General features: G+C 59.0%; 208 protein-coding genes, 1 tRNA gene, 1 other RNA gene, 3 pseudogenes and 1 other annotated feature (2 of these 214 only partly in view). Of the genes and pseudogenes, 119 read left to right on the top strand and 94 right to left on the bottom strand.

Translation table 11 applies throughout. The features are described 5' to 3' along the window. From DTA24_RS22050 to amtB, 5 genes are all read left to right on the top strand, one after another. A protein-coding gene (locus DTA24_RS22050) for an Lrp/AsnC family transcriptional regulator (protein ID WP_008805409.1) crosses the window boundary here: on the top strand, positions 1 to 200 show its final stretch. The gene continues 259 nt to the left of window position 1, outside the view; only the last 200 of its 459 coding nucleotides appear in the window; its start codon lies beyond the left edge, outside the window; its stop codon occupies positions 198 to 200. A 42-nt stretch (positions 201 to 242) separates the two neighbouring features. Then, positions 243 to 2,015, top strand: coding sequence for a SmdA family multidrug ABC transporter permease/ATP-binding protein (locus tag DTA24_RS22045; RefSeq protein WP_008805411.1), 1,773 nt, complete (start codon positions 243 to 245; stop codon positions 2,013 to 2,015). Further along, on the top strand, positions 2,008 to 3,786 hold the full coding sequence (locus DTA24_RS22040) for a SmdB family multidrug efflux ABC transporter permease/ATP-binding protein (RefSeq protein ID WP_008805412.1): 1,779 nt from the start codon (positions 2,008 to 2,010) through the stop codon (positions 3,784 to 3,786). The genes DTA24_RS22045 and DTA24_RS22040 overlap by 8 nt, the downstream gene beginning before the upstream one ends. 243 nt (positions 3,787 to 4,029) lie before the next feature. Beyond that, positions 4,030 to 4,368, top strand: coding sequence for a P-II family nitrogen regulator (gene glnK, locus DTA24_RS22035; RefSeq protein WP_002891893.1), 339 nt, complete (start codon positions 4,030 to 4,032; stop codon positions 4,366 to 4,368). A gap of 33 nt (positions 4,369 to 4,401) precedes the next feature. Beyond that, on the top strand, positions 4,402 to 5,688 hold the full coding sequence (gene amtB / locus DTA24_RS22030; RefSeq protein ID WP_012542680.1) for an ammonium transporter AmtB: 1,287 nt from the start codon (positions 4,402 to 4,404) through the stop codon (positions 5,686 to 5,688). 51 nt (positions 5,689 to 5,739) lie between these two features. Here amtB and tesB read toward each other — a convergent pair whose 3' ends face one another. Next, positions 5,740 to 6,603 (bottom strand): acyl-CoA thioesterase II, encoded by an 864-nt coding sequence (tesB, locus tag DTA24_RS22025; protein ID WP_008805414.1) that lies wholly within the window; start codon positions 6,601 to 6,603, stop codon positions 5,740 to 5,742. A 221-nt stretch (positions 6,604 to 6,824) separates the two neighbouring features. Between tesB and DTA24_RS22020 the strand changes: the two genes are divergently transcribed. Further along, positions 6,825 to 7,316 (top strand): YbaY family lipoprotein, encoded by a 492-nt coding sequence (locus DTA24_RS22020; RefSeq protein WP_008805415.1) that lies wholly within the window; start codon positions 6,825 to 6,827, stop codon positions 7,314 to 7,316. A gap of 37 nt (positions 7,317 to 7,353) precedes the next feature. On the opposite strand, the gene DTA24_RS22015 is transcribed toward DTA24_RS22020, so the two are convergent. Together DTA24_RS22015 and DTA24_RS22010 are read right to left on the bottom strand one after the other, a co-directional pair. After that, positions 7,354 to 7,665, bottom strand: a complete 312-nt coding sequence (locus DTA24_RS22015) for an MGMT family protein (RefSeq protein ID WP_008805416.1) — start codon at positions 7,663 to 7,665, stop codon at positions 7,354 to 7,356. Positions 7,666 to 7,733: 68 nt separating this feature from the next. Next, positions 7,734 to 8,141: a hypothetical protein gene (locus DTA24_RS22010; RefSeq protein WP_008805417.1), complete on the bottom strand. Its 408-nt coding sequence runs from the start codon at positions 8,139 to 8,141 to the stop codon at positions 7,734 to 7,736. A 241-nt stretch (positions 8,142 to 8,382) separates the two neighbouring features. On the opposite strand from DTA24_RS22010, the gene ffs reads away from it, so the two are divergent. The 3 genes from ffs (at position 8,383) to DTA24_RS21995 (ending at position 9,258) form a co-directional block, all read left to right on the top strand. Further along, an RNA gene (gene ffs / locus DTA24_RS22005) (signal recognition particle sRNA small type) lies at positions 8,383 to 8,479 on the top strand. Positions 8,480 to 8,788: 309 nt separating this feature from the next. After that, positions 8,789 to 9,046 (top strand): hypothetical protein, encoded by a 258-nt coding sequence (locus DTA24_RS22000; protein ID WP_002891977.1) that lies wholly within the window; start codon positions 8,789 to 8,791, stop codon positions 9,044 to 9,046. Next, positions 9,043 to 9,258, top strand: a complete 216-nt coding sequence (locus tag DTA24_RS21995; RefSeq protein WP_004142688.1) for a hypothetical protein — start codon at positions 9,043 to 9,045, stop codon at positions 9,256 to 9,258. Before DTA24_RS22000 ends, DTA24_RS21995 begins: the two co-directional genes overlap by 4 nt. Positions 9,259 to 9,392: 134 nt before the next feature. On the opposite strand, the gene DTA24_RS21990 is transcribed toward DTA24_RS21995, so the two are convergent. Then, a complete protein-coding gene (locus DTA24_RS21990) occupies positions 9,393 to 10,820 on the bottom strand; it encodes a PLP-dependent aminotransferase family protein (protein WP_012968821.1) in 1,428 nt (475 codons plus the stop codon). An 88-nt stretch (positions 10,821 to 10,908) separates the two neighbouring features. On the opposite strand from DTA24_RS21990, the gene DTA24_RS21985 reads away from it, so the two are divergent. Then, the gene (locus DTA24_RS21985) at positions 10,909 to 11,523 is read left to right on the top strand and encodes a YczE/YyaS/YitT family protein (protein ID WP_008805419.1); all 615 of its coding nucleotides are present in this window, start codon (positions 10,909 to 10,911) and stop codon (positions 11,521 to 11,523) included. A gap of 44 nt (positions 11,524 to 11,567) precedes the next feature. On the opposite strand, the gene DTA24_RS21980 is transcribed toward DTA24_RS21985, so the two are convergent. Beyond that, positions 11,568 to 12,431: a nickel/cobalt efflux protein RcnA gene (locus DTA24_RS21980; protein ID WP_012968820.1), complete on the bottom strand. Its 864-nt coding sequence runs from the start codon at positions 12,429 to 12,431 to the stop codon at positions 11,568 to 11,570. Positions 12,432 to 12,595: 164 nt separating this feature from the next. On the opposite strand from DTA24_RS21980, the gene DTA24_RS21975 reads away from it, so the two are divergent. Next, complete coding sequence (locus DTA24_RS21975) at positions 12,596 to 12,868, top strand: metal/formaldehyde-sensitive transcriptional repressor (protein WP_012542675.1); 273 nt, start codon at positions 12,596 to 12,598, stop codon at positions 12,866 to 12,868. Between the two features lie 62 nt (positions 12,869 to 12,930). Here DTA24_RS21975 and DTA24_RS21970 read toward each other — a convergent pair whose 3' ends face one another. Together DTA24_RS21970 and DTA24_RS21965 are read right to left on the bottom strand one after the other, a co-directional pair. Continuing rightward, entirely contained in the window at positions 12,931 to 14,490 is a 1,560-nt protein-coding gene (locus DTA24_RS21970; protein WP_008805422.1) for an EAL domain-containing protein, read from the bottom strand. A 233-nt stretch (positions 14,491 to 14,723) separates the two neighbouring features. Further along, positions 14,724 to 15,833, bottom strand: a complete 1,110-nt coding sequence (locus tag DTA24_RS21965) for an ABC transporter ATP-binding protein (protein WP_008805423.1) — start codon at positions 15,831 to 15,833, stop codon at positions 14,724 to 14,726. 356 nt (positions 15,834 to 16,189) lie between these two features. Between DTA24_RS21965 and DTA24_RS21960 the strand changes: the two genes are divergently transcribed. The 6 genes from DTA24_RS21960 (at position 16,190) to DTA24_RS21935 (ending at position 23,328) form a co-directional block, all read left to right on the top strand. After that, positions 16,190 to 17,422, top strand: coding sequence for a maltodextrin ABC transporter substrate-binding protein (locus DTA24_RS21960; protein WP_123837064.1), 1,233 nt, complete (start codon positions 16,190 to 16,192; stop codon positions 17,420 to 17,422). 62 nt (positions 17,423 to 17,484) lie between these two features. Beyond that, the gene (locus DTA24_RS21955; RefSeq protein ID WP_008805425.1) at positions 17,485 to 18,792 is read left to right on the top strand and encodes a carbohydrate ABC transporter permease; all 1,308 of its coding nucleotides are present in this window, start codon (positions 17,485 to 17,487) and stop codon (positions 18,790 to 18,792) included. Between the two features lie 10 nt (positions 18,793 to 18,802). Beyond that, positions 18,803 to 19,654, top strand: coding sequence for a sugar ABC transporter permease (locus tag DTA24_RS21950; RefSeq protein ID WP_123837063.1), 852 nt, complete (start codon positions 18,803 to 18,805; stop codon positions 19,652 to 19,654). A 4-nt stretch (positions 19,655 to 19,658) separates the two neighbouring features. Next, a complete protein-coding gene (locus DTA24_RS21945; protein WP_022066289.1) occupies positions 19,659 to 20,861 on the top strand; it encodes an arabinogalactan endo-beta-1,4-galactanase in 1,203 nt (400 codons plus the stop codon). 30 nt (positions 20,862 to 20,891) lie between these two features. After that, positions 20,892 to 22,949 carry a beta-galactosidase gene (locus DTA24_RS21940; RefSeq protein WP_012968817.1) on the top strand — a complete coding sequence of 686 codons (2,058 nt, stop codon included), beginning with the start codon at positions 20,892 to 20,894 and terminating at the stop codon, positions 22,947 to 22,949. A gap of 64 nt (positions 22,950 to 23,013) precedes the next feature. Beyond that, positions 23,014 to 23,328, top strand: a complete 315-nt coding sequence (locus DTA24_RS21935) for a glucose PTS transporter subunit EIIB (RefSeq protein WP_012542670.1) — start codon at positions 23,014 to 23,016, stop codon at positions 23,326 to 23,328. Positions 23,329 to 23,464: 136 nt separating this feature from the next. On the opposite strand, the gene DTA24_RS21930 is transcribed toward DTA24_RS21935, so the two are convergent. Further along, positions 23,465 to 24,736: a maltoporin gene (locus DTA24_RS21930; protein ID WP_012542669.1), complete on the bottom strand. Its 1,272-nt coding sequence runs from the start codon at positions 24,734 to 24,736 to the stop codon at positions 23,465 to 23,467. A 270-nt stretch (positions 24,737 to 25,006) separates the two neighbouring features. Here DTA24_RS21930 and DTA24_RS21925 point away from each other — a divergent pair, with 270 nt between their 5' ends. From DTA24_RS21925 to ykgO, 3 genes are all read left to right on the top strand, one after another. Then, positions 25,007 to 26,077: a LacI family DNA-binding transcriptional regulator gene (locus DTA24_RS21925; RefSeq protein WP_123837062.1), complete on the top strand. Its 1,071-nt coding sequence runs from the start codon at positions 25,007 to 25,009 to the stop codon at positions 26,075 to 26,077. A 116-nt stretch (positions 26,078 to 26,193) separates the two neighbouring features. Beyond that, on the top strand, positions 26,194 to 26,457 hold the full coding sequence (locus DTA24_RS21920) for a type B 50S ribosomal protein L31 (RefSeq protein WP_008805431.1): 264 nt from the start codon (positions 26,194 to 26,196) through the stop codon (positions 26,455 to 26,457). Further along, complete coding sequence (gene ykgO, locus DTA24_RS21915; RefSeq protein WP_002892018.1) at positions 26,457 to 26,597, top strand: type B 50S ribosomal protein L36; 141 nt, start codon at positions 26,457 to 26,459, stop codon at positions 26,595 to 26,597. Before DTA24_RS21920 ends, ykgO begins: the two co-directional genes overlap by 1 nt. Here ykgO and DTA24_RS21910 read toward each other — a convergent pair. Next, a complete protein-coding gene (locus DTA24_RS21910) occupies positions 26,594 to 27,292 on the bottom strand; it encodes a GNAT family N-acetyltransferase (RefSeq protein ID WP_016160391.1) in 699 nt (232 codons plus the stop codon). The two genes, ykgO and DTA24_RS21910, sit on opposite strands and share 4 nt — an antisense overlap. Before the next feature lie 100 nt (positions 27,293 to 27,392). On the opposite strand from DTA24_RS21910, the gene DTA24_RS21905 reads away from it, so the two are divergent. After that, positions 27,393 to 28,850, top strand: a complete 1,458-nt coding sequence (locus tag DTA24_RS21905; protein WP_022066287.1) for a PLP-dependent aminotransferase family protein — start codon at positions 27,393 to 27,395, stop codon at positions 28,848 to 28,850. Here DTA24_RS21905 and DTA24_RS21900 read toward each other — a convergent pair. Further along, positions 28,819 to 29,289: a YlaC family protein gene (locus tag DTA24_RS21900; protein ID WP_008805434.1), complete on the bottom strand. Its 471-nt coding sequence runs from the start codon at positions 29,287 to 29,289 to the stop codon at positions 28,819 to 28,821. The genes DTA24_RS21905 and DTA24_RS21900 overlap by 32 nt on opposite strands. Positions 29,290 to 29,346: 57 nt before the next feature. Between DTA24_RS21900 and DTA24_RS28935 the strand changes: the two are divergent. Continuing rightward, a pseudogene (locus DTA24_RS28935) lies at positions 29,347 to 29,445 on the top strand (hypothetical protein); the annotation flags it as partial. On the opposite strand, the gene maa reads toward DTA24_RS28935, so the two are convergent. The 5 genes from maa to acrA all read right to left on the bottom strand — a co-directional run bounded on the left by maa (position 29,417) and on the right by acrA (position 35,606). Next, on the bottom strand, positions 29,417 to 29,983 hold the full coding sequence (maa, locus tag DTA24_RS21895) for a maltose O-acetyltransferase (protein WP_008805435.1): 567 nt from the start codon (positions 29,981 to 29,983) through the stop codon (positions 29,417 to 29,419). The pseudogene DTA24_RS28935 and the gene maa sit on opposite strands and share 29 nt — an antisense overlap. A 158-nt stretch (positions 29,984 to 30,141) precedes the next feature. Beyond that, positions 30,142 to 30,360, bottom strand: a complete 219-nt coding sequence (locus DTA24_RS21890) for an HHA domain-containing protein (protein WP_002892050.1) — start codon at positions 30,358 to 30,360, stop codon at positions 30,142 to 30,144. A 26-nt stretch (positions 30,361 to 30,386) separates the two neighbouring features. After that, complete coding sequence (gene tomB, locus DTA24_RS21885) at positions 30,387 to 30,761, bottom strand: Hha toxicity modulator TomB (RefSeq protein WP_008805436.1); 375 nt, start codon at positions 30,759 to 30,761, stop codon at positions 30,387 to 30,389. A 482-nt stretch (positions 30,762 to 31,243) separates the two neighbouring features. Next, positions 31,244 to 34,390, bottom strand: coding sequence for a multidrug efflux RND transporter permease subunit AcrB (gene acrB, locus DTA24_RS21875; protein ID WP_008805437.1), 3,147 nt, complete (start codon positions 34,388 to 34,390; stop codon positions 31,244 to 31,246). Between the two features lie 22 nt (positions 34,391 to 34,412). Then, the gene (gene acrA, locus DTA24_RS21870) at positions 34,413 to 35,606 is read right to left on the bottom strand and encodes a multidrug efflux RND transporter periplasmic adaptor subunit AcrA (RefSeq protein ID WP_008805438.1); all 1,194 of its coding nucleotides are present in this window, start codon (positions 35,604 to 35,606) and stop codon (positions 34,413 to 34,415) included. 142 nt (positions 35,607 to 35,748) lie between these two features. Here acrA and acrR point away from each other — a divergent pair, with 142 nt between their 5' ends. Further along, positions 35,749 to 36,399, top strand: coding sequence for a multidrug efflux transporter transcriptional repressor AcrR (gene acrR, locus DTA24_RS21865; RefSeq protein WP_008805439.1), 651 nt, complete (start codon positions 35,749 to 35,751; stop codon positions 36,397 to 36,399). A gap of 129 nt (positions 36,400 to 36,528) precedes the next feature. After that, positions 36,529 to 39,876: a mechanosensitive channel MscK gene (mscK, locus tag DTA24_RS21860; protein WP_012968812.1), complete on the top strand. Its 3,348-nt coding sequence runs from the start codon at positions 36,529 to 36,531 to the stop codon at positions 39,874 to 39,876. Positions 39,877 to 39,911: 35 nt separating this feature from the next. Here the strand turns inward: mscK and DTA24_RS21855 are convergent, their stop codons facing one another. The 3 genes from DTA24_RS21855 to priC all read right to left on the bottom strand — a co-directional run bounded on the left by DTA24_RS21855 (position 39,912) and on the right by priC (position 41,592). Beyond that, positions 39,912 to 40,811 carry an Rpn family recombination-promoting nuclease/putative transposase gene (locus DTA24_RS21855; RefSeq protein ID WP_004183208.1) on the bottom strand — a complete coding sequence of 300 codons (900 nt, stop codon included), beginning with the start codon at positions 40,809 to 40,811 and terminating at the stop codon, positions 39,912 to 39,914. Between the two features lie 67 nt (positions 40,812 to 40,878). Continuing rightward, positions 40,879 to 41,052, bottom strand: coding sequence for a pleiotropic regulatory protein RsmS (gene rsmS / locus DTA24_RS21850; RefSeq protein WP_008805442.1), 174 nt, complete (start codon positions 41,050 to 41,052; stop codon positions 40,879 to 40,881). 12 nt (positions 41,053 to 41,064) lie between these two features. After that, on the bottom strand, positions 41,065 to 41,592 hold the full coding sequence (gene priC, locus DTA24_RS21845) for a primosomal replication protein N'' (protein ID WP_117120412.1): 528 nt from the start codon (positions 41,590 to 41,592) through the stop codon (positions 41,065 to 41,067). Between the two features lie 69 nt (positions 41,593 to 41,661). Between priC and DTA24_RS21840 the strand changes: the two genes are divergently transcribed. The 9 genes from DTA24_RS21840 to DTA24_RS21800 all read left to right on the top strand — a co-directional run bounded on the left by DTA24_RS21840 (position 41,662) and on the right by DTA24_RS21800 (position 51,045). Continuing rightward, entirely contained in the window at positions 41,662 to 42,039 is a 378-nt protein-coding gene (locus DTA24_RS21840; protein ID WP_008805444.1) for a DUF454 family protein, read from the top strand. Positions 42,040 to 42,189: 150 nt separating this feature from the next. Next, on the top strand, positions 42,190 to 42,741 hold the full coding sequence (gene apt, locus DTA24_RS21835; RefSeq protein ID WP_012542663.1) for an adenine phosphoribosyltransferase: 552 nt from the start codon (positions 42,190 to 42,192) through the stop codon (positions 42,739 to 42,741). A 92-nt stretch (positions 42,742 to 42,833) separates the two neighbouring features. Further along, complete coding sequence (gene dnaX / locus DTA24_RS21830; protein ID WP_012968809.1) at positions 42,834 to 44,741, top strand: DNA polymerase III subunit gamma/tau; 1,908 nt, start codon at positions 42,834 to 42,836, stop codon at positions 44,739 to 44,741. Further along, positions 44,074 to 44,138 (top strand) — a sequence feature (DnaX frameshifting element). It overlaps the preceding gene by 65 nt. Positions 44,742 to 44,794: 53 nt before the next feature. Next, complete coding sequence (locus DTA24_RS21825) at positions 44,795 to 45,127, top strand: YbaB/EbfC family nucleoid-associated protein (RefSeq protein ID WP_008805448.1); 333 nt, start codon at positions 44,795 to 44,797, stop codon at positions 45,125 to 45,127. Further along, entirely contained in the window at positions 45,127 to 45,732 is a 606-nt protein-coding gene (gene recR, locus DTA24_RS21820; RefSeq protein ID WP_008805449.1) for a recombination mediator RecR, read from the top strand. Before DTA24_RS21825 ends, recR begins: the two co-directional genes overlap by 1 nt. A gap of 112 nt (positions 45,733 to 45,844) precedes the next feature. Next, positions 45,845 to 47,719: a molecular chaperone HtpG gene (gene htpG / locus DTA24_RS21815; protein WP_012542661.1), complete on the top strand. Its 1,875-nt coding sequence runs from the start codon at positions 45,845 to 45,847 to the stop codon at positions 47,717 to 47,719. Positions 47,720 to 47,941: 222 nt separating this feature from the next. Then, on the top strand, positions 47,942 to 48,586 hold the full coding sequence (gene adk / locus DTA24_RS21810) for an adenylate kinase (protein WP_002892184.1): 645 nt from the start codon (positions 47,942 to 47,944) through the stop codon (positions 48,584 to 48,586). A 128-nt stretch (positions 48,587 to 48,714) separates the two neighbouring features. Beyond that, positions 48,715 to 49,677: a ferrochelatase gene (hemH, locus tag DTA24_RS21805; protein ID WP_008805451.1), complete on the top strand. Its 963-nt coding sequence runs from the start codon at positions 48,715 to 48,717 to the stop codon at positions 49,675 to 49,677. A 63-nt stretch (positions 49,678 to 49,740) separates the two neighbouring features. After that, positions 49,741 to 51,045 carry an inosine/guanosine kinase gene (locus DTA24_RS21800; RefSeq protein WP_008805452.1) on the top strand — a complete coding sequence of 435 codons (1,305 nt, stop codon included), beginning with the start codon at positions 49,741 to 49,743 and terminating at the stop codon, positions 51,043 to 51,045. Positions 51,046 to 51,080: 35 nt separating this feature from the next. Here DTA24_RS21800 and ybaL read toward each other — a convergent pair whose 3' ends face one another. Both ybaL and DTA24_RS21790 read right to left on the bottom strand, forming a co-directional pair. Then, entirely contained in the window at positions 51,081 to 52,757 is a 1,677-nt protein-coding gene (gene ybaL, locus DTA24_RS21795) for a YbaL family putative K(+) efflux transporter (RefSeq protein ID WP_008805453.1), read from the bottom strand. Between the two features lie 225 nt (positions 52,758 to 52,982). Then, positions 52,983 to 54,203 (bottom strand): MFS transporter, encoded by a 1,221-nt coding sequence (locus DTA24_RS21790; RefSeq protein ID WP_008805454.1) that lies wholly within the window; start codon positions 54,201 to 54,203, stop codon positions 52,983 to 52,985. Positions 54,204 to 54,472: 269 nt separating this feature from the next. Here DTA24_RS21790 and ushA point away from each other — a divergent pair, with 269 nt between their 5' ends. Beyond that, the gene (gene ushA / locus DTA24_RS21785; RefSeq protein ID WP_012542660.1) at positions 54,473 to 56,125 is read left to right on the top strand and encodes a bifunctional UDP-sugar hydrolase/5'-nucleotidase UshA; all 1,653 of its coding nucleotides are present in this window, start codon (positions 54,473 to 54,475) and stop codon (positions 56,123 to 56,125) included. 105 nt (positions 56,126 to 56,230) lie between these two features. Here ushA and ybaK read toward each other — a convergent pair whose 3' ends face one another. From ybaK to copA, 3 genes are all read right to left on the bottom strand, one after another. Beyond that, positions 56,231 to 56,710, bottom strand: coding sequence for a Cys-tRNA(Pro)/Cys-tRNA(Cys) deacylase YbaK (gene ybaK, locus DTA24_RS21780; RefSeq protein ID WP_004204728.1), 480 nt, complete (start codon positions 56,708 to 56,710; stop codon positions 56,231 to 56,233). Positions 56,711 to 56,911: 201 nt separating this feature from the next. Then, a complete protein-coding gene (locus DTA24_RS21775; protein ID WP_123837061.1) occupies positions 56,912 to 57,706 on the bottom strand; it encodes a TraB/GumN family protein in 795 nt (264 codons plus the stop codon). A gap of 130 nt (positions 57,707 to 57,836) precedes the next feature. Then, the gene (gene copA / locus DTA24_RS21770; RefSeq protein WP_094284906.1) at positions 57,837 to 60,338 is read right to left on the bottom strand and encodes a copper-exporting P-type ATPase CopA; all 2,502 of its coding nucleotides are present in this window, start codon (positions 60,336 to 60,338) and stop codon (positions 57,837 to 57,839) included. Between the two features lie 106 nt (positions 60,339 to 60,444). Here copA and cueR point away from each other — a divergent pair, with 106 nt between their 5' ends. Next, positions 60,445 to 60,855 carry a Cu(I)-responsive transcriptional regulator gene (gene cueR / locus DTA24_RS21765; RefSeq protein ID WP_002892208.1) on the top strand — a complete coding sequence of 137 codons (411 nt, stop codon included), beginning with the start codon at positions 60,445 to 60,447 and terminating at the stop codon, positions 60,853 to 60,855. On the opposite strand, the gene DTA24_RS21760 is transcribed toward cueR, so the two are convergent. Continuing rightward, positions 60,852 to 61,310: an NfeD family protein gene (locus DTA24_RS21760; RefSeq protein WP_008805458.1), complete on the bottom strand. Its 459-nt coding sequence runs from the start codon at positions 61,308 to 61,310 to the stop codon at positions 60,852 to 60,854. The two genes, cueR and DTA24_RS21760, sit on opposite strands and share 4 nt — an antisense overlap. Further along, positions 61,307 to 62,224, bottom strand: a complete 918-nt coding sequence (locus tag DTA24_RS21755; RefSeq protein ID WP_002892258.1) for an SPFH domain-containing protein — start codon at positions 62,222 to 62,224, stop codon at positions 61,307 to 61,309. Before DTA24_RS21755 ends, DTA24_RS21760 begins: the two co-directional genes overlap by 4 nt. A gap of 140 nt (positions 62,225 to 62,364) precedes the next feature. On the opposite strand from DTA24_RS21755, the gene fetA reads away from it, so the two are divergent. Both fetA and fetB read left to right on the top strand, forming a co-directional pair. Continuing rightward, on the top strand, positions 62,365 to 63,042 hold the full coding sequence (fetA, locus tag DTA24_RS21750; protein ID WP_023322156.1) for an iron efflux ABC transporter ATP-binding subunit FetA: 678 nt from the start codon (positions 62,365 to 62,367) through the stop codon (positions 63,040 to 63,042). Further along, complete coding sequence (gene fetB, locus DTA24_RS21745) at positions 63,029 to 63,811, top strand: iron efflux ABC transporter permease subunit FetB (RefSeq protein ID WP_008805460.1); 783 nt, start codon at positions 63,029 to 63,031, stop codon at positions 63,809 to 63,811. Before fetA ends, fetB begins: the two co-directional genes overlap by 14 nt. Before the next feature lie 96 nt (positions 63,812 to 63,907). Here fetB and DTA24_RS21740 read toward each other — a convergent pair whose 3' ends face one another. Genes DTA24_RS21740 through tesA form a run of 3 tightly spaced genes read right to left on the bottom strand, consistent with a single transcriptional unit; the run spans position 63,908 to position 66,243 of the window. Further along, positions 63,908 to 64,762 (bottom strand): co-chaperone YbbN, encoded by an 855-nt coding sequence (locus tag DTA24_RS21740; protein ID WP_008805461.1) that lies wholly within the window; start codon positions 64,760 to 64,762, stop codon positions 63,908 to 63,910. Positions 64,763 to 64,820: 58 nt separating this feature from the next. Next, the gene (locus DTA24_RS21735) at positions 64,821 to 65,630 is read right to left on the bottom strand and encodes an SDR family oxidoreductase (RefSeq protein ID WP_009484702.1); all 810 of its coding nucleotides are present in this window, start codon (positions 65,628 to 65,630) and stop codon (positions 64,821 to 64,823) included. Continuing rightward, the gene (gene tesA / locus DTA24_RS21730; RefSeq protein WP_012542655.1) at positions 65,620 to 66,243 is read right to left on the bottom strand and encodes a multifunctional acyl-CoA thioesterase I/protease I/lysophospholipase L1; all 624 of its coding nucleotides are present in this window, start codon (positions 66,241 to 66,243) and stop codon (positions 65,620 to 65,622) included. The genes DTA24_RS21735 and tesA overlap by 11 nt, the downstream gene beginning before the upstream one ends. Between tesA and ybbA the strand changes: the two genes are divergently transcribed. Together ybbA and ybbP are read left to right on the top strand one after the other, a co-directional pair. Further along, entirely contained in the window at positions 66,214 to 66,900 is a 687-nt protein-coding gene (ybbA, locus tag DTA24_RS21725; RefSeq protein ID WP_008805463.1) for a putative ABC transporter ATP-binding protein YbbA, read from the top strand. The two genes, tesA and ybbA, sit on opposite strands and share 30 nt — an antisense overlap. Continuing rightward, complete coding sequence (ybbP, locus tag DTA24_RS21720) at positions 66,897 to 69,311, top strand: putative ABC transporter permease subunit YbbP (protein ID WP_123837060.1); 2,415 nt, start codon at positions 66,897 to 66,899, stop codon at positions 69,309 to 69,311. Before ybbA ends, ybbP begins: the two co-directional genes overlap by 4 nt. Here the strand turns inward: ybbP and DTA24_RS28420 are convergent. Further along, on the bottom strand, positions 69,273 to 69,401 hold the full coding sequence (locus tag DTA24_RS28420; protein WP_046882284.1) for a hypothetical protein: 129 nt from the start codon (positions 69,399 to 69,401) through the stop codon (positions 69,273 to 69,275). The two genes, ybbP and DTA24_RS28420, sit on opposite strands and share 39 nt — an antisense overlap. A 91-nt stretch (positions 69,402 to 69,492) precedes the next feature. On the opposite strand from DTA24_RS28420, the gene DTA24_RS21715 reads away from it, so the two are divergent. Beyond that, positions 69,493 to 70,638, top strand: coding sequence for a porin (locus DTA24_RS21715; protein ID WP_008805466.1), 1,146 nt, complete (start codon positions 69,493 to 69,495; stop codon positions 70,636 to 70,638). A 107-nt stretch (positions 70,639 to 70,745) separates the two neighbouring features. Here DTA24_RS21715 and mnmH read toward each other — a convergent pair whose 3' ends face one another. The 6 genes from mnmH to ppiB form a co-directional block, all read right to left on the bottom strand. Further along, positions 70,746 to 71,822 carry a tRNA 2-selenouridine(34) synthase MnmH gene (gene mnmH / locus DTA24_RS21710; RefSeq protein WP_008805467.1) on the bottom strand — a complete coding sequence of 359 codons (1,077 nt, stop codon included), beginning with the start codon at positions 71,820 to 71,822 and terminating at the stop codon, positions 70,746 to 70,748. Between the two features lie 111 nt (positions 71,823 to 71,933). Further along, positions 71,934 to 73,001, bottom strand: coding sequence for a 5-(carboxyamino)imidazole ribonucleotide synthase (gene purK / locus DTA24_RS21705; protein ID WP_008805468.1), 1,068 nt, complete (start codon positions 72,999 to 73,001; stop codon positions 71,934 to 71,936). Continuing rightward, on the bottom strand, positions 72,998 to 73,507 hold the full coding sequence (purE, locus tag DTA24_RS21700; RefSeq protein WP_004204711.1) for a 5-(carboxyamino)imidazole ribonucleotide mutase: 510 nt from the start codon (positions 73,505 to 73,507) through the stop codon (positions 72,998 to 73,000). Before purE ends, purK begins: the two co-directional genes overlap by 4 nt. A gap of 96 nt (positions 73,508 to 73,603) precedes the next feature. Further along, positions 73,604 to 73,942, bottom strand: a complete 339-nt coding sequence (locus tag DTA24_RS21695) for a hypothetical protein (protein WP_012968796.1) — start codon at positions 73,940 to 73,942, stop codon at positions 73,604 to 73,606. A gap of 107 nt (positions 73,943 to 74,049) precedes the next feature. Next, on the bottom strand, positions 74,050 to 74,772 hold the full coding sequence (gene lpxH / locus DTA24_RS21690) for a UDP-2,3-diacylglucosamine diphosphatase (protein ID WP_032732630.1): 723 nt from the start codon (positions 74,770 to 74,772) through the stop codon (positions 74,050 to 74,052). A gap of 3 nt (positions 74,773 to 74,775) precedes the next feature. Beyond that, entirely contained in the window at positions 74,776 to 75,270 is a 495-nt protein-coding gene (gene ppiB, locus DTA24_RS21685; RefSeq protein ID WP_008805471.1) for a peptidylprolyl isomerase B, read from the bottom strand. Between the two features lie 175 nt (positions 75,271 to 75,445). On the opposite strand from ppiB, the gene cysS reads away from it, so the two are divergent. Then, the gene (cysS, locus tag DTA24_RS21680) at positions 75,446 to 76,831 is read left to right on the top strand and encodes a cysteine--tRNA ligase (protein WP_004143010.1); all 1,386 of its coding nucleotides are present in this window, start codon (positions 75,446 to 75,448) and stop codon (positions 76,829 to 76,831) included. A 45-nt stretch (positions 76,832 to 76,876) separates the two neighbouring features. On the opposite strand, the gene ybcJ is transcribed toward cysS, so the two are convergent. Together ybcJ and folD are read right to left on the bottom strand one after the other, a co-directional pair. Further along, complete coding sequence (gene ybcJ, locus DTA24_RS21675) at positions 76,877 to 77,089, bottom strand: ribosome-associated protein YbcJ (protein WP_004143016.1); 213 nt, start codon at positions 77,087 to 77,089, stop codon at positions 76,877 to 76,879. A 1-nt stretch (position 77,090) separates the two neighbouring features. Further along, entirely contained in the window at positions 77,091 to 77,957 is an 867-nt protein-coding gene (folD, locus tag DTA24_RS21670) for a bifunctional methylenetetrahydrofolate dehydrogenase/methenyltetrahydrofolate cyclohydrolase FolD (protein WP_004143017.1), read from the bottom strand. Between the two features lie 339 nt (positions 77,958 to 78,296). Here folD and DTA24_RS21660 point away from each other — a divergent pair. From DTA24_RS21660 to DTA24_RS21645, 4 genes are all read left to right on the top strand, one after another. Beyond that, positions 78,297 to 78,373, top strand: a tRNA-Arg gene (locus DTA24_RS21660). A gap of 287 nt (positions 78,374 to 78,660) precedes the next feature. Further along, a complete protein-coding gene (locus DTA24_RS21655) occupies positions 78,661 to 79,773 on the top strand; it encodes a ShlB/FhaC/HecB family hemolysin secretion/activation protein (protein WP_032753785.1) in 1,113 nt (370 codons plus the stop codon). Further along, positions 79,763 to 80,008: a hypothetical protein gene (locus DTA24_RS21650; RefSeq protein ID WP_100040860.1), complete on the top strand. Its 246-nt coding sequence runs from the start codon at positions 79,763 to 79,765 to the stop codon at positions 80,006 to 80,008. Before DTA24_RS21655 ends, DTA24_RS21650 begins: the two co-directional genes overlap by 11 nt. A 26-nt stretch (positions 80,009 to 80,034) precedes the next feature. Then, positions 80,035 to 80,601 carry a hemagglutinin repeat family protein gene (locus DTA24_RS21645; RefSeq protein ID WP_022065134.1) on the top strand — a complete coding sequence of 189 codons (567 nt, stop codon included), beginning with the start codon at positions 80,035 to 80,037 and terminating at the stop codon, positions 80,599 to 80,601. 284 nt (positions 80,602 to 80,885) lie between these two features. Here DTA24_RS21645 and DTA24_RS21635 read toward each other — a convergent pair whose 3' ends face one another. Beyond that, entirely contained in the window at positions 80,886 to 81,425 is a 540-nt protein-coding gene (locus DTA24_RS21635) for a hypothetical protein (RefSeq protein WP_012968793.1), read from the bottom strand. Between the two features lie 371 nt (positions 81,426 to 81,796). Here DTA24_RS21635 and uraH point away from each other — a divergent pair, with 371 nt between their 5' ends. Beyond that, complete coding sequence (uraH, locus tag DTA24_RS21630; RefSeq protein ID WP_008805473.1) at positions 81,797 to 82,198, top strand: hydroxyisourate hydrolase; 402 nt, start codon at positions 81,797 to 81,799, stop codon at positions 82,196 to 82,198. A 78-nt stretch (positions 82,199 to 82,276) separates the two neighbouring features. On the opposite strand, the gene DTA24_RS21625 is transcribed toward uraH, so the two are convergent. Then, positions 82,277 to 82,447, bottom strand: coding sequence for a hypothetical protein (locus DTA24_RS21625; RefSeq protein WP_002892370.1), 171 nt, complete (start codon positions 82,445 to 82,447; stop codon positions 82,277 to 82,279). A 324-nt stretch (positions 82,448 to 82,771) separates the two neighbouring features. On the opposite strand from DTA24_RS21625, the gene DTA24_RS28415 reads away from it, so the two are divergent. Both DTA24_RS28415 and DTA24_RS21620 read left to right on the top strand, forming a co-directional pair. Continuing rightward, positions 82,772 to 82,912 (top strand): hypothetical protein, encoded by a 141-nt coding sequence (locus DTA24_RS28415; protein ID WP_020804400.1) that lies wholly within the window; start codon positions 82,772 to 82,774, stop codon positions 82,910 to 82,912. A gap of 45 nt (positions 82,913 to 82,957) precedes the next feature. Next, a complete protein-coding gene (locus DTA24_RS21620) occupies positions 82,958 to 84,262 on the top strand; it encodes a citrate synthase (RefSeq protein WP_023339736.1) in 1,305 nt (434 codons plus the stop codon). 51 nt (positions 84,263 to 84,313) lie between these two features. Here DTA24_RS21620 and DTA24_RS21615 read toward each other — a convergent pair whose 3' ends face one another. Continuing rightward, complete coding sequence (locus DTA24_RS21615; RefSeq protein WP_022064705.1) at positions 84,314 to 84,619, bottom strand: hypothetical protein; 306 nt, start codon at positions 84,617 to 84,619, stop codon at positions 84,314 to 84,316. Beyond that, positions 84,597 to 85,259, bottom strand: coding sequence for a LuxR C-terminal-related transcriptional regulator (locus DTA24_RS21610; RefSeq protein WP_102781329.1), 663 nt, complete (start codon positions 85,257 to 85,259; stop codon positions 84,597 to 84,599). Before DTA24_RS21610 ends, DTA24_RS21615 begins: the two co-directional genes overlap by 23 nt. 472 nt (positions 85,260 to 85,731) lie before the next feature. Here DTA24_RS21610 and DTA24_RS21605 point away from each other — a divergent pair, with 472 nt between their 5' ends. The 4 genes from DTA24_RS21605 to DTA24_RS21590 are packed head-to-tail and all read left to right on the top strand — an operon-like array spanning position 85,732 to position 90,519. Continuing rightward, positions 85,732 to 86,292 carry a fimbrial protein gene (locus DTA24_RS21605; RefSeq protein ID WP_012542568.1) on the top strand — a complete coding sequence of 187 codons (561 nt, stop codon included), beginning with the start codon at positions 85,732 to 85,734 and terminating at the stop codon, positions 86,290 to 86,292. Positions 86,293 to 86,350: 58 nt separating this feature from the next. Then, positions 86,351 to 87,046 carry a molecular chaperone gene (locus tag DTA24_RS21600; RefSeq protein WP_008805478.1) on the top strand — a complete coding sequence of 232 codons (696 nt, stop codon included), beginning with the start codon at positions 86,351 to 86,353 and terminating at the stop codon, positions 87,044 to 87,046. Between the two features lie 10 nt (positions 87,047 to 87,056). Beyond that, the gene (locus DTA24_RS21595; protein ID WP_046882280.1) at positions 87,057 to 89,492 is read left to right on the top strand and encodes a fimbria/pilus outer membrane usher protein; all 2,436 of its coding nucleotides are present in this window, start codon (positions 87,057 to 87,059) and stop codon (positions 89,490 to 89,492) included. Position 89,493: 1 nt separating this feature from the next. Then, complete coding sequence (locus DTA24_RS21590) at positions 89,494 to 90,519, top strand: fimbrial protein (protein ID WP_086512394.1); 1,026 nt, start codon at positions 89,494 to 89,496, stop codon at positions 90,517 to 90,519. Positions 90,520 to 90,541: 22 nt separating this feature from the next. Here the strand turns inward: DTA24_RS21590 and DTA24_RS21585 are convergent, their stop codons facing one another. After that, the gene (locus tag DTA24_RS21585) at positions 90,542 to 91,408 is read right to left on the bottom strand and encodes a GNAT family N-acetyltransferase (RefSeq protein ID WP_012542565.1); all 867 of its coding nucleotides are present in this window, start codon (positions 91,406 to 91,408) and stop codon (positions 90,542 to 90,544) included. A gap of 510 nt (positions 91,409 to 91,918) precedes the next feature. Between DTA24_RS21585 and DTA24_RS21580 the strand changes: the two genes are divergently transcribed. The 8 genes from DTA24_RS21580 (at position 91,919) to DTA24_RS21545 (ending at position 102,990) form a co-directional block, all read left to right on the top strand. Further along, a complete protein-coding gene (locus tag DTA24_RS21580) occupies positions 91,919 to 92,839 on the top strand; it encodes a Kdo(2)-lipid IV(A) acyltransferase (protein WP_008805482.1) in 921 nt (306 codons plus the stop codon). Positions 92,840 to 92,939: 100 nt separating this feature from the next. Continuing rightward, a complete protein-coding gene (locus tag DTA24_RS21575; RefSeq protein WP_002892402.1) occupies positions 92,940 to 93,212 on the top strand; it encodes a DUF1471 domain-containing protein in 273 nt (90 codons plus the stop codon). Between the two features lie 293 nt (positions 93,213 to 93,505). After that, on the top strand, positions 93,506 to 95,086 hold the full coding sequence (cadC, locus tag DTA24_RS21570) for a lysine decarboxylation/transport transcriptional activator CadC (RefSeq protein WP_022064709.1): 1,581 nt from the start codon (positions 93,506 to 93,508) through the stop codon (positions 95,084 to 95,086). Positions 95,087 to 95,451: 365 nt separating this feature from the next. After that, entirely contained in the window at positions 95,452 to 96,786 is a 1,335-nt protein-coding gene (gene cadB / locus DTA24_RS21565; RefSeq protein WP_008805484.1) for a cadaverine/lysine antiporter, read from the top strand. An 82-nt stretch (positions 96,787 to 96,868) separates the two neighbouring features. Continuing rightward, positions 96,869 to 99,016 carry a lysine decarboxylase CadA gene (cadA, locus tag DTA24_RS21560; RefSeq protein WP_022064710.1) on the top strand — a complete coding sequence of 716 codons (2,148 nt, stop codon included), beginning with the start codon at positions 96,869 to 96,871 and terminating at the stop codon, positions 99,014 to 99,016. Between the two features lie 60 nt (positions 99,017 to 99,076). Beyond that, positions 99,077 to 100,552, top strand: coding sequence for a dipeptide permease DtpD (gene dtpD / locus DTA24_RS21555; protein WP_012542563.1), 1,476 nt, complete (start codon positions 99,077 to 99,079; stop codon positions 100,550 to 100,552). 331 nt (positions 100,553 to 100,883) lie between these two features. Then, positions 100,884 to 102,401 (top strand): lysine--tRNA ligase, encoded by a 1,518-nt coding sequence (gene lysS, locus DTA24_RS21550; protein WP_004202393.1) that lies wholly within the window; start codon positions 100,884 to 100,886, stop codon positions 102,399 to 102,401. A gap of 157 nt (positions 102,402 to 102,558) precedes the next feature. Next, positions 102,559 to 102,990 carry a cell envelope integrity TolA C-terminal domain-containing protein gene (locus tag DTA24_RS21545; protein WP_012968783.1) on the top strand — a complete coding sequence of 144 codons (432 nt, stop codon included), beginning with the start codon at positions 102,559 to 102,561 and terminating at the stop codon, positions 102,988 to 102,990. 44 nt (positions 102,991 to 103,034) lie between these two features. On the opposite strand, the gene DTA24_RS21540 is transcribed toward DTA24_RS21545, so the two are convergent. Beyond that, positions 103,035 to 103,460 carry a hypothetical protein gene (locus DTA24_RS21540; protein WP_032736131.1) on the bottom strand — a complete coding sequence of 142 codons (426 nt, stop codon included), beginning with the start codon at positions 103,458 to 103,460 and terminating at the stop codon, positions 103,035 to 103,037. 572 nt (positions 103,461 to 104,032) lie between these two features. On the opposite strand from DTA24_RS21540, the gene iolE reads away from it, so the two are divergent. The 3 genes from iolE to DTA24_RS21525 are packed head-to-tail and all read left to right on the top strand — an operon-like array spanning position 104,033 to position 107,163. Then, positions 104,033 to 104,953 (top strand): myo-inosose-2 dehydratase, encoded by a 921-nt coding sequence (gene iolE, locus DTA24_RS21535; RefSeq protein WP_032729506.1) that lies wholly within the window; start codon positions 104,033 to 104,035, stop codon positions 104,951 to 104,953. Further along, positions 104,950 to 106,122 carry a Gfo/Idh/MocA family protein gene (locus DTA24_RS21530; protein ID WP_023322173.1) on the top strand — a complete coding sequence of 391 codons (1,173 nt, stop codon included), beginning with the start codon at positions 104,950 to 104,952 and terminating at the stop codon, positions 106,120 to 106,122. Before iolE ends, DTA24_RS21530 begins: the two co-directional genes overlap by 4 nt. A 9-nt stretch (positions 106,123 to 106,131) precedes the next feature. Then, entirely contained in the window at positions 106,132 to 107,163 is a 1,032-nt protein-coding gene (locus DTA24_RS21525; protein WP_040973739.1) for a Gfo/Idh/MocA family protein, read from the top strand. Positions 107,164 to 107,406: 243 nt separating this feature from the next. Here DTA24_RS21525 and DTA24_RS21520 read toward each other — a convergent pair whose 3' ends face one another. Then, positions 107,407 to 108,414, bottom strand: a complete 1,008-nt coding sequence (locus DTA24_RS21520) for a Gfo/Idh/MocA family oxidoreductase (RefSeq protein ID WP_110195023.1) — start codon at positions 108,412 to 108,414, stop codon at positions 107,407 to 107,409. A 101-nt stretch (positions 108,415 to 108,515) separates the two neighbouring features. Here DTA24_RS21520 and DTA24_RS21515 point away from each other — a divergent pair, with 101 nt between their 5' ends. The 5 genes and pseudogenes from DTA24_RS21515 to DTA24_RS21495 all read left to right on the top strand — a co-directional run bounded on the left by DTA24_RS21515 (position 108,516) and on the right by DTA24_RS21495 (position 114,243). Beyond that, positions 108,516 to 109,535 carry a LacI family DNA-binding transcriptional regulator gene (locus tag DTA24_RS21515; RefSeq protein ID WP_032701031.1) on the top strand — a complete coding sequence of 340 codons (1,020 nt, stop codon included), beginning with the start codon at positions 108,516 to 108,518 and terminating at the stop codon, positions 109,533 to 109,535. Positions 109,536 to 109,965: 430 nt separating this feature from the next. After that, positions 109,966 to 110,889 carry a sugar ABC transporter substrate-binding protein gene (locus DTA24_RS21510; RefSeq protein ID WP_002892597.1) on the top strand — a complete coding sequence of 308 codons (924 nt, stop codon included), beginning with the start codon at positions 109,966 to 109,968 and terminating at the stop codon, positions 110,887 to 110,889. A 32-nt stretch (positions 110,890 to 110,921) separates the two neighbouring features. Beyond that, positions 110,922 to 112,406, top strand: a complete 1,485-nt coding sequence (locus DTA24_RS21505; protein ID WP_004202401.1) for a sugar ABC transporter ATP-binding protein — start codon at positions 110,922 to 110,924, stop codon at positions 112,404 to 112,406. 19 nt (positions 112,407 to 112,425) lie between these two features. Continuing rightward, complete coding sequence (locus DTA24_RS21500) at positions 112,426 to 113,448, top strand: ABC transporter permease (RefSeq protein WP_004152946.1); 1,023 nt, start codon at positions 112,426 to 112,428, stop codon at positions 113,446 to 113,448. 185 nt (positions 113,449 to 113,633) lie between these two features. Beyond that, a pseudogene (locus DTA24_RS21495) lies at positions 113,634 to 114,243 on the top strand (hypothetical protein). A gap of 47 nt (positions 114,244 to 114,290) precedes the next feature. Here the strand turns inward: DTA24_RS21495 and DTA24_RS21490 are convergent. The 5 genes from DTA24_RS21490 to DTA24_RS21470 all read right to left on the bottom strand — a co-directional run bounded on the left by DTA24_RS21490 (position 114,291) and on the right by DTA24_RS21470 (position 120,807). Next, a complete protein-coding gene (locus DTA24_RS21490) occupies positions 114,291 to 115,301 on the bottom strand; it encodes a LacI family DNA-binding transcriptional regulator (RefSeq protein ID WP_162494424.1) in 1,011 nt (336 codons plus the stop codon). A 23-nt stretch (positions 115,302 to 115,324) separates the two neighbouring features. Next, positions 115,325 to 116,725 (bottom strand): sucrose-6-phosphate hydrolase, encoded by a 1,401-nt coding sequence (locus tag DTA24_RS21485; RefSeq protein ID WP_117108510.1) that lies wholly within the window; start codon positions 116,723 to 116,725, stop codon positions 115,325 to 115,327. Further along, a complete protein-coding gene (locus tag DTA24_RS21480; protein ID WP_008805497.1) occupies positions 116,725 to 118,095 on the bottom strand; it encodes a sucrose-specific PTS transporter subunit IIBC in 1,371 nt (456 codons plus the stop codon). Before DTA24_RS21480 ends, DTA24_RS21485 begins: the two co-directional genes overlap by 1 nt. Positions 118,096 to 118,199: 104 nt before the next feature. After that, complete coding sequence (locus DTA24_RS21475; RefSeq protein WP_008805498.1) at positions 118,200 to 119,717, bottom strand: carbohydrate porin; 1,518 nt, start codon at positions 119,715 to 119,717, stop codon at positions 118,200 to 118,202. Positions 119,718 to 119,883: 166 nt separating this feature from the next. Next, the gene (locus DTA24_RS21470; RefSeq protein ID WP_123837059.1) at positions 119,884 to 120,807 is read right to left on the bottom strand and encodes an aminoimidazole riboside kinase; all 924 of its coding nucleotides are present in this window, start codon (positions 120,805 to 120,807) and stop codon (positions 119,884 to 119,886) included. A 238-nt stretch (positions 120,808 to 121,045) separates the two neighbouring features. Between DTA24_RS21470 and DTA24_RS21465 the strand changes: the two genes are divergently transcribed. From DTA24_RS21465 to DTA24_RS21455, 3 genes are all read left to right on the top strand, one after another. Next, a complete protein-coding gene (locus tag DTA24_RS21465) occupies positions 121,046 to 121,687 on the top strand; it encodes a helix-turn-helix domain-containing protein (protein ID WP_072121882.1) in 642 nt (213 codons plus the stop codon). A gap of 134 nt (positions 121,688 to 121,821) precedes the next feature. Continuing rightward, positions 121,822 to 122,166, top strand: coding sequence for a DUF3302 domain-containing protein (locus DTA24_RS21460; RefSeq protein ID WP_008805501.1), 345 nt, complete (start codon positions 121,822 to 121,824; stop codon positions 122,164 to 122,166). Then, positions 122,166 to 123,308, top strand: coding sequence for an HlyD family secretion protein (locus DTA24_RS21455; RefSeq protein WP_012542548.1), 1,143 nt, complete (start codon positions 122,166 to 122,168; stop codon positions 123,306 to 123,308). The genes DTA24_RS21460 and DTA24_RS21455 overlap by 1 nt, the downstream gene beginning before the upstream one ends. A 39-nt stretch (positions 123,309 to 123,347) precedes the next feature. Here DTA24_RS21455 and DTA24_RS21450 read toward each other — a convergent pair whose 3' ends face one another. From DTA24_RS21450 to DTA24_RS21440, 3 genes are read right to left on the bottom strand one after another with little or no spacing between them, the layout of a single operon-like run. After that, the gene (locus tag DTA24_RS21450; protein WP_008805503.1) at positions 123,348 to 124,145 is read right to left on the bottom strand and encodes an ABC transporter ATP-binding protein; all 798 of its coding nucleotides are present in this window, start codon (positions 124,143 to 124,145) and stop codon (positions 123,348 to 123,350) included. After that, positions 124,142 to 125,170, bottom strand: coding sequence for a FecCD family ABC transporter permease (locus DTA24_RS21445; protein ID WP_162494475.1), 1,029 nt, complete (start codon positions 125,168 to 125,170; stop codon positions 124,142 to 124,144). The genes DTA24_RS21450 and DTA24_RS21445 overlap by 4 nt, the downstream gene beginning before the upstream one ends. Before the next feature lie 60 nt (positions 125,171 to 125,230). Beyond that, positions 125,231 to 126,349, bottom strand: a complete 1,119-nt coding sequence (locus DTA24_RS21440; RefSeq protein ID WP_012968773.1) for an ABC transporter substrate-binding protein — start codon at positions 126,347 to 126,349, stop codon at positions 125,231 to 125,233. A gap of 271 nt (positions 126,350 to 126,620) precedes the next feature. Between DTA24_RS21440 and DTA24_RS21430 the strand changes: the two genes are divergently transcribed. Together DTA24_RS21430 and DTA24_RS21425 are read left to right on the top strand one after the other, a co-directional pair. After that, complete coding sequence (locus DTA24_RS21430) at positions 126,621 to 127,010, top strand: hypothetical protein (RefSeq protein WP_002892699.1); 390 nt, start codon at positions 126,621 to 126,623, stop codon at positions 127,008 to 127,010. 168 nt (positions 127,011 to 127,178) lie between these two features. Beyond that, on the top strand, positions 127,179 to 127,634 hold the full coding sequence (locus DTA24_RS21425; protein WP_008805507.1) for an RcnB family protein: 456 nt from the start codon (positions 127,179 to 127,181) through the stop codon (positions 127,632 to 127,634). A 64-nt stretch (positions 127,635 to 127,698) separates the two neighbouring features. Here DTA24_RS21425 and DTA24_RS28930 read toward each other — a convergent pair whose 3' ends face one another. After that, on the bottom strand, positions 127,699 to 127,980 hold the full coding sequence (locus DTA24_RS28930; protein ID WP_228961033.1) for a hypothetical protein: 282 nt from the start codon (positions 127,978 to 127,980) through the stop codon (positions 127,699 to 127,701). Positions 127,981 to 128,520: 540 nt separating this feature from the next. On the opposite strand from DTA24_RS28930, the gene DTA24_RS21415 reads away from it, so the two are divergent. The 3 genes from DTA24_RS21415 (at position 128,521) to DTA24_RS21405 (ending at position 131,576) form a co-directional block, all read left to right on the top strand. Continuing rightward, positions 128,521 to 129,699 carry a M20 aminoacylase family protein gene (locus tag DTA24_RS21415; protein ID WP_012542544.1) on the top strand — a complete coding sequence of 393 codons (1,179 nt, stop codon included), beginning with the start codon at positions 128,521 to 128,523 and terminating at the stop codon, positions 129,697 to 129,699. A 19-nt stretch (positions 129,700 to 129,718) separates the two neighbouring features. Then, a complete protein-coding gene (locus DTA24_RS21410; RefSeq protein ID WP_002892707.1) occupies positions 129,719 to 130,495 on the top strand; it encodes an ABC transporter substrate-binding protein in 777 nt (258 codons plus the stop codon). A 127-nt stretch (positions 130,496 to 130,622) separates the two neighbouring features. After that, positions 130,623 to 131,576 (top strand): aldo/keto reductase, encoded by a 954-nt coding sequence (locus DTA24_RS21405; protein ID WP_012968772.1) that lies wholly within the window; start codon positions 130,623 to 130,625, stop codon positions 131,574 to 131,576. A 551-nt stretch (positions 131,577 to 132,127) separates the two neighbouring features. Here the strand turns inward: DTA24_RS21405 and DTA24_RS21395 are convergent. Both DTA24_RS21395 and DTA24_RS21390 read right to left on the bottom strand, forming a co-directional pair. Next, positions 132,128 to 132,919: a MoaF C-terminal domain-containing protein gene (locus tag DTA24_RS21395; protein WP_023322181.1), complete on the bottom strand. Its 792-nt coding sequence runs from the start codon at positions 132,917 to 132,919 to the stop codon at positions 132,128 to 132,130. Positions 132,920 to 132,944: 25 nt separating this feature from the next. Beyond that, positions 132,945 to 133,720 (bottom strand): annotated as a pseudogene (locus DTA24_RS21390) (SDR family NAD(P)-dependent oxidoreductase). Between the two features lie 509 nt (positions 133,721 to 134,229). On the opposite strand from DTA24_RS21390, the gene DTA24_RS21385 reads away from it, so the two are divergent. The 3 genes from DTA24_RS21385 to DTA24_RS21375 all read left to right on the top strand — a co-directional run bounded on the left by DTA24_RS21385 (position 134,230) and on the right by DTA24_RS21375 (position 137,334). Then, positions 134,230 to 134,913 carry a response regulator transcription factor gene (locus DTA24_RS21385; protein ID WP_012968769.1) on the top strand — a complete coding sequence of 228 codons (684 nt, stop codon included), beginning with the start codon at positions 134,230 to 134,232 and terminating at the stop codon, positions 134,911 to 134,913. A 116-nt stretch (positions 134,914 to 135,029) separates the two neighbouring features. Further along, positions 135,030 to 136,202: an MFS transporter gene (locus DTA24_RS21380; protein WP_012542539.1), complete on the top strand. Its 1,173-nt coding sequence runs from the start codon at positions 135,030 to 135,032 to the stop codon at positions 136,200 to 136,202. 16 nt (positions 136,203 to 136,218) lie between these two features. Continuing rightward, positions 136,219 to 137,334, top strand: coding sequence for a class II histone deacetylase (locus DTA24_RS21375; protein WP_048267618.1), 1,116 nt, complete (start codon positions 136,219 to 136,221; stop codon positions 137,332 to 137,334). Positions 137,335 to 137,340: 6 nt separating this feature from the next. Here the strand turns inward: DTA24_RS21375 and DTA24_RS21370 are convergent, their stop codons facing one another. The 4 genes from DTA24_RS21370 to DTA24_RS21355 form a co-directional block, all read right to left on the bottom strand. After that, entirely contained in the window at positions 137,341 to 137,934 is a 594-nt protein-coding gene (locus DTA24_RS21370; protein WP_110224183.1) for a DUF3156 family protein, read from the bottom strand. Then, complete coding sequence (locus DTA24_RS21365; protein WP_004183276.1) at positions 137,912 to 139,411, bottom strand: APC family permease; 1,500 nt, start codon at positions 139,409 to 139,411, stop codon at positions 137,912 to 137,914. The genes DTA24_RS21370 and DTA24_RS21365 overlap by 23 nt, the downstream gene beginning before the upstream one ends. Before the next feature lie 439 nt (positions 139,412 to 139,850). Further along, complete coding sequence (locus DTA24_RS21360) at positions 139,851 to 140,216, bottom strand: cupin domain-containing protein (protein WP_002892824.1); 366 nt, start codon at positions 140,214 to 140,216, stop codon at positions 139,851 to 139,853. 13 nt (positions 140,217 to 140,229) lie between these two features. Beyond that, entirely contained in the window at positions 140,230 to 141,531 is a 1,302-nt protein-coding gene (locus DTA24_RS21355) for an NAD(P)/FAD-dependent oxidoreductase (RefSeq protein WP_012542535.1), read from the bottom strand. 159 nt (positions 141,532 to 141,690) lie between these two features. Here DTA24_RS21355 and DTA24_RS21350 point away from each other — a divergent pair, with 159 nt between their 5' ends. The 7 genes from DTA24_RS21350 (at position 141,691) to DTA24_RS21320 (ending at position 151,981) form a co-directional block, all read left to right on the top strand. Then, the gene (locus tag DTA24_RS21350) at positions 141,691 to 143,175 is read left to right on the top strand and encodes an aldehyde dehydrogenase family protein (protein ID WP_012968765.1); all 1,485 of its coding nucleotides are present in this window, start codon (positions 141,691 to 141,693) and stop codon (positions 143,173 to 143,175) included. A gap of 397 nt (positions 143,176 to 143,572) precedes the next feature. Continuing rightward, a complete protein-coding gene (locus tag DTA24_RS21345; RefSeq protein ID WP_022065420.1) occupies positions 143,573 to 144,655 on the top strand; it encodes a YncE family protein in 1,083 nt (360 codons plus the stop codon). A gap of 59 nt (positions 144,656 to 144,714) precedes the next feature. Continuing rightward, positions 144,715 to 146,913, top strand: coding sequence for a TonB-dependent receptor (locus tag DTA24_RS21340; RefSeq protein ID WP_022065421.1), 2,199 nt, complete (start codon positions 144,715 to 144,717; stop codon positions 146,911 to 146,913). A gap of 106 nt (positions 146,914 to 147,019) precedes the next feature. Beyond that, on the top strand, positions 147,020 to 148,396 hold the full coding sequence (pheP, locus tag DTA24_RS21335; RefSeq protein WP_012968762.1) for a phenylalanine transporter: 1,377 nt from the start codon (positions 147,020 to 147,022) through the stop codon (positions 148,394 to 148,396). A gap of 187 nt (positions 148,397 to 148,583) precedes the next feature. Further along, a complete protein-coding gene (locus DTA24_RS21330) occupies positions 148,584 to 149,789 on the top strand; it encodes an MFS transporter (protein ID WP_162499996.1) in 1,206 nt (401 codons plus the stop codon). Positions 149,790 to 149,805: 16 nt separating this feature from the next. Further along, positions 149,806 to 150,828, top strand: coding sequence for a sugar phosphate isomerase/epimerase family protein (locus tag DTA24_RS21325; protein ID WP_123837058.1), 1,023 nt, complete (start codon positions 149,806 to 149,808; stop codon positions 150,826 to 150,828). Position 150,829: 1 nt separating this feature from the next. Then, entirely contained in the window at positions 150,830 to 151,981 is a 1,152-nt protein-coding gene (locus DTA24_RS21320; protein WP_012542529.1) for a Gfo/Idh/MocA family protein, read from the top strand. A gap of 19 nt (positions 151,982 to 152,000) precedes the next feature. On the opposite strand, the gene DTA24_RS21315 is transcribed toward DTA24_RS21320, so the two are convergent. After that, positions 152,001 to 152,417: an Exc2 family lipoprotein gene (locus tag DTA24_RS21315; protein WP_004183289.1), complete on the bottom strand. Its 417-nt coding sequence runs from the start codon at positions 152,415 to 152,417 to the stop codon at positions 152,001 to 152,003. A gap of 232 nt (positions 152,418 to 152,649) precedes the next feature. On the opposite strand from DTA24_RS21315, the gene DTA24_RS21310 reads away from it, so the two are divergent. Beyond that, a complete protein-coding gene (locus tag DTA24_RS21310) occupies positions 152,650 to 153,630 on the top strand; it encodes a LacI family DNA-binding transcriptional regulator (protein ID WP_039102937.1) in 981 nt (326 codons plus the stop codon). A gap of 2 nt (positions 153,631 to 153,632) precedes the next feature. Here DTA24_RS21310 and DTA24_RS21305 read toward each other — a convergent pair whose 3' ends face one another. Together DTA24_RS21305 and DTA24_RS21300 are read right to left on the bottom strand one after the other, a co-directional pair. Continuing rightward, positions 153,633 to 154,877: a mechanosensitive ion channel family protein gene (locus tag DTA24_RS21305; protein WP_004202471.1), complete on the bottom strand. Its 1,245-nt coding sequence runs from the start codon at positions 154,875 to 154,877 to the stop codon at positions 153,633 to 153,635. 70 nt (positions 154,878 to 154,947) lie between these two features. Continuing rightward, entirely contained in the window at positions 154,948 to 156,375 is a 1,428-nt protein-coding gene (locus tag DTA24_RS21300) for an MFS transporter (RefSeq protein ID WP_123837057.1), read from the bottom strand. Between the two features lie 108 nt (positions 156,376 to 156,483). Between DTA24_RS21300 and DTA24_RS21295 the strand changes: the two genes are divergently transcribed. The 4 genes from DTA24_RS21295 to DTA24_RS21275 all read left to right on the top strand — a co-directional run bounded on the left by DTA24_RS21295 (position 156,484) and on the right by DTA24_RS21275 (position 159,705). Next, on the top strand, positions 156,484 to 157,350 hold the full coding sequence (locus tag DTA24_RS21295; protein WP_008805530.1) for a helix-turn-helix transcriptional regulator: 867 nt from the start codon (positions 156,484 to 156,486) through the stop codon (positions 157,348 to 157,350). A gap of 529 nt (positions 157,351 to 157,879) precedes the next feature. Then, positions 157,880 to 158,923, top strand: a complete 1,044-nt coding sequence (locus DTA24_RS21285; RefSeq protein ID WP_016160437.1) for a DUF2157 domain-containing protein — start codon at positions 157,880 to 157,882, stop codon at positions 158,921 to 158,923. Positions 158,924 to 159,107: 184 nt separating this feature from the next. Continuing rightward, positions 159,108 to 159,425 carry a type II toxin-antitoxin system RelE/ParE family toxin gene (locus tag DTA24_RS21280; protein WP_012968756.1) on the top strand — a complete coding sequence of 106 codons (318 nt, stop codon included), beginning with the start codon at positions 159,108 to 159,110 and terminating at the stop codon, positions 159,423 to 159,425. Next, complete coding sequence (locus tag DTA24_RS21275) at positions 159,418 to 159,705, top strand: helix-turn-helix domain-containing protein (RefSeq protein ID WP_012542525.1); 288 nt, start codon at positions 159,418 to 159,420, stop codon at positions 159,703 to 159,705. The genes DTA24_RS21280 and DTA24_RS21275 overlap by 8 nt, the downstream gene beginning before the upstream one ends. Positions 159,706 to 160,140: 435 nt before the next feature. Here DTA24_RS21275 and nfsB read toward each other — a convergent pair whose 3' ends face one another. The 3 genes from nfsB to DTA24_RS21260 form a co-directional block, all read right to left on the bottom strand. Beyond that, a complete protein-coding gene (nfsB, locus tag DTA24_RS21270) occupies positions 160,141 to 160,794 on the bottom strand; it encodes an oxygen-insensitive NAD(P)H nitroreductase (protein WP_012968755.1) in 654 nt (217 codons plus the stop codon). A 119-nt stretch (positions 160,795 to 160,913) separates the two neighbouring features. Continuing rightward, complete coding sequence (locus DTA24_RS21265; protein WP_008805536.1) at positions 160,914 to 161,282, bottom strand: MmcQ/YjbR family DNA-binding protein; 369 nt, start codon at positions 161,280 to 161,282, stop codon at positions 160,914 to 160,916. Beyond that, positions 161,282 to 161,863, bottom strand: coding sequence for a TetR/AcrR family transcriptional regulator (locus DTA24_RS21260; protein WP_012968754.1), 582 nt, complete (start codon positions 161,861 to 161,863; stop codon positions 161,282 to 161,284). The genes DTA24_RS21265 and DTA24_RS21260 overlap by 1 nt, the downstream gene beginning before the upstream one ends. A 179-nt stretch (positions 161,864 to 162,042) precedes the next feature. On the opposite strand from DTA24_RS21260, the gene DTA24_RS21255 reads away from it, so the two are divergent. Next, on the top strand, positions 162,043 to 163,158 hold the full coding sequence (locus DTA24_RS21255; protein WP_162493283.1) for an MBL fold metallo-hydrolase: 1,116 nt from the start codon (positions 162,043 to 162,045) through the stop codon (positions 163,156 to 163,158). Positions 163,159 to 163,188: 30 nt separating this feature from the next. Next, complete coding sequence (locus DTA24_RS21250; protein ID WP_002893035.1) at positions 163,189 to 163,530, top strand: RamA family antibiotic efflux transcriptional regulator; 342 nt, start codon at positions 163,189 to 163,191, stop codon at positions 163,528 to 163,530. A 16-nt stretch (positions 163,531 to 163,546) separates the two neighbouring features. Here DTA24_RS21250 and DTA24_RS21245 read toward each other — a convergent pair whose 3' ends face one another. Next, on the bottom strand, positions 163,547 to 163,795 hold the full coding sequence (locus tag DTA24_RS21245; protein ID WP_008805539.1) for a DUF1158 domain-containing protein: 249 nt from the start codon (positions 163,793 to 163,795) through the stop codon (positions 163,547 to 163,549). A gap of 501 nt (positions 163,796 to 164,296) precedes the next feature. On the opposite strand from DTA24_RS21245, the gene DTA24_RS21235 reads away from it, so the two are divergent. From DTA24_RS21235 to DTA24_RS21225, 3 genes are read left to right on the top strand one after another with little or no spacing between them, the layout of a single operon-like run. Then, positions 164,297 to 167,020 carry a cation-transporting P-type ATPase gene (locus DTA24_RS21235; RefSeq protein ID WP_164481349.1) on the top strand — a complete coding sequence of 908 codons (2,724 nt, stop codon included), beginning with the start codon at positions 164,297 to 164,299 and terminating at the stop codon, positions 167,018 to 167,020. 53 nt (positions 167,021 to 167,073) lie between these two features. Further along, positions 167,074 to 168,153: an efflux RND transporter periplasmic adaptor subunit gene (locus DTA24_RS21230; protein WP_012968752.1), complete on the top strand. Its 1,080-nt coding sequence runs from the start codon at positions 167,074 to 167,076 to the stop codon at positions 168,151 to 168,153. A gap of 13 nt (positions 168,154 to 168,166) precedes the next feature. After that, on the top strand, positions 168,167 to 171,259 hold the full coding sequence (locus DTA24_RS21225) for an efflux RND transporter permease subunit (protein ID WP_032734927.1): 3,093 nt from the start codon (positions 168,167 to 168,169) through the stop codon (positions 171,257 to 171,259). Between the two features lie 779 nt (positions 171,260 to 172,038). Here the strand turns inward: DTA24_RS21225 and DTA24_RS21220 are convergent. Together DTA24_RS21220 and DTA24_RS21215 are read right to left on the bottom strand one after the other, a co-directional pair. Further along, positions 172,039 to 172,758, bottom strand: coding sequence for a phosphodiester glycosidase family protein (locus DTA24_RS21220; RefSeq protein ID WP_048330783.1), 720 nt, complete (start codon positions 172,756 to 172,758; stop codon positions 172,039 to 172,041). Positions 172,759 to 172,805: 47 nt separating this feature from the next. Then, positions 172,806 to 173,921: a YbdK family carboxylate-amine ligase gene (locus tag DTA24_RS21215; RefSeq protein WP_008805544.1), complete on the bottom strand. Its 1,116-nt coding sequence runs from the start codon at positions 173,919 to 173,921 to the stop codon at positions 172,806 to 172,808. A gap of 325 nt (positions 173,922 to 174,246) precedes the next feature. Here DTA24_RS21215 and DTA24_RS21210 point away from each other — a divergent pair, with 325 nt between their 5' ends. The 6 genes from DTA24_RS21210 to DTA24_RS21185 all read left to right on the top strand — a co-directional run bounded on the left by DTA24_RS21210 (position 174,247) and on the right by DTA24_RS21185 (position 181,189). Further along, positions 174,247 to 175,914 carry an ABC transporter substrate-binding protein gene (locus DTA24_RS21210; RefSeq protein WP_023297185.1) on the top strand — a complete coding sequence of 556 codons (1,668 nt, stop codon included), beginning with the start codon at positions 174,247 to 174,249 and terminating at the stop codon, positions 175,912 to 175,914. A gap of 18 nt (positions 175,915 to 175,932) precedes the next feature. After that, positions 175,933 to 176,886 (top strand): ABC transporter permease, encoded by a 954-nt coding sequence (locus DTA24_RS21205; RefSeq protein ID WP_012968749.1) that lies wholly within the window; start codon positions 175,933 to 175,935, stop codon positions 176,884 to 176,886. 2 nt (positions 176,887 to 176,888) lie between these two features. After that, a complete protein-coding gene (locus DTA24_RS21200) occupies positions 176,889 to 177,782 on the top strand; it encodes an ABC transporter permease (RefSeq protein WP_008805546.1) in 894 nt (297 codons plus the stop codon). Between the two features lie 3 nt (positions 177,783 to 177,785). Further along, entirely contained in the window at positions 177,786 to 178,823 is a 1,038-nt protein-coding gene (locus DTA24_RS21195; RefSeq protein ID WP_023339756.1) for an ABC transporter ATP-binding protein, read from the top strand. Continuing rightward, complete coding sequence (locus DTA24_RS21190; RefSeq protein WP_012968747.1) at positions 178,813 to 179,823, top strand: ABC transporter ATP-binding protein; 1,011 nt, start codon at positions 178,813 to 178,815, stop codon at positions 179,821 to 179,823. The genes DTA24_RS21195 and DTA24_RS21190 overlap by 11 nt, the downstream gene beginning before the upstream one ends. A gap of 97 nt (positions 179,824 to 179,920) precedes the next feature. Next, a complete protein-coding gene (locus DTA24_RS21185) occupies positions 179,921 to 181,189 on the top strand; it encodes a Zn-dependent hydrolase (protein ID WP_023339757.1) in 1,269 nt (422 codons plus the stop codon). A gap of 103 nt (positions 181,190 to 181,292) precedes the next feature. Here the strand turns inward: DTA24_RS21185 and DTA24_RS21180 are convergent, their stop codons facing one another. Then, entirely contained in the window at positions 181,293 to 182,201 is a 909-nt protein-coding gene (locus tag DTA24_RS21180) for a DMT family transporter (RefSeq protein WP_032691344.1), read from the bottom strand. 123 nt (positions 182,202 to 182,324) lie between these two features. Here DTA24_RS21180 and DTA24_RS21175 point away from each other — a divergent pair, with 123 nt between their 5' ends. Further along, the gene (locus DTA24_RS21175) at positions 182,325 to 183,659 is read left to right on the top strand and encodes a PLP-dependent aminotransferase family protein (protein ID WP_023339759.1); all 1,335 of its coding nucleotides are present in this window, start codon (positions 182,325 to 182,327) and stop codon (positions 183,657 to 183,659) included. Here the strand turns inward: DTA24_RS21175 and DTA24_RS21170 are convergent. Continuing rightward, positions 183,656 to 185,119 (bottom strand): PLP-dependent aminotransferase family protein, encoded by a 1,464-nt coding sequence (locus DTA24_RS21170; protein WP_032739283.1) that lies wholly within the window; start codon positions 185,117 to 185,119, stop codon positions 183,656 to 183,658. The genes DTA24_RS21175 and DTA24_RS21170 overlap by 4 nt on opposite strands. Positions 185,120 to 185,360: 241 nt before the next feature. On the opposite strand from DTA24_RS21170, the gene DTA24_RS21165 reads away from it, so the two are divergent. The 4 genes from DTA24_RS21165 to DTA24_RS21150 are packed head-to-tail and all read left to right on the top strand — an operon-like array spanning position 185,361 to position 188,335. After that, positions 185,361 to 186,212, top strand: coding sequence for a transporter substrate-binding domain-containing protein (locus DTA24_RS21165; RefSeq protein ID WP_002893184.1), 852 nt, complete (start codon positions 185,361 to 185,363; stop codon positions 186,210 to 186,212). Between the two features lie 47 nt (positions 186,213 to 186,259). Then, entirely contained in the window at positions 186,260 to 186,901 is a 642-nt protein-coding gene (locus DTA24_RS21160; protein ID WP_004142522.1) for an amino acid ABC transporter permease, read from the top strand. Positions 186,902 to 186,915: 14 nt separating this feature from the next. Beyond that, positions 186,916 to 187,581, top strand: a complete 666-nt coding sequence (locus tag DTA24_RS21155) for an amino acid ABC transporter permease (RefSeq protein ID WP_012968744.1) — start codon at positions 186,916 to 186,918, stop codon at positions 187,579 to 187,581. Further along, positions 187,574 to 188,335, top strand: a complete 762-nt coding sequence (locus DTA24_RS21150; protein ID WP_008805553.1) for an amino acid ABC transporter ATP-binding protein — start codon at positions 187,574 to 187,576, stop codon at positions 188,333 to 188,335. The genes DTA24_RS21155 and DTA24_RS21150 overlap by 8 nt, the downstream gene beginning before the upstream one ends. 54 nt (positions 188,336 to 188,389) lie before the next feature. Here the strand turns inward: DTA24_RS21150 and DTA24_RS21145 are convergent, their stop codons facing one another. Then, positions 188,390 to 189,154 carry an SDR family NAD(P)-dependent oxidoreductase gene (locus DTA24_RS21145; RefSeq protein WP_008805554.1) on the bottom strand — a complete coding sequence of 255 codons (765 nt, stop codon included), beginning with the start codon at positions 189,152 to 189,154 and terminating at the stop codon, positions 188,390 to 188,392. A 180-nt stretch (positions 189,155 to 189,334) separates the two neighbouring features. Here DTA24_RS21145 and DTA24_RS21140 point away from each other — a divergent pair, with 180 nt between their 5' ends. Further along, positions 189,335 to 190,672 carry an aspartate aminotransferase family protein gene (locus tag DTA24_RS21140; RefSeq protein WP_008805555.1) on the top strand — a complete coding sequence of 446 codons (1,338 nt, stop codon included), beginning with the start codon at positions 189,335 to 189,337 and terminating at the stop codon, positions 190,670 to 190,672. A gap of 1,221 nt (positions 190,673 to 191,893) precedes the next feature. Here the strand turns inward: DTA24_RS21140 and DTA24_RS21130 are convergent. The 5 genes from DTA24_RS21130 to DTA24_RS21110 form a co-directional block, all read right to left on the bottom strand. Then, a complete protein-coding gene (locus tag DTA24_RS21130; RefSeq protein ID WP_123837056.1) occupies positions 191,894 to 192,598 on the bottom strand; it encodes an ABC transporter ATP-binding protein in 705 nt (234 codons plus the stop codon). Further along, a complete protein-coding gene (locus DTA24_RS21125) occupies positions 192,585 to 193,421 on the bottom strand; it encodes an ABC transporter ATP-binding protein (RefSeq protein WP_023297191.1) in 837 nt (278 codons plus the stop codon). The genes DTA24_RS21130 and DTA24_RS21125 overlap by 14 nt, the downstream gene beginning before the upstream one ends. Further along, the gene (locus DTA24_RS21120; RefSeq protein ID WP_008805558.1) at positions 193,414 to 194,247 is read right to left on the bottom strand and encodes an ABC transporter permease; all 834 of its coding nucleotides are present in this window, start codon (positions 194,245 to 194,247) and stop codon (positions 193,414 to 193,416) included. The genes DTA24_RS21125 and DTA24_RS21120 overlap by 8 nt, the downstream gene beginning before the upstream one ends. Next, the gene (locus tag DTA24_RS21115; protein ID WP_008805559.1) at positions 194,247 to 195,269 is read right to left on the bottom strand and encodes an ABC transporter permease; all 1,023 of its coding nucleotides are present in this window, start codon (positions 195,267 to 195,269) and stop codon (positions 194,247 to 194,249) included. Before DTA24_RS21115 ends, DTA24_RS21120 begins: the two co-directional genes overlap by 1 nt. Positions 195,270 to 195,389: 120 nt before the next feature. Beyond that, entirely contained in the window at positions 195,390 to 196,958 is a 1,569-nt protein-coding gene (locus DTA24_RS21110; protein WP_008805560.1) for an ABC transporter substrate-binding protein, read from the bottom strand. A 205-nt stretch (positions 196,959 to 197,163) separates the two neighbouring features. Here DTA24_RS21110 and DTA24_RS21105 point away from each other — a divergent pair, with 205 nt between their 5' ends. After that, on the top strand, positions 197,164 to 197,859 hold the full coding sequence (locus tag DTA24_RS21105; protein WP_023339762.1) for a GNAT family N-acetyltransferase: 696 nt from the start codon (positions 197,164 to 197,166) through the stop codon (positions 197,857 to 197,859). A gap of 53 nt (positions 197,860 to 197,912) precedes the next feature. Here DTA24_RS21105 and DTA24_RS21100 read toward each other — a convergent pair whose 3' ends face one another. Then, positions 197,913 to 198,131 carry a YgdI/YgdR family lipoprotein gene (locus tag DTA24_RS21100; RefSeq protein ID WP_022064792.1) on the bottom strand — a complete coding sequence of 73 codons (219 nt, stop codon included), beginning with the start codon at positions 198,129 to 198,131 and terminating at the stop codon, positions 197,913 to 197,915. A gap of 100 nt (positions 198,132 to 198,231) precedes the next feature. On the opposite strand from DTA24_RS21100, the gene DTA24_RS21095 reads away from it, so the two are divergent. After that, positions 198,232 to 198,600: a hypothetical protein gene (locus DTA24_RS21095; protein ID WP_123837055.1), complete on the top strand. Its 369-nt coding sequence runs from the start codon at positions 198,232 to 198,234 to the stop codon at positions 198,598 to 198,600. A 144-nt stretch (positions 198,601 to 198,744) separates the two neighbouring features. On the opposite strand, the gene DTA24_RS21090 is transcribed toward DTA24_RS21095, so the two are convergent. Next, the gene (locus DTA24_RS21090) at positions 198,745 to 199,545 is read right to left on the bottom strand and encodes a PhzF family phenazine biosynthesis protein (RefSeq protein ID WP_012542505.1); all 801 of its coding nucleotides are present in this window, start codon (positions 199,543 to 199,545) and stop codon (positions 198,745 to 198,747) included. Next, a complete protein-coding gene (locus DTA24_RS21085; protein WP_012542504.1) occupies positions 199,535 to 200,203 on the bottom strand; it encodes a transcriptional regulator in 669 nt (222 codons plus the stop codon). The genes DTA24_RS21090 and DTA24_RS21085 overlap by 11 nt, the downstream gene beginning before the upstream one ends. Before the next feature lie 201 nt (positions 200,204 to 200,404). Between DTA24_RS21085 and DTA24_RS21080 the strand changes: the two genes are divergently transcribed. Continuing rightward, positions 200,405 to 200,761: a hypothetical protein gene (locus DTA24_RS21080; protein WP_012542503.1), complete on the top strand. Its 357-nt coding sequence runs from the start codon at positions 200,405 to 200,407 to the stop codon at positions 200,759 to 200,761. A 63-nt stretch (positions 200,762 to 200,824) separates the two neighbouring features. Here the strand turns inward: DTA24_RS21080 and betA are convergent, their stop codons facing one another. The 3 genes from betA to betI are packed head-to-tail and all read right to left on the bottom strand — an operon-like array spanning position 200,825 to position 204,576. After that, entirely contained in the window at positions 200,825 to 202,489 is a 1,665-nt protein-coding gene (gene betA / locus DTA24_RS21075) for a choline dehydrogenase (RefSeq protein ID WP_043875638.1), read from the bottom strand. Positions 202,490 to 202,502: 13 nt separating this feature from the next. Next, the gene (gene betB / locus DTA24_RS21070; RefSeq protein ID WP_123837054.1) at positions 202,503 to 203,975 is read right to left on the bottom strand and encodes a betaine-aldehyde dehydrogenase; all 1,473 of its coding nucleotides are present in this window, start codon (positions 203,973 to 203,975) and stop codon (positions 202,503 to 202,505) included. Positions 203,976 to 203,988: 13 nt separating this feature from the next. Continuing rightward, the gene (betI, locus tag DTA24_RS21065; protein WP_004151671.1) at positions 203,989 to 204,576 is read right to left on the bottom strand and encodes a transcriptional regulator BetI; all 588 of its coding nucleotides are present in this window, start codon (positions 204,574 to 204,576) and stop codon (positions 203,989 to 203,991) included. A 128-nt stretch (positions 204,577 to 204,704) separates the two neighbouring features. Between betI and betT the strand changes: the two genes are divergently transcribed. Further along, complete coding sequence (gene betT, locus DTA24_RS21060) at positions 204,705 to 206,738, top strand: choline BCCT transporter BetT (protein WP_022064797.1); 2,034 nt, start codon at positions 204,705 to 204,707, stop codon at positions 206,736 to 206,738. A 46-nt stretch (positions 206,739 to 206,784) separates the two neighbouring features. On the opposite strand, the gene ivy is transcribed toward betT, so the two are convergent. Next, positions 206,785 to 207,231, bottom strand: coding sequence for an Ivy family C-type lysozyme inhibitor (gene ivy / locus DTA24_RS21055; protein ID WP_023322205.1), 447 nt, complete (start codon positions 207,229 to 207,231; stop codon positions 206,785 to 206,787). Between the two features lie 224 nt (positions 207,232 to 207,455). On the opposite strand from ivy, the gene DTA24_RS21050 reads away from it, so the two are divergent. Further along, a complete protein-coding gene (locus DTA24_RS21050; protein WP_008805566.1) occupies positions 207,456 to 208,712 on the top strand; it encodes a mechanosensitive ion channel family protein in 1,257 nt (418 codons plus the stop codon). Here the strand turns inward: DTA24_RS21050 and DTA24_RS21045 are convergent. Then, positions 208,709 to 209,602 carry a LysR substrate-binding domain-containing protein gene (locus DTA24_RS21045; protein WP_123837053.1) on the bottom strand — a complete coding sequence of 298 codons (894 nt, stop codon included), beginning with the start codon at positions 209,600 to 209,602 and terminating at the stop codon, positions 208,709 to 208,711. The genes DTA24_RS21050 and DTA24_RS21045 overlap by 4 nt on opposite strands. A gap of 253 nt (positions 209,603 to 209,855) precedes the next feature. On the opposite strand from DTA24_RS21045, the gene DTA24_RS21040 reads away from it, so the two are divergent. After that, positions 209,856 to 210,461 carry a glutathione S-transferase gene (locus tag DTA24_RS21040; RefSeq protein WP_023287352.1) on the top strand — a complete coding sequence of 202 codons (606 nt, stop codon included), beginning with the start codon at positions 209,856 to 209,858 and terminating at the stop codon, positions 210,459 to 210,461. 52 nt (positions 210,462 to 210,513) lie between these two features. Here DTA24_RS21040 and DTA24_RS21035 read toward each other — a convergent pair whose 3' ends face one another. From DTA24_RS21035 to DTA24_RS21000, 8 genes are all read right to left on the bottom strand, one after another. After that, positions 210,514 to 211,299 carry an SDR family oxidoreductase gene (locus tag DTA24_RS21035; protein ID WP_012968735.1) on the bottom strand — a complete coding sequence of 262 codons (786 nt, stop codon included), beginning with the start codon at positions 211,297 to 211,299 and terminating at the stop codon, positions 210,514 to 210,516. A gap of 201 nt (positions 211,300 to 211,500) precedes the next feature. After that, the gene (locus DTA24_RS21030) at positions 211,501 to 212,298 is read right to left on the bottom strand and encodes an SDR family oxidoreductase (RefSeq protein WP_004191416.1); all 798 of its coding nucleotides are present in this window, start codon (positions 212,296 to 212,298) and stop codon (positions 211,501 to 211,503) included. Between the two features lie 60 nt (positions 212,299 to 212,358). After that, on the bottom strand, positions 212,359 to 213,426 hold the full coding sequence (locus DTA24_RS21025) for an ABC transporter permease (protein WP_044649621.1): 1,068 nt from the start codon (positions 213,424 to 213,426) through the stop codon (positions 212,359 to 212,361). A 17-nt stretch (positions 213,427 to 213,443) separates the two neighbouring features. Next, positions 213,444 to 214,988 carry a sugar ABC transporter ATP-binding protein gene (locus DTA24_RS21020; RefSeq protein WP_002893593.1) on the bottom strand — a complete coding sequence of 515 codons (1,545 nt, stop codon included), beginning with the start codon at positions 214,986 to 214,988 and terminating at the stop codon, positions 213,444 to 213,446. 1 nt (position 214,989) lies between these two features. Continuing rightward, the gene (locus DTA24_RS21015) at positions 214,990 to 215,610 is read right to left on the bottom strand and encodes a DUF2291 family protein (protein WP_004176927.1); all 621 of its coding nucleotides are present in this window, start codon (positions 215,608 to 215,610) and stop codon (positions 214,990 to 214,992) included. Positions 215,611 to 215,653: 43 nt separating this feature from the next. Next, positions 215,654 to 216,589: a D-ribose ABC transporter substrate-binding protein gene (locus DTA24_RS21010; RefSeq protein WP_004176926.1), complete on the bottom strand. Its 936-nt coding sequence runs from the start codon at positions 216,587 to 216,589 to the stop codon at positions 215,654 to 215,656. Between the two features lie 159 nt (positions 216,590 to 216,748). Beyond that, complete coding sequence (locus DTA24_RS21005) at positions 216,749 to 218,269, bottom strand: FGGY family carbohydrate kinase (RefSeq protein ID WP_100751313.1); 1,521 nt, start codon at positions 218,267 to 218,269, stop codon at positions 216,749 to 216,751. A 349-nt stretch (positions 218,270 to 218,618) separates the two neighbouring features. Next, positions 218,619 to 219,569: a sugar-binding transcriptional regulator gene (locus DTA24_RS21000; RefSeq protein ID WP_060619272.1), complete on the bottom strand. Its 951-nt coding sequence runs from the start codon at positions 219,567 to 219,569 to the stop codon at positions 218,619 to 218,621. 374 nt (positions 219,570 to 219,943) lie between these two features. On the opposite strand from DTA24_RS21000, the gene DTA24_RS20990 reads away from it, so the two are divergent. Continuing rightward, positions 219,944 to 220,774, top strand: coding sequence for a transketolase (locus tag DTA24_RS20990; protein WP_008805574.1), 831 nt, complete (start codon positions 219,944 to 219,946; stop codon positions 220,772 to 220,774). Further along, positions 220,767 to 221,702, top strand: coding sequence for a transketolase family protein (locus DTA24_RS20985; protein WP_032739297.1), 936 nt, complete (start codon positions 220,767 to 220,769; stop codon positions 221,700 to 221,702). Before DTA24_RS20990 ends, DTA24_RS20985 begins: the two co-directional genes overlap by 8 nt. 34 nt (positions 221,703 to 221,736) lie before the next feature. On the opposite strand, the gene entD is transcribed toward DTA24_RS20985, so the two are convergent. Next, the gene (entD, locus tag DTA24_RS20980) at positions 221,737 to 222,366 is read right to left on the bottom strand and encodes an enterobactin synthase subunit EntD (protein ID WP_032739299.1); all 630 of its coding nucleotides are present in this window, start codon (positions 222,364 to 222,366) and stop codon (positions 221,737 to 221,739) included. 66 nt (positions 222,367 to 222,432) lie between these two features. After that, complete coding sequence (fepA, locus tag DTA24_RS20975) at positions 222,433 to 224,661, bottom strand: siderophore enterobactin receptor FepA (RefSeq protein ID WP_032739301.1); 2,229 nt, start codon at positions 224,659 to 224,661, stop codon at positions 222,433 to 222,435. A gap of 259 nt (positions 224,662 to 224,920) precedes the next feature. Here fepA and fes point away from each other — a divergent pair, with 259 nt between their 5' ends. The 3 genes in view from fes to entF are tightly spaced (at most 27 nt apart) and all read left to right on the top strand, a layout consistent with a single transcriptional unit that may run on beyond the window. After that, positions 224,921 to 226,129, top strand: coding sequence for an enterochelin esterase (gene fes / locus DTA24_RS20965; RefSeq protein WP_123837052.1), 1,209 nt, complete (start codon positions 224,921 to 224,923; stop codon positions 226,127 to 226,129). Between the two features lie 27 nt (positions 226,130 to 226,156). After that, on the top strand, positions 226,157 to 226,360 hold the full coding sequence (locus tag DTA24_RS20960; protein WP_004178967.1) for an MbtH family protein: 204 nt from the start codon (positions 226,157 to 226,159) through the stop codon (positions 226,358 to 226,360). Positions 226,361 to 226,370: 10 nt separating this feature from the next. Continuing rightward, positions 226,371 to 228,811, top strand: partial view of an enterobactin non-ribosomal peptide synthetase EntF gene (gene entF, locus DTA24_RS20955; protein ID WP_123837051.1) — the 5' portion only. 1,441 nt of this gene lie beyond the right edge of the window; 2,441 of the gene's 3,882 nt are visible here — the first part of the coding sequence; the start codon lies at positions 226,371 to 226,373; the stop codon falls past the right edge of the window.

Genomic DNA, 228,811 nt, shown 5'->3' with positions numbered 1-228,811 from the left:
TGACGCAGATGGCGGAGGTGCTCGGCTTCTGGCGGATGGCAGGAGAGTATGATTACCTGCTGCGGGTGCAGGTGGCCGATATGAAACGCTATGACGATTTTTATAAACGTTTAGTGAACAGCGTGCCGGGGCTGTCGGATGTCACTTCGAGTTTTGCCATGGAACAGATAAAATATACCACCGCCTTGCCTGTCGAATAACGGTATTGCGCCGTAACCCATTACAAATCAGGATTTTACTGCTTGCGATTATTTGCTCAACTCAGCTGGTACTTCCGCCGGGAGTGGCGCCGCTATCTTGGCGCGATTGCCCTGCTGGCCATTATTGCCGTCCTGCAGCTTATTCCGCCGAAGGTGGTGGGCATTGTGGTGGACGGCGTGACGCAACAACATTACACCGCAGAGAAGGTGTGGATGTGGATCGGCGCGCTGGTGCTGGTCGCGGTAATGGTTTACCTGCTGCGCTATGTCTGGCGCGTGCTGCTGTTCGGCGCCTCTTACCAGCTGGCGGTCGAACTGCGGGAAGATTTTTACCGGCAACTGAGCCGCCAGCATCCGGCATTCTATTTGCGCCATCGCACTGGCGATCTGATCGCCCGCGCCACCAACGATGTTGACCGGGTGGTATTTGCCGCCGGTGAAGGGGTGTTAACCCTGGTGGATTCGATGGTGATGGGCTGTGCGGTATTGATTGTGATGTCGACGCAGATTAGCTGGCAGCTCACCCTGCTGGCGCTGTTGCCGATGCCGCTGATGGCGCTGGCGATCAAACGCAACGGCGATGCGCTTCACGAACGTTTTCGCGTGGCCCAGGCGGCCTTTTCCAGCCTTAACGATCGCACACAGGAGAGCCTGACCAGCATCCGCATGATTAAGGCTTTTGGGCTGGAGGATCGCCAGTCGGCGCAGTTTGCCGCCGATGCCGCCGATACCGGCGCGAAAAATATGCGCGTGGCACGCATTGACGCGCGTTTCGACCCCACCATCTATATCGCCATTGGGGCCGCTAACCTGCTGGCTATCGGCGGCGGCAGCTGGATGGTGATCCACGGCAGCCTGACGCTGGGCCAGCTGACCAGCTTTGTGATGTATCTTGGCCTGATGATCTGGCCGATGCTGGCGCTGGCGTGGATGTTTAACATTGTTGAGCGCGGTAGCGCGGCCTATGGCCGTATCCGCACGATGCTCGAAGAGGCGCCAGCGGTGGACGACGGTACTGAAGCAGTGCCGGCAGGCCGCGGTGTCCTGCAGGTTGCCATCCGCAACTTCATCTATCCGCAGGCGAGTAAACCTTCGCTGGAGCAGGTTAATTTTACCCTCCAGCCGGGGCAAATGCTGGGTATCTGCGGGCCGACGGGCGCCGGTAAAAGTACCATTCTGGCGCTGCTGCAACGTCATTTTGACGTCACCAGCGGCGAGATCCGCTTTCACGATCTGCCGCTGCCGCGTCTGCAGCTCGACAGCTGGCGCGCCCGGCTGGCGGTGGTCAATCAGACGCCATTTTTATTCTCTGACACCGTCGCCAATAATATCGCGCTGGGCAAACCGGATGCGACACCGGCGCAGATTGAACGCGTGGCACGGCTGGCCAGCGTGCATGACGACATTCTGCGCCTGCCCCAGGGGTACGATACCGAGGTGGGCGAGCGCGGCGTGATGCTCTCCGGCGGCCAGAAACAACGCATCTCGATTGCCCGCGCTCTGCTGCTGGAGGCTGAAATTTTGATCCTTGATGATGCTTTGTCGGCGGTAGATGGCCGTACGGAGCACCAGATCCTGCACAACCTGCGCCAGTGGGGGGAGGGGCGGACGGTGATTATCAGCGCCCACCGGCTGTCGGCGCTGACCGAGGCCAGTGAAATTCTGGTGTTACAGCATGGGCATATTGCCCAGCGTGGCCGCCATGAGGCGCTGGCCGTGCAGCCAGGCTGGTACCGCGACATGTATCGTTACCAGCAGCTGGAAGCCGCGCTTGACGAGGTTCCGCAGGCGCAAGAGGAGGCCCTGGATGCGTAGCTTTACCGAACTCTGGCCGACGCTTAAACGCCTGCTGGCCTATGGTTCTCCCTGGCGTAAGCCGCTGGCCATTGCGGTGGGGATGATGTGGATCGCGGCGGCGGCGGAAGTGAGCGGCCCGCTGCTCATCAGCTATTTCATCGATAATATGGTGGCGAAGCATACGCTCCCGCTGAAGCTGGTGGCAGGCCTGGCGGTAGCCTATATCGGCCTGCAGCTGCTGGCGGCATTACTGCACTATAACCAGTCGCTGCTGTTTAACCGCGCCGCGGTCGGCGTCGTCCAGCAGTTGCGCAGCGATGTAATGGATGCCGCCCTGCATCAGCCGCTCAGCGAGTTTGATACCCAGCCGGTTGGGCAGCTTATCTCGCGGGTGACCAACGATACGGAAGTCATTCGCGATCTGTACGTGACGGTGGTGGCGACGGTGCTGCGCAGCGCGGCGCTGATCGGCGCGATGCTGGTGGCGATGTTTAGCCTCGACTGGCGGATGGCGCTGGTGGCGATCGCGATCTTCCCGGCGGTGCTGATCGTGATGATCATCTATCAGCGCTATAGCACGCCGATCGTGCGCCGGGTGCGCGCCTGGCTTGCTGATATCAACGATGGTTTCAACGAAGTGATCAACGGCATGGGGGTGATCCAGCAGTTCCGCCAGCAGGCGCGCTTTGGCGAACGGATGCGCGAGGCCAGCTATGCCCACTATCTGGCGCGGATGCAGACGTTGCGCCTCGACGGTTTTCTGCTGCGCCCGCTGCTGAGCCTTTTTTCCTCGCTGGTGCTGTGCGGGCTGCTGATGCTGTTTGGCTTTAGCGCGGTGGGCACGATCGAGGTCGGGGTCCTGTACGCGTTTATCAGCTATCTCGGACGCCTTAACGAGCCGCTTATTGAGCTGACCACCCAGCAGTCGATGCTGCAGCAGGCGGTGGTCGCCGGCGAACGCGTTTTTGAGCTGATGGATCGCCCGCGCCAGGCGTGGGGCTCGGATGACGCGCCGCTGAGCAGCGGCCGGGTGGAAATTGACCATCTCTCCTTTGCCTACCGGGGGGATCGACTGGTCCTGCAGGATATCAGTCTGGATATTCCCTCCCGCAGCTTCGTGGCGCTGGTCGGGCATACCGGCAGCGGGAAGAGTACTCTCGCGAGTCTGATGATGGGCTATTACCCGTTAACCCACGGGGAGATCCGCATCGATGGCCGGCCGCTTGCTTCCCTCAGCCACAGCGCGTTGCGTCGGGGCATCGCGATGGTGCAACAGGATCCGGTGGTGCTGGCGGATACCTTCTACGCCAACGTCGCGCTGGGTCGGGATATCAGTGAGACGCAGGTCTGGGAAGCGCTGGAGGCGGTGCAACTGGCGGAGGTGGCGCGCAGCATGAGCGATGGCCTGTACACTCAGCTGGGCGAGCAGGGCAATAACCTCTCCGTTGGGCAGAAACAGCTGTTGGCGCTGGCGCGCGTGCTGGTGGAGACCCCGCAGGTATTGATTCTGGATGAGGCGACGGCAAACATCGACTCCGGCACCGAGCAGGCGATCCAGCAGGCGCTGGCGAAAGTCCGCCAGCATACCACCCTCGTGGTTATCGCCCATCGACTGTCAACCATCGTTGAGGCCGATACCATCCTGGTGCTGCATCGCGGTCAGGCTGTCGAGCGGGGCACCCATCAGCAGCTGCTGGCGGCGAAGGGTCGTTACTGGCAGATGTATCAGCTGCAGCTGGCTGGCGAAGAGCTGGCGGCCAGCGCCCGGGAAGAGTCGCTCAGCGCCTGATGCACCACCAGCAGGCAGCGAACAAAGCGTGGCCTGCCGTGGTGCAAAAACGTTACATTAAATGCACTGTTGTGGTGCATTTTTGCGCTGCAAACGCGTTTCAGCAGGCAATTGTCTGACCTGTCCCCTGTTTTTTACCATCAAAGGGCCGCTCTGCGGCCTTTTTTCATTTCTGGCATAGCCCTTGCTTTATATCCATCGTGTTAGCTGCGGCCATTACCGAATACTGCCTGGAGGGGACTTATGAAGCTGGTTACCGTGGTAATCAAACCATTCAAACTGGAAGACGTGCGTGAAGCCTTGTCTTCCATCGGCATTCAGGGCCTGACGGTCACTGAAGTCAAGGGCTTTGGCCGTCAGAAAGGTCATGCGGAGCTCTACCGCGGCGCCGAGTATAGCGTCAACTTTCTGCCAAAAGTGAAGATTGATGTGGCGATTGCCGACGATCAGCTGGATGAAGTCATCGATGTGATCAGCAAAGCGGCTTACACCGGAAAAATTGGCGACGGCAAAATTTTTGTCGCTGAATTGCAGCGCGTCATTCGCATCCGTACCGGCGAAGCTGACGAAGCGGCACTGTAATTTCCAGACCACACAGTGATGGGGAACGAAACAATGAAAATGGCAACAATGAAATCGGGTCTGGGGGCATTAGCCCTTCTTCCGGGACTGGCAATGGCCGCGCCCGCAGTGGCGGACAAAGCCGATAACGCGTTTATGATGATTTGCACCGCGCTGGTTCTGTTTATGACCATCCCGGGGATCGCGCTGTTTTACGGCGGCCTGATCCGCGGCAAAAACGTCCTTTCCATGCTGACTCAGGTGATTGTGACCTTTGGCCTGGTCTGCGTACTGTGGGTGATTTATGGCTATACCCTGGCATTCGGCACCGGCGGCAGCTTCTTCGGTAGCTTTGACTGGGTGATGCTGAAAAATATTGAACTGAAAGCGCTGATGGGCACCTTCTATCAGTACATCCACGTGGCCTTCCAGGGCTCGTTCGCCTGTATCACCGTCGGGCTGATCGTGGGGGCGCTGGCTGAGCGTATTCGTTTCTCCGCCGTGCTGATTTTCGTGGTGGTGTGGATGACGCTCTCTTATGTTCCGATTGCGCACATGGTCTGGGGCGGCGGTCTGCTGGCGACCCACGGCGCGCTGGACTTCGCGGGCGGCACCGTTGTACACATCAACGCCGCGGTTGCCGGGCTGGTGGGGGCGTACATGATGGGCAAACGTGTGGGCTTCGGCAAAGAAGCGTTCAAACCACACAATCTGCCGATGGTGTTCACCGGAACCGCCATCCTCTACGTGGGCTGGTTCGGCTTCAACGCCGGCTCCGCCAGCGCAGCGAACGAAATTGCCGCACTGGCTTTCGTCAACACCGTCGTCGCCACAGCGGCAGCCATCCTGGCCTGGACCTTTGGCGAATGGGCTCTGCGCGGCAAACCTTCACTGCTGGGCGCCTGCTCCGGGGCGATTGCCGGTCTGGTTGGCGTCACACCAGCCTGTGGGTATATCGGTGTCGGTGGGGCGTTGATTGTGGGTATCGCATCTGGTCTGGCGGGCATCTGGGGCGTAACGGCGCTGAAACGCTGGCTGCGGGTTGATGACCCTTGCGACGTCTTCGGCGTCCACGGCGTCTGCGGCATCGTCGGCTGTATCCTGACCGGTATCTTCGCGGCCACCTCTCTGGGCGGCGTGGGTTATGCAGAAGGCGTCACCATGGGCCATCAGCTGCTGGTGCAACTCGAGAGTATCGCGATTACCATCGTCTGGTCGGGCGTTGTCGCTTTCATTGGCTACAAAGTGGCGGACATGACCGTGGGGCTGCGCGTACCAGAAGAGCAGGAGCGCGAAGGACTGGACGTCAACAGCCATGGCGAAAACGCCTACAACGCCTGATAGAAAACCCTTCTCCCTGTAGCAAAAAGCCTCCCGTTCGGGAGGCTTTTTTTATGCGTTGCGGTTACGCATCACCCCTTCCTGGACCGTTGAAGCCACCAGCGTTCCATCCTGAGTGTAGAACTCGCCGCGGACGAAGCCACGGGCGCTGGAGGCCGAGGTGCTTTCAACGCTGTATAACAGCCATTCATTGATATTAAACGGCCGGTGGAACCACATTGAGTGGTCGATAGTGGCGACCTGCATGCCAGGCTCAAGGAAGCCGACGCCGTGCGGCTGCAGCGCCACCGGCAGGAAATTAAAGTCCGAGGCATAGCCCAGCAGATATTGATGAATGCGCAGATCGTCGGGAACAGCGCCATTGGCGCGCAGCCACACCTGGCGCACCGGTTCAGCAATATGGCCTTTCATCGGGTTATGAAATTCGACCGGGCGGATCTCCAGCGGTTTATCACAGAGGAATTTATCTTTTACCTGCGGCGGCAGAAGGTGTGCCAGCTTGCGGGCGATATCGGTTTCCGAGTGCAGGCCGTCAGGAGAGGGGGCCGGCGGCATCGCTTTCTGATGCTCATAGCCGTGCTCTGGCGCCTGGAATGAGGCGGTCATATAGAAGATCGGCTTCCCGTTCTGAATGGCGGCCACTCGCCGGGCGCTAAAGCTGTTGCCGTCGCGCAGTACTTCCACATCGTAGACGATCGGTTTCTGGCTGTCGCCGGGGCGCAGAAAGTAGCTGTGAAACGAATGTACCAGACGTTCAACGGGCACGGTCTCTTTTGCCGCATACAGCGCCTGGCCCACCACCTGGCCGCCAAAAACCTGGCGCAATCCCAGGTCTTCGCTCTGTCCGCGGAATAACCCTTCCTCAATTTTTTCCAGATCTAATAATGCCAGCAGGTTAGAGAGTGCCTGACTCATACTTATCCTCAATTAATGATAGCGGCGCAGCGCGGTGCGCGTGATGTGGCAAAGTATAACCTGGAATCGCAAGTGGTCCGATGGGTGTAATAATCTGAATAACGAGGGGGCAACAGGAACAAATCTGAGATCTGTGCCACACTTATTGACGACACGAAAGTTCCTGCCGGCGAAGCGGCGGAACATCCTCCTGGGTATTAAGGGATGATAAGGAGAACATCATGAAATTTGCCTATATGTTTAGTGCCTTAGCCGTCGCCGCGACGCTAACCGCCTGTGCTAATCACCACTCTACCAGTTCTTCGACTCAGGCAGCCGCGCCCGACCCTTATGGCATCGCGACGCTGAGCGTGGCACAGCAGCAGCCGAGCGTTACGGGGACGATTAATATCCGCCAGAGAATCGCTTTACCGCCGGATGCGGTACTGACGGTGACCCTGTCGGATGCTTCTCTGGCAGATGCGCCAGCCCGCGTGTTGTCGCAAAAAGCGGTGCGTACCGAAGGCAAACAGGCGCCATTTAACTTTGCCCTGCCTTACAATCCGGCAGACATTCAGCCGAACGCCCGTATTCTGCTGAGTGCCGCGATCGCGGTGAACGGCCAGCTAATGTTCATTACCGATACCGTGCAGACGGTGATAAACCAGGGGGGGACGCATGCCGACCTGACGCTGGTTCCGGTCACGCAGACCGCCGTCCCCGTTGCGCAATAAGCTCGCCGAGCCCCCTGACGGGGGCTTTTTTTTGTCTTCAGTAAACCCAGCGATAATGCTGGAGATCGATATGGCCGCTGCCGGAGACCTGAACCCCTTCGGCCAGCAACGCCTGGCGCTGTCGCTGAAGATCGGGCCCGGTGAGGGAGATATCGCCATGGCGATTGACCACCCGATGCCAGGGCAGGGTTGACCCTTCCGGCAGGCGCTTCAGTACGCCACCTACCTGGCGCGCGGCGCGCGGTGAACCGGCCAGGCGGGCGACATCGCCGTAGGTGGCGACATAGCCTTCCGGTATCGACGCCACGATATGCCAGACGCGTTGGGGGAATGTGTCGTGCGGATCCATGTTCAGCCCTGTTAACCGGAAAACGCCAGCATAAGCGCTGAGGCGCAGGCTGTACAGCCTGCCTCGGTTCAGGCGGGTTGTTCGACAGTGAAGGTTAGGGCCAGGCCGAGGATCTGCATGCCATGGACATTGTCAGACGGTGAACTGGCGATGAGGCTCTCGAGAAATTTCAACCGCTGCGAAGTGGCGTTAATGATCAGTTTCGCGCGCAGGCCTGGCATGGTCAGCGACGAAATGGGGTACACCACCCGGCCGCTGATGTAGACGGGCAGTTTGCGCAGTTCCACCTGGCGCAGCACGCCGACGGTGGAATAGAGCAGCGCCAGCGGCGTGACCGCCCGCACGGGGGTCTGGCTGATGGTCGCGAAGTCGAGCATTTTTTCCGGGCGCAGATAGTTCACGCCATGAAAGGCGATGGTCATCCCTTCAATAGCGGGTAAAGGCAGAGTGATGGTCTGTGGTGATGAGTCAGTCATTCGATTACCGTCGAGACAAGGTGCTGATGATTAAAGGTGACGCAAGAGGGCTAAGTATGGTGGATAACCCGGCAATGTGCTGAGCGCGTGCTCCCAATCTCACAGCCTGGCCGTGAGTTGTTGGTTTTATTGGCGTATTGTGCAATAAACCAGCAGGCGATCGGGGTGAGCTTGCAATTCACCAGGTCAGCAGGGATAATGCGCCAGCGCGTTGGGTAACTAACGCTCTCAATGGGGGCTCTGTTGGTTCTCCCGCAACGCTACTCTGTTTACCAGGTCAGGTCCGGAAGGAAGCAGCCAGAGCAGACGACGTGTGTGCCGGGATGTAGCTGGCAGGGCCCCCACCCATTTCGCCCTCCTGATATCTCCCTTGTATTTGTCCGGTCTTTATCCCTGCTATAATTAATATCTGATACGGATCACATATTATTTTTTGTTGCTAAAACAACCCGTTTTTATTCCATAATATTTACTTGTCATAAATCTGAAATGCTACTGAAATATTAATGTCATTTGCATGTCATAAATAAAAGGCATCTTATTGATGGGAATTTGTTGCCAGAGCCATGCTATAAAATATATCTCTGGATCAGCATGTTAACTTCGTGTATTAATTATGATGATTTTATTGCACGGGAAGCGTAGCTATGACCACAGTGGTTTTGAATGTAAAAATTGACGCCGAGTTAAAAGAGAAGCTGCGTCATTATGCGGAAGTGAATAACGAGAACCTGGGTACGGCAACGGAAAAGCTGCTGCAGCTGGCTTTTCAGCTGGAGGAGTCAGCAGGTGAGGCGGGGGTGACGGAAGAGGACATTGACAGCCAGCATACCGAAGAGGAAGCGACCCCATTAACCCCTAAAGAAATCAAAGCATTAAGAAAACTTCTGAAGAAGAAAAAATGAAACAACAATTCTCTACAGCCAGCAACTATAGCGAAGCCTGCGATATGTTGCGCTCAGGATACGTAAAACACGTGCGCCTGAACTGGAATATCGGTAGTGATGAGTTCTTTCGCATTGCCTCCGACTGGTGTGACACCGGCGCTAAAATTAAAAAAGATGAAGATGGCTTTATTATTTCCCTGAAAGGGTTTCCTATTCCGCGCCAGCATTAATGAAATTGCCTTATTTCTGTCACCGGGATGCCATAACCAGAGGGCAGGATACTCAGGCAATTTTATAAAAACATCTCATATACCTCATGGATGATGGTCATTTGACGGGCTGATGCCAGCCCGTCGATATTTTCTTATATTATTTTCCGCAAACGTGTATTTTCCTTCTGTTCTGCAAGGCTTTGCCATAGCGGTTGTAGCGTGGAGAAGGCTTGGCGCAATGCTTCGTCTGGCAGTGTAAATGGCAGACGCAAATAGCGATCAAAGGCTCCCTCAAGACCAAAGCGCGTGCCGGTGCCGATATGGATCCCCTGACTTTCCGCGCGCGCAGAGAACAGCGTGGCCAGCATGTCAGGGAGTTCCACCCAAAAAGAGAGCCCACCTTCCGGCGGTGAAAATCGCCAGCGGGGAAAATACTCCGCCATTAACGTTTCGCACATGTCCCGGCGCGCCTTCAGCATTTCCCGCCGCGGCGGTAGCAGCGTGGCGGCATTGGCCAGCAGCCAGCTGCAGGCCAGTTGCTCCAGCAGCGGCGTACCCAAATCCAGGGAATCGCGGGCCTGAATAAGGGAGGCGATGGTTCGCGCACTGGCGCGGATCCAGCCGATACGCAGTCCCCCCCAGAAACTTTTCCCGGCTGAGCCAATGGTGATCACCGCAGCATCGGGATTAAAGCAGGCCAGCGGTAGAGGAGGTGGCGCGTTATACCACAGATCAACCATGGTCTCGTCGATCACCAGCGTCGTCCGCGTTCTGGCGGCGATATCCGCGACCCGCTGGCGGGTGGGAGCATCCATACAGCGCCCGGTGGGATTGTGAAAATCCGGCATCAGCCACGCCAGACGCGGCGCGGTCTGCGCAATAGTCGCCGCGAGTCCATCACAGTCCCATCCCTGCTGTGGAAGCGCGACGCCGACCGGGCGGCAGGAGGCGCCCTGAATGGCGCTAATCGCCATCGGATAGGTGGGGGCGTCGATGACCACCCGGTCACCCGGGCCGGTAAACAGGCGGAGGATCAATGCGAAGGCGCTGAGGGCGCCGTTGACCACCATCACTTCATCGGGCCGCGTCGGCAGACCGCGTTCGCTGTAGCGACGGGCAATCGCCTCCCGCAGTACCGGCAGCCCTTGTTGATCGTAGCCGGTCTGGCCCAGGTAGGGCGGCAGCAGCGTCATGGCATGCTGGAAGGCCTGATGGACTTCCGGCCCGGCGCTGAGGGCGGCGGTAGAGAGATTCAGCGTGGAGGGGATGTCTGAAGGGGGCGGCAGGTCGGCGGGGCGTTCTGGTAAAACAATGCGCGAACCGCTTCCCTGGCGGCTGTAGAGAAAGCCCTCCTCCCGCAACTGGCCGAGCGCGCTGGCGATGGTGGTCCGGCTGACGTTCAGCGCCGCCGCCAGCTCGCGCTCGCCTGGCAGGCGCGTTTGCAGCGTCAGGCGACCGTCGAGGATCAGCAGGCGGAGCGCTTCCGCTAGCTGACGCCATAGCGGCGTGCGTGAAGTGGACTCCTGCCAGTTGCCGAGCAGGCGTACCAGCGATTGTGTTCCAAAGCGTCGGGTTGACATAGCGATCCACTTTTCCAAAACTGGCCATTAATTATCAGTCCATTTTTGCTGATGATGAGGGCATTCGCAATGATGTAGAGGAAAAAATATGCTTCGTCGCCTGCTGCAGTTATATATTGGTCTGGTGCTTTATGGCGTGTCCACGGCGCTCTTCGTGCATGCCAATCTTGGCGCCGATCCGTGGGATGTTTTCCATCTCGGGGTGGCTAAACAACTGGGTATCAGTTTCGGTACGGTGATTATCCTGACCGGCGCGGCGGTGCTGCTGCTGTGGATCCCGATCCGGCAAATGCCGGGACTCGGCACGGTGAGCAACGTCATCGTGCTGGGGCTGGCGGCGGATGCCACGCTGGCCGTCCTGCCGCCGCTGGAGTCGCTGGTGGCTCGCAGTGTGCTGCTGGTGGGGGCGATTGTGCTGAATGCTATCGCCACCGGGATGTACATCGGCGCGGGCTTTGGCCCCGGGCCGCGCGATGGCCTGATGACTGGCCTGCACGCTCGTACCGGCTGGTCTTTGCGTGGCATCCGGACGGCTATCGAGTTGACTGTGCTGGTGATTGGCTGGCTGCTGGGCGGTAAGTTTGGCGTCGGCACCGTGATTTACGCGCTGTCGATTGGGCCGCTGATCCAGCTGTGTCTGCCGTGGTTTCGCCAGCCCGTCAGCCGCAAAGCGGTCAGCACTCCGCAGGAGATAGTCTCCTGAATTAACGACTCGCCCTCTCTATCCGCAAGAGGGCGAGCCGACGCTTACAGGCCGCTCAGACCGTGAACCATCATGTAGATCCCCACCACGATAATCAGTAAACCTGAGAACCAGGGCGCCTTGCGCGAGACATCGTTAAGCCAGGGCCAGCGGCGGGTGGCCTGTTTAAGACTCAGCGCGGCGATAGCCCCGGAAGCCACCAGCGTCAGCGCCAGACCAACGCTAAAGCCCAGTACCAGCGTGGCGCCAAGCGAAAATTTCTTCAGCTGTAAACAGATAAGCAGCACAGTAATGGACGCCGGACAGGGGATCAGCCCGCCGGTCAGGCCAAACAGTACGATCTGCCCGGTCGTCACCTGGCGGCCATCAAAGCGCCGGTTGATCTCCTGAGCATGAGCCCGCTGATGCGCGTCCTGCCACTCCTCCGCCACCAGCGGCACGGCGGATGAGGACGCATGGTGATGGTCATGGTGGTGATCATGTTCATGGTGGTGATCATGTTCGTGGTGATGATCATGTTCGTGATGGTGCTCATGTTCATGGTGGTGATCATGGTGCGTGTGGGGCTGCGATTCGCGCCAGGTGCGCCAGAGCATCCAGCAGGCAATCAGTACAATCGCTATCCCCGAGATCAGCTGAAACCAGGGTTCAGAGGTCTGCGCGTTCCAGCCGCGGCCAAACCACAGGCCGGCCATGGCGATCAGCCAGACCACTGCCGTATGGGAAACCGTCGCCGCCAGCCCCAGCAGCACCGCCTGTTTTAACGTTCCCCGTACCGCTACGATAAAGGCGGCCATCATGGTTTTTGAATGGCCCGGTTCAAGGCCGTGCAGGGCACCGAGCAGTATCGCGCTGGGAATAAACAGCCAGGCATTACCTTGCTGCAGAAGGGAAGTGAAATCGTTCATATCGGGATCCTTGCCAAAAGTGCGTTTATCCTACTCCCCCCCAGTAGTAAAATACTACCCCCCAGTAGAAAAAGCGGCTGACAAAAGGGATCATGCTATGCTGGCAGGCGTTACTGATGATGAAGGTCGGTAATCACGGACAGAATGAAACGGTGGATCGTGCAATGTCACATACAGTTCGACACAAAAAAATGTTACTGACCCGACTGAAAAAAATTCAGGGGCAGAGTTCCGCGTTAGAGAAAATGCTCAATCGCGAGCATGAGTGCGCTGAGGTGCTACAGCAGCTGGCGGCGATTCGCGGCGCGGTCAACGGTATGATGCTGCAGGTTATTCAGGGGCATCTGACCGACCATGTGGTGAAAGAGCCTGAAGAGACACAGCGTGAAGCGGATCTGGAGACGGTGATGCAGGTGATCAAATCTTATCTGAAGTAGCGCCCAGGCGCGGGCGGCGAAGTGGCCACACCCGCTGGCATTCTGCTTATTGCTCCTGTTGCTTAATGCACATGGAGGTTATTTTCCGCCCACAGAATAAACTGCTCTTTTGGCAGCGCTTTGCTGTACAGCCATCCCTGGGCGTACTGGACGCCATGCTGTCGTAGCCAGTCGCGCTGGCTTTCGGTTTCCACCCCTTCGGCGACGGTGGCCAGATTGAGCGCCTTGGCCATTTCAATAATGTGCGGCGTCAGCGGCCGGTACTCGAGGGTATCGACAAAAGATTTATCGATTTTCAGCGTATCGACGTCCAGTTTCTGCAGATAGCTCAGGCTGGAGTAGCCGGTGCCAAAGTCATCAATCGAGATACGATGCCCGGCCTGACGGTAGTGAGCGATCACCGGCATGGTGGTCTCCGGGTCGACAAACCCGCGCTCGGTGATTTCAAGGATGATCTGTTCGGCGGCGATCCCCCAGTGCTGCAGCTGATCGTGTAACAACGTCGGTAGGGTGGGCGAGCGTAAATCATCTACCGACAGGTTGATGGAGATGTGCACTTCCGGCCGCTGCCGCAGCCAGGGACCGAGATCGGTAAAAATTTTCCTGACGATATCTTCCGTCAACTGCGTAATCAGCCCGGTCTGCTCGGCCAGAGGAATAAAAATATCCGGCGATAAAAAGGTGCCGTCGGGTTGCTGCCAGCGGGCCAGGGCCTCGGCCCCGGCGATTTTCCCATCCTGCAACGAGATTATCGGCTGATAGTAAACCTGAATCGCTTCGGAGTTGAGGGCGTCCAGCATACTGTTGCGTGGTGATCGCAGGTGTCTCAGCAGGCGCAGCAGCAGCCAGGTAGCAAGCAGGCTGGTGAAGATGCCGACAGGGAGCCAGAAGATTAGCTGCTGGCGAATACGCTGCTGCAGCGGCAGCGTCGACGACCAGGTCACGATGCCGGAGCCCAGCTCGGGAATGCGCTGGATCCGATAGACCGTGTTATCCAGCGTCAGCATATTAACATGTGGATCTTTAATACGCTGCCAGACCGTATCCGGCAGCGGTTGGCTGCTGATCACCATTTTCAGGTGATCCAAACCAAACAGCATGGTATGGATCTTCTCCTCGCTGGCAGGAACCACATCGATAAAAGAGATGGGATCGATCATCACCATATGCTGTTGACTGCCCATGGCCGTCATCTGGTGATTAAGGCCGAGATCGTTTATTGAGGTCAGCCAGGTGCGATAGCCGTCAGGGGCAATGTGATCCGGCGGGGGAAAGGTGACCGCGACGCTATGGTCTTCCAGGGAGGAACATTGCGGCACGGAATCACGCAGCCAGAGCACTTCCTGAATGTAGCGATGGGTGTAGGCGATGCGGCGGAGCGTGAGCAGGTGCTCAGGGCTACAGGAGGCGGCGGTGTGTGAGTCGGCCTCACGTAGCGCTTCCCTGGCCTGATCGGCAACCTGCAGCGTGCGGACGACGATACGGTTGGAATAGTCATCCAGTTCACGATAGAACTGCAGCTTGGCCTGCCGCGCTGCCTGCCAGATGCTGAGTGAGATGGGCAGGATGATGGCCAGTATCAGCACCCCTGTAAACAGCGCCACCAGATGCCGGGTCCTCATACCTGTGTCCTTATCGTTCGCCGGGTGTCATCAGTATATGCGAAAGATAAATCAGGCGCAGCGAGAGAAGTGAGCTGAGGTCGCGAAAAAACCGGCATCGCGAGAGGCTGCGATGCCGGGAGAGAAGGATGATTCCGATGCAGCAGAATAAAAATGAGGGTGTGAATGCCGGGCAGGGTGTGTTCCGGCATTCAGTCGCAGCATACGCGGCGCAGATGACAGCAATATGTTAGCTAGTGCGCATCCGGCGCCGGGATATCAGCGCTGATACGCAGGTCATTCTCATCAAATACCATGCAGAAGCGCTCATCGAAGGCCAGATTTATTTTCTGCCACGGGCGGAAATGGACGTCGCCGGGCAGCAGGACCTTGACGTTATCGTGGCCGTAGCACTGGCCGAACAGATAGGTATTGTTACCCAGACGCTCCACCACTTCACATTGAAACTCCACCACGGTACCGGTAGTGACGTCGGGCGTGAGATGCTCTGGCCGGATCCCCAGCGTCACCGCGGCGCCGGGCTTCAGCGGCTGGGTAGCGATATTGAGGACCAACTGATGGTCCTGCGCGAGGGTGACCGTTAAGCGTTCCGGCTGCCAGTCGCTGACGATGGCCGGCAAAAAGTTCATCTTCGGCGAGCCGATAAAGCCGGCGACGAATTTGTTGACCGGATTGTAATACAGCGCCATCGGCGAACCCATTTGTTCGACCTTCCCGTAGTTCATGACCACGATTTTATCGGCCAGCGTCATCGCCTCTACCTGATCGTGGGTGACATACACCATGGTGGTCTTCAGCTCCTGGTGCAGACGGGCAATATGCAGGCGCATATCGACGCGCAGCTCCGCATCGAGGTTAGAGAGCGGCTCATCGAACATAAACACCCGGGGATTACGCACGATCGCCCGGCCAATGGCCACGCGCTGCCGCTGGCCGCCAGAGAGCTGCTTCGGTTTACGATCCAGCAGGTGCGAGAGCTGCAGCGTTTTAGCCACCATTTCCACCTGGCGACGGATCTCCGTTTTCGGCACTTTATTCACCTTCAACCCGTAGCCCATGTTCTCTGCCACCGTCATGTGCGGGTAGAGCGCATAGGACTGGAAGACCATCGCCACGCCGCGGCGGGCGGGCACGACATCATTCATCACCTCATCGCCGATCAGCACTTCACCCTCGCTGACCTCTTCCAGACCGGCAATCATGCGCAGCAGCGTCGATTTTCCACAGCCGGAAGGACCGACGAAAACGGCAAACTCGCCATCTTCAATATCGAGATTGACCTGGTGCAGCGTCACCGTGCTGCCGAACCTTTTGGTGACATTCCTCAGTCGTATATTGGACATCCACATTCCCCGAAGTGAGTAGCTGTTGTTTGCCGTTGCTTTGTCGCTGTGTGTAGCATGAATTGTATTACGTGTAACAAATCAGCGTGGCGATGTTCAACAGCAGTAAAATCATGCCCTGACTATAACTTCCGCAGTTTTAGCGCCATACAGCGGCGTTTCATTTCTGTAATGATGATCACACAACTGGCAGCTTATGGTAGTTTTGTCAGCGATCTACGGGTAGCGTATAACAAAAGAGAGCTGGAGCCTTTTTCTCATATAACTCGCCAGGTTGAAGTGATTTATTTTTCTGACTGGCAGAGATAAGCCCAATAAAAACCATTAAATTGTTATACCTTCACATGAGGTTGATAATGAAAAAGAACACGCTTGCTGCACTGATCCTTACCACCCTGGCGGCGGGGCAACTCACCAGCCTGCAGGCGTACGCCGCCGGGCAGCTCAACGTCTGGGAAGACATTAAAAAATCCGCCGGCATTAAAACCGCGGTCAGTGATTTTGAGAAGCAGTACAACGTGAAGGTCAATCTCCAGGAGATGCCTTATGCCCAGCAGCTGGAAAAGCTGCGCCTCGACGGCCCGGCGGGCATTGGGCCGGACGTGCTGGTGATCCCTAATGACCAGCTCGGCGGCGCCGTGGTTCAGGGACTACTCTCGCCGCTCAGCGTCGATCAGGCGAAACAGGATGCCTTTACGCCAGCCTCCATCAATGCCTTCCACATGGACAACGCGCTGTACGGGATCCCGAAAGCAGTGGAAACCCTGGTGCTTATCTATAACAAGGACCTGATCGACAAGCCGCTGGACAGCCTGCAGGCCTGGCTGGACTACTCGAAAACCCAGCGCGAGCAGAACAAATACGGCCTGCTCGCCAAGTTTGACCAGATCTATTACAGCTGGGGGGCGATTGGCCCGATGGGCGGCTATATCTTTGCTAAAAACGACAGCGGTGGCTTTAACCCGCAGCAAGTGGGCCTCAATACCCCCGGCGCCGTCGAAGCCGTCACCTTCCTGAAAAAATTCTATGCCGAGAAGGTCTTTCCAGCGGGGATCCTCGGCGATAACGGGCTGAATGCCATCGATTCCCTGTTTACCGAGAAAAAAGCGGCGGCGGTGATCAACGGCCCCTGGGCCTTCCAGCCGTATGAAGCCGCTGGCATTAACTATGGCGTGGCGCCCCTGCCGACCCTGCCGGACGGCAAGCCGATGAGCTCCTTCCTGGGCGTCAAAGGCTATGTGGTATCGACCTGGAGTAAAGACAAAGCGCTGGCGCAACAGTTTATCGAGTTCATCAACCAGCCGCAGTATGTGAAAGCCCGCTATGTCGCCACCGGCGAAATTCCGCCGCTGAAGGCGATGATTGACGATCCGGTGATTAAAAACGACCAAAAGGCCAGTGCCGTCGCCATCCAGTCGGCGCGAGCGGTGGCGATGCCGGGCATTCCGGAGATGGGGGAAGTGTGGGGGCCGGCCAACGCCGCGCTTGAACTGAGCCTCACCGGTAAGCAGGCGCCGCAGGCCGCGCTCGATAACGCGGTGAAACAGATCACGATGCAGATCGAAGCAATGCAGGCCAGCAATCAGTAATTCACCGTCACGTGAAGTCACCGAGCGGGAGGGGGACCTCCCGTTTGTAGAAGGAGTCGAGTGTGAGCATCCATTCCAGCGAAAATTTTAGCGACGCACGCGGGCCCGGGCGCCATGCATGGTGCGGCCTGCTGCTGGCAATCGTGCCGGGTTTCGGTCAGTTTTATCATCGCCAGTGGCTGAAAGGGCTGGTCTTCCTGGTGCTGCTGAGCAGCTTTCTGGGGATTTTTTATGATTTCCTGCGTGAGGGGTTGTGGGGGTTATATACCCTGGGTGAAGAGGTACCGCGGGATAACTCTATCTTCCTGTTAGCGGAGGGGATTATCAGTGTGCTGATCGTCGCCTTTGGCGTGCTGATCTATTTTCTCTCGCTGCGGGATGCGTGGCTGAACGGCAAAAAACGCGATGAGGGGATCGCCCTGAACAGCGTGCGTAAGCAGTACCAGATGCTGCTGAGCGACGGCTTCCCGTACCTGATGATCACCCCGGGCTTTATTCTGCTGGTGTTTGTGGTGATCTTTCCCATTCTGTTCGGTTTCGCCATCGCCTTCACCAACTACAACCTGTACCACACGCCGCCGGCGAAGCTGGTGGACTGGGTGGGGCTGAAAAACTTCGTCAATATTTTCACCCTCTCTATCTGGCGCTCCACCTTCCTGGATGTGCTGCAGTGGACCGTGGTGTGGACGCTGCTGGCGACCACCCTGCAGTGTACGGTGGGCGTGCTGCTGGCGATTCTGGTGAACCAAAAAGATCTGCGCTTTAAGCCGCTGATCCGCACCATCTTTATTTTGCCGTGGGCGGTGCCGGGGTTTGTCACCATCCTCGTCTTTGCCGGTATGTTCAACGATTCATTCGGGGTCATCAACAACGCGATCCTGTCGTTCTTCGGCATCAGCCCGAAGGCATGGCTGACCGACCCGTTCTGGACTAAAACGGCGCTGATCATGATGCAGACCTGGCTTGGCTTCCCGTTTGTCTTTGCCATGACCACCGGCGTGCTGCAGGCGATCCCGGACGATCTGTATGAAGCGGCGACGATGGACGGCGCCAGCGCCTTTACCCGTCTGCGCACCATCACTCTGCCGCTGGTGCTGTACGCGATCGCGCCGATCATCATCACTCAGTACACCTTCAACTTTAATAACTTCAACATCATTTATCTGTTTAACAACGGCGGTCCTGCGGTGGCAGGCTCCAACGCCGGTGGGACGGATATTCTGGTGTCGTGGATCTATAAGCTGACGATGTCCTCGTCGCAGTACGCCATCGCGGCGACCATCACGATCCTGCTGTCGATCTTTGTCGTCGGCCTGGCGCTGTGGCAGTTCCGCGCCACCAAATCCTTCAAAAATGACGACATGGCGTAAGGGAAGCAACATGGCTCAATCACCCAGTATTAAACGCGAAAAGCGGATCCGACTCTCTCTCACCTGGCTGGTGGTTATTCTGGTCTCGGTGGTGATCATCTATCCGCTGGTCTGGACGGTCGGGGCGTCGCTGAACGCCGGCAATAGCCTGCTCAGTACCTCGATCATTCCGGAAAACCTGTCGTTCCAGCACTATGCCGATCTGTTCAATGGCAATGTGAATTACCTCACCTGGTACTGGAACTCGATGAAAATCAGCTTTCTGACCATGGTGCTGACCCTGATTAGCGTCAGCTTTACCGCTTACGCCTTCTCCCGCTTCCGCTTTAAAGGGCGGCAGAACGGGCTGATGCTGTTCCTGCTGCTGCAGATGATCCCGCAGTTTTCCGCGCTGATTGCGATCTTTGTGCTATCGCAACTGCTTGGCCTGATTAACAGCCATCTGGCGCTGGTGCTGATCTACGTCGGGGGGATGATCCCGATGAATACCTGGCTGATGAAGGGGTATCTCGACGCGATCCCCAAAGATCTGGATGAGTCCGCTCGCATGGACGGCGCCAGCAGCTTTCGCATCTTTATCGAGATCATCATGCCGTTGTCGAGGCCGATCCTCGCGGTGGTGGCGCTGTTCTCCTTCACCGGTCCGCTGGGCGATTTCATCCTCTCCAGCACCATCCTGCGTACCCCGGATAAATACACGCTGCCTATCGGTCTGTATAACCTGGTGGCGCAAAAAATGGGTGCCAGTTACACCACCTACGCGGCGGGGGCGGTGCTGATTGCCGTACCGGTGGCGATCCTCTACCTGGCGTTACAAAAATACTTTGTCTCCGGCCTGACCTCGGGCAGTACTAAAGGATAAGCACATGAAAAGATTCACCCCCGCATGGCTTGCGGTTTGTCTGGCATGCAGTTTCTCCACCCCTACTCTGGCCGCGGACGCGCTTGAAACCCGCGCGTTTCAGGGCATGCCGGCGGACTTTATCAAAGGCGCGGATATCTCCACGCTGCTGGATGCCGAAAAGCACGGGGCGACGTTCTACGACCAGAATAATCAGCGCAAGGATCCGATCGCGATTCTGAAAGAGAACGGCGTCAACTATGTTCGCCTCCGTCTGTGGGTGGATCCGCAATCGGCGAGCGGTGAGGGCTATGGCGGCGGAAATAACGACCTGGCCACCACCCTGACCCTCGCGAAACGGGCGAAAGCCCAGGGGATGAAGCTGCTGCTCGATTTTCATTACAGCGATTTCTGGACCGATCCCGGCAAGCAGTTCAAGCCGAAAGCCTGGGAAAAGATGGATTATCCGCAGCTGAAAACGGCGATTCATGACTATACCCGCGATACCATCGCCCGCTTTAAGCAGGCAGGCGTCCTGCCGGACATGGTGCAGATCGGCAATGAGATCAACGGCGGCATCCTGTGGCCGGAAGGGAAAAGCTGGGGGCAGGGGGGCGGCGAGTTCGACCGGCTGGCCGGGCTGCTGAACGCGGCTATCGCTGGCCTGAAGGAGAACCTGCATCACGGCGAGCAAGTGAAAATCATGCTGCATCTGGCCGAAGGGACCAGGAACGATACCTTCCGCTGGTGGTTTGATGAGATTGACAAGCGCCATGTACCGTATGACGTGATCGGTCTGTCGATGTACACCTACTGGAATGGCCCGATCAGCGCCCTGAAGGCCAATATGGATGACATCAGCAAACGCTATAACAAAGACGTTATCGTCGTCGAGGCGGCCTATGCCTATACCCTGGCCAACTGCGACAACGCGGAAAATAGTTTCCAGGCGAAAGAGGAAAAGGACGGGGGTTATCCCGCCACCGTGCAGGGGCAATATCACTATATTCACGATCTGATGCAGGCCGTCATAGATGTTCCCGACCAGCGCGGCAAAGGTATTTTTTACTGGGAGCCCACGTGGATTGCCGTGCCGGGAAATACCTGGGCTACCCCGGCGGGGATGAAATATATCCACGACGAGTGGAAAGAAGGCAATGCACGTGAAAATCAGGCGCTATTTGATTGCCAGGGAAAAGTATTGCCGTCGGTAAAAGTTTTTAATTAATTTTTTGTCGTTTTTTTCAGGAAGTTTATTATGAATAAATTTGCACCTTTACATCCGAAGGTTAGTACGCTGCTGCATGGCGCGGATTATAATCCGGAGCAATGGGAGAATGACCCCGATATTATTGATAAAGACATTGCCATGATGCAGCAGGCAAAATGCAATGTGATGTCGGTGGGAATATTTAGCTGGGCGAAACTGGAGCCACGCGAAGGGGTATTTAATTTCGCCTGGCTGGATACTATCCTCGATAAACTGTATGCCGCCGGCATTCATGTTTTTCTGGCCACGCCGAGCGGCGCGCGTCCGGCGTGGATGTCGCAACGCTATCCGCAGGTTCTGCGGGTGGGACGCGATCGGGTGCCGGCCCTGCACGGCGGCCGTCACAACCACTGTATGTCGTCACCGGTCTATCGCGAGAAAACCCTGAAAATCAATACCCTGCTTGCAGAGCGTTATTCTTCACACCCGGCGGTACTGGGCTGGCATATTTCCAATGAATATGGCGGTGAATGCCATTGCGATCTCTGCCAGAACCGTTTTCGTGACTGGCTGAAGGCGCGTTACCAGACCCTGGAGAACCTCAACCAGGCCTGGTGGAGCACCTTCTGGAGTCATACCTATACCGACTGGTCGCAAATTGAATCACCTGCGCCACAGGGCGAGGTGTCAATCCACGGTCTCAATCTTGACTGGCATCGCTTTAACACCGCTCAGGTGACCGATTTCTGCCGCCATGAAATTGCCCCGCTGAAGGCGGCTAACGCCTCCCTGCCGGTGACCACTAACTTTATGGAGTATTTCTACGATTACGACTACTGGCAACTGGCAAAGGCACTGGACTTTATCTCGTGGGACAGCTATCCGATGTGGCACCGCGATAAAGACGAAACCGCACTGGCCTGCTACACCGCGATGTATCACGACATGATGCGCAGCCTGAAGGGCGGCAAACCGTTTGTGCTGATGGAGTCCACACCAGGCGCCACCAACTGGCAGCCGACCAGCAAACTGAAGAAGCCGGGAATGCATATTCTCTCCTCGCTGCAGGCGGTGGCGCATGGCGCCGACTCGGTGCAGTATTTCCAGTGGCGGAAAAGCCGCGGTTCGGTTGAGAAATTTCACGGCGCGGTGGTTGACCACGTCGGGCACATTGATACCCGTATTGGTCGTGAAGTCAGCCAGCTCGGCGAGATACTGAGCAAGCTACCGGAGGTCCGGGGTTGTCGCACCGAGGCGAAAGTAGCGATTATCTTCGACCAACAAAACCGCTGGGCGCTTGATGACGCCCAGGGGCCGCGCAATCTGGGTATGGAGTATGAGAAGACGGTCAACGAACACTACCGTCCGTTCTGGGAACAGGGCATTGCCGTCGATGTGATTGACGCTGATGTCGATTTAACGCCATACCGGTTAGTGATTGCCCCGATGTTATATATGGTGCGCGACGGCTTTGCCGCGCGGGCAGAGGCGTTTGTCGCCAGCGGCGGCCACCTGGTGACCACCTACTGGACCGGCATCGTCAATGAGTCCGATCTCTGCTATCTCGGCGGCTTCCCGGGCCCGCTGCGCAATCTGCTGGGGATCTGGGCGGAAGAGATCGACTGTCTGAATGACGGCGAGTTTAATCTTGTGCAGGGGCTTGCCGGGAATCAGTGCGGTCTGCAGGGTCCCTATCAGGTGCGCCATCTCTGTGAACTAATCCATACCGAGAGCGCTCAGACGCTGGCCACCTACCGGGATGATTTCTATGCCGGACGGCCGGCGGTGACGGTGAACGGTTTCGGGAAAGGTAAAGCCTGGCATGTCGCCTCCCGCAACGATTTAGCCTTCCAGCGCGATTTCTTTGCTGCCCTGAGCAGGGAGCTGGATCTGCCACGAGCGATAGCGGCGGATTTACCGCCCGGCGTAGTGGCTACCGCGCGCACCGACGGTGAGAGCACGTTTGTCTTCCTGCAGAACTACAGCGCGCAAAGTCATACTCTGACTCTGCCGCCGGGGTATCGGGATTGCCTGACCGACGCGGCGGCGCCGGACCCGCTGATCCTCTCAGCATGGGATTGCCGTATTCTTCGTCGTCACGCCTAATCCTTTTTTCTCCACGCCTGCTCTGCTGAGCAGGCTTTTTTTTATCTTAAACCTGGAGTTTATGATGGTGAGTTTAAAATCCTTTCTGCACTATTTCTCTCCTGCACGTCCGGCACAGCCGTTAAGCGAGGCGGAAAAACAGCAAATCGAGGCGCTGATTCAGGCCTTTGGTGGCGAAGCGAATATTACGCAAGTGGATGCCTGTATTACTCGTCTGCGGGTGACGGTTCGTCACCTTGCGGCCGTGGATACTGACGCATTACAGCAGCAGGGCGCGCTGGGCGTCATTATTCTCGGCCAGCAGGTGCATGCTATTTTCGGTAAGCAGTCCGATGCGCTGCGTCAATTGCTGGATGAGCATTTTGCTACCAGGAAATAAATAAAACGGGATAACCTGAAAACAGGTTATCCCGAAAATAAGACAAAGACAGCAGTGGCAATAATGATTACCGGAGGGTAATTAATGACCTTACAGTTGGAGATATAAATAACGTATTTGTCTTACCAGCGCGATATTACCACCAGGCCTCAACCTGCACGCCGAAATTCCAGGTATTATTCGCCGTCTGGTCTTCAAACGGTTTACCATCTTCGGAATCATTCAGGTATGAAGCAAAAATGCGTAATTCCGGGCGTGACATAAAGTCCGGCCCGTCCGCCAGGCCCAGCGCAATGGTATATTTCTCACCGGCCTGTTTGTAGCTGGTGCCATTGTTATAGCTGTCTTTCTGATAGAAACCGCCGACTTCGCCAATCAGGCGGACGTAGTCGGTGAACTGATACTGCCCGCGGGCAACCAGCGACAGCATCCGCGTTTTGTCGGTGTAGTCGGTAATATCATCCGCCGAGCCCCAGGTCAGGACGTGGTTGATGGAGAACTTTTCGGTAATCGGGATCAGGCCGGTGTTAATCACGCGATAGCCGGTGGCATCGTTCACGTAGTTCCACATATCGTACCAGCCGCCGCCCTGGGAGACCATGTTCTGCGCCAGCCCTTTGTTGGCATACTGCAGCACGGTTTTGTTATAGCCGCCCAGCATATCCTGACTGATTTCACCGGTCAGCATCACGCCATTCTCGGCATCGTACAGCCCGCCGTAGCTGTCCTGTTTTTTGGTGGTGTTCGGCATGGCGTAGTCGATGCCGAATTCGGTCCACGAACCCGACCACGGCTTCCAGCCTGCATAGCGTAAATCGATATAGTTAATATTGACGTTGCTGTCGCCATCGACACGATAGTCAACGTCGTTGGCATCGCCGCGGATCCAGGCCAGCGAGACGGCGCCAGGGCCGAGGGTGTAGTTTTCCACCCCGGCCCCGGAGCCGGATATGTTCCAGTATTTGGTATCGATGATGTGCAGATCGTGGCGCTGGTAGTAACGTTTACCCCCCCAAATCACTGCATTCGGATCGCCGGGGATCAGCCCTTTGATCTGCAGGTTCAGCTGACGTAAACCGAACTGTGCATCATCATTCAGCGTGGTTTCATTATCGTTAGAGCCGTCGGAGACCATGCTGACCATGCTGTCGAGATAGAAGCTGACGTCATCTTTCTTGTAGACCTCGGAGCCCAGCTCCAGCTCACCATAGGTATCCGATTCATTACCCAAACGGCCCAGCTTGTTCTTTTGCCATTCCGCTTCACTACCATCGCCGGAGACCCCAACCCCGGCGCGCATATAGCCATGGAAATCGATACTCGGGATTGCGGCGGTCGCCGCAAACGCGGAAGGGGCGATTAGCGCAGCGGCTAACGCGGCGGAAAGGGCGCGCAGTGTCGTATTCATCTCTATCCTCTTATTGTTTTGTATTACGTTCACATAACTGATGTCATAAAATGCCTAAATGTAACTTCAGGCAAACGAGATATGATTATTGTGTGACTAAGTGCAAATAATCATGCTAGTTTTTGTTGTGATGGGTGAGGTGATTCACAATTAACTGTGTTGTGAACGTAATACTTTTTGTGGTGTAATTTTGCGATGAAAGGTGGCGGTGAGCGTTTTTTCAAATGGCCCCTGTTACAATCATGGGATAACAACATAAGGAACCGGACCATGAAGTCTAAAAGCGCTACTCTGGAAGACGTCGCACGCCATGCGGGCGTCTCTTACCAGACCGTGTCCAGGGTACTCAATAAATCTGCCAATGTATCCGAAGCGACGCGCCGCAAGGTGGAGAAATCGATAGAGGCCTTACGCTATGTGCCAAACCGGCTGGCGCAGCAGCTGGTGGGGAAGGAGAGCCAGACGGTCGGGCTGGTGACGATTTCGCTGGCCTGGCATGCGCCTTCCCAGGTGGCGGCGGCGGTAAAACGCTATGCCAATCTGGAAGGTTACCAGGTGCTGATTTCGATGATCGATGAGAGCGTCAACCAAAGTATCCAGGATTCCATCAATGAGCTGAAATCTCAGCGGGTGGATAAAGTCATTATCAACGTGCCGCTGGAGACCGAGCAGGCACAGAAAATCGCCGCTGACAACGATGATATCGTCTGCCTTTTTCTCGATGTCGACCCCTACAGTTCCGTGTTTAACGTTTCGTTTAATCCGGCAGATGGCACCCGGGCCAGCGTCAAATATCTTTATGAGATGGGGCATCGGGAGATCGCGCTGCTGGCGGGGCCGGACAGCTCCGTCTCGGCCAAACTCCGGCTGAAAAGCTGGCTGGAGACTCTCGAGGGCTACGGCCTGAAGCCGGTGACCGTTCTGCACGGCAACTGGGATGCGCAAAGCGGCTATGCCGGCGCGCTGCAGATGCTGCGCGAAACGCCCAATTTCAGCGCCGTGCTGGTGGGTAATGACCAGATGGCGCTGGGGGTGCTCAGCGCTTTCCATCAGCACCAGGTGGCGGTGCCGGGGGAGAAGTCCGTCATTGGCTATGACGATACCTACGAAAGCTCCTTTTTCTATCCGGCGCTGAGTACGGTGTCGCTGGATCTCGATCTGCAGGGGAAAGAAGCGGTGCGGCGGATCCTCGCCAGCATCAGCGGTGCGCCACATACTTCATCCATCCTGCCGGCGCGCCTGGTGATACGTCATTCCAGCGGCGCCAGAACTGAGCAAGGCAAAGATCTGCAGGCCATCGCGGAACAGCTACGCGCCATCGCCCACCGTCTGGCGCCCTGAAACCTAAGGCGGGGAAACTCGCCTTAGGCCCATTACCCTTAATTTGAACATGGTTGATCTTTGTCGTGGAACGGCGTAACTTAAATGTTATGTTATAACATAATGACGAGGTCATCATGAAAGCCCATATCCATCCCCCCTATCGCACGGTGGTGTTTCACGACACCAGCGTTAATGAGTATTTTAAAGTCGGTTCCACCATCCGCACCGATCGCGTGATTGAACTCGACGGCGAAACTTTTCCGTATGTGACGATCGACGTCTCCTCGAAATCGCATCCGTACTACACCGGCAAACAAAAAACCTTCGCCAGCGAGGGCAGCGCGGCCCGGTTCCGTCAGCGCTTCGGCGGCTTTATTGATGCGAAAAGGAAGGCATGATGCAGGTCGTTAACTCATTACGCAGCGCCAAACAGCGCCACCCTGATTGTCAGCTGGTCAAGCGCAAAGGGCGGCTGTACGTTATCTGTAAGAGCAACCCCCGCTTTAAAGCGGTGCAGGGGCGCAAAAAACGTCGTTAACGGAAACTCTCCAGAGTGCGGCGCTGCTGGCCGTCGGCGGTAAAATTGTCGGCGGCCAGCCATTGCCGCATGGCGTTATCCAGCTGCGGCCATTCGCCGTCTATCACCGAAAACCAGTCCGTATCCCGGTTATGTCCTTTGCTCACCAGTGCCTGACGAAAACGTCCTTCGTACTGAAAACCCAGCCGTCTTGCCGCCCGGCCCGACGGCATATTGAGACTATTACATTTCCATTCATAGCGACGATAACCGAGCGTATCAAACACATACTGCATCAACAGCCAGTGCGCTTCGGTGGCCATAGCCGTTCGGCTCAGCAACGGTGAAAAATGCACATGTCCCACCTCTACCACGCCGTGGGTGGCGTCAATGCGCATTAACGCCAGCGAGCCAACCGCTTTCCCTTGCCGCTGGTCAACGACGGCAAAATGGATCGGGTCTGCCAGCGTGGCGACCTGCTCCACCCAGGCACTGAATTCTGCAAGGTTGCTCTCAGGTTCACGCAGCAGCCACGTCCAGCTGCGGGCGTCTGGCGCCAGCTGGTGAGCAGCAAACAGGTCGCTGGCATGCGCGAGAGTCAGTGGTTCGAGCCGACAGCGGCTGCCCTGTAATACCTGCCGTGCTGGCCATGGACGCGGTTGCCAGTCAGGCAGCGCGGCGCCGAGTTCCTGTCCAAACTGATTGTATTCACGCATTGCGGTTTCCTTAGCGGGGTTTTTCAGGCAGCGTACGCGCTCACTGGTTCCATAAAAAGTGCCACAGGCGTATGTTTTTATAGGGCCACGAGGAGATGAGATGAACATACCGGACGATGGTTTTTTTACGCTGGTGACGCAGGGGATACAGCACCGATCGGATGAAACCCTGCAGCGGGCCCTTTACCACACATTGCGCCATGCCATCCTGCAGGGAACTCTGGCGGCCAACTGCCGTTTGCCCGGATCGCGGGTGATGGCCGGACGGCTGCAGCTGTCGCGAAATACGGTCAATGCTGCCCTGGAGCAGCTGGCGCTGGAGGGATACCTGATGCGGAGCCGTCAGGGAACGCAGGTGGTACCGCTCGCCGCCTGCCGCGAAGAGCCCGTGAAGGTGCCGCCCGTCGTACTGCCTGAACGGCTGCAAGGGCTGCCAGCCGCGATGCGCCGCGACTCTCCGGCGCTGCTGTTTACCCCTGGCATGCCGGCGGTGAACTATTTCCCGTTGCCGCTGTGGCGGCGGCTGATGGATAACGTCTTACGCGACGAGGGCAGCGCACTGCTGGGCTATGGCGAGGCGGCAGGCGACCCCTTGCTGCGGGAAGCTATCGCTCGTCATCTGGCGCTCTCCCGGGGGATCCGTTGCGATATTCGGCAGATTGTCATTACCGAAGGGGCGCTGGAAGGGGTGAACTTATGCGCTTCGCTGTTGACGGATCCAGGCGACAGCGTGTGGGTGGAAGAGCCGGGGTACCTGGGGGCCAGGAGCAGCTTCCAGCGCGCAGGGCTGCGGGTCAGCGGAATGGCGGTCGATGACGAAGGGATGGGGATTGCCAACGGCGTCGCGGAGCCGCCCCGGCTGATCTTCACCTCTCCCTCTCATCAGTATCCCCTCGGGAGCGTCATGAGCGCCGCGCGACGTCTGGCGCTGGTGGAGTACGCCCGCCTGCACGGGGCGTGGATTGTGGAGGATGACTACGACAGCGAGTTTCGCCATAGCGGAGAGCCGATCCCGGCGATGCTGGGGATGGTGCCGGATGCCCCGGTGGTGTATCTCGGTACCTTCAGCAAAACGCTCTTTCCGGCGCTGCGTATTGGCTTCATGGTGATGCCGCCTGCGCTGGCGGATGCCGTTCAGGATGTGATTGGCACGTTGCTGCGTGGAGGACACCGCACGGAACAGCGGGCGCTGGCCAGGTTTATTGAGAAGGGGCACTATGCTCGCCATCTGGCGGCCATGCGTCGCCTGTACCGCAAGCGCCAACAACAGCTGCGTGAGGCACTGGCGCAAGAGATAACCGTGCCATGCGAGGTCCTTGGCGGGGAAGGGGGGCTCCATTTGACAGTCGCAATGGAAGGGTTCGATGACCAGACGATTGCGCAGCAGGCGCGTCAGTTTCAACTGGCGCCTGCCGCGTTAAGTCATTTCTATCTCGACCCGCAGCGGGGGCGGAGCGGGCTGGTGCTGGGATATGGTAATACTTCTGCTTCCCGCTATCCGCTGGCGCTGCGGACGCTAAATCGTCTTATTGTGCAGCACCGGCGCGGGTCAGCGTAAAAACGTCGTAGAAGGAGAGCTCGCCTTTGGTGGCGACCATCTTTTTGAGCTGCGCCTTCTGCTCGCTATCGACATCCGGCGACTGAAGAATACGCTCGATCAGCTGCCGGGGAACAAAGCGGGTGTTATACCATTCCCCGTTGTAGCACACGCGAAAGTCGAGGACATCGATATCTTCATAACGATAGCGCGGATAGACATCAAAGAAGAAAAAGGCGTTGAACAGGATGAACAGCACCACCAGCAACCAGACCGAGTCTACCAGCGTTTCAGAGCGCAGCATGACCACCAGCGTCGCCAGAAACGCGGCATACATGGCAACAAACAGCCCCGGATGGTTGCGGATAAAACTGATGCTAAAACGCGGGCGATTATCGCGTTTTTCCTGAACGTTGAGTTCGTCAATGGTATGAGTTAGCAGGCGTTGTATTTCTGTCATCTTGGTCCCCGAATTCTGCAATGAGCCAGCCGTGCGCGCCCGGCGGACCAGGCTTAGCCTGAAGGCTATTTTATGTTGCAATATTCCACGGCGAAAGTAACAGATCAGTTACAGAAAACCATAACAGTTACGGATTTGGTAGCGGAAGGCGCTTAATGATCTGCGCCGGGTTGCCGCCGACAACGGCCCCGGCCGGTACATCTTTGGTGACGACTGCACCGGACGCAATGACCGCATTATCACCAATGGTCACCCCGGGATTGATTACCGCCCGCCCACCAATCCACACATTGTGGCCGATGGTCACTGGTTTGCCATATTCCTGGCCGCTGTTACGCGCTTCGGCATCCAGCGGATGGGTGGCGGTATAAATATGGACGCCCGGCGCCAGCATGCAGTTATCGCCAATATGAATAGGGCAGACGTCCAGCATCACGCAGTCAAAATTGGCGTAAAACGCATTGCCGAGAAAGATATTGTAGCCGTAGTCGCAGCGAAAGCTTGGCTCGATATACGCATCGCCGGCGCGACCGAACAGCTCGGCCAGAATATGCTGACGTTCTTCCTGCGCATCCGGGGAGGAATGATTATAACGGTGTAACAACTGTCTGGCGCGCAGGCGATCGGCGCGAAGCGTTGGGTCGCCAGATAAATAGAGCTCACCGGCGATCATTTTACGTTTTTCTTCACTCATGGGTCTTCCTTATACCTGACTTTAGATGGCCGTAGCAGTATAAAAAAGAAACCGGTTACAGGGTTGCTGTTAGCTGAATGATGTGATGACTATCACAAAGATACCCTGCGGCGGCTGACGCGTATCGTCCGGTCAGCAGACCACGTTGTGCGCGTCGATTAGCGGATAAACTTCCAGACTGAGGTCGGGATCTTATCGTACAGCTTATTCATGGTCAGTTCAGCCAGACGATGATCGGCGGCTGAGTAAAATACCGCCAGTTCATTATCAGACAGTTCATATTTATTTTTTTCAATGACGCGCTCCAGCGTGTCAATTGTCTGGCAACGACGTAAGCGCATCAAATAGTCTGTTTTAGTTAATGGCTTATCAGACATAATTCCACCTTTTGATTGTAATAATTCTAACACGAGAGACTGGCCGGGTTTTCCCGGCTGGCGTTGACAAAGCAACGAAATAGTCGATTACCGGATTTTTTCCACTTTTGCAAATCCGTTGAGTTAATGCCGTAGTTACTGAACAAGGTAAAAGTATCGTCCAGATATTCGTCAACCTGAGCGACCAGTTTATTATCCTCAGTGTACTTAATTTTATAATTAAGCGCGAATGTGGCAATGTGCTCGATCAATTCATTTAACTGAAGATTGACAGCCGAAGTCGGGTCGTTGACCCAGCCATGGTTGCTCTCTTCCAAGTTTGCAAGGCAGTCATGATACAGCGTTTCGCAGAGAAAGCGTAGCTGTGCAATATCATGTCTTTTTGGCGAGTATTCGTCCATAACGCATCCCCTTTTGAGTGGTTTAAACGACGACTAACAAACACCGTTGTGGGATGAACACGACTAACCGACCTGACACTAACTGAGTAATCCTGCTGATTTAACTATAATCCACTCTCCAACAGATTTCATCGTGCTATTACGAAAAATTACAATTATCAGAGAGAAATTATCTTAAAAATAGACGAATTAATTTCGCAGGCCCTGGCGCACAGCCCGAGAAATAGAGAAGTCTTATCAATCATCGGCTTAAGGCAGGCAGCTGTCGCGTTCAGAAACCGCCGGCCGCGGGCGTTGGTATTAGGATTATTCCTGGTAAATGAGTGTGTAAAGATCATAAGTGCCAGGCAATGTGAAAAAATAGCCAGGACCATATCAATATATATTAAATGCAGTGTGAAAAATAAACAATGGCAATATGTGCCCTGTTGCGACGGACAAAAAAAGGGCCGCGAAGGCGGCCCTTTGTTCAAGTGTGACGATTAATGATGCTCAACCTGATGGCTGTGCTCAATATCTTCCGATTTCTTGCTAAAGCGGCGACGAACCACCACGAAGAACACTGGCACGAAGAAGATGGCCAGAATCGTCGCGGTCACCATCCCGCCCATTACGCCAGTACCGACGGCGTTCTGCGCGCCGGAGCCGGCACCCGAGCTGATCACCAGCGGCATAACGCCGAGGATAAACGCCAGGGAGGTCATCAGGATCGGACGCAGACGCATACGCACTGCTTCAAGCGTTGCCTCAATCAGCCCTTTACCCTCTTTCTCCATCAGGTCTTTGGCGAATTCAACGATCAATATCGCGTTCTTCGCCGACAGGCCGATGGTGGTCAACAGGCCCACCTGGAAGTAAACGTCGTTGGTTAAACCGCGGAAGGTAGCGGCTAACAGCGCACCGACCACACCCAGCGGGACGACCAGCATGACCGAGAACGGAATTGACCAGCTCTCATACAGCGCTGCCAGACACAGGAAGACGACAATCAGCGAAATGGCATACAGGGCAGGGGCCTGGTTGCCGGACAGTCGTTCCTGATAAGACATCCCGGTCCAGTCGTAGCCGATACCGGAAGGCAGTTTACCCGCCAGCTCTTCCATCAGGCTCATCGCCTCACCGGTACTCTTGCCTGGCGCTGCCTGGCCGAGAATTTCCAGCGACGGCAGGCCGTTGTAGCGTTCCAGACGCGGTGAACCGTATTCCCAACGCGAAGTAGAGAAGGCGGAGAACGGCACCATCTGACCATCGCTGCCGCGAACATACCACTTGCCGATGTCTTCCGGCAGCATACGGTATTTCGCTTCAGACATGATGTACACTTTCTTCACGCGGCCGCGGTCGATAAAGTCGTTGACATAGCTCCCGCCCCAGGCCGCGCCCAGCGTGGTGTTAATGTCGCTGATGGAGACGCCCAGCGCCTGGGCTTTTTCCTGATCGATATCGATTTTAAACTGCGGTGTATCTTCCAGGCCGTTAGGGCGCACGCCGGTCAGCACGTCAGGGTGCTGCGCCACCATGCCAAACAGCTGGTTACGCGCCTGGGTCAGTTTTTCGTGGCCCAGACCGCCCTGGTCAATGAGCTGGAAGTCAAAGCCGGTCGCGGTACCCAGTTCAACGATAGCTGGCAGGTTAAAGGCGAACACCATCGCATCTTTAATCTGCGAGAAGTAGCCCATCGCCCGGCCGGTGATCGCTTCAACTTTGTTTTCCTCACCTGGACGCTGGCTCCAGTCTTTCAGCGAGACGAACGCGATGCCGGTGTTCTGGCCGCGGCCGGCGAAGCCGAAGCCGTTAACCGCAAACACGGATTCCACGTTGTCCTTCTCTTTGGTGAGATAGTAATTCGTCATCTCATCCAGCACTTTCTGCGTACGCTCCTGGGTGGCGCCGGCAGGCAGCTGCGCCATGCTCAGGAATACCCCCTGGTCCTCGTCCGGCAGGAACGAGCTCGGCAGACGGACGAACAGCCACGCCATGCCCACCACGATGATCAGATACAGGACCAGATAACGACCGGTGCTGCGCAGAATGTTGCCTACGCTGTCGGTGTAGTGGTGCGTGCTCTTATCGAACATGCGGTTAAACCAACCGAAGAAACCGGTGGTCGCGCCATGGCTGCCTTTCTGAATAGGCTTCAGCATGGTGGCGCACAGCGCTGGCGTCAGGATCAACGCCACCAGTACCGACAGCGCCATCGCAGAAACGATGGTGATGGAGAACTGGCGATAGATGGCCCCGGTTGAACCGCCGAAGAACGCCATCGGGATAAATACCGCCGACAGCACCATGGCGATACCGACCAGCGCGCCCTGGATCTGTCCCATCGATTTACGCGTCGCTTCTTTCGGCGGCAGACCCTCTTCCGCCATTACGCGCTCGACGTTCTCGACCACCACGATGGCGTCATCCACCAACAGGCCGATGGCGAGCACCATCCCGAACATCGTCAGGGTGTTTATCGAGAAGCCAAACGCCGCCAACACCGCGAAGGTGCCTAACAGGACTACCGGTACGGCGATGGTCGGGATCAGCGTGGCGCGGAAGTTCTGCAGGAACAGATACATGACCAGGAACACCAGGATGATCGCTTCCACCAGCGTTTTAACCACTTCGTGAATAGAGATTTTCACGAACGGGGTGGTGTCATACGGGTAAACGATCTTCATCCCCGACGGGAAAAACGGCTCCATCTTCGCCAGTTCTGCACGGATAGCGTTGGCGGTATCCAGCGCGTTCGCGCCGGTAGCCAGTTTAATACCCAGACCCGATGCTGGCTGGCCGTTAAACTTCGCCACTACGTCATAGCTTTCGCCGCCCAGCTCAATTTTGGCGACATCGCGCAGACGAACCTGGGAACCGTCCTGGTTCACCTTCAGCAGAATGTTGCCAAACTCTTCGGTATTGGTCAGACGGGTTTGCGCGATGATCGAGGCGTTAAGCTGCTGGCCTTTCACCGGCGGCGTACCGCCTAACTGACCCGCGGCCACCTGGGCGTTCTGCGCTTTCAGGGCGCTGATCACGTCCACCGGCGTCAGCTGGAAGTTGTTCAGTTTGTTCGGATCCATCCAGATACGCATCGCGTACTGGGAACCGAACAGCTGAACGTCGCCGACACCGCTGGTACGGCTGATCGGGTCCTTCATGTTGGCCGCCACGTAGTCCGAAATATCGTCCTGGTTCATGGTGCCGTTGGTGTTAATAACGCCGACAACCATCAGGAAGCTGCTGGACGCTTTCTCAACGCTAATCCCTTGCTGCTGTACTTCTTGCGGCAGCAGAGGTGTCGCCAGCGCCAGCTTGTTCTGAACCTGAACCTGGGCAATATCCGGATCGGTACCGGATTCGAAGGTCAGGGTGATGGTCGCCGTACCGGTGGAGTCGCCATTGGAGGACATGTACATCAGGTGGTCGATACCGTTCATATTCTGTTCGATAACCTGAGTCACGGTGTTCTGCACAGTTTCGGCGTCAGCACCGGGGTACATGGCGGTAATGGAAATTGCTGGCGGCGCAATCGTCGGATATTGCGCTACCGGCAATTTGAGGATCGATAATCCCCCAGCCAGCATGATGATGATGGCGATCACCCATGCAAATATGGGGCGATCGATAAAGAAATTAGGCATGTCTTAACGGCTCCTGTTTAAGTTAAGACTTGGTTTGTTCTGATGGCGCGTTGCCTGCGGCTTGCTGTTTATCATCAGAAGCTACTTCCTGCGCTTTTACCTGCACGCCTGGTTTGATTTTTTGCAGGCCGGTGACGATAACGCGATCGCCAGTTTTCAGACCGTCAGTGACCAGCCATTTATCGCCAATCGCCTGAGAAGCAGTGACCTGGCGGACTTCGACTTTATCGCCTTCCCCGACCACCATGACGCTGGCGTCGCCGCGCGGCGTACGGGTAACACCCTGTTGCGGTACCAGCAGGGCGTCAGGGTTAACCCCTTCTTCCAGACGGGCACGCACAAACATCCCCGGTAGCAGGGTGTGGTCCGGGTTCGGGAAAATCGCGCGCAGCGTGATAGAGCCGGTGGTCTGATCGACGGTGACATCCGAAAATTCCAGCGTGCCGGCCTGCGGATACTTAAGACCGTCATTCGTCACCAGCTCCACTTTCGCTTTGCCGTTTTCCTGTTTCAGGCGGCCATCGGCCAGCTCCTGTTTCAGGCGCAGGAAATCATTGCTCGACTGGGTGACGTCAACATAGATCGGATCCAGCTGCTGAACAGTTGCCAGGGCAGTCGTTTGACCATTCTGCACCAGCGCCCCTTCGGTCACCGCGGATTTACCAATCCGGCCGCTGATCGGCGAGGTGACTTTGGTGTAGGCCAGATTGATGCGCGCGGTTTCCACGGCCGCTTTCGCTGCGACCACGGCCGCATTGCTCTGCTGTGCCGTCGCGACGGCGGTATCGTAGTCTTGTTGACTAATATATTTAGTGCCTAACAGTTTCTGATAACGCTTGACCGTCAGTTGATCCATGTTCGCTGCCGCCTGGGCTTTTGCCAGGTCGCCTTTGGCGCTGTCATAGCTGGCCTGATAGGTGGCGGGATCGATCTGATACAGGGAAACGCCGGCCTGGATGTCGCTACCTTCCACGAAGTTACGTTTTAAAATAATGCCACTGACCTGAGGACGGACTTCCGCAATGCGATAGGCGCTGGTGCGGCCTGGCAGTTCGGTGGTTATTTGTAGAGGTGCGGATTTGAGCGTCACAATACCGACTTCCGGCATGTGCTGGGCTCCTTGTTGAGCCGGTTTATCGTCACATCCTGTTAGCGCTAAGCTGCCTGAGAGCATCAGAACGACCGCCAGAGGCGTTAACCCTCTGTTTTTGTTCATATGTAAACCTCGAGTGTCCAATTTCAAAATGTTCAGTGGCTCAAACAACCACAAACCCACTACAGTCTTTCTATTATGGTCATGCTATGGTACATACATTCACAAATGTATGTAAACGTAACCTCTGTAAAGTCATTAACCTATGGCACGAAAAACCAAACAACAGGCACGTGAAACCCGGCAACTGATTCTGGATGTTGCTCTGCGTCTGTTTTCGCAGCAAGGCGTATCATCTACCTCGTTGGCAACAATTGCAAAAGCTGCGGGTGTAACGAGGGGGGCTATCTACTGGCATTTCAAGAATAAATCAGATTTATTCAACGAAATTTGGGAGCTGTCAGACGCCAGTATTAGCGATCTCGAAATTGAGTATCGGGCAAAATTCCCCAACGATCCACTCTCAGTTATCAGGGAGATATTAGTCTATGTTCTTGAAGCGACAGTGACAGAGGAACGTCGACGATTAATGATGGAGATTATCTATCATAAGTGTGAGTTTGTCGGTGAGATGACCGTGGTGCAGCAGGCCCAGCGGCAGCTCTCCCTGGCGAGCTACGAGCGTATCGAGCAGACCTTAAAAGAGTGCATCGCCGCGAAGCTGTTGCCCGCCAATTTACTCACCCGGCGGGCGGCCGTGTTAATGCGCAGCTACCTTTCCGGCCTGATGGAAAACTGGCTGTTTGCCCCTGACTCGTTCGACCTGCATGCGGAAGCGCGCGACTACGTCGCCATCCTGCTGGAGATGTATCAGTTCTGTCCCACGCTACGCGGCCCGGAGAGCCTGACAGCTTAACGTTAGCGCGCGGATGAACGTGAATTTTTAGCGCCGTCCGCCGCTATTCGCCAGCGAAGAGAAGTGCTATTCTGCGCGCTTGCGACGACCCCCGGTATTCTCCGGCATTTGCATTCATTCATATTAACTATGCTGCACACGATCTCCAGGCAACGCGCCACGTTTATCTTTTTCATTACGCTGCTCTGCTTTATTGGCCTTTTCAGCCCAGTCCAGGGCCGCGCCGCGGACCTCCCTGACCGGGCAGAGGTGCAGAGCCAGCTCAATACGTTAAACAAGCAAAAAGAACTGACTCCCCAGGACAAACTGGTCCAGCAGGATTTGACCCAGACGCTGGAAACGCTGGATAAAATCGAGCGCATCAAAAGCGAGACGGCACAGCTGCGTCAGCAGGTCGAGCAAGCCCCGGCGAAGCTGCGCCAGGCGGTGGATAGTCTCAACAACCTGAGCGAGGTCCCTGACGACGCCGCCACGCGCAAAACGCTCAGTACGCTCTCTCTGCGTCAACTGGAGTCACGCGTCACCCAGACGCTGGACGATCTGCAGAATGCGCAAAACGATCTGGCGACCTATAACAGCCAGCTGGTTTCCCTGCAAACGCAGCCGGAACGTGTGCAGAACGCGATGTATAACGCCTCCCAACAGTTGCAGCAGATCCGCAATCGGCTGAATGGCACCTCGGTGGGCGACGAGACGCTGCGCCCGACCCAGCAGGTGCTGTTGCAGGCTCAACAGGCGCTGCTCAACGCGCAGATTGAGCAGCAGCGCAAGAGCCTCGAAGGCAACACCGTCCTGCAGGATACCCTGCAGAAGCAGCGTGACTACGTCACCGCCTGGAGCAACCGGCTGGAGCATCAGCTGCAGCTGCTGCAGGAGGCGGTGAACAGCAAGCGGCTTACGCTGACGGAGAAAACCGCCCAGGAGGCGGTCACCCCGGATGAAACCACGCGAATTCAGGCCAATCCGCTGGTCAAGCAGGAGCTGGATATTAACCATCAGCTCAGCGAGAAGCTGATCCAGGCGACGGAGAACGGTAACCAGCTGGTGCAGCGCAATATCCAGGTGAAGAACTGGCTCGACCGCGCGCTGCAGTCTGAACGGGATATTAAAGAGCAAATTTCAGTTCTGCGGGGGAGCCTGCTGCTGTCGCGCATTCTTTATCAGCAACAGCAGACGCTGCCGTCGGCGGACGAACTGCAGGATATGACCAACCGCATCGCCGACCTGCGGCTCGAGCAGTTTGAGGTGAACCAGCAGCGCGACGCGCTGTTCCAGAGCGACGCCTTTGTCGCCAAACTGGAGGAGGGGCACAGCAGCGAAGTGAACGATGAAGTCCACGCCGCGCTACTGGAAGTGATCGACATGCGCCGCGAACTGCTTGACCAGTTCAACAAACAGCTGGGGAACCAGCTGATGATGGCCATCAACCTGCAGATCAACCAGCAGCAGTTGATGAGCGTCTCGAGCAGTCTGAAGGAAATTCTGACCCAACAAATTTTCTGGGTGAACAGCAATAAACCGATGGACTGGGAGTGGATTAAGGCCTTCCCGGAAGCGCTGAAAGGTCAGTTTAAGGCGATGAAAATCACCGTGAACTGGGAAAAAGCGTGGCCCGCGGTGTTTATCGCTTTCCTGGCCGGTTTACCATTGCTGCTGATTGCCGGCCTGATCCGCTGGCGTCTGCAGTGGCTGAAGGATTATCAGGCTAAGCTTGCTTCCCAGGTGGGGCAGCTGCGCAACGATACCCAGCTGCATACGCCAAAGGCGATCCTGATCGACCTGATTCGGGCCTTGCCGGTGGTGCTGGTAATTTTGGCGATTGGCCTGATCTTACTCACCATGCAGCTTAATATCAGCGGACTGCTGTGGGCGTACAGTAAAAAGCTGGCCATGTTCTGGCTGGTCTTTGGTCTGTGCTGGAAAGTGCTGGAAAAGAACGGCGTGGCGGTCAGCCACTTCAATATGCCTGCGCAGTTGACCAGCCACTGGCGGCGACAAATTGTTCGCGTCAGCCTCGCGTTGCTGCCGCTGAATTTCTGGTCGGTGATTTCCGAGCTGTCGCCACTGAACCTGATGGACGACGTGCTGGGGCAGTTTGTGATTTTCTTCAATCTGCTGCTGATTGCCGTGCTGGTCTGGCCGATGTGTCGGGAAAGCTGGCGTGATAAAGAATCACACAGCCTGCGCCTGCTGACGATCACCGTGCTGTCTATTGTCCCGGTAGCCCTGATGGTGCTGACGGCGACCGGTTACTTCTACACCACGCTGCGCCTGGCGGGACGCTGGATCGAGACCGTGTATCTGGTGATGATCTGGAACCTGCTGTACCAGACCGTGCTGCGCGGTCTGAGCGTGGCGGCGCGACGTATCGCCTGGCGCCGGGCGCTGGCGCGCCGTCAGCATCTGGTGAAGGAGGGCGCGGAAGGCGCCGAGCCGCAGGAGGAGCCGACTATCGCTCTCGAGCAGGTCAACCAGCAGACGCTGCGCATCACCATGCTGGTGATGATCGCGCTGTTCGCGGTCATGTTCTGGGCGATTTGGTCTGATCTGATCACCGTTTTCGCCTATCTCGACAGCATTACCCTCTGGCACTACAACGGTACCGAAGCGGGGGCCAGCGTGGTGCGCAGCGTCACGATGGGCAGTCTGCTGTTTGCCATTGTGGCGTCGATGGTCGCCTGGGCGCTAATACGCAACCTGCCGGGTCTGCTGGAGGTGCTGGTTCTCTCGCGTCTCAATATGCGTCAGGGCACCTCCTACGCCATCACCACCATTCTTAACTATGCGATTATCGCCATCGGGGCGATGACGGTGTTCGGGTCGCTGGGCGTCTCCTGGGATAAACTACAATGGCTGGCGGCCGCGCTGTCGGTTGGTTTAGGTTTTGGCCTGCAGGAGATCTTCGGTAACTTCGTCTCCGGTCTGATTATTCTGTTCGAGCGTCCAGTGCGCATTGGGGATACGGTAACCATCGGCACCTTCTCCGGTACGGTAAGCAAAATCCGTATCCGCGCGACCACCATCACCGACTTCGATCGCAAAGAGGTAATTATCCCGAACAAGGCGTTCGTTACCGAGCGCTTGATCAACTGGTCGCTCTCCGACACCGTGACCCGGGTGGTGATCCGCCTCGGCGTCGCCTATGGCTCCGATCTGGATAAAGTGAAAGAGGTGCTGCTGAAGGCCGCGCACGATCATCCGAAAGTGATGCAGGAGCCGGCGCCAGCGGTTTTCTTCACCACCTTCGGGGCCAGTACGCTGGATCATGAACTGCGTCTGTATGTTCGTGAACTGCGCGATCGCAGCTACACGGTGGATGAGCTCAACCGCGCCATCGACCGCCTGTGCCGGGAGAATGACATTAACATTGCCTTTAACCAGCTGGAAGTTCATCTGCGCAATGAAAAAGGCGATGAAGTCACCGAAGTGAAGCGGGACGGGAAGGGGGACGATCTGGCGCCCACCACCGCGTCCTGATCGAAGAGGGGCGGCGCAAAGCCGCCCCTGCTGCTTCAGGGTGCCAGCGCGGCGAGTTCTTCATCGCTGAGCCCGGTGAGCTCCTGCACGGTTTGACGTTCGAGGCCGCGCGCCAACATTCTGGCGGCGATGCTGCGGGTGGCTTCCTGCTCACCCTCTTGCTGTCCCTGTTTACGGCCTTTTTCTTCCAGCCATTCGGCAATGGTCATCATCAGCTCCTTATGCCTGGGCGACTGCGCCGCCAGCGTGCGGATCAGCGCCCCCGGATGTTCCGTAGTTCCCGCCTGCAACATATAGCGCAGCAGCGTATTCAGCTGCGCTTCTGTCAGATAGCCTTGCGTCATCAGCGCAATCAGCGGCACCTGCAGCTCGGCCAGATCGCGATGGCGGATATGCTTTTGCAGCAGCTCCAGCATGGCCATCCGCCGATGACGGGCGATCTGATTATCTGGCATTACGGTGAGGTCCACCAGCGGAAAATCATTGCTATAGAGCGCCTTCGCCAGCGCCGGATCGGCGAATAGCTGTTGCCAGTTGCGAGCCCAGGGCCAGGGGCTCACTTTGCCGTGATAAAACAGAATGGGCACCACCAGCGGCAGCGTGTCGTGGCCGGCGTCCAGATGACGCTGCATGGCGGCCAGCGCATAGCGCAGCAGGCGAAATGCCATCAGCTTGTCCGGGGTACTCTGGTGCTCAATCAGCGCGTACACATAGCCCGGTCCATGACGCGTGCGCAGTGAGTAAAGGATATCGGAATAGCTGGCGCGCAGGTCCTCTTCAACAAAGCTGCCGGAGACCAGCTGCAGCGAATCCAGTTCGCAGATCGCCAGAAACGGCGCGGGGAGATACAACTGCAAAAAATCCTTCGCGACCGCCTGATGCATGAGCATCTGGCGAAACACCGCGTCGTGTGGGGTTTGACTGACTTTTTCCATCAATATTGTCTCCAGTGGCGTCATGCGCAGAGGACCAGACTGCCAGCACACTGCCGGAGACAACATCCTACTTCTCTGGGTTTTGCGACCCGCTTTCCGCGTTTTTTAACTTGTTTGCATAATCCCGCCTGACAATTTCCAGCGCGCCCAGCACGGTTTGCGCCGGGATCTGATGCGATTCCAGCAACATGATTAAATCGACGGCCAGTTTGACCTCATCGGATGCATTTTCCAGCGACATCGGGCTCTCCTGTTAGCGCGTCAGCCGCGCCAGTACGTTTTCAATCTTGTCCAGTGCCTGTCGGCAGCGCGCCAACCGGCCGCTGTAGGCTTCAACTTCTTTCCCCAGCCGCTGCTGCTCGTCAAGGCTGGTCGCCTGCGCCAGCTGACGCTGACGTTGGTCGCGCATCGCCAGCAGGCGGCGCTCATACTCCTGATGCTGCAGGCGACGGCGCTGCCAGCGGCTCAGCGTTGGCGACGCGTGGTCCCAACTGCGCAAGGACCAGGTGGCGGTTTCACGACGCAGCGCGGCGATTTGCGCCGCCAGACGCTCGGCAATCCAGACCACCTGCGGCAGTTGCCGGCGCTCGACGGCCTGGCTCAGTTGGGAAAAGTTTTGCCGGGCTTCCGCCAGATAGTCCTGCATCAGCGTGCTGCGGGTATGAAAGAGCTGACGGTCAAAGCGTGGGCTCAGGGTCGCGTGCTCCGCCAGCGGCGCCACCAGCGCGGCCAGCTCGCTGAGCTGATCGTTGAGCGTTTGTAAAAGTTGAGCTGTTTTCACCACACCTCTCCATTCCCTTCCAGCCAACTGTGCTACAGTAGCCTCATCTGTTTGATAACGATTCGCATTATGCCACCTGTTATTCTAACCATTATCGGCTGGCTGGCGGTAGCGCTGGGTACGCTGGGCATCTTCTTACCGTTGCTGCCGACGACGCCGTTTATTCTGCTCGCCGCCTGGTGCTTTGCCCGCTCATCGCCGCGCTTTCACCAGTGGCTGCTGTATCGCTCCTGGTTTGGCGGCTATCTTCGCCATTGGCAGCAGTACCGCGCGATGCCTCGCGGCGCCAAACCGCGCGCCATTGCGATGATCGTGGTGACTTTTGCTATTTCGCTGTGGCTGGTTAAGCTTACGTGGGTGCGCATCATGCTGTTGGTCATTCTGGCCTGCCTGCTGATCTTTATGTGGCGCATTCCGGTGGTTGACGCAAAGCAACAAAAGCACTGATGCGCAATAATGCCTGTTGCAATTGTTGCTGACAGCCAGTAAATTCTGGCGTTTTCGAGCGCGGGCAAGCCTGGTCAAAGGTTAAACAAATGTTTCTTTGGCCCCTTTTGCACGCCCGTGGGTAACACCGTTTCAATCAGGCATACACTTATGACCGCAACTGCACAGCAGCTTGAATATCTGAAGAACAGCATCCAGAGTATCGAGGATTATCCAAAACCTGGCATTCTTTTCCGCGATGTCACCAGCTTACTGGAAGACCCGAAGGCCTACGCGCTTAGCATTGAACTGCTGACCGAGCGCTACAAAGACGCGGGTATTACCAAAGTGGTAGGGACTGAGGCGCGTGGCTTCCTGTTCGGCGCCCCGGTTGCGCTGGCGCTGGGCGTGGGCTTTGTTCCGGTTCGCAAGCCGCGTAAGTTGCCGCGTGAAACCATTGCCGAGAGCTATGAGCTGGAGTATGGCACCGATCAGCTGGAGATCCACGTTGATGCGATCAAACCGGGCGACAAGGTGCTGGTGGTGGACGATCTGCTGGCGACCGGCGGCACCATCGACGCGACGGTCAAACTGATCCGCCGTCTCGGCGGCGAAGTGCACGATGCCGCTTTCATTATCAACCTGTTCGATCTGGGCGGCGAACAGCGCCTGGAGAAGCTGGGGATCCACTGCTACAGCCTGGTGCCGTTCCCGGGCCACTAAGCAAATCCCTCCACATAGCCTCGCCGATCGGGCGGGGCTGTGATAGCATGACCCCTTCGTGATTTCACCTTCCAGCGTTTCAGAGCCAGCCCATGAGTTATCAGGTCTTAGCCCGTAAATGGCGCCCACAAACCTTTGCTGACGTCGTCGGCCAGGAACATGTGCTGACCGCACTGGCGAACGGCTTGTCGTTAGGGCGCATTCATCACGCTTATCTCTTTTCCGGTACCCGCGGGGTCGGTAAGACCTCGATCGCCCGTCTGCTGGCGAAAGGGTTAAACTGTGAAACCGGCATCACCGCCACCCCCTGCGGCGTGTGCGATAACTGCCGGGAAATTGAACAGGGGCGTTTTGTCGATCTGATTGAGATTGACGCCGCCTCGCGCACCAAAGTCGAAGATACCCGCGACCTGCTGGATAACGTCCAGTACGCGCCGGCCCGCGGCCGCTTTAAGGTCTATCTCATCGACGAAGTCCATATGTTGTCGCGCCACAGCTTCAACGCGTTATTAAAAACGCTGGAGGAGCCGCCGGCGCACGTCAAATTCCTGCTGGCGACGACGGATCCGCAGAAGCTGCCGGTGACGATCTTATCCCGCTGCCTGCAGTTCCATCTCAAAGCCCTGGATGTTGAACAGATCCGCCATCAGCTGGAGCATATTCTTGGCGAAGAGCAGATTGCCTTTGAGCCCCGCGCGCTGCAGCTGCTGTCGCGGGCAGCCGACGGCAGCCTGCGTGATGCTTTAAGCCTGACCGATCAGGCGATTGCCAGTGGGGAAGGACAGCTGACGGCCGCATCGGTGAGCACTATGCTCGGCACCCTTGATGACGATCAGGCGCTGTCGCTGATTGAAGCGCTGGTCGCTGCCGACGGCGAGCGGGTGATGGCGGGCGTCAATGACGCCGCCGCACGCGGCGTCGAGTGGGAGGCGCTGCTGGTGGAGATGCAGAGCCTGCTGCACCGCATCGCCATGGTACAGCTGTCGCCTTCGGCGCTGGGCGCCGATATGGCCACGGTCGAAGTGCGGATGCGCGAACTGGCGCGAACCGTACCGCCGGGCGACGTTCAGCTTTACTACCAAACGCTGCTGATGGGCCGCAAAGAGCTGCCTTATGCGCCGGACCGGCGAATGGGCGTCGAAATGACGCTGCTCCGCGCGCTGGCGTTTCATCCGCGTAAGCCGCTGCCAGAGCCGGAAGTGCAGCCAGCACAGACCGCCGCGCCCGCGCCGCGTCAGCCGGTTGCCCCCGCTGCGCCGCCGCAGCAGCCGTCGCAGAGTTTGCCGCCGACCACCAGCCAGGTGCTGGCGGCCCGCAGCCACCTGCAGCGCAGCCAGGGAGCAACCACTCCAAAAAAGAGTGAACCGGCAGCCGCTTCCCGCGCGCGGCCGGTGAATAACGCTGCGCTGGAGCGACTGAGTTCGATTACCGAGCGCGTCCAGGCTCGTCCGGCGGCGGCTGCCCTTGAGCAGGCCCCGGCGAAGAAAGAGGCCTATCGCTGGAAGGCGACGACAGTGGTTGAAGAGGCCAAAGTCGAAGTCGCCACGCCAAAAGCGCTGAAAAAAGCGCTGGAGCATGAGAAGACGCCGGAGCTGGCGGCCAAGCTCGCCGAAGAAGCGGTCGAGCGCGACAGCTGGGCGGCGGAAGTGAGCCGGCTGGCGGTACCTAAGCTGGTCGAGCAGGTGGCGCTCAACGCGTGGAAAGAGCAGGAGGGCAGCCGCGTCTGTCTGCATCTGCGCCCCAGCCAGCGTCACCTCAATTCCACCGGAGCGCAGCAAAAGCTGGCTGAAGCGCTGGGGGTGTTGTACGGTACGCCGGTTGAATTGACCATCGTGGAAGATGATAATCCCGCGATGCGTACGCCGCTGGAGTGGCGGCAGGCTATTTATGAAGAAAAGCTCGCGCAGGCGCGCGAAGCCATTATCGCGGATAATAACATTCAGACCCTGCGTCGTTTCTTCGACGCCGATCTGGATGAAGAGAGTATCCGCCCCATTTGAACGCCAGTCTGACTGGCATTCAGTACCTTTAACGATGACTGAGAGAGAAGCCTATGTTTGGTGGAAAAGGCGGCCTGGGTAACCTGATGAAGCAGGCCCAGCAGATGCAAGACAAAATGCAGAAGATGCAGGAAGAGATCGCTCAGCTGGAAGTGACTGGCGAATCCGGCGCGGGTCTGGTGAAAGTGACCATTAACGGCGCGCACAACTGCCGCCGTGTGGAAATCGACCCAAGCCTGCTGGAAGACGACAAAGAAATGCTGGAAGATCTGGTGGCTGCCGCGTTTAACGACGCCGCGCGCCGCATTGAAGAGACCCAGAAAGAGAAGATGGCTTCCGTTTCTGCCGGTATGCAGCTGCCGCCAGGCTTCAAGATGCCGTTCTGATGCAAACCAGCCCGCTGTTAACTCAGCTTATGGAAGCGCTGCGCTGTCTGCCGGGCGTTGGCCCGAAGTCGGCGCAGCGCATGGCGTTTACCCTGCTGCAGCGCGATCGCAGCGGCGGTATGCGCCTGGCGCAGGCGCTGACGCGCGCGATGTCGGAGATCGGCCACTGCGCCGATTGCCGCACCTTCACCGAGCAGGAGGTGTGCAATATCTGCAGCAACCCGCGTCGCCAGGAAAACGGCCAGATCTGCGTGGTGGAGAGTCCGGCGGACATCCACGCCATCGAGCAGACCGGGCAGTATTCCGGCCGCTACTTCGTGCTGATGGGGCACCTGTCGCCGCTCGACGGCATCGGGCCAGATGACATCGGGCTCGATCGCCTTGAACAACGGCTGGAAGCGGAGTCGATCACCGAGGTGATCCTTGCCACTAACCCGACCGTTGAGGGTGAGGCGACGGCCAACTACATCGCGGAGCTGTGCGCGCAGTATGGCGTTGATGCCAGCCGCATCGCCCACGGCGTGCCGGTGGGCGGCGAGCTGGAAATGGTCGACGGCACCACGCTGTCCCACTCGCTGGCCGGTCGTCACAAGATTACTTTCTGAACAAATGGAGGCGGCCAGCGCCGCCTCCGCTTGAAAAATTTCCCCGCAGTCCCCATCTCCCACTCAACGGTTTTTTACCCCATTTAAAATGGCATTGTTGAGGTTGAATCAGATGAAAGGACAAGAAACTCGTGGTTTTCAGTCAGAGGTAAAGCAACTTCTGCACCTGATGATCCATTCCCTCTATTCCAACAAAGAAATCTTTCTGCGTGAGCTGATTTCCAACGCCTCTGATGCGGCCGATAAGCTGCGTTTCCGCGCGCTGTCGCAGCCGGATTTGTATGAGGGCGATGGCGAGCTGCGCGTACGGGTTTCGTTTGATAAAGACAACCGCACCCTGACCATCGCCGATAACGGTATCGGCATGAACCGGGAAGAGGTTATCGATCATCTCGGCACTATCGCCAAGTCCGGCACCAAAGCGTTTCTGGAATCGATGGGTTCCGACCAGGCGAAAGACAGCCAGCTGATCGGCCAGTTCGGCGTCGGCTTCTACTCTGCCTTCATCGTGGCGGATAAAGTGACCGTGCGTACCCGTGCGGCGGGCGATAAACCTGAGAATGGCGTGTTCTGGGAATCCGCCGGCGAAGGGGAATATACCGTTGCCGACATCACCAAAGCCGATCGCGGCACCGAAATCACCCTGCATCTGCGTGAGGGCGAAGACGATTTCCTCAACGACTGGCGCGTGCGCTCCATCATCAGCAAGTATTCCGACCATATCGCGCTGCCGGTTGAGATTGAAAAGCAGGAAGAGAAAGACGGCGAAACCGTGATTTCGTGGGAAAAAATCAACAAGGCGCAGGCCCTGTGGACCCGCAGCAAGTCCGAAGTGAACGACGACGAATACAAAGAGTTCTACAAGCATATCGCTCACGACTACAGCGACCCGCTGACCTGGAGCCACAACCGCGTGGAAGGTAAGCAGGAGTATACCAGCCTGCTGTATATCCCGTCGCAGGCGCCGTGGGATATGTGGAACCGCGATCATAAACACGGCCTGAAGCTGTACGTGCAGCGTGTGTTCATTATGGACGACGCCGAGCAGTTTATGCCGAACTACCTGCGCTTCGTGCGTGGCCTGATCGACTCCAACGATCTGCCGCTGAACGTCTCCCGTGAAATCCTGCAGGACAGCAGCGTGACCCGCAACCTGCGTACCGCGCTGACCAAACGCGCGCTGCAGATGCTGGATAAGCTGGCGAAAGACGACGCTGAAAAATATCAAACTTTCTGGAAACAGTTCGGCCTGGTGCTGAAAGAGGGCCCGGCGGAAGATCCGAGCAACCAGGAAGCGATCGCCAAACTGCTGCGTTTCGCGACGACGCATACCGACTCCTCCGCGCAGACCGTGTCGCTGGAAGAGTATGTCTCGCGGATGAAAGAAGGCCAGGAGAAGATCTACTACATCACTGCCGACAGCTATGCGGCGGCGAAGAGCAGCCCGCACCTCGAACTGCTGCGTAAGAAAGGGATTGAAGTTCTGCTGCTCTCCGATCGTATCGACGAGTGGATGATGAGCTACCTGACCGAGTTCGACGGCAAAGCGTTCCAGTCGGTGGCGAAAGCCGACGAGTCGCTGGACAAGCTGGCGGATGAAGTGGACGAGTCCACCAAAGAAGCTGAAAAAGCGCTGGAGCCGTTCGTTGAGCGTGTGAAAAACCTGCTTGGCGACCGGGTGAAAGAGGTGCGTCTGACCCATCGTCTGACCGACACCCCGGCGATTGTCACTACCGATGCCGATGAGATGAGCACGCAGATGGCGAAGCTGTTCGCTGCAGCGGGCCAGGCGGCACCGGAAGTGAAATACATCTTCGAACTGAACCCGGCGCATCAGCTGGTGAAACGCGCCGCCGATACTCAGGATGACGCGCAGTTCGGTGAATGGGTAGAGCTGCTGCTGGATCAGGCGCTGCTGGCTGAGCGCGGCACGCTGGAAGATCCGAACCAGTTTATCCGCCGTATGAACCAGCTGCTGGCTTCCTGACGCGAACCTGAACGAGTAGCCCGGCCGAGCGACGCGACGCCGGGAACGGGATAAATGCCCCGCCTGAGCAATTTGCTCCGGCGGGGCATTTCACATTGGATTGCATAAAATATCTCACCATTAACCGTTTCAGCCGCACCGCCTTCCTTGAGCCATCGCCGTTCTGGTGGTATGGTTTAGCGTTTTTGAAAAATTGAATCGACTTTTGAGGGGATTTTCGTAATGCGTATTATTCTGCTTGGCGCTCCGGGCGCGGGTAAAGGAACTCAGGCTCAGTTCATCATGGAGAAATACGGTATTCCGCAAATCTCCACCGGCGATATGCTGCGCGCGGCGGTAAAATCCGGCTCTGAGCTCGGTAAGCAAGCGAAAGACATTATGGACGCCGGCAAGCTGGTAACCGATGAGCTGGTCATCGCGCTGGTGAAAGAGCGTATCGCCCAGGAAGATTGCCGTAACGGCTTCCTGCTGGACGGCTTCCCGCGCACCATTCCGCAGGCTGACGCCATGAAAGAAGCGGGTATTACCGTTGATTACGTGCTGGAATTCGACGTGCCGGACGAACTGATCGTCGACCGCATCGTTGGCCGTCGCGTTCATGCGGCATCCGGTCGCGTATACCACATCAAATTCAATCCGCCGAAGGTGGAAGGCAAAGACGACGTGACCGGCGAAGAGCTGACCACCCGTAAAGACGACCAGGAAGAGACCGTGCGTAAGCGCCTGGTGGAATACCATCAGATGACAGCACCGCTGATCGGCTACTACACCAAAGAAGCGCAGGCGGGCAACACCAAATATGCCAAAGTCGACGGCACCAAAGCGGTAGCTGACGTGCGCGCTGAACTGGAAAAAATCCTCGGCTGATAAAGCCTTTTCTCATCCTGCTGCCGCAGGATGAGAACTCCTCTCATTTCTACCTTTTGCTATGATTGGTTCCGTTTAGCGCCATTTCAGCTACAATTGGCTGCGATTCAAATGGTTAAGAGGCGGTAATGCATCAGACGAAAACAGGTATCTTGCTGGCCAATTTAGGCACTCCCGATGCGCCCACCCCCGGTGCGGTGAAGCGCTATCTGCGACAATTCCTCAGCGACAAACGGGTGGTGGATACATCTCGTCTGCTATGGTGGCCGCTGCTGCGTGGCGTCATACTGCCGATTCGCTCCCCGCGCGTGGCGAAGCTCTATCAGTCCGTGTGGATGGAGGAGGGATCGCCGCTGATGGTATACAGCCGTCGCCAGCAGCAGGCGCTGGCCGCCAGGCTGCCGGATACGCCGGTGGCGCTGGGCATGAGCTATGGTTCGCCGTCGCTGGCCAGCGCGGTGGATGATTTACTGGCGCAGGGGGTGGGACACATCGTGGTGCTGCCGCTGTACCCACAATATTCCTGTTCGACGGTGGCCGCCGTCTGGGATGAGCTGGCGCGGATCCTTGCGAAAAAGCGCGCTATTCCGGGTATCTCGTTTATTCGCGACTATGCCGATCACCCGGACTATATCCATGCGCTGGCGGCCAGCGTGCGCGCCTCCTTCGCGGTGCACGGGGAACCCGATCTGCTGCTGCTCTCCTACCATGGGATCCCGCAGCGCTATGCCAACCAGGGCGATGATTATCCCCAGCGCTGTCGCGATACCACGCGGGAACTGGTTTCCGCGCTGGGGCTGCCGCCGGAGCGGGTGATGATGACCTTCCAGTCGCGCTTTGGCCGGGAACCCTGGCTGACGCCGTACACCGATGAGACGCTGAAGATGCTTGGCGAGCAGGGGACGAAGCATATTCAGGTGCTGTGCCCGGGGTTTGCCGCCGACTGTCTCGAAACGCTTGAAGAGATTGCCGTTCAGAACCGGGAAGTTTTCCTCGAAGCGGGTGGCGAGCAGTATGAATATATTCCGGCGCTAAATGCGGATGTGGCGCATATTGAGATGATGGTCAACCTGACGGCGCCTTATCGCTGATCGCGCGCAGGGCGGGGAATATGCTACTATTTCCCGCTTGTTCCCTGTTATTTAAGCGCCACTATGAAATTTCCCGGTAAACGCAAATCCAAACACTATTTTCCCGTCAACGCCCGCGACCCGCTGCTGCAGCAAATTCAGCCGGAGAATGAATCCAGCGTCTCCTGGGTGGTCGGTATCGACCAGACGCTGGTGGATATCGAAGCGAAAGTGGATGAAGCGTTTATCGTACGCTATGGTCTGAGCGCGGGCCACTCGCTGGTGATTGAAGATGACGTCGCCGAGGCGCTGTACCAGGAGCTGGTACGCAATAATCTCATTACCCATCAGTTTGCCGGCGGCACCATCGGCAATACCATGCATAACTACTCGGTGCTGGCGGACGATCGCTCGGTGCTGCTTGGCGTGATGTGCAGCAATATCGACATCGGCGGCTATGCCTATCGCTACCTGTGCAATACCTCCAGCCGCACCGATCTGAACTATCTGCAGGGCGTCGACGGCGCCATTGGCCGCTGTTTTACCCTGATCAGCGACAGCGGCGAGCGCACCTTCGCCATCAGCCCGGGTCACATGAACAAGCTGCGCCCGGAAAGCATTCCGGAAGCGGTGATCGCCGGCGCCTCGGCGCTGGTGCTCACCTCCTACCTGGTACGCTGCAAGCCGGGCGAGCCGATGCCAGACGCCACGATGAAAGCCATCGAGTACGCCAAAAAGCATGATGTGCCGGTGGTGTTAACTCTCGGAACTAAATACGTGATTGCCGATAACCCGGCGTGGTGGCAGCAGTTCCTGCAGGAGCATGTCTCGATTCTGGCGATGAATGAAGAAGAAGGGGAAGCCCTGACCGGTTTTGCCGATCCGCTGTCGGCGGCGGATAAAGCGCTGGACTGGGTCGACTTGGTGCTGTGCACTGCCGGTCCGGCGGGCCTGTATATGGCGGGCTTTACCGAAGAAGAGGCGAAGCGGAAAACCCAGCATCCGCTGCTGCCGGGGGCGATCCCGGAGTTTAACCAGTTTGAATTCAGCCGTGCGATGCGCCACCAGGATTGCGTTAATCCGCTGCGTATCTATTCACATATCGCCCCGTATATGGGCGGGCCTGAAAAAATCATGAATACCAACGGCGCTGGCGACGGCGCCCTGGCGGCGCTGCTGCATGACATCACCGCCAATAACTACCACCGCAATAACGTGCCCAACTCCAGCAAGCACAAATGCAAATGGCTGACCTACTCCTCACTGGCGCAGGTGTGTAAATATGCCAACCGCGTGAGCTATCAGGTACTGAACCAGCACTCGCCGCGTTTAACCCGCGGCCTGCCGGAGCGTGAGGACAGCCTGGAAGAGGCGTACTGGGATCGGTAAGCGCGTCCCTCTCCCGACGGGGAGAGGGCAGTACATCAGCCGGTGACCACTTCACCGGCCGGTGGCGTTTCCAGAAGCTGCAGCATGGCGCGGGCAATTTCCCGCTCGCCCATCACCACCTGATTAGCCCCGCGATCGATAATGTAGTCCACTTCATCATCGTAATGGGCGCGGGCGATGATCTCGATATTCGGGCATTTTTCCCGTGCGGAAGCGACAATCTCTCCGGCCTCGTAGCCGTTGGGGATAGTCAGCAGCAGCCAGCGGGCGCAGTCGAGATGCGCCAGTTCCATGATCTCTTCATTGGCGGCATTACCCAGCACCGCGCTGATCCCGCGCTCGCGTAACTCATCCACGCGGGTACGCGAGGTTTCAACCACCACCAGCGGGATCCCCTGGGCCATCAGCTTCTCGCCCAGCAGACTGCCGACGCGGCCGAAGCCAACCAGCAGCGCGTGGTTACAGATATCGACTGGCACCTGTTTCTCATCTTCCAGCACCTCTTCCAGCGTCTGCTCGTCGAGGGTTTCGGTTTTATCGAGATATTTTTCCAGCAGGGTAAACAGCACCGGGTTGAGCATAATCGAGATGATCGCCCCGGCCAGCACCAGGTTTTGTCCAGCCTGCGGCAGCAGGTTAAGCGCCATCCCCAGGCCGGCGAGAATAAAGGCAAACTCACCAATCTGCGCCAGGCTGGCGGCAATGGTCAATGCGGTACGCGGCGAATGACCAAACATACGCACGAGGAAAAAGGCGGCGGCGGATTTACCAAAGATAATAATCGCCAGTGTCGCCAGCACCGCCAGCGGCTGCTGCACCAGCACCATCGGGTCAAACAGCATGCCGACGGAGACAAAGAACAGCACCGCGAAGGCGTCGCGCAGCGGCAGGGTGTCATGGGCGGCGCGGTGGCTCAGCTCAGATTCGTTAAGCACCATGCCGGCGAAGAAGGCGCCAAGGGCGAAGGAGACATCAAACAGCTCCACTGCGCCGAAGGCGATGCCCAGCGCCAGGGCCAGCACCGACAGGGTGAACAGCTCGCGTGATCCGGTGGCGGCGCTGCGCGACATGATCCACGGCACCAACCGGCGACCGACCAGCATCATGATGGCGATAAAGGCCACCACTTTACCAATGGTGATCCCGAGGTCGAGGGCCAGAGAGGCGAAGCCAACGTCACCTTTCTCCGTCATCCCGGCAATCGCTGGCAGCAGGACCAGCGTCAGGACCATCACCAGGTCTTCTACAATCAGCCAGCCAATGGCAATCTGCCCGCGCTGACTGTCAATAAGCTGTCGCTCCTCGAGGGCACGCAGTAGCACCACGGTACTGGCGGTGGAGAGACACAGGCCAAAGACGATGCCGGTCATCAGCGACCAGCCAAGGGCGGCGGAAAGTGCCATACCCAGCAGCGTCGCCACGGCTATCTGGGCGATGGCCCCGGGAATGGCGATCGACTTTACCGCCATCAGATCTTTCAGGGAAAAATGCAGCCCGACGCCGAACATCAGCAGGATCACGCCGAGTTCTGCCAGTTCAGGAGCCAGTTTGGTATCAGCAACAAAGCCTGGGGTGAAAGGTCCGGCCAGCACGCCCGCTAAGAGATATCCCACCAGAGGAGAAATACGTAGCTTATTGGCAATCATGCCGAGAATAAAGGCGAGCACGAGGCCGCCGACAATGGTGGTGATAAGCGGTGTTGCGTGGTGCATTCCGTCTCCTTTCCAGTGGTGTATCGGTCCATTTTGCTACCCTATCCGGGTAATAGTTTATGACAAAAACGTTCACTTTGTTTATGAATAATTCTTGAATTGTGCAAAAAAATGGAATTAACCGGCCAAAAGGCACAGAAGGGAAAATCGTGGAGGGAATGCGCGCATCAGGCTGATGGCGCAAGGGATAACGGCGGCCAGCGTTGCACTTTGGCCGCCGGATAATCAGGCTTTTTGCCGGTTATCAGGAAGAAATATCGTCAGGAAACCCAGCAGCGGCAGGAAGGCACAGATTTTATACACCAGATCGATACTGGTATGGTCCGCCAGCAGGCCCAGCACCGCGGCGCCAAGGCCACCCATGCCAAAGGCGAAGCCGAAGAACAGGCCAGAAACCATGCCGATTCGACCCGGCAGCAGCTCCTGCGCATAGACCAGGATAGCGGAAAAGGCCGAGGCGAGGATAAAACCAATAATCACCGTTAAAATCCCCGTCCATTCAAGGCTGGCGTAGGGTAAAACGAGGGTAAACGGCGCCACACCGAGGATAGAGCCCCAAATCACATATTTACGTCCAATTTTATCGCCAACTGGCCCGCCGATTACCGTCCCGGCGGCAACCGCGAACAGAAAGGCAAACAGATGAAGCTGGGCATTTTGCACCGATAATCCGAACTTATGCATCAGATAAAAGGTGTAATAGCTGCTAATGCTCGCCATATAGAAATATTTCGAGAAAATCAGCATCAGCAGAATACCTACCGCCAGAATCACCTTATTGCGCGGCAGCGGATTAACGATCAGCGGCTTCGGTTTGCCTTTATTCATACGGTGCTGCGCGGCATACCAGCGGCTGATTTGCGACAGCACCACAATAGCCAGCAGGGCGGCCAGCACGAACCAGGCGACGTTGCCTTTGCCATAGGGGGCGATAATCACCGCCGCCAGCAATGGACCAAGCGAGCTGCCGAAGTTGCCGCCGACCTGGAACAGCGACTGGGCCAGGCCGTGACGGCCGCCAGAGGCCATCCGCGCCACGCGGGATGATTCCGGATGGAAAACCGAGGAGCCGGTACCCACCAGCGCGGCAGCCAGCAGCACCATGCCGAAACTCCCGGCCAGCGCCAGGAGAATCAAACCGCAGAGGGTGAAGCACATGCCCACCGGCAGCGACCACGGCATCGAGCGTTTATCGGTGATGTAGCCAATCACCGGCTGGAATAGCGATGAGGTGAGCTGGAAGGTGAGGGTGATCATCCCGATCTGCACGAAGGTAAGGGAGAACTCCGCCTGCAGCAGCGGGTAGATAGCAAGAATGAGCGACTGGATCATATCGTTAAGCAAATGGGACAGGCTGATCGCGCCTAAGATGCCAAACGAGGTGCGTGCTTTTTGCGGCGGCGCAGCGGGGCCGGACAGGGGTTGAGCGGTCTGATTGATTGCCATAGGTTCACGTCACTTTTTTATATAGCTTTCGTCATTTGTACGCCATGGCGACGACCCTGATTTTCCCGGCTAATGCATGGGAAATATGACCAACGGGCTGACGCAATGCCATACAACGCGAAGGCGTATAGAGGATGCAGGTGGAATTATTATCCGACTAACATACCTGTCCTTAGGGGTTGAAGGAAGTCGCAATTCTGAAAACATATTTGTCAACGCGACTAACTCGCTATACTTTCGGCACTTGGGATTAAGTCAGGGAGTGAAGCATGCAGTATTTTAAACATCGCGTAGCGCTGGCGTTATTTGCCGCCTTATCGCTGGGCAGCCTGTCCGCACAGGCCTATGAGCAGGATAAAACCTATAAAATTACCATCCTGCACACCAACGATCATCACGGCCATTTCTGGCGCAATGACTACGGCGAATATGGTCTGGCGGCGCAGAAAACGTTGGTCGATGGCATCCGGAAAGAAGTGGCGGCGGAAGGGGGGAGCGTCCTGCTGTTATCCGGCGGCGATATTAATACCGGCGTGCCGGAGTCTGATTTACAGGATGCAGAGCCCGATTTTCGCGGCATGAACCTGATCGGCTACGACGCAATGGCGGTGGGGAACCATGAATTTGATAATCCGCTGAGCGTGCTGCGCCAGCAGGAAAAGTGGGCGAAGTTCCCGTTCCTGTCGGCCAATATTTATCAGAAAAGCACCGGCGAACGGCTGTTCAAACCCTGGGCGCTGTTTAAGCGCGGCGGGCTGAAAATCGCGGTGATTGGCTTAACCACCGACGATACGGCCAAGATTGGCAATCCGGAATATTTCACCGATATCGAATTCCGCAAACCGGCGGAAGAGGCGAAGCTGGTGATCCAGGAGCTGCAGCAGAATGAAAAGCCGGACGTGATCCTGGCCACCACCCATATGGGCCATTACGACAATGGCAACCACGGCTCTAACGCGCCGGGCGACGTTGAAATGGCGCGGAGTTTACCTGCGGGATCGCTGGCGATGATCGTCGGCGGTCACTCGCAGGATCCGGTATGCATGGCGTCGGAAAATAAAAAGCAGGTCGATTATGTGCCAGGCACCCCGTGCGCGCCGGATCGTCAGAACGGCATCTGGATCGTCCAGGCGCATGAGTGGGGCAAATACGTCGGCCGTGCCGATTTTGAGTTCCGCAACGGCGAGATGAAGCTGGTGCATTATCAGTTGATCCCGGTGAACCTGAAGAAAAAAGTGACTTACGATAACGGCCAAAGCGAGCGGGTGCTGTATACGCCGCAGATCGCAGAGAACCCGCAGATGATGTCGCTGCTGACGCCATTCCAGAACAAAGGCAAAGCGCAGCTGCAGGTCAAAATCGGTAGCGTGAATGGTCATCTGGAGGGCGACCGCAGTAAAGTGCGCTTTGTGCAGACCAATATGGGGCACCTGCTGCTGGCGGCGCAGATGGCGCGCAGCAATGCGGATTTCGCGGTGATGAGCGGAGGTGGGATCCGCGACTCGATCGAGGCGGGGGATATCACCTATAAGGATGTGATGAAGGTCCAGCCGTTCGGCAATGTGCTGACCTATGTCGATATGAGCGGCAAGGAGGTGGTGGATTACCTGACCGCCGTCGCGCAGATGAAGCCGGATTCCGGCGCCTATCCGCAGTTTGCCAACGTCAGCTTTGTAGCCAAAGATGGCAAACTGAACGATCTGAAAATCAAAGGCGAACCGGTGGATCCGGCGAAGACCTACCGGATGGCGACGCTGAGCTTTAACGCTACCGGCGGCGATGGCTATCCGAACATTGCCGATAAACCCGGGTATGTGAATACTGGCTTTATCGATGCCGAAGTGCTGAAAGAGTATATCGAGAAGAACTCGCCGCTGGATGCGGCAGCCTACGAGCCGAAAGGCGAGGTGAGCTGGCAGTAGGTCTGAGCTTCAGGTTGGCTATTTCCCCGGTGGCGCTGCGCTTACCGGGGCTACGAGTTGGGTAGCCCGGATAAGGCGCGTGCGCCGCTATCCGGGATGGTGTGCTCAATCGCGGCGGGCGATATCGGCGAACTTCGCGTCCAGAAGCTGCGCCAGATCGCTGGCCGCCAGCTCAATATCCAGACCGCGTTTGCCGCCGGAAATATAGATGGTGGCAAATTCCTGCGCCGGGGCGTCAATCACCGTCGGCAGGCGCTTCTTCTGCCCCAGCGGACTGATGCCGCCCACCAGATAGCCGGTGATACGCTGCGCCACCATCGGGTCGGCCATGTCGACTTTCTTGGCGCCCAGCGCTTTCGCCACTTTCTTCAAATCCAGCTGCCCGGCGACCGGGGTGACGGCGACCGCCAGATGCTTCATATCGCCGTTAACGGCGACCAGCAGGGTCTTGTAAACCTGGTCGGCATTGAGGCCGAGCTTGCGCACCACTTCATCTCCGAAGTTGGTCTCATTGGGATCGTGATCGTAACTGTGGATCTGAAAGGGGATTTTGTTTTTTTCGAGTAATTTAACGGCGGGAGTCATAGCTATCCTTCTTACCAACCGGTTTTGCGTGACGTCAGAATACGCCCGCAGGTTGTCTAAAAAATAGTACCATCTTGCGCAATAGTGTTGGCAGTGATGGTCACTTTGAGCGACAATCAGACGATCCGGGATGCAAATCCCGGGATAATAATAATGATGAAATTCCTCTTTGACGGGCCAATAGCAATATTGGCCATTTTTTTAGGTCAGCATATCCGGCAGATTCCCTTCGCCATACAGGTGCAGCGCGCCGACGGCAACCACGTAGCGCCCCGGCGGCAAGGCCAGCAGCGTCTCGCGCCAGGCGAGATTGCGCTGGTGCATCAGCACATCATACAAAGACTGGCTAAAGGTCGTCGGCAGCGATACCGCGCCGCGCGATGGCGGTTGCTCCAGCCACCAGCCGATCATCACCTGCAGTAAACGGGCGTTGGTGCGCCAGTGGGTCAGCGTATCCTCCAGCAGCGCCATCCCCCCGTCGGGCAGATCGCGCAGCAGCGCGATTTGGCTGTCGGCGCCTTCCAGCTCCATCACCGTTATGTTGCTCTCGCGGGCGGCCATCAGCAACTGATAATCGATGCCGTAATCCGGCCGCAGTCCCAGCTTCTGCGCCTGGGTGGCTTGTAGCACCATCGCCACCTGCCACAGCGGCTGGCTGTCGAACAGCCCGACCGACAGGCCCAGCTCGCCGGCTCGCGCCTCTAGCTCGCTCAACTGCGCATCGCTCAGACGTTCTGCCAGCGGCGGGTAAGAGGGAAGGTTGCTAAACGGGGTTTCATTGCCGCTGAAATCGGCCTCGACGATTAACGCATCGGCCTGGCGTATTTTTTTCAGAAGCTTCGCTGGCGGCGGCGCCATGTCGCGGGTGCCCATATGGATGCTGCCGACGAGGTGCAAATAGCGTTCGCCGGGCAGGACGATATCCATCGCAGGCCAGGAATAAGACGAGCCGACGGCGGCTCGCCACAGCATTTTTATCCGGTTTAACAGGCCCATACGCGCTCCGAAGTGTGAGGACTTCATGCTAGCGCATATGGTGATACACGTCACCCTTCCGGCGGGCTTTTCTTGTGTCAGCAAAAAACGGGCGCCGAACAACGTCAGCGCCCGTTTCATCTGACGGCGTTTACTCTTTTGGTTTAAAGCGCAGCAGGCGGTTGGCGTTACTCACCACGGTGATCGACGACAGCGCCATCGCCGCGCCGGCGACCACCGGATTGAGCAGGGTGCCGGTCAGCGGCCAGAGGATCCCGGCTGCAATCGGGATACCCAGCGAGTTGTAGACAAACGCGCCCAGCAGGTTCTGCTTCATATTGCGTAAGGTCGCCTTCGAAATCGCCAGCGCATCGGCCACGCCGTGAAGACTATGGCGCATCAGGGTGATCGCCGCGGTTTCAATAGCGACATCGCTGCCGCCGCCCATGGCGATCCCGACATCGGCCTGGGCCAGCGCCGGAGCGTCGTTAATGCCGTCGCCAACCATCGCCACTTTGTGCCCCTGGCTCTGCAGTCGTTTAATGGCATCGGCTTTACCGTCCGGCAGCACGCCAGCGATCACTTCATCAATGCCGGCTTCTTTGGCGATGGCCTTCGCGGTGGTGGGGTTATCCCCGGTAAGCATCACCAGCCGGTAGCCCTGCCGATGCAGGCGGGCCAGGGCGTCGACGCTGTCTTCGCGCAGCGGGTCACGGATGGCGAACAGCGCGGCCGCCTGACCATCCACCGCCAGCAGCACCGGCGTGGCGCCGCGCGAGGCCTGCGCCGTCATCTCGCTTTCTATATCGCCGGTGGCGATATGCTGCTCGTTGAGCAGCGCCTGGTTGCCGAGCAGCAGGCGATGACCTTCCGCTTCGCCGCTGACGCCAAGGCCGCGCAGGGTGCGGAAGCCGCTCACTTCCGGCAACGAACTGTCGGCGGCTTTATCGAGGATCGCTCGCGCCAGCGGATGACTTGAGCCCTGCTCCAGCGCGGCGGCAAGACGCAGCGCGGTATGCTCATCAACGCCAGCGAAAGTTTTCACCGCCACCACCTGCGGCTTGCCTTCGGTCAGGGTGCCGGTTTTATCGAACACCAGGGTGTCGAGTTCACTGGCGCGCTGCAGAGCATCGGCATCGCGCACCAGCACACCGTACTCCGCCGCCCGGCCAACGCCGGAGATAATCGACATCGGCGTCGCCAGGCCTAACGCGCACGGACAGGCGATAATCAGTACCGTGGTGGCAATGACCAGGGTATAGACGATCTGCGGCGCCGGGCCGAAGACGTACCAGATCGCGGCGCTGATCAGCGCAATGGCGACTACCGCCGGAACAAATACGGCGGAGATTTTATCCGCCAGCTGGCCGATCTCCGGCTTGCTGCTCTGCGCCTGGCGCACCATACGGATAATTCTTGCCAGCGTGGTCTGGCTGCCGACGGCGCTGGCGGTGAACAGCACGCTGCCGTCCTGCACCACGGTGCCGGCGTGAATGGCATCGCCATCGCCTTTTTGCTGTGGCACCGGTTCGCCGGTGAGCATCGCTTCATCAAACCAGGCTTCGCCCTGGCTTATCACGCCGTCGACCGGGACGCGGTCGCCGGTGGTCAGGCGCAGCGTCATACCCGCCTGAACTTCCGCGAGCGGCAGATCCTTTTCCCCCTCAGGGGTCACCACGCGGGCTGAAGGTGGCGTCAGATCGAGCAGTTTCTCCAGCGCTTTCGAGGAGCGCTGGCGGGCGCGGGCCTCCAGCATATGGCCGAGGTTAATCAGGCCGATAATCATCGCGCTGGCTTCGTAATACAGATGCCGGGCTTCCATCGGGAACCACTGTGGCCACAGGTTGACGCTCATCGAGTACAGCCAGGCGACGCCGGTGCCGAGCGCTACCAGCGTATCCATGGTGGCGGTGCCGTTTTTCAGGCTTTTCCACGCGCTGCGGTAGAAGTGGCCGCCGGCAAAGACCATGACGGCGAGGGTGATAAGGCCGATGACCAGCCACAGCGAACGGTTGTCGTCGCTGACCATCATGTTATCGCCGATCATCCCCCAGACCATCACCGGCACGCCGACCAGCAGGGCGACAATCGCCTGCCAGCGAAAACGCTTCATCGTAGTAATAGCGGTTTCCTGCTGGCGTTCGCGGCGTTGCAGATCGTCTTCGATCGCCTCCGCGCCATAGCCGGCTTTCTCCACCGCCTGCACTAATTCTGCGGCGGACGCACTGCCCATCACCAGCGCCGTGCGTTCCGCCAGGTTAACCCGCGCCTGTGAGACGCCCGGCACCGCGGCAAGCGCGTTTTGTACCCGGGAGACGCAGCTGGCGCAGCTCATGCCGTTGATCAGCAGCTGTTGACTGTCATCTTCGTCATGGGCTGCCGGAAGCTCAGGAGTGGCCGCTGTCAGTGCTTCCGACGGGATTGATGATTCTGCCAGCGGTTTAGCCTTTGGGTGGCTGAGCTCCGCGCCGTATCCGGCTTGTTTCACGGTATCAATCAGCGCTTGCGCGCTGGCGCTGCCCGTGACATGGGCTTCAGTGAGGGTCACCTCGGCTTGCTCAACGTCAGGACGCTGCTCCAGACTCTCTTTCACGCGTTTGACGCAGTGGCCGCAGGAGAGGCCATCCAGCGTCAGGTCGATAGTGTTAGACATAAATAACTCCTGAATAATTTTCCGGTCAACGATTGACCAGACCCACTCTTTCATCGAGTATTAAGAAGGTTAAACCTTCCAGCAAGGGGAAGGTCAAGGAGAAAAAATGAATATCAGCGATGTGGCGAAAAAAACCGGTTTAACCAGCAAAGCGATTCGTTTTTACGAAGAGAAGGGGCTGGTGACGCCGCCGTTGCGGAGCGAAAACGGCTACCGCACCTACAGTCAGCAGCATCTCGATGAGCTGACGCTGCTGCGCCAGGCGCGGCAGGTGGGGTTTAACCTGGAAGAGTGCCGCGAGCTGGTGGCCTTGTTCAACGACCCGTCGCGGCACAGCGCCGATGTGAAAAAACGCACGCTGGAGAAAGTGGCGGATATCGAGAACCATATCCGCGAGCTGCAAAATATGCGCGCGCACCTGCTGGCGCTGGCCGAATCCTGCCCCGGCGACGACAGCGCGGAGTGCCCGATTATCGATAATCTTTCCGGCTGCTGCCATCGCAAGGCGCAGGCTTAACGGACGGCGGGTCTGATTCGTAGCGTAATCCCTTCTACGGCAATCACTTCAACCTTGCTGCCCGCCGCGAGGTCTTCATCGGCAATCACCGGCCAGGAGCTGTCGCCCACGCGTACATGGCCACGGCCGTTTACCAGCGGGGCATCCAGCGTCAGGCGGCGGCCCACCAGTTGCTGCCCGCGTTGGTTGAGCTGAGCATCGGCCGGACGCTGCGTTTTGACCCGCTTGCGCAGCCATTTCGACCACAGCCACGCCGCCAGCAGGGTGAGAACGGCAAACAGCGTCCCTTGCCATTCCCAGCTCAGCGGCAGGAGCCAGGTCAGGGCGCCGGTCACCACGCCAGCGACGCCGCTCCACAGCAGATAGCCGCTGCCGCCAAGCATCTCGGCCGCCAGCAGCAGCCCGCCCAGGCTTAACCAGAACAGATGCGGATGGGCGAAGATCATGTCGATCATGATTTTTTCCGATCGCCAGCGCCTTCTTTGATCAGCTCGCTGATCCCGGCGATCGATCCCATCAGGCTGCTGGCATCCAGCGGCATCAGCACCACTTTGCTGTTGTTAGCGGCGCCAATCTGCTGCAGCGCATCGGTGTACTTCTGCGCCACGAAGTAGTTGATCGCCTGAATATCGCCCGAGGCGATTGCCGAGGAGACCATCTGAGTGGCGCGGGCTTCCGCTTCGGCGGAACGTTCGCGAGCTTCGGCCTGCAGGAAAGCGGACTGCCGTTCCCCCTCGGCTTTGAGGATCTGCGACTGCTTTTCCCCTTCCGCTTTCAGAATTTCCGCCTGTCGCACCCCTTCGGCCTCAAGGATATAGGCGCGTTTGGTACGTTCGGCTTTCATCTGGGCGTTCATTGAGGCAATAAGCTCCGCCGGCGGGCGAACGTCGCGAATTTCGACGCGGGTGATTTTTACTCCCCACGGATTAGTGGCGTCGTCAACGATATGCAGCAGACGGGTGTTAATGCTGTCGCGTTGGGAGAGCATTTCGTCCAGCTCCATCGAGCCGAGCACGGTACGGATATTGGTCATCGTCAGGTTGACGATCGCCTGCTCAAGATTGCTGACCTCGTAGGCGGCCTTTGGCGCGTCAATCACCTGAATAAAGCAGACCGCGTCGATGGTGACGTTGGCGTTATCCCGGGAGATAACCTCCTGCGAGGGGATGTCGAGCACCTGCTCCATCATGTTCACTTTGCGGCCGATTCGGTCCATAAACGGCACGACTAAGCTTAATCCCGGCTGCAGCGTCTGGGTAAAGCGCCCAAAACGTTCTACCGTCCACTGATAGCCTTGCGGGACAATTTTCACCGCCGCGGCCACAATGACCAGCGCGACGAAAATAAGGATAGGAATAAAAATCAGCATCAAAAACCTCCTGTCTTGTTGCCTGGTGGGGCGCTACAAGGAAATAGCGCATGTTTAAACTGAGTATATCTTTCTCCTCATCCTGGAGAAAGGAAAGTGGGGTAAACTAGCGGTGTTTCAGAAAATAATCAGGAAGACTCATGAAGGAAAATAACGCGCTTTTGCGTCTCGAGGGTGTGGGGTTTAAGACCGACGACGCAGTTATTTTACACAATATCACTCTTCAGCTCAGACCCGGAGAATTTAAGCTGATTACCGGGCCTTCCGGCTGCGGGAAAAGCACCTTGCTGAAGATTATCGCCTCGCTGCTCAGCCCAACCTCCGGACGCCTGTTTTTTGACGATGTGGATATCGCGACGCTGTCGCCGGAAACCTATCGTCAGCAGGTGTCTTACTGCGCGCAGACGCCGGCGCTGTTCGGTGATTCAGTCTACGATAACCTGATTTTTCCGTGGCAGATCCGCAACAAACAACCCGATCCGCAGGCGCTGGTGGCTGACCTGCAGCGCTTTGGCCTTGGCGAAAATATGCTGGAAAAGTCTATTAACGAACTGTCCGGCGGGGAAAAGCAGCGCGTATCGCTGATCCGCAATTTACAATTTCTACCGCGCGTGCTGCTGCTGGACGAAATTACCAGCGCGCTGGATGAAAGTAATAAACAGAATGTGAATGACATTATTCATGGCTACGCGACGGAAAAACAGGTCGCTGTTCTGTGGGTCACCCACGATCGCAACGAAATTTCGCATGCCGATGAAGTGATTACGCTGCAACCTGCCGGCGGAAACATGCAGGAGGTACAGCATGAACGGGCATAACATTACGAACGAATCGCTGGCGCTGTCGATGGTGCTGGTGCTGATCGCTATTCTGGTCAGCTATCGGGAAAAACTGGCACTGGAAAAAGATATTATCTGGAGTATTTGCCGGGCGATCGTGCAGCTGATTATCGTCGGCTATGTGCTGAAATATATCTTTAACGTCAATCATGCGGTTCTGACGCTGTTGATGGTGCTGTTTATCTGCTTTAACGCGGCGTGGAATGCGAAGAAGCGCAGTAAATATATCGATAAAGCTTTTGTCTCGTCGTTTATCGCTATTACCACTGGCGCCGGACTAACGTTGGCGGTACTGGTCTTTTCGGGGTCGATCGCCTTCGTGCCGATGCAAGTTATTCCAATTGCCGGGATGGTGGCCGGTAACGCCATGGTGGCGGTGGGGCTGTGCTACAACAATATGGGCCAGCGCTTCAGCAGCGAGCAGCAGCAGATTCAGGAGAAGCTGAGCCTCGGCGCGACGCCGAAGATGGCTGCGGCGCGGCTGATTCGCGAGAGCATTCGCGCGTCATTGATTCCCACCGTCGATTCAGCGAAAACGGTCGGGCTGGTGAGCTTGCCTGGGATGATGTCGGGGCTAATTTTTGCCGGTATTGACCCGGTGAAGGCGATTAAGTACCAGATCATGGTGACCTTTATGCTGCTGTCGACCGCCAGCCTGTCGACGATTATCGCCGGCTATCTGACCTACCGGAAGTTCTTCAATGCCCGTCATCAGCTGGTGGTAACGCAGCTGAAAAAGCACCCATGAACGATCCCGGGTTGCGGCGTTCACGCCTTACCCGGGCTACCACGGCGTAATCTGTAGCCCGGATAAGCGTAGCGCTATCCGGGTCAGCGCCTCTGATTAGTACAGCAGCGAATACAGCTGGCGGCGGTATTTGGCGGCCAGCGCATCGCCGGTACCGAGGGCGGCGAGGATCTCCTGCAGCATCTTGCGCGCCTGGCCATCGCCGGCGCCTAAATCCTTCTGCAGATGGCTGAACAGCAGCGCCAGCGCTTCTTCATTACGCCCGACCTGATGCAGCTGCAGCGCCAGCTGGGAGGCCAGCTGCGCATCGTCCGGATTCTGTTCCACCTGCTGCTGCAACTGCTGAATTTCCGGGGTGTCGGCGGCCTGTTTGAGCAGCTCAATCTGCGCCACCAGACCCTGATAGTGGGTGTCCTGATCCTGCAGCGGGATGGTTTTCAGCACGCTTTCCGCTTCATCGGAACGGTGCAGGGCAATCAGCGTTTCCGCCAGCAGCAGACCAATCTGGCTGTCCTGATTCGACAGCTGCCAGGCTTCCTTCAGCAGCGGTAATGCCTCGGCGTATTTTTCTTCCTGCATCAGGGCCAGCGCCTGCTGGGCTTTCAGCTCCTCTTCACGCGGCAGGACTTTATCCAGCAGGGCGCGAATCGCTTCCTCCGGCTGCGGGCCTTCAAAACCGTCCACCGGCTGGCCGTTCTGGAACAGATAAACTGTAGGGATGGCGCGCAGACCAAACTGTGAAGCGAGCATTTGCTCGGCGTCGCAATCGACCTTCGCCAGCGTGAACTGGCCGTTATACTGGGCGGCCAGGCGCTCGAGGACTGGGGTCAGTTGTTCGCAGTGCTGGCTGCGGGCAGACCAGAAATAAAACAGCACCGGGACGTTCATGGACTGCTGTAGCGTCTGCTGCAGGTTCGCTTCGCTAATATTGACAATATTCTGTTCGGACATGGGCATTTCTCGTTAGTCGATTTCTGTTTTACATGGGGGCGGCATGCCGCGCTTCAACTCAGCCGTGGATAATTTTGTCCATCGCGCGGGCAGGCAGCAGGCGTTTGAGCAGCGCCACCGCGTGAGTCACCAGAGTGACCGGGTAGCGCAGCTTTGGCTTATCGCTGGTAAAAGCGTGGCGCACTTTTTCCACCACCGCCTCCGGCCCGAGGGTAAAGCGAGCGGCGATGCCCGGATTTTCTACGGGTTTATCGCTTTGCGTCTGGTTGACGTTATCGGTAAAGCGGGTGCGGATCGGGCCCGGTTCAATCAGGCTGACCTGAATACCACTGTGGCGCAATTCCATGCGTAGCGCATCGGACCACGCCTCGAGGGCGTATTTACTGGCGGCATAGGCCCCGCGACCGGGACTGGCGATGAGCCCCATCACCGAGGAGGTCATCACGATGCGCCCTTCGCCGTGCGGCGTCATCGCCGGCAGCAGCAGCATGGTCAGCTGATGCGCGCCGAAAAAGTTGGCGGAAAACTGCTGTTCCATCTGCTGGCGGCTGATGGTGTTCAGCGGGCCATAGACGCCATAACCGGCGTTATTGAACAGGCCATAGAGACGATTATCGGTCAGCGCAATCACCTCCGCCGCCGCGCGCTCCACGCTCTGTGGGTCATCCAGATCGAGCAAAATACCGGTTAGCCCCAGCTCCTGCATCCGCGCGACGTCCTCCGCTTTGCGGCAGGCCGCCAGCACGCGAAAGCCCTGGCGGGTTAAATCCAGCGCGCTTTCCAGACCAATTCCGCTGGAACAGCCTGTCACTAAAACCGTTTTTTGCATAACTTTACCTGTCAGCGACCCCTGGCGTTCAGGAGTCATGATTAACTAAGGGAGCCAGCCGGTTCGCCATCCAGTCGGCGATAAACGGCTGCGCGTCGCGATTTGGGTGAATGCCGTCGTCCTGCATCCATTGCGGTTTGAGATAGACCTCCTCCATAAAAAAAGGCAGGAGAGGAATATCGAACTCTTTGGCCAGGGCCGGGTAAATCGCGCCGAAGGCTTCATTATAGCGGCGGCCATAGTTCGCCGGCAGGTGAATTTGCATCAGCAGCGGCTCGGCGTTGGCCGCTTTGATATCTTTAATAATGGTGCGCAGTGTTTGCTCGGTCTGCTGTGGCGGAAAACCGCGCAGCCCGTCATTGCCGCCGAGCTCAACCAGCACCCAGCGCGGCTGATGCTGCTTAAGCAGCGCTGGCAGGCGGGCCAGCCCCTGCTGCGAGGTATCGCCGCTGATGCTGGCGTTCACCACCGGTGTTTTCGCCTGCCACTTCTCATTGAGCAGCGCAGGCCAGGCGGCGTTGGCCGCCATTCGATAGCCAGCGCTCAGGCTGTCGCCGAGGATCAGCAGCGTGTCCGCCGCCATTGCGCGGCAGGTAAACAGGAACAAAAACAGGAAAGGCACATGCCAGCGGAAAACATACTTGAAGTTCATCATCTTAAGAAGTCCGTCGGTCAGGGAGAGCATCAGCTCTCCATCCTTACCGGAGTTGAGCTGGTTGTCAAACCGCGGCAGACCATCGCCCTGATCGGCGAGTCAGGTTCCGGTAAATCGACCCTGCTGGCGATCCTCGCTGGCCTGGACGATGGCAGCAGCGGAGAAGTCTCGATGCTGGGCAAGCCGCTGCATCGGATGGATGAGGAGGCGCGGGCGGCGCTACGGGCGCAGCACGTTGGCTTTGTTTTTCAGTCGTTTATGCTGATCCCGACGCTCAACGCCCTGGAGAACGTCGAGCTGCCGGCGCTGCTGCGCGGCGCCAGCGACAGTGAGAGCCAGGGCGATGCCCGCGCGCTGCTTGAGCAGTTGGGGCTTGGCAAACGCCTGCACCACCTGCCGGCGCAGCTCTCCGGCGGCGAACAGCAGCGGGTGGCGCTGGCCCGGGCCTTCAACGGGCGCCCGGCCCTCCTGTTCGCCGATGAGCCCACCGGCAACCTCGATCGCCAGACCGGGGACAAAATTGCCGATCTGCTGTTCTCGCTTAATCGCGAACACGGCACCACCCTGATCCTCGTCACTCACGATCCGCTGCTGGCGGCGCGCTGCGACCGCCGTCTGCGCCTGGTGGATGGCCAACTGCGGGAGGAAGCATGATCGCCCGCTGGTTCTGGCGCGAATGGCGCTCGCCGTCGCTGCTGATCGTTTGGCTGGCGTTAAGCCTCGCCGTGGCCTGCGTGCTGGCCCTGGGGTCGATAAGCGATCGGATGGAGAAAGGCCTTAGCCAGCAAAGCCGTGAGTTTATGGCCGGCGACCGTACGCTGCGCAGTTCGCGCGAGGTACCCGCCGAGTGGATCGCGCAAGCGCGGAAGTCAGGGCTGACCGTCGGCGAGCAGCTGAGCTTCGCCACCATGACGTTCGCCGGTGATACGCCGCAGCTGGCGGACGTTAAGGCGGTGGATGACCGCTATCCGCTGTATGGCACCCTCGAGACGCAGCCGCCGGGGCTGAAGCCGCAGGCGGGGAGCGTGCTGCTGGCGCCAAGACTGATGGCGCTCCTGAACCTGAAAACCGGCGATACGATTGACGTTGGCGATGCCACGCTGCGCATTGCCGGGGAAGTGATTCAGGAGCCGGATGCAGGGTTTAACCCCTTCCAGATGGCGCCGCGACTGATGATGAATATGGCTGACGTGGCAAAAACCGGGGCCGTGCAGCCCGGCAGTCGCGTCGCATGGCGCTATAAGTTCGCCGGTAACGCGCAACAGCTGGCGGATTATGAACAATGGCTGCTGCCGAAGCTCGGCGCGGAACATCGCTGGACTGGCCTTGAACAGGACGACAGCGCGCTGGGCAAATCCCTTGAGCGCTCGCAGCAATTCCTGCTGTTATCCGCGCTGTTGACGCTGCTGCTGGCCGTTGCCGCGATCGCCGTGGCGATGAGCCACTACTGCCGCAGTCGCTACGATCTGGTCGCAATTTTGAAGACGCTGGGCGCCGGGCGGGCGCAGCTGCGCAAGCTCATCGTCGGCCAGTGGCTGCTGCTGCTGACGCTGTCGGTGATAAGCGGCGGGGTTGTGGGCCTGGCGCTGGAGCGCCTGCTGTTGTTGATGCTCAAACCGGTGCTGCCCGCCGCACTACCCGCTGCCAGCGGTTGGCCGTGGCTGTGGGCTATCGGGGCGACAGGCGTCATTTCCCTGCTGGTGGGCCTGCGGCCGTATCGACTGCTGCTGGCGACCCTGCCGCTGCGAGTGCTGCGTCAGGATGTGGTGGCTAACGTCTGGCCGCTGAAACACTATATTCCTGTGGTCTGCGCGGTGGTGGTCGGCGGGCTGGCCTGGCTGATGGGCGGCAGCCCGCTGCTGTGGTCGGTGCTGGCCGGGGCGGTGGTGCTGGCGCTGCTGTGCGGCCTGGTGGGCTGGGGATTGCTGTGGCTGCTCAAACGCCTGACGCTCAAAGCCTTGCCGCTGCGTCTGGCGGTGAACCGCCTGCTGCGCCAGCCGTGGTCGACCCTCAGCCAGCTGGCGGCGTTTTCCCTGTCGTTTATGCTGTTGGCGTTGCTGCTGGTGCTGCGCGGCGATCTGCTTGACCGCTGGCAGCAGCAGTTGCCCCCGCAGAGCCCGAACTACTTTCTGATCAATATTGCCCCTGAGCAGATAATGCCGGTGAAGACTTTCCTCGCCGAACACCAGACCCGGGCGGCGGAATTTTATCCGATCGTCCGGGCTCGTCTGACGCAGATCAACGGTCACTCCACGGACGGGAACAAAGACGAAGCGCTGAATCGCGAGCTTAATCTCACCTGGAGCGAACAGCGTCCGGATCATAATCCGCTGGTGGCCGGTAGCTGGCCGCCGAAGCCGGGCGAGGTATCGATTGAAGAGGGACTGGCGCAGCGGCTGGGGGTGAAGATCGGCGATACGGTGACCTTTACCGGCGATACTCAGGACTTCAGCGCGAAGGTCAGCAGCGTGCGCAAAGTTGACTGGGAGAGCCTGCGGCCCAACTTCTTCTCTATTTTCCCCTCCGGGGCGCTGGACGGGCAGCCGCAGAGCTGGCTCACCAGCTTCCGCTGGGATAACGGTCCCGCGATGTTGACCCAGTTGAACCGCGAGTTTCCCACCGTTAGCTTGTTGGATATCGGCGCCATCCTGCGTCAGGTCGGCCAGGTGCTCTCCCAGGTCAGCCGGGCGCTGGAGGTGATGGTGGGCCTGGTCACGGCCTGCGGCGTGCTGCTGTTGCTGGCGCAGGTCCAGGTCGGTATGCGCCAGCGGCATCAGGAGCTGGTGGTCTGGCGCACGCTGGGGGCCGGGAAATCGCTGCTGCGCGCCACGCTGTGGGCGGAGTTTGCCCTGCTGGGGCTGGTTTCCGGACTGGTGGCGGCGATAGGCGCGGAAGTGGCGCTGGCGATGCTGCAGACGAAAGTATTTGATTTCCCCTGGACGCCGGACTGGCGCTTGTGGGTGATGCTGCCGCTGACGGGAGCGGTGTTGTTATCTCTGTGCGGCGGCGGGCTGGGGCTGCGTTTGTTAAAAGGGAAAGCGTTGTTCCGCCAGTTTAGCCAGTAAGATTATTGCATTTCGATGATGCGCCGCCGTTTTTGGCGGCGCTTTTATTTTAAGCGCACAAATTGATAACTCGTTGATTTTTAAGCGCACAAAACATTAAAAAACCGACAACACGCTGTACTGATTCGCGGTTAATATTCAGCTGGTAAATATAAGGTTGCTTATTAATCAAGGAAAAACTATGGCACATAAAATAAAAGCGCTGGCGGTCTCGATCGGCGCAACACTGGTGTTCGCTTCATTTGCTTCCCACGCGGAGATCACGCTGCTGAAACAAGATCCGCAGGCGGGCGATCCGTTAAGCCGGCTTAACTTTACCGTCGGCGGGAGTATTCGTCCGCAGTTCAACATGATGAGCGGTGATGGTGATAAAGGATCCTATAAGCGTAACGGTTTCGACGGTGGCACCCGTTTCCGCTTCGCGGCGGATTACTACCTGTTCGATGATATTAGCTGGATCAGCTACTACGAACTGGGGGTGAACATTCCGGCACTGTTTGACTGGGATAACCACTACGCGGAAGGCGCAAACAATACCACCCGCCGCATGCTGTATACCGGCCTGAAAAGCGATACCTGGGGCACGTTAACCTACGGGCAGCAGAACAGCATTTACTATGATGTGGTGGGGGTGAAAACCGATATCTGGGACTACGACATGATCGGCCAGGCCCCGGGAAACGGTATTAACGGCGATTACGATGGCTCCTATCGTTCACGTAATATGCTGAAATATAAGAAAACCGTGGGTGATGTCGATCTATACGGCTCTTATCTGTTCGAAGATAGTGAGTATCTGCCTGGCAACGGCCTGCGCTACAAGCGTAAAGGCGGCGGTTCTATTGGTGCGGACTACCACATCATGAAGGACCTGACCTGGGGTACTGCGTGGAACTACACTCGCGCCGAAATGCGCGACCCGTCAAGCGCCGACAACAAAACCTATGACCAGAACATCGTCGGTACCGCGCTGAGCTGGACCCCGGATAACTGGACCTTCTCCTTCGGCGGCGGCTGGTATCAGAACTTCCTCACCACCAAAAAAACCGATGTGCATAACTACTTCGCCGGCGACGCCTGGGGGATTGAATATTTTGCGGGCTATAAATTCCCGATCAATCAATACGCTGTTAAATCTATTCAGCCGTACTTTATGGGCGACCGCCTGCAGTACGTGAATGGCCGCAACTACCAGCGTATCGATAACGGTCTGGGGATCAGCTTCCAGCTGGATTACGGTTTCCGCGTTGACTACGAACACGTGTTTACCTCCAGCACCGACAACCTGGGGGATATGAACCTGGTGCGTCTGCGCTACGACTTCTAAGCGGTCACAACTCCCCGGTCGCGCTGCGCTACCGGGGCTATAAATCGCGCCGACCAGTAGCCCGGCTAAGGCGTTTACGCCGCAAGCCGGGACAATAGCGCATGCGATTACTTCGCCAGCCAGGCGGCGACCTCCTGCCAGCTGCCGCGAAACAGGATCTTCCCGGCTTTTTTCCCCAACTGATAGCGATACATCGGGTCGTAGTATTCTTCCAGCAGCGGCACCAGCCAGGCGAAGTGCGCCTCGGTGCTGGCGGTGCGCTGCTGCTGCGCCAGCGCCTCATCGAGCCGTTCAGTCAACTGAGCAAAACGCTGCAGCCCCAGGCGACGGCGGATGGCAAACAGACCGTGATGGAGGTACTCGCCGTATGCCTGCCAGCCTTTCTCTTCGCCATACGCGGCGATAAAGTCGCGATACATGCGATCGAAATACTCTTCGCGCAGCCGTTCGAGGCGAACGTCAAATGGATCTTCCACCACCGCCAGCGGCGATTGCGCCATGCGGAGGCGCAGGCACTCCGGCAGATGGTTGGCACCGATCATATGGCCTTCATCTTCCAGCACCCAGCGGGTCTGCTGTTCGGCTTTTTTAAGCAGGCTGACCGCCAGGTGGTTTTCAAAGGTGGCCTGCGGGTGCTGATCCTGCAGGGTTCGACCGAATGAAGAACCGCGGTGATGGGCAAGCCCTTCCAGATCGATACCGTCCGGTCGCGAGCAGACCAGCTGAGTTTTGCCATTGCCGGTGCAGCCGCCAATCAGCACAATCGGGCGCTGTACCAGTTCGTCGGTGGCCTGGATCGCCGCCTGGCGTAGCGCTTTATAGCCGCCGACGATCAGGGGGTACTCCACGCCAGCGTCTTTCAGCCACTGCTGGACGATATGCGATCGCTGGCCGCCGCGGGCGCAGCACAGGTAACCGTGCGGGTAACGGGCGCACGCTTCCAGCCACGCCTGGATCCGGCTGGCGCGCAGGTCGCCATCAACCAGCTTATGGCCGAGCGCCAGCGCCGCCTCTGGCCCCTGACGCTTGTAGCAGGTGCCGACCGCGGCGCGTTCTTCATCATTCATCAGCGGCAGGTTGATCGCCGCCGGCATCGCGCTTTGGCTAAACTCCACCGGGGCGCGTACGTCAATCAGTGGCGTATCGCTGGCGAGAATGGCGCGATAATCCGTCCCATTGGTCATGGGGTATCCTCTGAAGTCAAAACAGAAATGGGCTTTACAGCAAGGGGGGGATTGTACGCGCCTCAAGGTGTGCCGGGGAAGGGGATAGATCAAATCCCCGGCACGCAGGGCTTAGCTGAGCTGCGATTGCGCCCAGAACAGGCCGCTGGTGTACTCCGGCGGCAGCAGCGGCTTGATCGCTTCCAGCGTCGCGCTCAGGCGATCGGTATCACTGTCGGTGAGGTTCAGGTGCCCGACTTTGCGACCCGGACGCACCTCTTTATCGTACCAGTGCAGGTGCACCAGCGGCAGCTTCAGCCAGTCGTAGTTGAGATCGGTGCCGATCAGGTTGATCATTACCGACGGGCTGTTGACCACCGGCGGCGGCAGCGGCAGGTCGGTAATCGCTCGCAGATGCAGTTCAAACTGGCTGATGGAGGCGCCATTTTGCGTCCAGTGGCCGCTGTTGTGCACGCGCGGCGCCAGCTCGTTGATCAGCAGCCCCTCGGCGGTGACGAAGCACTCCATCGCCATCACGCCGACGTAGTTCAGCTCGTTCATGATCGCCGTCAGCATGCTTTCCGCTTGTTCCTGCTGGCGGGCATTGGCCTGCGGGAAGGCCACGCTGGCGCGCAGAATACCGTCCTGATGCAGGTTGCGGGTCAGCGGGTAGAAGACGGTGCTACCGTCATGAGCGCGGGCGCCCACCAGAGACACTTCGCCGGAGAAGTTAATCCCCTGCTCGACGATGCACTCGCCGTAGTTATCCTCCGGGAGTTGCGCGGTTTCGTCAGCGCGCAGGCGCCACTGGCCGCGGCCGTCGTAGCCGCCGACGCGACGCTTAACGATCGCCAGCTCGCCGAGACGAGCAAACACCGCCGGCCATTCGCTTTTATCCGCCAGCAGCTGCCACGGGGCAGTGGCCAGGCCAAGCTTGTCGAACAGCTGCTTTTGCGTCAGGCGGTCGGCGATAATCGGGAAGACATCGCGGTTGACGAACGCCGGATGGCGGGCCAGCTCGCGGGTGAGGGCGGTTTCCGGCCAGCGTTCAATTTCTGCCGTGATGACGCTCTGCTGGAACGGCACCGCTTCCGGGTCGGCTTCCAGCCCCACCGGCCAGACGGCGATGCCCAGCGGCTCACCGGCCTGGCGCAGCATGCGACCTAACTGACCGTTACCGAGCACGCATACCTGTTTCATGCCGCACCCCGCGGATCCGGGTTATCCAGCACTTCATCGGTTTGTGCCTGACGCCAGGCGCTCAGGCGCTGGTGCAGTTCGGCATCATGCTGGGCAAGGATCTGCGCGGCGAGCAGGCCAGCATTCGCTGCGCCAGCTTTGCCGATAGCCAGCGTACCGACCGGAATGCCGCGCGGCATTTGCACAATGGAGTAGAGGCTGTCGACACCGCTTAAGGCCGCGCTCTGAACCGGTACGCCGAGCACCGGCACCAGGGTTTTCGCCGCAATCATGCCCGGCAGATGCGCCGCGCCGCCTGCCCCTGCAATAATCACCTGATAGCCATTGCTTTCGGCGCTTTCAGCGAAGCTGAACAGCTTATCGGGCGTGCGGTGGGCGGAGACCACTTCGACATGGTACGGAACGTTCAGGGCATCAAGGATTTCTGCGGTAAATTGCATGGTAGCCCAGTCGCTTTTGGACCCCATCACGATGGCGATACGCGCCGAATTATTGCGGGAAGACATGCGTCTTAAAACTCCTGTGGGTGTGTTTCACACTGCTTTAGAGGCCACAGAGAATAGCATGAACTGCCAGCAAGGAAAACGGTTGCGTGCGCATGGTTAGCCGTCTTTTGTCTCGTTCAGTGATGACGTCGATCGCGGCTTAGTGGCCTTTATCTCATTCATGATACAGGTGATGAGCAGCACTAACCCCCAAGGGAGCATCAGGGTGCCCATCACCAGTAAATAGATTTGTACCAGCCGACTATCGTGAGGGCGGGTACAGAGCAAATAAATGGCATAGAAATAGATGGCCCACGCCAGCATTGCACACCAGACAAACGTCAGCGTGTTGCCAATAGCGACGCCGACTAAGGCGATATAACTTACCCCTAACGGATTGAGGATCGCGATGATCGTTCCCCACATCAGCGGCTGACTCCACTTTTTTCTGTTCATGCTCGTTCCTTGAGAGTGATGTCGTGGGAGACTAGCATGCAGGACGCGGGGAAGCGCGCACCTTTACCCGGGCAAAAGACGGTTTCGGAATTGTGCTCGCGCAGGAACTAGAACGGAAAGTGGATCAGTTCGACGTCGTCCGGTGTCACCTTGACCATCGAACCTTCGCTGTGCCAGGCGCCAAGTACCACGCGCCATGCGGGTTGGCCGTTGGCCTGCAGTTCATGGACCGCCGGGCGATGGGTATGGCCGTGGATCAGCCACTGCACATGATGTCTTTCCATGACGTCAACTACCGCCTGTGGATTCACATCCATAATGTCCATTGATTTACTGCTGTTGGCGGCTTTGCTGTCGGCGCGCATGCGGGCGGCGATGCGGCGGCGGATCAACAGCGGCAGGGCCAGGAACAGACGCTGGATCCACGGGGTGTGGACTTTGGCGCGAAACGCCAGATAGCCTGGGTCATCGGTGCACAGCGTGTCGCCATGCATAATCAACACTTCACGGCCATAGAGGTCCAGTCGCTCTTCTTCGGCGAGCAGGAGCATCCCGCTCTGGCGGGCAAAGCGCTGGCCGACGAGAAAATCGCGGTTGCCGTGGATGAAGTAGCACGGCACGCCGGCGTCGACGACGGCTTTGATTGCCGAGGCAATTTGTTGGTGCAGCGGGTTCGGATCGTCATCGCCGATCCACGCCTCAAACAGATCGCCAAGGATATACAGGGCGTCCGCCTGGCGGGCTTCTCCCTGTAAAAAACGCAGAAAACCGGCGGTGATCGCCGGTTCTTCTGTTTGCAGGTGCAAATCTGCAATAAAAAGTGTCGCCACGAATTACTCGCTGACGGTGACGCTTTTGATGATCACATCATCTTTCGGCACATCCTGGTGCATGCCGCTGCGGCCGGTGGCAACCGCTTTGATTTTGTCTACCACGTCCATGCCTTCAACCACTTCGGCGAAAACGCAGTAGCCCCAACCCTGCAGGCTTTCGCCAGAGAAGTTCAGGAAGTCGTTATCGGCCACGTTGATGAAGAACTGGGCGGTGGCGGAGTGCGGCGCCTGAGTACGGGCCATTGCCAGCGTACCACGGGTGTTTTTCAGGCCGTTGTTCGCTTCGTTCTGAATCGGAGATTTGGTCTCTTTTTGTTTCATGCCCGGTTCGAAACCGCCGCCCTGAATCATAAAGCCGTTGATAACACGGTGGAAAATGGTGTTGTCGTAGAAACCTTCGCGGCAGTAGTCCAGGAAGTTTTTAACTGTTTCCGGCGCTTTGTCGTCAAACGTTTTGATTACGATATCGCCATGATTGGTGTGGAAAGTAACCATTTTTGCATCCTGTTCCGATGAGTGTGGTGCCAGCACCCGATGTCGGGTGAGATATAGGGGGGTGTTATAGCATAACCGCGGGGGTCGATGCACCTTGCAATGTGTGCTGCGTCCGGTCTGAATTATGGGTATTATAGAGACTTCATTACCCACACACGTCTACACGGAATCTTCGATGTTAAAAATTTTTAATACACTGACGCGCCAGAAAGAGGAATTTAAACCTATCCATGCCGGGGAAGTCGGCATGTACGTGTGTGGTATTACCGTTTACGATCTCTGTCATATCGGCCATGGCCGTACCTTCGTCTCCTTTGATGTCGTGGCGCGCTATCTGCGTTTTCTTGGCTATAAGCTGAAGTACGTGCGCAATATCACCGATATCGACGACAAAATCATTAAGCGCGCTAATGAAAACGGCGAAAGCTTTGTCGCGCTGGTCGATCGCATGATTGCCGAAATGCACAAAGATTTTGACGCGCTGAATATTCTGCGTCCCGACAGCGAACCGCGCGCAACGCACCATATCGCGGAGATCATTGAGATCACCGAGCAGCTGATCGCTAAAGGCCATGCTTACGTCGCAGATAACGGCGACGTGATGTTTGACGTGCCGACGGACCCGAATTACGGTCTGCTGTCACGCCAGGATCTCGATCAACTGCAGGCGGGGGCGCGCGTCGACGTGGTTGACGTCAAGCGGAATCCGATGGACTTTGTCCTGTGGAAGATGTCGAAAGAGGGCGAGCCAAGCTGGCCGTCGCCGTGGGGCGCGGGTCGTCCGGGCTGGCATATCGAGTGCTCGGCGATGAACTGCAAGCAGCTCGGCAACCACTTCGATATTCACGGCGGTGGTTCGGATCTGATGTTCCCGCATCATGAAAACGAAATCGCCCAGTCCACCTGCGCCCATGACGGCGAGTACGTTAACTACTGGATGCACTCCGGCATGGTGATGGTTGACCGCGAGAAGATGTCGAAATCGCTGGGTAACTTCTTTACCGTCCGCGACGTGCTGAAGTATTACGATGCGGAGACGATTCGCTACTTCCTGATGTCCGGCCACTATCGCAGCCAGCTGAACTACAGCGAAGAGAACCTCAAGCAGGCGCGTTCGGCGCTGGAGCGTCTGTACACCGCGCTGCGCGGGACGGACAAATCCGTCGACGCGGCGGGGGGCGAAGCCTTCGAAGCACGCTTTATCGAGGCGATGGACGACGACTTCAACACCCCGGAAGCCTATTCGGTGCTGTTCGATATGGCGCGTGAAGTAAACCGTCTGAAAACCGAGGACGCGGCCGCGGCGAACGCCATGGCGGCCCACCTGCGTAAGCTTGCTGCGGTGCTGGGTCTGCTGGAGCAGGAGCCGGAGGCGTTCCTGCAGAGCGGCGCGCAGGTTGACGACGCGGAAGTGGCGGAGATCGAATCGCTCATCCAGCAGCGTCTGGACGCGCGTAAAGCGAAAGACTGGGCGGCGGCGGATGCGGCGCGCGACCGTCTCAACGAGATGGGCATTGTGCTGGAAGATGGCCCGCAGGGCACCACCTGGCGCCGGAAGTAAGCCATAAAAAAACGCCCGCAAAAGCGGGCGTTTTTCTTTTCGCTGTCAGGCCGTGACGGTGACGCTCTGGCCTTCAAAGCTCACCGTCTGACCGGCGACGATTTTGCAGCGTTTGCGGGTTTCCACCGCGCCGTCAACTTTCACCAGCCCGTCAGCGATAGCGATTTTCGCCTGGGCGCCGCTTTCGCTCCAGCCTTCCAGCTTCAGCAGATCGCACAGCTCAACGTGCGGGTGTTTACCTAAGGAAAATGTCGCCATCTCAGGCCTCCTCAACGTCGTGATACTCTTCGCACGCCTGCAGCGTGTTCTGAATCAGGGTGGCGACGGTCATCGGGCCAACGCCGCCGGGAACCGGGGTGATGTAGGACGCGCGTTCGGCGGCATCTTCATACACCACGTCGCCGACCACTTTGCCGCTTTCCAGACGGTTAATGCCGACATCGACCACAATCGCCCCTTCTTTAATCCACTCGCCAGGAATAAAGCCCGGTTTACCTACTGCAACGATCAGCAGGTCGGCGTTTTCGACGTGATGGCGCAGGTTTTTGGTAAAGCGGTGGGTCACGGTGGTGGTGCAGCCGGCCAGCAGCAGCTCCATGCTCATCGGGCGACCGACGATATTGGACGCGCCAATGACCACCGCATTGAGGCCGTAGGTGTCGATATTGTAGCGTTCCAGCAAGGTCACGATACCGCGCGGAGTGCACGGACGCAGGCGCGGCGCCCGCTGGCACAGGCGGCCAACGTTGTAGGGATGGAAGCCGTCGACGTCTTTATCCGGCGCGATGCGCTCGAGCACTTTGACGTTGTCGATCCCTGCCGGCAGGGGCAGCTGAACCAGAATACCGTCGATGGTCTTATCGGCATTCAGGGTGTCGATAAGCTCCAGCAGCTCGGCTTCGCTGGTGGTTTCCGGGAGATCGTAAGAGCGGGAGACGAAGCCCACTTCTTCACATGCTTTGCGCTTGCTGCCGACATAAATCTGCGAGGCCGGGTTGCTACCGACCAGCACGACGGCCAGCCCAGGGGCGCGTTTTCCGGCCGCAACGCGAGCCTTCACTTTTTCCGCAACCTCAGAGCGTACCTGCTGCGCAATCGTTTTACCGTCAATAATTTTTGCTGCCATCAGAGAGAGGATTCCATCTGTATCTTTACGAAAGGGGGATGAGGATATTTTGTCAGAAGCGGGCCTCGCTGTCAGTCCTCGTTTGCTGTTTTATCCTGTCTGCGGTGAATTTAGCCTGTTTTGACCCTGTTAAGTCCAGGGTCATTGGTGTGTTGCGCCTGGCCACTAAGTGAATTTTCGCGCGCATGAGCCCCGGTGGTATGCTTCTTGTACAGTTGCTGAGGGATATTTCGCCAGCATCGTATAAGCCCCGCAGTTTCCTGGCAAAATGGATTGACTCAACGGACGTGGACCGTATAATTCCAGGCGTTTCACTCCGCGAAGCACTCGCTTCTCAGGGCGCCCTTAGCTCAGCTGGATAGAGCAACGGCCTTCTAAGCCGTAGGTCACAGGTTCGAATCCTGTAGGGCGTGCCATTCAATATCAGCTTCTAATCCTCTTGCTGCTTTTTCGTACCGGACACCATTTTCCCTATCCTGTAACCTGGCTGTGCTATTGCGGTTGAAAAACATATTTCAAATACGTTTTAATACATTCGTTATTTTTCCTCTGCCGTCTATTTTTCTGCGCAAAAGTCATTATCCTAAAAACGATCCTCATTCATTATTTCATGTTCACATACCGTAAGTTTCATGCTTAAATCCGCGCAACATATAATGGAATATGTTTTTGCACTGCACGTTAAGTAATAACGAGAACACGGATGAAATCTCTGTATTTGGCTCTGGGACTAATGACGCTGAGTCTGACCACCCACGCCGCTTTTTTATCGCCAGCCGATCGCGACAGCATTGAGCAACAGCAGCAACAATTACTGCGTCAGAACCAGCAGCAACGTGAATCGCTGGAGCGCGCCACGCCCAGCCTTCACGCGGCGATGCCTGCGCAGGCTGAAGCCTCTGATGGTCCCTGTTTTTCTATCCATCGCATCGCGTTAGATGGCGCGACGCTTATTGATCCGCGTCAGCAGCAAAAAATAGTCCAGCCCTGGCTTGGGCAGTGCATGGATATTGCGCGTATTACTAAACTCGTAAATATTATTTCCGACTGGTATATCAGTCGGGGATATATTACCAGCCGCGTTTTTCTGACCGAGCAGGATTTACGTTCCGGGGTATTACATCTGACTATTCTTGAAGGAAAGCTCGAAAAAATCACCATGGAAGGGGCGGCTAAACGTGAGTTAACAATGGCGTTTCCAGGGCTGGAAGGCCATATTCTTAACCTGCGTGATATCGAACAGGGGATGGAGCAGATTAACCGCACGCGCGCGACGCCTGTGCAAATTGAAATCCAGCCGGGCGAAAAACCTGGCGGCTCCATCGTTAACCTGACGGCGACAGCGGAGCGCCCACTTTTGTTGTCGATGAGCGTCGACAACAGCGGCCAGAAGAGTACAGGTAACTCTGTTGTTGCTGGCTGGATAAACGTTGCAAGCATAGGGAATGGCTTATGGGGAACAGTGGGCTGGAATGCAGCCGGTGGCGCGCTAACCAATCAGATCAACGGTGACAATCCTTTAACAGGAGCAATTACTAATGGTCTGGGTTCTGCTGGCGGTTACTGGGGAGGCAAACTAATCTCTTCAGGCACAAATGCGGCTGGTAAATGGCTAACCGGCGGCTGGGATCCTAAGTTTAATCCTGACCTGCTGAAATATACCGAAATTAAAGGTCAACTGGGGATCTCTAAGGAGATGTTGCCTGGTAAGCTTCCAGGCAATATGGGTAATATTGGAGCTTCAGTAATATCAGAGGGAGGCGGTAAAGGAGCTGAACAGGTAATAAAAAAAATAGGAGATAAAAATGAAAAATGATCTCCGAGTTAGATGTGTTCAGTCTCTATTTCTCTTAGCTGCTACGATTTTATTCATGATCGCATTATCTGTATGCGGAAAGATTTTTTTTTCGTTGTTACTGTGGCTGCTTGGCGATGGTTTTAATACAACTTGGCAAGATGTTTTGCACGGAGCAAAATTAGGACTTTATGGTGGAAGCATTGGAGGCATTGGACTCGCATTATTCCGCCTTTTTAAAGTAAAGGGATTTTAATCTATGTCGAAAAGATCCCAGCCTTTGTGGTTGGGATTGTTGTTGAGACTAACTCGCTGAGTCTGCCAAAAGGGATGACGGAAACCGGACAGGCAGCCACATCCTGGGTGAAGTATGCGCAGGACAACAATCTTTCGCCGGAGCAGGTACAGGCCGGGTTAAAGGATATCGTACGCGGCGACTTGCCGGAAAGCGCGGATATTATCAAAACCATCCTGAGTAATAACCCGGGCTCGGATACGGTAATGGCGTTGCTGACAGCGGAAGAGGCGAAGGATTACGCGCTGGCTCTGCTGACGTCAATCCCGGCAGAAAAAGCGTTATCGTTAGTGGGTAAAGCAGCCGGTATTATTGATAACACAATACTGATTAGAGCAGCGGAGAAGATCTCGACGGCTAAGCCGGGTAAACAATTTACAGCGCCGAGGGATTTGAATGAGCAAACGTTCTGGAAACAGGTTGAATCAAATCCTTCACAAGGCAATAAGTTGCGGGATATGAATAATGATCCCAGATTTCCTGCTTCTGCTGGATTTCAGAAAATGGAGGCGACGCATTATCTGCCTGGTGATAACCAGCCTGCGGTGCAATGACCACTACGACAACACGCAGAACAGCCTCAGTGGTGGCCTGGGCTACACCTTCGGCGCTGGGTCGTGGTCAGGGGAGCCTAATTGTCAGCCGCGACAAAATGACCAGTGATAACCAGAAGCAGGACGTAGCTGGCCTAAGCCGTGATGCGGAACACACCAGCGGCAGTTTAAGCCCAGTCTCCGACAAGGAGAAAGCGTAGCGGCGCCTGATATAAATCCAGGTGATCGGTGATTTTGCCGCTATCCCATTCTTTCAACATCTACAAACTGAGCGCTGATATACCTTACGTATTTGAAGGTATCGGATACTTCAGCTCGATCTGCGGCGCATCGCTTAGCCGCCGGCCAGATTTTGCCATCAGGTATCCGGCGATTTCTTCAGGCGTCAAATCGACATGAAGCATGTCTTTATCCTGAAACCATTCATCTGGCCAGTAGATAAGGTCGGATGGATTGGCATCAAAGTTTTTCTCCAGCACTCCCAGCGCGTAGCTTTGTTCAGATTCCTTACCTTCGGCCTGACACACAAACTGGATGATCTGAATCAGCTCATCCCAGGTTAAATCCGCCACATATTTTTCTTGATTAAATGCCATCCGGGTGAAGTCTTTTGCACTGGTCCATGAAGAGAAGTCCCGGAAATCAGAGAATGCATATGGGTTAATGACCTGACTATTCCAGCTATCTATCAACATTTTCAATCCGGCATCTTCTTCCTTGGCCCCATTATCAATTTGCGACAGTATCTCTTCGGCCATGTCCGCTAGCTGTTGCAGTTTCTGGCGGTTTACTTTGGCTGGTTGCAGACGATCGGGTAATGGCATCGGGTTAGTCCTTGTAAAATTGAGCGTATTAGTGACAAGCTATGAGCCCATCCTGGTCAAACATTTATCCAAAGTCTATATACAATCAATCCCTCTTCTGACAACGATCGGCTCACGGTATAAGCATCAGCGACAGGTCCCGGACGTTCGTTACCCGCCGTCCGGAAAAGGTCTGCTTTTCAAGATGAAAAGATCATATCTGTTAGCCGACTTTCCCTGTGCAGAAGGCCGTTTATGGCCTGTTTCAGCGCACATCCAGTTGCGCCTTTCCCCGCCGAATAACCGCAATCTGATAACAAAAAGTTTAATTTTTTTCCCCGCCGCGCTGACTATAGTTAGGGCACTTTCACTTGCCCAATAAGGTCACGATTATGAAATTAGTTATCGCCTCCGTAATTTCTCTGCTCAGCTTCAGCGCGCTGGCGGCACCAGAGGGGACGCTCAGCGTACACATTCTTAATCAGCAAACCGGGCTCCCTTCACCGGGGGTGCAGATTGAGCTGGATAAACAGCAGGGGGAGAGCTGGCAGCATATCGCCACCGGTAAAACGGATGCCGATGGGCGGATTAAATCGCTCTATCCGCAGGCGGAGAATATGGAGCCGGGGGTTTATAAAGTGACGTTTAAAACCGGTGACTATTTTAAAAGCCAAAACATGAATACGTTCTTCCCGGTGGTTCCGGTTATTTTCAATGTTACAAAGCAAAATCAAAAACTGCATATCCCGCTGCTGCTCAGTCAGTACGGATACTCTACCTACCGCGGCAGCTGATGTCGCAAGCTGCTATCCAGCCAACGCCTGCGTCTCTCCCGCAGGCGTCACGCTTTCCTCGCACCACGATGTCCACGCCTAACGCTCGGTCTCTTTCTCTTTAAAGTGTTTAACAGCTTCGTCGTACATCGCCAGCAGGCCGGAAATTTCGCCTTCATATTGCGGCACGCGCTGGGCGCGAACGAGCTCAATCAGCAGCGCATAGGCTGCTTCTTCCGGGGCCGCATGTGGATTGATCAGTCCAGACATATCACCTCCTTAACAGTGGGCCTTTAGCCTACCCCTCGGCGGGAAAACGCAACAGCCTGATATGCAACCAGTACTTCTTATATGGCTCTTGTGAAACCTCAGAGGCGAAGACCACGGCGGAAATCAATTGAAGGAGGGGTTATCCAGACCACTGGCGTGGCGGTTAGCGGTGCATCTACACCGGCAGCAGGCTCATCATCAGCCAGGCGATGGTAATGCAGATGAGGGTCATCGACAGCACAAAATTCATGGTAGCTCTTCTTCATCCTTTCTTTACTCAGCGTAAATTTTGACAGCGATGATCGCCTTTATCCTTGGCGATTTGTGCCGCTATCCGGCGGTGGGCTGGGGAAAGACGGCCTGTTTCCCCGTGAAGGCCAGCAAAATATCCTCTTTGTCAGGGTTATAGTGATGACATCAATGAATAAGCGGCATCACATTGGTTATGTTGGTCTTTCCGCCTGAAGAATGACTTCAGGTCGCTGATAAGCTTGCTGGGGGACTAACAGGATGAGCACTACACCGTTAACGCTTTCTTTTGCCGGGCAACAACCACCCATCGCCCTGCCGCAGGTGCCGGGAACGCGGGGGCCGGTGGGAGTCGACATGCGCGGGCTAAATCAGTCCGGATTCTGCAGCTATGACCCCGGCTTCGCCAATACCGCCGGATGCCAGTCGGCGATCTCGTGGATCGATACGGAAAACAGCGTGCTGCTGCACCGCGGCTATCCCGTCGATCAGCTGGCTCGCCAGTGCGATTTTCTCGAAGTGGCCTACATCATGCTGAACGGTGACGCGCCGGATGAGGCCAGCTATCAAACCTTTCGCGAGACCATCACCCGCCATACTCTGGTCCACGAGCAGATAGCCCGCATGTGCAGCGGCTTTCGTCGCGATTCGCACCCGATGGCGCTGATGTGCGCCCTGGTGGGGGCGCTGGCGGCGTTCTATCATGATGTCCTGGATGTGGAAAATCCGCAGCACCGGGCGCTGGCCGCCACCCGGCTGCTGTCGAAAATGCCCACTATCGCCGCCATGAGCTACAAGTACACCATTGAACAACCCGCCGCGTATCCGCGCAACGATCTCTCCTATGCCGGAAATTTCCTGCAGATGCTGTTTGCTATCCCGGCGGAGAAATATGTTCTGAATCCGGTCATCGAGCAGGCGATGAACCAGATCCTGGTGCTCCATGCCGATCACGGGCAGTGCGCCTCGACCACCACGGTGCGTGCGGCGGGCTCCTCCGGGGCGAATTTATTCGCCTGCGTCGCCGCCGGGCTGGCGTCGCTGTGGGGGCCAATGCACGGTGGCGCCAATGAATCGAGCATGCGAATGCTGGAGGAGATTGAAAGCGTCGATCAGGTTCCGGCGTTTCTGCGCCAGGCGAAGCGCGATCCGCAGGCATTTCGCCGGCTGGGTTTTGGCAACTCGCGCTACCGTCACCGCGATCCGCGCGCCGGGATCCTGCGTGAAACCAGCCATCGGGTACTGGCGGAGGTAGGCATGTCCGACCGTTTGCTGCAGGTGGCGATGGCCCTTGAGGACGTGGCGCTGACCGACCCCTATTTTGTGGACAATGGCCTGTCGCCGAGCGTGGATTTCTATACCGCGGTGATCCTCAAGGCGATGAATCTGCCTTCGTCGATGTTTGCGGTGGTCACCGCGGTCGGTCGGACGGTCGGTTGGGTGGCGCACTGGAACGAGATGCACCAGGCGCCGCTGACCATCTACCGGCCACGGCAGATTTACGTTGGCGAGGGCTATCGGGATTACGTCTCCCGACGCGGCGAGCAGTCTGCTGGCCCAAGGTAATGCGTACGGGCAGGAGGCGCGCGGCGTCTTCCTGCCCAGGCGGGGTGCTACTTAGAGATGCCGGGAGAGCAGATAGTGCTCGACGGCGGTATATTCGGTTAACCGGGTATACAGCGCCAACAGGGCGCTGAGAAAAGCGCCTACCTCACAGGCTTGCGGCCCGGGTGTGGCGAGTAATGGCTGTAGCGTAGCTCTCAGTTGATCAAGGTCAGACTTCAGCACATACGGTATATGCAGGGTGCTGAGGATGGCTTCAGTCTGCTGGAAATCGTGACGAGATGGCAACGCCTCGTCTGCGCTTAGCCAGCTCAGGATAATCAACATAAGGCGATTTTTAGCGTAGAGATACGATTTCATGGCCTGTCTCCTGTCGGTAGTGGCGCAACACCATCCCCTGAACTTTGTTCATCAGTTCCACGTTATTTTTCACCGCCAGCTTGTTAAGGACGCGTGAACGGTAGTAGTAGACCCGTTTGATCGTGAGCTGCATGGTGCTGGCCACGTGACACAACGGCATTCCCCCCATCAACAGGCTGATTAAAAAAGTTTCCTTACGGGTCAGGTTATAGCTGTCAGGTATGGCGATATAGAGCTTGTCGGCGGGGGGCGACGTCCAGCGCGGAGCGCGGGCAAGCGCCGTACTGAGCCCGGCAAAACTGGTGATGAACTCTGCGCCGAGCACAATGGCGAGGCTGCTTTCGAGCTCGCTCAACGGGTAGCCTGATTTGGCAAAAATAAAGATCCGGATCAGGGGATTAAACGATTTTAAACTGAGCGCGACCTGCAGTACTTCGATGCTGACGCTGCTGTAATCAATAAGGATGGTGCTTAACCGGGCTCCGGCATCGGTCGCAAAAAAAGTATAGAACATCTCACTCTGTCCGCTAAACGGGTAACAGAGCATTTCTTTAATATCCAGAGGCTTGCTGTTTGGTTCATTAATATACGCCTTCAGCGCAATATTAAAATATTCTGAATCCGCAATGCAGATCAACATAATGACCTCCTGGCATAAATACGCTGTGCATGCTGTCCTGCCTGATTCGACAATTTACTGTAGAGAATATCCACCTTAAATAACATACTCCCTGCGCTTTCAATCGAGGGGGGGAGAACGTGGGAGGAGGTGGTTAATAATGAGGGTGAGATATTTAGATCGCATTTTACGAATGTTGTATGGAAAACAAAAAATAAAAATTATCATTTATTTACAATGGGTTATGTTTTTATTGTGCGTTTATTTTATTTCTTTTTCAGAGTGGCGTTAAGACTTTTCTATAAAAAGTAGAAATGGTCCTGGTGGCGAATTTGAATAATAAACAATGAAGTGAGTAGGATGTCAGTGCAGGGAAGGGGTTAAAAGATAACAGGTTAATCCAATGGACTGAGCATTAATAAATTGTACGTATAAAGTACGCCAGGGGTATTTCCTGAACGATTCTCCATAAGCGTGGTGATGAGGAGTAAATATGAAAAAATACAGCAGAGGAATGGCATCTTTCGTGGTGATGATGATGCTTTCTCCGGTAGCGGCACAGGCTGCTGATGGCAAAGTCACCTTTAATGGTGAAGTCATCGAAAATACTTGTACGGTAGTGAATAAAGACAAGACGGTGACCCTGCCGACGGTCCAGCGTTCAGCGCTCAGCAGCGCGGGTGAGACGGCGGGCGTGGTTCCCTTCACCATCGATCTGACGAGCTGCACCCCAGGGGCTGATGTCTCGGTGTACTTCGAGAAAGATCAATACGTTTCCACGGAGGGCCGACTAAAAAATACCCTGTCTGACGGCACGGAAGCAGAAAACGTCGATGTGGAACTGCTGAACACCCGGTTTACGCCGATTAACCTCGCGGAGAGCCCGGCGGTCGCTGCAGACGGCACCATTGCTCGCCCGGATGTGATCCCGGTGGCGGTGGCTGAGCAGGATGGTTCCGCCTCGCTGCCTTTCTATGCCCGCTACTATGCGACCGACGCCGCTACGGCTGGAAAAGTCGCTACCTACGTCAACTTTACGGTGGTCTATCCGTAAACCCTGTCCACGGCCCCGCTCAGGGGCCGTTTATCCACCCGGCAAGGAGGAGGTGAATATGCGGCGTATGGTTCTGGCATGGCTGCTGTCCTGCATTTTACCCTCGGCGGACGCCAGCATGGTTATTGACGGCACACGGATTATTTTTCCCGGCGACAAAAAAGAGATCGCCGTCCGGGCCACCAATATGGGGGAGACCCCCTCTCTGACGCAGGTCTGGGTCGACGATGGCCGCGTGCAAAATCAACCGGAAAAAGATTCGGCGCCGTTTATTGTGCTGCCGCCGATTGTGCGTATCGAGCCGGGAAAGGGCCAAAGCTGGCGCCTGGTGTTCAACGGCAGCCGTCTGCCGCAGGATCGGGAGTCGCTGTTCTGGTTTAATCTGCTGGACATCCCGCCTGAGCCGAAAAACGGCACGGCAATCAATTACCTCCAGCTCGCGATACGGTCGCGTATCAAGCTGTTTTACCGTCCGGCAGGCGTGGCGGCGGAAAAAATGGCGCCGGAGAATGCCCTGCGCTGGGCGCTGGCTCCCACGGGCAATGGGCTGCGGGTGAGCAATGCCTCATCGCGCTATATCACCATCGACAGCATCACCCTTAACGGACAAAAACAGTCCGCTGGCATGGTCGCCCCTTTTTCCTCGCTGGAGATCGCGCTTAAAGGGGTCGCGCTGCGTACGCTGCCGGAGAAATTCAGCTTCACCACCATCAATGATTACGGCGCGGTAGTGAATCATAATTATCCTCAGTAAGGACATTATTATGAAACTCAGGGAGATCAAGTTTGGGTTGATGCTGCTCCTTCCCTGGCAGGAGGCATGGGCGGCAGAGGCGTTTAGTTTTAACCGCGCCCATTTGCACGGCGCCGCGCAGGTTGATCTCCAGAAATATCAATACGGTAATCCGCTGCACGCCGGACAGTATCGCAGCACGCTCTCGGTGAATGGCCGGGACCTGGCGGAAGAAACGTTTGTTATCCAGGAACACGATGGCCAGCTTGAGCCCTGCATCTCGCCCTCGCTGTTCGACGCCCTGCAGCTGAAGGACGCCCAGTGGCCGGCGGCGGCCACCTGCCTGCGCTTTTCGCAGATCAATAAGGCGATCGGCTGGGAGTATGACAGCGGGGAAAACGTCCTGCGGGTGAATATGCCCCAGGCGCTACTGCAACCCCATTATCGGGGGGCGGTGAACCTGAAGAAGGTGGATAGCGGCGTGCCCGCCGCAGTGCTGCGCTATCAGGCCAACAGCTATCAGAGCATCGTCGACGGGGATAGCAGCAGCCATCATTATCTCGGGCTGGATGCCAGCCTGCGCGCCTTTGGCTGGCGTTTACATCACCAGTCCAGCTACCAGGCGCAGGAGGGGAATACACACTGGGATAGCATTGCCACCTGGGCTGAGAGAAGTGTAGTGAACTGGGCGTCCACGTTACGGCTGGGTCAGGGATGGACCGACGGAACCTTCTTTGACAGCGTCAGTTTTATCGGCGGCAGGCTGGCTACCGATGTGCGCATGCTGCCGGGCTCCCGCCGCGGCTTTGCGCCGTCGGTTAGCGGCGTGGCGCGCACCAATGCCCGCGTGACGGTCACCCAGAACGGCGCCCTGTTGTACGAGGCCACGGTTCCGCCGGGCAAATTCACCTTTGACGATCTCTATCCCACCAACGCCGGCGGCGATTTACAGGTAACGATCCATGAGGCGGACGGCAGTCAGGAGACCTTTACCGTGCCGTACGCCGCGCTGCCTGGCCTGGTGCGGGCAGGCGCGGTCTACTATGACCTGTCGCTGGGCTATCTGGATGAGGACGGGATCGCCGGGCGGCCGGGATTTGGCGAAGCCACGGTGCAGTACGGCTTCAATGACTATGTCAGCGGCTATTCCGGCGCCAACGCGACGACGGATTATTACTCGACGCTGGTCGGCAGCGCCTTCAATACCTACTGGGGGGCGCTGGCGGTCGATCTTTCCCGTTCTGCGGCGAAGGGCAGGGAACGCGGCTGGCAGGAGGGGTATCGCTGGCGGGTATCCGCATCAAAATCCTTCGCGTCCGATACGCGGATGCTGGTCTCGATGAGCCACAGCAACGACGGCAACTATCGTTCCATTCGCGACGCCGTCCGGGAGCACGACCGTCACCCCAACGACTGGCGGGAGATGACCCGCTACAGCGCGACGTTGTCTCAGCAGGCCGGCAGCGGCAGCCTGTCGTTTAACGGAATCTGGAGTGAGGATGTCCGCCACCACCGCTGGCGCTCCTATCAGCTGGGGTACGCCAACCGCTATGGTCAGCTCAATTACTACCTGTACGCCCAGCAGAGTCAGGATATTCATCACCGCAATAATCAGGTGGTGGGCGTCTCCTTTTCGCTGCCGTTCGGGCTGGCGGGCAGCCTGACTACCCGCTTTAACCATGATAAGAACTATGGCAGCCAGCTGCAGTCCAGCTATACCGGCAGCGCTGGCGAGAAAAATGCCTTTAGCTATGGCCTGACCGCCAGCTACGACATGCCGCGGGAGAACCCGCACGAGGCCAGCGTTGGGGGCAACGGTAGCCTGCGTACGGATTATGCGTACCTGAATGCCAGCGCCAGCGCCGGTCGCCACCAGCAGCAGTACTCGCTGGGGGCATCGGGCGCCCTGGTGGCGCATCAGGGCGGAATGACCGCCACCCCCGAACTGGGGGAAACCTTCGCCATTGTGGAAGCGCCCGGCGCGGCGGGCGCTCGGGTGGCAAACCGCCTCGGACAGCCAATAAACCGCCAGGGTTTTACGATCATCCCTTACCTCGATCCCTTTACCGATAACTGGCTGGATCTCGATCCGCAGGGTCTGAACGACCATGTGGAGATTGTCTCCAGCAGCACGACGGTGGTGCCCGATTCGGGCGCGGCGGTGAAGGTCAAATTTGTCACGCGTACCGGCTATCCCTGGTTTGCCCATGTCACGCTGCCGGATGGCGCGGCGCCCCCGCTGGGCGCGGAGGTGTTTGACGACAGCGGTCGGGCGGTTGGCGCCGTCGGTCAGGGTGGGCTGCTGTATGCCCGGGTGCCGCAGGCCGACGGCAGCGTCTCGGTAGTATGGGGCGAACGCAGCGGGCAACGCTGCCGGTTGGCCTATGCCATCCGCGGCGACGCGGCGCAACAGGTTAGCCGCGGTACGCCGCATCAGGTCTGCCGGCCGGGAATAAAGGAGAAGTAATATGAAAAAAATCATCGCATCAGGGGTACCGCTTCTGCTGGCCGGCGGATACTGCGCCTCGCTGTCGGCAGCGTGCCAGATGGTCAGTGGCAAAACTATCGAGTATTCAGTGAACGTCAGCCAGGCCAGTATCAACCTTGACGTCAGCAATCGCCCCATCGGCTCCCTGCTATACAGCTACGGAGGGATGATTATCACTAATAACGAACGCTGGGAGATCGCCTGCAGCGGCAGCGAGCCCGGCGGGTTTCAGAGCATCGGCGGCTCACGGGTCGGCCCGGCGGGAGACGGCAAGCCCGGGGATATCTACAGCATCGACCGCCTGCCGGGCATTGGCTACAGCTTCCAGATGGGGGAACAGGATGGCATTAATTTCGATCCCCTGTTCACGGCCTGGCCCTCAGCGCCGGTATTTTCCGGCCAGCGCGCATTTCAGGCGGAAAATAAAAAACCGACCATCTATTTCTGGCGGATTGCCGATAACGGCGGTCTACCGCCGCCGGGCGAGTATTGCCTTAACGATTACCTTGGCGATATTTATCTTGGCGGAGTACAGGCGATGCGCTTTAGCGTCAGTGGGCTCTGTATTCAGGTCAAATCACCCACCTGCAAGATTACTGACGACAGTAAAAACATTAACGTCTTCCTCGGGCGGCATAACAAAACCGCGTTTACCGGGCTCAACAGCGCCACCGCCCCGGTTCCTTTTAACATCAACCTGACGAACTGTGAAAATGTCGGCAGCGTGTTTATGCAGTTTAACGCGACGGTGGACAGCGCTGTCGCCGCCAACGAGGTGATTAAAATCGATGACCAACCTGAAGGCGCATCCGGACTTGGCGTGCAAATCCTCAGCGCCGGCGGCGCGCTGGTGCCGCTAAACCAGGTGAGCCAGGTCTGGTCCGGGAATAAAGGCAGTCAGACGAACTATCGTTTATCCTATCAGGCCCGCTATATCCAGACGCAGCCCGCAGTGACTGCGGGCGAGGCGAACGCCAGCGCGACCTTCGTGGTGACTTATAACTGATCGGCCTGACGGCGTGGCGTCGTCAGGCATGCGCCAGTAAAGGAAACATCAACTTCCTGTCTTTAAACAGGTTTTCCTTCTGGTCATAGACGAAGAGGATATCTTCTCCCTCTATTTTCTCATACTCGCCGAGCCGGTCTTCATTAGGGGTAAAACCGAGGATGGCCTGGTAAACATGGTCATCGGCCAGTTCGTTGACCAGCGTCGACAGGCTCTTACCCTCCTCGCAGAAGAGGTCAAAGCAGATCAGCACCGGACCGTTTTGCATGGCGATGACCACTGCCTCATTTTTTGCCGAGTAATAAACAAAATGCTTCATAAAGGCTGAGCAGTAAAACATCAGCAGGCCAAAGTTATGCTCCACCCGCAGCGGTGAGAACGGGTTGGATTTTTCATAGTAATGGCGGAGCAGGGCGACATCGTCAGCGCTGTCCATATCCAGTTTACGAAAATCACCGGCTCGCGGGGAAACCGGCATAATATATTGATGCTCTTCGCTGCGGGTGAAGCCAAATTTGGGGTAAAAATCCACCGTGGTGGGATTGGCGAATAAAAAGAAGGCGTCCGCCTCCTGCTGCCAGTCCTGCAGGATGTGATGGATAAGCTGGCCGGCTAATCCCTTATTACGGTGGTCCGGTTCGGTCATCACGGTGCCAATCTGAATATAACGCCGGGGCTCGCCCTGCCAGCGCAGGTCGATGATATTGGCCGAGGCGTTAGCGATAACTTTATTGCGTTCGACAAAGGCGTAGGGGATATAGGCGTCGGTCCAGTAACCTTGCTGATACCACTCTTCAAAAGACAGATCAAAAGTCTTAACGGCAAGGTCAATGAAGCTTTTTCTTAATGGGCTATTTTCTCTGACTTGCTTCACTAATTGATAATTCATTGTCATAGTTCCTTCTCACTATGGCTTCTGAAAGCGGCGACGTCGGCAAAGGCACTTGCGTCGAATGAGCGCTGTAAACGTAGCATATCTGGGAAAAGGATCCGCAATGTCGATGCTTAACCTTTGCCCCAGTCACAAATAACCGCATGCTGGCCATATCAGACCGGGCTGAACGGCCTGTTTGCGTTTGCTATCGCCATAATAGAGCGTGAGTAAACGAGGCACTGGTCGAGAGGCTGAGGCAAATGTACTGGCGATTTTATCGACAATCGGCCGCGCCGTAGAGGTTAGGTTTATTTATTTATGCATTAAACAGGAAATTTTACGCGATCTGCCTAATAATAGAGTAGCCGTCATCGCAAGGGCTGAAATTACTCAAGGAGCGACGTATAATAACGCCCTTTGTGTCTGAGTATTACCGCACGAATTGGAAAAATATAACATGCAGGATCCGCTACTTTATTTCGCGGTTTTTGCTCAGCTATTATTGAGTGAATTAACAGGATTACTATGTCAAATTTACCCAAATTTTCCCGCGCGCTTTTGCACCCGCGTTACTGGCTGTTGTGGCTGGGAATTGGCTTTTTGTGGCTGCTGGTGCAATTACCGTATCCGGTGATCTACCGTCTGGGAACGGCGCTTGGGCGGCTGGCAATGCGGGTGATGAAAAGCCGCGCGCGGATTGCCAGACGTAATCTCGAACTCTGCTTTCCCGAGATGAGCGCCGCCGACCGCGAGGCGCTGCTGGTGAAAAACTTTGAATCGCTGGGCATGGGGCTGATGGAGACCGGCATGGCCTGGTTCTGGCCGACGCACCGGGTGGCGCGCTGGACCGAGACCAGCGGCGTTAACGAGGTGGTGGAGCTTCTGGAACAAAAGCAGGGCATCTTACTGATCGGTATTCATTTTCTGACCCTCGAAATGGGGGCGCGAATGTATGGCATGTTTACCCCGGGCATTGGCGTCTACCGGCCCAATGATAACCCGCTGATTGACTGGCTGCAGACCTGGGGACGCTTGCGTTCGAACAAGACCATGCTGGATCGAAAAAATCTGAAAGGGATGGTCAGGGCGCTGAAAGAGGGGGAGATCCTCTGGTACGCGCCAGATCACGATTACGGCCCGGCCAGCAGCGTTTTTGCCCCGCTGTTTGCCGTCGAGCAGGCGGCGACCACCACCGGCACCTGGATGCTGGCGAAAATGTCCGGGGCGACGATTGTGCCGTTTGTTCCGCGGCGCAAGCCCAACGGCATGGGGTATGAATTGATCTCTCTGACGCCAGAGCGCACGCCGCCGCTGGCGAGCGCCGAGGTCACGGCGGCCTGGATGAATCAGATTATCGAACAGTGCATCCTGATGGCGCCCGAGCAATATATGTGGCTGCACCGGCGTTTTAAGACTCGCCCGGAAGGGGTACCGCCGCGTTACTGAACGCTTCGGCCGAAAAATAAGCGCATCGGTAGCACGCTCAGTAAATCGCCGTCTATACTGAAAGAGCCTGACTGAAGGCTAATTCCAAGGAGATTGCAGGATGAAAAAAGTGATAGTCGCGTTAGCCCTTTCCGCCGTTGCATTTGGCGCGTCCGCCGCACAGTTGATCACCAAAGAAGAAGTGAAACACTTCAAACTGACCAAGGTCGGACCGATCTCGGTAGGGCCGTCCGGTGGCGAGTTCTCTTCACCTTCCGATCTGCACGATCAGCTCTCTAAGCTGGCCGATGAGAAAGGCGGAAAATATTACGTGATTACCGCCGCGCGCGAGCATGGTCCAAACTTCGAAGCCACAGCGGAAGTGTATAAATAACCTTTTTAAAAGCGTGCCGTAGCGGCGCGCGACGCATTGAGCCTGGAGCGCGTTAAGCCTCCGGGCTCATTTTTTTTCTGCCATCGGAATTGCCTTAGGCAATTGCGGCAGCGGAAATGCGTTTTTATCGCTATATATAAATTTCATGATCACGATGTTAATGAATTATTGCTTTTTATTGTTGATAAAAAGCCAATTCTGACCTAATGCCTGAGGGAGTGACCCCTGGCAAAAATAGGTAGGACAAATGTGTTATCATCGCGCCTTTCCCTTTTTGTCTGGGGCTTTCTTGTATGCTACAACCTGTTGTTCGCGTCGGTGAATGGCTGGTAACCCCCTCTGTAAACCAAATCAGCAGGAAGGGGCGCCAGCTTACCCTTGAACCGCGTTTAATCGATCTTCTGGTCTTTTTTGCCCGCCATCCGGGGGAAGTGCTTAGCCGGGACGAGCTTATCGAAAACGTCTGGACCCGGAACGTTGTGACCAGCCACGTCGTCACGCAGAGTATTTCCGAACTGCGCAAGTCGCTCAAAGACGGCGACGACGTTAGCCTTGAGTACATCGCGACGGTACCCAAACGGGGGTATAAGCTCACGGTGCCGGTGATCTGGTGCACCGAGGAGGGGGAGGAACTCGCCCCGCAGATGGAGGCGCTGACGCCTTCGTCGTCGACCGCTATTCCCGTGCCACCGGCTGCCGGTGGGCCGCCAGAAGCCCCCGACTCCTCCGCCGATCTTACCGCGCCGGTGACAGCGCCGGCGGCGGCTCCCGCTGTCGCCAGCGCGCCATCGGCCCGCAAACGCCTCACCACCGCCCTGGTGTGGGGGCTGTTCCTGTTGGCGCTGGGCACCTGTGTGGCGCTGGTGGCGCTGTCGAGCATGGAGTCGCGGCCGCCGGTCAACAAGGCGCGCCTGCTGCTCAATCCGCGCGATATCGATATCCACCTGGTCAATGGTAACTCCTGCGCCAACTGGTCGTCGCAGCACTCTTACGCGGTCGGCCTGGCCAGCCTGATCACCACCTCGCTGAACACCTTCTCGACCTTTATGGTGCATGACAAAACGGACTACAACATCAATGAGCCGAGCAGCTCCGGGAAAACGCTGACCATTGAGTTCGTCAATCAGCGCCACTATCGGGCGCAGCAGTGCTTTATGTCGGTCCAGCTGGTGGATAACGCTGACAGCTCGACGATGCTGGATAAACGCTACTTTGTGACCAACGACAACCAGCTGACCATTCAGAACGATCTGATGAACAGCCTGTCGGATGCCCTGACGCAACCGTGGCCGGCGCGGATGCAGGCGATGCTCAGGCAATATCAGCCCTCGCAGAGCGTGGCGTTAACCTATTTCTACCAGTCGCATCAGCTGTTAATGAAGGGCGATGTCGATTCATTAAGTAAAGCCAGTAGCCTGCTGGATGATGTGATTAAGCGGGCGCCGGATTTTATTTACGCCTATGCCGAAAAAACGCTGGTGGATGTATTACGCCATTCGCAGCAGCCGCTGGACGATAAACAGCTAGCTGCCCTCTACAGTGAGGTTGAGCGGGTAGGGGAGATGCCGGGTATTAAAGACATGGCGATTTATTATCAAATAAAAGCGGTAGATTCGTTGGGTAAGGGTAAAGTCGACGAAGCGAATACCGCGATTAACAGTGCGATTGATTTAGAGATGTCGTGGCTGAATTATGTGCTGTTAGGCAAAGTCTATGAGATGAAAGGAGAGAACCGACTGGCTGCCGATTCTTACATCACCGCGTTTAATTTACGGCCCGGCGGGGATACCCTGTACTGGATTGAAAACGGTGTTTTCCAGACATCAGTTAATCGGGTGGTACCGTATCTCGACAATTTCCTCTCTTCAGAATAAGTAAACCCTCATCATGCGCAAGGTTTTGGGCATGATGAGGTTAAATTTATGTTTCTCATGAAGCCTCTGGTTGTTATTTGTATTTAGCATTCAGGAGGCTTTGAATAACACTTCAGTAACACTCACGTCCCACTCTAACTCCATGTAACTAAACGATGTTTATCTTTTTCTGACACCCTGTTGTCATGTTTATATGTTAAGCGAAAAAGGTCAAAATATCATTTGTCTGATGTTTGTTGTTATTTCACTTTATCTTTAGGACTTATCTCGTACAAATCAGTAATCTTGTTGGCAGTTGGTCGGGTCAATTAATGGTTCTGTATCATGATCTGTACCTCCCAAATAAACTTAGGAGAAAAACAACCATGAGTTCTGCCAAGAAGATCGGGCTATTTGCCTGTACCGGTGTCGTCGCCGGTAATATGATGGGGAGCGGTATTGCATTATTACCTGCGAACCTGGCCAGCATCGGTGGTATTGCCATTTGGGGCTGGGTAATTTCAATTATTGGTGCGATGTCTCTGGCTTATGTTTATGCCCGGCTGGCCACTAAGAACCCGCAACAGGGTGGTCCAATTGCCTACGCCGGGGAAATATCTCCCGCATTCGGTTTCCAGACCGGTGTGCTTTATTATCATGCAAACTGGATTGGTAACCTGGCCATCGGGATTACCGCAGTTTCTTATCTCTCTACGTTCTTCCCAATTTTAAATAACCCGGTGCCAGCAGGTATTGCCTGTATTGCCATCGTGTGGATCTTTACTTTCGTTAATATGCTCGGCGGGACCTGGGTCAGCCGTCTGACCACTATTGGTCTGGTACTGGTGCTTATTCCAGTGGTCATGACCGCGGTTGTCGGCTGGCACTGGTTTGATGTCGCCACCTATCAGGCGAACTGGAACACCTCCAGCACCACCGATAGCCACGCGGTCATTAAAAGTATCCTGCTCTGCCTGTGGGCCTTCGTTGGCGTCGAATCCGCCGCCGTGAGTACCGGGATGGTAAAAAACCCGAAACGTACCGTCCCGCTGGCTACCATGCTGGGTACTGCGATGGCCGGTATCGTCTATATCGCCGCGACTCAGGTTATCGCCGGTATGTATCCTGCTTCTCAGATGGCCGCGTCCGGTGCGCCGTTCGCGATTAGCGCCTCTACCATTCTCGGCGGCTGGGCTGCTCCGATGGTTTCCGCTTTCACTGCCTTCGCTTGCCTGACGTCTCTGGGCTCGTGGATGATGCTGGTTGGCCAGGCCGGTGTACGTGCCGCCAACGACGGTAACTTCCCGAAAGTGTATGGCGAAGTCGATAGCAACGGTATCCCGAAAAAAGGCCTGCTGCTGGCGGCGGTGAAAATGACCGCGCTGATGGTGCTGATCACCCTGATGAACTCCGCCGGTGGTAAAGCTTCTGACCTGTTCGGCGAACTGACCGGTATCGCGGTACTGCTGACCATGCTGCCTTACTTCTACTCCTGTGTTGACCTGATTCGTTTCGAAGGCATCAACATTCGTAACTTCGTTAGCCTGATTTGTTCGGTACTGGGTTGCGTGTTCTGCTTCATCGCGCTGATGGGCGCAAGCTCCTTCGAACTGGCCGGCACCTTTATCGTTAGCCTGATTATCCTGATGTTCTACGGTCGCAAAATGCACCAGCGCCAGAACAACGCAACGGATAACAACAGCCCCGCTAACGCGCACTAATCAGTAACCCTTTTTCCTGAGGCTCCTTCCATCACCTGTCACATCGAGACGGGAGGGGCTTTCTACATCTGGAGATTTGACTATGAACGTTATTGCAATCATGAATCACATGGGTGTTTACTTCAAAGAAGAACCCATCCGTGAACTGCATCGTGCTCTCGAACGCCTGGACTTCCGTATTGTCTACCCGAACGACCGTGACGACTTATTAAAACTTATCGAAAACAACTCTCGTCTGTGCGGCGTGATCTTCGACTGGGATAAATACAATCTCGAACTGTGCGAAGAAATCAGCAAAATGAACGAGTACATGCCGCTGTACGCGTTCGCTAACACCTACTCGACTCTGGACGTTAGCCTGAACGATCTGCGCATGCAGGTTCGCTTCTTCGAATATGCGCTGGGCGCTGCGGAAGATATCGCGAACAAAATCAAACAGAACACTGATGAATACATCGATACCATTCTGCCGCCGCTGACCAAAGCGCTGTTCAAATATGTACGTGAAGGTAAATACACCTTCTGCACCCCAGGCCACATGGGCGGTACCGCGTTCCAGAAAAGCCCGGTAGGCAGCATCTTCTATGATTTCTTTGGCCCGAATACCATGAAATCCGATATCTCCATTTCGGTTTCTGAACTGGGTTCCCTGCTGGACCACAGCGGCCCGCACAAAGAAGCGGAAGAGTATATCGCTCGTGTGTTTAACGCAGAACGCAGCTACATGGTGACCAACGGTACCTCTACTGCTAACAAAATCGTCGGCATGTACTCCGCGCCGGCCGGCAGCACCGTGCTGATTGACCGTAACTGCCACAAATCGCTGACTCACCTGATGATGATGAGCGACATTACGCCGATCTACTTCCGTCCGACCCGTAACGCCTACGGTATCCTCGGCGGTATCCCGCAGAGCGAATTCCAGCACGCGACTATCGCCAAGCGTGTGAAAGAGACGCCGAACGCGACCTGGCCGGTACACGCGGTGATCACCAACTCAACCTATGATGGCCTGCTGTATAACACCGACTTCATCAAGAAAACCCTGGATGTGAAATCCATCCACTTTGACTCCGCATGGGTGCCTTACACCAACTTCTCGCCGATCTATGAAGGCAAATGCGGGATGAGCGGCGGCCGCGTCGAAGGGAAAGTGATCTACGAAACCCAGTCCACGCACAAACTGCTGGCGGCATTCTCCCAGGCGTCGATGATCCACGTGAAAGGCGACGTAAACGAAGAGACCTTCAACGAAGCCTACATGATGCACACCACCACTTCCCCGCACTACGGGATCGTGGCGTCCACCGAAACCGCGGCGGCGATGATGAAGGGTAACGCCGGTAAGCGTCTGATCGACGGCTCTATTGAACGTTCCATCAAGTTCCGTAAAGAGATCAAACGTCTGAAAGGCGAGTCTGACGGCTGGTTCTTCGACGTTTGGCAGCCGGAGCATATCGATGGCGCTGAATGCTGGCCGCTGCGTTCCGACAGTGCATGGCACGGTTTCAAAAACATCGATAACGAGCACATGTACCTCGACCCGATCAAAGTCACGCTGCTGACGCCGGGGATGAAGAAAGACGGCACCATGGATGACTTCGGTATTCCGGCGAGCATCGTGGCGAAATATCTCGACGAACACGGCATCGTGGTTGAGAAAACCGGTCCGTACAACCTGCTGTTCCTGTTCAGCATCGGTATCGACAAAACCAAAGCGCTGAGCCTGCTGCGTGCGCTGACCGACTTCAAACGCGCGTTCGACCTGAACCTGCGGGTGAAAAACATGCTGCCGTCGCTGTACCGTGAAGATCCTGAATTCTATGAAAACATGCGTATTCAGGACCTGGCGCAGAACATTCACAAACTGATTGAGCATCACAACCTGCCGGACCTGATGTTCCGCGCGTTTGAAGTGCTGCCATCGATGGTGATGACCCCGTATGCCGCGTTCCAGAAAGAGCTGCACGGTCAGACTGAAGAGGTTTATCTCGAAGAGATGGTCGGCCGCGTCAACGCCAACATGATCCTGCCGTATCCTCCGGGAGTGCCGCTGGTGATGCCGGGTGAAATGATCACCGAAGAAAGCCGCCCGGTGCTGGAGTTCCTGCAGATGCTGTGCGAAATCGGCGCCCACTACCCGGGCTTCGAAACCGATATCCACGGCGCCTATCGTCAGGCGGATGGTCGTTACACCGTTAAAGTGCTGAAAGAAGAAAACAACAAGTAATAGACGCACACCAGGGAAGTGGCTTGCCACTTCCCTTTTTTCACGCTGCAAGGAGAACCTATGAAAACACCCTCACAGCCGCGCGCGATTTACTACATCGTTGCGATCCAGATCTGGGAGTACTTCAGCTTTTACGGCATGCGTGCCTTACTCATCCTTTATCTCACCCACCAGCTTGGCTTTGACGACAGCCATGCCATCAGTCTGTTCAGCGCCTACGCATCTTTAGTTTACGTTACCCCTATTCTCGGCGGCTGGCTTGCCGACCGCCTGCTCGGCAACCGCACGGCGGTGATTGCCGGGGCGCTGTTAATGACCCTCGGCCACGTGGTGCTGGGCGTCGAGTCGACCTCCGCATGGAGTCTGTACGTCGCGCTGGCGATCATCATCTGCGGCTACGGCCTGTTCAAATCCAATATCAGCTGCCTGCTCGGCGAACTGTACGCTCACGACGACCCGCGTCGCGACGGCGGTTTCTCGCTGCTGTACGCCGCCGGCAACGTCGGGTCGATCGCCGCGCCCATCGCCTGCGGACTGGCGGCGCAGTGGTACGGCTGGCATATCGGCTTTGCGCTGGCGGGGATCGGCATGTTTATCGGCCTGATGATTTTCTTAAGCGGCAGCCGCCATTTCCGGCATACCCGCGGCGTCGATAAACCGGCGCTGCGGGCAGTGAAATTTGTGCTGCCGACCTGGGGCTGGCTGCTGGTGATGCTGTGCCTGGCGCCGGTGTTCTTCACGCTGCTGCTGCAAAACAACTGGTCCGGCTATCTGCTGGCGATCGTCTGCCTGTTCGCCGCCCAGATGGTGGCGCGGATCATGATCAAAGCCCCGGAGCATCGTCGCGCGCTGTGGCAGATCGTCCTGCTGATGCTCGCCGGAACGCTGTTCTGGGTGCTGGCGCAGCAGGGCGGGAGCTCGATTAGCCTGTTTATCGACCACTTCGTCAATCGTCGCCTGCTGAACTGGGACGTGCCAACCGCGCTGTTCCAGTCGGTCAACGCGGTGGCGGTGATGGCGGCCGGCGTGGTGCTGGCGTGGCTGATGCGCCCGGAAGGCAGCGTGCGTTCGGTGCTGCGCGTCTGGCTGAAATTCGCTTTCGGCCTGCTGCTGATGGGCGGCGGCTTTATGCTGCTGGCGCTCAATGCCCGCCACGGCGCGGCTGACGGCCAGGCCTCGATGGGCATGATGGTCGCCGGGCTGGCGATGATGGGCTTTGCCGAACTGTTTATCGACCCGGTGGCGATGGCGCAAATCACCCGTCTGAACATGCCCGGCGTCACCGGGGTGTTGACCGGGATCTATATGCTGGCCACTGGCGCGGTCGCCAACTGGCTGGCGGGCGTGGTGGCGCAGCAAACCACCGAATCGCAAATTAGCGACACGGCGATTGCTGCCTATCAACATTTCTTCTCGCAGATGGGCGAATGGACCCTCGGCTGCGTGGCGGTGATGGTCGTTATCGCCTTTGCCGCGGCCTGTAGTGTGGGCAAACGCCGTGCGGCTGCCGGTGAAGTTACCGGCGGCGGCGCCTGACGCTCGTCCCGGCTGGTGGCGTAAACGCCTTATCCGGGCCGCGATTCGTAGCCCCGGTAAGCGCGGCGCGACCGGGGGCATGACATCAACAGCGGAGCGCGAAGTCGCTCCTTGCACAGCTTAGTGAACAGGAGGGGGATATTCTGGCATGCGCGGAGGCCAACGATAAAAAATACCGTTACTGAAGCCATAGCTGAGTGAGATCAGCTTGGAGTGAATCCAGGATCGTTAAGATTGTGCTCTGGTGTCTTCCCAGAGACAGGCCGCGCGGAAGGGTGACCTGGTTCAATTTATCGAAGCTAGTTTGAAAGCAAGGTTATGAGGAATCCATATGTCTGAACAACAAGCACAAGGTGCCGATGAGGCCATTGACCTTAATAATGAACTGAAAACTCGTCGCGAAAAACTGGCTGCACTGCGTGAGCAGGGCGTAGCCTTCCCCAACGACTTCCGTCGCGATCATACCTCTGACCAATTGCATGCTGAATTCGATGCGAAGGATAACGATGAACTCGCTTCCCTGAACGTTGAAGTTGCGGTGGCTGGCCGGATGATGACCCGCCGCGTGATGGGCAAAGCCTCTTTCGTCACTCTTCAGGACGTCGGCGGCCGCATTCAGCTGTACGTGGCGCGCGATGACCTGCCGGAAGGCGTCTACAACGAACAGTTTAAAAAATGGGACCTCGGCGATATCATCGCCGCCCGCGGCAAGCTGTTCAAAACGCAAACCGGCGAACTCTCTATTCACTGCACCGAGCTGCGTCTGCTGACCAAAGCCCTGCGCCCGCTGCCGGATAAATTCCACGGCCTGCAGGATCAGGAAGTCCGCTATCGCCAGCGCTATCTGGATCTGATCGCCAACGAAGAGTCACGTCATACGTTCCGTATCCGTTCGCAGATCCTCGCGACCATGCGCCAGTTCATGGTGGCTCGTGGCTTTATGGAAGTCGAAACCCCGATGATGCAGGTGATCCCTGGCGGGGCGTCCGCCCGTCCGTTCATCACCCATCACAACGCGCTGGATCTGGATATGTACCTGCGCATCGCGCCGGAACTGTATCTGAAACGTCTGGTGGTCGGCGGTTTTGAACGCGTGTTTGAAATCAACCGCAACTTCCGTAATGAAGGGATCTCGGTACGCCATAACCCAGAGTTCACCATGATGGAACTGTATATGGCGTATGCGGACTACAAAGACCTGATCGAACTGACCGAGTCGTTGTTCCGCACCCTGGCGCAGACGGTGCTGGGCAAAACCGAAGTGCCATATGGCGACCAGGTGTTTGATTTCGGTAAGCCGTTTGAAAAACTGACCATGCGCGAAGCAATCAAGAAACACCGTCCGGAAACCAACATGGCGGATCTGGATAACTTCGACGCGGCGAAAGCGCTGGCGGAATCTCTCGGTATTCAGGTAGAGAAAAGCTGGGGTCTGGGACGTATCGTCACCGAAATCTTTGACGAAGTGGCGGAAGCGCATCTGATTCAGCCAACCTTCATCACCGAATACCCGGCGGAAGTTTCCCCGCTGGCGCGCCGTAACGACGTCAACCCGGAAATCACTGACCGCTTTGAATTCTTCATTGGCGGCCGCGAAATCGGTAACGGTTTCAGTGAGCTGAACGATGCCGAAGATCAGGCGCAGCGCTTCCAGGATCAGGTGAACGCCAAAGCGGCGGGCGATGACGAAGCGATGTTCTATGACGAAGACTACGTCACCGCCCTGGAGTATGGTTTACCGCCGACCGCGGGTCTGGGTATCGGTATCGACCGCATGGTGATGCTGTTTACCAACAGCCATACCATCCGCGACGTGATCCTCTTCCCGGCCATGCGTCCGCAGAAGTAATCCGTTGCACTCCCTCCCGGCCTGCGCCGGGAGGTCCTCCCTGCATTATCCCCATCCTGTCTTTTGCCCTGCTTTATGAACCGCTAACCGCTATTTATCGGGATGTTTTGCCGTGGCCAGACGCGCGACAATAGTGACCATTTCGCAAGGAGACGCTATGAGCAAATTTGGTATTGCCCTCATGACCGCGGCGGCTATTAGCCTGCTGAGCGGCTGCCAGGCGGCGAAGGAGAAGCATCCGACGCAGGAGGAACTGATCCGCCAGATGCAGCAGCGGGCCGCGGCCCCGGATACGCACACACTGCCGCCGGGCAAAGCCACGCAGGACCAACTGATGCGCTACGCCTTCACGCTCAGAGAGGCGGTTATGGTTCAATTGCCCAACAGCGCACGCTACCAGGGGAAAATATGCTCCGTGCGGCTGTCGCTTAACCGCAGTGCAAAACTGACCGGACTGCAGCAGGAGGGGGGCGATCCGGCGTTCTGCGCGGTAGTGACCGATGCGGTACTGCGCACGACCTTCCCGCCCTTTGCCAGCGAAGGGGTCTACCAGATCTTTAACCATCCGCTACTGGATTTTAAGCCTTAGCGCACCCGGCTTTCCGCCCCCGCCGGACGGCAGGGGCGGAGAGATTACTGCACTTTTTGCAGGGAGCCGCGCTGGCTGCCGTTTGTCCAGCTGCCGTTAAAGGCGTCGTTGAGGGTAAAGGCTGAACTTTTCACCCGGAAAGTCAGTTTGCCCTGGCTGGCTTTCGCCGCCTCGACCAGATGACCATGGGTTTTCACCGTTTTAGCGGTGACGACAATCTCATCAATTTTATCGCCATACTCCGTATAAACATACCAGGTGCCCACCCAGGGGCCGAAGCCGCTGCTGGCCTGCTGCGCGGCGGCGGCATTCTCGGCTTTGGTTTTATGAATATCGCAGGTGGTCCCGTCGGTCATCTGCGTGCAGCCGGAACGTTCAAGCTGTTCCCGGTATTTCGCGCTAATGGCGTGGGCCGGCGCGGCGGCGACCAGCGCCAGGGTGAGGGTGGTGAAAAGCCAGGTCTTATTCATCTTATTGTTTCTCATCGCGATAGCGGCGTGCATGGTCATAAAGGTTGATACACATTGGTGCATTCTCCCGGTGGCGTCAGAATAAATATAACCGCAGCCATTCCTGATAAATAACTAGCAGGAAGGAGATGGGTTATTTATTGGTAAAACATCATTACCCTGATTTTATTTATCACTGTACCTTCCCGCTGCATGTCATATTATTGCAGAGAGAATGTTAAGTAATTGATGTTTTAAAAGTGACTATTTGTCACTTACGCAAATAACAGCAGGCCCGGCCTGGGCGCGCGGCTAAAGCCCGCGCCGGTGCGGTGTTGAGTTTTTTTCATATTGCTATCATCATATTTCGAATGAAAGGGATAACCTCTGAAGCGGGTTATTAAGCCAGTAATTTTTAGCCGCAAAATAAGCCGGCGGCAAGCATTATTTCCATTTATTTTTCAGGGTTACCTGAAATAGCGGATATATCGCCAGCGCAATGATGGATTTCCATCATTTCTCCGTTTTCATCGTCGGTCGTCGCCTGCTTATAGTGACGCCAGACAAGACCACAGGGTGAAAAGGAGAACAAGATGGCGACAGAGCATCTGCAGTGGGGCGTGAGCCCCCTGTGCTGGACCAACGATGTGCTGGAGGATTTAGGCGGCGATATCCCCCTGGATACCTGCCTGCGCGAGGCGCGGGAGGCGGGCTATCAGGGCATTGAGTTAGGACGGAAATTTCCCCGCCAGGCAGAGACGCTGGGCCCGCTGCTGGCGGCGGCTGACCTGCGCCTGGCGTCCGGCTGGTACAGCGGCTTGCTGGCCGAGCGCAGCGTGGAAGCGGAGCTGGAGGCGGTGCGGGAGCACGCGCAACTCCTCCGGCAGCTCGGCGCGAGGGTGATGGTTTACGGCGAGTGCGGGCAACTGCCGGGTGAAACCCCGCTTGATGAGCCTATTTCACTCTCGCCGCCGTTAAGCCGTGTCAGCCTGGCGGCGTATTGCCACAAGCTAAATACCTTTGCCGACCTGCTGCTGCGCGACTATGGCCTCCAGCTGGCCTATCACCATCATCTGATGATGCTGGTGGAGCACGATGACGAGCTGGAGCGGTTTCTGTCCCATACCCATGACAACGTCGGGCTGGCGTTTGATACCGGACACGCCTTTGTCGCCGGGGTCGAGATCCCGCGCGTGCTGCAAAAATATGGCCACCGTATCCGCCATCTGCATCTGAAAGACGTCCGTCCGCAGGTGCTGGGGCGTCTGTATCGTGAAAACCTGAGCTTTAACGAGGCGGTGCGCGCCGGGCTGTTTACTATCCCGGGCGACGGCTGCATCGACTATGCGCCGATCCTCGACTTCGTCCGGGACAGCGACTACCGCGGCTGGCTGATTATCGAAGCCGAGCAGGACCCGGCGATGGCGCCGCCGTTGGCCACTGCCCGCCGCGCCTTTGCCTGGCTGGCGCACCATTTTTCTTCCCCTTCACCGTCAGAGGAGCATGCATCATGAGCGCGCGGTTAAATATCGGTCTTATCGGCTCGGGTTTTATGGGTCAGGCACACGCTGACGCGTACCGTCGCGCGGCCATGTTCTATCCCGATCTGCCGAAGCGCCCGCATCTCTACGCGCTGGCGGATCAGGATCAGGCGCTGGCTGAACGCCATGCGGCGAAACTGGGGGCGGAAAAGGCCTACGGCGACTGGCGCGAGCTGGTAAACGATCCGCAGGTTGATGTGGTGGATATCACCTCGCCGAACCATCTGCACTACACAATGGCGATGGCGGCGATCGCGGCGGGTAAACATGTCTATTGCGAGAAGCCGCTGGCGGTCAACGAGCAGCAGGCGCAGGAGATGGCGCAGGCGGCACGGCGCGCGGGGGTGAAGACCATGGTGGCCTTTAACAACATCAAAACGCCGGCGGCACTGCTGGCAAAGCAGATTATCGCCCGGGGCGATATTGGCGAACCGGTGCGCTTTCGCGGCACCTTTGATCAGGGGTTTTATAACGACCCGAACCTGCCCTGGTCCTGGCGCTGCTCGAAAACCCTCGGCGGCAGCGGGGCGCTTGGCGACCTTGGCGCCCATACCCTGTCGGTCGCCCAGTTTTTGCTGGGCGGGATCCGCGAAGTGACCGCCAGCGCGCAAACCTGCCTGCGTCAGCGTCCGGTGCCGCAGCGCGATGCCGGGTATGCCAGCCGGGTCGCGGCCGATGCCGAGTGGCGGGAAGTAGAAAATGACGATCAGGTTCAGTGCCTGGTCAATTTCGACAGCGGCGCGGCGGGAGTGATTGAGGCCTCGCGCATCGCCGCCGGGCGGATCTTCGGCGTGTTCTGGGAGGTTTCCGGCACCGAAGGCACGCTGTATATGGACGGGGAGCGCTTTAACGAACTGCAGGTATATCGCTTCAACGATGATAAACACGACCGCGGCTTTAAGACGCTGTATGCCGGGAGCCAGATCCCGGCCTATGCCGGCTTCTTCGGCTTCGATTTTGGCGGCGGTGGGCTGGGCTATTTTGACGTCAAGGTGATCGAAGTGCATGACCTGGTGCAGGGAATTTGCGGGGAGGACGACTGCTATCCCAACTTTGAATTTGGTTTGCAGAATCAGCGCGTGCTGTCGGCGATTGAAGCCTCGATGGCCAGCCGTCGCTGGGTGAACGTGGTTAAAGACTAAGGAGCCGCTATGTTTCCCTCACACTTACCGACCCCGCGCCGCCCGGCGGCGCAGAGCATTCCCTCCCTGCGCTGGGGCATTATCGGTCCCGGCTGGATCGCCGAGCGCTTTGTTCATGCATTGAAAACCTACAGCCGGCAGCAGGTGGTGGCGGTGGCCTCCCGCAGCCAGGCGAAGGCCGAGCGGGTGGCCGCGGAATGGGGGATCCCCCAGGCTTACGGCCAGGTGGAGGAGATGCTGGCACGCCCGGATATTGATGCGGTGTACATTGCGACGCCGCACAACCATCACTTTCCCGACGGCATGCAGGCGCTGAAGGCGGGTAAACACGTGCTGATTGAGAAGCCCTTCGCGCTCAACCTCGGCGAAGGGCGTGAGCTGCAGGCCGAAGCCGCCCGCCAAGGGAAGCTGGCGCTGGAGGCAATGTGGTGCGATTACGCGCCGAAATATGATGTGATCCGCCAGCTGCTGGAGGATGGGGCGCTCGGCGACCTGCATACCCTGCTGGCCGATCACGGCGAGTATTTCACCCCCGACCACCGCATCTTCAATGCCGACCTTGCCGGCGGGCCGATGATGGACCTCGGCAGCTATTTGACCTCGTTTGCGCTGATGGTGGGCGGCATGCCGCAGGAGATTGTCGCCCGCGGCAGCGCCACGGCGGAGGGGCTTAACGGTCAGACGTCGATGCTGTTTAGCTGGCAGAACGGGATGCAGGGGTTGTTAAACACGACGTTGTTCAGCAACACGCCGGGCGGGGCGGTGGTGGCCGGACGCCAGGCGACCCTGACGATCGACGGTCAGTTTTACGCCCCCGGCGGCTTTACGCTCGCCGCCAGCCAGGGCGGGCAGGTGCTGCGCTGGGAAGAGCCGCGCAATCGCTACGACCAGCTGTTCTGGCAGGCGGAGCATTTTGCCTGGTGCATCGGCCAGGGGCTGCGGGATTCGCCGCTGCGGCCGCTCAGTCGGGTGCTGCAGAATCTGCAGGTGATGGATGAGGTGCGGCGCCAGGTGGGCGCGGTGTTTAACGAAGAACGCTAAGGAGCCGGCCGGGCTTTGGTTTGCAGATAGCGCGAGCGTGTCTGCCATTGCCCGGCACCAGGACGCGTACGATGCCGGATGTCTGTTGCCCGGCGGCGCTGCGCTTGCGCGGGCCTACGATTTTACTGCAACCGTTTGATATTAAAGCGGATTAATGCCTGTGTTATGTAGGCCGGGCAAGGCGTCGCCGCCGCCCGGCATAAAGGCTGGTACAGCGCCTGATGGCGGTTGCCACGCAACCACTCAGCGACAGTCGTCGACGGCGACAAACTGGCCATGCTGCAGGGACTGAACCGCCGCTTCGGCAATGGCCTGCGCCTGCAGGCCGTCCAGCAGGCCGGGCAGATCGGCCACGGTTTCACCATTCAGGGCGCGAATAAAGGCGTCAAGATGCTGGTAATAAGATCCCTGTACCCGGCTGAACCAGTCCGGCCACAGGCCCGGCTCAATGCGCTGATTGCCGCGCCACAGGGTAGGGCCCGCCGGCGACTGGCTACCGGACTCCAGCGCGCCTTCGGCGCCCAGCAGCGTGATCCGTTCATCATACCCGTGGCCGGTGCGGCGGGTGTTGTCCAGCTGCGCCAGCGCGCCGCCGCGCATCTGCATCATCAGGATGGAGGTGTCGACATCGCCAAATTCGGCAATGTCCGGCAGGGCCAGCGCCGCGCCCATCGCCGCCACGGTACGCACTTCATCGCCAGTGAGAAAGCGCAGGAGATCGAAGAAGTGGATCGCCTGATCGCGCATCTGGCCGCCGGAGCTGCGCAGATAGTCGAGCGGCGGCATGGTGGAGGCGCGGCAGACCATCTGCACCAGCTCGACCCGGCCGATCAGCCCTTGCTCCAGCTGGCGGCGGAGCTGCTGATGGCTGCTGTCGAAGCGCCGGTTAAAGCCGACAGTCACCGGCACGTTCAGGGGGAGCACCCGCTCCACCACCTCACGGGCGCGCGCCAGGGAGAGGTCGATCGGTTTTTCGCAATAGACCGCCTTGCCCGCCCGGGCGGCGGCTTCCAGCAGTTCGGCATGCGACGGGGTTGAACTGGCGATCAGCACCGCGTCGATGGCGTCGCTATGGATCGCCTCGCTCACTGTCACCGCCCGGGCGCCATAGCGGGCGGCCAGCACCTGGGCGCGCTCCGGGGCGGCATCGGCCACCATCGTCAGCGCACTTCCTTCATGACGGGCAAGACTGGCGGCATGAACCTGACCGATAAAACCACTGCCTACCAGGGCAAAACGTTTGCAGATCATTTTTTTCTCCAGAATGGCGAGGGGACGTTGCCACCATAATCGGTTTGCTAAACTCACTGACACTGCCGTTTTGATGGATTTCCATCATGAAGAGAGGGGCGATGAAAAACATTTCACTGGCGATGCTGGCCAGACAGATTGGCGTCGGCGTGGCCACCGTTGACCGGGTGCTGAACGAACGCGGCGGCGTATCGCCGCAGACCACCCGCAAAGTGCTGCAGGCGGCGCGCGAGGCGGGGCTGAAGCGGATCCTGCCGGAGGAGCACCGCTTCCCCTGGCAGGTTGAGGTCTTTCTCAGCAGCAATGACTCGTTCTTCTTTCCCCAGCTGGCGCAGGATTTTGCCGCCGTGGCGGATAGCCTCGGCTATCGCCGTCTGACCCTGCACCGCACCTTTGTCCCGGAGTCGCAGCCGACGACCCTGGCCCGGCGCATTGTGCGCAGCTGCCAGCAGCGTCAGGGGATCATCGTCTTCGGCAATGACCATCCCGCAGTGCACGACGCGCTGCGCCGCTGCCGGGAGGCGGGCGTCCCGGCGATCACCCTGGCGACGGACCTGCCCGGCGCCGACCGACTCTGCCACGTGGGGATCAATCAGCTGCAGGCTGGCCGCACGGCGGGGTTAATGCTGGGGAGGATGACGCCGCGGCCCGGCGAGGTGCTGATGGTCAGCGGCCGGCAAGATTACAGCGCGCATCGCCTGCGCATTCAGGGGTTTCGCGAGGTGCTGAGCCAGCGCTTTCCCCACCTGCAGCTCAGCGACGTGCTGGCGGGTGAGGAGCGGCGGGAGCAGATCACCCGCCTGCTGGAACAAGCCCTGTGCCGCAGCCGGAATATTGTTGGGATCTATAACACCGGGCTTGGCAATACCCAGATTGCCGAGGCGCTGGCCCGCCACCGCCGCGAAGGCGACGTCTGCTGGATCACCCATGAGCGTTACAACACCACCCGGCAGCAGCTGGCGAAGGGGAGTCTGGCGTTAACGCTCGATCAGAACACCCGCCAACACGCCCAGCTGGCGATCGACCTGATGCTGCGCCATCTGGAGTCCGGCTACCAGCCGCAAACCTATGCCGACGGTAAAGTCGACTTTATCCTCTACAGCGCCGAAAACGTCGACTGAGTCGGTCGGCGTATCCCCTCCTGACCGCATGACTATCCCTGGCGGGTAAATACCCGCCTGGCGGGGAAGCGATCGCGTCAAAGCGTTGTCTGCCTCTCATTTTTCGCTCATTTATGCGGCAATGTTAGATGTCTGTCAAAATTCTGTTACTGCATAGTTTTAAAATTTTCATTTCAGTTATTTACTTATAAAAGTTTCAAATGTCTTGTTAATGAAATAAATGGTCTGAAATCCAGGTTGCGGCGTAAATGGACTAACGTTTCAAAAAAGTGATGAAAAAACAGCCGTAATTTGTGATTTAGATCACGATGGAGTGCGAGAGGTGCCGCAGCGTCGTCGATATCACAGCAGACATTTGCCGCAACGTAACTGAAATTAATTTTTCATTTTATTTCATTCACCGGCGTACCTACAAAATCAAGGATCAACTATGAATATTAAGAAAACGATTGTTGCCTCTTTGTTAGCCTGCATGCTGCCTGCGGTGGTTATGGCAAAAGACGTCTCTATTGGCGTCTCCATGGCGCTGTTTGACGATAACTTCCTGACGATCCTGCGGACCTCGATGCAAAAAGAGATGAAAAAAGACGGCGTTAAATCGCAGATCGAGGACGCAAAAGGGGATGTCTCCCAGCAGCTGCAGCAGGTGCAAAACTTTATCGGTCAGGGGGTGGACGCCATTATCGTCAACCCGGTGGATACCAATGCGGTGAAACCGATTATGGATCAGGCCACCAAAGCCGGGATCCCGCTGGTGTTTGTGAACCGCCGTCCGCAGGCGGAGCTGACCGACAAGATGGCCTATGTGGGGTCGGATTCCATTCTCGCCGGCCGTCTGCAGATGGAAGCGCTGGCGAAAGCGATGAACGGTAAGGGCAATGTGGCGATCCTGCTCGGCGACCTGGCGAATGAGTCCACCCGCGATCGTACCAAAGGGGTGGAAGAGGTGGTGGCGAAATACCCGAACATCAAAATCGTCCAGAAGCAGACCGCGAAATTTACCCGCAATGACGCCGTGGACGTGGTCAGCAACTGGATGACCAGCGGTGAGGATATCCAGGCCATCGCCTCCAACAACGATGAAATGGCGATCGGCGCCCTGCAGGCACTGGGCAAAAACCCGAACCATATTCTCATCGCTGGCGTGGATGGCACTCCGGATGCCCTGCAGATGCTGAAGAGCGGCAAAATGATCGCCACCATCTTCCAGGATGCGAAAGGCCAGGGTGAAGGCGCAGTCGACGCGGCCATCAAGCTGGCGAACGGCGAGAAAGTGGAAAAAATCATCGACGTGCCGTATCAGCTGATTACCAAAGAGAACATGGCTGAATTTACTAACCGTAATCAGAAATAGTCCTGGCCAACCTGTGGTACGGAGGTGGATGTATGAACGCTTTTGCACTTGAAGCCGAAGGTATCAGTAAGTTCTTCCCCGGCGTGAAGGCGCTCGATAATGTCTCATTGCGCGTGCGTCCGGGAACGGTGCATGCCCTGATGGGCGAGAACGGCGCCGGTAAATCCACGCTGATGAAGTGCCTGATCGGTATCTATCGCCCCGATAAAGGGTCGATTCGCGTGAAAGGGGAGCCGGTGGAGTTTACCGACACCATGGATGCGCTGCGCTCGGGGATCTCGATGATCCACCAGGAGCTCAATCTGGTGCCGCATATGACGGTGGCGGAGAATATCTGGCTGGGGCGCGAGCCGATGAAGTACGGCTTTGTCGACCACGGCCAGCTGACCCGCCAGACCCAGGCGCTGCTGGACAAGCTTAATATCCGCTTAACCGCCGACCGGCTGGTGGGCGACCTGAGCATCGCCGCCCAGCAGATGGTGGAGATTGCCAAAGCAGTCTCGTGGAACGCGGATATCGTGATCATGGATGAGCCCACTTCGGCGCTGACCGAAGGCGAGGTGGCTCACCTGTTCACCATCATCCGCGACCTGCGCGCCCAGGGTAAAGCGATCATCTATATCAGTCACAAAATGGATGAGATCTTTGCCATTACCGATGAGATCAGCGTGTTTCGCGACGGCACCTGGGTGGGGAGCAAAAACACCACCGAATTTACCCGGCAGTCGCTGATCACCCAGATGGTGGGCCGCGAATTAACCCAGCTGTTTCCGAAATTTAATAACACCATCGGCGAAGAGGTGCTGACGGTGCGCAACCTGACGCGCCAGGGCGTGTTCCATGACGTCAGCTTTACTGTACGCCGCGGTGAAATCCTTGGCGTGGCCGGGCTGGTGGGCGCCGGGCGCAGCGAGGTGATGGAAAGCCTGTTCGGTATGGAGCGCTTCGACAGCGGCGAAGTGCTGATCGACGGGGCGCCGGTGACCATTGATTCCCCCTCCGTGGCGATTGAAAAGGGGATGGCGTTATTAACCGAAGATCGCAAAAAGTCGGGCCTGTTTCTGGTGCTGTCGGTGCTGGAAAATATGAGTATCGTCAAAATGCCGGAATATATCGGCAAGAGCGGTTTTGTCCAGCACGTGAAAATGGCCGAAGACTGCATGGAGCAAATTCGCCGGCTCAATATTAAAACGCCGACGATGGATCAAATTATTAATAACCTCAGCGGGGGGAATCAGCAAAAAGTCCTGATTGCGCGCTGGCTGTTAGCGCAACCGAAAATCTTAATTCTCGATGAGCCGACCCGCGGTATCGACGTCGGGGCGAAGGCGGAGATTTATCATCTGATCAGTGAACTGGCGAATCGGGGGGTGGCGGTCATTATGGTCTCCTCTGAGCTGCCGGAAATCCTTGGCATGAGTGATCGGGTTATGGTGATGCATGAAGGCCGTATCACCGGCATCCTGGAAAAAGACGAAGCCGACCAGGAAACCATTTTGTCGTTGGCATCCCATTGAGGCACAGAGAATGAGTAATATGAAATTAACGGCGGCTCCGGCCAGCGAGGGTTCCTCCTTCTTCGCTAATTTGCGGCATAAAATGCCGAAAGATACCGGCATCTTTGTGGTGATGCTGGTGATTGCCCTGACTTTTGAAATTGCCGGCTGGTATGTTCGCGACCAGTCGTTCCTGCTCAATACCAACCGCCTGGTGCTGATTGTGCTGCAGGTGGCGATCATCGGCATCATCGCCGTCGGCGTCACCCAGGTGATCATCACCACCGGGATTGACCTCTCCTCCGGCTCGGTTATCGCCCTTGCGGCGGTGGTGGCGGCGAGCCTGGCGCAAACTTCCGACAGCCTGTCGCCGATGTTCCCGGCGCTGGTCAACCTGCCGGCGGTGATCCCCATTTGCGCGGGGATCGGCGTCGGCCTGCTGTGCGGCCTGACCAACGGTTTTCTGGTGACGCGGACCGGTATTCCGCCGTTTATTGCCACCCTTGGGATGATGGTTTCGGCGCGCGGTCTGGCGCAGTATTACACCCAGGGCAACCCGATCAGCTTCCTCTCCGACAGCTTTACGGCGATAGGTCAGGGGGCGATGCCGGTGATTATCTTCTTCGTGATCGCCGCCGTGTTTCACATTGCGCTGAAGCATACCCGTTATGGCAAATATGTGTATGCCATCGGCGGCAACATGACCTCGGCCAAAGTGTCCGGCATCAACGTGAATAAGTACCTGGTGATTGTCTACACCATCGCCGGGGCGCTCTCCGGGCTGGCGGGGGTGGTGCTGGCGGCGCGCGTCAGCAGCGGCCAGTCGAGCATGGGGATGTCCTACGAGCTGGACGCGATTGCCGCCGCGGTGATCGGCGGCAGCAGCTTAATGGGCGGGGTGGGGCGCATTACCGGCACCCTGATTGGCGCGATGATCCTTGGTCTGATCAAAAGCGGTTTTACCTTTGTCGGCGTCGATGCCTACGTGCAGGATATTATTAAGGGCATCATTATCGTCGCCGCGGTGACCATCGACATGCGTCGCAACCGGAAAAAACACTAATCTTATCAACGGGCGGCAGCGGCGAAGGATGTCATTGCCGCCCGTCCTGTCCAGAAATAAACAAAATACGCCCCGCCAGGCGCGGCCTGTCTGTTTTGCCCACGCGGCTCATCCTGTACAGTTTTGCCACTTCCGTTGTCTATTCGTCAGGGGGCCCACGCGTGGCCTCCGGTTTCTGGAGTCGTATGAATACACCATCCGTCGTCAAATCCTCGCCGCTCTGGCGACCGGCAAGCAGGGGCATTATCGTCACGCTGATCGCCGGACTGGCGATCCTGGCGCTCGGTCGGGGCGTGAATTTGCCGGCCAGAGAGGTTTACCGTGAGATGCAGACCCGCCAGCTGGAGGAGGATGCGCAGTGGGTGGCGCAACGCCTTGAGCGGCGAATGAACACGCCGGCGCCGCAGCGGGAAGCCGCCTGGCCGTTGGCGGCGATGCGCGCCGAACTCCATACCCTCGCCCGGCAGCGGCATTATCAACTGCTGCTGGTGAATGGCGACGGGCATCTGCTGGCGGCGTCGCATGCGCTGCCGGCCAGCGTACTGGCCCAGGTGCAGGCGCAGTTCCCCAGGGAGATGCAGCCGCCGCTGTTCGGCAGCCACTACCAGACTATCCAGCCTTTCGCCCCGCACCAGCGGATGTTAACCCGCGCGCTGAACGGCGAGGCGGGGCTAACGGGCTGGAATCTGGTGGTGCTGGCGCCGGACGGCGGATTGCCCTCGTTACTGATGGCTTACCGCTGGCCGGTGACGATCGGCCTGGGCATGCTGTTTGCCGGTGCGCTGCTGGCGGTGAGGCAGGCAGCGCGCACCCGGCGAAAACGCTAATTGCCGACGGCGCCGTCAGGGATGGCGAAACTGCAGGGTGGCGGGGAGGTAGCGCTGGAGCGGCTCCGGCGCCTGGCCGTCGATCAGCTGGCTGAGCAGATCGTAGCAGTGCCAGGCCAGCTGGCGATTATCCTGCTGCACGGTATCAATGCGCAGGGAAAGCGAATCATACAGGTAGTGATCGTCGAAGCTGGCGAGATGAATATTGGAGTCCAGCAGATGATGCTGGCTCATGTAGCGCAGTACCCCTTCGAGCAGGCCGCAGGCCGCGGTAAACAAGGCCTTCGGCGGACGTCCCAGCCGCGCGCAGAGCGCCGCGAACATCTCATACCCGGAGCTGGGGTGGTAGTTACCGTTGATCACCCACTCAGGGCGCAGCGTGACCCCCGCCTGAGCCAGGCCTTGCGTGAATCCCGCCAGCCGGTCGCGCGACGGCGACAGCCGCGGCTGGCCGCCGAGAAACCAGAACTCGTCCGCATGCTGAGGCGCAATGCGGGAGATCAGCTCGGCGGTTGGCGTCACCGAGTCGGTCATCACCAGCGGCAGGGCGCTGTCGCTGGGGGAGCGGTCAAACAGCACCACCGGCAGCTGTTCGCTGAGCTTCAGGTAGTCGGCATCGCTGTGCATGCACGAGGCGACGATCAGCCCGTCGACCTGGCGGGCAATCATATTATTGACCACCACGCTCTCCTGACCGGGGTTTTCGTCGGTGCAGGAGATAAGCAGCTGCACGCCGGCTTCCCGGCAGAGCGTCTCAAGCTCATGGGAGAAAACGGCAAACCCGTAGTTGGTGATCTCCGGTACCACCAGGCCAATGGTATGGCTGCGGTTATCGCGCAGCGAGCGCGCATGAATGCTGGGCTGATAGTGCTGCTCGCGGGCGATCGCCAGCACGCGCTCGCGCGTCTCCTGCGCCACGCGCAGCTCTTTGCCACGGCCGTTGAGCACCAGACTGGCGGTCGCTTTGGAGACGCCCGCCAGTTCGGCGATATCTTTGATAGTTACGCGTTTGGTTTTCATCACCACTCAGGAGCCTGAAAGCAAAACGCTTATACTACCATGCATGGCCGCAGCAGCCAGCGGCAGAATGCCACCGGCGTCGCACCGCTGAAGATTATCTGCCCCGGATAGCCCGGGAAGAAGCGGCTGCTCATCACCCCTTCGCCATCGTTGATGAAAATTTCCACACTGGAGCGGTCGATAAAGATCCGCAGGCGCCGCGCTTCGCCGCGCCAGTAGCGGTGATGCATCTCGGCGGTCTGCAGCCCGCGGCGCGACAGACGCAGGCCGTCGCGGTTGACGGTAAGCTGCAGGGCGCCGGCAAAGTCCAGCCCCAGCGTACTGTTGGGGGCGATGTCAAAGGCCAGCTCCATCGGGGCGAGGGGCAGGGTCTGCCCGCGCCAGCCCTGGGCTTCCTCGCGCAGAGCGGCCAGCTCGCGCAGCGGGCGCTGATACAGGGTGCCCGCCTGCCACTCCAGCTCGCGCACGCAGGTCATCTGGTGGATCCATCCCTGTGCGCGGGTGGGTTGATGCATCTCTTCCCCGTCCGGGACGCCCATCCAGCCGACCAGCAGACGGCGGCCATCCTCGGCCAGCATGGTCTGCGGCGCGTAGAACTCAAACCCGCTGTCCAGCTCGTGCAGCGGGCCGTGGTCTAAGGTGCCGCGCTCGGCGTCGAAGCGGCCTGCCATCCACACCGCAGGATAGGTATTGAGAAAGCGCTGCGCTTCACGGGCCAGCCCCTGCGGGCAGCAGATCAGCAGGTGGGTATCCGCCAGCGGAAAGAGATCCGGGCACTCCCACATATAGCCGCCGTTCGCCAGACCGTTAACGCCATGTCCGGCGATCTCGCCCACCAGGCGCCACTCCCGCAGATCGCTGGCGGTGAACAGCAGCACTTTACCGTGCTGTTGCAAATCCTGCGCGCCGAGGACCATGTACCAGCGCCCGTCCTGCTGCCACACCTTGGGGTCGCGTACATGGCCGGTGTAACCGTCAGGGAGCGGCAGCACCGGCCCCAGCTTGCGGAAGGTGCCATCGGCATTCTCTGTCGCCAGGCACTGCCAGGCGGTACGCCCGCCGTCGGGGAATTTCACGTTGCCGGTGTAGCACAGGGTCAGGGCGCCCTCGAACTCGACCGCGCTGCCGGAGTAGCAGCCGTTGCGGTCATACTCTTCGTCCGGCATCAGGGCGATAGGTTCATGCCGCCAGTGCAGCAGATCGGCTGAACTCCAGTGTCCCCAGCACTTATAGGTATGGTCACAGGCGAGCGGGTTCCACTGATAAAACAGGTGGTAACGCCCGGCGACCTGGCAAAAGCCGTTGGGATCGTTCAGCAGTCCGCTGACCGGCGCCAGATGCCATTGCGGATAATGGCTGTCGGCCAGCGCCTGCGGCTGGCCCTGCATAACGGCCTGCAGGATCGCAGGCAGGCGTGACGGTAATGACATTATTCAGCGTCCGTTTTGTATTTCAGCGTCAGAGAGAGCATAAAGGCCACGGCGAAGGCGATCGCCATTCCGATAATGTAGTTCAGCAGCGAGCTGGCCTGCACGATGGCCATCCCCGGGATCGCCGTCAGGCCCACCGCGGTCATATAGACGTGCATTGACACCACCCAGGCGCCGCCGGCGGCACCACCGACCAGCGCGGCGATGAACGGCTTCACAAAGCGCAGGTTAATCCCGAAGATTGCCGCTTCCGTGATCCCCAGCATCGCCGAAAACGCCGACGGCAGGGTGATGGCTTTGATTTTGGCATCTTTGGTTTTAAACCACACCGCAAAGCAGGCGCCGCCCTGAGCGACGTTGGCCATCGCCCAGATCGGCAACAGGAAGTTGACGCCAATCGATGGGTTGCCCAGCAGACCCGCCTCGATGGCATGGAAGCTGTGATGGATACCGGTAATGACGATCACCGAGTAGAGGCCGCCGAACAGCAGGCCCGCCAGCCAGCCGGCGTGGCTGATAAGCGTGCTGAGGATAAACGAAATACCGTCGCCGAGCGCGCGACCGGCCGGGCCGATCAGCAGCAGGGCGATAAAGCCGGAGATAATCACCGTCAGGAACGGGGTGAGGATCAGGTCCAGCGCGTCAGGGATAACGCGGCGCAGCCGTTTCTCGACCATGCTCATAAACCACACCGCCAGCAGCACCGGGAAGACGGTGCCCTGGTAGCCGATCATCGCCACTTCGATGCCGAAGAAATTCATGGTGTGGAAGCCGGCGGCGACGCCCCAGGCGTTGGTCAGCGCCGGGTGGGTGAGGATCCCGCCAAGGGTCGCGCCCAGATAAGGGTTACCGCCAAATTCGCGGGCGGCGGTAAAGCCGATCAGGATCGGCAGAATGATAAACGCTGCCGAGCTGCACATATCCAGCATGATATAGATAGCGTTGCTCGGGTCGACCCAACCGTAGGTTTTCACCATCCCCAGCAGGCCCATCAGCAGGCCGGAGGCGACGATGGCGGGAATGATCGGTACGAAAATGTTGGACAGCAGGCGGGCGATGCGCTGGAACGGGTTCAGCTTTTTCGCGGCCAGGTCGGCGGCTTCGGATTTGCTTGATTCGCTGATGCCTGCGGCCTGGATAAAGGCGGCATAGACTTTATTGACCACCCCGGTGCCGAAGATGATCTGCATCTGTCCGGCATTGCGAAAGCAGCCTTTCACCCCGTCGATTTTGCCAATGGCCTGTTGGTCGGCGAGCGCGTCGTCGACCAGCACCAGCCGCAGGCGGGTGGCGCAGTGCGCGGCGCTGGCGATATTTTCCTTGCCGCCCAACAGGGGAAGCAGTGAGCGGGAAATCTGATCAAAATCCATAGTACCCTCTGAATGCATGATGATATGGCGTGGGCGGTGCCAGCCGTGGCAGGCACCGCGAACCTTATATTTATGTGTTACTTACCCTGTCGTCCGGGTTACCGTCAGAACCAGGTCTCCATTTGCATACCGAACGACCATTCGCCGCCCGATTTGAACCCGTTGCTGCCTAATGCATCATCGTTGGCGTAGTTATCCAGTTTTTTGCTCCAGTCCATCCACGATGTATAGAAGCGGATCTCCGGACGCGAGAAGAAGTCGCCGATGCTGCCCACCTTGAAGGTTGGGGCGAAGGTCAGCTTGTAGAAGCTGCCGTTCACCGCGTGGCGATCGTTGTAGCCTTCAGGCTGCAGATCCATGTACTGATAGCTGCCCTCCCAGGCGAGGGCGAAGTTCTGCGTCACTTCCTGAATCAGACGCAGGTTGAGAGTGGCCCACTGATAGCTGTCGCCATCGACATAACGATCTTTACTGCTCTGCGCCAGCACGGCCGGGGCAATAAACCAGCGATCGCTCAGCGGCGTCGTGCCGTAGCTGGCGAAGCGCCAGGTATTGGCCCCCGGGCGCAGCGCACCGTCGGAGCCGATGCCTTTAACCTCGGCGCCCAGCCCGTGGCCGTACAGCAGGGCCGTTTTGCTGGTCCCGTCGCGCAGGCCATAGAAGCTCTCATTGTGCAGGCCCAGCAGAGCATGGACCCCGGTGTTAGCGGCATCGCCTTTCACCAGATTGCCGTTCGTGTCCTGGCGTTCGTCATTATCTTTCGCCCGCATCCCGCTGACCATCATCTGCACCGGGCCGGCAAAGTTATTCATGCTGACGATATAGTTCTGCACGCTGTTACTGCTGTCAGCGATATCGCCAAAGTTGCGGCCGTATAACGAGAAGTTGCTGCGCAGGCTGTCGTTCCATTTCACGTCGTAGATCCCGCCGCCGGTCCCGGCGAGGAACACCACATCCGAGTCAATCCAGTGGATGTCGAAGTTGTCACGGTCAAAGCGTTTCCCGGCCCACAGGGTCGAGCCTTTGAACGGGCCTTCGAAGGTCGGCAGGTTGCCCAGCTCGACAAACGCCTGGCGCACGTTCAGGTCGCTGCTGCTTGCCGTCCAGTCGTTATAGGTGGTCTGCCCGTCGGCCACCATCACTTTGAAACGGGTGGTCGCCCCGTTGTCCAGCGTCTGTTTATGTTCGAGGTTCATTTCCACATAGGTGTCGGCCTGGTTGCCCAGACGACCAATGGCGCCACCGGTCTCCCCGGCGGGGGTCATATAAGCGCCGGATTTGGTGCTGGCGGCCGAGTCGTTCATGATCACGCCGGAACGGGCATAGCCGTGGAACTCAAAGCCGCCAGGCCGTTCGGCTTTTTCTTCCAGCTGAGTGGTGCGCTTGGCCACCTGCTGGGTGGTGACCTGGGTTTGCTGCTGCTGCTGGGTTAACTGCTGAACTTTCTGCTCCGCCGAGGCGGCACGGCTTTCGGCAGTGCTGGCGCGGGTTTCGGCGTCCTGCAGGCGTTTTTCCAGGGCGGCGAGACGCGCTTCAATGCTGTTCAGGTCTGTCTGCCCATGGGCGGCGGCGGTGCCGGTTAGCAAAGCAATAAGAATGGCTAACTTCCGTTTTTTATACATGCTGTTGACATCCAAAGGTGAAAATCAGTGAGTGTGCTAACTTTTGCTAAACCGGTTTAGTTAATATGGTAAACATGTCAGTAACGCGGTGAAAATAAAAATTGCTAAACCGGTTTAAGAATTGTGATGTCGCCAGCAAAGTGGGCCGTTAGCCGGCCCAACGGGATCACAGCGAGCGCTGAAGATCGTCCCTGTAGGGCAGGGCGGTCATGGCGCCTTTGGCGGTGGTGGCCAGCGCGCCGCAGGTTTGCGCCAGCGTAAGGTCGGGAGCCAGCGCGGCGAGGTTGTCAGGGATACCGTGAGCGGCGAGGCCGGCGAGCAGCCCGGCGACAAAGGCATCGCCGGCGCCAGTGGTATCAACGGCCACCACCGGGCGAGCGGGGAAGTGGCTAACCTGCCCGCGCAGGGCGGCCTGGACCCCCGCTTTGCCCTGGGTCACCAGCAGCAGCGTCGGCTGGAAGCGGGCGTTCAGCCGGGCGATGCCGCTGACGATGTCGTCGCTGCCGCTGACAAAGGCCAGCTCCTCTTCCGAGAGTTTTATGGCGTCGGCGAGGGCCAGCGCCCGGTCGAGACAGTCACGCAGGTCCTGCGGATCCTGCCACAGGTCGCTGCGGATATTGGGGTCGAAGCTGACATAGCCCCCGGCGCGTTTTATCGCCTCCATTGCCGCGAATGCCGTGCTGCGGCTCGGCTCGGCGCTGAGAGCGATGGAGCAGACGTGCAGCCACTGGCCGGCGGCAAACGGCGGGAGATCCTCGTGCTGAAGGAACAGGTCGGCGCTCGGACGGACCATAAAGGTAAAGGTGCGCTCCCCGTGCTGATCGAGATCGACCACCACGGTGGAGGTGCGCTGCGCGGCGTCGAGGCGCATATAATTCACATCGACCTTCTCCTGCGCCAGGGTGTGACGCATAAAGCGGCCGAAAGGATCGTCGCCGACGCGGCCAATAAACCCGCTGTCGCCGCCGAGCCGCGCCACGCCGACCGCGACGTTGGCCGGTGCGCCGCCGGGGCATTGCAGCAGGCGGCCCTCGCCATCGGGCAGGAGATCAACGACCGCATCGCCGAGTACCCAGATTTTTCCATTCATTCGACAAATTCCTCTTAGCTAAACTATGTTAAACCGGTTTAGCTAATTAAAGCATAGCCCACCGGTAAGCGGAACGATCGGGTCACGAAACAGGGAGGCGAGGGTAAAAAATGTGAGCCAGGCGGAATATTTCGCCACTCCAGATCTGGACTTTTCCTTCCCCACCCGCTTAGGTATAGTTCAACAGGTCGCGGTTAGCCCCGCCGCGGTGGCCAAAGGTAAAGGAGTGCGCAGCGCGATGAACCCCAGTTTTGGCGATATTTACGATCGGTACCAGAATCTGACGCTGACCACGCATCTGCCGGCGGTGATCGCCTGCAGTGAAACGCTGAGTTTGGGCAAAGACCAGGGCTTTATTCCGCAGCCGGGCTATCTCTACTTTCTGCTGCAGGGGCAAATGACGTTGGCCTTTGGCGATGAGCAGAACCTGGTCGGGATTGTTATCGCGCATATGCCGTTAGGATTACTGGAACATTATTGTCCGTCGGTCGCGCTCTATTATCGGTGTCTGGGCGAGTGCCAGCTGGCGAAAATAACCGCCAGCGATTTTGAGCGAATATTCTTTCATTCGTCGCCGGGCTATATGCAAGAGCTGACCACGATCCTGGCCTATATGGGCATATTTGCCCTTGATGCCCACTATGAACGTGGCAGCCAGACCAGTTTTCAGACCATTAAATCGATGCTGTCGCGCTATCTATATCGCAGCGAAATCGATGGTGGTCAGCATGAGAGCCTGTCGGCATTTATTATTAAACGAACCAATCTCTCGCGCAGCTATGTGTACCAGGTGCTGGCCGCGCTGCGCGAGGGGGGATATATCACGGTGAAAAAAGGCAAGCTGATCTCCATCGACCGTCATATTCCTGAGAAATTCTGAACCCGATTCGGCAGATTCACGCCATCACGTTGCTATCACCGCCAGGGAAAGCGCTAAGCGCGCTTTTTCCCCGGCCCCGTTACGTCTGAATCTGGCTGTTTTATTAAGTTAACCTTTCACTCTGGAGTTATTTTATGACCCTGGATTATGTTGCGCTGGCCATTCTGATCGCCGTGGCCTTAATACTGTTTTATGGCGTGATTGTTATTCACGATATTCCTTATGAAATTGCCAAAGAGCGGCGCCATCCTCATCAGGATGCGATTCATTATGCCGGCTGGGTTAGCTTATTTACCCTGCACGCGCTGTGGCCTTTGTTATGGATCTGGGCAACGCTGTGGCGCGAAGATCGCGGGTGGGGAATGCGCCACATTGCCGACGATCAGCAGGCGCTGCATCAGCGTCTGGAAACGGTGGTCCAGCAACTGGAACAGGTCCAGCGCGAGGTGGCTGCGCTGAAAGCGGAGGAGGCAAACTAATGGAAACGTTAATGTTACTGACCTACGCCGCGCTGTGCATCGTGGTGTTTAAAGTCTTCCGCATCCCGCTCAATAAGTGGACCGTACCGACGGCGGTGCTCGGCGGTATCGCCCTGATTGGCGCGGTGATCTTCGGGATGAACTACAACTTCCCGTATACCGACGTTGGTAACCAGGTATTTCGTACCGTGCCGATTGTGTCGCAGGTGCGCGGCCGGGTGCAGAGCGTACCGGTGAAGCCTAACCAGATGCTGCATAAGGGCGATGTGCTGTTTACCCTCGACCCGACGCCGTTCCAGGCAAAAGTAGACGATCTGCAGGCGCAGATAAAAGCGGCCAGTCAGGATGCGCTCTCCTTAAACGCGGCGTTAAGCCAGGCGCAGGCCGAGCTGAGCAGAGCGGTGGCCCAGCGCGACCAGTCGCGGCGGGAATATGCCCGCTATCGGGAGGGTCATGCCCAGGGTGCCTTCTCCGATCAAATGGTTGATACCCGTCTGCAGACGTGGAAGGCCGATGAAGCCAGCGTCAGCGCGGCTCAGGCAAAGGTGGTGCAGGCGCGCAACGCGCTGGACTCGGTGGTGAAGGGCAAAAATACCACCGTGGCCTCCCTGCTGGCGCAGCTGCAAAAGGCGCAGTTTCAGCTGGAGAACACCGTCGTCCGTGCCCCGGAGGATGGCTATGTCAGTACCGTCGGCTTACGGCCGGGCACCATGTCCACTGCCCTGGGGATGATCCCGCTGATGACCTTTGTGCCGGTGGAGGGCGCCGCCTCGCGGGAGTACGTCGCGGCATTTCGCCAGAACGCCCTGCAGCGTCTGCACAAAGGCGAGCCCGCGGAGCTGATGTTTCCGGCCATCCCGGGCACCGTCTTTCGCGGAGAAGTGGCCGACGTGCTGCCGGCGATTGGCGAGAGTCAGTTTCAGGGGCAGGGCAAATTGCTGACCACAGACGCGCTCAATACCCATGGCCGGGCGCTGGTGGTGCTGAAGGTGACCGATCCGCGTTTTGCCGAATACGCTCTGCCGCAGGGGGCCACCCTTGAGGCGGCGGTCTACTCGGATCACCTGAAAGAGCTGTCGCTGATCAGGAAGATCCTGATCCGCATGAAAAGCTGGGAAAACTACCTCTATCTCGATCACTAAGCCGGCGGGCGCAGGGGGACGTGCCGCCCCGCGCCGCAGTCAGGCCTCGCTGTCCACCAGGCCGTCAATAATGACCTGCCGCACCCCCTGCGAACAGGGTTCAATACGCCCGCGCACCCCATAGACGGCCGCCAGGGTCTCGGGGGTGATGACCGCGGCCGGGGTGCCGTCGCCGAGCAACTGGCCCGCCTTGAGCATCAGCACGTGGTCGGCATGACGCAGGGCAATATTGATATCGTGCACCACCACCAGGGTTACGATGTTGCGCCGTCGGGTCTCCCGGCGTACCAGATCCATCACGTGAAACTGGTAGTTGAGGTCAAGGGCGCTGAGCGGTTCGTCGAGCAGCAGCAGGCGCGGCTGGCGGATCAGCGACTGAGCGAGACCCACCAGCTGCTTTTGCCCGCCGGAGAGCTGATCGAGGTAGCTCATCGCCAGATGGGCAATCCCCAGCTGCCGCAGCAGCGCCATCACCTCCTCCTGGTGCTGCGGACTGTGGCGTCCTCCGGCGGCGCGCTGGGCAACGATAATCGACTCCAGCACATGCAGATGCACGCCGGCGGGCAGCGTCTGCGGAAGATAGACCACCTGCTCTGCGCGACGTGAGAACGGCTGCGTCAGCAGATTTTCCCCCTCCAGCAGCAGCTCGCCGCGGCAGGGTCCCAGACCCGCCATCGCCCGCATTAACGTTGATTTACCGCTGCCGTTTGGCCCCAGCAGCGCGGTGATTTTCCCTCGCGGCAGATGGGGAACCGTCAGGTTCTCGATCACCTTGCGTCTGGGGTAGCCGGCGCTGAAGTAAGACAGCGACAGCCCGGATAACGTCTGGTCGCTCATGCCTGCCCCCGATGACGTAAAATAATGCTCAAAAAGAACGGGACCCCGACCAGGGAAGTGACGATCCCCACCGGAATAATGGCCCCCGGGATCAGGTTCTTCGAGGCGATGGAGGCCAGGGAGAGCACCAGAGCGCCGATCAGCGCGCTTGCGGGCAGATAAAAGCGATGGTCTTCGCCGAAGAGCATCCGCGCAATATGCGGCGCCACCAGGCCGATAAAGCCGATTGGCCCGACAAAGGCCACCGAAAGCGCCGACAGTATGCTGATCCGCAGCAGCGTGGTCAGGCGCAGGCGGCGAACGTTAATGCCAAAGCTGATGGCCCGGTCCTCGCCCAGCCGCAGGGCGGTCAGCTTCCACGCGCTGCGCAGCGACAGGGGCATCACCAGCGCCAGGGCGACCAGCAGGATGGCGACTTTGCTCCAGGAGGCGCGGTCGATGCTGCCCATGGTCCAGAACACCAGCCCCTGCAGCGTGTCTTCGTTGGCGATGAACTGCAGCATCGAGACCAGGGCGTTAAAGGTAAAGACCAGCGCGATGCCGAACAGGATGACCCCGGAGGTGGCCACCTGGGTCCAGCGGGTGATGCCGTCCAGCAGCAGGGCCGCCAGCAGGGCGAAGATAAAGGCGTTGGCCGAGATAAACCACTGGCCGGGAATACCGGGCAGGCCAATACCCAGCACAATCGCCAGCGCGGCGCCAAACGCCGCAGCCGAGGAGACGCCAAGGGTAAACGGACTGGCCAGAGGGTTATTGAGGATGGTCTGCATTTCGGCGCCGGCCAGTCCCAGCGCCAGACCGACGATAATCGCCATCACCGCATAGGGCAGACGGATATCCCAGACGATGGCGCGCGTGCCCGGATCGGCGCTGGCCGGATCGGTTAACGTCTGCCACAGGCTCTGCAGCGGCAGACCGGAGGGGCCGAGCATAAAATCGAGCAGCAGCGACGCGACAATCAACAGCGCCAGCAGGAGCATCAGGAGCAGACGGCGACGCACGATACGGCGATAGTCATCTATCACGCCAGAGGTCCCGGCGGGCAGCCCGTCGAGCACGGAGTCGGAGGTTAAACGCATGCCGGATTACTCGCTCTGCTGCCAGGAGAAGACGAACGGCTGGTCCGGCAGGTCGGTGAAATGGCGCACGATATAATGGTAAGTCTCATCCGGGTTGAGATCGCCGAAGGCCTGCGGGTAGATATCTTTCGCCAGGTATTCCATGCCGACAATATTCCACGGGTGGTTATAGAAGTGGTGATAGACGCCATAGGTCCGCTTTGCCTGTACCGCCGGGATCTGGCTGACCCCAGGTCGCGCCAGCAGGATCTGCGCCTGGGCCTTCACCGCCTCCGGCTTAACCTCATAACCCAGGGGCAGCACCTGGCTGTTGCCGCGCTTCGAGCCGGTCATGATCCAGGCGTCGGGCTTCATGCTGATGATTTTCTCCAGCGAGACGAACCCGGAGGCGCCCGGCAGCAGCTGCGAACCGATATTGTTCGCCCCGACCGCCTCCACCAGCCCGCCCCAGCCGCTGTGGCCGTGGGTAAAGCAGCAGGCGTCGCTGTTGCCGGCCAGCGCTTCCACGAAGACGTTGGCCTTCGGCGTGATGGCCGCGGTTTTCTGGCGAATCGTCTGCAGCTGTTGACGATAGTAATCGGTAAAGGCTTTGGCCTGGCTCTCGCGGTTAAGGACTTTGCCCAGCAGGTCGATGCTGGGGGCGGTATCTTTCGCCGGGTCTATCTCATAGTCGACAAACAGCACCGGAACGTGCAGGGCGCTGAGCTTGTCGATGACGCCGCTCTCCATCAGCGCTGGCCTGGCGCGCAGCTGGGCGATCATCAGATCCGGCTGACGGGCGATGACGCTTTCAAGATCGACGTTCCCTTTGTCGCTGAAGCCCATGTCAAGGATCGTGGCCGACTGCGGCCACGTCGTTTTCAGCATCTGCCAGGTGGCAACATCCTGCTTTTTCGCCAGATTATTCCATGCCACCAGCCGTTTAAACGGATTGTCCCGGTCCAGCAGGGCGAGGGTCATAATGTCGCGGCCATCCTGCAAAATAATACGCTGCGGCTCTTTGGCCAGGGTGACCTGCCGGCCGTCGAGGTCAGTGACCGTCAGGGGATATTGGGTTGCATAGCTGAAGAGGGGCGTCGCGATCAGCGCAGTAAGTAACAGCGATCTTACTGATTTTCTTGCCATAAAAGGAGTTCCGTTTGCCAATTTATAAATATAATGATTCTGAGAATTATTCTCGAACAAACATCAACGGCAAGTATATCAAGGACAAATTTCATAAAATGTAACAAACATGTTGGAAATTATGCCAACGCCGACAGGGCGCGCACGGCGGCAGCATTTTCTGCCATGGCTGGAGGTCGAAGACGTTTTTCAGGCTAATTCCTAATGTCATCCCCGGTTCGTTGTGCCATCCTGAATGCGACTCATAACACGACACGTGAGAGAGGATATTATGAAAAAAGCAATGATTGCGTTATCGGCTATTCTGGTTGCAGCTCCGGTTTTTGCTGCGACAACACATGCAACAGATGATACCGTCGCGGCGGCGAATGCCAATGCCAACACCGCCAAAGAGAAGCTGCACCAGGCCCAGCATGAGGGCGAAGAGCAGCAGCTGAAGGCGAAACATGCTGCCGAAGGCAAGCAGGACAGCGTTGGCAGCCAGGTGAGCGAAGGCGCGCAGAAAACCTGGAACAAGACCAAAGAAGGCACCGAGAAGGGGTGGGATAAGACCAAAGAGGTCAGTGAAAAAGGCTGGAATGCCACCAAATCCGGTGCGGAAAAGGGCTGGGATAAAACCAAAACCGGCGCCGAAGAGTTAAAAAATAAAGTGACTGAATAAGTCCTTTTACCTGTCTGAATCAAGGTCGCGAAAGCGGCCTTTTTTATTGCCCCGCCATCAGCACAACCTCTTCCCGACAGCCGATGCCAGGAATCGTCCTGGTTAACCAGTTACTCACTCTTTCTTCACATTTGCCCGGTACAAAGGAGCTGAATCAGGAGGTGTACCATGAAAAAGATGATTTCTCTGGCAGTAATTTTATCGTGTGTGCTGAGCGTCCCGGCCTTTGCCGATGGCCCGAACGACGGCCATCGCCCGGGGCAGCCAACGGTGTGGCAGAACGGTCCGGACCATGATGGGCATGCGCCGCAGGGCGGACCTGACGCGCATCATCAGGGCGACCATGACCAGCGTGGCCCGGATCGCGACGGTCATGGCAAACGCGATCAGGCACGTCATGAGCAGGACCATTTCGCCTGGCGCGGGAACGATTTCCGCAAAGGACACCCGGCTCCGGCGCCGTTCCGTGGCGATGAATATCGCGTCCGCGACTGGAGCGACCGCGGCCTGCCGCCCCCGCCGGAAGGCCATCACTGGTCCTATATCGACGGTAACTATGTGCTGATCGCTGCGGCGACCGGGATCATCACCTCGATTCTGGTGAGCGGCGCCCTCGGCCACTAAATGCGCTGCTCCGCGACGCCGGGTCAGGGAAAGCCTGAACCGGCGATGGCGCACTCGCGGAAAGCTACGGGTTCAGCGCAGCATCCGGCCAGTATTTATAACCATTAATCATTGCCTGGGCGGCCAGCCCTTTTTCGGTCAGGTCGTAGACGTTGACCTTCGAGGGCAGGGAGGCGGTATCTGACGCCACGCCGCTGGTGGAGGCGGCGATCGGCGCGATGCCTTTGTCATCATATTTTGCGGCGGCATTCGCATCGGCGCCAACCATGTATCCCTGGCGAATAAAGGTCTCCAGGGCCGCTTTATCATGGAAAACCAGCACCGTGCGCTGCTGCTTAATCCCCATCCCCAGGCCGGCGCCGCCCTGGGCCATTTTCATATAGGTATCCTTCCCGGTGGCCTTATTCCGCACCACGCCGTAACCGCTGCCAAACCCGAACAGCAGGATCTTGCTGCTGTTATTGGCAAACACCGCATACCCCTTCGCATGCTGAATATCACTGCGGGCCTCAGGCTGCAGGGCGTAAAGCTTGTTGAGGGTTTCGCTGCGCATCTTCTGGATGCTGGCCCGCTGCTGGCTGGCGGTATCGCCCTGCGCGCTGCAGCCCGCTAGCATGACGATGGCGGCGAGGGAAAGCGTCTGTAATTTCATACACGTTTATTTTATTTAAATCTGAATATGGTCGGGAATGGTAGGTTAAATAACGGTAAATCCTCCATAAAATAAACGTTTATTTTTAAATTTCACTATTTTTATTATTTATTACTCTGTAATGTGCGGATTATTAAATAAGATGAGTTCATTCCAGGTATTAGAAATGCTGCTTGCATAAAGTTTCCACCACGTTACCGTGTTAAGTCCTTAATTTATTTCCCGGAGAACGGCATGAGTGATTATGTAATCCCCGAAATTAAAGCGACGGAAGATGAAATGATTTCTATCCGTCATTATTTACATGCCAATCCGGAATTAAGTCTGGAAGAGTTTAATACCAGTGAGCTGGTGGCTGGCAAACTGGCGGAGTGGGGCTATCAGGTCACCCGCGGCCTCGGTAAAACCGGCGTCGTCGGCAGCCTGAGCAAGGGCGACTCGCCGCGTACTATTGGCCTGCGCGCCGATATGGACGCGCTGCCGATCCATGAAACTACTGATTTGCCCTGGGCCAGTACGGTACCCGGAAAAATGCACGCCTGCGGCCATGACGGCCATACCACCATTCTGCTGGCGGCGGCGAAATACATCGCCTCGCCGGCCTGCCAGTTTAACGGCACGGTGCATCTGATTTTTCAGCCGGCGGAAGAGGCTATCGGCGGCGCCGATTTAATGATTAAAGACGGGCTGTTCGAGCAGTTCCCCTGCGAACGCATCTTTGGCTTGCACAACATGCCGGGGCTGCCAGTGGGCAAGCTGGGCTTCTATGCCGGCAACTTTATGGCCTCGGCGGACACCGTCAAAATTACGATTACCGGCTACGGCGGCCACGGCGCCCATCCGGAGCGAACCGTCGACCCGATCGTCGCCGGTGCGGCGCTGGTGATGGCCCTGCAGAGCATCGTGGCGCGCAACGTGCCGCCGGGGGAAACGGCAGTGGTCAGCGTCGGCACCTTCCAGGCCGGTATCGCCTCCAACGTCATTCCGGAGAGCGTGGTGATGGAGCTGAGCGTGCGGGCGATGAAGCCGGACATTCGCGATCTGCTGATCAAGCGTATTCACGAGCTCGCTGATTTTACCGCCAAAAGCTATGGCGCCAGCAGCGTAGTGGAGGTGTACGACTCCTACCCGGTATTAACCAACAGCCCTGAAGAGACCGATTTCGCCCGGGCGCTGGCGCTGGAAGTGTTTGGCCGCGAAGGGGTACTGGAGTCGGTCTCGCCGATGAACGCCAGCGAGGATTTCGCTTTTATGCTGCGCGAACGCCCAGGGAGCTACTTCCTGCTCGGCAACGGTGAGAAAGGGGAGAAGGGCGGTTGCATGGTGCACAACCCCGGCTACGACTTTAACGATGACATTATCACCACCGGCGCGACGCTGTTCGCCCGCCTGGTGGAAAAGCACTGTCGCTAATCTCTGGAGAAGAACGCGAATGAAAAAATCACTGTTGCTATGGCTGGCATTAATGGCGTCGACGTCGGCGCTGGCCGAAGGGGGAAAGGAGATCCGCTTCGGCGTCGACCCGACTTTCGCGCCGTTTGAATGGAAAGATCCGCAGGGCAAGCTGGCGGGGTTTGATATCGATTTAGGCAACGCCATTTGCCAGCAGCTGCAGGCGAAATGCGTGTGGGTGGAAAGCAATTTCGACGGCATTATCCCGGCGCTGAAGGCGCGTAAATTCGACGCGATCCTTTCCGGGATGTACATGACCGAGAAGCGCAAAGCGCAGATTGCCTTTAGCGACAAGCTATATAACGGGCCGGTGTTCCTCGTGGCGCGTAAAAATACCCTGCAGGGCAATACGCCGGAACAGCTGAAGGGCAAAACCATCGGCGTGGAGCAGGGCTCGGCGCAGGAGACTTATGTTAACCAGCACTGGCGGCCGCAGGGGATTAACATTGTGGCCTACCAGGGGGCCGATAGCGTGGTGCGTGACCTGGAGTCCGGGCGCATCGACGGCGCAGTGCTCTCCGGGATGATGGCCGACTACAGCTTCCTGCAGCAGCCGCAGGGTAAGGAATTCGCCTTTGTCGGCGGCCATCTGCAGGACGATACGCTGTTTGGCGCCGGGGCGGCGATCGGCTTGCGTAAAGACGATGAGGCACTGCGTCAGGAAATTAACGGTGCCATTGCGAAGATTCTGGCCGACGGCACCTATAAAAAATTAGCCGGCAAATATTTTAGCTTTGATGTTTATTCCGGGACATAATGTCTGAGTGTACCTGCGGGCGTGGAGCGCCCGCCGTAAGATTCCTTTTCTGATTATCCAATCACCTCCTCTCCTGACCCCTGCGGTTACCTGAGGGAAGCAGAATATAAGCTAAGGAGTACTCGGCATGATGACACGTCCATTGGGTAAAACCGGATTTTCCATCGCCCCATTAGTCTTTGGCGGCAACGTCTTTGGCTGGACCATCGATGAAAAAACCAGTTTTGCTCTTCTTGATGCTTTTGTTGACCACGGTTTTGACGCTATCGATACGGCGGATGTTTATTCCCGCTGGGCGGAAGGCAACCAGGGCGGCGAATCCGAAACCATCATCGGTCGTTGGCTGCAGGCGCGCCCCGGCATGCGCGATAAGGTCAAAATCTTCACCAAAGTCGGCTCCGATTTAGGCCTACCCGGCCATAAAGGGCTCAGCAAAGCCTGGATCCAACAGGCGGTAGATGACTCCTTACGCCGCCTTAATACCGACTACATTGATCTCTACTTCTCCCACTGGCCGGATCCGCAAACCCCGGTGGAGGAAACGCTGGAGGCTTTCCACAGCCTGCAGCAGGCCGGAAAAATCCGCGCCATGGGGGCCTCTAACCTGGATGCGATGCAGCTGGCGGGGGCGCTGGAGGTAGCGCGTAAAGGCGGCTTGCCTGCCTGGCAGGTGCTGCAGCCGGAATATAACCTCTACCACCGCTCCGCGTTTGAAGGCGCGCTGTGCGATCTCTGCGTCAGCCGCGATATCGGGGTGGTGACCTACTACAGCCTTGCCTCCGGGTTCTTAACCGGTAAGTACCGCCAGCCATCGGATCTGGCCCAGAGCCAGCGCGGAGGGGGGATTGGTAAGTACCTGAATCCGCGCGGGATGCGGATTATCGATACCCTGGTGGCGGTCGCGGACGAGCAGGGGGCGAAGCCGGCTGAGGTGGCCCTGGCGTGGCTGATCGGCCGCGAAGGCGTGACCGCGCCGATCGCCAGCGCCACCAGCGTGGCTCAGGTGGAGAGTTTTGCCCGCGCGGCGGCGCTGAGCCTGAGCGCGGAGCAAGTGGCGCGACTGGACAGCGCCAGCGCCTGAGTCACTCCCTCTCTCCGGCGGGGAGAGGGAGAAGGGCTATACATGACGCGGACCGTAGGCCGGTTAAGGCGCCAGCCGCCACCCGGCGAAATGACGGCGCAACCGGAAATGCCCCTGCTCGCGCTGCGCTTAGCAGGGCTACCACTCCAGTGCTATTTCCGAGCTGATTGCGCTCCCGATATTTCTTCTGCGTTATGTCACTCATGGCACAGGGAGCGCACAGGGGGCGGCCAGTCGCCGCCGCCCCCTGTACCCCCGGGCTCCGGCCAGCAAAATCGCCACTGCGTGGTACCTTCGACTTTTCCCTGCAGGCTTCGGGTCGGGCCGAGGCAGCGTCCGTGCAAAACACGGCCCTCAGCCCGCATCCATGCGGGCTGCCCCGGCCTTCCGGGAACGTCTCAGCGATTTTGAGGCCGTCAGCACCGGCAGTTTCAGTCGCACAAGTGGGTAAATTAATGACTGGCTGCTCGGACCGTAGGCCGGGTCAGGCGCAGCCGCCACCCGGCGAAATGACGGGTGTGGTGCCTGAAAGCGTGCCCGGCGGCGCCCCTTTATTCCTGATGGCGGGTGACGTTGAGGATCTTCGCGCTGGCGCCGACCGGGAAATTGCTGAGGGCGCCGAAATCGCTGCCCTGATAGCCCATGATCTTGCCGTCGGTGCGCATCTGCTGCAGATCGATCAGGATCACCCCCAGCGTGGGAATGATTTTCTCCCGCCAGACGAACAGATAGAGATCCTCAGCCACCTGCACATAGTGGCAGCGATCGACATCCGCCAGCCCCTTTTCCACACCGTCCAGACACTGCCAGGTGTAAAAATTGTCGTTGAGATAGATGTGCTCATAGCGCTCGGTCGGGCTGTAGGTGTACTGATTGCGCATGCCAATAAGCGCATCGGTAAAGTCCGGCAGCGGCCCCGACTGCTCATCCAGGCGGGCAAAAACAAACCGTGCCTCTACCGCGGTCAGCGGCAGGCCTTGCTCCACCCGGCTGAAGGCGTCCAGCCGCGCGGCGGCTTCGTCCGGCAGCTGGCCGTAGACCAGGGTGGCGTTGCGCTGTGTCAGGTTGCATACCGCACTAATGCTGGCGTTATCCCGCTCCGGGTCAAGGAAGTCGATAAACAGAATGTCCGGGCGCAGGGCGGTTGCCCGCCAGGGCGCGCGCTTGCCGTTCCAGCTGAGCGTCTGGTCATCTTCGATAACCAACTGCTGCGGCTTACTGCCCGCGACATAAAAAGTAAAGGTTTCGCCGGCGGGCAGGCTGGTGGTGGCGAGTAAATTACCGTGTGGCGCAAAACCATCGGCCAGCGCGCCGACCTGGATAAATACGGCTTCTGAAGTCATAGGGGCTCCTGAACAGAGTAGGGCGTTAGGCAAACGCCAGAGTGGGAACATCGACGATACTGGCGCCGCCGTCGGCGACCAGCGTGGCGCCGCTGATGATGGCGGCCTGCGGCGAACAGAGAAACTGACAGGCCTCGGCTATCTCCTCGGGGCTGGCGGGGCGGCGCAGCGGAACATCGCGACAGACCCGCTGATAAGCCTCCGTCAACGATAGCCCTTCTGCCTGCATCAGCGGGCGCATCTCTTCATCCGCCATCGGCGTCGTGACCCAGCCGGGACAGATGGCGTTGGCGCGTACCCCTGTGGGCCGTAATCGCGGGCGACGGAACGCATCAGGCCAATTAAGGCGTGTTTGGCGGTGACGTAGCCGCAGGCCTGCGGCCCGGCGGCGAGTGAGGCGATGGAGGCGACAAACAGGACATTGCCTCGGCGGGCAATGAGCGAGGGCAGACAGGCGCGAACGCTGGCGAACGCGCTGGTGAGATTGCTGTCCAGCGCCTCGCGCCACTGGCTGTCGCTGGTCTCGGCGGCGGGGCTGTTGCCCATCCCGCCGGCGCTGCAGATGAGGACATCAATACCGCCAGCCTGGTCGAGGATCGCCGGCAGCAGCCGCTGACCCCAGACCTCGCCGTCGGCGGCATCGCCCACCAGCGCCGTGGCGCCGGTCTCATCGGCGACAGCCTGCAATGGCGCTTCGCGCCGTCCGGTAATAAACACCCGGTCGCCCGCGGCGCACATCAGCCGCGCGCAGGCGGCGCCAATTCCGGTTCCACCGCCGGTGATCACCACGACTCTCGCCATTCGCTCTCTCCTGTTATGGGGTCTTCGATTACCTTAAAAAGCGCGTCAGGTCCCGGCTATCGTCCGGAAGAACGATAGCCGTGGCGGTTAATGGATCTCTCTCACAGGGCGCCGTTCTCATTATTTCGGCAACAGCGGGTCAGGCGTCATCACATGATTACGCCGCGGCGAAAATTAATTGCATCCTGTTAAGGGTATAAGTGAAAAAAAACAGAAATCCATCGTTCTTTAGGATGAGAATGACGCGTCGGGGATAGGTTTTTTTTATCACCAGGGGCAGGTACGCCGGGTGTTAATCTTTTTTGTTTATATTTTAACGCGGCTATCGTAAAGCATGGCGGGTGTGTTTTTTAAATGCTTTATATAACAATTGTTTGTTGAAAATTATGTAACGGCTATCACATTGTTAATATGTTAATGATTGTGTTACTTAAATGTGAAATGTATGCTTCAATTATCAGTAGTCATCCATGTGTCATGTACCATCATCTCGACGGGGAGGCCCTATCATGTCTGCTTTGTTAAAAGCCAGCCGTAATGATGCGATAATAGCCCGTTGTTTACAGACTATTTCCCAGCTAATTCCACTGACTTCAGCGGTCTTTTATCGAGTAAATAATCGTTTAAAACCCGAAAGCTATATATTGCATAATATTTCCGATAATACGCACCAACAATATCTGGAAAACTTCCAGCCGCTGGATCCGCTTCTGCCCTCGCATTTTAGCCACCAGAACACCACCGTGGCGGCGATGACGCCGCGGCTCTGCGACCGCAACCGCCATTACTATCATGAATTCATGTTGCCGAATAACGTACGCGACATGACCGAGATCTTTATTCGCCGCGAGCGGCGGATCATCGCCGGTATCTCGCTGATGCGCGACGTGCCTTTCTCCAGCGAAGAGCGCCAGCGGGCTCAGGCGGTGCTGCCGCTGGTGGAGCTGGCCATTCGCGACTGTCTGCAGGAAGACGATGACCTGCCCGCCATCCTGACGGCGAAAGAGCGGGAAATCGTCGGCATGGTGCGCGAAGGCGCCAGCAATAAGCTGATTGCCCGCCAGCTGGATATCTCGCTCTCGACGGTAAAAACGCACCTGCGCAACATTTTCGCCAAGACCGAAGTCGTCAATCGTACCGAACTGGTTTCCCGAACCTGGATGCCGGCCGCTCAGCGTACGCTGCATCTGTGATCTGACTTTCGCATCCCGCGCGCGCCGTGGCAGCACGGCGTTTTCCTGATGCCTGTGGGTATCACTCCCTGGAGGATCCTCCGGGGGGAGGCTTTTTTGACCGGAGCACGCCTACGATGTCGAGTACCCCTCTCACTGATAATGCGCTTTCCCGGCCCGCCGGGTTGGTGGTCTCCCTGCGTTTGCTGGCGGCGATCGTGATTTTTGCCGCTATTGCGCCGGGTATTCTGATGACCGCGCCGGCGGTGGCGGCGCAGCTGGCCAGCGAATGGCAGCTTAAACCTGGGCAGATCGGCTGGCTGTTCTCGGCGGAGCTGGGGGCGATGAGTCTGGCGACGCTCCCGGCGTGGTGGTGGATGAGCCGCCTCGACTGGCGGCGGGTCGCCCTGATGGCCGGGGTGGTGTTTCTGACCGCCAACCTCGCCTCGGCGGTGGTCACCCAGTACGAGACGCTGCTGGCGGCGCGCTTTCTCGCCTCGCTGGCGGGCGGCACGCTGATGATTTTGTGTATCAGCTGCGCGGCGGGGACGCCGAACCCGTCGCGGGTCTACGCCTTTTGGGTGCTCGGGCAACTGCTGTTAGGCATGCTTGGCCTGCTGGTGCTGCCCGGCCTGTTCGCGACCTTTGGCCTGAAGGTGGTTTATCTGATCCTCGCCGCCATTATGCTCTGCTGTTTGCCGCTGGTGTCCGCTTTCCCTCCGCGCTTTCAACCGCTCTCTGCCTCCCACCAGCAGCCGTCGACGGCGCTGTGGCGTCAGGCGCTGGCGGTGCTGGCGGTACTCACTTTCTATATCAGCCTCAGCGCAGTGTGGACCTTTATCGGCACCATCGGCAGCGCGGCGGGGCTAACCCCGACGCAGGTCGGTCTGGTGCTGGCGGCGGCGACGGTTTGCGGCATTATCGGCGCCGGCGGCGCGGCGCTGCGGGGTACCCAGCGGGCCGATCGTTTACCGGTGTGGCTGGGCTACGGCCTGCTGATCGTCAGCGTTGGGCTGCTGATCGGCCAGCCGCTGCTGGTGCGCTACGCCATCGCGGCGCTGCTGTTTAAGTTCACCTGGACCTTCGTGCTGCCCTTTATTCTTGCCCGTGTGGCCGGGCTCGATAGCAACGGCCGGCTGATGAACAGCATCAATCTGGTGATCGGCGGCGGCATGGCGGCCGGTCCGGCCTTAGCCGGGGCCTTACTGCAGCGTTTTGCCAGCGCCGACCCGCTGCTGGCGGCGGCAGGCGTCTGCGCGCTGCTGTCATTGATTTTGATTGCGGCGGCGTCCGCCGCCGGGAAGAGTTAGCCCACGGGAGGATAGAGTGAAAAGAAAAACCGGTTTCTTCTTTGATGAACGTTGTTTCTGGCACAGTACCGGCCTGCACGCGGTGACGCTGCCGGTGGGCGGGTGGGTGCAGCCGCCCGCCGGTGGCGGCCATGCTGAATCGCCGGAGACCAAACGGCGGATGAAAAACCTGATGGACGTCTCCGGGCTGACGCCGCAGCTGGCGCTGCGCAGCGCGGCGCCGGCGAGCCTTGAGGACCTGCGGCGGATCCACCCCGACAGCTATCTGGAGCGCTTCAAGGCGATCAGCGATAACGGCGGTGGCATGCTCGGCAAAGAGGCGCCGCTGGGGCCGGGCAGTTATGAAATCGCCTGTCTTTCCGCCGGGCTGGCCTGTGCGGCGGTGGAAGCGGTGCTGGAGGGGGAGCTGGATAATGCCTATTCGCTGTCGCGCCCGCCCGGACACCACTGTCTGCCGGACCAGTCGATGGGATTTTGTTTCCTCGCCAATATTCCCATTGCCGTCGAGCGGGCGAAAGCGCAACTGGGGCTGGGCAAGGTGGCGATCATTGACTGGGATGTTCACCACGGCAACGGCACCCAGCATATCTACCTGCAGCGCGACGACGTACTGACTATCTCCTTGCATCAGGACGGCTGCTTCCCGCCGGGCTACGCCGGCGAGGACGATCGCGGCGTGGGCGCGGGCGAAGGTTACAACATTAATATTCCGCTGCTGGCCGGGGCGGGGGATGACAGCTGGCGCTATGCGCTGGAAACTATCGTCATTCCTGCGCTGGCGCGTTTTGAGCCGGAGCTGATTATTATCGCCTGCGGCTATGACGCCAACGCCATGGATCCATTAGCGCGGATGCAGCTACATAGCGACAGCTTCCGGGCGATGACCGAACAGGTCCAGCAGGCGGCGGATCGCCTGTGCGGCGGGAAACTGGTGATGGTGCACGAGGGCGGCTACGCCGAATCCTACGTGCCGTTCTGCGGCCTGGCGGTGATGGAAACGCTGAGCGGTATCCGTACCGAGGTCCAGGATCCGCTGCGGGAATTTATTCAGCAGCAGCAGCCGCGGGCGGAGTTCGCGCAGTTCCAGAGGCAGGCTCTCGATCGGCTGGCGCAACGGTTTGGTCTGCTATAAAACGCCTCAGCTTCCCCGCTGTGATGGCGGGGAAGTCAATGCTTTCCCTTCTGCGATTCCACCGCGCATCCACTGACTTACCGCCTGATTAATCATCGCCAGCACGCTGAGCAGCAGCATCCGCTGCTGCGCTTCCAGCCGCAGATAACGGCGCAGCGGCGGCATTTTACAGACCACTTCGCTGGCGGCCCAGGGTTCAATGCTGCAGCGCCAGCCGCTACTATCAAAGGTCAGCGAAAAGCGGCGGTAATCCAGCTCGCTTAAGGTCTGCTGGAGATTAGGAAAACCGTTGAGATAGCTGGCGAGTTCCACGCTGCCTTTGCCGCCGATAAAGCGGATCGGCTGGCGTTTCCACCAGCCGGATTGATGGGCGCGAATGTTACCGCGCACGGGCCGGGTCACCGGCCCCTCGACGACAAACTCGCAGCTGTGAATGCTGGCCATAAACAGCCGCTTCTGACGCACGCTGAAGGTCACGGCGGTGGCGTCGTTCAATCGCAGCAGCGCGCTGCGCTCGCTCAGCTTTTCGCAGGGCCAGCCCGCCAGATCGCGCTGCACCGCGTTCATTAACGGCGTCTCAAACCAGGGGACGGAGGACATCTGGCGTCATCTCCCCGCGGGTCTGTTTTTCATAATTGTTGATGGCGCGCTCCACCACCTCTTCCACTACCAGCGGCTTGAACGGATTGACGCGCTGCACGCACACCGTCCAGAACAGGGCGTAAGCGGCGGTCAGGCCGAGCATTATGCCGAACGGTACCAGCACCTGGCGGCTGTCCATCCCCGGCGGCGTGATATTGACGATAGCGATGATGATCCCGACGCTGGAGATAATCTGCGGCAGCGGGAACCACGGCGAGCGGTAGGCGCGCGGCAGGTCCGGGCGGCGAATGCGCAGCATCACCACCGACAGCGTCACCAGCAGATAGGCGACGCCCCAGGCGCAGACCGCGGCGAGGATCAGCGGCACGATGCGATCCAGATCGCCGTTCAGATACCAGGCGTGCAGGCAGGGGATCGCCACCCCGATGGCAATGGCGATCACCGGCGTCTTAAAGCGCGGGTGCAGCCAGGTCAGGAAGCGGGGCAGCGCGCCGTCCAGCGCCATGCCGTAGATAATACGCGGCACGGCGGCCATCAGCGTATTGATGGTGGCGCAGCCGGCCAGCAGCAGCCCGACCCCCAGCCAGTACTGGCCGGCGTGGCCCATCACCCGTTCGGCGAAGGCCGGGATCGCCATCGGTGTATCCAGCAGATGGACGTTGTTGGCCGCGTCGAGCACGGTATTCTCCACCTGGCGGTTGATCGCCGCGCCGTAGATAAACATGCAGCTGGCGACCCCCAGCAGGCCCAGCGCCATCGCCCGCGGAATAGTGCGGTGGGCCTGTTTAATCTCCGGCGCCATCGGCGTCACCAGTTCGCAGCCGACGAACATAAACATCGCCATGCCGATATAGCCGAACAGACCGTTGATATCGCTGATGTTCAGCGGCGTGCCGAACCAGCCGGAAAGATGAGTTACCGGCGCCATAAAAATGCCACACAGGCCGAAAATGGTCAGCGTGGTCCACATGCCGAAGGTCAGCACCACTTCGACTTTGCCGAAGATTTCCACGCCGATGGCGTTGAGCAAGCCGAAAATCACCACCATGCCGACACCCACCATCCAGGTGTTCTGGTGGGCGGCCATCTGGGCGTTGATCGATTCGAAGTTTACCAGCGCCATAATGCCCGCCAGGATCGTCTCCGCCGTCCCGGCGAAAATATGGACGATCAGATAGGCGCACAGCGCGCCGGTGATAGCGAAGAAGCGGCCCATGCCGCAGGAGATATAGTCGTACACCGAACCGGTGGTAGGAATGAGCGTCGCCGCCTCGGCAAAGGTGGTGACCTGCGCCTGCATCATAATAAAGGCCAGCAGCACCGCCAGCGCGAAGGTATCGCCGCCCATGCCGAAGCCGCTGGTGACCGTCAGGATCACCGGGCTGGCCATGATCAGCCCGACGGAGCTGGCGAGGGTGGTCGGGAAGCCGACGACGCCGCGCTCAAGATGGCTGGCGAGTCTGTTACTAAACATAGTCAACCTCTGCACAATAATGGGGTAGGGCAGGGAATAGCCAGCGCCACTCCCGGATAGTCATAATTTAGGCGGGCATCCAGCTCAATGAATATCGTCCGGAAGGTGGAGGGCGGCGCATGATTCTGTGACGCAGTCGATGAATGTCGCGGTGGATAAACAACATGACCCCGAAAACCGGGGCCATCCGTCTTGCCACGTTGCGCGTATTTCTGCCGGATGGCGGCTGAGCCTTATCCGGCCTACGGTCCGTGCGGCCTGCCTTTAATTTATTCACCATGCTGACTGAAACGCCGGTGTTGGCGGCCTCAAAACCCCCGGTGGCGCTGCTGCTTACCGGGGCTACAGCGCTGTGCGATTTGGTAGCCCGGAGAAGGCGCAATGCGCCGCCTCCGGGTCCCCCTGTGCGCTCCCTGCGCCGCCGGGCATTATCAGCGTGTTAGCGCGTCTCGACGTTCGCCAGGTAGTGCTTCACAAAGCGCGGCGTCAGGATTTTCCACTCCACTTCGGTGCCCTGTTTAACAAACCAGCTGTCGCCCGGCGCAAAGCGCTGCGGCTCGCCACCGGCGACGGTCAGCTCCACTTCGCCTTCCAGCACGGTGGCATGCTCGGTAAACGGATAGGTCATGGTAAAGCTCCCCTCAGTGGACGAAAACAGTCCGCAGGTAAAGGCGTCCTGCGGCTCGCCGTAGATCATCGCCCCGGCCACCTGCGGGTCTCCCGCGGTCGGCGTCGCGCCGAGCAGGCTGACGCTGCCGATCGGCTGCAGGTCAGGTACCGGGTGTTTAAGTTTAAAAGCGTGCATAGCGTTCTCCTGGTTAACTCCGGCCTTTCCAGAAACCGGCGGTTTGATGCATCAATTTTCCGGCTGTGACTAATAGCAAGCGCAGGCTGTCACGGCCGTGGATGGTCGCGTGGGGGATGCTGCTCAGCAGGCGATAGCGGTCGGAACCGCCGTTGATCCCTTCGGCGAGGATTTTGCACACGATGTGCGACGGGGTGACGCCGAAGCCGGAGTACCCCTGGACGTAAAAGACGTTGTTGTGATCGCGTAGGGTGCCGATCTGCGGGAACAGGTTGGCGCTACAGGCCATCGGCCCGCCCCAGGCGAAATCGATCTTCACATCCTTCAGATAGGGGAAGACCTCCGCCAGCAGGGTGCGATTCCAGGCGGCGAAATCGTTCGGCGTATATTCCACAAAGCGAGTCGCGCTGCCGAACAGCAGGCGATTTTCCCGGGTGACGCGGTAGTAGTTAATCACCGGGCGAATATCGCTGAAGGCGCCGCGCAGTGGGCTGATGCGCTCGATCAGTTCATCGGAAAGGGGCTCGGTCGACACCTGATAGGAGTAGGTCACCAGCGTCTTGTTGTAGATCTCCGGCTCCATATTGTTGAGGAAGCTGTCGCAGGCCCACAGTAGTTTGGCGGCTTTGACGCTGCCCATCGCGGTGCGTACCCGCACCTGTTTGCCGTAATTCACCTCCACCACTGGCGAGGATTCGAAGATCTTTACCCCCAGCGAATGGGCGGCCTGCGCCGAACCGAGCAGCATATTGAGCGAATGGATCTGCCCGCCGCCCATATGTTTCAGCGCGCCGCAGTAGACCTCGGAGCCAACCACCTGCTGCACCTCTTTGCCGGTATACAGTTCGATTTCTTCATCCGGGGTAGCGGCTTTAAACTCCTTCTCCCACTGGCGCAGCGTTTTGAGCTGCCGCTGGTTATAGGCGAGATAGCCGTAGCCGGGGACGAAATCGGCGTCGATATGGTATTTGCGGATGCGTTCGCGAATGATGCCCGCGCCGAGGTTGGCGATTTTAAACAGCGTCTCCAGCCCCTCTTTGCCGACGTGCTTTTTCACCGCTTCGATGTCGTGACCGATACCGGCCATCACCTGGCCGCCGTTGCGCCCGGTACCGCCGTAGCCAAGATGGCGCGCCTCCAGCACCACCACGTTGGTGATACCCTGTTCCGCCAGCTCAAGGGCGGTGTTAATCCCCGAGAAGCCGCCGCCGATAATCACCACGTCGGCTTCAATATCTTCCCGCAGCGCCGGGAAATGGAGGTGGTATTTCTTCGTCGCGCCGTAGTAGTTCAGCGCATCGATTTTAATGTTCATCGCGTTACCCTGTGGTCTTGCCTGGCTCAAGGTCCTCATCACAGCACGCCATGCGGGCGTTGAATATCGTCCGGAAGAATGACGTTCTTTAGAACGATGGGCGGCGCAGAGCAACCGTGCTGTGATAGGCCAACTTTGCTAAAAAAACGGGTGCTGACGATGAGCGAGATAACCTTACTGGCGGAAGTGACCGCCTTTTTACGCCAGCCACACGGGCAGTTTATTGCCGGTCAACGTGAGGCGGGCCACGGCGCGCCGTTCGCGGTGGTTAACCCGGCCACCGGTCAGGCAATTGCTGAGGTGACGGCAGCGGATGTGGATCAGGCGGATCGCGTCATGGAGAGCGCCCGCCAGGCGTTCAGTCAGTGGCGTGAGATGCCGACGCTGGCGCGCGGTACGCTGCTGTTGAAGCTGGCGGATGCCCTGGCTGAGCATCGCGAAGCGCTGGCGCAGCTGGAAAGTCTCTGCTCCGGCAAGACCATCATGCTGGCGCGGATGTTGGAGCTGGATCAATCGGTGGCGTTTTTGCGCTACTTCGCCGGCTGGGCGGGGAAAGTCACCGGCGAAACGCTGGATGTCTCGCTCCCCTCCATGAACGGTGAGAAATATACCGCCTTCACCCGCCGCCAGCCGCTGGGGGTGGTGGTCGGCATCGTGCCGTGGAACTTCTCCATCATGATTGCCATCTGGAAGCTGGCGGCGGCCCTGGTCTGCGGCTGCACCATCGTCCTCAAACCGAGCGAGTATACGCCGCTGACGCTGCTGCGCGTGGCGGAGCTGGCGAAAGCGGTGGGTATCCCGGATGGGGTGATTAACGTGGTCAACGGCACCGGCGGCGAGATTGCCCAGCGGCTGATGACGCATCCGGCCTGCGCCAAGGTGAGCTTCACCGGCTCGGTGGCCACCGGTGAAAAAGTCCAGCAGTCGGCCTGCGCGTCAGGTAAACGGGTGACCCTTGAACTGGGGGGCAAAAACGCCGCGCTGTTCCTCGATGACCTGACGCCGGAGGCGATGGTCAACGGCATTATTGAAGCCGGCTACCTGAACCAGGGGCAGATTTGCGCCGCTGCGGAGCGTTTTTATCTGCCGCAGGGCAAACTGGATGCAGTGCTGGCGCTGCTGAAAGACAAGCTCAGCGCCTTCGCGCCGGGATCGCCGCTGGATGAACAGACGCTGATGGGGCCGCTGGCCAACCGCCAGCAGTACGAGAAAGTGCTCAAACTGATCCAGACCGCGCGCGACGAGGGGGATACCATCGTCTGCGGCGGCGAAGCGCTGCCGGGAGAGGGGTATTTCCTGCAGCCGACTGCGGTCAAAGTCCGCAGCGAAGAGAGCACCCTGATGCGCGAGGAGACCTTCGGTCCGGTATGCAGCTTTATCGGCTATCGCAGTGAAGAAGAGGCGCTGGCGCGGATCAATGCGTCGCCATATGGCCTGGCGGCCAGCGTCTGGTCCGATAATATTCGCCAGGCGCTGCGCTACTCGGAGGCGATTGACGCCGGCATCGTGTGGGTCAATATGCATACCTTCCTCGACCCGGCGGTACCGTTCGGCGGCATGAAGGGCTCGGGCATCGGACGCGAATTCGGCAGCGCGTTTATCGATGATTATACGGAGCTGAAGTCGGTGATGGTGCGCTATTAACCGCCGCTCAGCGACATAGCGCAGGCATTTGTCGTTTTGCGCCAGATGGGCGACACATCCTGCGCCTTCTGGCCCTGAAACCGGGAGGGGGCACTGCCTCGCTTCCGGGACTCTTTTTCCCTTCGCGGATCCTTTCTTCCCCTCGTTATCCGCCATTGCCGTAAAAAAAATCAGCAGATTATCTTTTTTGCCCGCCAGGACTTGTTTGATATTAGATAATGAGTATAGTTCTCATTCTCTTTTTCATTCGTAATTTTGGCAAGGTTCGAGCTGCGCCAGTGAGTCGTTCACTAAGAGTCGCGAAGGCGTAGGGTGACGTAAAGACAGCAGGCTGGAAACAGACAATATCGGTCGCTGCGCGTCCATCGGGTCATTGATTTTTTATAGGGTTGATCCAATGAAATACACACTTCCGACGTTGACGCTGGCCATCAGCGCGGCGTTAAGCGGCTGCGCGACGCCTCATTCCTCTGCCGTTTCCCAACCGGTTGTCGACTCGCCAGCCCCTAACGTGGCGCAACCGCTGCAGCGCCAGCTAGCGGAAGGGCTGTACGAGATGGCGTTAAGCCCGCAGGGTGATGCGCTGTACGTCGCCAGCGCCGAAGGCTTTAAAAATGTGCAGGGCGGGGCGGTCTACACACTGGATCCGCACACCCTCAATACCATCGGCCTGACGCACACCGATCTGAAAAACTTCGCTTTACAGCTCTCTGCGGAGGGTAAAACGCTGTATGTCAGCAATTCGCTGGACGGCGGCATCAGCGCTATCGACACCGCCACCGGCAAGGTAAAAAACCGCCTGCTGTTCAGCGAGCGCAATGAAAAAGGTCGCCCTTATGGGGCCCGCCAGCTGCTGTTGCTGAACAATACTCTCTACGTTGGTGCGGTCGCCGACCCGGCGCAAATCTGGGTGGTTGACGCCACCACTCTGAAGCTGAAAACACGGATTAAAAATACCGGTAAATGGATGACCGGCCTGCACTACTCCGCACAAACCGGTCGCGTGTACGCCGCTAACGGCAGCGGTGAAATTCTGGTGATCAACCCACATAACCAGCGCATTGAACAGCGCTGGAAGCCGCTGGGCGACAAGCCAGCGCTGCTGCTTAATATGGCCGAAGATAGCGACACCGGCCGCCTGTTTGTGACTGATAACTCGAAAGCGAAAACCACTCTGGTGCTGGATATCCACAGCGGCAAGCTGCTTAAACAGCTCGACGTCGGCGATTCGCTGGCAGTGCAGTTCAATAAGAAACGCCACGAAATTTATATTTCGCAGCGTGAATCCGGCAAGGTTATCAGCCTTGACGCCAGCCGCTACACGCTGAAGAAAAGCTGGGCGCTGCCGGCCAATCCCAACAGCCTGCTGCTTTCCGCCGATGGTCAGACGCTATTTGTCACCGTCAAACAGCCCTTCAATAAAGACCACTCCACAAAAGGCCCGGACAGCGTCGTACGCATTGACCTGAACGCGCAATAAAAATAACGGGTCCGGCGACGGGCCCTTTGATTCATTTATCCTCATCCATGGGGCAAATTATGCACACCACGCACTATTCATCCTTCCCGCTGCGTAAAACGCTGCTGGCCTTAGCCATCGGCGCTGCCAGTCAAACGGCGATGGCCGCGGACGCTGCCGCCGCGAAGCAACCTGGCGAAGAGACCCTCATCGTCGAGGCTAACGAAACCAGCGATTTTAAATCCGGCGGCGACCTGGTGGTTCCGGCATTCCTCGACGGGCAGATCGCTCACGGCGGCCGTCTGGGGATGCTTGGCGAACAAAAGGCGATGGACGTTCCTTTTAACGTTATCGGCTATACCTCGAAGCTGATTCAGGATCAGCAGGCGAAAACCATCGCCGATGTCGTCAGTAACGACGCTGGCGTGCAGGCCGTACAGGGCTACGGCAACTTCGCCGAGACCTATCGAATCCGCGGGTTTAAGCTCGATGGCGATGACATGACCATGGGCGGCCTGGCGGGCGTGGTGCCGCGTCAGGTGATGGACACCCAGATGCTGGAGCGCGTTGAAATTTTCAAAGGAGCTAACAGCCTGCTTAACGGTGCGGCCAGCAGCGGCGTCGGCGGGATGATTAACCTTGAGCCGAAACGGGCGGAAGATCTGCCGACCGCGCGCGTTGGCGTCGACTATACCTCTGATTCTCAGGTGGGCGGCACCCTCGACCTGGGACGCCGTTTCGGCGACAACAACCAGTTCGGCGCCCGGGTCAACCTGGTGCATCGCGAGGGTGAAGGCGCTATCGATAATGATAAACGTCGTACTACGCTGGCTTCGCTGGGGCTTGATTACCGCGGCGACCGTTTCCGCTCCTCGCTCGATTTCGGCTACCAGAAGAAAACGTTCCACGGCGGTACGATGGGCGTCAATATCAGCGGCGTGGATTTCGTTCCGGCGCTGCCGGACAACAGCAAAAACTACAGCCAGAAGTGGGGCTATAGCGATATCGAAAGCGAATTCGGCATGGCGAAGGCAGAATACGACCTGACCGATAGCTGGACGGTATACAGCGCCCTTGGCGGCCAGCATTCGCATGAAATTGGTACCTACAGCGCGCCGAAGCTTCTGAATAAAAACGGCGATGCGACGGTGGGCCGCCTGGATACTAACCGCATTATCGACGCGATCAGCGGCATGGGCGGGGTACGCGGCGATTTCAATACCGGCGCGATTTCGCATAAGGTGAACCTCGGCTATGCGGCGCAGGTGCATACCGATGCTACCGCCTGGCGGATGTCGGCGAAGAATCCGACCACCAATATCTATGACAACCGTGATGTGGCGATGCCGGATAACGCCTATTTTGGCGGCAACTACCACGATCCGCTGGTCACCTCGCGCAGCCGTACGCAGGGCTGGCTGCTGAGTGATACCCTCGGCTTCTTTAACGATAAAGTGCTGTTTACCGCCGCCGCTCGTCATCAGAAAGTGGTTGTGCGCAACTACAGCAACGCCACCGGGCTGGAAGATACTTCTTCGCGTTATACCCAAAGCCGCTGGATGCCGACGTTTGGCCTGGTGTATAAGCCGTGGGAGCAGCTGTCGCTGTATGCTAACCATACCGAAGCGCTGCAGCCGGGCTCTGTGGCGCCGACGACGGCGGCCAATGCCGGGCAGAGTACCGGGATCGCGCACTCGAAGCAGGACGAAGTGGGCGTCAAGATCGACTACGGAACGATCGGCGGATCGCTGGCGCTGTTTGAAATCAAAAAACCGAACGCTATTTCCGATACCGCTGGCAATTACGGCCTCGACGGCGAGCAGCGTAACCGCGGCGTAGAGATGAACGTCTTCGGCGAGCCGATGCTGGGGCTGCGTCTTAACGCCAGTACGGTGTGGCTGGATGCCAAACAAACTAAAACCGCTAAAGGCGCAACCGACGGTAAAGATGCCATCGGGGTGGCTAACTTCTACGCGGTGCTCGGCGCCGAGTATGATATCAAGCCGGTGGAAGGCCTGACCGCCACCGCGCGCGTCAATCATAGCGGGTCGCAGTATGCCGATGCGGCCAATACCAAGAAGCTGGATAGCTACACCACCCTGGATTTAGGCCTGCGCTATCGTATGCGCCTGAACGCCGACCAGAACGAAATGACCTGGCGCGTCGGGGTGACCAACGTGACCAACGAGAAGTACTGGTCTGGCATTGACGATACCGGTACCTATCTGTTCGAAGGCGATCCGCGTACCGTGCGCGTCTCAATGAGCTACGACTTCTGACGCTAAAAAAGCGGGGCGGGCGGCTGACGCTCGCCCCGCGCAACTTGCGACAATTCCCCCTAAGTGATAAAAGGTGCCCCTTCACAAAAACACACAGGGGAACGACGTGAAAGACGCGTCAACGTCGTCGGATGCCGTAGAAGAGAGCGGCCCGACGCTTCATCGCGGTTTACAGAACCGACACATTCAACTTATCGCCCTTGGCGGCGCGATTGGTACCGGCCTGTTTCTTGGCATTGGTCCTGCGATTCAAATGGCTGGCCCGGCGGTCTTATTGGGCTACGCCGTGGCCGGGATTGTCGCTTTTCTGATCATGCGCCAGCTGGGCGAGATGGTGGTGGAAGAGCCAGTATCCGGCTCCTTTGCCCACTTTGCCTACAAATACTGGGGCCCGTTCGCTGGTTTCCTGTCCGGCTGGAACTACTGGGTGATGTTCGTGCTGGTAGGGATGGCGGAGCTGACCGCCGCCGGGATCTACATGCAGTACTGGCTCCCCGACGTGCCCACCTGGGTTTGGGCGGCGGCCTTCTTCCTCATTATTAACGCCGTCAACCTGGTCAACGTCCGTCTGTATGGCGAAGCGGAGTTCTGGTTCGCACTGATTAAGGTGCTGGCGATTATCGGCATGATTGCCTTTGGCCTGTGGATGCTGTTTGGCGGCCACGGCGGCAGCAAAGCCGGGTTCGACAACCTGTGGAAACACGGCGGCTTCCTCGCCACCGGCTGGCACGGTCTTATTCTGTCGCTGGCGGTGATTATGTTCTCCTTCGGCGGGCTGGAGCTTATCGGCATCACCGCCGCCGAAGCGCAAAACCCGGAAAAGAGCATCCCGAAAGCGGTCAACCAGGTGGTTTATCGTATCCTGCTGTTCTATATCGGTTCGCTGGTGGTGCTGCTGGCGCTCTACCCGTGGGTGGAGATCAAATCCGACAGCAGCCCGTTTGTGATGATTTTCCATCATCTCGACAGCAACATGGTGGCCTCCGCGCTGAACTTCGTCATTCTGGTGGCCTCGCTGTCGGTCTATAACAGCGGTGTGTACTCCAACAGCCGGATGCTGTTCGGCCTGTCGGTGCAGGGCAATGCGCCGACGTTCCTCGCCCGCGTCAGCAAACGCGGCGTGCCGGTGAATTCGCTGCTGCTGTCAGGCGTCATTACCTCGCTGGTGGTGGTGCTGAACTACCTGCTGCCGCATGAAGCGCTGGGGCTGCTGATGGCCCTGGTGGTGGCGACGCTGCTCCTGAACTGGATCATGATCTGTATGGCGCACCTGAAGTTCCGTGCCGCCCAGCGCCGCAAAGGGCGTGAATCGAAGTTCAAAGCGCTGCTGGCGCCCGCCAGCAACTACTTCTGCATTGCTTTCCTTGGGTTGATTCTGGTGCTGATGTGCACTATCGACGGCATGCGCCTGTCGGCAATCCTGCTGCCGGTGTGGATCCTGTTCCTGTTTATCGCCTTCAAACTGCTGCGCCGCCCGGCGTAAGCGAGACGCCCCGCCGTCCGGCGGGGCTGCCTGCCTTTTTATTGTGATCCTCTTCGCAGGTGGGGAATTTGTCTGGCGATCTTCTTTTTGTAATCGATTACTTTTGTGTTGAGCGATTTTGTAATCGATTACTTTTCTGAGGGCGAGCAACATGGTCACAACAACAGAAGGTCGGGAAAGTGTCCGCGTGAGCCACCGTTTTCTGGTGCCGCGGTTGTCGTTAATGATGTTTATGCAGTTCTTTATCTGGGGCAGCTGGTCGGTGACCCTGGGGCTGGTGATGACCCGCTATGAGATGTCACTGCTGATCGGCGATGCGTTCTCCGCCGGGCCGATCGCCTCCATCCTGTCCCCCTTTGTGCTGGGAATGCTGGTGGACCGCTTTTTCGCCTCGCAGAAGGTGATGGCGGTGATGCACCTGGCCGGGGCGGCGATCCTGTGGTTTGTCCCCCAGGCGCTGGTGGCGCAGAACGGCGCCCTGCTGATTGGCCTGCTGTTCGGCTATACGCTGTGCTATATGCCGACTCTGGCGCTGACCAACAATATCGCCTTTCACAGCCTGGCGAACATCGATAAAACCTTCCCGGTGGTCCGCGTGTTCGGCACCATCGGCTGGATTATCGCCGGGATCTGCATCGGGGTGACCGGTATCTCTGATACCACCGGCATCTTCACGCTGGCGGCGCTCTGTTCGGTGGCGCTGGCGATTTACAGCCTGACGCTGCCCCACACCCCGGCGCCGGCCAAAGGCATGCCGGTTCAGTTTCGCGATCTGCTGTGTGCGGACGCCTTCGCGCTGCTGAAAACCCGCCATTTCCTGATTTTCTCCCTCTGCGCCACCTTAATTTCCGTGCCGTTAGGCACCTATTACGCCTATACCGCGTCGTATCTGGCGGATGCCGGCGTCAAAGATGTTAGCACCGCGATGTCGTTCGGCCAGATGTCAGAGATCGTCTTTATGCTGGTGATCCCGCTGCTGTTCCGTCGCCTCGGGGTGAAATACATGCTGCTCATCGGCATGGTGGCGTGGTTTGTCCGCTACGCCTTTTTTGCCCTCGGGGTCAGCGAAGAGGGGCGCTTCCTGCTCTATCTGGGCATTTTGCTGCACGGCGTGTGCTATGACTTTTTCTTTGTCGTCGGCTTTATCTACACCGACCGCGTGGCGGGCGAGAAGGTCAAAGGCCAGGCGCAGAGCATGATTGTGATGTTCACCTACGGGATCGGCATGCTGCTGGGCTCGCAGATCTCCGGCGCGCTGTATAACCATCTGGTGGCCGGCCAGAGCGTGCCGCAGGCCTGGGTGACCTTTTGGTGGATCCCGGCGGTGGCCGCCGCGGTTATCGCGCTGATTTTCCTTTTCTCTTTCCAGTACAACGAGAAAGAGCCGCACTAATTTTTCAGGAGGGGGTATGAAAACGATTAAGGGACCGGGCATTTTTCTGGCGCAGTTTATTGGCCCGCAGGCGCCGTTTAACACGCTGGCGGGGGTGGCGCAGTGGGCCGCCGGCCTGGGATACCGGGCATTGCAGATCCCCTGCAACCACCCGGCGATTTTTGATGTCGAGCGGGCGGCGGCGAGCCAGACCTACTGCGACGAGGTCAGCGGCGCCCTGGCGGAGCATGGGCTGGTCATCAGCGAGCTGTCCACTCATCTTGAAGGGCAACTGGTGGCGGTGCATCCGGCGTATGACGCGGCGTTTGACGCCTTTGCCCCAGCCGCGCTACATGGCGATCCGCAGGCGCGCCAGCGCTGGGCGGTGGAGAAAGTGCGCCAGGCGGCAGTGGCCTCCGGCCGCCTGGGGCTGAAGGCGCATGCGACCTTTTCCGGGGCGCTGGCATGGCCCTTTTTTTATCCGTGGCCGCCGCACAATCAGCCGCTTCTGGATGAGGCCTTTGCCGAACTGGCCCGGCGCTGGCGGCCGCTGCTGGACCACTTCGACGAACAGGGCGTCGATGTCTGCTATGAGATCCACCCCGGCGAAGATCTGCACGATGGCGTGACCTTTGAGCGTTTTCTCGCGCTGGTGGATAACCATCCGCGCTGCAATATGCTCTATGACCCGAGCCACCTGCATCTGCAGCAGATGGACTATCTGACTTATATCGATATCTATCACTCGCGTATTAAAGCGTTTCACGTCAAGGACGCCGAATTTCGCCGCAACGGGCGCAATGGCGTCTATGGCGGATACCAGCCCTGGCAGCAGCGGGCCGGGCGTTTCCGCTCTCCTGGCGACGGGCAGATCGACTTCAAAGGGGTGTTCAGTAAGCTGACCGAATATGATTTTGACGGCTGGGCGGTGCTGGAGTGGGAGTGCTGCCTGAAGGACGCCGAGACCGGCGCGCGCGAGGGCAGCGAGTTTATCCGCCGCCATATCATTCCCGTTGCCGGACGGGCCTTCGATGACTTTGCCGCCGGCGGGAGGGAATAACATGATTCAGGTTGCGATAATCGGGGCAGGGTTTATTGGCCCGGCGCATCTGGAGGCGCTGCGGCGGCTGGGAGATGTCGAGGTCGTGGCGCTGTGCGACAGCCGCCTTGAGGCGGCGCAGCGCAAGGCGCAGGCGCTGAACATTGCCCATGCCTACGACAGCGTGGAGGCGCTGCTGGCCCATCCGGGGCTGCAGGTGGTGCATAACTGTACGCCGAACCATCTGCATGCCCAGATTAACCGGCAGATCCTCGCCGCCGGGCTGCACGTCTTCTCGGAAAAGCCGCTGTGTATGACGGCGGAGGAGGCGCGGGAGCTGGTGGCGCTTGCCGCCCGGGCCGGCGTGGTGCATGGCGTCAGCTTCGTCTATCGCCAGTTCGCCATGGTCCAGCAGGCGGCGGCGATGATCCGCCATGGCGAGGTCGGCAGGATCTTCGCGGCGCACGGCAGCTATTTACAGGACTGGATGCTGCTGGAGACCGACTACAACTGGCGGGTCGATTCGGCGCAGGGCGGCGCGTCGCGGACGGTGGCCGACATCGGCTCCCACTGGTGCGATACCGTGCAGTTTATGACCGGTCGGCGGATTGTCGAGGTGATGGCGGATCTGTCGATTGTCTGGCCGACGCGTAAAGCGCCAGTCAATGGCAAAGCGACCTTCAGCGCCGTTCACGAGGCGCAGGCATATGAAACCCGGCCTGTCGATACTGAGGACTTTGGCTCGGTGCTGTTGCGTTTTGACGATGGCAGCAAAGGCAGCTTGATGGTCTCCCAGGTGAGCGCCGGGCGGAAAAACCGTCTGGCGGTGGAGATTAACGGCAGCCTCTGTTCTCTGGCCTGGGATCAGGAAGTGCCCCAGCGACTGTGGATCGGCCACCGCGAGCAGCCGGATCGCCTGCTCAGCGACGACCCGAGCCTGCTGCGGCCGGAGGCCGCCGCCAGCGCCCATTATCCCGGCGGCCATATTGAGGGCTGGCCGGATGCCTTCAAGAATATGATGGGGCATTTTTATCAGGCGGTGCGCGCCGGGAAGATGCCGGAGGCCGGGGCCCGGCGCTTCGCCGCTTTCGACGACGGCGCCGATGTGATGTACATCATCGAGGCGATCGTCAAAAGCCATCAGCAGCAGCGCTGGGTCAGCGTCGAACGCTGAGCGCAGGCGGGGCGCAGGATTATTTCACCCCAAGATAGCCGTCGAGATAGGCACCGGAGAGCTCGTTGCCGAACAGGACGGCATCTTTATTTTCCATCGCATTATCCCATTTGTCGCTGGCGTTGCCGGTAAAGGCGTGCTCGGTGCGGGTGCCCTGCGCCGCCTGTTGTTTGATGGCCTCAGCGGTGCGGCGGGCGTCGCTTTCACTCATGCCAGCGGCTTTATCCTGCTGGCCGCGGGCGTACATTGCCGTGAAGGTCGGCAGGTTTAAACGGTAATTTTCCTGGCGGTTGACGGTGAAATTGCCGCCGACAAAATCGGAGCGGTGGGCGACAAACGCGTAAGCGTGGCGTTCCGGTGACGATTTTGACGAGGTGCAGCCGGTGATCGTTGCCAGGGCACAGCTGAGGGCGAGAACCGCGGTGGAGAGCCTCATGGAGATATCATCCTTAATCATAAACGAAGAAATAGGGCGCCAGGGGGCTGTCGCCAGAGCGCGAACCGGGTGGAACGGCAAAAGGATGCGCGTTAACGGCGTGGGAGAGAAGCCCTGATTTTTAATAGTTTTCTCGTGCGTTCCCGCGCTTTCGCGCCAGGCTGGCAGGCTGACCAGAGGTCATTTATGATAGCCTGCAGGATCCACCTCTATCGCAGGAAGTGCAGGGTTTATGTCTATTCAGAAAATTGCTCGTTTGGCCGGCGTCTCGGTGGCCACGGTGTCGCGGGTGCTGAACAACAGCGATACGGTAAAAGCCAAAAACCGTGAGCGCGTGCTGCAGGCGATCAAAGAGAGCAACTATCAGCCGAACCTGCTGGCGCGTCAGCTGCGAACCGCCCGCAGCAATATGATCCTGGTGATGGTCTCCAATATCGCTAACCCCTTTTGCGCCGAGGTGGTGAAAGGGATAGAAGAAGAGGCGGAGAAGAACGGCTACCGCATTCTGCTGTGTAACTCCGGGTCGGATCTGGCCCGCTCGACCTCGGGCCTGCAGCTGCTCTCCGGCAAAATGGTCGACGGCATTATTACCATGAACGCGCTCTCCAGCCTGCCGGAACTGACCACCATGATTGGCGATGCGCCCTGGGTACAGTGCGCGGAGTATGCCGACACCGGCAGCATCTCCTGCGTCGGGATTAACGACGTCGAGGCGGCTCAGGGGGCGGTGTCCCGACTGGCCGATAGCGGCCGCCGCCGCATTGCGCTCATTAATCACGATCTGAGCTATCGCTATGCCCGTCTGCGCGAGCGCGGCTATAAAAGCGTGCTGCACGTGCATGGTCTGGCGTATCAGCAGGTGACTTACGCGCAGGATCTTAGCGCGGCGGCCGGTAAACGGGCGATGGAGCAGCTGCTGTCGCAAGACGAGCAGCCCGACGCGGTGTTTGCCGTTTCGGACTCGCTTGCCGCCGGAGCGCTGCGGGCGATCGCCCAGGCCGGACTGCGGGTGCCGGAGGATATCGCGGTGATCGGCTTCGACGGCACCGAGCTGGCGGAAGTGGTCTCCCCGCAGCTGACCACCGTTGAACAGCCCTCCCGGGCGATCGGCCGCACGGCGGTGGATCTGTTAATGAAACGCATCGACGATCCCGACGCCGCCGTCGAGCGGGTGATGATGGACTGGCGCGTGATAGCCCGCGCCAGCGCCTGAGGTCAGCGGGAGAAGGCGCCCGCCAGCGCGCGAATGTCGTTGCCGGTGGGCGTTTGATGAATGCGTAAGCCAAACTCCTCCACCACGGCGAAGACATGGTCGAAAATATCCGCCTGGATCCCCTCATATTCCGCCCACACCACGGTGTTGGTGAAGCAGTAGATCTCGATGGGCAACCCGTTGGCATCCGGCGCCAGCTGGCGCACCATCAGGGTCATATCCTGGCGGATACGTGGATGATGGCGTAAATACTCCTGCAGATAGGCGCGGAAGGTGCCGACATTGGTCATTCGCCGCTCATTGAGAACCGACTGTTCCCCGGCGTACTGCTGGTTCCAGGCGCTAATCTCCTCGTGGCGCGAATCCATATAGGGCTTAAGCAACTTCGCCCGGATCAGGCGCTGCTGCTCCTGTTCATCAAGAAAATGAATGCTGGTGGTGTCGATGTTGAGGCTGCGTTTGATGCGGCGGCCGCCGGAGGCCGACATGCCGCTCCAGTTTTTAAACGAGTCGGAGACCAGCGACCAGGTTGGAATGGTGGTGATGGTGTTGTCCCAGTTGCGTACCTTCACCGTGGTGAGGCCGATATCGATCACCGCGCCGTCGGCGCCGTACTTCGGCATCTCCAGCCAGTCGCCAAGCTTGAGCATATCGTTGGCAGAGAGCTGGATACCGGCCACCAGACCGAGGATCGGATCTTTAAACACCAGCATCAGCACCGCGGCCATCGCGCCGAGCCCGCTAATCAGGATTGCCGGTGACTGGCCTATCAGCAGCGAAATAATCAGGATGCCGATAATAATCGCCGTCACCAGCTTAATCCCCTGGAATATCCCCTTCAGCGGCAGCTGAGAGGCGGCAGGAAATTTCTGCGCCAGCTTTAAGATCACATCCAGCAGCGAGAAGAAGGACAGCATGGCATATATCATCACCCATAGCTGAGCCACGGTGGTTAATATTTCCGCGGCCTCGCTGCCTTTTTGCAGCCACAGCACCGCCTGCACGTTGACGATGATCCCCTGCAGGGTAAAGGCCAGTCGGTGAAAGAGTTTATTCTGCGTGATGATTTGCAGCCACAGATGGCTGCTGGCCAACGCCCGTTTTTCAAAAGCGCGCAGGACCACTTTGTGCAATATCAGATGCACGACCACGGCGGTGAATAAGATAATGCCGAAGATAATCATCAGCGAGCGGGTGGGGGTTATTTCGATTCCTAAGGCGGCAATTTGCGATATTAATTCCTGCATAACGTCTCCTGAATATCCAGCGGGTATGATGACCGCTGGATAGCTATTATGCAAATCACCGCCGCCGGTATTACGACGCTACCGTCGCCGGCTGTCGGTTGAGATGATGGCGCAGCCACAGCGCGATCGCCCCCAGCAACAGCATCATGGCCACCTCGACCAGCAGAAAATCAATCAGCGCCTGCGGATAGTTTCCGCCGCCGCGACGGGCCAGCGCCAGGAACAGCGAACCAAGGATAGCCGGTCCGAGACCGAGGGTCGCCTGCTGCAGGGTGCTGAGGATGGCGCTCCCGGCCCCGGCGTCGCTGGCGCTGATATCGCGCATGCCAATCCGGTAAAAGCTGTTGACGATCAGCGCCTGACCGTAGCCGATCAGCGCCGTGGCGGGGACCAGCGTCAGGGCGGTGGTAGCGATGCCGAAGCGGGAGAAGGTGGCGCACAGCAGCAGTAGCCCGGCGATCTGCACCGCCAGACCGGTCAACAGGATCCGCCCCATGCTGTGGCGGGCGATAAGCCGCGGGGCATACAGCGCCGAAATAAAATAGGCCACGCCGAGGGCGATAAAGCTATTGCCGGACTGCCACGGCGCCATCCCCAGCCCCTCCTGCATGGTCAGCGCCATGCAGAACATAAAGCCGGACCAGACGCTGAAAAACAGCAGGGCGATGGCCATCCCGAAGCGGATGCTGGTCAACTGCAGCAGACGCGGCGGCAGCAGGGGATGGTCGCCGCGCTGCTGCTGGCGCAGGGCGCTCTGACGCATGGCGAACATGAGCGGCAGGACCGCCACCAGCATCAGCTGCAGCCACAGCGGCCAGTGCAGCTCCGGACCGAGGGCCATCGGGAACAGCAAGCAGCAGAGGATCAGCGCGAGGTACAGCGTGCCCTGCCAGTCAATACGCGACGGCGTCTCGCGACGGGTTTCCGGCACATAGCGGCGGCTCAGAGCCAACACCAGCAGGCAGATCGGCACATTGATAAAAAAGGCGTTGCGCCAGCCCAGCCCGGCGATGTCCGCCGATACCAGCCAGCCGCCGCCCATCTGTCCGACAATAAAGGCGATCCCGCCGATGCCGCCATACAGGCTGATGGCCCGGGCGTGGGCGGGGCCTTTGAGGGTCACGTGCAGGGTGGCGAGGATCTGCGGCACAATCAGCGCCGCCCCGGCGCCCTGCAGGGTGCGGGCCGCCAGCAGGGCGCTGATGCTGTTCGCCATCCCGCACAGCAGGGAAGCGATGCCAAAGAGGGCGACGCCCCACATAAACAGGCGCCGGCGGCCATAGTTATCGCCAAGCTTACTGCCCATCGCCAGGCAGACGGCAAAGGCGACGCCGTAGAGCGCGACGATAAGCTCCAGCTGCGTGGCGCTGGCCGCCAGGGTGTGGGTGATGGCGTCCAGCGCCACATTGGTGATCGAGGTATCAATAAGCGGCAGCATCTGGCCGCCCAGCAGCAGCAACAGACCGGCGCGGCCGGGTGAAACAGCAGACGTATTCATGGGATTCTCCATTGCGTCATTCAGCAGACCGACGTAGCATTACCGATAAATTAAACGGGTACCAGTTCCTGTCTATACTGGTACTGGCACTACTATGCTGGAGGGGTGATGACCACGATGCCGCAACGGGAGTTGACGATCGCCGTGCCGGACGATCGACGCAAACAGCTGGGGGCATTTTTGCGCGCCCGCCGCGAAAGCCTCGATCCGCAGCGCCTGGGGTTGCCCCGCGTGGGCCGCCGGCGCACGCCGGGCCTGCGTCGGGAAGAGGTGGCGATGCTCGCCGACGTCGGCGTCACCTGGTACACCTGGCTGGAGCAGGGGCGGGAGGTGAATCCGTCGGAGGCGGTGCTGGTGGGGGTCGCGAATGCCCTGCAGTGCAGTCCGCTGGAGACCCGGCACCTGTTCGTACTGGCCGGGCTGACCCCGCCGGAAGCCACCCAGGTGACGGTGTGCGAAGGCATCAGCCCCGGCACCCGCCGGATGCTGGACAGCCTGATGCCGCAGCCGGCCAGCATTCAGAAACCGAACTTTGATATTGTGGCCTGGAACGACAGCTTCTGCCGCCTGATGGGCATCGATTTCGCCACCCTCCCGGAAGAAGATCGCAACTGTATTTATCTCTATCTGACCCATGAGACCTGGCGCAGCCGGATCGAAAATCGCGATGTGCTGCCGACCTTCGTCTCCTATTTCCGCGCCGCGATGGCCGAGCACCGTGGCGATCCGGCGTGGGAAAACAAGCTGGCGCGCTTTTTCGCCGCCTCGTCGGAGTTTGAAGCGCTGTGGCATCAGCGTTACGAGGTGCGCGGTGTGGAAAACCAGATTAAACATTTTAACCACCCGCAGCTCGGGCGATTCAGTCTGCAGCAGATGTACTGGTATTCGGCGCCGCGCAACGGTTCGCGCCTGCTGGTCTATCTGCCGATGGACGAGGCGGGCGAGCAGGCGCTGGCGTGGCTGGACCAACATTAATCACAAGGAATCAGATGGCTGGCAATGTGCCATCTTCGGGTATTCCCGGCCGGCGCTGCTGGACGGTTCCCTTACCCTCCGGGAGAGGGGTAGGGAAAGCACTGTCGGGAAGTCCTGTATGTGATCTACGACTTCAGCACACATTGCGCTCCCGATACGCCTTCTGCGTTATGTCACTCATGGCGCAGGGAGCGCACAGGGGGCGGCCAGTCGCCGCCGCCCCCTGTACCCCCGGGCTCCGGCCAGCAACATCGCCACTGCGTGGTGCCTTCGACTTATCCCTGCAGGCTTCGGGTCGGGCCGAGGCAGCGTCCGTGCAAAACACGGCCCTCAGCCCGCATCCATGCGGGCTGCCCCGGCCTGCCGGGAACGTCTCAGCGATGTTGAGGCCGCCAGCATCGGCAGTTTCAGCAGCCCCAGGACCCGCGGTGATTTGGGTTTGTAGGCCGGGTAAGGCGTACGCCGCCACCCGGCAGAAAGGCGAGCACATTAGCGAAAACAGGTTTGTCATCAGTCTCAAGGAATGCCTATGAACGTAACCCGAAAAGAGCAGCGCATTATTCAGCGCGCGCTGAACGCCTGGCAGGCCAGCGGGGAGTTAACCCCGTCGGACAGTCAGCGGCTGGCGCACACGCTGCGCGTCTCCCCCTTCGACTGGCGGCGCCTGAGCCGCTACGCCTTCTGGACCGCGCTGGCCTGCGTGCTGATTGCTCTGGGCAGCCTGTTTGCCGACAGCGAGCTGGTGGCGTGGCTGCTGAGCCTGTTCAGCCACTCGGCGCTGACGCGGATCCTGCTGCCTGCGCTGCTGGCGGTCGCCTGCTACGGCTGGGGTTTTCGCCGCCAGCGGCGGGAGAGGCAGTGGCACTACAGCACCGAGGCGATTTTGTTTCTGGGCGTCGTCTTTACCGCCGTGTCGCTATGGCAGCTTGGCGAACGGCTGGATAACGGCAGCGGCCATATCGCACCGCTGTTTCTGGCCGGATGCGTGATTTACGGCGCCATCGGCTATATTGCCCGCTCCGGGCTGGTGTGGCTCTTTTTTCTGCTGGCGCTGGGCAACTGGTTCGGCGCGGAAACCGGCTACGTCTCGGGGTGGGGCGCCTACTGGCTGGGCATGAACTACCCGATTCGCTTCGTCCTGTTCGGCGGCGCGCTGCTGGCGCTCTGCTACGGCGCGCAATCCCTGCTTCGCCAGCGGCAGCTGTTTACCGTCAGCAAGGCGATGGGCCTCACGTACCTGTTTATTGCGCTGTGGATCCTGTCGATTTTCGGCAATTACGACGCAGACAGCTGGTACCAGGTGAGCCAGGCGCGACTCTTGCCGTGGGGGCTGCTGTTTGCCGTAGCGGCCGGCGTCTGCATTTTTATCAGCCTGAAAACCGATGACGGAATGCTGCGCGGCTTCGGACTAACCTTCCTGGCGATCAATCTCTATACCCGTTTCTTTGAGTTTTTCTGGAACGGGATGCACAAAGTGCTGTTTTTCCTGATCCTTGCCGTCTCGCTGGCGGTGATTGGCCGCTATGCCGAGCGCATCTGGCACGCCGGCGAAGGGCAGGTGGAGAAAAAATAAGCTCGCGTTGAGAACGCTAACCCCTCAGGCCGCGCTCAGTCGCGGCCTTTTTTCGTCCCTAATTCCAGTTTCAGCACATTTTTCTGCGATTGGCTGCAAATGAGCATAGGCTTGCCGGGCATCTCAAAAATTAGCCTTTAAGGCAATTTGTCTTCTATGCTAACCTCCAGAAGAAGGGAGTCTGATGTTCAGATTGGTTGTGCATGTGGACGTTAAAAAGGAATTGCAGGCGCTTCCGCCCATTGTCCAGGCGAAGATGATCCGGCAAATAGACAAGTTACGCCAAAATCCCACCGCGCTGAGAGAACCTGACAGTAAACCGCTGGGGCAGGGGCTATTTGAAATTCGTGCGTTAGGTTCGGTACAGGGGCGAGGGATCTACGTTTTTCAGCAAGGCAAGACGCTCTTTCTGCTACGGGTTTTTATCAAGAAAACGCAAAAAACCCCGTCATCGGAAATTCGCCTGGCGCTGAAGCGATTAGAGGAGATGCGCAATGAGTAAAAAGATCATTGACTGGGATACGTTAAAAACAGAACTGCTTAGCCAGCCTGAGGTTCAGGCTGCATTCGATGCGCAAGAACGTCAACAGCGATTACGTACTATGCTGGCGCAATGGCGCGAGCAGGCGGGGCTGACCCGAGCCCAGGTGGCGCAGAGGATGGGGGTGAGTGCGCCGACGGTCTCCAGAATGGAAGCCAATATCACCCGCGCCAGTCTGGATACCTTAACGCGATACGCGTTAGCCTGTGGAATAAAGCACCCACAAATTTTACTTTACTAACGCCCTCGGTGGCGATTCACTTACCGGCTCAAATTAACGACAGGCCGCACGGACCGTAGGTCGGGTAAGCGAAGCGCCACCCGACAAAACAACGGCGCATCGGGCTACGGTTCCGGGGAACAGTGAATGGGTGCGCTCTGCCGCCCTCACCCCGGCCCTCTCCCACAGGGAGAGGGAGAAACCGGCAGTTTCAGTCGCGCAAGTGGGTAAATCACCAACAGGTCGCACGAACCCCAGGCCGGGCAAGGCGTGAGCCGCCGCCCGGCATAAAAGCCGCTCCGCACCCGCTGCCCGGCGGCGCTGCGCTTGCGCGGGCCTACGGTGAGAGGTAACTATATGATATACATTGTTATGTAGGCCGGGTCAGGCGTAGCCGCCACCCGGCAATAACAAGCAGCACCAGAGGCGCCCGGTGAAAGGCGCCTGGTGGAGAGATTAAATCTCGGTAATGGTCGTCGACTGCGGCAGACGCGACTTCGGCAGGGTGGCGTTGAAATCTTCCACGCTATGGTGGCCAACCGGGACCACCACCAGGCTGGTGTAGCCCTGGGCTTTCAGGTCAAATTCCTCATCGAGGATCGCAAAATCAATCCCTTCGATCGGCACGGCGTCGAGGCCCATCGCCGCCACGCCCAGCAGGAAATTGCCGACGTTGAGATACACCTGCTTCGCCATCCACTGATCGTCATCTTTCAGCTCTTTGCGGTGCATATCGGCAAAGAAGGTACGACCCTTGTGGTTAGCGGCTTTTGCGTCCGGGGTGGCGAAACGGCCATCGGCCTCTTCCTGATCCACCACACGCTGCAGCCAGGCGTCGTCCATCGCGGTTTTCGCGCAGAACACCACCACGTGCGAGGCGTCGAGAATTTTGCGTTCGTTGAACACGTAGGTGCCGCTGGCGGCTTTGGCTACGCGAGCTTTCCCTTCATCGGTGCTGGCGACGATAAAGTGCCACGGCTGGGAGTTGGTGCTAGACGGGCTGTACTGCAGCAGCGTTTTCAGCTGTTCGGCTTCGCTGGCAGTCAGCTTTTTCGTGGCGTCAAAGGCCTTGGTGGAATAGCGCTTTAAAGCGACCGATACGATATCCATAACTCTTCCTCACAGTTTACAGCACCTTACCGGTGCGTTAAGGAGAGGAAGAGTACAGCGAAGATCGCCAAATGATAAGGGTGAAAAATGCGATAACACTTATCGCATTTGGCTGAAAATCAGCGCGGACGCAGGCGCTGCTGGGCCTTTTTACTCAGCTTGTTCACCACCTGATGCCACGAATCGTCAATCAGCTCGGCCAGCAGATCCTCGCTGATATCCTCTCCCGGCACCACCGTGATCCAGTGTTTCTTGTTCATATGGTAGCCCGGTTCGATACTGCGATAAATTTCCTGATTCAGCAGCGACTTCTGCGGCTCAGCCTTCAGGTTGACCAGCGCCCGGCCGCGAATGGTCATGGTGATCATAAAGATACGGCCATCGACCTTAAACACGTCGTACTCTGGCCCAAAAGGCCAGCAGTGCTCGGTAAACGGGTAGGTCAGGGCGATACGATGAGCGCAGGGATGCAGCATCTCGGGGGTCATTAGGCGTCCGCCTCATGCAGGGCGTTCCACATGGCTTCAAAGCCGAGGGCGATAATCTCCCGGGCGCGCTGCGGATCGTGGCTAGCGAATTCGATGGTGGTCTCCGCCAGCGACAGAAACAGGGCATCGCCAAAGGCGCGGTACGCCTCGCTGAGAAAAATCTCTTTCACCGACAGCTGGCACATTTCGTTGAGCTCCGGGAAGCTCTCTTTTACCTGGCGACGGGTTTCGTCGGTGATGCGCTCGCTAAGCGCCATCCGGCGGATCGCCTTGTGCTCCATCGGGTTGCGTACCCCCCAGTCGATATAGCTGTTCCAGATATTACGCGCATTCTCTTTCGGGCGCTTTTCGTGCGGATCCAGCCCGGCGATCATTGTGCGCACCAGGCGCAGCTTAATCGCGAGGTACAGCTCGTTGAGCAACTCATCCTTGGTGGCGAAATAGCGAAACAGCGTCCCCTCGGCCACCCCAGCGCTGCGGGCGATGGCCGACGTCGAGGCGGCGATGCCGGACTGGGCGAAAGCCGCGGTGGCAGCTTCCAGTAACGCTTGCTTTTTATCTTCACTCTTTGGACGAGCCACTACTTTTTTCCTCACGCAGGTTTAAACAAACCGCCGATCTTTGCACGTCTGACCAGGTCGCTGCAACGGCGGAACGCAAAAATTGAAAATCGTCTTGACGACTTTCATCACTTTCCTAATAATGAGTGCGTACTCACTCATAATCAAGTTATATCACAAAGCCTCCGGGATGGGGGCTTTTGTCTGGTCAGGATATGAACCGTGTCACTTTTAGCGTGGTCGCCATCATGTTACTCGCAGCAGCAACGACATTGCCGTTTGTCCTCAATGCCGGTTTTGGTAAGGCGCCGCAGGGGGCACAGCTTAGCCAGGTGGAAGCGTCTCCCCACTACCGGGACGGCCAGTTCCATAACCAATTGCCCACGCCAGGGTTCACCGGGCAGAAAAATATGCTGGCGGCGTGGTGGGATTTCCTGATGACCAAACGGGAAAACGCCCGTCCCGCTCAGCCGCTGCCGCTGGTGAAGACCGACCTGGCGACGCTGCCCCTGGGGCAGGATGTGATGGTCTGGCTCGGCCACTCCTCCTGGTACCTGCAGCTGGCAGGAAAACGTATCCTGATCGATCCGGTGTTCAGCGATTACGCGGCGCCGTTCTCCTTTATCAATAAAGCCTTTCCCGGCGACTATCCGTGGCGGGCGGAAGGGATGCCAGACATCGATCTGCTGATCATCTCCCACGATCACTACGACCATCTGGATTACGCCACCATCCGCGCCTTGCTGCCGAAAATTAAGCGGGTCATTACGCCGCTGGGCGTCGGGTCGCATCTGCGCTACTGGGGGATGGACGGGGCGCTGATTACCGAAGCGGACTGGCAGCAGGCGATCCCGGTCAGCGATGAATTCACCGTTCACGTTCTGCCGGCGCGGCACTTTTCCGGCCGTGGACTGAAGCGTAACCAGACGCTGTGGGCCAGTTTTCTGTTCGTCACCCCGCAGCAAAAAATTTATTACAGCGGCGACAGCGGCTATGGGCCGCACTTCAAAGCGATTGGTGATGAATTTGGTCCGGTTGATCTGGCGATCATGGAGAACGGGCAGTATGACCAGGACTGGAAATATATTCACATGATGCCGGATGAAACGGCTCAGGCTGCCGACGACCTGCGCGCCCGCGCGGTGCTGCCTGGGCATGCAGGACGGTTTGTTCTGGCGAAACACAGCTGGGATGAACCGTATCAACGGCTGGCGGCTGCCAGCGAAGGAAGGGCCTGGCGTCTGCTGACGCCTATGCAGGGCGAGCCGCTGTGGGTCGCCGATAAGACGCAATCATTTAACGCCTGGTGGCGCTAAGCGCCAGTGCAGTTTCAGAGGAGAGAGCATATGACGATTTCCGCTCAGGTGATTGACACTATCGTCGAGTGGATTGATGACAACCTGCATCAACCGCTGCGTATTGATGATATCGCTCGCCATGCCGGGTATTCGAAATGGCATCTGCAACGGCTGTTTTTACAGTACAAGGGAGAGAGCCTTGGGCGCTATATTCGTGAAAGGAAGCTGCTGCTGGCCGCCCGCGATCTGCGCGACACCGATCAGCGGGTCTACGATATCTGCCTGAAGTATGGCTTCGATTCGCAACAGACCTTTACCCGCGTCTTCACCCGGACCTTCAACCAGCCGCCGGGCGCCTACCGCAAAGAAAACCACAGCCGCGCCCACTGAGGCGCGCTCTCCTGGTTTACCGTTCGAGGGAAAACCAGCGACGCCACACCCAGCGCAGCACCAGAAATTCAAGGGTGCCCAGCGCTAAGAACCACAGACAAAACAACACCGTATAGAGCTGGTTGAGATCCATCATATGGAATGTCTCAACCAGCTTTTGCGCCAGCGTCAGGCCCAGCGAAGGCGCGGGCAACAGCAGACAGGAGAGCAGGGCCAGCAGTAAGATCCCGGCGGCGGAGAGAAGCGTTTCCAGCGGATGTTTCATGTCATGTTAATCATCAGTTAAAAAACATATTGTCCGGTAAAATAATGCTTAACGCAATATGCTTTGTTTTTTTACTCTCTATAACACGGCTATTTTAAATATTATTGCCTGCCATTCGCTCTCATGTTAATTAATCTGAAATAATTTGTAATTAAGTTAATTGCAGCCGGATGTAAATTAACGTCATTATTATGCCAGCGCTTTTACAAAACTATAAGTGCTATATCCCACCAGCGTGGCAACAATGATGGCCAGCAGGATGTACAGCACCAGACGGCGTCCTCGGTAGATTCCAAACATATTTAACCTCGTTTAGTTTTGGTTTATTAATATTCTGTAATATTTATCTTGTGAATTAACTTATCACACATTTTGTATTTTGCGAAAAATTTAGGCGGATATTGGATCACATTTTTACCGGCTTTTTAGCCACGTTTTACTTCATTGGCCAGGAATGATTTCAGGCTTTCCGATTCACGGAATTTATAAGGAAAATGTAATTTGACCAAGATGAATAACCCAAAGTTTACGACGCCCTCGGGCGACACCGCGCCACGGCAGGTCTGGCAGCAGACCGTTGACGCAGTGCTGGCGCAGACAAAAAGCCAGGCCGCTGGGTTAAATTCCGCAGACGCCGCCGAGCGCCTGAATACCTTTGGTCCGAATGCCCTGCCGGAAAAGAAGGGTAAACCGGGCTGGCTGCGCTTTCTCGCCCACTTTAACGACGTACTGATTTACGTGCTGCTGGCTGCCGCGGCGCTGACCGCCATTATGGGGCACTGGGTCGATACCCTGGTGATCCTCGGCGTGACGGTGATTAACGCCCTGATCGGTCATATCCAGGAGAGCAACGCCGAAAAATCCCTGCAGGGGATCCGCAACATGCTCTCCAGCGATGCCCGCGTCCAGCGTAACGGCAAACATGAGACTATCCCGACGCGCGACCTGGTTCCAGGGGACATCGTTATCCTGCGCGCCGGCGACCGCGTACCAGCGGATATGCGCCTGATTGAAACCCACAACCTGCGGGTGGAAGAGGCGATCCTCACCGGCGAGTCGACGGTGGTGGATAAAATCACCGACGCGCTGGAGGGCGACCTGCCGCTGGGCGACCGGGTGAACATGGTCTTCTCCGGCACCACCGTCAGCGCTGGCGGCGGCATCGGCGTGGTGACCGCCACCGGCGCGGAGACCGAACTCGGCCATATCAACCAGATGATGGCGGGCATTGAGAAGCACCGTACCCCGCTGCTGGTGCAGATGGATAAGCTCGGCAAAGCGATTTTTGTCATTATCCTCGCCATGATGGTGGCGCTGTTTATCTTTAGCCTCGCGCTGCGGGATATCCCGATGGGCGAGCTGCTGCTGTCGCTGATTAGCCTGGCGGTGGCCGCGGTACCGGAGGGGCTGCCGGCGATCATCTCGATTATTCTGTCGCTGGGCGTGCAGACGATGGCGCGCAAGCGGGCGATTATTCGTAAGCTGCCGACCGTGGAAACTCTCGGCGCCATGACCGTGGTCTGTTCGGATAAAACCGGCACTCTGACGATGAACGAAATGACCGTCAAAGCGATCATCACGGCAGACTGCTGCTACCGGGTGGAAGGCGACAGCTATGAGCCGCAGGGACGGATCTTCCTTGAGGGGAGCGACGAGCCCGTGCAGGTTCAGCCCGGCACCGTGCTGGAGACCTGGCTGCGCACCATCGACCTGTGTAACGACAGCCAGCTTACCCAGGATGAGCGCGGTCTGTGGGGGATCACCGGCGGGCCGACCGAAGGGGCGCTGAAGGTGCTGGCGGCGAAAGCGCAGCTCCCGGCGGTGGAGGCCCGTCTGGTGGCCAAGATCCCCTTTGACTCACAGTACAAATATATGTCGACCCTGCAGCACATTGATGGCGAGGCCCGGGTGCTGATCACCGGTGCGCCGGACGTTATCTTCGCCATGTGCCGCGAGCAGATGAGCCGCCAGGGCGCGGTGCCGTTCGAGGCGCAGTACTGGGAAGAGGAGATAGCGCGCTTCGCCCGTCAGGGACTGCGCATGGTGGCGGCGGCCTGTAAGCCTGCCAGCCTTGATGCCACCACCCTCAACCATGAGGACCTGCAGGAGGGGCTGATTTTCCTCGGCATCGCCGGGATGATGGATCCCCCGCGTCCGGAAGCCATTGACGCCATCCACGCCTGCCAGACCGCCGGGATCCGCGTGAAGATGATCACTGGCGACCACCCGCAGACGGCGATGAGCATCGGCCAGATGCTGGGGATCACCAACAGCAGCCAGGCCATGACCGGCTACCAGCTGGAGCACATGGACGATGCGGCGCTGGCGAAGGCGGCGGTGGAGTACGACATCTTTGCCCGTACCAGCCCGGAGCATAAGCTGCGCCTGGTGAAAGCCCTGCAGGATAACGGCGAAGTGGTCGGCATGACCGGAGACGGCGTCAACGACGCGCCGGCGCTGCGCCAGGCCGACGTGGGTATCGCCATGGGTATCAAAGGTACCGAAGTCACCAAAGAGGCGGCTGACATGGTGTTGACCGATGATAACTTCGCGACCATCGCCAGCTCGGTAAAAGAGGGCCGTCGGGTCTATGACAACCTGAAGAAGACCATCCTCTTCATCATGCCGACCAACCTGGCGCAGGGGCTGCTGATCATCATCGCCCTGCTGGCGGGGAACATTATTCCGCTAACCCCGGTGCTGATCCTGTGGATGAACATGGCGACGTCGGCGACGCTCTCCTTCGGCCTTGCCTTTGAAGCCGCAGAGCGCAACGTGATGAACCGCCCGCCGCGTAAAACCGGCCAGCACGTGATGGATGGCTTCGCCGTGTGGCGAGTGGCTTTTGTCGGGTCTATGATTGCTATTGCCGCCTTTATCCTTGAGGCCTGGCTGGCGCCGCGCGGCCACAGTCCGGAGTTTATCCGCACCGTGCTGCTGCAGATGCTGGTGACGGCGCAGTGGGTCTACATGATCAACTGCCGCAGCAGCGACAGCTTCTCCCTGAGCATGGGTCTGCTGCGCAACAAAGGCATCTGGCTGGTGACCGGTGTCCTGCTGCTGATGCAACTGGTCATTATCTATGTCCCGCTGATGCAGAGCATGTTTGGTACGGAAGCGCTGCCGCTGCGCTACTGGTTTATCACCCTGGTCATCGGCGTCGCCATGTTCCTGGTGGTGGAAGTTGAGAAGCGCCTGACGCGCCGGTTCCGCAAAACGGCTTGATTGATCTCGCGCGCCTCGCTGCAGGCGCGCGTTACTTTCGCAAGGATCCCCCTATGATTAAAACCTTCCGCTTTGCTCTGCTGGCCTGCGGTCTGGCCGGCGGCGCCCTGACGGCGACCGCCGCGCCGGCGGTGCCGGTCCGCGTCGCCACGGTCGAACTGGCGCCTCATGCTGAAGAACGCGCGATCCCCGGGCGGGTCGAGGCGATCCGCGCCGTCGACATTCGCGCGCGCACCGAAGGGGTGATAGTTCAGCGCCACTTCCAGGATGGCCAGTATGTTACCGAGGGCGACCTGCTGTTTACCCTCGACGACGCGCAGCCCCGCGCGGCCCTGGCCCTGGCGCAGGCCGAGCTGAAAAGCGCCGAAGCCTCATTACGTCAGTCGCAGCAACTGCTCACTCGCTACGAGCGGCTCATTAACAACCACTCCATCAGCCGCAACGACGTCGACACGGCCCGGATGCAGCGCGACGTCGCCGCCGCCGCCGTGCAGCAGGCGAAAGCCCGCGTCGAGGCCCAGCAGATTGTGCTCAGCTACACCCGGATTGCGGCGCCGGTGACCGGTCGCGTGGGCCACAGCGCCTTTCACGTCGGGACGCTGATTAACCCATCCAGCGGCGTGCTGGTGGACATCGTGCAGCTGGATCCGGTGCGGGTGTCGTTCGCTCTCGACGAAGCCGCATTTTTCAGCAAATCCGGCCAGCATGCCGACATCCACGCCCTGAAGCAGGCGTGGCTGGCGCAGATTGACGTGGATGGCAAACGGCGCGATGGGGTGTTGACCTCCATCGATAACCGGATTGACGCCCGCACCGGCAGCGTGGCGGTGCGGGCGGAGTTCGCCAATCCGCAGCACCGTCTGCTGCCGGGCGGCAGCGTAACAATCCTGTTCCGTCCGCAGGAGCTGCAGTCACGGGTGATGATCCCGGCCGCCGCCGTGCAGCAGGATCCGCAAGGCTTTTTCAGCTGGGTGCTGAAGCCGGACCACACCGCCGGGCAGCGTCGTCTGACCCTCGCGGGGCAGCAGGGGCAGCAGTTTGCGGTTGAGAAAGGGCTGCAGGCGGGCGAGCAGGTGATCACCGACGGCGCGCAGCGTTTACGCGAAGGCGCCGCGGTACAGGTGCTGAAGTAAGTAAGGAGAAGGGATGCTGACCTTTTTTATCCGTCGTCCGCGATTTGCCATGGTGATCGCGCTGCTGCTGACCTTTGTCGGCGCGGTGTCGCTGAAGCTGATCCCGGTGGAGCAGTACCCGGCGATCACCCCGCCGGTGGTGAACGTCAGCGCCAGCTGGCCGGGCGCCAGCGCGTCAGATGTGGCGGAAGCCATCGCCGCCCCGCTGGAGACCCAGCTCAACGGCGTCGATCATATGCTGTATATGGAGTCCACCAGCTCGGATGAGGGAACGTACCGCCTGAGCATTACCTTCGCGGCGGGCACCGATGCCGACCTGGCGGCGATCGACGTGCAAAACCGGGTGGCGCAGGCGCTGGCGCAGCTCCCGGCGGAGGTGCAGCAGAATGGCGTCCAGGTCCGCAAGCGCGCCAGCAACCTGCTGATGGGGGTGAGCCTCTACTCGCCGCTGGGCACGCTGTCGCCGCTGTTTGTCAGTAACTACGCCAGCACCCAGGTGCGCGAGGCGCTGGCCCGCCTGCCCGGCGTCGGCGAGGTGCAGATGTTTGGCGCCCGGGATTACAGTATGCGCATCTGGCTGCGTCCGGACCGCATGAATGCGCTCAACATCACCACGGATGACGTTGCCCAGGCGCTGCGCGAGCAGAATGTGCAGGGCGCGGCGGGGCAGGTGGGCACCCCGCCAGTATTCAACGGCCAGCAGCAGACGCTGACCATCAACGGGCTGGGGCGTCTGAACGAGGCGGCCAGCTTTGGCGAGATTATCCTCCGCCGCGGCGCGCAGGGGCAGCTGGTTCGCCTCGCTGACGTGGCGACCATTGAGCTGGGTGCCCGCAGCTACAGCTCCGGCGCGCAGCTGAACGGTAAAGCGTCGGCCTATCTGGGGATCTACCCGACGCCCACCGCCAATGCCCTGCAGGTCGCCAGCGCAGTGCGTGCGGAGCTTAACCGCCTGCACACTCGCTTTCCGGCGGATCTCACCTGGGAGGTGAAGTTCGATACCACTCGCTTTGTGGCGGCGACGATCAAAGAGATCGGCGTCTCGCTGGCGCTGACCCTGCTGGCAGTGGTCGTGGTGGTGTCGCTGTTCCTGCAGAGCTGGCGAGCGACGCTGATCGTAGTGCTGGCGATCCCGGTGTCACTGATCGGCACCTTTGCGGTGCTCTATCTCCTGGGCTACAGCGCCAACACCCTCAGCCTGTTCGCGATCATTCTCGCCCTGACGATGGTGGTGGATGACGCCATTGTGGTGGTGGAGAATGTGGAAACCAAAATGGCGGAAGGGCTGGATCGCCTGCAGGCCACCGCCCAGGCGCTGCAGCAGATCGCCGGGCCGGTGATCGCCACGACCCTGGTGCTGCTGGCGGTATTTGTGCCGGTGGCGCTGCTCCCGGGGATCGTCGGCGAGCTGTACCGGCAGTTTGCCGTGACGCTCTCCACCGCGGTGGCCCTGTCGAGCCTGGTGGCGCTAACCCTGACGCCGGCTCTCTGCGCACTGCTGCTGCGCCCGCGTCCTGCCCGGCCAGCGGCGGTGTGGCGGGTGTTTAACCGTCTTCTCGACGGCACCCGCGACGGCTATGGCCGGCTGGTGGGCTGGATGAACCGCCGTCCCTGGCTGGCGCTGGCGGCGACGGTGGCGGCAGGCGCGCTGGTGGCGTTCAGCTTCACCTCGATGCCGAAAGGCTTCCTGCCGCAGGAAGATCAGGGTTACCTGTTTGCCAGCGTGCAGCTGCCGGAGGCGGCGTCGCTGGAGCGTACCGAAGCGGTGATGGCCCAGGCGCGCAATCTGCTGATGGCTAACCCGGCGGTGGAGGATGTGATTCAGGTGTCCGGCTTCAACATTCTCAACGGCACCAGCGCCTCTAACGGCGGGTTTATCTCGGTGATGCTCAAGGACTGGCACCAGCGGCCGCCGCTGGATGCGGTGATGGCAGATATTCAGCGCCAGCTGCTGTCGCTACCCGAGGCGACGATCATGACCTTCGCGCCGCCGACCCTGCCGGGCCTGGGCAATGCCTCGGGGTTTGATCTGCGCATCCTGGCGCAGGCCGGTCAGTCGTCGGCGGAGCTGGAGCAGGTGACGCGGCAGATCCTCCAGCTGGCGAACCAGCATCCTCAACTGAGCCGGGTGTTTACCACCTGGAGCAGCAACGTGCCGCAGCTGACCCTGACGGTCGACCGCGATCGGGCGGCGCTGCTGGATGTGCCGGTGGCGCAGATTTTCAGCAGCCTGCAGACGGCGTTCGGCGGCACGCGCGCCGGCGATTTCAGCCGTAACAATCGTGTCTATCATGTGGTGATGCAAAATGAGATGCAGTGGCGCGAGCGGGCAGAGCAGATTAGCGAGCTGTACGTCCGCAGCCGCGACGGCGAGCGGGTGCGGCTGAGCAATCTGGTCACCATTACGCCGACGGTGGGGGCGCCGTTTATTCAGCAGTACAATCAGTTCCCGTCCGTTTCAGTGAGCGGTTCAGCGGCCGAGGGGGTCAGCAGCCGCACGGCGATGGCGGCCATGGAGCAGATTTTGCAGGCCCATCTGCCGCCGGGATATGACTATGCCTGGAGCGGGATCTCCTGGCAGGAGCAGCAGACCGGCAATCAGGCAGTGTGGATCGTGCTGGCGGCGGTGGCGATGGCGTGGCTGTTCCTGGTGGCGCAGTATGAGAGCTGGACGCTGCCGGCGAGCGTCATGCTCTCGGTGCTGTTCGCCATCGGCGGAGCGCTGCTCTGGCTGTGGACCGCGGGCTATGCCAACGATGTGTATGTTCAGATAGGGCTGGTGCTGCTGATTGCCCTGGCGGCGAAGAATGCGATTCTGATTGTTGAATTCGCCCGCAGCCGGCGCGAGGAGGGGCTGTCGATAGTTGACGCCGCGCGCGAGGGGGCCACCCGCCGCTTCCGCGCGGTGATGATGACCGCGGTGTCGTTTATTATCGGCATCATGCCGATGATGCTCGCCACCGGCGCCGGGGCGCAGAGCCGGCGGATCATCGGCACCACGGTATTCAGCGGGATGCTGGTGGCGACGATGATTGGCATCCTGTTTATCCCGTCGCTGTATGTGCTGTTTCAGCGTATGCGTGAGTGGGCGCATCGGCGGGGGTAAGCGTTGCGCCACAGCGTCTGCCTGTCGATCCCCTCTCCCTGTGGGAGAGGGTTAGGGTGAGGGGGATTTTCCGTTCACGTCGCGTTTGGCCTTATCTGCCGGAGCAACAGCGTCTGCCGGGCGGTCCCCTCTCCCTGTGGGAGAGGGTTAGGGTGAGGGTGGGTTTTGCGTTCACGTTGCGTTTGGCCTTATCTGCCGTAGCAACAGCGTCTGCCGGGCGGTCCCCTCTCCCTGTGGGAGAGGGTTAGGGTGAGGGGGAATTTTCCGTTCACGTTGCGTTTGGCAGAAAAGGGTAGTCCTTCGCTGGTGAACGGGTAAAGGGGGAGAAAACCGTCTCCCCCTTTACAATCCCCCCGGCCCCGCAGAGAAATCGGTGCTGCGCACTACGCTCACCTCCCGGTCGTCCGCCTGCGGTCGGCTCAACTCGACGTCGTGTCTCGAATCGCCTCTGGCCGCCCTCCGTGGCGGCCAGCCCTTGTCTGCCGACCTCCGGTTCGCCGATTTCAGCGGGAATCGGCCCCGCTGCACGCCCGTAGTTTTCAGAGGCCAAACCATAGCGATCAGAATATATCCGTTAAAAATTGTATGTGCCTTTCTCCGTGGCCCCGCTGTGTATACCGGGGCTGCAACGACTGCCGGGCGGTCCCCCCTCCCTGTGGGAGAGGGTTAGGGTGAGGGGGAATTTTCCGTTCACGTTGCGTTTGGCAGAAAAGGGTAGTCCTTCGCTGGTGAACGGGTAAGGACGGCGGGCACGGCGCCGCTTTTGTGCCGGGCGCCCGCTACTTCCTCTCCACCGTTATCATGGTCACGAACGGATGATACTGCCACGGCACGCTGCCGCCTTTGCGGTACATCTTCGACAGGGTGCCGTCGAGATAGAGCATCTGCCGCACCCCGAGCTTTGACTGCGCATAGCAGGCAAAATCATAGAAGTTGGTCTCGCGATCGCTGAGCATAAACACCACCCGGCCCTGCTTATCGATACCCACCCCGTTACGCAGCTTGCGCGAACTGGCGGAGGGCTTCAGCCGCCAGTTGATGACGCCATTCTCAATCAGCATCGGGCCGGACTGCACCGCATAGCGGATGGCGGGAGAGGGCTTGTATGCCGGCAGCGGCACGATTTTCGCCCGGCCGTTCGCCACCAGGAACACGCCGCCGGGGCGGATAAAGAAGTTCCCGCCGCCGGCGGAACGGTTTACCGGCGTCAGCCGTTTGCCGTCTTCGATATACAGCCCCAGCGGCGCGTAGGCTTTATCGTAAATGCCGCCGTTCATCGCCATCTGCACCCGGCCATCGCCATCAATACCCGCCAGCAGCGAACGCAGGGAACCCCAGGCTTTGCCGTGCCGATCCTGCCAGTACATCGCAATGCGCTCGTTCTGCGCATCCACCCGATAGCTCTGCAGGGTCAGCGTCGGGTCGGTGAGGGTACAGGCGGCGCTGGCGACGGCGGCCAGGGGCAGCAGCGCCAGGGGGAGCAGGCAACGTAATAACATGGGCAGTCCTTTCTATGGTCTGCGCCGAGTATACCCGCCTCGCTGCCTTATGCCGCCCAAATCTCACAGTGTTTTTGCACCAGGCCGGAAAGCGAACCGCCGTTGGCGATAAAGTCGCGCATCTGCTGCGCTTCGCTGTGCGGCGATTTCGCCTGGCGGACCACCGCTTCCAGCGCCGCCGTCGCCTTCAACTGATGGGCGAAGGGAGCCAGCCGGTCGGCGAGCTGCAGGATCTCCTGGCGGATGCTGCGCTGCTCTCCGCTGCGCACGTCGGTGAGGGTCCCGTCCAGCCCATAGCGGCACGCCTGATAGCGGTTAAAGGGGTACAGCAGATAATCATCAGGCTGGTGCTTAAAAGGGCGCTCCGTCAACAGCCAGCAGGCCAGAGTCTGTATAAAGCCGGCGATATGGATCGCCTGGGCGAGGGTCAGGGGAGTGTCCATCACCCGCACCTCGACGGTCCCAAACTGCGGGCTGGGGCGAATATCCCAGTGCAGATCCTTCATGCTGTCGATCATGCTGGTGTAGCTCAGCTGGCGGAACAGGCGACGAAACCCCTGCCAGTCTGCCACCCACGGCATCGGACCGTTGTCGGGATAGGAGGAGAAGCGGTTCAGGCGTGAACAGGCGAAACGGCTGTCGGTACTGTCAAACCACGGCGAGGCGGCATTAAGGGCGATGAAGTGCGGTACAAAGCGCGACAGGCCGTGCAGCAGATAGAGGGCGTCGTCGCCGCTCTGGCAGCCGACGTGCACATGCTGGCCAAAGACCGTGGCCTGCTGCGCCAGATAGCCAAAATGCTCGACGGTTTTAACATAGCGCGGATTGTCGCTGATTTGCTGACGCTGCCAGGCATGAAAGGGGTGCGAACCGCCGCCGCAGATCTGCAGATGATGGCGCAGCGCCGCGCGCTGAACCGCCTGCTGGATGGCGCTGAGCTGGGTTTGGGCATGGCTGATGTCGCGGCACACCCCGGTGGCGATCTCCAGCATGCTCTCGGTGATGTCATGTTTGGCTTCTCCCACGGTCAACTGATGCTGGACGTCGGCAATCAGCGTCGAGGCATCCTGGCTGAGGTCGTAACCCGGCGGGTTCACCACCTGCAGCTCCAGTTCGATACCGAGGGTAAAAGGATCGGAGCGGTGAAAATCGGCTAAAGGCATAGTCTCTCCCGGTCGATGTGTTCCCTGAAGTATAGAAGGGATTGATCCCGACGGAGAATACGCGGCGGCGGAGGACGGGGATGAATGAAAAGTGACGCAGAGTGATTATTTGAAATTTGCCATATAGCGGCTGGTGCAATTCTGCAACATATTTCCCGCTGGCGGTGCGGCGGAATAAGGCGCAATTATTTTCCCATAATTATCATGGTGATAATATAAGCCCTTCTTATTTTACCGGTCGGTTTTGGCCTATTTTCGTCCGCGTAAGAGCTGGTACGCATTTTGCCTGTTAATCCGTGACACTTTATTTAACAGGGATCATGTGATGCACAAAAAGACGTTATTTTCGCGTGCCGGTCGTCTCGCCGTGGCGGTGAGCGGCGCACTGGCCCTGGCGGGCGCCGCCTTACCTGCCAACGCCTCCACGCTGCGGATCGCCATGACCGCCGCGGATATTCCGTTAACCCTTGGCCAGCCGGATCAAGGCTATGAGGGCAACCGCTTTACCGGCATCCCGCTGTACGACGCGCTGGTGGAGTGGGATCTGTCGCAAGGTGAAAAGCCCAGCGGTCTGGTGCCGGGGCTGGCGACCGAGTGGCACATCGATCCGCAGAACACCAGCCGCTGGATTTTCACCTTGCGTCCGGGCGTCAGGTTCCATGACGGGACGGAGGTGAACGCCGACGCCATCGTCTGGAACGTGGATAAGGTGCTGAATAAAGCAGCGCCGCAGTACGCCCCGGGGCAGATCGGCAACACCCTGTCGCGCATGCCGACCCTCACCGGCGCAGAGAAAATTGACGACCACACTGTGGCGCTGACCACCTCGGAACCGGACGCGCTGCTGCCGTACAACATCACCAACCTGTTTATCGTCTCGCCGACGGCGTGGCAGAAGCAGTATGACGCGGTGCCGGCCAGCGCGGGAGATAGCGCCGCGCGCAGCAAACAGGCGTGGACCGCCTTCGCCGCCCACGCGGTGGGTAGCGGCCCGTTCAAACTGGAGAAGCTGGTGCCGCGTCAGCAGCTGATCCTCGATAAAAACCCCGACTACTGGAACAAAGATCGCATTCCCCGGGTGGATAAAGTGGTGCTGATCCCCTTGCCGGAGGCCAACGCCCGTACCGCGGCGCTGCTGTCGAAGCAGGTGGACTGGATTGAAGCCCCGGCGCCGGACGCCATCGATCAGATCAAGTCTCAGGGTTTTCACCTCTACGCCAATACCCAGCCGCACCTGTGGCCCTGGCAGTTCTCCTTTGAAAAAGGATCGCCGTGGCAGGACATCCGCGTGCGCAAAGCGGCCAACTTGTGTCTGAACCGCGCCGAGCTGAAGAGCTACCTTGGCGGCTACATGACCGAGGCCACCGGGGTTTATGAGGCTGACAGCCCGTGGCATGGCAAACCCACTTTCCAGATCAAATATGACCCGGATACCGCCCGCCAGCTAATGACCGAGGCCGGATACAGCGCCAGCAAACCGCTGCACGTCACGGTGGCCACCTCGGCCTCCGGCTCCGGGCAGATGCAGCCCTTGCCGATGAACGAGTATATCCAGCAGAGCCTGAAGAGCTGCTTCTTCAATGTGGATATCAAAGTGGTGGAATGGAACACCCTGTTTACCAACTGGCGCCTGGGCGCCCGGGACCCGTCGGCGAAAGGGATCGATGCGATCAACGTCAGCGCCGCGGTTAACGATCCTTACTTTGGCCTGATCCGCTTCTCGACCGCCAAAGCGTTTCCGCCGGTGGCGACCAACTGGGGTTACTTCTCCACTCCGGAGACGGAGAAGCTGGCCGCCGCCGTCAAGCACGCCTTTACCCCGGCGGAGATGAACCAAGCGGCCGGTGAGCTGCACGCCGCGCTGGTGGATCAGGTGCCATTCCTGTTTGTCGCCCACGACGTCGGGCCGCGTGCGATTTCCCCTGCGGTGACCGGGGTGGTGCAACCGCAGAGCTGGTTTATCGACCTCAGCCTGGTGAGCAAAAAAGAGTAATCGCGAAAGGGGCGACCGATGATCAATACGCTGCTATACCGCATTCTGCTGGCTATCCCCACCATGCTTGGGGTCGCGGTGATCTGTTTCATGCTGGTGCAGATCGCCCCGGGCGACCCGCTGGTGTCGGTGATGCCGCCGGACGCCTCGGAGGCGCTGCGTCAGACGTTAATGCAGGCTTACGGCTTTGATAAGCCGCTGCCCATGCAGTTTATCCACTGGCTGTGGCGGGCGCTGCACGGCGACCTTGGTATGTCGGTCGCCACCGGCCGCCCGGTGATAGACGAAGTGATGACCGCGGTGGCGTACTCCCTGCGCCTGGCGCTGCTGGCGACGGCGATCGGCTTCGTCCTCGGCAGCCTGTTCGGCTTTGTCGCCGGCTATTTTCGCAACAGCGTCATTGACCGTCTGGCCTCAGTGTTGTCGGTATTTGGCGTCAGCGTGCCGCACTACTGGCTGGGGATGCTGCTGGTGATCCTCTGCAGCGTTAAGTTCGCGCTGCTGCCGGCCACCGGCGGCGGGCCGATAGGCGAGGTGGGCTGGCAATGGGACTGGGCGCACCTGCAGTTCATGCTGCTGCCAGCCCTCACCTTGTCGGTGATCCCCACCGGGATTATCGCCCGCACCGTGCGCTCGCAGGTGGCCGATATCCTCAGCCAGGAGTTTATCGTTGGCCTGCGCGCTCGCGGGCTCAACGAGTCGCGCATCTTTGTCCACGTCATGAAAAATGCCGCGCCCACCGCGCTGGCGGTGATGGGGCTGCAGGTAGGCTATCTGATGGGCGGCTCGATCCTTGTGGAGACCGTTTTCTCCTGGCCGGGAACCGGATTGCTGCTCAATACCGCCATTTTTCAGCGCGACCTGCCCCTGCTGCAGGGCACCATCTGGGTGCTGGCGCTGTTTTTCGTGCTGCTCAACCTGCTGGTGGATATTCTGCAGACCACCCTCGACCCGCGTATTAAGAGGAGCTGACCATGGTGGATACAGCAACGACGAAAGCGGTTCCGGCCGCAGCGGCCCACGCTTCCCGGCAAGGTTACTGGCGCGGGGTATTGCGCCGCCTACTGCGCGACCCCGGCGGGGTGGTGGTGGGCGTGGTGATCCTCCTGCTGCTGGCCCTGGCGCTGTTCGGTCCGTGGCTTATCGTCAAAGATCCTTATCAAACGTCGATGTTCCTGCGCCTGAAACCCATCGGCAGCGACGGCTTCCCGCTGGGCTCGGATGAGCTGGGACGCGACATGCTGTCGCGGCTGATCCTTGGCACCCGACTTTCGCTGTTTATGGGAATTGTCCCGGTGGTGTTCGCCTTTTTTATCGGCGGGGCCATCGGGATTATCGCCGGCTATACGGGCGGCAAAACCAATACCGTGATTATGCGCACCGTGGATGTGTTCTATGCCTTTCCCTCCGTCCTGCTGGCGATTGCGCTGTCGGGAGCGCTGGGGGCGGGCATCGGCAATGCGCTGCTGTCGCTGACCCTCGTGTTTGTCCCGCAGGTGGCGCGGATTGCCGAGAGCGTGACCGCCCAGGTGCGACATATGGACTATATCGACGCCGCCCGGGCCACTGGCGCCAGCGCGTTGACCATTATCCGCGTCCAGGTGTTGGGCAACGTGCTCGGGCCGATCTTCGTCTTCTCCACCGGGCTGATTTCGGTGTGCATGATCCTCGCCTCCGGCCTGTCGTTTCTCGGCCTCGGCGTGCGGCCGCCGGAGCCCGAGTGGGGGCTGATGCTCAATACGCTGCGCACGGCAATCTATACCCAGCCGTGGGTGGCCGCCCTGCCGGGCCTGATGATTTTTATCACCTCCATTTCGTTCAATATCCTCGCGGACCGCCTGCGTGCGGCAATGGCGATTAAGGAGTAAGCGATGCAACCCTTTATCAATATCGACCTTGGCGGGCCGGCGCAGCCGCTGCTGAAGGTCAATCACCTGCTGAAGTACTTTCGCGGCGGCAAAGGCCGGGAGGTGGTGCAGGCGGTGGACGATATCAGCTTCACGGTGATGAAAGGCGAAACCCTGGGGGTGGTCGGCGAGTCGGGCTGCGGCAAATCGACCACTGCCCGGCTGCTGATGCAGTTGCTCACCCAGGACAGCGGCGAACTGATCTTCGACGGACAGGGGGTCGGCTCGTCGCGTCTGCCGCTGAAAGCCTACCGTCGCCAGGTGCAGATGGTCTTTCAGGATAGCTATGCTTCGCTCAATCCGCGCCTGACCATGGAGGAGAGCATCGCCTTCGGCCAGCGCGTCCATGGCGTCAGCACCAGAGAGGCCAGCGAATATGCCCGCTATCTGCTGGCGCACGTTGGCCTTGAGCCGGCGCGCTTTGCCGACCGCTACCCGCATGCGCTCTCCGGCGGCCAGCGGCAGCGGGTGAATATCGCCCGCGCGCTGGCGATGAAGCCGCGGCTGGTGATCCTCGATGAGGCGGTGTCGGCGCTGGATAAATCGGTGGAAGCCCAGGTGCTGCAGCTGCTGCAGGAGCTGAAACGGACTCTCGAGCTGACCTACGTGTTCATCAGCCACGATCTGCACGTGGTACGCTGGCTGTCGGATCGGATCCTCGTCATGTACCTTGGCGAAGTGGTGGAGATTGGCCCGGCGGAGCAGCTGTTTACCGCCTCCGCCCACCCCTATACCCGGGCGCTGTTAAGCTCGATGCCCTCCATGGACCCGGAAAACCGCACCCTGACCTCGCCGCTGAGCGGCGATCCCCCCAGCCCCATCGCGCCTCCGAGCGGCTGCCGCTTTCACACCCGCTGCCCGCATGCGAAGGCGGTCTGCGCCGAGGTGAAACCGCGGCTGGAGGCGGTCGGGGAGGGGCACCAGAGCGCCTGCCTGATGGCGCAGCCGGCCTCGCCCTGGCATCAAAGCATCTCCCTTAAGGAGGTCAGCCATGTCGGATAACGCCTTTGTCCATGTGCGCGACCTGCGGGTCGTCTTTCGCCGCGACGGACAGACCATCAACGCGGTCAATGGAGTCTCCTTTGACGTACAAAAGGGGGAGGTGATGGCGCTGATTGGCGAGTCGGGTTCCGGCAAGAGCGTGACCCTGCGGGCGCTGATGCGCCTGCACCCGCCAGGGAGCAGTGAGCTCTCCGGCACCCTGCAGGTGGGGGACGACGAGGTGCTGACGATGAGCACAAGTCAGCTGCGGCGCTATCGCGGCGGACGCTGCGCGATGATTTTTCAGGAGCCGCTGCTGGCCTTCGATCCGGTCTACACCGTCGGGCAGCAGATTATTGAAGGGCTGCGCCGCCACGAAGGGCTATCGCGCCAGGAGGCCCGGGACAGGGCGCTGGAGGCCCTGCGCCAGGTGCGCATTCCCAGCCCCGAGCGGCGGCTGGATGCTTACCCGCACGAGATGTCCGGCGGGATGCGCCAGCGGGCGATGATCGCCCTTGCGCTCTCCTGTAACCCGCAGCTGCTGCTGGCGGATGAGCCGACCACCGCCCTCGACGCCACGGTGCAAATCCAGATCCTGATCCTGCTGCGCGAGCAGCAAAAGCAGCGCGGGCTGTCGATCGTGTTTGTGACCCACGATATCGGCGCCGCGGTGGAGATCGCCGACCGGGTGGCGGTGATGTACGCCGGGCGGATCGTCGAGGAAGCGTCGATGAGCGAGATCCTGCGCCACCCGCGCCATCCTTATACCCAGGTGCTGCTGGGCAGTCGGCCGAAAGAGGGGCTTAAGAAAGGTGATGCCCTGCACTGCATTCCCGGCGCGCCGCCGGATCTGGCGCGCTTGCCGCCCGGCTGCGCTTTTGCCGAGCGCTGCCCGCACCGTCGCCCGGTCTGTGAGCAGAGTCTGCCGCCGACGGAATCCGTCGCGGAGCGCCACGCGGTGAGTTGCCACCGCTGGCGCGAGCTGGCGATTGACGCTAACGCCCAGGCCCTGGCCGTCTGATCGGCGGCAAAAAACCATACAGGATGAAGACCAGGCGTTGATAGCGCATTCCCACCGCCGGTTACGCTGGCGGCGACCTTGATGTCAGGAGACTACCATGAGCAGTGATGTACTTTTTACCCCCGCGACCGACACCACCGGCTGGCGCATCAATGGCGACCGCCTGTGGGCGTCGTTAATGGATCTCGCGCAGATCGGCGCCACGCCGAAGGGCGGCTGCCGCCGTCTGACCCTCACCGACCTCGACCGCCAGGGGCGGGACAAGGTAATAGGCTGGGCGCGGGAGGCCGGGATGAGCGTCACCATCGATAAAATCGGCAATGTGTTTATGCGCCGGGAAGGCCGCAACCCCGGCCTGCCGCCCATCGTCTCCGGCAGCCATATTGACACCCAGCCCACCGGCGGCAAATTTGACGGCAACTACGGCGTGCTGGCGGCACTGGAGGTGGTGCGCACGCTCAACGATCTGCAGATTGATACCGACGCGCCGATTGAGGTGGTGTTCTGGACCAACGAAGAGGGGTCGCGCTTTGTACCGGTGATGATGGGCTCCGGGGTCTTTGCCGGCGTCTTCCCGCTGGAAGAGACCTGGGCCGTCACGGATAAAGAGGGTGTCAGCGTCGGCGAGGCGCTGGCGCAGATCGGCTATATCGGCGAGCAGACCCCGGGGGAGCATCCCATCGGCACCTATTTTGAGGCGCACATTGAGCAGGGGCCGATTCTCGAAGATGAAGCGAAAACCATCGGTATCGTGCAGGGCGTGCTGGGGATCCGCTGGTACGACTGCGTGGTCACCGGCCAGGCCTCGCACGCCGGACCCACGCCGATGCGCCTGCGTCAGGATGCCCTGCAGGTGGCGACCCGCATTATGCAGGAAGTGGTGGCCATTGCCGGGCGCAGCGAAGAGGGACGCGGCACCGTCGGCAGCGTGCAGGTGTGGCCCAACAGCCGCAACGTGGTGCCCGGGGAGGTCACCTTCTCCATTGATATGCGCAATCTCAGCGATGCGCTGGTGGACGAGATGGATCGCCAGCTGCGGGCGTTTATCGCGGAGGTTGAGCGGGAGAGCGGTCTGCAGGTGGCCCTGAAGCAGGTAAGCCACTATCCGGCGGCGCCGTTCGATGCTGAATGCCAGCAGGCCATTGCCGATGCCGCGCAGCGGCTGGGCTATCCGGCGCGGCCGATCGTCTCCGGCGCCGGGCATGACGCAGTGTATATGAGCTACCTGGCGCCCACCGGGATGATTTTTATCCCCTGCAAGGACGGGATCAGCCATAACGAAATTGAGTATGCCTCGCCGGAGCACGTCGCCGCCGGGGCCAACGTGCTGCTGCAGGTGATGCTTCAGTACGCGCGGCCGGTGTAGACGGTCGTCCTCCCCGGCGGCGCGTCCTCCAGCCGTTTATCATGCTGTCACCCGGGTAAGGCGGTTACACCGCCGCGACCCGGGACGGCGGATGACGGGGCGGTCAATCACGGCTCCCGCTCCCTGCGCTAACCCGCTGGCGGCCAAATTTGCGCGAGCCCACCACGCACAGTACCACGCCCAGCGTAACCGCCAGCATCAAGGGGCTGACGGTTTCGTGCAACAGCGCCGCCGACAGGCCAAGCCCGAAGAACGGCTGCAATAGCTGGAGCTGGCCGACGGCGGCGATCCCGCCCGCGGCCAGCCCTTTGTACCAGAAGATGAAACCGATCAGCATGCTGAACAGCGACACATAGCCGAGCGCCGCCCAGGAGGAGGCCGATATGGCATGCCAGGACGCGGGCTGAACCATCAGCGAGGCGGGGAGCATCAACGGCAGGGCTATCACCAGCGCCCAGCAGATCACCTGCCAGCCGCCGAGCTCCCGCGTCAGCTTTGCCCCTTCCGCATAGCCGAGGCCGCAGGCGATAACCGCCGCCAGCATCAGCAGATCGCCGCTGAGTGAGGCCGCCGCACTTTGCGTCAGGGCGAATCCCACCACCAGCAGGCTGCCCAGCAGCGAAAAGATCCAGAAAGCCCGCCGCGGGCGTTCGCCGCCGCGCAGTACGCCGAAGAGGGCGGTCATCAGCGGCAGCAGGCCAATAAACACAATCGAATGCGCCGAGGTGATGTGCTGCAGGGCCAGCGCCGTGAGCAGGGGAAAGCCGATCACCACCCCTGATGAGACGATGATCAAGGGCACAAGCTGCGCCAGGCGCGGGCGTTTCTGGCGAAAGCCGACCAGCAGCGCGACGGCAAGCAGCCCGGCGATGGAGGCGCGCAGAAAGGTCAATAAGAACGGATCCATATCCTGCACCGCCAGCCGCGTCGCGGGCAGCGACCCGCTAAAAATAATCACCCCCAGTAAACCATGAAGCCATCCGGACCAGGGACCGGGCACCGATTTATCCATTGTTGAAGCTACCACGTTAACCTCGCGTTATCAGATGTGCTGTGCCCGCTTGAGCATCGTCTGTGGCGATGGTAATGTGCCCAATCTAATACAATCAAATTATTGTCATAGATACATTTCACGATGAAAGCCCGATATAAAGCCGTTGTCGACCGATATGCCCAGGCGATCCGCAGCGGGCAGCTGCCCGCAGGCACCCGTCTGCCGACGCACCGTACCCTTGCCGCCGGAGAACGCCTCTCGCTGGCCACCGCCACGCGCGTCTACCGTGAACTGGAAGAGATGGGGTTGGTCAGCGGCGAAACCGGCCGCGGCACCTTCGTGCGCGACCTCTCGCTGCCGCCGGGGCACGGGGTCGATCAGCAGGTGGTGGCCGCCGATGTCGTGGATCTCAATTTCAACTACCCTTCGCTGCCGGAGCAGGGCGATGCGCTGCGCGAGGCGCTCAGGCAGCTGGCGATGGCGGGCGATATTGACTCGCATCTGCGCTATCAGCCTCATGCCGGGCGGCTCGCCGAGCGCGAAATTATCGCCCGCCATTTGACCTGCCAGCACTTTACGCCGGATGCGGAAAATGTCCTGATCGTCAACGGCGCACAGCACGGGCTGGCAGTGACCGTCATGGGGCTGTTACGTCCGGGGGATGTGGTGGCGGTGGATGCGCTGACCTATTCGGGCTTCAAGGTTCTGGCGGCGCTGTATCATCTGGAGCTGGCGGCGATCCCCTGTCGACCGGAGGGGCCGGACCTGCAGGCGCTTCATACGCTGTGCCAGCAGCGGCGGGTGCGGGCGGTGTATACCATGCCGACGCTGCACAATCCGCTGGGCTGGGTGCTCAACACCGGGCAGCGGCAGGCGCTGGCCGATCTTGCGCGCCAGCACGATCTGCTGATTATTGAAGATGCCGCCTACGCCCGGCTGGTGAGCCGTCCGCCGCCGCCGGTGATCAGCTATGCGCCGGAAAGAACGGTGTATGTCACCGGTTTTTCAAAAAATATCGCCACCGGGCTGCGCGTGGGGGTGGTGATTTCTCCGCCGCGCTACCGGCCGGAGATTGAGCGCGCCATCCGCGCCACGACGTGGAATACGCCGACGCTGATAAGTTCGCTGATCTGCGCCTGGATTGAAGATGGCACGGTGGCACGCTTTGAAATGCAGAAACGACAGGATGCGCGACAGCGGCAGCAGGTGGCCCGCGAGGTGCTTTGTGGGCTTCCCGTCGTCAGTCATCCCGATTCGTACTTTGTCTGGCTGCCTCTGGGTGAAGAGAGCCGGGCCGATCGACTGGCGAATGCGCTGATGGAACGCCGTATTTCGGTGTCGACCGCCGAGCCGTTCTGCGTCTCCGCCACGATCCCGCAGGCGCTGCGCATTGCGCTCGGATCGGTGCCTTTCGACAGTCTGCGCCCGGCGCTGCTCAGCGTGCGCGACGCCGTTGAGTATGAACAATACCGCTAACCCATCTGCTCCAGCTGGCCGCGCAGGACCTCCACCCCCTGGGCGATGGCGTCAGGGTTAATGGCGTGGAATCCCATGCGAAAGTAGTTATCCGGCGGCGCGGCGCTGAGAAAATGGCGCGCCCCGGGCTCAATCAGCACGCCGGCGTGGGCGGCGCGCCAGGTGAGCTGCTGGGTGTTGATCTGCGCCGGGGTCTGCAGCCAGAAGGCGTTAGCATGTTCGCTCCCCGCCAGCGCGCGACACGACGGCAGATAGCGCTGCAGGGCGGCGTGCAGGCGCTCCCAGCGCTGGGCGGAGTCGTAGTGGTAGCGCCGCAGATGGGTTTCATAATGGCCCTGGGCAAGGAAGTGGGCCATCTGGTACTGAATGTTGGTCGGCGGATGGCGATAGACCAGCCGGCGCAGGGCGCGCGCCTCGTCGATCAGGTCCGGGTCGGCGACCATAAACCCCAACCGCAGCCCCGGTGACAGCGCTTTTGACAGGCTGCTGACATACACCACCCGGCCGCTGCGATCGCTGGCCTTCAGCGCCGGCAGTGGGTTGAGGGTAAAGTTACTCTCCGAGTCATAATCATCTTCAATAATGACTGCGTCATGGCGGGCGGCATGCTCCAGCAGCTGGCGACGCCGCGCACTGCTCATGGTCACCCCGGTGGGCACCTGATGGCCGGGGGTGACATAGTAGTAATCGCAGGGACGCTCATTAAGCACGATCCCCTCTTCATCCACCGGGTGCGGCACCACCTCGGCGTCGGCGAGCAGAAAGGTGTTGATGGCTTCGCGAAAGCAGGGGTTTTCGACGCCAATGCGGGTGATGGAAGAGAGCAGCAGTCGGGTCAGCAGGTAGAGCGCATTTTGCGAGCCAAGGGTGATGAGAATTTCATCCGGCGCGGCGACAATGCCGCGCTTGGGCAGCACCCGGGTGCGGATCTGCTCGATCAGCATCGGCACATCCTGGTCAATATGGTCGATGACCCACGCCGGGTCGCGCACCCCGCCGTGCAGCCAGTTCGCCGCCGAGCGCCAGGTGGCCAGCGGGAACTGCCGGGTATCGGGCTGGCCGTAGATAAACGGGTAGCGGTAGTGCATCCAGCCCGCCGGTTTGAGGATCGACTCCTGCTGGCTGGGGGTCATCTGCAGCCGGTCGCCCCAGCGTGGTGCAGCGGCTTCGCGCTGCGGTGCACTCTCGACGGCGGCAGGCGAAGCTTCATGATAGTCGGGATGCAGGTAGTAACCGCTTCGTGGGCGGCTAATCAGGTAGCCCTCGTTGACCAGACTTTCAAACACCAGCGCGGTGGTGTTGCGCGAGACGCGAAGCTGGCTGGCCAGCTGGCGACAGGAGGGCAGCGGGGTGTCGGCGGCGAAGATCCCGCTGAGAATGGCATTCACCAGCGTCTCTCGCACCTGTTCCTGCAAACCGCGGCCAGGCTGAAAATCAACGTGTAACAGGTGACGGATCATACGGGGCTCCTCTGGCAATAACGCATTGCGACCACCCGTTACACTCAGCAAATTCCATACCACCCTGCCGCCATCTGACACAGCGATGCGGCCCATCTGGCTCTATACGGAATTGAAAAACGCTCCCACATTAAAAACGTATTCAGCCGCCGTGGACCGGAACGTCCCCGGCCACTATTTTGCAGAAACCTTTTCGCGTTCTGGAATGAACCCGTCTGGCCAATCCATCAGGGGTGAAATAATGAAAAAATCATTGGCATCAATGTGTCTGAGCGCTGTATTAACGGTCGCTTTTTCTTATCACGCCGTCGCGGCCGATCTTCCGGAAATAGAAAAATCCGGCACCTTGAAAGTGGCGACGGAAGATGATTATGCGCCGTTTAACTTTATGAATAATGGCCAGGCCGATGGCTTTAACAAAGATATGCTTGAGGAATTACGTAAATATGCCAAATTCCATGTCGACCAGAGCATATTACCGTGGACCGGATTATTAGCGGCCGTCTCCACCGGGCAATACGATATGGCCTTAACCGGGGCGGTTATTACCGATGAGCGGCTGAAGGTCTTTGATTTCACCCCACCGTGGGCCTCCGCGCAGCACTATTTCGTCAAACGCGCTGGCGATACTTCGTTAAATACGATTGCCGATCTCAGCGGCAAAAAAGTGGGGTTACAGGCCGGGAGCGCGCTGCTGGCGCGTTTGCCGGAGCTGAAGGCGATGCTGGAGAAGACCGGCGGCAAGCTGGGACCGGTGGTGGAGTATCCCTCCTATCCGGAAGCTTACGCCGACCTGGCGAATAAGCGACTGGATTACGTGATTAACGTGGTGATCTCGGTAAACGACCTGGCGAAAGCCAAACCGAAGGTCTTCGCCAAAGGGCTGGCTGTCTCCGGACCGGGGTATATGGCGTGGCCGATCCCGAAAAACTCGCCGCAGCTGCTGGCCTATATGACCAAGTTTATGAACCACATGAAGGAGACCGGCAAGCTCGCCGAGCTGCAGAAAAAATGGTTTGGCGAAACCTATGACAACCTGCCGACCGAGGCGATCACCAGCCCGGAACAGTTTCACAAACTCGCAGGACTGTAATATTCCGCGGCGGGCGACCGCCGCCTGTTGCTGAGAAGGAGGGCCTCATGGATGCAATTTCCTGGCAGTTATTAATCGAAGGCGCATGGACGACCCTCTGGATTTCGGCCATCGCTATCGCCTTCGGGGTGGTGGCGGGCCTGCTGATCGCCCTGGTACGGATGCTGCGCCTGCCGGTGATCGACCAGCTGCTGGTGGTCTATATCAGTCTGGCCCGCGCAACGCCGCTGGTGACGCTGGTGCTGTTTCTGTTCCTTTCCCTGCCGACGATGGGCATTAACCTCGACAAGAACGTGGCCGCCATCGTGGCGCTGACGCTTAACACCTCGGCGTTTAACGCTGAGATCTGGCGCAACGCCTTCCGCACCTTTCCGCGCGAACAGCGGGAGGCGGCGGAGTCGGTGGGAATGCGCCGCTGGACCTACTTCCGCTACATCATGCTGCCGCAGATGTGGATCGAGAGCCTGCCGGCGCTGGTCAATGAGATGTCCTTTTTGATCAAAGGTAGCCCGGCCATCGCCGTGATTGGCGTGGTGGATCTCACCCGGGTCACCAACCGTATCTCCTCGGTCACCTACGAGCCGCTGTCGCCGATCCTCGCCGCCGGCCTGCTGTATGTGGTGATCATCGGCTGTTTGTTGAAGCTGCAGGGTATCGCGGAACGTAAAGCCAGGCGTCTGGCGCGCTAGGAACGGGAGGCATTATGAATCAGTGGGGCGTTATCTGGTCGGTTCGCGATAGCTTTATTGCCGGGTTATTCGCGACCCTCGAACTGTTTATTACCGCCGCCCTGGCGGCGCTGATTATCGGTATTGCGCTGTGTTATTTTAGCGAATATCAAAAGAAAGTGATTAACCGGATTATTATTGGTTTCGTCAGCCTGATGCGTGCGATCCCTTTTTTGATCCTCGCTTATCTTCTGTATTACGGGCTGCCGCAGCTCGGTATTAGCATGGAGCCGTGGACCGCCGGTTTACTGGCCCTAATTATTTATCATGGCGCCTATTTTTTTGAAATATTGCGCAGCCAGCGGCGGGTATTTTCCGGCGGATATATTGAAGCGGCGATTGCTCAGGGCTTTTCGCGCTATGCCATTTTTCGGCGGATTATTTTACCCAATATCATCTCTTCCGCCTTACCGCTGATCGGCAATCAGCTGATTATTTGCCTGAAGGACACCGCTTTCCTGAGCATTATTACCGTTCAGGAGATCACCGCCGCCGCCAACAGCGTCCAGGCGACCTATTTTATTCCGTTTAACGCCTTTATCGTCGCCATTGGGCTTTACTGGGCGATCAGCATTCTGCTGGAGCTGCTGATTAAGCGCCTGACCGCCTGGGGAGCCAAAAGAGGAATGAGCCATGCCTGAGTCTATTGCCGTAAGCGTCAAAAACGTCTCCAAACAGTTCGATAATGTGGAAGTCCTGCGGGATATTAACCTGACGGTGGAGAAGGGGACCGTGGTGAGTATTCTCGGCTCGTCCGGGTCGGGAAAATCCACACTGCTGCGCTGTATGAACTGGCTGGAACAGCCGGACCGCGGTGAAATTCATATCGGCGGTCAGCGACTGGGGATTGATGAACAGCGCGGCCGGGCGATGTCGCACCGCCAGCTGGCCAAAATTCGCGAGCGGGTGGGGATGGTCTTTCAGAGTTTTAACCTGTGGCCGCATCTGACCGTTCAGCAAAACGTCAGCGAGGCGCTGCTGCACGTTAAGGGCATGAAACGAGACGAGGCGAAGGCCATTGCCATGCAGCAACTGGAGAAAGTGGGCATGGCGCACAAAGCCGATGTTTACCCGATCACCCTCTCCGGCGGGCAGAAGCAGCGGGTGGCGATCGCCCGTTCGCTGGCGATGTCGCCCGAAGTTATTCTCTTCGATGAACCGACGTCGGCGCTGGATCCGGAGCTGGTTAATGAGGTGTTGGGGGTAATGAAAGCCCTCGCCGCCGAGGGTTACACCATGGTGGTGGTGACGCACGAGATGGATTTTGCCCGCCAGGTGTCCAACGAGGTGGTGTTTCTGGAGAAGGGGCTGCTGATTGAGAAGGCGCCGCCGGAGAAGTTCTTCACTCAGCCTGACTCTGAACGCGTCAGGCAGTTTCTGCAAAGCAGCCGTTAGTCCGGCTTGCATCCCCTGCCGGTATCGCCGGCAGGGGAAAAACCACGCGCCTGCCTAGTCCCGGTCAATAGCGAACGGCTGCCACGCCTGACGGACCGGCATCACCTCCACCCGGTTAATGTTCATATGCGCCGGCAACGTGGCGATATAAAACATCTGCTCGGCGATATCGCGCGCGCTCAGCGGCGTGGTGCCGCGATAGAGCTTATCCGATGCCGCCTGGTCGCCTTTGGTACGTACCAGGGTAAATTCGGTCTCGGCAATCCCCGGCGCCAGATCGGTGACCCGCACGCCGGTGCCAAGCAGATCGCAGCGCAGGTTATAGCTGAACTGCTTCACAAACGCCTTGCTGGCGCCATACACATGGCTGCCGGGATAGGGCCACTGCCCGGCGATCGAGCCGATATTGATAATACTCGCCCCGGCGCCATGGCGTATCAGCGTCGGCAGCAGGGCGTGGGTCATCGTCACCAGACCGGTGACGTTGGTGTCGATCATCGTTTTCCAGTCCTCCAGCGCCACCTCCTGCGCCGGCAGTGGCGACAGCGCCAGCCCGGCGTTGTTGATCAGGGTGGTGACATCGGCGAAGGGGGCGGGGAGCGACGCCACGGCGGCAGCCACCGCCTCGCTGTCACGAACGTCAAGCTCAATAATATGCACCGGCACCTGGGCGGCGAGTCTGTCCTGCAAGGCCTTCAGTCGCGGATAGCGGCGCCCGCTCAGCACCAGCGACCAGCCCGCGTCGGCAAACACCTGCGCTGCCGCTTCGCCAAAACCCGAGGTCGCCCCGGTGATAAACACTACGTTGCTCGTTGCCATGTCATTCTCCTGTGCGGTTGTCCCTCCACTATAAAAACGCCGGACGGCAAGGCACAGGGCCAGACGGCGGACGCGGATGTGACACCGTGTCACATCGTTTTTCGCGCACTGGCTCTATCCGTTTTGCGTTGCCGCGGCCAATGATGAAGCCAACCACAACGACATGAGAGAGGGCAGGGTATGAAGCTGGCACTACAGAACGAGGTCGCGGTAAGCAATGATGAAGTTCGGCAGCTGGATCGCGCTTATGTGTTTCATTCATGGTCGATGCAGGGCAATCTCCATCCGCTGGTGATTGCCGGGGCGCAAGGCTGCGAGCTATGGGATTACGAGGGGAATACCTGGCTCGATTTCAGCAGCCAGCTGGTGAACGTCAACATTGGCTATCAGCACCCCCGGGTACTGGCGGCCATGAAGGCGCAGCTGGAGACCCTGGTCACCATCGCGCCCGCCACCGCCAACCTTGCCCGCGGCGAAGCGGCGAAGCGCATCGTCGACCTGGCGCCGGCGGGCTTCAGCAAGGTGTTCTTCACCAACGCTGGGGCAGATGCCAATGAGAACGCGATTCGCATGGCGCGGCTCTATACCGGGCGCGACAAAGTGCTGTCGGCCTATCGCTCCTACCATGGCAACACCGGCAGCGCGATCGCCGCCACCGGCGACTGGCGCCGGGTGCCGAATGAGTTCTCCCGCGGCCATGTGCACTTCTTCAACCCCTACCTTTACCGCAGCGAGTTCAACGCCGCGACCGAGGAAGAGGAGTGCCAGCGCGCGCTGGCGCATCTGCGGCGGATCATTGAATGCGAAGGGCCGACGGCCATCGCGGCGATCCTGCTGGAGTCCATCCCCGGCACCGCCGGGATCCTCGTGCCGCCGGCAGGCTATATGCAGGGTGTGCGCGCCCTGGCCGACGAGTTTGGCATCGTGCTGATCCTCGATGAGGTGATGGCCGGCTTTGGCCGTACCGGCAGCTGGTTCGCCTTCGAACAGGATGGCGTGGTGCCGGATCTGGTGACCTTTGCCAAAGGGGTTAACGCGGGCTACGTGCCGGCGGGCGGGGTGCTGATTAGCGAGCCGATTGCCCGCTATTTTGACGACCACTTTTTTGCCGGCGGGCTGACCTACTCCGGCCATCCGCTGGCGATGGCGGCGATTGTCGCCACCATCGACGCGATGAAAGAGGAGAAGGTGGTTGAGAACGCGGCCTATATCGGCAACGAGGTGCTGCGCCCCGGTCTCGAGGCGCTGGCGGAGAAGCACGCCATTATCGGCGAGGTGCGTGGTCGCGGCCTGTTCCAGGCGCTGGAGCTGGTGAGCAGCCGTGAACAAAAAACGCCGCTGACTGCCGCCGACATGGCCGCGATCAAAGGGGCCTTAACCGAGGCCGGGCTGTTGGCCTTTGTGGTGGAGAACCGCATTCACGTGGTGCCGCCGTGCACCATTACTGCTGAGCAGGTGGCGCAAGGGCTGGCGATTTTTGATGCGGTCTTTGCTCGCTTTGCCAGCCTGGCGAAGTAGGGGAGTGGCATCGGATAACGTTACCTGGCAGTACGCTTGCCGGGCCTAAACGCCAGCCGGACGGTGCCCTCTCCCTCCGGGAGAGGGCCAGGGTGAGGGGAAGCACTGCAGTGTGGTTGTTTATGTTATCTGTGGCTTCAGCGTAGTTTGCGCTCCCGGTTAATCGTCTGCGTTATGTCACTCATGGCGCAGGGAGCGCACAGGGGGCGGCCAGTCGCCGCCGCCCCCTGTACCCCCGGGCTCCGGCCAGCAACATCGCCGCTGCGCGGTGCCTTCGACTTATCCCTGCAGGCTTCGGGTCGGGCCGAGGCAGCGTCCCTGCAAAACACGGCCCTCAGCCCGCATCCATGCGGGCTGCCCCGGCCTGCCGGGAACGTCTCAGCGATGTTGAGGCCGCCAGCACCGGCAGTTTCAGCAGCCCCAGGACCCGCGGTGATTTGGGTTTGTAGGCCGGGTAAGGCGTACGCCGCCACCCGGCGAAATCAAGGATACCGTGCCTGATATCTTGCCCGGCGGCGCTGCGCTTGCATGGGCCTAAGCGCCAGCCGGACGGTTCCCTCTCCCTTCGGGAGAGGGCCAGGGTGAGGGGAAGCACTGCAGTGTGGTTGTTTATGTTATCGGTGGCTTCAGCGTAGTTTGCGCTCCCGGTTAATTGTCTGCGTTATGTCACTCATGGCGCAGGGAGCGCACAGGGGGCGGCCAGTCGCCGCCGCCCCCTGTACCCCCGGGCTCCGGCCAGCAACATCGCCGCTGCGCGGTGCCTTCGACTTATCCCTGCAGGCTTCGGGTCGGGCCGAGGCAGCGTCCCTGCAAAACACGGCCCTCAGCCCGCATCCATGCGGGCTGCCCCGGCCTTCCGGGAACGTCTCAGCGATGTTGAGGCCGCCAGCACCGGCAGTTTCAGCAACAATGGTGAATAAATTAACGACAGGTCGCACGAATCCCAGGTCGGGTAAGCGGAGCGCCACCCGACAAAACAACGGCGCATCGGGCTAAGGCGCCGGGCAGCGGGGACAGGGTGCGCTCTGTTGCCCTCACCCCGGCCCTCTCCCACAGGGAGAGGGGGAAAACCGAGCCTCACTCCGGCTCTTCATACACAGGGAGAGGGGGGAAACCGGCAGTTTCAGTCGCCGCAAGTGGGTAAATTAACGACAGGTCGCACGGACCCCAGGTCGGGTAAGCGAAGCGCCACCCGACAAAACAGCGGCGCATCCGCTGACCTCACCTCATCCGGTGTTCTCCCTTGACCAGCGCTTCGCGATCGAAAAAGCGCTGGATCACACCCTCCGCCATAAACGCCGCCCGATCGGACATATGGGCGATGACGTCGGCATCGTGGCTCACCAGCAGATAGGTCATGCCGTGCTCCTGTTTCAGGCGGTTAAGCAGATTGAGAATTTCCGCCTGCACTGACATATCCAGCGCCGAGGTCGGCTCATCCAGCAGCAGGATCTGCGGGCGCAGCAGCAGGGCGCGGGCAATGGCTACGCGCTGCCGTTGCCCGCCGGAGAGCTGGTGTGGATAGCGGCGGACGGCGTCGGCGGCCAGACCCACCTGCTCAAGGGCGGTGGTCACTCGGGGGGCAACGTCGCGGATGCCGTGGATCTGCAGCGGCTCCGCCAGGGTGCGCCACAGAGTATGGTTGGGATGCAGCGAGGCGTACGGATCCTGAAACACCATCTGCACGTTGCGCCGCAGCGCGCCCTGAAAGCGGGCGCCCGGCGCGATGCCCTGGCCCAGCAGTTCTACGCTGCCGCGCCATTCGCGCTGTAATCCGGCGAGCACGCGCAAAATCGTCGATTTACCGCAGCCCGAGGCGCCGATCAGACTGAAGGTTTCCCCGGCGTCGACACAGAAACTGGCGGCAGAGACCGCCGTCTTCGCGCCGAATGTTACCTGCAAATCCTGAAGATTAACGATCGCCATGGGCCGTCTCCGTAAAGTCCTGGGTTCTGTCGAGGGTCGGCAGCATCTGGCCGTAGGTGTGCGCATTTGGCCGGCAGGTCCACAGGGTGCGGGTATAAGGGTGCGTCGCGCTCGGTAGCGCCCGCGCCGGCATCTCATCGACCTGTCTCCCCCGGTACATCACCAGCACGCGATCGCAATGCGCGGCCACCAGCGGCAGATCGTGGCTGATCAGTAGCATGGCCATCTGCCGCTGCGCGCACTGCTCCACCAGCAGCTCGAGGATCTGGTTGCGCAGGCGGGCGTCGAGGGCCGAAGTTGGCTCGTCGGCTATCAGCACCTTCGGGTTATTAAGCAGCGCGAGGGCGATCATCACCCGCTGCCCCATCCCGCCGGAGAGCTCGCCGGGATAGCGGCTGAGGACCGGCAGATCCAGACCGACGGCGGCGATGGCGTCTTTAACCGCCTCGGCGCGCCCACGGCGGCTGAGACGCTGATGCAGGGTTAACGCCTCTTCCAGCTGCGTCTGAATGGACTGCACAGGATTTAGCGCATAGCGCGGATCCTGCAGCACCATAGCGATATCGTTGCCGCGCAGCGCGCGCCAGCCGCGGGCGCTGAGGGTTAGCACATCGCGCCCCAGCACCTCCAGCCGTTCGGCGCTCACCACCCCGGGCTTGCGCACCAGGCCCATCAACGCCCGGGCGGTCATCGATTTGCCGGAGCCAGATTCGCCCACCAGCGCCAGCCGCTCGTTGCCGAGGGTGAAGCTGACGTTGTCCACCACCCGGGCGGTGGGGTAGTCGACGGCGAGTCCCTGGACGGTCAGTCGGATGTCAGTCATGTTGCGGCTCCAGAATATCGCGCAGGCCATCGCCCAGCAGGTTAAACGCCAGGCTGGCGAGCAGGATCGCCGCGCCGGGGATGGCAGCGATCCACCACTGGTCGAAAATCACCTGCATCCCGTCGGCAATCATCGCTCCCCACTCCGCCATCGGCGGGCGGGCGCCCAGGCCGAGAAAGCCGAGACCGGCGGCGGCGAGGATAATGCCCGCCAGATCGAGCGCCAGCCGGACAATCGCCGACGGCAGACACAGCGGCAGAATATGCCCAATCAGTAGCCGCCAGCCGCGGATGCCCAGCATCTCCGCCGCGGCGAGGTAGTCGCTATGGCGCAGGCGCTGAATTTCGCTGCGCGCCTGACGGGCGTAGGCCGGCCAGGTGGTCAGGGCTAACGCCAGCGCGCCGTTGACCAGCCCCGGGCCGAGCATCGCCACGAACGCGAAGGCGAGGATCAGGCGCGGCATCGACATCACCACGTCGGTAAACCGCATCAGTATCCGCTCCAGCCACCCGCCATAGTAACCGGAGAGGATACCTACCAGCAGCCCGACGGGCAGGGTAATGGCGGTCACCAGCGCCACCAGACCCAGCGCCGGGCGGGTGCCGTAGAGCAGGCGCGACAGCAGGTCGCGGCCGTAGCTGTCGGTGCCGAGCCAGTGTCCCGCCCCGGGCCCCTGCAGACGAGCGGCGGCATCCTGCCAGTTGGGATCGTGCGGCGCCAGCCACGGGGCGAACAGCGCGGTCAGTACCAGCAGGATCACCAGGGTCAGGCCGCTGAAGGCGGCGGGTGAGCGGCGCAGACGGCGTAAAAACAGATAAGTCGGCATCAGCGCACCCTCGGATCGGTTAACCGCACCAGCAGGTCGGTCAGGTTATTGATCAGCACAAAACTCACGCCAATCAGCAGCGTGCCGCCCATGATCGCCGTGGTATCCCCGGCGAACAGCGCGGTGGTGAGGTAGCGGCCGATCCCCGGCCACGAGAAGACGGTTTCGGTGAGCACCGCCCCTTCGAGCATGGAGGTCCAGGCGAGAGCGGTCACCGTCAGCAGAGTGCCGCGGATATTGGGCAGGACGTGGCGCAGCAAAATCGTCATCTCTCCGGCCCCTTTGGCCCGCGCCAGCAGAATGTACTCTTTGTTCATCTCGCTCAGGCAGGCGGAGCGGGTCAGGCGGGTGATGCTCGCCAGCGAGTAATAGGCCAGCACCAGCACCGGCAGCGCCAGATGGCCGATGGCATTTTTAAACGCCGCGGTATCGCCGGAGAGCCAGGTGTCGATCAGCGCAAAACCGCTGCGCGGCTCGACGGTATACTGATAAATATCGTCGAGTCGACCCGGGCCCGGCGCCCACTGCAGCCGGGCGTAAAACAGGGCCAGCATCAGCAGGCCGAGCCAGAAAATGGGCACCGAGTTGCCCAACAGGGTAAAGGTGCGCACCGCCAGATCCCACGGCGAACCGGCGTAACGGGCGCACAGCACCCCGGCGACGATGCCCAGTACCGCGCCGACGATCAGCGCCAGGGTCGCCAGCTCAAGGGTCGCCGGGAAGACCGCCAGCAGATCGTGGAGCACCGGCTGGCCGGTGGCGCTGGCGATGCCAAGATCGCCATGAGCCAGGTTGACCAGGTAGTGCCAGAACTGCACCGGCAGCGGCTGGTCGAGACCCAGCTGATGGCGAACCTGGTCATAGGTCGACTGGCTGGCATGGTCGCCGACGATCTGCAGTACGCGGTCGACGGGCGACAGCGCGGAGAGCGAGAAGGTGACCAGCAACAGCCCGAACAGCGTGAGCAGCAGCGTCAACAGCCCCTGCAGCAGGCGGGTAAGGTGAGTGGAAAACGATGGCATGGAAAATGGAAATTCCTGGTATATCAACATGATTCCCGGCGGCGCGACGCCCGCCGGGCCCGGGTGGCGAAACGGTCATCCGGGCAGGCGAGGCCGCCGGACCCGGTGACCAAAACCCGCTTACTTGGTGACGTTATCGTACCAGACCATATCGGCGTTCAGCCCCTGCTGATAGCCCTTCACGTTATCGCGCACCACGATCTGGGTTTTCCCCTGGTCAATAAAGACGTATGGCGAATGCTGCAGCAGGGATTCCTGCATCGTTTTGTACAGATCGAGGCGTTTCGCCGGGTCCGGCTCCGCCACCGCGGCGAGGGTGGCTTTATTCAGCTCAGGGATCTGCCAGCCGTTGAGCCCGGCCACGGTGCTGGACTTACCATCGTTCCAGGCAAAGGCGCTGGCGTTGGAATGCGCATCAAAGTAGTCCGGGATCCACAGGCGGATCGCCGCCTGATGCTGCTTCGCGCGTACCCGGGCATAAACCTGGCTGCCGGCGGCCGGCAGCAGATCCACTTTCACCCCGCCCTGGGCAAAGCTGGCCTGCAGCGACTGGGCGATGGTGATAAACGGCGGTTTGTTCTCCACGTCGAGGGTGAAGTGGGCATCCTTAATGCCCGCTTTATCGAGGATAGCCTTAGCTTTTTGCGGGTCGAAGGTGAACGGATTGGTTTCCAGCGCCCCCGGCAGGCCGGCCGGCAGGAAGCTTTGGTGAATAAAGTACTGGCCTTTCAGCAGGTTTTTGGTGATGCCCTCATAATCGACCAGCCAGCGCGCCGCCTCCCAGAAGGCCGGATTATTCAGCAGCGGGTTGGCGCTGTTGGCGGTATTAAACACCAGATAGTTCTGCTCGGCGGACGGGATGCTCAGCACCTTCACGCCGGGTTTATCCTGCAGGGCGGCAATCTGGTCAGCGCCGAGATCGCGGGCCACGTCGGCATCCCCCTGCTGGATCAGCAGGCGGCGGGAAGCCGGGTCGGGGACGTTTTTAATAATGATGCTCTTGATCTTCGGCGCGCCGGTGGGGGAGCTGGCGTTGGCTTCCAGCACGATGGCCTGATGCGGCTGGTAGACGCGCATTTTATAGGCCCCGCTGCCCGCCGAGTGCATCTTCAGCCAGTCGTTGCCGAAGTCATTATTTTTCGCGTTCGGCGCTACCTGTTTTTCATCAACGATGGAGGCGATAGGGGTGGAGAGAATATTCAGCGCCACCGCCGGGCTGACGTCGGCGGTCCAGTGCAGCGTCAGGGTATGGTCATCAATCTTTTTCAGCTGGCTGGCGATGTTGTCCGGCTGCCAGCCGAGCACGTTGAGAATAAACGCCGGCGATTTATTCAGCGTCACCGCACGGGTGTAAGAGAAAATAACATCTTCCGGGCGCAGCGGATTACCGGAGGCGAATTTGGCATCCGGCTTCAGTTTGATGGTCAGGGTTTTCGCCGCCGGATCGGCCTGCCAGCTTTCGGCGAGGATCGGTACGATTTTTTCAGGGTTGTTGCGGTCCGGCTGCACCAGACGCTGATAGAGGCTGGGGACCGTCTGAATGCTGGAGAGTTCGTTCGCTTCCGCCGGGTCGAGGCTGACGATATCGTCGAGACCCTGGGCGACCACCAGCGTGTTGGGCGGCGTAGCGGCATGCGCGGCGGCGGTGAGCGCCGTCAATACCAGTAAAGGCAACAGTTTTTTGGTCATGTGCAATCCCTGAAAAATGGTTGTTTTAATTTTTTATGCCTCGCTACGTTAGGCCGCTTGCCAAAAGGCGTAAAGTCAAAATAAGGATATCCTTATGCTAAAAACGCATATTCAAGATCGACAGGTTATTGCCGGTCGCGCAGAAGCGCCTTTCTCCGCTTCTGGCTTCTTGCTATAACAAATTGTCTATTGCAAGGAGGTGGGTGTGCCGGAAATCAATGAGTTTGGCCAGCAGGTAAACGATCTTGTCCCTGGCTGGCAGGGGGCGCAAGTCCTGCGGCGGACGGCGTTAAATGGCCGTTTTTGCCGACTGGAGCCGCTGGACGTTGACCGTCATGCGGCGGATCTGTTTGCCGCCTATGCGCTCGGCGACAACAGCGACTGGACGTGGCTGGCGTCTACGCGGCCGGAGAGCGTGGCGGCGACCGCCCACTGGATCGCGGGCAAGGTGAATGATGATGCTCTGGTGCCGTATGCGGTGGTTGACCTGCGTAGCGAGCAGGCGGTGGGCATCGTCAGCTATCTGGCGATCGAGCGGGAAATGGGCACGGTTGAGATCGGCCATGTCACCTGGTCGCGACGGATGAAAAACACCCCGCTGGGTACCGAAGCGGTCTGGCTGTTGCTGAAGAACGGCTTTGACCATGGCTACCGTCGGCTGGAGTGGAAATGCGATTCGATGAATGTCGCCTCGCGCCGGGCCGCCGAGCGGCTGGGCTTTAGCTGGGAAGGACGTCTGCGGCAGAGGCTGGTGCGTAAAGGGCGGACGCGCGACAGCGATATGCTGTCCATCATCGACGGCGAGTGGCCTGCGCGCGATGCGGCGCTGCGGGCATGGCTGGCGGCGGAGAACTTTACTGCCGACGGGCAGCAGATCAAACGCCTTGAGGCATTTCGTTAGGCCTGTATGGTGAATGGGCAGAGTGCATTACGCCAGCTCTGCCCATAAAAAGGCTATTTCTCGATCATCTGAATAATTTGATCCCGGTTAATAGCATGCTCATTTCCTGCGATGTCCTCATAGGTGATTAATCCATTATCGTCATCGACCTCGGGTTTTCCGTGGGTGATAATCATCTCACCATTTTTTTTCTCTAATACATAATTGCTGGAACACCCCGCAACGGTGAACGTTAATAATGCCAAACCGAATACTGCAACGAACTTTTTCATTGTGCTACCTGTTGTAAGAAAGCCACGGTGGGCCGCAGAATATGACAGACTAACCAGTTATCGAAAGTGGGTCATAATTAACACCGAATAAAGTATTAACATGGCGACTAACGTAATAACCACAATACAACGTTCAAGGGGCGTGGCCTTTTTCTTAGATTCATCATCTGGTTTTGTTAACATGATATTCTCTCTGTTAGCCCTGTCAGTGCTCCCGATTCCGACACCGGCAGAGGTGAGTTCTCGGCAATATTGTCGGGATGAACGACTTGCTAGTTGTTATTTAATACCCAGAGTTAAAGTAACGATTCCAGTGATAACCATTCAAAGACCCGTTCAGGCATTTTTGGCTAACACAACATTAAAAATATCATTTTTATGGCTGAAGCTGACTATGCCTGCCGCAGACCCTGTTGCGCAGGCAGTACGCTTATTATTTTTTGCGCCCGTAACGGATAAAAATACCTGATATTATCAATGCTCCGGGGCTGGAAACGGCAAACCCCGGATGACGTTATTGCATGATCCTCACCACAATATTAAACAGACGTATTTAATATGATGGGAACAGGCGTTCGCCGCTAAGTTAATATGATGCTATAGGTTCGTCGATTTACAGAATAAAGGTACCTTCAATAACCAGACAGGCTTCGCCTGATAGTTCAACACGTCCGTTATCTTTTATGTGGCAGAAGAGTTCTCCCTTACGGTTGCCACCTTGCTGGGCATGAAGGGTTTTTTTCGCCAGTTTTTCACTCCACAGCGGCGCCAGAAAAGTATGTGCCGAACCGGTGACCGGATCTTCGTTGACTCCCACCTGCGGACCGAACCAGCGAGAACGAAAATCGAAGGTCCGGGATGCGGCCGTGACCACCACGCCACGAGTGTTGAAGGCATTCAAGGCGTTAAAGTCGGGTTTGAGCGCGTCCAGCAGCGCTTCGTCATCAATGACGACAATAATATCGGAGGCTTGCCAGGTTTCACCTGCGTCTTCAGCCAGCCCCAGGGCCTTGAACAACCCTTGCGGCGCGGCGATGGGGGACGGAACAACCAGCGGAAAATCCAGGGTATATTTTCCGTCATGCAGCGTGACGTCCAGCGCGCCGCTGCGAGTGAAAAAACGCACCCGCTCGCGCGCTTGTTGATTGAGCAGCACGCTGGCCGCAGCCAGCGTGGCATGACCGCAGAGATCCACCTCGACGGCCGGGGTAAACCAGCGTAACCCGAAACCGTCAGGCTGCCTGACAACAAAGGCCGTTTCCGACAGGTTGTTTTCCGTCGCAATGTGCTGCAGCACGCTATCTTCAGGCCACGTCTCCAGCAAACAAACCGCGGCGGGATTGCCGGTAAAGGGGCCTTTCGAAAAAGCATCGACCTGATAAAAGCGAATGCGCTGCTGTGAATTATTTTTCATTCATCACCTCAAGGTCATTATAAACCGTATATCGTGTTACCCCCAGGGCCTGAGCCGCCTGCTGCACGCCCCCGCGCATCTTGAAAATACCTTTCGTATGCATTTCAGCGACAATTTTTAAACGCTGCGCTTTTTGTATTTTTTTACCCGGCACTGAATATTTATCAATGATTTCCTGAATTGACTGATCGATCAGCCCACCCAAATTAAGATCGACCGCCTCAGCGGCCTCTGACGGCGATGGCAGCAGCGCGTCAAGGCTTTTGCGTATTTGCTCATAAGGCGAGGGGTCGACATTAATACAGAAGGCGATAAGCGGATATCCCTCTTCGCTGTAATAAATTGTCGATGCGCTATTGAGCGTTTTCCCCGAAGCGGTGACGGTTTTATAATCGCTTATGGTTCTCGGCTTGTTGTTATTCGTCTTCTGCAGCAGCAGCGCAAAACCGGTATCTTTTTCCGGACCGGCTAACAAATGATCGCCATTACCCCTACCGCTAACATGTCCGTTAATGATTTTGATAATGGAATGTTCAGGGGTAGTGAGATTATGCAACACCACCTCCTGATTCGCTGATAATGTCCCCGCCATAGCGTCCATGGCTGCTTCAAGCGGCCCGGCAATCTGTGCAACCTGCTGTGTGTACTCTGATGTCATGGATGATCCTTTGCTTGCATCGTGATCAGGAAGCGATCCCGGAGCGCCATTTTACCATGGGAGATACGCTGACAGGATTAAATTATACGCATAATGTTTAATTATCAACAAAAAGTTGAATTTATAGTTTGGACAGCGTACCTTTTGCTGCAGAAAGCGTCAGCGCTCATGTCGGGTGCGTCTTTATGTTATGGAAATATAATGAGAATTTACGGCGTGATGGCCATTGCCGTTCTGCTGGTGGCCTGCGGAGTCATTCACCCCTTCGGCGACAAAACCGTCTATCAGTCCTATTCAGTATCCGATCGGCCGGGGCTGCAGTGGCGCTATGACTGCATACGCAGCGCCCTGAAGCCGCAAGGCTATGAGGTTGAGCGCATCTTCCCTGAGCAGAATGCGCCAAACTTCTTTGATATTTCGCAGTACGGCACACGAGTCGCCCAGATCGATATGTACCAGGTGGCTGGGGCGAGGACGATAAGTATCACCCTGATATCCGGTGCAAAACAGGTGAATGCTGCTGTTGATAGCATTATTCAGCCGTGCCTTGAGCGCTAAGGGATGCTGGAAAGGTGAGGAGTGTCCTTTCCGCACGGGAAAGGACAAGTGCGGCATAGACGATTAGCGGCGAACCGGCGCGTCGCCAGCGACATAATACGCCGCGGTGCTGCGCGGCAGCGGCTGGCGGCCGCGAATGGCGTCAGCCATCTTCTCGCCGATCATAATGGTGGTGGCGTTGAGGTTGCCGGTGATGATCTGCGGCATAATCGAGGCATCGACCACCCGCACGCCTTCCAGACCGTGGACGCGGCCCTCGCCATCGACCACCGCCATCTCGTCGTAACCCATCTTACAGGTCCCGCACGGGTGGAACGCGGTCTCGGCGTGGTTGCGCACAAACTCATCCAGCTCGGCATCGCTCTGGCATTCTGTTCCCGGACTGATTTCGCGGCCGCGATACTTATCCAGCGCCGGCTGGTTCATGATTTCGCGGGTAATGCGGATGGCGTCGCGGAACTCCTGCCAGTCCTGCTCATGGGACATATAGTTAAACAGGATCGCCGGATGGGCGTGCGGGTCGCGCGACTTCAGGCGCACGTGGCCGCGGCTGGGCGAACGCATTGAACCGACGTGGCACTGGAAGCCGTGCTCTTTCACCGCGTTGGAGCCATTGTAGTTAATCGCCACCGGCAGGAAGTGGTACTGAATGTTCGGCCAGGCGAACTCTGCGCGGCTGCGGATAAAACCGCCCGCTTCGAACTGGTTGCTGGCGCCGATGCCGGTGCCGCCGAACAGCCACTCGGCGCCGATCTTCGGCTGGTTCCACCACTGTAGCGCCGGGTAGAGCGACACCGGCTCTTTGCATTCATATTGCAGATACATCTCCAGATGGTCCTGCAGGTTCTCACCCACGCCGGGGAGATCGTGCACCACCGGGATATCGAACTGCCTGAGCAGCTCCGGGTTACCCACGCCGGAGCGCTGCAGGATCTGCGGCGAGGCAATCGCCCCGGCGCACAGCAGCACCTCTTTGTTGGCCGTCGCTTTTGACGGGATCGTGCTTTCTCCCTCCAGCCACTCGACGCCCACCGCGCGCTTGCCGGCAAAAATAATGTGATCGGTCAGCGCATGGGTGCGGATGGTCAGGTTCGGGCGACCGCGCGCCTGGTCGAGATAGCCGCGGGCGGTACTGGCGCGACGGCCCTGCGGCGTCACGGTGCGGTCCATCGGGCCAAAGCCTTCCTGCTGGTAGCCGTTGAGATCGTCGGTACGCGGATAACCCGCCTGCACCCCGGCGGTGACCATCGCCTCGAAGAGGGGATTATTACCCGGCTTCGGCGTCGTCACGCTCACCGGGCCATCGCCGCCGTGATAGTCGTTAGGCCCGATATCGCGGGTTTCCGCTTTCCGGTAGTAGGGCAGGCAGTCGAGATAGCTCCAGTGTTCCAGACCCGGCTCTTTGGCCCAGTTATCCAGATCCATCGCGTTACCGCGAATGTAGCACATGCCGTTGATCAGCGAGGAGCCGCCGAGCCCTTTGCCGCGTCCGCACTCCATGCGGCGATTGTTCATGTACGGCTCAGGTTCGGTTTCGTACGCCCAGTTGTAGCGTTTGCCCTGCAGCGGGTAAGCCAGCGCGGCGGGCATCTGGGTGCGGAAGTCGAACCGGTAGTCCGGGCCGCCGGCTTCCAGCAGCAGGACGGTGGTGTTTGGATCTTCAGTCAGTCGTGTCGCCAGAACGTTGCCGGCGGAGCCGGCGCCAATAATGATGTAGTCAAATTGCAAAAAAACCTCCCGGTTAAAATATGGACTGGAATTTACCCATCTCAACCTGGATGGACTTCACCTGGGTGTAACTCTGCAGCGTCATGACGCCATTCTCGCGGCCAATGCCGGAGTGCTTATAGCCGCCAACCGGCATCTCCGCCGGGGATTCACCCCAGCTGTTGATCCAGCAGATGCCGGCTTCCAGCTGGTGGATAAGACGGTGGGCACGGTTGAGGTTGGGCGTCACCACGCCGGCGGCGAGGCCGTATTCGGTGGCGTTGGCGCGGCGAATGACCTCCGCTTCGTCGGTATAGCTGAGGATCGACATCACCGGGCCGAAGATCTCTTCGCGCACGATAGTCATCTCGTCGCTACAGTCGGTAAACACCGTCGGGGCGACCCACGCGCCGTTATCGAAACCGTCGCCTTTCAGCGCCTCGCCGCCGCACAGCAGGCGCGCGCCTTCGTGTTTGCCGCTCTCGATATAGCGCAGAACGTTGTCGCGATGGGGGAAGCTGACCAGCGGGCCGAAGTTGGTGTCATCGGCAAACAGATCGCCGGGGCGGATGCGGCCCACGCGTTCGAGGATCTTGTGCTCGAATTCCGCCTTCTGTTTCGCCGGGACAAACACCCGGGTGCCGTTGGTGCACACCTGACCGGAGCTGTAGAAGTTGGCCATCATGGCGATATCGGCGGCGAGGTCGAGGTCGGCATCGTCGGCGATAATCAGCGGCGATTTACCGCCCAGCTCCATGGTGACCTCTTTCAGCGACGAGGCCGCGGAGTTGGCCATCACTTTTTTGCCGCTGGCGACGCCGCCGGTGAAGGAGATTTTGGCGATACCCGGATGTTCGGTCAGATACTGGCCGGTCTCCGCGCCGATCCCCGGCAGGACGTTAAACACCCCGTCCGGCAGGCCCGCTTGGCTGTAAATTTCCGCCAGCTTGAGGGCGGTGAGCGGGGTGACCTCGCTCGGTTTGAAAATCATCGCATTGCCGGCGGCCAGCGCTGGCGCCGATTTCCACAGGGCGATCTGGATCGGGTAGTTCCACGCGCCGATCCCGGCTACCACCCCCAGCGGTTCGCGACGGGTATAGACGAAGGAACTGTCGCGCAGCGGGATCTGGCTACCTTCCAGCGCCGGGATCAAGCCAGCGTAATACTCCAGCACGTCGGCGCCGGTGACGATATCGACGGCGGCGGTTTCGCTGAGGGGTTTCCCGGTATCCAGCGTCTCCAGCCGCGCCAGCTCATCGTTGCGCTGGCGCAGAAGGTCGACGGCGCGACGCAGGATGCGCGAGCGTTCCATGGCGGTCATCGCCGCCCAGATTTTTTGCCCACGCTGCGCGCTTTCAACGGCGCGGTCGACATCCTCGCGTCCGGCAGCCTGAACGGTCGCCAGCACCTCGCCAGTGGCAGGGTTGATGGTCTCGAAGGTGCGACCGCTGGTGGCCGATGTATAACCACCATTAATATAAAGCTGCTGTTCTGCCATTCGGGACATAACGCCTCCTCGGTTATGGGTTCGGTAAATGCTGACGAATAAAGTGGCTGGTCAGCGACTGCGCCAGCGTCTTATCCAGCGGTTTGCCGCTGAGCGCCGCCCGCAGCCACAGGCCGTCTATCAGCGCCGCCAGCCCGTAGCCGGCCTCCTGCGCCTGCTCGCGCGGCAGCTCGCGGCGGAATTCGTACACCAGGTTCGACAGCAGCCGACGGCTGCTGACCTGCTGTAACCGATAAAGCATCGGCTGGTGCATGCTGCTGGCCCAGAAGGCCAGCCAGGCCTTCATCGCCGCGCTGCTGATCTGCGTCTCATCAAAGTTGCCGCCGACAATCGCCTGCAGGCGCTGGCTGGCGCTGCCGTCCGGCAGGGCGTGCAGACGGTTGAGCACCGCGTCGCGCAGCTGGCTGGTGATGTCGCGCATGGTCGCCTCCAGCAGACCATTTTTATCTTTGAAATAGTGACTGATGATCCCCGTCGATACGCCCGCCCGTCGGGCGATCTGCGCGATGGTCGCATCATGCATTCCGACTTCATTTATTGCGTCCAGCGTGGCGTCGATCAGTTGCCTGCGCCGGATTGGCTGCATCCCCAGTTTGGGCATTTTTGCCACTCCATTCATCAGCGTTGGTTAACTATTAAAGCGGTTTTTGATTGGACGTTCAATATAAAATGTGTCTTAATTGTTACGTTATTGAATTTTAATAGTTACAAAAACAGTGGGGATACTGGATGACAGATCTTTCGCAAAACAGAGAAAAGGACAAAATCAATCCGGTGGTTTTTTATACCTCGGCCGGACTGATTTTGTTGTTTTCCCTGATGACGATCTTTTTTCGCGATTTTTCTGCCGAGTGGATTGGGCGCACCCTCAACTGGGTGTCGAAAACCTTCGGCTGGTACTATCTGCTGGCGGCGACGCTGTATATCGTCTTCGTCGTCTGCATTGCCTGCTCGCGCTTCGGCTCGGTGAAGCTCGGGCCGGAGCAGTCAAAGCCCGAGTTCAGCCTGCTGAGCTGGGCGGCGATGCTGTTCGCCGCCGGGATCGGTATCGACCTGATGTTCTTCTCGGTCGCCGAGCCGGTGACGCAATATATGCAGCCGCCGGAAGGGGCGGGGCAGACCATCGAGGCGGCGCGCCAGGCGATGGTCTGGACGCTGTTTCACTATGGCTTAACCGGTTGGTCAATGTATGCCCTGATGGGTATGGCGCTGGGATACTTTAGCTATCGTTATAATTTGCCGCTCACCATCCGCTCGGCGCTGTACCCGATTTTTGGCAAACGGATCAATGGGCCCATCGGCCACAGCGTCGATATTGCGGCGGTGATCGGCACCATCTTCGGCATCGCCACCACCCTCGGTATCGGCGTCGTGCAGCTCAACTACGGTCTGAGCGTGCTGTTCGATATTCCGGACTCGCTGGCGGCGAAAGCGGCCCTGATTGCGCTGTCGGTGATCATCGCCACCATCTCGGTCACCTCCGGGGTGGACAAGGGCATCCGCGTGCTCTCCGAGCTGAACGTCGCCCTCGCGCTGGGGTTGATCCTGTTCGTGCTCTTCATGGGCGATACCTCCTTCCTGCTCAATGCGTTAGTGCTGAACGTCGGCGACTACGTCAACCGCTTTATGGGCATGACGCTGAACAGCTTCGCCTTCGACCGCCCGGTGGAGTGGATGAATAACTGGACGCTCTTTTTCTGGGCGTGGTGGGTGGCCTGGTCGCCGTTTGTGGGCCTGTTCCTGGCGCGCATTTCGCGCGGACGCACCATCCGCCAGTTTGTGATGGGCACCCTGATTATTCCGTTCACCTTTACCCTGCTGTGGCTATCGGTGTTCGGCAACAGCGCGCTGTATGAGATTATTCACGGCGACGCGGCCTTTGCCGAGGAGGCGATGCTCCACCCGGAACGCGGATTCTACAGCCTGCTGGCGCAGTACCCGGCGTTTACCTTTAGCGCGTCGGTGGCGACCATTACCGGTCTGCTGTTCTACGTCACCTCCGCCGACTCCGGCGCGCTGGTGCTGGGGAACTTCACCTCGAAGCTGAAGGACATCAACAGCGACGCCCCGAACTGGCTGCGCATCTTCTGGTCGGTGGCCATCGGTCTGTTGACCCTCGGGATGCTGATGACCAACGGCATCTCGGCGCTGCAGAACACCACGGTGATCATGGGTCTGCCGTTCAGCTTTGTGATTTTCTTCGTGATGGCCGGACTGTATAAATCCCTGAAAGTGGAAGATTACCGCCGGGTCAGCGCCAGTCGCGACACCGCCCCGCGTCCGATGGGCCTCCAGGATCGTCTGAGCTGGAAGAAGCGCCTGTCGCGGCTGATGAATTACCCGGGCACGCGCTATACCAAACAGATGATGGAGACGGTGTGCTACCCGGCGATGGAGGAGGTAGCCCAGGAGCTGCGGCTGCGCGGCGCCGCGGTGGAACTGAAGAGCCTGCCGCCGGAAGAGGGCGAGAACCTGGGCCACCTCGATCTGCTGGTGCACATGGGCGACGAGCAGAACTTTATCTACAAGATCTGGCCGCAGCAGTACTCGGTGCCGGGCTTTACCTATCGGGCGCGCAGCGGGAAATCCACCTATTACCGGCTGGAAACCTTCCTGCTGGAGGGCAGTCAGGGTAACGACCTGATGGACTACAGCAAAGAGCAGGTGATCACCGATATTCTCGACCAGTACGAACGGCACCTGAACTTTATCCATCTGCACAGGGAAGCGCCGGGGAACAGCGTGATGTTCCCGGATGGCTAATCAGGGAAGCCCCCGTCGGGAAAAGGCTGACGGGGGCGACGGGCGGTTACGGGTAGTTAAAGGCGTCCGGATGGTTGTCGAGGCTACCGCTGAGGGCGGCAAACAGCACGGTTTTGCCATCGATGGACAGGGCATCGCTGACGTTAAGCCAGGTCAGCTTCTCCTGGTCGGTTTTTTCATCGACCACCGAGTAAACGCCGGACATCTGTTTGCTTTTCTCCGACCAGATCACCGCGATACGTTCATGGCCGCAGTCGTGGGGTTTGCAGGCGCTTAACACCTGCCAGGATTCGCTACCCAGCTTCACCGTCTGCGCGGGCGAACCGGTGCCGCCGGTGGTTACCCAGGCGGGTAGCTGATGGCCTTTGACCATCTGGTTAAACGACGCCCGGGTGGCGGCATCGTGGGCCAGACTGTTCAACGTGACATCGCCTTGCGCCATGACGCTGGCGGAGGCGGCTAAGGTGATGATAGCGGTAAGCGCTTTAAACATGTTTCCTCCTGGACTTATTCCGTCCTCATAACAAGCCTCTTTATAGTGAGCGTAGGGAATGATTAATGCAAACTCTGACATATTTTCTGTGAATGATTAGAAGCGGTGCGCGCATGGACGTTACGCTAAGCGATATGCCATGATGCGGATTGATTTATTTTCCAAATATATGCCCTTGTGATAAAGCAGTTAGCGAAATGGCATAGTTATTCAGGCGATAAAGCATGGCGTATGTGAATCATCTACTGACGTTTATTGAGAGTAATCCGGCGCTGGCGGTGGGGTTTAATCTTATTCTGCTGCTGGTCTCCGGCATATTTGCCCATCTTTTATGCAAGTTCTTGCTGATTAAAGTGGTGCGTAAGGTCTTCTTTAGTAGCCACAAACAGGATGTGCCGCTGGAGAAGGATCGACGCATCGCCGAAAAACTGTCCAATTTCATTCCGGTTATTATCGTCTATTACGTCCTGCAGTTTATGCCGGCGATGCCGGCATCGCTGGTGACGGCGATTAATACCATCTGCGGGATCTTGTTTTTTATTTTTATGTCGGTGTTTTTCAACGAGATGCTGGATATTGTCAACAGCTCTTATCTGCGAAAGACCAAACGTAAAAATCATTCCATTAAGGGCTATATCCAGATAGGCAAAATCTTAGTTCACATCCTGGCGGCGATTATGATCCTCGCCGTGATGTCGAACAAATCGCCCATCATTATTATCTCCAGTCTGGGGGCCGTGGCGGCGGTGCTGATGATCGTGTTCCAGCATACCCTGCTGTCGCTGGTGGCGAACGTTCAGTTGTCGTCTAACGACGTTCTCCAGCTGGGGGACTGGATTGAAATGCCTGACAAGAACCTCAGCGGTGAAGTGACGGACATCGCGCTGCACACCATTACCATCCGCAACTGGGACAATACGATCTCCCGCATCCCGACCAAGAATTTCCTCACCGAGACCTATACCAACTGGCAGGCGATGTTCTCCTCCGGGGCGCGGCGGATCATGCGCAGTATCGCCATCGATCAGCACTCGGTGCGTTTTCTCGACCAGGAGATGCTCTCCTCGATGCTGACCATCCGCGGGGTGAGTGAGCCTTTGGGCACGCTGCTTGACGGCCGGGATCCCGGCGGCGTGGCCGATCGCTGGTTTGTCGATAACGGGCTGACCAACCTGACCCTGTTTCGCCACTATCTGATGCACTATCTCGCCGAGCGACCGGATATTATTAAGGAGATGTACATTGTGGCGAGAACGCTGAAACCGTCGCCGTCGGGCATCCCGCTGGAGATTTACTGCTTCACCTCCTCGACGCTGTGGAAAGACTACGAAAACACCCAGTCGGCGATATTTGAGTACATTACCGCGGTGGCCGGACAGTTTTCCCTGCGACTTTATCAGTATCCCGCCGGGCACGATTTCTGGCGTCTCTCCCAGGAGCACGCCGCCCGGACGGGCCTGCCGCCGTCGGCCGAAGGCTAAGCGCTGATTTGCTGGCGCCAGAGGGCGATCTCCTCCCCCAGCCAGGCGATGAACCGGGCGACTTCCGGCCGGTTCTCCGCCTGCGGGGAGACGGTTAGCCAGTAGTGCCAGGGGTAGGGGACGGTGACGGCGGTGAGCTGCACCAGCTCGCCGCGGGCTATCGCCCCCGCCACCAGCGAGCGCCGCTCCAGCGCTACGCCGGCCCCCAGGCGGACCGCCTCCAGCACCAGATTGGAGTCGTTCAGACGCAGGCCCGCGGGGACGATCGGCTTTTCCAGTCCCGCCTGGCTGCACCAGGCATGCCAGGACTCCATGGAAAAAATAATATCGCTGGCGGCGATCGCCTGCGGGGTGGTCGGCAGGTCGCCGCTGCGATAATGCGGCGCGGCCACCACCAGTTGTTCATCGGCAAACAGATGCCGGCTTTCCATCCCCTCCCAGTCGCCTTGCCCCATGCGAATGGCCAGATCAATACCCTCCTGTTGCAGGTTAACCACCGCCAGGCTGGTCAGCAGGCGCACCGCGATCTGCGGATGCCGCGCCTGAAAGCGCGCCAGCCGCGGCAGCAGCCAGTGGCAGCCAAAGGAGGGGAGCGTCGCCAGGGTCACTTCCAGGGTGCGGGGTTTGATCTGCACCATGCGCGTGGCGTCGGCGATGTGCTGTAACGCCTCGCGGATTTGCAGGGCATAGAGCCGTCCTTCTTCTGTGATGCGCACCCCGCGGCCGTGGCGGATAAAGAGCGTGACGCCGACCAGCGCTTCCAGCTGTTTGATGTGCTGGCTGACCGCCGAATGGGTCACGCTCAACTCGTGGGCGGCCTGCGTCACGCTGCCGAGGCGCGCCACCGCCTCAAAGCTGCGCAGGCTGGCGAAAGGGGGAAAATCTGCCATGGTGGTTTCTCTGTCAGTGAGTCGATACGTTAACGTTACTACCGGGTTAGCGGCTTTTAAAGCCGCTGCAAACAGGCTGAAAAGGAGCCAAATGCTGCCTCAGTCGGTATAGCACAAGGGGAACTGGAGGGCTACCGCGAATCGCCAATCTGTTAGTTTGACTAACCATTGCGGTAAGTATCCCGTGATATTCGCGGCCTCGGTTTTCCAGTAAGGTAAAGCCGCAACCCCTTTATCGCAGGCAGGAGTGACGATGAAACTCATTGGTATGATGGATTCACCTTATGTAAGACGCGTGGCGGTTTCTCTGGCGCTCTATGGCGTGGAATTCGAGAGCCTGCCGCTCTCGGTCTTTAGCGGCTTTGACGAATTTTCCCGTATTAATCCGGTGGTCAAGGCGCCGACGGTGGTGCTCGATAACGGGACGCAACTGATGGACTCCACCCTGATCCTCCACTATTTCGAAACGACCAATCCCACCGGGCGCCGGCTGCTTCCCGCGCATCCCGAGGCGCTGGCCCGCGATCTGCACCTGCTGGGGGTGATCCTCGCCGCCAGTGAAAAAGCGGTCCAGCATGTTTATGAGCACCGTCTGCGGCCGGAAGAGAAGCAGCATCAGCCGTGGATAGCCCGGGTGACCGGCCAACTGCTCGCCGCCTGTCGGGAATGGGACGCCCGGCTGGCAGACCGCGCCGCCGCCGCGCAGCCGGATCAGGTGCTGGTCACCAGCACGGTGGTCTGGTCCTTTATCCAGTTGATGATCCCGGCGGTGGTGTCGGCAGCGGCGTTTCCTCATATCCGCGCGCTGGCGGAGAAGGGGGAGGCGCTGCCGGTATTTCAACAGTATCCGCTGGTTTAACGGCAGGGATGGGGAGGGGCGCCGCAGCGTGGCGCCCTGAAGCAGGAGAGGATCACCAGCAGACAAACCCGCCGTCGACCACCAGGTCTACGCCGGTGCAGAACGAGGCGGCGTCGCTGGCGAGGAACAGCGCCGGGCCGGCCATCTCTTCCACCTTCGCCATTCGCTGCATCGGCGTCTGGCTTTCAAACTCGCGGGTCTGGTGCACCATCTCCGGACGGGTATTCATCGGCGTGGCGGTATATCCCGGGCTGATGGAATTGACGCGGATCCCTTTGCCCACCCACTCCATCGCCAGGCTTTTCGACAGATGGATCACGCCGGCTTTAGAGCAGTTGTAATGTGCCTGGTCGAGGCCGCGGTTAACGATAATCCCCGACATCGAGGCGATATTGATAATCGACCCGCCGCCGGACTCCAGCATCAGTTCCGCTTCCGCTTTGCAGGAGTTCCATACGCCGGTGAGATTGATATCGATCACCCGCTGCCATTGCTCGCTCTTCATCTCCAGCGCCGGATTGGCGTTGGCGATCCCGGCGGCGTTGACGGCGATGTCGAGGCGGCCAAAGCGGTTTTTGGCCAGCGCGACGGCGGCGCGCAGGTCGGCAATCTGGCGGACATCGCCGGTATAAGAACAAGCCTGACCGCCGATGGATTCAATATGGCTGACTGTTTCCGCCAGCCCGCCGTCGTCGCGAAGATCAAAACAGACTACCCGCGCACCCGCGCTGGCGAGGCTGCAGGCGATGGTCTGGCCGATACCGCTGCCGGCGCCGGTGACGAAGGCGACGCGCCCCTGCAGGTTAAACAGCTGCTGTGCAAAATCTTTACCGATCATAATGTTTACTCTCTTCAATATAGTGTCGAACGTCGGGAGCCCTGTTTCCCGAATGGCGGCGCGCCGCGCCTTATCCGGGCAACCTTTCGGCGGTGTTACGTAGCCCCGGTAAGCGAAGCGCCACCGGGGGGCCGTCCCGGCGTGGTGGCGCCAATGCGGGACGCCTTATTCGGGCGATGGGGCCCGCTAACCCGCGGGGGATTACGACATAATCAAACCGCCATCGATATTGATGGTCTGCCCGGTGAGATAGCGCGCGTCGTCGGAGGCGAGGAAGGCCACCAGCCCGGCCACGTCTTCCGGTTTACCGGCGCGTTTCATCGGAATGCCCTCGACCCACTCGGCCATCAGTTCGCCCTTGCCGTAGCGCTTCTGCTCGGTGCTGAGAATTTCGCCCCACACGCGATCGTTGTAATCCCACATTTCGCTTTCAATAATGCCCGGGCAGAAGGCGTTGACGGTGATATTCCACGGCGCCAGCTCGTGAGCCAGGCTTTGGGTAATGCCGATCACGCCCATTTTGCTGGCGGCATAATGCGGCGTGTAGATAAAGCCCTGTCGCCCCTGGCCGGAAGAGGTATTGATCAGGCTGCCGTGATTCTGTTTCACCATATATTTGGCCGCCTCGCGGCAGCACAGCCACACGCCGGTGGTGTTGACCGCCAGCACTTTTTCGAAATCGGCTTTTGGCATCCGGTCGTAGTAATCGATGGTGATCACCCCGGCGTTCTGAATGGAGACGTCAATGGTGCCGAAGCGCGCGGCGGCCTGCTCATACAGCGACTGCACCTGCGCTTCGTCGGTGACATCGACCTGCAGCGATAAAATATCCGCCTGATAGCGCTGACGCAGGGTTTCGGCGGTCTCGTGAACGCGCTCGGCGTTGGAGACCATCACCAGATTCGCGCCGTCGCGGGCAAAGCGCTCCGCAATACCTGCGCCGATGCCGCGGCAGGCGCCGGTGATCACCACCGTTTTGTTCTGGAAATCTCGTTGCATATTTTTTCCCTTTCGCTGAGCCGGGCACCAGGCCCGGCGGAAGATGTGAATCGTTGCCGGTTAGCTGGAGGTGGCGCCGTTGGGGGGGATGGCGGCCAGTTTCTCCTCGTGGCGGCGCATCAGGATGACCTTGCTCTGCAGCTTCTGCTGGAACTGGTCGACGACCACAGCGGTGACGATCACCACGCCTTTAATCACCATCTGCCAGAAGTCGCTAACGCCCATCATCACCATGCCGTCGGCAAGGAAGACGATGACGAAGGCGCCGATAATTGACCCGGTTACCCGGCCGCGGCCGCCGGCCAGCGCAGTGCCGCCGAGCACGGTGGCGCCGATGGCGTCCATCTCAAACATGTTGCCGGTCATCGGGTGTGCGGTTTGCAGCTGTGATGCGACGATCAGGCCGACAAACGCCGCGCACAGGCCGGAGAAGGCATAGACGAATATTTTCGCTTTCACGATCGGCACGCCGGCGAGGCGGGCGGCGGATTCGTTGCCGCCGATGGCGTAGATGTAGCGGCCAAGCGGCGTTTTGGTGGTCAGCCAGTAGCCCAGCACGAGGAAGCCGATCATCAGCCAGATCGGCAGATAGACGCCGAGCAGGGTGCCGGAGCCGAGGGTGGCGAAACCGGTGTTGCCCAGCGCTTCCATGCCGTTGAGATTCGGGTAGGTGCTCCCGTCGTTAAACAGCAGCGCGGAGCCGCGGGCGACGTACATCATGCCTAAGGTGCAGATAAACGGCGCCACGCCGAAGCGGGTGATCACCGCGCCGTTGACCAGACCGACCAGCACGCCGAAGATCGCCACGCAGAGGATCACCTCCGGGACGTTAAAGAAAATAACATCGCCGTTCCACAGCGGCAGGCCGTTGGTCAGCAGCGCGCCCGCCACCATGCCGCAGATCCCCGCCACCGCGCCGACGGACAGGTCAATGCCGCCGGTGAGAATGACCAGCGTCATGCCGATGGCCAGCAGGCCGGTGATCGCCACGTGCTGGGTCATGATCAGCAGGTTAGAGGCGGTCAGGAAGTTGGGTACCATCACGCTGAAGAACGCGATCACCAGCAGGAGGGCGATAAAGGTGCGGGCCTTCAGCAGGTACATATAAATCATATATTTCTGGTTCATGATGGATTCCAGCCTGATTAATCTTGAGGTGTTGAAGCCGCGATTAACTGTTCGCGGGTCACCGCGTGACGCGGTAGATCGGCGGTAATGCGGCCATCGGCCATCACCAGGATGCGGTCGGCAAGGGCCATCACCTCATCCAGCTCCGAAGATGAGAACATCACCGCCAGCCCCTGCTGGGCCATTTTGCCGATCAGGTGATAGACGTCGGTTTTCGCGCCGACGTCGATGCCGCGCGTCGGTTCGTCGAGGAACACCACCTGCGGCTGGGTCATCAGCGCTTTACCCAGCACCACTTTTTGTTGATTGCCGCCGCTCAGCGAGGTGATGGGCAATGTGGCGTCGCTGACCTTGATCGCCAGCTGCTGGATCATCTCTTTCACGCAGGACTCTTCTTTCTGCGGATTCAACCAGCGCCAGGCGCGGCGGAACCCCTGCAGGCTGAAATCAGAGAGCGTCATGTTGGCCTGAATCGACATCATCTGCACCACGCCTTCGCCCTGACGGTCCTCCGGCACCAGCGCCAGCCCCTTTTTCAGGCGCTGTTGAAAGCGAGATTTGCCGATGCTTTCGCCGTTAAGATGCACCTCGCCGCGCTGGCAGGGCATCAAGCCGACCAGGCCTTTAAACAGCTCGGTGCGCCCGGCGCCCAGCAGGCCGTAAATACCGATCACTTCGCCTTTGCTGAGGGTGAAGGTGACGTCATTAAGTTTGTAGCCGCCGCTCGGATGCAGCGCGGTCAGCCCTTTGACGTCAAGCACTGCGTCGCCTTTCGGCGCCGGTTGATAATCAAAGTGTTTTTTCTTATCACCGACCATCTGCTCGATGATCCACGGAACGCTGGCGTCGCTGACGTGACGCTCGCTGATAAAACGACCGTCGCGGAAAATGGTGATGTTGTCGCCAATCTCCATCAGCTCTTCGAGGCGATGCGAGATATAGATGATGGTCACGCCGCGGCGTTTAAGCTGCGCGATCACCTTGAACAGCACTTTGACCTCAGACTGGCTCAGCGCCGAGGTGGGTTCGTCCATGATCAGCACGCGGGTGTCTTTCGACAGGGCGCGGGCAATCTCGACTAACTGCTGGTGGCCGATACCGAGTTCACCCAGCGGAGCATAAGGATCGACATCCAGCTCCAGCCGTTCCAGCAGCGATTTGGCCAGCGCGTACTGGTATTTTTCGTTAATGCGTCCTTTCTGAAAGAATTCATTCGCCATGAAGATGTTGTCCATCACATTCATATTGGGGAATAAATTCAGTTCCTGAAAAATAATACTGATGCCCAGTTTTTCTGCCTGATGCGTCGACTGTAATGAAACCGCTTCGCCATCGAGAATAATTTGCCCGGAAGAGGGCGTTTCCACACCGGCAAGCATTTTCATCATGGTGGATTTACCCGCACCATTTTCTCCGATCAGCACGTTGACCTTATTTCGATAGACCCGGTAATTGACATTATCCAGGGCGGTCACGCCGGGATAGACGCGCGAAAGGCCGCGGGTTTCGATAATCACTTCGGACTCAACGGGCTGGGGAGCGACGAGATCGTGCGGCGCCATATTATTGTCCCCCCGCATGAATGATTTTCGCCGGGGTAATTTCCGGGAGGGTTTGCGGAATATCCCAGGCCGAGAAGACGCCGTACACCTCCACGCTGTCGCCGGTTTTGACGTTGGCTGTCTGAATCATTTTGACCGCCTGACTGTTGATATTCTTGCTGTACTCGCCGAACAGCACCTGGTCATTAAAGTCCTGATAGCTGGCGCCGCTGTAGCCGTCGCGCAGCTGGGTGCCGCGCAGGGTAGGGCCAATCTGCACCGTCACCTTGCCGACGCTGGCGTCGGACAGGGTCATTTTGCCGCTGCGCGAGGCGGTATCGAGTTTGCTGACGGTGCCTGAAACCTTGACGTAGAAGATGCAGGGGTTTTCATCCTGCGCACGGTAGCCGAGGGTTTTACAGGCGCTATCAATGTCTTTTGCCGCCTTGAGCGCGCTCATCAGTTCCGCCGCCGGACGCGCTTTCGTCACCACCTGCGGTACGATGCTCTGCTGCCAGGTTTTATCCATATTCGCCATATGCGGGTTGGGCGGGGATTTCAGGTCTGCCAGCTCCTGCTGCGAGACGATGCGACAGCCCCCTAGCGCCAGTACGGCCAGCGTCAGACAGGTTTTCTTAAACATAATGCTCTCCTCTGCGCCCCCGCGGGGGCGCAACCACCCGAACTCAGGACTTAATGTTGAAATCCTGGACTTTATCGGCGTTATCCTGGGTAATCAGAATGCCGCGGAACATCACGCGCTGCTTCGCTGGCTTCTCGCCTTTTTGCAGGTAGTTATCCAGATCGGTGACGCCCTGAGCGGCGATGGCCTGCGCCTGCAGCATCACGGTTGCCTGCAGGGTGCCGGCTTTCACGGCGTCGCGCTCATCGTTGCTGCCGTCGATGCCGACGACGATCACATCGCTACGGTTGGCTGCTTTCAGCGCCGCAATCGCGCCGAGGGCTACCGGCCCGTTGCCACAGATGACGCCTTTCACGTCGGGGTGAGCCTGCAGGATGCTGTCCATGATGCGTTTGCCGTCGATCAGGGTGCCTTTGGCATCCTGTTTCGCCACGCTGACCATATCCGGATACTGGTCAATGACCTGATGGAAAGATTTAGAACGGGTGACGCAGTTATTATCGGCGAGGTTGCAGGTCAGCTCGGCGTATTTGCCTTTCTCCGCCATTTTTTCCACGAAGACGTTGGCGACCTCAGAGCCGGCCTGGAAGTTATTGTGGGTAATTTGTTCCAGCGCCACATCATCAACCGGAATTTCACGGTTAATTAAGACCACCGGAATGCCGGCTTTTTTGGCTTTTTCAATGGCGGCGACGCTGGCGGTGGAATCAGCGTTATCGAGAATAATGCCCTGCACTTTTTTACCAATCGCGGTGTCGATAAGCTCATTCTGCTTTTTGACATCTTCGCCATGGGACAGCACGGTGGTTTTATAGCCGAGCGCCTGGGCTTTTTCGCTGGCGCCTTTGGCTTCCGAGGCGTAATACGGGTTATCCAGCGAGTTGACCATGATCATAATGGTGCCTTTCTCCGCGGCGTGTGCGGCAAAGGAGAAGGCGGTCAGGGTAGCAGCGGTTAAAAGGGTTATACGTAATTTCATGACTCTGTTCCTGTATTTTTATATTCGAACAAATGAGCCCCTGAGCGGGCAGGCTTTTACGGTCTGAAATTTCCCCTGATGTATTCGGGGATAGCGATATCGTTATGGGCCGGGTTTCTCCTGTGATAAGTGAATGCGTGTCGTCGCGCAGTCTGGCGGTCAGGCTGGCGAGTCCGGTTTCCATAATGTTCGGTCGACCGCATGGCGCCACTCCTGCCAGCGCGTTTGTAAGCGCTGGTGGCGGGCCATGTCGGGCTGAAAGGTGCTGTGTTCGGTTAAGAAGGCCTGCAGATCGGCGGTCGACCCCGGATGGAGCGCTTTGCGCGCCAGCAACGCCGCGCCGATGGCAGACAGCTCCGGCACGTCGCTGCGCATCACCGGGCAGCCGAGCAGATCGGCCTGGTATTGCATCAGCCAGTCATTGTTGGTCGGCCCGCCGTCCACCATCAACGCCGTCAGGGTGAACTCCTCATGCTGACGCATCGCTACCACCACGTCGGCTATCTGATAGGTGATGGACTCCAGCGCCGCACGGATCAGATGCGCGCGTTTCACCCCGCGACTCAGGCCGCAAATCACGCCGCGGGCGCTGTCGTCCCACCAGGGGGCGCCAAGACCGGTCAGCGCCGGCACGAAGTAGACCCCGAGGGTTGAGTCGACGGAGGCGGGGAGGGTATTCAGCTCATGGGCCAGCTCGGCGGCAGAGAGTTCGCTCAGTCCGGTGCTGTCCGCCATCCAGGCGACGGCATCGCCGGTGTGGGGAATATTCCCTTCCAGGCCCCACACCAGCTGGTCGCCATCGTGCCAGGCGACAGTGGTCGCCAGCGCGTCGATATCGCACTGGGCCGATTTGACCGGGGCCATGACCGAAGAGCCGGTGCCGTAGGTGGCTTTGACGCAGCCTGCCTCGCCGAGCGCGTGGCCGAACAGTGCCGCGTGGGAGTCGCCGATCATCGCCATGATCGGAATACCGTCCGGAATGGCGGCCAGTCCTTTGGTATGGCCGAAGAGGCCGCTCGACGGTTTAATGTCCGGCAACGCCGCGCGCGGAATGCCGAACAGCGTCAGCATCTCGTCGTCCCACTCGCCGCGGTGCAGGTTCAGCAGCTGGGTGCGGGCGGCATTGGAGTAGTCGCAGCAGAAGGCTTCTCCAGCGGTCAGATTCCACAGCAGCCAGCTGTCGATGGTGCCGAGGCAAATCTCACCGCGTTCGGCGCGCAGGTGGCCATCGACAGTCGCATCCAGCAGCCAGCGCATTTTGGAGGCCGAGAACAGCGGGGCGATTGGCAGGCCGGTGGCACGCTTAATGTGCTGTTCCTGACGATCGTGACGCAGCTTATCGCAGAACGCGGCGCTGCGGGTGCATTGCCAGGTGATCGCCGCGTTAATCGGTTCACCGCTGTCGCGATACCAGCCGATGGCGGTTTCCCGCTGGTTGCTGATGGCCAGCGCGGCGACGTTTTCCGCGCCAACGTGGGCCACCGCGCTGGCGATCACCGTCAGTGAGGCGGTCACCAGCGCTTCGCCCGATTGCTCCACCCAGCCGTCGCGCGGCGTTTGGATCGCCAGCGGCTGCGAGAATTTGACGATAACTTTGCCCCGGCTATCCAGCACCACCGCTTTGGCGTTGGTGGTGCCTTCATCCAGGGCAATGATGAACTCTTTTGCTGTCGCCTGCATCGTGCTCTCCTCGGTCACTCGGTGTCCTGGAACCGCGAAGACGAGGAATATCTCCCACCGTCTCCTGCGTCTGTGCAGGCCATGTTGTGACATTTCGTTATCATCTTTTTAATCACTGAATATATATTCGATAGTGATTATTTATTTGATACCTTAAGCCACAAACCCGGTGACGGGCTACCGGAAAAATCATCAATTGTGCTGGCAATCACATTTCGCCGATCGGCGAAAGCGGCAGTTGGCGGCTGGAGTGGCTGATTAACTGATTGAATTTAAATGTATTAATAGAGTCAGCCCTGAAGTTAAAAAAGCACGTCAGGGCGGCAGTGAGGAAAAGCAGCGCGGCAGGTTAGTCGCTAACCAGCATGCGAGCGGTAGGATAATCGGTGATTAAAACATCAATGTAGCCGCCGGTGAGGGCGCCTTTGATGGCCGCGACTTTATCGGTACCGCCGGCCAGCGCGACCACGTTCGGGCATTTTTTGACCTTCTCCAGCGCCATACCGATCACCGGATCTTCATCATCGCGTAACACCGGATGGCCGTTTTTGTCGTAGTAGTGCAGGCAGATATCACCCACCGCGCCGCGCGCCGCCAGCACCTGCAGCATATCTTCGTGATAGTAGTTACCGGAGGTTTTCAGCAGTTGGGAGGGTTCGAGAATGCCGATGCCGACGATGGCGATATCCACTTCATCAAAGCGCGACACCACGTCAGCGACATCTTTGCTGGCCAGCAGCCGGTTGCGCTCCTCCATGGATCCCTCGATGCTCTGTGACGGCAGCAGCCAGGCGTCGCAATTCAGGCGCTGGGCGAGGGTCTGGGTAAGAATCGTCGCCTGCACGTTACCGTTTGGCCCGACGCCGCCCAGCAGCTGGATCACGCCGCTGGCTTTCAGGTTTTGCGCATGAACTTCATCGACCATCGCGCGAATGGTTGAGCTCCACGAGGAGACGCCAATCAGATCTTTTGGCCGCAGCCGGGTTTCCAGATAGTGGGCGGCAGCGGAGCCAATCGCCCGCTTGATGGTATGATCGCTGGCCTCTTCCTCGGTATCCACCACCACCGCCTGCTTAAGGCCGTAGCGCTCCTCAAGCCCTTTTTCGAGCTTCAGAAAGATGTTGGACGGCTGAACGACGCTGATCTTGACGACGCCTTCTTTCTGGCAGCGGGTAATGGCGCGGGAGACAAATGACTGAGACAGCGAGAGAAGTTGGGCGATATCAGACTGCTTTCGTCCTTCCAGATAGTAAAGCGTGGCAATCTTAACCAATAGCCGTTGTTCATCCTGCTTAGCCATATTAATCCTCGAAAATCATTTATCGCCTTTCTTCAGGCGGTTAGCTGCAGCCATTATCGTAGTGACTTTTATCATACGCGAAAAAAAATCAGACTTAAGTGTGACAGGCGTCTAACTTTTGCCAATCCTCAAAATCGACTATGGACAAAAACAAAACAGCCAGGCCATAATCGAATAAAGAATCATTATTGAATATATATTCAAGGCGATTTCGAGTCAATGTGTTTATCCGGGCTTCGCCTGGAGCGGGAGGCAGAATGTTCCTGAGTAGGGCGCTGTGGCAGAAGGCTTACCACCCGGCATGGGGATATCTGGTTTTTTTAGTCCTTGCTGGAATAAATATTCCATGCTGAAAATAAATTCAGAGGTGTGAAATGAATCCCTACAGATATGATATTCAGACGCTGGAGCGTAAAGCCCGCGCGGTGCGGCGCCATATTGTGCGCTTAAACGCCAATAGTCCGGCCGGCGGCCACACCGGGGCTGACCTTTCGCAGGTCGAACTGTTAACCGCGCTCTATTTCCGCGTTCTTAACGTCGCGCCGGACCGGCTCGACGACCCGCAGCGCGATATCTACATCCAGTCGAAAGGCCACGCCGTGGGGTGCTACTACTGCGTCCTGGCGGAAGCCGGTTTCTTCCCGGTTGAGTGGCTGGAGACCTACCAGCATGCCAATTCCCATCTCCCTGGCCACCCGGTGCGGCAGAAAACGCCGGGCATCGAGCTGAACACCGGCGCGCTGGGCCACGGTTTGCCTGTTGCGGTGGGGCTGGCGCTGGCCGCGAAGAAAAGCAACAGCACCCGCCGCATTTTTTTGATCACCGGCGACGGCGAACTGGCGGAAGGCAGTAACTGGGAAGCCGCCCTGGCGGCGGCGCACTACGGTCTGGATAACCTGGTCATTATTAATGATAAGAACAACCTCCAGCTGGCCGGGCCGACGCGCGAAATCATGAATACCGATCCGCTGGCCGATAAATGGCGCGCCTTCGGTATGGAAGTCAGCGAATGCCAGGGTAACGACATGGCCTCGGTGGTCGCGGCCATCGAGGGGCTACAGCAGAACGGTAAACCGAACGTTATTATTGCCAACACCACGAAAGGCGCGGGGATCTCCTTTATCCAGGGGCGCCCGGAGTGGCACCACCGGGTGCCGAAAGGCGAAGAGATCGCTCTGGCGCTGGAGGAACTGAAAGATGAGTAATACAGAACACCTGGCTAACGTCATGGTCGAGGCCTTTATCGCCGCCGTGGAAAACGGCGTCGATCTGGTGCCGGTGGTGGCCGACTCCACGTCGACGGCTAAAATCGCCCCCTTTATTAAGCAGTTTCCCGGTCGGCTGGTGAACGTCGGCATCGCTGAGCAGAGCATGGTCGGCACCGCCGCCGGTCTGGCGCTGGGCGGCAAAGTGGCGGTGACCTGTAACGCCGCGCCGTTTCTTATCTCGCGGGCCAATGAGCAAATCAAAGTGGATGTCTGCTACAACAACACCAACGTCAAGCTGTTCGGCCTTAACGCTGGAGCCAGCTACGGCCCGCTGGCCAGCACCCACCATGCCATTGACGATCTGGCGGTGATGCGCGGCTTTGGCAATATCCAGATCTTCGCCCCCTCCACGCCGCGCGAATGTCGGCAGATCATCGACTATGCTCTTGCTTATCAGGGCCCGGTCTATATTCGCCTCGATGGCAAGGCGCTGCCGGAGCTGCTTGACGAGTCGTATCGCTTTGTTCCCGGCGCTGTGTTGACCCTGCGCGAAGGCGAGGACGTCGCGCTGGTGGCCACCGGTTCGACGGTGCATGAAGTGGTGGAGGCGGCGCAGCAGCTTGCCGACCTCGGTATCCAGGCGAAAGTGGTCAACGTGCCGTCGATCCGCCCCTGCGATACCGCGGCGCTGCTGGCGGCGCTCCGGCCGTGTGGCTCAGTGATCACCGTCGAAGAGCATAACGTCAACGGCGGGTTGGGTAGCCTGGTGGCGGAGGTGCTGGCGGAAGCGGGGGTGGGCATTGCCCTGCAGCGGTTGGGGATCCCGGACGGGGAGTACGCCGCCGCCGCCGATCGCGGCTGGATGCGCCAGTACCACGGGTTTGATGCCGCCGCCATCGTTGCCCTGGTGCAAAAACGGGGCTGATGGACTGAACGCCCGTCGCGTGAAGCGCGGGCGTTTACTGCTGCAATGCGCAAAGCGTGATGACCTGCTCCTCCGACGCTATCCAGTGCAAGGGATAGCGTTGCTCCGCAAACTCAAGCGCTAAGGTGCTTGCCGTTATGTCCACGATCTGAAAATCGGCGAACCCCAGCGCGCGCTGATTTGCCGCAGGCGTCGCCTTAAACCCACTCTCTTTTGCCGAAAACGCCAGCGTCAGCGCCAGCGGGAAGGGCAGGCCGCTGCGCAGCAGCGCTGTTTTTTCCGTCGGACTGATAATGCTGTCCTCCAGCTCCGCCGCCATCTGGGGGGTAAACCGGCGCTCAATATCGACGCCCACCGGCCGATCGGCGATCACCGCCAGCGCGCGCTGGGCGCAGTGGCTGATGCTACCGAACCAGGGCGTGGGCCACAGCGGCTGGCGCTGGTCGCTGATGGCGGGAGGCTGTTTCTCCCCCACCTCGCGCAGGGCGTATACCGCGGCGATGCGTCCGGCCAGGTGCTCCGCCTGCCGCTTGCGGCCCCAGCCGCTCAGACTGGCGTGATAGGGCAGCCAGAACAGATCTTCAGGCTGGAAAGTCGCCGGGTCGAAGTCGATCTGCTGCAGCGTATAGCCGGCCAGCGGCAGCGTGGCGTGATGGATGCGCATAGGACAAGGTTACCGCGGTTGTCCCCGCCCTTTATCCTGCAAGGGCGGGGGAGGGAGAAGCCGCTATCAGAAGTGGGTGTTGACGCTCATATACCAGGTGCGGCCCGATTCGTTATAGGTCTCGGCACCGGCGCCATACATATAGCCGGTGGTGCCCCCGGTGGTCTGGGCGTTGCCCGCGCGCCAGTGACGCTTGTCGAAGACGTTATCCACGCCGCCGGTCAGACTGACGTATTTGGTGACGTCCCAGGTCGCGCTCAGGCCGAGGATGCTGTAGGGGCTGACCTCGTTCTTCTCGCTGCCGGTAACCGGTTGACCCTTGTAGTTGTACTTCTTCGGCTCCTGCTTGCCGTACCAGGTGAAGGTCGACTGCAGCGAAACGTCATCGCGTACCTGCCAGCTCAGCGTAGAGTTCAGCGTATATTCCGGGATAATCGACAGACGATCGCCGGTCTCTTTGTTCTTACTCTGCAGCATATAGGTGATGTTGTTGGTCCAGTTGACGGTCTCGCTCACCGGCACGTTCAACGTCCCTTCCAGGCCTTCCACCACCGCTTTTGGTACGTTTTCCCATTGGTAGAGGTCGGTGCCGCTGCCGTTGGTATAGACCGGGGCATAGCCCGCTTCAATCTTGTTGCGGTAGTCGTTGCGGAACCAGGTGACGCCCGCCAGCCAACCGTCGCGTTTAAACTCGAGGCCAATCTCTTTGTTGATGCTGGTCTCGGCTTTTAAGTCGTCGTTACCCTGCAGATAGCAGCCGGATTTACTGGCGTAGCAACCCTGGCCTTTGCTGTAGAGAATGTAGTTCGGGTTGGTCTGATACAGGCTCGGCGCTTTATAGGCGCGAGCGATACCCATCTTCAGCGTGAAGTCGTCCCACAGGCCCTGCGACAGGTTGAGGGACGGGCTCCAGTTGTTGCCGACGATGCTGTGATGATCGAAACGCAGCGCCGGGGTTAGCATGGTGGTGTCGGTCAGCTCCATGTTGTTCTCAGCGAACAGCGAGAAGATTTCCGCCTGCGAGTACGGGCTGCGGCCAGTGCTGTCGTAGCCCGGGATGCTGCCGCCCGACAGCGCCTGGGTGTTGGAGGCGTTATCCTTCATCCGCTGCTGGTTCCACTCGCTGCCCAGCGTCAGGTTCTGATTAACCAGATAGTCGAACGGGATGCTGACTTCACTGTGCAGCATCACATCCGCCAGATCGATATCCGAGAACTGATTACTGTTAAAGATCCCCTCGGTGCCCCCGGCCAGGCCTTCGCCTTTGCGCGAGTTGCGGGTGCGCTCGTACTGCGCCCAGTTGCTGGTGGTCACCCCGTTGTCCCAGGCGCCGTTCCAGGTGACCGAGTAGGTGTTGCGATACAGACGGTTGGTCTCTTTACCGTAGTTCTCTTTCACCAGGTCGTTGGTGTTGGTATTCTGAGTGTCGCCGGCGTAGAGGTTGCCCTGGCGGCTGTAGCCGGCTTCAAACTCCAGCGACTGCATCGGGGCGAATTCCCAGCGCACCAGACCATCGATGTTTTTATTTTGTACCCCTTCGCGCCCGGCAGGCAGGGTGTCGGCATAGATCCCGGTACGTTCGGACTGATGACCCTGGTTGATATCCCAGGCGTCGGCCTGCGTTTTGTCGAGGTTACCGAACAGACGGAAGCTGAAATCGCCGCCCAGCGGGCCGCTGAGGCTGAAGTTAGTGCGTTTGGTGGAGCCTTCATCCTTGTGCTCCGGGGCGTTCATATAGGTGTTCCATGAGCCGTGCCACTCATCGCCGGTTTTTTTGGTGATGATATTCACCACCCCGCCGGCGGCGCCGTTGCCGTAGCGGGCGGCGGCCGGGCCGCGGATCACTTCGATGCGTTCGATCATCTCCGGCGGCACCCAGCTGGTGTCGCCGCGGGTGTCGCGCTCGCCGCGCCAGCCAAGGCGCACGGAATTGCGGCTGGTGACCGGCTTGCCATCGATCAGGATCAGGGTGTTTTCCGGACCCATGCCGCGGATATCAATCTGGCGGTTATTGCCGCGCTGGCCGCTGGTGGAGTTGCCGGTCAGGTTGACCCCCGGCATGGTGCGAATGATCTCCGAGACGTCGCGCGCCGGCGGGCGTTTGCGGATCTCATCGGCGGTGATGGTGGAGACGCCCGGCGCCTGCAGATTCTGCTCGGCGGCGGTGACCACCATGGTCTCTTCAGCAGCGCTGTTTTTATCGTCGGTGGCGGTTTCCGCTGCGCTTAACGGAAAAGCAACCCCGTAAATTCCCAGATTGACCAGCAAGGCCAGGGATTTGATCCTGTTATTCATTGTTATTCCTGCTCTTTAGTCGCCACGTTCCCCAAACGCCCCTTCCCACCGGGAGGGGAGGCGGCATAAATGTTGCCGGAAGAGGGCAAAGGCACTCCGTCGCTAGCTGAATAAGCTCTCTTCGACATGTTTTGTGAAAGACGCGCTTCCCACGGCGCGCTAATACGCTATTGCAAATGCAAATAGTTATCAATAATATTATCAATAAAGAATTACAATTAATTAAAAAAGTCACGCTATACATAGGGTTAATGACAGAATGTTAAGGACAGGAAGCGAGGAGTGGTGGCAAACCCTGCAGGGGCCGCAGTGCCGCGCAGTGGATGACGCCATCGAGGTGACGTTCTGGTGGCGGGATCCGGCGGGGGATGAAACGCACTCTCCGCGCCGTCGGGTATGGCTCTATATCACCGGGGTGACCGACCACCATCAGAATGCGCGGCCGCAATCGCTGACGCGTCTGCCCGGGACCGACGCCTGGTCCTGGCGAACCACCCTGTCGTCGACCTGGCGCGGTAGCTACTGTTTTATTCCCTCCGACCGTGACGATGATTTTTCCCCTGAGGTGTTCAGCGCTGACGCGCCCGACCGCGCGCTGCTGCGCGAAGGCTGGCGCAAACTGCTGCCGCGGGCGATAGCCGATCCGCTGAACCCGCACAGCTGGCAGGGCGGACGCGGCCATGGCGTGTCGGCCCTGGAGATGCCGCAGGCGCCCGCGCAGCCCGGCTGGGACCAGTTTAATGAGGCGCATCCTCCCGCCCGATGCCTTGAGTGGCGCAGCGCGCGTCTGGGCAACCATCGCCGGGTCTGGATCTACACCACCGGCGAGGCCGTCGACCCGCAAACGCGGCCCCTGGCGATCCTGCTCGACGGCCAGTTCTGGGCCGAGAGCATGCCGGTGTGGTCGCCGCTGGCCGCGCTGACCAACGAGGGGAGTCTGCCGCCGGCGGTCTACCTGCTGATCGATGCGATCGACAACCAGCGCCGCGGGGTTGAGCTGCCCTGTCACCGCGATTTCTGGCTGGCGGTGCAGGAGGAGCTCCTGCCGCTGATCCGCGGCCATGCCCCGTTCAGCGACCGCCCGGAGCGGACAGTGGTGGCCGGGCAAAGCTTCGGCGGCCTGGCGGCGATGTTCGCCGCCCTCAACTGGCCGCAGCGCTTTGGCTGCGTACTCAGCCAGTCAGGCTCGTACTGGTGGCCGCATCGCGATGGCTGCGGGACGGGCTTTATCGGCGAACAGCTTCGCCAGGGTGAGGTGTCCGCGGCCGGGCTGCGCATCTGGCTGGAAGCGGGCCAGCGTGAACCGATTATTTTTCGCGCCAACCAGGCGCTGTTGGCGCAACTCACTACGACACAGCAGACGATTTTCTGGCGTCAGGTTGACGGCGGGCATGATGCGCTTTGCTGGCGCGGCGGGCTGACGGCAGGGCTTATCCAGCTCTGGCAGCCTCTGCTGTCGCACCCTTAGCACCGCGCTTTACGACAGGAGTTTGATATGCAATTCAGTAACCCCTTCGACAATCCGCAAGGGCAGTTTTACATTCTGCGCAATGATCAGCAGCAGTACAGCCTGTGGCCGGCGCACTGCGACCTGCCTGCCGGCTGGGCGGTGGTGTGCCCCCCGCAGTCGGCCGAGGCCTGCAACGCCTGGCTGGCGGCCAACTGGTCAACCCTGACCCCCGCCCATCATGCGTCATAAGGAGCTGACAATGACCACTCGTTTACCGCTGGTTGCCGCGCAGCCGGGGATCTGGATGGCCGAGCGCCTCTCCACTCTGCCAGGCGCCTGGAGCGTGGCCCACTATGTTGAACTGCGGGGCGCGCTCGACCCGGCGCTGCTGGGTAAGGCGATTGTCGCCGGTCTGCAGCAGGCGGACACCCTCAGCCTGCGCTTTGAGGAAGAGGAGGGGGAAGTCTGGCAGTGGGTGGTGGCCGACCGCACCTTTGGCGAACCGTCGATCATTGACCTGCGTACGGCGCCGGATCCGCATCGCGCCGCCACGGAGCGGATGCAGGCGGACCTGGCGCAGGATCTGCGTGTCGACGGCGGCAACCCGCTGGTGTGCCATCAGCTGCTGCGCGTCGGCGACGACCGCTGGTACTGGTATCAGCGTTATCACCACTTGCTGGTGGATGGCTTCAGCTTCCCGGCGATAACCCGGCAGATCGCCGCCATTTACCGCGCCTGGCAGCGGGGGGAAGCCACTCCTGAGTCGCCTTTCACCCCCTTCGCCGAGGTGGTGGACGAGTACCAGCGCTACGCCGGCAGCGAGGCCTGGCAGCGGGATAAAGCCTTCTGGCAGGCTCAGCGCCAGGCGTTACCGTCGCCTGCCTCACTCTCTGCCGCGCCGCTGGGCGGACGCGCCGCCGGGAGCGATATCTGGCGGATGAAGCTGGAGATGAACGCCGACGCCTTCCGCCGTCTGGCTGGCCATGCGCCGCAGTGTCAGCCCGCTGACCTGGCGCTGGCGCTCACCACGCTGTGGCTGGGCCGCCTGTGCAACCGGATGGACTACGCGGCGGGCTTTATCTTTATGCGCCGGATGGGTTCAGCCGCGCTGACCTCGACGGGGCCGGTGCTCAATGTCCTGCCTCTGGCGGTGCATATTGACGCCCAGGAGACGCTGGCAGACCTGGCGATGCGCCTCGCCGCTCAGTTGAAAAAGATGCGCCGCCATCAGCGCTATGACGCCGAACAGATCGTTCGCGACAGCGGCAAAGCGGCAGGGGACGAACCGCTGTTCGGCCCGGTGCTGAACGTCAAAGTCTTTGATTACCAGCTGGATATCGATGGTGTGCAGGCAGTGACCCACACCCTCGCCACCGGCCCGGTCAACGATCTCGAGCTGGCGCTGTTCCCGGATGAGACCGGCGGGCTGTCGCTGGAGATCCTCGCCAACAAGGCCCGGTACGACGAAGCCGAGCTCCGTCGCCATGTGGCGAGACTGACCGCGCTGCTGGCGCAGTTCGCCGCCGATCCGGCGCTGCGCTGCGGCGAAGCAGAGATGCTCTCCGCCAACGAGCTGGCCCGGCTGGCGGCGGTCAACGATACCGTTGTGCCGCTGCCTGCCACCACCCTCAGCGCGCTGGTGGCCGACCAGGCGCGAAAGACCCCGGATGCCCCGGCGCTGGCGGACGCCCGCTGGCAGTTCAGCTATCGCGAGATGCGTCAGCAGGTGGTGGCGCTCGCGCAACTGCTGCGTCAGCGCGGCGTGAAGCCGGGCGACAGCGTGGCGGTGGCCCTGCCGCGCTCGGTGTTCCTGACCCTGGCGCTGCACGGTATTGTCGAAGCGGGGGCCGCCTGGCTGCCGCTGGACACCGGCTACCCGGACGACCGCCTGCGGATGATGCTGGAAGACGCCCGGCCGTCGCTGCTGATCACCTCGGAGGATCAACTGGCCCGCTTCAGCGATATTCCGGGGCTGGAAAGCCTCTGCTATCAGCAGCCGCTGGCCGCCGGGGATGACGCGCCGCTGGCGCTGTCAAAACCGGACCATACCGCCTACATCATCTTTACCTCCGGCTCCACCGGGCGGCCTAAAGGGGTGATGGTCGGCCAGACCGCCATCGTCAACCGCCTGCTGTGGATGCAGGATCGCTATCCGTTATCTGCCCAGGACGTGGTGGCGCAGAAAACGCCGTGCAGTTTCGACGTGTCGGTGTGGGAGTTCTGGTGGCCGTTTATCGCCGGCGCGCAGCTGGTGATGGCCGAGCCGGAGGCGCACCGCGACCCGCAGGCGATGCAGCAGTTCTTCGCCCGCTACGGCGTGACCACCACCCACTTTGTGCCGTCGATGCTGGCGGCGTTTGTCGCCTCGCTGGATGCCGACAGCGTCGCTGCCTGCCGCACGCTGCGGCGGGTATTCTGCAGCGGCGAAGCGCTGCCGACGGAATTGTGCCGCGAGTGGGAGCGCTTAACCGGCGCGCCGCTGCATAACCTGTACGGCCCGACGGAGGCGGCGGTGGACGTCAGCTGGTATCCGGCCTGCGGGCCTGAGCTGGCGGCGGTGACCGGCAGCAGCGTGCCGATTGGCTGGCCGGTGTGGAACACCGGGCTGCGCATTCTCGATGCCGCGATGCGCCCGGTGCCGCCGGGGGTGGCGGGGGATCTTTATCTCACCGGCATCCAGCTGGCGCAGGGCTATCTGGG

Origin of the sequence: Klebsiella sp. P1CD1 (genome assembly GCF_003790505.1) — a bacterium.
GTDB lineage: Bacteria > Pseudomonadota > Gammaproteobacteria > Enterobacterales > Enterobacteriaceae > Klebsiella > Klebsiella variicola.
The sequence above is the reverse complement of the archived record's forward strand: the minus strand, read 5'-3'. Positions and strand labels throughout refer to the sequence as shown.

Coding starts and splice junctions, on each gene's coding strand:
- DTA24_RS22040 (WP_008805412.1), top strand. CDS start 2,008: ATGCGTAGCTTTACCGAACTCTGGCCGACGCTTAAACGCCTGCTGGCC.
- glnK (WP_002891893.1), top strand. CDS start 4,030: ATGAAGCTGGTTACCGTGGTAATCAAACCATTCAAACTGGAAGACGTG.
- amtB (WP_012542680.1), top strand. CDS start 4,402: ATGAAAATGGCAACAATGAAATCGGGTCTGGGGGCATTAGCCCTTCTT.
- tesB (WP_008805414.1), bottom strand. CDS start 6,603: ATGAGTCAGGCACTCTCTAACCTGCTGGCATTATTAGATCTGGAAAAA.
- DTA24_RS22020 (WP_008805415.1), top strand. CDS start 6,825: ATGAAATTTGCCTATATGTTTAGTGCCTTAGCCGTCGCCGCGACGCTA.
- DTA24_RS22015 (WP_008805416.1), bottom strand. CDS start 7,665: ATGGATCCGCACGACACATTCCCCCAACGCGTCTGGCATATCGTGGCG.
- DTA24_RS22010 (WP_008805417.1), bottom strand. CDS start 8,141: ATGACTGACTCATCACCACAGACCATCACTCTGCCTTTACCCGCTATT.
- DTA24_RS22000 (WP_002891977.1), top strand. CDS start 8,789: ATGACCACAGTGGTTTTGAATGTAAAAATTGACGCCGAGTTAAAAGAG.
- DTA24_RS21995 (WP_004142688.1), top strand. CDS start 9,043: ATGAAACAACAATTCTCTACAGCCAGCAACTATAGCGAAGCCTGCGAT.
- DTA24_RS21990 (WP_012968821.1), bottom strand. CDS start 10,820: ATGTCAACCCGACGCTTTGGAACACAATCGCTGGTACGCCTGCTCGGC.
- DTA24_RS21985 (WP_008805419.1), top strand. CDS start 10,909: ATGCTTCGTCGCCTGCTGCAGTTATATATTGGTCTGGTGCTTTATGGC.
- DTA24_RS21980 (WP_012968820.1), bottom strand. CDS start 12,431: ATGAACGATTTCACTTCCCTTCTGCAGCAAGGTAATGCCTGGCTGTTT.
- DTA24_RS21975 (WP_012542675.1), top strand. CDS start 12,596: ATGTCACATACAGTTCGACACAAAAAAATGTTACTGACCCGACTGAAA.
- DTA24_RS21970 (WP_008805422.1), bottom strand. CDS start 14,490: ATGAGGACCCGGCATCTGGTGGCGCTGTTTACAGGGGTGCTGATACTG.
- DTA24_RS21965 (WP_008805423.1), bottom strand. CDS start 15,833: ATGTCCAATATACGACTGAGGAATGTCACCAAAAGGTTCGGCAGCACG.
- DTA24_RS21960 (WP_123837064.1), top strand. CDS start 16,190: ATGAAAAAGAACACGCTTGCTGCACTGATCCTTACCACCCTGGCGGCG.
- DTA24_RS21950 (WP_123837063.1), top strand. CDS start 18,803: ATGGCTCAATCACCCAGTATTAAACGCGAAAAGCGGATCCGACTCTCT.
- DTA24_RS21945 (WP_022066289.1), top strand. CDS start 19,659: ATGAAAAGATTCACCCCCGCATGGCTTGCGGTTTGTCTGGCATGCAGT.
- DTA24_RS21940 (WP_012968817.1), top strand. CDS start 20,892: ATGAATAAATTTGCACCTTTACATCCGAAGGTTAGTACGCTGCTGCAT.
- DTA24_RS21935 (WP_012542670.1), top strand. CDS start 23,014: ATGGTGAGTTTAAAATCCTTTCTGCACTATTTCTCTCCTGCACGTCCG.
- DTA24_RS21930 (WP_012542669.1), bottom strand. CDS start 24,736: ATGAATACGACACTGCGCGCCCTTTCCGCCGCGTTAGCCGCTGCGCTA.
- DTA24_RS21925 (WP_123837062.1), top strand. CDS start 25,007: ATGAAGTCTAAAAGCGCTACTCTGGAAGACGTCGCACGCCATGCGGGC.
- DTA24_RS21920 (WP_008805431.1), top strand. CDS start 26,194: ATGAAAGCCCATATCCATCCCCCCTATCGCACGGTGGTGTTTCACGAC.
- ykgO (WP_002892018.1), top strand. CDS start 26,457: ATGCAGGTCGTTAACTCATTACGCAGCGCCAAACAGCGCCACCCTGAT.
- DTA24_RS21910 (WP_016160391.1), bottom strand. CDS start 27,292: ATGCGTGAATACAATCAGTTTGGACAGGAACTCGGCGCCGCGCTGCCT.
- DTA24_RS21905 (WP_022066287.1), top strand. CDS start 27,393: ATGAACATACCGGACGATGGTTTTTTTACGCTGGTGACGCAGGGGATA.
- DTA24_RS21900 (WP_008805434.1), bottom strand. CDS start 29,289: ATGACAGAAATACAACGCCTGCTAACTCATACCATTGACGAACTCAAC.
- maa (WP_008805435.1), bottom strand. CDS start 29,983: ATGAGTGAAGAAAAACGTAAAATGATCGCCGGTGAGCTCTATTTATCT.
- DTA24_RS21890 (WP_002892050.1), bottom strand. CDS start 30,360: ATGTCTGATAAGCCATTAACTAAAACAGACTATTTGATGCGCTTACGT.
- tomB (WP_008805436.1), bottom strand. CDS start 30,761: ATGGACGAATACTCGCCAAAAAGACATGATATTGCACAGCTACGCTTT.
- acrB (WP_008805437.1), bottom strand. CDS start 34,390: ATGCCTAATTTCTTTATCGATCGCCCCATATTTGCATGGGTGATCGCC.
- acrA (WP_008805438.1), bottom strand. CDS start 35,606: ATGAACAAAAACAGAGGGTTAACGCCTCTGGCGGTCGTTCTGATGCTC.
- acrR (WP_008805439.1), top strand. CDS start 35,749: ATGGCACGAAAAACCAAACAACAGGCACGTGAAACCCGGCAACTGATT.
- mscK (WP_012968812.1), top strand. CDS start 36,529: ATGCTGCACACGATCTCCAGGCAACGCGCCACGTTTATCTTTTTCATT.
- DTA24_RS21855 (WP_004183208.1), bottom strand. CDS start 40,811: ATGGAAAAAGTCAGTCAAACCCCACACGACGCGGTGTTTCGCCAGATG.
- rsmS (WP_008805442.1), bottom strand. CDS start 41,052: ATGTCGCTGGAAAATGCATCCGATGAGGTCAAACTGGCCGTCGATTTA.
- DTA24_RS21840 (WP_008805444.1), top strand. CDS start 41,662: ATGCCACCTGTTATTCTAACCATTATCGGCTGGCTGGCGGTAGCGCTG.
- apt (WP_012542663.1), top strand. CDS start 42,190: ATGACCGCAACTGCACAGCAGCTTGAATATCTGAAGAACAGCATCCAG.
- dnaX (WP_012968809.1), top strand. CDS start 42,834: ATGAGTTATCAGGTCTTAGCCCGTAAATGGCGCCCACAAACCTTTGCT.
- DTA24_RS21825 (WP_008805448.1), top strand. CDS start 44,795: ATGTTTGGTGGAAAAGGCGGCCTGGGTAACCTGATGAAGCAGGCCCAG.
- recR (WP_008805449.1), top strand. CDS start 45,127: ATGCAAACCAGCCCGCTGTTAACTCAGCTTATGGAAGCGCTGCGCTGT.
- htpG (WP_012542661.1), top strand. CDS start 45,845: ATGAAAGGACAAGAAACTCGTGGTTTTCAGTCAGAGGTAAAGCAACTT.
- adk (WP_002892184.1), top strand. CDS start 47,942: ATGCGTATTATTCTGCTTGGCGCTCCGGGCGCGGGTAAAGGAACTCAG.
- hemH (WP_008805451.1), top strand. CDS start 48,715: ATGCATCAGACGAAAACAGGTATCTTGCTGGCCAATTTAGGCACTCCC.
- DTA24_RS21800 (WP_008805452.1), top strand. CDS start 49,741: ATGAAATTTCCCGGTAAACGCAAATCCAAACACTATTTTCCCGTCAAC.
- ybaL (WP_008805453.1), bottom strand. CDS start 52,757: ATGCACCACGCAACACCGCTTATCACCACCATTGTCGGCGGCCTCGTG.
- DTA24_RS21790 (WP_008805454.1), bottom strand. CDS start 54,203: ATGGCAATCAATCAGACCGCTCAACCCCTGTCCGGCCCCGCTGCGCCG.
- ushA (WP_012542660.1), top strand. CDS start 54,473: ATGCAGTATTTTAAACATCGCGTAGCGCTGGCGTTATTTGCCGCCTTA.
- ybaK (WP_004204728.1), bottom strand. CDS start 56,710: ATGACTCCCGCCGTTAAATTACTCGAAAAAAACAAAATCCCCTTTCAG.
- DTA24_RS21775 (WP_123837061.1), bottom strand. CDS start 57,706: ATGGGCCTGTTAAACCGGATAAAAATGCTGTGGCGAGCCGCCGTCGGC.
- copA (WP_094284906.1), bottom strand. CDS start 60,338: ATGTCTAACACTATCGACCTGACGCTGGATGGCCTCTCCTGCGGCCAC.
- cueR (WP_002892208.1), top strand. CDS start 60,445: ATGAATATCAGCGATGTGGCGAAAAAAACCGGTTTAACCAGCAAAGCG.
- DTA24_RS21760 (WP_008805458.1), bottom strand. CDS start 61,310: ATGATCGACATGATCTTCGCCCATCCGCATCTGTTCTGGTTAAGCCTG.
- DTA24_RS21755 (WP_002892258.1), bottom strand. CDS start 62,224: ATGCTGATTTTTATTCCTATCCTTATTTTCGTCGCGCTGGTCATTGTG.
- fetA (WP_023322156.1), top strand. CDS start 62,365: ATGAAGGAAAATAACGCGCTTTTGCGTCTCGAGGGTGTGGGGTTTAAG.
- fetB (WP_008805460.1), top strand. CDS start 63,029: ATGAACGGGCATAACATTACGAACGAATCGCTGGCGCTGTCGATGGTG.
- DTA24_RS21740 (WP_008805461.1), bottom strand. CDS start 64,762: ATGTCCGAACAGAATATTGTCAATATTAGCGAAGCGAACCTGCAGCAG.
- DTA24_RS21735 (WP_009484702.1), bottom strand. CDS start 65,630: ATGACTCCTGAACGCCAGGGGTCGCTGACAGGTAAAGTTATGCAAAAA.
- ybbA (WP_008805463.1), top strand. CDS start 66,214: ATGCCAGCGGAAAACATACTTGAAGTTCATCATCTTAAGAAGTCCGTC.
- tesA (WP_012542655.1), bottom strand. CDS start 66,243: ATGAACTTCAAGTATGTTTTCCGCTGGCATGTGCCTTTCCTGTTTTTG.
- ybbP (WP_123837060.1), top strand. CDS start 66,897: ATGATCGCCCGCTGGTTCTGGCGCGAATGGCGCTCGCCGTCGCTGCTG.
- DTA24_RS21715 (WP_008805466.1), top strand. CDS start 69,493: ATGGCACATAAAATAAAAGCGCTGGCGGTCTCGATCGGCGCAACACTG.
- mnmH (WP_008805467.1), bottom strand. CDS start 71,822: ATGACCAATGGGACGGATTATCGCGCCATTCTCGCCAGCGATACGCCA.
- purK (WP_008805468.1), bottom strand. CDS start 73,001: ATGAAACAGGTATGCGTGCTCGGTAACGGTCAGTTAGGTCGCATGCTG.
- purE (WP_004204711.1), bottom strand. CDS start 73,507: ATGTCTTCCCGCAATAATTCGGCGCGTATCGCCATCGTGATGGGGTCC.
- DTA24_RS21695 (WP_012968796.1), bottom strand. CDS start 73,942: ATGAACAGAAAAAAGTGGAGTCAGCCGCTGATGTGGGGAACGATCATC.
- ppiB (WP_008805471.1), bottom strand. CDS start 75,270: ATGGTTACTTTCCACACCAATCATGGCGATATCGTAATCAAAACGTTT.
- cysS (WP_004143010.1), top strand. CDS start 75,446: ATGTTAAAAATTTTTAATACACTGACGCGCCAGAAAGAGGAATTTAAA.
- ybcJ (WP_004143016.1), bottom strand. CDS start 77,089: ATGGCGACATTTTCCTTAGGTAAACACCCGCACGTTGAGCTGTGCGAT.
- folD (WP_004143017.1), bottom strand. CDS start 77,957: ATGGCAGCAAAAATTATTGACGGTAAAACGATTGCGCAGCAGGTACGC.
- DTA24_RS21655 (WP_032753785.1), top strand. CDS start 78,661: ATGAAATCTCTGTATTTGGCTCTGGGACTAATGACGCTGAGTCTGACC.
- DTA24_RS21650 (WP_100040860.1), top strand. CDS start 79,763: ATGAAAAATGATCTCCGAGTTAGATGTGTTCAGTCTCTATTTCTCTTA.
- DTA24_RS21635 (WP_012968793.1), bottom strand. CDS start 81,425: ATGCCATTACCCGATCGTCTGCAACCAGCCAAAGTAAACCGCCAGAAA.
- uraH (WP_008805473.1), top strand. CDS start 81,797: ATGAAATTAGTTATCGCCTCCGTAATTTCTCTGCTCAGCTTCAGCGCG.
- DTA24_RS21625 (WP_002892370.1), bottom strand. CDS start 82,447: ATGTCTGGACTGATCAATCCACATGCGGCCCCGGAAGAAGCAGCCTAT.
- DTA24_RS21620 (WP_023339736.1), top strand. CDS start 82,958: ATGAGCACTACACCGTTAACGCTTTCTTTTGCCGGGCAACAACCACCC.
- DTA24_RS21615 (WP_022064705.1), bottom strand. CDS start 84,619: ATGAAATCGTATCTCTACGCTAAAAATCGCCTTATGTTGATTATCCTG.
- DTA24_RS21610 (WP_102781329.1), bottom strand. CDS start 85,259: ATGTTGATCTGCATTGCGGATTCAGAATATTTTAATATTGCGCTGAAG.
- DTA24_RS21605 (WP_012542568.1), top strand. CDS start 85,732: ATGAAAAAATACAGCAGAGGAATGGCATCTTTCGTGGTGATGATGATG.
- DTA24_RS21600 (WP_008805478.1), top strand. CDS start 86,351: ATGCGGCGTATGGTTCTGGCATGGCTGCTGTCCTGCATTTTACCCTCG.
- DTA24_RS21595 (WP_046882280.1), top strand. CDS start 87,057: ATGAAACTCAGGGAGATCAAGTTTGGGTTGATGCTGCTCCTTCCCTGG.
- DTA24_RS21590 (WP_086512394.1), top strand. CDS start 89,494: ATGAAAAAAATCATCGCATCAGGGGTACCGCTTCTGCTGGCCGGCGGA.
- DTA24_RS21585 (WP_012542565.1), bottom strand. CDS start 91,408: ATGAATTATCAATTAGTGAAGCAAGTCAGAGAAAATAGCCCATTAAGA.
- DTA24_RS21580 (WP_008805482.1), top strand. CDS start 91,919: ATGTCAAATTTACCCAAATTTTCCCGCGCGCTTTTGCACCCGCGTTAC.
- DTA24_RS21575 (WP_002892402.1), top strand. CDS start 92,940: ATGAAAAAAGTGATAGTCGCGTTAGCCCTTTCCGCCGTTGCATTTGGC.
- cadC (WP_022064709.1), top strand. CDS start 93,506: ATGCTACAACCTGTTGTTCGCGTCGGTGAATGGCTGGTAACCCCCTCT.
- cadB (WP_008805484.1), top strand. CDS start 95,452: ATGAGTTCTGCCAAGAAGATCGGGCTATTTGCCTGTACCGGTGTCGTC.
- cadA (WP_022064710.1), top strand. CDS start 96,869: ATGAACGTTATTGCAATCATGAATCACATGGGTGTTTACTTCAAAGAA.
- dtpD (WP_012542563.1), top strand. CDS start 99,077: ATGAAAACACCCTCACAGCCGCGCGCGATTTACTACATCGTTGCGATC.
- lysS (WP_004202393.1), top strand. CDS start 100,884: ATGTCTGAACAACAAGCACAAGGTGCCGATGAGGCCATTGACCTTAAT.
- DTA24_RS21545 (WP_012968783.1), top strand. CDS start 102,559: ATGAGCAAATTTGGTATTGCCCTCATGACCGCGGCGGCTATTAGCCTG.
- DTA24_RS21540 (WP_032736131.1), bottom strand. CDS start 103,460: ATGAATAAGACCTGGCTTTTCACCACCCTCACCCTGGCGCTGGTCGCC.
- iolE (WP_032729506.1), top strand. CDS start 104,033: ATGGCGACAGAGCATCTGCAGTGGGGCGTGAGCCCCCTGTGCTGGACC.
- DTA24_RS21530 (WP_023322173.1), top strand. CDS start 104,950: ATGAGCGCGCGGTTAAATATCGGTCTTATCGGCTCGGGTTTTATGGGT.
- DTA24_RS21525 (WP_040973739.1), top strand. CDS start 106,132: ATGTTTCCCTCACACTTACCGACCCCGCGCCGCCCGGCGGCGCAGAGC.
- DTA24_RS21520 (WP_110195023.1), bottom strand. CDS start 108,414: ATGATCTGCAAACGTTTTGCCCTGGTAGGCAGTGGTTTTATCGGTCAG.
- DTA24_RS21515 (WP_032701031.1), top strand. CDS start 108,516: ATGAAAAACATTTCACTGGCGATGCTGGCCAGACAGATTGGCGTCGGC.
- DTA24_RS21510 (WP_002892597.1), top strand. CDS start 109,966: ATGAATATTAAGAAAACGATTGTTGCCTCTTTGTTAGCCTGCATGCTG.
- DTA24_RS21505 (WP_004202401.1), top strand. CDS start 110,922: ATGAACGCTTTTGCACTTGAAGCCGAAGGTATCAGTAAGTTCTTCCCC.
- DTA24_RS21500 (WP_004152946.1), top strand. CDS start 112,426: ATGAAATTAACGGCGGCTCCGGCCAGCGAGGGTTCCTCCTTCTTCGCT.
- DTA24_RS21485 (WP_117108510.1), bottom strand. CDS start 116,725: ATGTCATTACCGTCACGCCTGCCTGCGATCCTGCAGGCCGTTATGCAG.
- DTA24_RS21480 (WP_008805497.1), bottom strand. CDS start 118,095: ATGGATTTTGATCAGATTTCCCGCTCACTGCTTCCCCTGTTGGGCGGC.
- DTA24_RS21475 (WP_008805498.1), bottom strand. CDS start 119,717: ATGTATAAAAAACGGAAGTTAGCCATTCTTATTGCTTTGCTAACCGGC.
- DTA24_RS21470 (WP_123837059.1), bottom strand. CDS start 120,807: ATGAATGGAAAAATCTGGGTACTCGGCGATGCGGTCGTTGATCTCCTG.
- DTA24_RS21465 (WP_072121882.1), top strand. CDS start 121,046: ATGAACCCCAGTTTTGGCGATATTTACGATCGGTACCAGAATCTGACG.
- DTA24_RS21460 (WP_008805501.1), top strand. CDS start 121,822: ATGACCCTGGATTATGTTGCGCTGGCCATTCTGATCGCCGTGGCCTTA.
- DTA24_RS21455 (WP_012542548.1), top strand. CDS start 122,166: ATGGAAACGTTAATGTTACTGACCTACGCCGCGCTGTGCATCGTGGTG.
- DTA24_RS21450 (WP_008805503.1), bottom strand. CDS start 124,145: ATGAGCGACCAGACGTTATCCGGGCTGTCGCTGTCTTACTTCAGCGCC.
- DTA24_RS21440 (WP_012968773.1), bottom strand. CDS start 126,349: ATGGCAAGAAAATCAGTAAGATCGCTGTTACTTACTGCGCTGATCGCG.
- DTA24_RS21430 (WP_002892699.1), top strand. CDS start 126,621: ATGAAAAAAGCAATGATTGCGTTATCGGCTATTCTGGTTGCAGCTCCG.
- DTA24_RS21425 (WP_008805507.1), top strand. CDS start 127,179: ATGAAAAAGATGATTTCTCTGGCAGTAATTTTATCGTGTGTGCTGAGC.
- DTA24_RS28930 (WP_228961033.1), bottom strand. CDS start 127,980: ATGGGGATTAAGCAGCAGCGCACGGTGCTGGTTTTCCATGATAAAGCG.
- DTA24_RS21415 (WP_012542544.1), top strand. CDS start 128,521: ATGAGTGATTATGTAATCCCCGAAATTAAAGCGACGGAAGATGAAATG.
- DTA24_RS21410 (WP_002892707.1), top strand. CDS start 129,719: ATGAAAAAATCACTGTTGCTATGGCTGGCATTAATGGCGTCGACGTCG.
- DTA24_RS21405 (WP_012968772.1), top strand. CDS start 130,623: ATGATGACACGTCCATTGGGTAAAACCGGATTTTCCATCGCCCCATTA.
- DTA24_RS21395 (WP_023322181.1), bottom strand. CDS start 132,919: ATGACTTCAGAAGCCGTATTTATCCAGGTCGGCGCGCTGGCCGATGGT.
- DTA24_RS21385 (WP_012968769.1), top strand. CDS start 134,230: ATGTCTGCTTTGTTAAAAGCCAGCCGTAATGATGCGATAATAGCCCGT.
- DTA24_RS21380 (WP_012542539.1), top strand. CDS start 135,030: ATGTCGAGTACCCCTCTCACTGATAATGCGCTTTCCCGGCCCGCCGGG.
- DTA24_RS21370 (WP_110224183.1), bottom strand. CDS start 137,934: ATGTCCTCCGTCCCCTGGTTTGAGACGCCGTTAATGAACGCGGTGCAG.
- DTA24_RS21365 (WP_004183276.1), bottom strand. CDS start 139,411: ATGTTTAGTAACAGACTCGCCAGCCATCTTGAGCGCGGCGTCGTCGGC.
- DTA24_RS21360 (WP_002892824.1), bottom strand. CDS start 140,216: ATGCACGCTTTTAAACTTAAACACCCGGTACCTGACCTGCAGCCGATC.
- DTA24_RS21355 (WP_012542535.1), bottom strand. CDS start 141,531: ATGAACATTAAAATCGATGCGCTGAACTACTACGGCGCGACGAAGAAA.
- DTA24_RS21350 (WP_012968765.1), top strand. CDS start 141,691: ATGAGCGAGATAACCTTACTGGCGGAAGTGACCGCCTTTTTACGCCAG.
- DTA24_RS21345 (WP_022065420.1), top strand. CDS start 143,573: ATGAAATACACACTTCCGACGTTGACGCTGGCCATCAGCGCGGCGTTA.
- DTA24_RS21340 (WP_022065421.1), top strand. CDS start 144,715: ATGCACACCACGCACTATTCATCCTTCCCGCTGCGTAAAACGCTGCTG.
- DTA24_RS21325 (WP_123837058.1), top strand. CDS start 149,806: ATGAAAACGATTAAGGGACCGGGCATTTTTCTGGCGCAGTTTATTGGC.
- DTA24_RS21320 (WP_012542529.1), top strand. CDS start 150,830: ATGATTCAGGTTGCGATAATCGGGGCAGGGTTTATTGGCCCGGCGCAT.
- DTA24_RS21315 (WP_004183289.1), bottom strand. CDS start 152,417: ATGAGGCTCTCCACCGCGGTTCTCGCCCTCAGCTGTGCCCTGGCAACG.
- DTA24_RS21310 (WP_039102937.1), top strand. CDS start 152,650: ATGTCTATTCAGAAAATTGCTCGTTTGGCCGGCGTCTCGGTGGCCACG.
- DTA24_RS21305 (WP_004202471.1), bottom strand. CDS start 154,877: ATGCAGGAATTAATATCGCAAATTGCCGCCTTAGGAATCGAAATAACC.
- DTA24_RS21300 (WP_123837057.1), bottom strand. CDS start 156,375: ATGAATACGTCTGCTGTTTCACCCGGCCGCGCCGGTCTGTTGCTGCTG.
- DTA24_RS21295 (WP_008805530.1), top strand. CDS start 156,484: ATGACCACGATGCCGCAACGGGAGTTGACGATCGCCGTGCCGGACGAT.
- DTA24_RS21285 (WP_016160437.1), top strand. CDS start 157,880: ATGAACGTAACCCGAAAAGAGCAGCGCATTATTCAGCGCGCGCTGAAC.
- DTA24_RS21280 (WP_012968756.1), top strand. CDS start 159,108: ATGTTCAGATTGGTTGTGCATGTGGACGTTAAAAAGGAATTGCAGGCG.
- DTA24_RS21275 (WP_012542525.1), top strand. CDS start 159,418: ATGAGTAAAAAGATCATTGACTGGGATACGTTAAAAACAGAACTGCTT.
- nfsB (WP_012968755.1), bottom strand. CDS start 160,794: ATGGATATCGTATCGGTCGCTTTAAAGCGCTATTCCACCAAGGCCTTT.
- DTA24_RS21265 (WP_008805536.1), bottom strand. CDS start 161,282: ATGACCCCCGAGATGCTGCATCCCTGCGCTCATCGTATCGCCCTGACC.
- DTA24_RS21250 (WP_002893035.1), top strand. CDS start 163,189: ATGACGATTTCCGCTCAGGTGATTGACACTATCGTCGAGTGGATTGAT.
- DTA24_RS21245 (WP_008805539.1), bottom strand. CDS start 163,795: ATGAAACATCCGCTGGAAACGCTTCTCTCCGCCGCCGGGATCTTACTG.
- DTA24_RS21230 (WP_012968752.1), top strand. CDS start 167,074: ATGATTAAAACCTTCCGCTTTGCTCTGCTGGCCTGCGGTCTGGCCGGC.
- DTA24_RS21225 (WP_032734927.1), top strand. CDS start 168,167: ATGCTGACCTTTTTTATCCGTCGTCCGCGATTTGCCATGGTGATCGCG.
- DTA24_RS21220 (WP_048330783.1), bottom strand. CDS start 172,758: ATGTTATTACGTTGCCTGCTCCCCCTGGCGCTGCTGCCCCTGGCCGCC.
- DTA24_RS21215 (WP_008805544.1), bottom strand. CDS start 173,921: ATGCCTTTAGCCGATTTTCACCGCTCCGATCCTTTTACCCTCGGTATC.
- DTA24_RS21210 (WP_023297185.1), top strand. CDS start 174,247: ATGCACAAAAAGACGTTATTTTCGCGTGCCGGTCGTCTCGCCGTGGCG.
- DTA24_RS21205 (WP_012968749.1), top strand. CDS start 175,933: ATGATCAATACGCTGCTATACCGCATTCTGCTGGCTATCCCCACCATG.
- DTA24_RS21200 (WP_008805546.1), top strand. CDS start 176,889: ATGGTGGATACAGCAACGACGAAAGCGGTTCCGGCCGCAGCGGCCCAC.
- DTA24_RS21195 (WP_023339756.1), top strand. CDS start 177,786: ATGCAACCCTTTATCAATATCGACCTTGGCGGGCCGGCGCAGCCGCTG.
- DTA24_RS21190 (WP_012968747.1), top strand. CDS start 178,813: ATGTCGGATAACGCCTTTGTCCATGTGCGCGACCTGCGGGTCGTCTTT.
- DTA24_RS21185 (WP_023339757.1), top strand. CDS start 179,921: ATGAGCAGTGATGTACTTTTTACCCCCGCGACCGACACCACCGGCTGG.
- DTA24_RS21180 (WP_032691344.1), bottom strand. CDS start 182,201: ATGGATAAATCGGTGCCCGGTCCCTGGTCCGGATGGCTTCATGGTTTA.
- DTA24_RS21175 (WP_023339759.1), top strand. CDS start 182,325: ATGAAAGCCCGATATAAAGCCGTTGTCGACCGATATGCCCAGGCGATC.
- DTA24_RS21170 (WP_032739283.1), bottom strand. CDS start 185,119: ATGATCCGTCACCTGTTACACGTTGATTTTCAGCCTGGCCGCGGTTTG.
- DTA24_RS21165 (WP_002893184.1), top strand. CDS start 185,361: ATGAAAAAATCATTGGCATCAATGTGTCTGAGCGCTGTATTAACGGTC.
- DTA24_RS21160 (WP_004142522.1), top strand. CDS start 186,260: ATGGATGCAATTTCCTGGCAGTTATTAATCGAAGGCGCATGGACGACC.
- DTA24_RS21155 (WP_012968744.1), top strand. CDS start 186,916: ATGAATCAGTGGGGCGTTATCTGGTCGGTTCGCGATAGCTTTATTGCC.
- DTA24_RS21150 (WP_008805553.1), top strand. CDS start 187,574: ATGCCTGAGTCTATTGCCGTAAGCGTCAAAAACGTCTCCAAACAGTTC.
- DTA24_RS21145 (WP_008805554.1), bottom strand. CDS start 189,154: ATGGCAACGAGCAACGTAGTGTTTATCACCGGGGCGACCTCGGGTTTT.
- DTA24_RS21140 (WP_008805555.1), top strand. CDS start 189,335: ATGAAGCTGGCACTACAGAACGAGGTCGCGGTAAGCAATGATGAAGTT.
- DTA24_RS21130 (WP_123837056.1), bottom strand. CDS start 192,598: ATGGCGATCGTTAATCTTCAGGATTTGCAGGTAACATTCGGCGCGAAG.
- DTA24_RS21125 (WP_023297191.1), bottom strand. CDS start 193,421: ATGACTGACATCCGACTGACCGTCCAGGGACTCGCCGTCGACTACCCC.
- DTA24_RS21120 (WP_008805558.1), bottom strand. CDS start 194,247: ATGCCGACTTATCTGTTTTTACGCCGTCTGCGCCGCTCACCCGCCGCC.
- DTA24_RS21115 (WP_008805559.1), bottom strand. CDS start 195,269: ATGCCATCGTTTTCCACTCACCTTACCCGCCTGCTGCAGGGGCTGTTG.
- DTA24_RS21110 (WP_008805560.1), bottom strand. CDS start 196,958: ATGACCAAAAAACTGTTGCCTTTACTGGTATTGACGGCGCTCACCGCC.
- DTA24_RS21100 (WP_022064792.1), bottom strand. CDS start 198,131: ATGAAAAAGTTCGTTGCAGTATTCGGTTTGGCATTATTAACGTTCACC.
- DTA24_RS21095 (WP_123837055.1), top strand. CDS start 198,232: ATGGCGACTAACGTAATAACCACAATACAACGTTCAAGGGGCGTGGCC.
- DTA24_RS21090 (WP_012542505.1), bottom strand. CDS start 199,545: ATGAAAAATAATTCACAGCAGCGCATTCGCTTTTATCAGGTCGATGCT.
- DTA24_RS21085 (WP_012542504.1), bottom strand. CDS start 200,203: ATGACATCAGAGTACACACAGCAGGTTGCACAGATTGCCGGGCCGCTT.
- DTA24_RS21080 (WP_012542503.1), top strand. CDS start 200,405: ATGAGAATTTACGGCGTGATGGCCATTGCCGTTCTGCTGGTGGCCTGC.
- betB (WP_123837054.1), bottom strand. CDS start 203,975: ATGTCCCGAATGGCAGAACAGCAGCTTTATATTAATGGTGGTTATACA.
- betI (WP_004151671.1), bottom strand. CDS start 204,576: ATGCCCAAACTGGGGATGCAGCCAATCCGGCGCAGGCAACTGATCGAC.
- betT (WP_022064797.1), top strand. CDS start 204,705: ATGACAGATCTTTCGCAAAACAGAGAAAAGGACAAAATCAATCCGGTG.
- ivy (WP_023322205.1), bottom strand. CDS start 207,231: ATGTTTAAAGCGCTTACCGCTATCATCACCTTAGCCGCCTCCGCCAGC.
- DTA24_RS21050 (WP_008805566.1), top strand. CDS start 207,456: ATGGCGTATGTGAATCATCTACTGACGTTTATTGAGAGTAATCCGGCG.
- DTA24_RS21045 (WP_123837053.1), bottom strand. CDS start 209,602: ATGGCAGATTTTCCCCCTTTCGCCAGCCTGCGCAGCTTTGAGGCGGTG.
- DTA24_RS21040 (WP_023287352.1), top strand. CDS start 209,856: ATGAAACTCATTGGTATGATGGATTCACCTTATGTAAGACGCGTGGCG.
- DTA24_RS21035 (WP_012968735.1), bottom strand. CDS start 211,299: ATGATCGGTAAAGATTTTGCACAGCAGCTGTTTAACCTGCAGGGGCGC.
- DTA24_RS21030 (WP_004191416.1), bottom strand. CDS start 212,298: ATGCAACGAGATTTCCAGAACAAAACGGTGGTGATCACCGGCGCCTGC.
- DTA24_RS21025 (WP_044649621.1), bottom strand. CDS start 213,426: ATGAACCAGAAATATATGATTTATATGTACCTGCTGAAGGCCCGCACC.
- DTA24_RS21020 (WP_002893593.1), bottom strand. CDS start 214,988: ATGGCGCCGCACGATCTCGTCGCTCCCCAGCCCGTTGAGTCCGAAGTG.
- DTA24_RS21015 (WP_004176927.1), bottom strand. CDS start 215,610: ATGTTTAAGAAAACCTGTCTGACGCTGGCCGTACTGGCGCTAGGGGGC.
- DTA24_RS21010 (WP_004176926.1), bottom strand. CDS start 216,589: ATGAAATTACGTATAACCCTTTTAACCGCTGCTACCCTGACCGCCTTC.
- DTA24_RS21005 (WP_100751313.1), bottom strand. CDS start 218,269: ATGCAGGCGACAGCAAAAGAGTTCATCATTGCCCTGGATGAAGGCACC.
- DTA24_RS21000 (WP_060619272.1), bottom strand. CDS start 219,569: ATGGCTAAGCAGGATGAACAACGGCTATTGGTTAAGATTGCCACGCTT.
- DTA24_RS20990 (WP_008805574.1), top strand. CDS start 219,944: ATGAATCCCTACAGATATGATATTCAGACGCTGGAGCGTAAAGCCCGC.
- DTA24_RS20985 (WP_032739297.1), top strand. CDS start 220,767: ATGAGTAATACAGAACACCTGGCTAACGTCATGGTCGAGGCCTTTATC.
- entD (WP_032739299.1), bottom strand. CDS start 222,366: ATGCGCATCCATCACGCCACGCTGCCGCTGGCCGGCTATACGCTGCAG.
- fepA (WP_032739301.1), bottom strand. CDS start 224,661: ATGAATAACAGGATCAAATCCCTGGCCTTGCTGGTCAATCTGGGAATT.
- fes (WP_123837052.1), top strand. CDS start 224,921: ATGTTAAGGACAGGAAGCGAGGAGTGGTGGCAAACCCTGCAGGGGCCG.
- DTA24_RS20960 (WP_004178967.1), top strand. CDS start 226,157: ATGCAATTCAGTAACCCCTTCGACAATCCGCAAGGGCAGTTTTACATT.